The organism is Streptomyces sp. NPDC048111 (genome assembly GCF_043202815.1).
Taxonomy (GTDB): Bacteria; Actinomycetota; Actinomycetes; order Streptomycetales; family Streptomycetaceae; genus Streptomyces.
This window is the reverse complement of sequence record NZ_JBIDBD010000001.1, coordinates 451,768-642,233: the sequence shown is the minus strand read 5'-3', so window position 1 is coordinate 642,233 and position 190,466 is coordinate 451,768. Positions and strand designations below refer to the sequence as shown.

Here is a 190,466-nt window from a genome sequence, read left to right as displayed (position 1 = left end):
CCCCAACACCGCCCGACCGGGCCCTGAGGCGCGACCCGCCCCCCGCCACCTGGCCTCACCCCCCCGGGGGGGGGGGGCGGGGGCCGCCCGGGGGGGGGGGGGGGCCCCCCCCCCCCCCCGCCGCGGTCGTGCCGTTGCCGGGTGTCTAGCCCACCCCGCGCGGCAGTGCCAGCGACTGGACCTGGGTCAGCGAGGTCCAGTCGTTGGAGGCGACGCTCGCGTGGGCGGCGGCGAGCCGGGCCACCCGCGCCTGCGCGTCGGCCGGGGACGGGTTCTTGTCGTCCAGGGCGGGGGCGACGTTCTGGGCGTCGGTCATGACGACGAAGTAGTGGTGCGCGTCGTACCAGGCGGTGTCGATGGTGCCGTTCAGATACGCCGAGGCATCACCGTCGAAGACCACGAACCACGGACGGATCGAGGCGTCGCCGTAGCGTGAACGGGGGTCGCCCGCCTGCGCGTTGTGAACGGCGGGGAAGATCTGTGCCTCGGCCGTCCGTCCGGCCGCCGCGAGGTCGCGCAGATGGCGCGCGTACTCGACGTCGGTCCACAGGCGGTCGGTGGGGTTGCCCTCCTCGACCGTGCCCGGGATCGCCTCGAGCATCACCTTGCCCGCGAGGGCCTGGCGGGTGGGCCAGTTCCCCGCGGTGGAAGCCTCGTCGAGCGTGGCGTACTGGCCGCCGCCCGGCCTGGCCAGCAGGTCGGCGGGGCGGAAGACCGCGGAGCCCAGATGGTCCCTGACCGCCTGGTCCAGCTTGGCCGGGCTCATGCCGAAGGTCGCCTGGAAGCCCGCCTTCATCTCCAGCTTGATCGTGAGCGGCGGATGGCCGGGGTGGGCCCCGAGCCACACCCGTACGTCGTCGAGACAGCTCTCCAGGTTCTTGTTCGCGCCGCCGGTGTAGAGCTGCGCGGGAGTGCTCGCGTTGACGCAGTTGTTGCTGTTGCCCAGCGGGTTGGAGTGGCTGACCTTCCACTCCTTGGTGATGAAGTCGGGCCAGACGTCGAGCTCGATCATCGAGGTGCCGGAGTCGAGGGCCTGCGCCAGATACGGGAAGGCCGCCGGGTCGTAGGTGTTGTGCAGACCGGAGACGGTGGCCCCGGACAGCGGCAGGGACTCGGGTCCCGCCGCCGATGCGCTGCCGCCGGCTCCCGCCGTCACCAGGGCGAGGCAGGCGGCGAGCGTGCCGAGCAGGGCGGTGCGCGGCCGGGGCGTGAAGCGTCTGGGCCGGGGGTCCGACACGGGTCCTCCTAGTGGGGGGTGACTGCCCGTCAGGACGGTGCCATCGCCGAGTGAATCGGCGTAGACATGTCACGTAACACGAGGGGGATTCCTCCTGTCACCCCCCGCGGCCGGCCGGACCGGCCGCGGGGGCCGCGCGGGGAGCCCTGTCATCGGGATCAACCCGGCATCGGGGACGGCCGGTTGTGCGCCGCCGTCCCGTCGGGAGCGCCTAGAAGTTGAACACGGCCTCGGAACCGGCCGCCTTCATGCAGGAGTTGGCGTACGTCTGCACATGGCTGACCCGCTGCCCGTTCCAGACGCCGTCCGCGCGCACGGTGACCGGCTGCCAGATCTTCGTACACAGGCGGGGTGCGCCGGCGGCCGACAGGGCGGCGAAGTCGCCCTGCACGCCCCGGAGTTCGTCGCACGCGGCGGCCGGAGCGGGGTGGGTGCCGGACGGGGTCGGGGCGCAGCTGAGGGTCACCGCCCGCTGTACGGAGGCGCCCTCGGTGCCGGTGCCGGGCTCGACGGTGATCACGAGCGCGGACGGCGGGTAGAGGCTCATCGGCTTCATGGCATGGGCCGGAGCCGCGGTCGCGCTGCCGAGTCCGGTGCCGAGGAGCCCGTTGGCCAACAGGGCGACGGCGACGGCGCTGACTGCTGCGATCTTCCGCATTTCGAACACTCCTGGGGGTTGGTTTCCGGAGAACGGACAGGAGTCTGTCGCGCCGGACAGGTGCTCGCGCGCCGATGCGGACACATTCGGTCACGTTAAGTCACGCAGCGAAGCTGTATCCCCGCAGGCGGCCGGACGGCCGTGCAGGTCGCCGAGCCCTAGAAGGTCGGCCAAAAGAAAGGTGGTTACGTCGATGAAAGGTCGATTTCCAGGCAAGTAGCGGGTGAATTCTAGGAATCTTAGGCCGGAATGAGGGGTGGTCAGATGACGGTTCCCTTGCCGGGGGCGCGTTCGCCGAGGCGCCCGGACGGTGCCGGGCGCCCCTCGGTGAGCCCTCTGTGCTTGCCCCGGCGATTCACTCCGAAGGGTGCCGGCGCCCGCGCGTGGCGCGGCCCCGGATCGCGCGGCGGCGCAGCAGCAGGAAGAGCGTTGCGGCCAGGGCGAGGCCTGCGGCGGCCGAACCCGCCGGCGTCCAGACCGGCGTGTCCTCGTCCTCGGCGGCCGCCGTCCCGACGGCCGCGGCGGGCGCGGGATTGTGCTGCGAGGCCGGGCGCTGGACCGCCTTCTTGACGCGTACGGGCTCCAGGGAACCCACCGCGTCGACGTGCCCCCAGGCCTTGAAGCCCCAGTCGAGCAGCGTGCGGGCCTCCTCGTAGACCGCGTAGCCGCCACCGGCCTGGGGGTTCATGACGGTCACCAGCAGGGTGTGGTCGCCCTGTTTGGCGGCGGCGATCAGGGTGTTGCCCGCGTTGCTGGTGTAGCCGTTCTTGACTCCGACGATCCCCGGGTAGCGGGCCACCCCGTCGTTGCCCGAGAGCAGCCGGTTGGTGTTCGCGATGCCGTACGAGCCGCCTCCGCCGGGGAACTGCGCGGACGCGGTCGAGCAGTACTCGGCGAAGTCGGGCCGGGCCAGGCCCGCCCGGCCGAACACCGCGAGGTCGAACGCCGAGGAGACCTGGCCCGGGCTGTCGTAGCCGTCGGGCGAGACGACCTCGGTGTCCAGCGCGCCGAGCGCGCGGGCCTTGGCCTGCATCTGGGCCGCGGTCTGGTCCCAGCCGCCGTTCAGGGAGGCCAGCACGTGGACGGCGTCGTTGCCCGAACTGAGGAACACGCCGCGCCACAGGTCGGAGATCTGGTAGGTGTGCCCGGGCTCCACGCCCACCAGGCTGCTGCCGGGCCCGATGCCGGCCAGGTCCTGCTCGGAGACCGTGTGGCGGTCCTCGGCGCGCAGATGGGGGAGCGCGGTGACCGCGAACAGCGTCTTGAGGGTGCTGGCCGGCGGCAGCTTGCGGTGGGCGTCGCGGGCGGCGAGCACGTTGCCCGTGCGGGCGTCCGCGACCACGTACGACAGCGCCGACACCTCCGCCGGCAGGGCGGGCGCCCCCGGGCGGAGGCTGACCTGCTCGCCCGGGGCGGGGCCGGACGGGGGCGCGGAGGCGGAGCTGTCGGGCGTCGGGGCGAGGCAGCACAGACCGATGGCGGCAGTGGCGGTGAGCGTCGCCATGGAACGGAATCCGGATCTGATGACCATTCAGCCACCGTAGGAACGAAACGGACATCACGCAGGTCGGCTTGTGCCGTCCGGTCTACACGAAAGGGGCCCGCACAGGGCCCGGGGCCCGGCTCGCGGCCCGCCGGGACCCCCGCCCCTTTGTTCAAGGAAGAGCAATGGTCTAGTCCAAGTCGTTGACGTGTTCCGGCCATCGGCCAATTCTGGGAGCCCCTCCCACCCCCAGGAGACCCCGACATGAAGCCACTTCGTGCTCTCCTCTGCGGCGCCGCGAGCGCCGCACTGGCCGCGGCCGGGCTGACCGCGGCCGTCGCCGGGCAGGCCTCGGGCGCGACCGCGGACGCGGCCGGGCTCGGCAGCCGCTGGTACGCCGCCGCCCCCTATCTGATGCCCCTCGACAACGACCCGCCCAACGCGCCCGCCATCATGGACGCGACCGGCCTCAAAGCCTTCCAGCTCGCCTTCGTCCTCGCCCCCAACGGCGGTGGATGCAGCCCCACTTGGGGCGGCACGGCGCCCGTCTCGTCGGACACCGCGGTGGCCGCGGTCATCGCCTCGATCCGCGCCAAGGGCGGTGACGTCTCGGCCTCCGCGGGCGGTTACGGCGGCACCAAACTCGGCCAGAACTGTGCCGACGCCGCCTCAACGGCCGCCGCCTACCAGCAGGTCATCACCAAGTACCAGCTCAAGGCGATCGACTTCGACCTCGAAGAGCCCGAGTACGAGAACACCGCCGCCATCGCGCACGAGATCGGCGCCGCCAAGATCCTCCAGCAGAACAACCCCGGTCTGTACGTCTCGGTGACGACCGCCGGCACCGCCGACGGCACCGGCTGGTTCGGCAAGCAGATGCTGAACGAGGCCAAGGCGCAGGGCTTCGTGCCGGACAACTTCTCGATCATGCCGTTCGACGGCGGCTTCAGCGGCGCCGCCGCCCAGACGAGCGCGCTGACCAACTTCAACTCCGTACTCCAGTCGACGTTCGGCTGGTCGGCCGCCACCGCCTACGCCCACGAGGGCTTCTCCGGCATGAACGGGCGGAGCGACACGGGCGAGTTCTTCTCGCAGGCCGACTTCCAGAGCGTGCTCGACTACGCCACGAGCCACGGCATGGCCCGCTTCACCTTCTGGTCCCTCAACCGCGACCGGCAGTGCAGCCCGCCCGACAACAACGGGCGCACCTCGGGCACGTGCAGCAGCGTGCCGCAGGCGGCCTGGGACTTCGCCAAGTACTCGGTGAAGTTCGCCGGAGCCACCCCGCCCGACTCGCCCCCGCCGTCCTCCCCGCCGCCCTCATCGCCCGGCGGCGGCTGCACGGTGACGGCCTGGAACGCGGGCACGGTCTACACCCAGGGCAACGAGGTCTCCCACGGCGGTCACCGGTGGAAGGCCAAGTGGTGGACGCAGAACGAGGAGCCCGGCACCACGGGGGAGTGGGGGGTCTGGCAGGACGAAGGCAGCTGCTGAGCCGGCCGCACACGGGCGCGCCGCCGCCCGGGAAATTTTTCCCGGGCGGCGGCAACCCCGGGGGCCGCCGCACGTCGTCAGGGGTGAAGGCGCATCTTCCGCGCCTCCTGCCGACCGTGGAGAAGCACAACGTGACCGTCCCCCAGCACCGTCCCGACCGCTCCGCCCGCCGCAGCCCGCGCCGCCTCGCCGGCGCCGCTGCCGCCACCGGGCTGCTCCTCGCCCTCGCCGCCCCGTCGCTCGCGGGCACCGCGCACGCCGACGGACCGAGCACCGCACCCCGGCGCGCCGTGCCGGCCGCCGACGAGCCGAGCGCCGTGCCCGCGTCGCCGGTCAAGCGGGCCGGCGAGGCCAAGCAGCCGACCGGCCCGGCGCCCGCCCGGCCCGCGGCCACCGAGCCGCCGAACGCGTCCGCGGCGCCCGTGCCCGCCCCGGCCTCCGACGGCCGGAGCGGGCCGAGCGCGATGCCCAGCGGTCCGGCCGCGGCCCCCGCGCCCGCCGACCAGAAGGAGCTCGCGCATACTGGTTCGTCCACGACCAACACGGTGATGGGGCTCGCAGCCGGCGCGCTGATCCTCGCGGGCACCGGCACCGTCCTCGCCGTCCGGCGGCGGCAGCAGAACTGAAGCCCCAGGCAGCCCACGGCCCCGCCCCCGCATCCGGGGGCGGGGCACGCCTGCGTACCCGAGGAACCGATGGAGCACACCGCCCTGCCGCACCCGTTCCCCTTCGCCCCGCCCGCGCCGTGGTGGCGCGCGCTGCTGCGCCGGGGCCGCGCCGCCCCGGGTGCCCGGACGCGAACGGTCCGCGGCGGCGGGGCGGGCGCGTTCCCCGACCCGTTCGGGCCCGGCGCGGCGCCGCCGACCGTCGGCGAGCTGTACCACGCGCACCGGCTCCGGATGGTGCGTCTGGCCGTGATGCTGGTCGACGACCGGGCGACCGCGGAGGACGTCGTGCAGGACGCCTTCACCGCGCTCTACCGGCGCCACGGCGACCGCGTCGAGGAGATCGACAACGCCCTCGCCTATCTGCGCACCGCCGTCGTCAACGCCTCGCGCTCGGTGCTGCGCCGGCGCCGCACGGCCCGCGGCTACACCCCGCCGCACGAGCCGGACGCCCCTTCGGCGGAGGAGCGCGTGGTGCTCGACGAGGAACACCGTGAAGTCCTGGCCGCGCTGCGGCAGTTGACGGTGCGCCGCCGTGAGGTGCTGGTGCTGCGGTACTGGAGCGACCTCACGGAGGCGGAGATAGCGACGACCCTCGGCATCAGCCGGGGCTCGGTGAAGTCCATCGCGAGCCGGGCCCTCGACTCGCTGGAGAAGATCCTGGAGGCACGGGCATGAGCGGCCACGGAAGCGGGACCGACGGTCCCGGACGGCCGGTCGTCGAGCGGCTGCGCGGCGCGCTCGCCGCCCGCGCCGACAGCATCACCGTCACCGATCTGCGCCCCGCCGACCCGCCGGGCCCGCATCTGCGCCGCACGCCGCTGTCCGCGCTGCGCCGGCGCCGGTTCGTATGGCCGCTGGCCGGACTCGCCACGGCCGCCGCGGTTGCCGTCGGCTGGTTCACGCTGGCCCCCGGCCCCGAACAGCGCCCGCTGCCCGCCACATCGCCCGGCCCGGTCGAGCCGCCGCCCACCCCCGAGACGTCCGGCACGCCCTCTGTGGTGCCCTCGTCCGCGCCGCGCCGCACTCCGGCGGCGGACCGCCCGAAGGGGCCGGGCGCCGGCCCGACGCCCGACCCCGCCTCGCCGCCGAGGCCGCCGAGCGCGGGAGCGCCGTCGCGCGGGGCCGTACCCGGGCGGTCGGTCGCGCCGTCCACCACGCCGTCCCCGCGGACCTCGCGGTGAGGGGTCAGATGCCGGGCTGGTCGAAGGTGGCGGGGACGGGCAGGGTCGCCCAGCGCGAGAGGGGCCAGGCCACCACGAAGGCCCGGCCGACGGCCTTGCCGACCGGCACGAAGCCGTGGTTCCTGTCGGCCTGGTGGTAGCGGGAGTCCTCCGAGTCCTGCCGGTGGTCGCCCATCATCCACAGCCTGCCCGGCGGAACGGTCACCTTGAACTGCCCGCCCCGCTGGTCGACGCTGCACGGCGTGTTCCCGGGGAAGACGTACGGCTCGACGAGCGCCTTGCCATTGACCGTGAGGGGGCCGGTGCCCCTGCACTCCACGGTGTCACCGGCCACCCCGATGACCCGCTTGATCAGGTCCTTCTCGTCGCCCGACGGCATGACGCCGACGAAGGACAGGACCTTCTGCACGACGTTCGGGTGCGAAGTGGGCTCTGCCGCAAGCCAGTTGTCGGGGTCGTGGAAGACGACGACCTCACCGCGCGCCGGCTCGGAACCGAACCAGGGGGTCAGCTTGTCGACCAGGACACGGTCCCCGGGCTGGAGGGCGTTCTGCATGGACTCGGACGGGATGGAGAAGGCCTGCACCAGAAAGGTCTTGATGAGCAGCGCGAGCACCAGGGCGACGCCGACGAGGATCGGCAGTTCCTTCCAGAACGAGCGGTGCCGGCCCGCGCGGCGCCCGCCCGCGGGCTCCTGACCGGGGGCCCCGGGGTCTTCGTCCGCGCCGACCGCTGCATTGCCCACGCCCGCTCCTTCGTCCGTCACCGACCGGGCCCGCACGCGCCCCGGGCGCGGGCCCACCTGCACGGTGCACGGTAAGTGCGGGTGCCCCCGAGCACGCGTGAGGCCCGCCGCACGCGGATCAGGAGGCCGGCTCGGGGCCCTGCATGTGCTGGCTGATCCACTGGATGAGCCCGCCGTCGGCCATGTTCGGCACATAGGTCTTGGCGTTGTGACTGCCGCCCTGGATGACGCTCAGCTTCGTCTTGACCGGGCCCTTGCCGTACTTGGCGATGAACTCCTCGATCTTCGGCTTGGCCTGTGCGTCGGAGCCCACGGTGCCGACCTGGAAGGCCAGGTACACGTCGGGGCTCTTCGCGGCGATCAGTTTCTGCGCCAGCAGGTTGGGGTTGTTCTCCGCCTTCTCCTTGTCGTGTCCGGCCCACAGCCGCGAGTCCGGGACTATGTCGGGGCCGGAGGCTATGACGGCCTTGAACCGGCCGGGCTTTTGCAGCACGCTCTTGAGCCCGGCGAAGCCGCCGGTGGACGAGCCCATGAAGGCCCAACCGTCGCGCGATTTGACCGTGCGGAAGTTCGCCTTGATGAGGTCGGGGACGTCCTCGGTGAGCCAGGTGCCCATCTTCGGCTGGCCGGGGATGTCACTGGCGTCCCAGTAGAGCCCGCCGGTGTCGGGCTTCGGGTTGAGGACCGGCATCGCCAGGATGAACGGGAGGCTCTTGCCCTCCTTGGACCACTGGGAGATGCTCGCCTCCAGCTTGAGGTCGGTGCCCATCCAGTAGTTGGTCGGGTAGCCGGCGCCGCCCGGGAGCGCCACCATCACCGGGAAGCCGCTCTTGGCGTACTTCGGGTCCTTGTACTCCGGCGGGACCCAGACCCAGACCTTGCCCTTGAAGCCGGACTTCTTGCCCTCCAGGGTCGTCACCGCGATCTTGGAGCCGTTCTCGGGGACCGTTCCCGCCACCGTGAACGCGGCCTCGGGTCCGGTCGGCATCAGCACCTTGGAGCCGGGTGCCGTCTTGCCGTCGCCGCCCGGCTTGTCCCCGCCGCCCTGGCCGAAGCTGATCGCGTCCCCCTTGTCGGAGAAGACGTCGAAATAGTTCAGGACGGGCCAGGCGATCAGGCCGAGCGCGGTGACCGCGACCACGCCGAACATCCAGCGTTTGGCGCGGACGGCCCGGCGGTGGCCGCGCGACTGGTAGGCCCCGTGACGGGGGTGGGTCATGGCGAATCGCTCCGGGTGGTTCTGTGGCCCAAGGGCATGCCTGTTCGTTCACCTGGGCTGATGGGTGGGAGCGACCAGTAGGTTCCGGATTTGTCTTACAAATCTTGTGAAAGTGCCGGACGCGGCACGAACGGCATGTGGTGCCCGCCCGCCGTCCCCCGCCCGGAACCGGGCGTCCCGCCCCTAGGACGCGGGGTGCAGCGGGTGCCGCACCCAGACGTTGGGCTCCACGTAACTGACGCGGTCGTGGCGGGTGTCACAGTGCACCGGCACCAGCGCGGAGGGAACCTCGACCTCTCCGTCCCGGTCGAAGGGAAGGCCGGTCCACCGGCTCCACTCGGCCGGGGTCCCGCTGACCGTCATCGAGGCGGCCGCCGCCTTCTCGATGGTGCCGCCCGCCTTGACGTGCACGCGCAGCCACGGATCGCTGGGCAGCCCGTCCTCCCTGACCTCGCGCAGGTACGCGGCCATCGGCACCCGCGGCCGCAGGTGCTTGGCCGTGGGACGCACCGGCGCCACCAGCGCGCCGAGGCCCTGGCGCTCGACCGCGCCCCGCATCGCGGCCAGCATGCGGTACGACAGACCGCGTCCCAGGTGCCCGACATCGATGGTGATCTCCAGCGCGCTCGCCGTCGTCACCGGGCGCCCGCGCCGCAGATCGTCGAAGGCCCAGACGAGGACCTGGTCCCAGCCACGGTCCGGCATCTCCTCACGGCCCTCCAGCGCGGCGTTGAAGGGGACACTGAAGCCCCGGGCGACGACCCGGTCACCCTCCGTGGCCACCACGCAGTACTCCGGGAACTCCTCGGGCACCCGCGAGAGCAGGGCCTGGCCGACCAGGTCCCGGGCTATGAACTCGGGCCAGGTGTCACTCAGGTCGTAGAGGCGGGCGGCCAGTTCGGGGCGCTCGGAGAGGCGGCTGATCACGATGTCGTCGCTGTGGGTCACGGGCGCGACCCTGCCAGACGCCGCAGGTCGGCGCCAGCCCTTTTGATCATGACCGGGGTTCGACCCGACCGGGCCGGACCCCGGCGAACCACCCCGCTCGTACCCGTTGCGCCCGTCCCGTCAGCCGCGGACGCACCGCACCCGTACCGTCACGTCGAGATGCCGTCCCGCCATGCCCGGGGACGCGGTGACCCCGAACGCCGTCCGGTCGACGCGTACCGTGGCGCGGGCCGTGAACGACCCTGGTGAGCAGGCCGATTCCGCGATGGACAGGTGTACCGGCCGGGCGATCCCGCACACGGTGAGGGTGCCCGGCACCGTCGTGCCCTCCAGCCGGTCCGCGGTGAAGGTCATCAGCGGGTGGCGGGCGGCGTCCAGGAAGCGCGCCGAGCGCACGGCGCGGTCGCGCCGACCGCTGCCGGTGCGGAAGCTCGCCGTGTCGATCTCGGCGCGTACCGCCGACGTGCCGAGCGGCTCGGCGACGTCGACGCGGCCGGACCGGATCGCGAAGGTGCCGCGGACCGGAAGGAGCCCGAACAGGTGCCGGGTCGTGAACTCGACGGCCGAGGCGGCCGGGTCGATGGCGTAGTGGCCGGCGGCGGGCGCCGCCGTCGGGGTGTCCCGGTTGGTTTCCATGCTCCGATTCCACAGCGGGACGGCCGCCCCGCGGCAGGGCGGGCGGAAGGTTTCGGCCCCGACGAACGGAGGGCCGCCCGGCCCCGCCCACGACTTTCGTAGGGTCTCGGACCGCCGGACGTTCGCTGTTCGGGAGACGCCGGGGCGGGATGACCTACCGTGAACGGCATGAGGGACGGACCGTGGCACCGCCGGCACCCGCTCGCCGTGGACACGGCGATCGCCATCTGTTTCACCCTGGCCGACACGGCCACCACCCTGATCGGCGCGACCTGGTGGCCCGAGCGGCCGGGCACCCTCGCCTGGACCCTGCTCGGCCTCCAGGCACTGGCCTGTCTCAGCCTGGTGGTGCGCCGCCGCGCACCCCTGACGGTCGTCGCCGTGCTGGGTGCGTTCACGCTGGCCGTGACCCTGCTCGTCTCCCCGTTCCACGCCCTGGACCCGGCCAACCCGGGCAATGTGTGGGCCCCGTTCTCGACGGCCCTCGCCGCGTACGGCCCCGTGTTCTACGGGCGCCACGCACGCGACCGGCGCACCGTGTTCCTGGCGCTCGGCCTCTTCACGCTCGTCGTCGCCCGGCCCTGGGAGCCGTCCTTCGCCCTCATCTCCATCGGCCTCCTGCGCACCGCGGCCGGACCGCTGCTCGCCCTCTACTTCGACGCGCGCCGGCGGCTGGTGTGCGCCCTGACCGAGCGCGCCGAACGGGCCGAGCGGGAGCGTCATCTGCTCGCCGAGCGGGCGTGCGCCGAGGAACGGGCACGCCTGGCGGGGGAGATGCACGATGTCGTCACCCACCGGGTGAGCCTGATGGTGCTCCAGGCGGGGGCACTGGGAGTGACCGCGTCCGACGAGGCGACCCGGCGGGCCGCCGAGGAACTGCGGGCGGCCGGCTGCCAGGCGCTGGAGGAACTGCGCGACCTGGTCGGCATCCTGCGCACCGCGCCCGAGGAGGACCGCGCCCCCTCGCCGGACGGGCTGGCCACCCTGGTCGCCGAGTCGACGGCCGCGGGCGTCCCGGCCGACCTGGTCGAGCTGGGGGACCGGTCGCTGGCCTCGCCGGTGGTCGGCCGCACCACCTACCGCATCGTGCGTGAGGCGCTGACCAATGTGCACAAGCACGCGCGCGGCGCCCGCGTCACCGTCCGCGTGGAGTACGACGGCGCCGGCGTACGGGTCGCCGTCCGCAACACCCGGCCGGACGGGGAGCTCGACCAGGAACTCGCGCGCACCGGTTCGGGACTCGGCATCGAGGGGCTGCGCCGCCGCGTCGAGCTGGTGCACGGTACGTTGCGGGCCGGGCCCGAGCCCGACGGGGGCTTCTGCGTGACGGCCGAGCTGCCCGCCTACGTACCGACGGCAGAAGCGGTGGGGTGAGACCTGTGGTGCGCGTGGTGGTCGTGGACGACGAGGCGATGGTGTGCGGATTCCTGCGGACGATCCTGGGCTCGGCCGCGGACATCGAGGTGGTCGCCGAGGCGCACGACGGCGCGGCCGGCATCGAGGCGGTACAGCGCCACCGGCCCGACGTCGTCCTCATGGACCTGCGCATGCCGGGCATGGACGGCATCACCGCCATCGACCGGCTCGTCCGGGGCGGCCAGGCCCCGCCCATCGTGGTGCTCACGACCTTCGACGCCGACCAGTACGTGCTGCGCGCGCTGCGTGCCGGGGCGACGGGTTTCCTGGTCAAGTCCACGCCGCCGGACGAACTGATCGGGCTGGTGCGGGTGGCCGCCGAAGGCCACACCGTTCTGTCGCCCGCGGCGGCCCGGCGGCTCATCGCGGCCTCGACCGAAGGACTCTCGGCCCGTGACCGCGCCCGTGACCGCGTCGCCCGGCTCACCGAACGGGAGACCGAGGTCCTGGCGGGGCTCGGTGAAGGGCTCTCCAACGCGCGGATCGCGGCGCGTCTCCATCTGTCGGAGGCGACCGTCAAGGGCTATGTGTCGCGCACGCTCGACAAACTGGAATGCGCCAATCGCACCCAGGCCGGTCTGATCGCCCACGAGGCGGGACTCGTCGAGCCGTAGGCGTCTCCTCAACTCCCCGTGTACGTCCGTGAGTTGATGCCGCCGCGTACCGGGCCTGCGAGGCCCCGTGCCGGGTGCTCCGCGGCGGGCGCACGGCCCGCGCGCGGACACGCCGTGGCAATGCCGGGGTCGGCGCGCACGGGGGCGGATGCTTGTTTCTGCTCGTTCGATGGGAGCCATTGATAACAACGAGCATCAGTACTGCACTGGCGGGTGCCCTCCGGCAGGCTCGTGCCGGCGGGATCGGCACCTTCCCCTGCCTCCTACGCATCCCGCCCGGGCCGCGAACGGCCGGGCCAGGAAGGAATCTGTCGTGCCGTCACTTCCTAGCCGGCGCCGGAGACTCGCCGCTCTGCTGGCCGCGCTCCTGGCCGTTCCCCTGGCCGCGACCGGGGCCCTCGCCGCTCCCGGCCCGGCGACACCCGCGGCCCCCGCCCAGAGCCGGCCCCTGGCCGCCACCCCGCCGATGGGCTGGAACAACTGGGCGCACTACATGTGCGACATCAGCGAACAGACCGTGGTGCACAACGCCGACGCACTGGTCTCCACGGGCCTGGCGGGCAAGGGCTACGACACGCTCACCGTGGACGACTGCTGGATGGCCAAGGCGCGCGACGCCGACGGCTCCCTCGTCGCCGATCCGGCGCGCTTCCCGCACGGCATGGCGTGGCTCGGCTCCTATCTGCACGCACGCGGCCTGAAGTTCGGCATCTACGAGGACGCGGGCGCCACCACCTGCGGGGGATACCCCGGCAGCGGACGCCCCAAGGGCGGCGGCCCCGACCACTTCGCCCAGGACACCGCCACGTTCGCGTCCTGGGGCGTGGACTACCTCAAGCTCGACGGCTGCAACCTGGACATCGCGCCCGGCCAGACCAAGGAGGAGGCCTACCGAGAGGCGTACGCCGCCGAGTCGGTCGCCCTGCGGGAGGCGGGGCGCGACATCGTCTTCTCCGAGTCGGCGCCCGCCTACTTCCAGCCGGCCGGTGAGTGGGGCAGTCCCGGCTGGTTCTCCGTCCTGTCCTGGGTGGGGGAGTACGGCCAGCTCTGGCGCGAGGGCAGGGACATCGCGGTGTTCGACCCGCGGAAACCCACCACGAGCCGCTGGTCGAGCGTGCTCGACAACTACGCCTACAACCGCTGGCTCGGTCGCTACGCCCACCCCGGCAACTGGAACGACCCCGACTTCCTGCTGGCCGGCGACCCGGGCCTGACCGCCGAGGAATCCCGCAGCCAGGTCGCGCTGTGGTCGATGATGGCGGCCCCGCTGATCCTGTCCTCCGACGTGGCCGCGCTCACCCCGGCCGGGCTCTCGGCGCTCGGCAACACCGGGCTCGTCGCGATCGACCAGGACCCCCTGGGACGCCAGGCCGGGGTGGTCGCCACCAACGCCACCACCGATGTCCTGGCCCGCCCGCTGGCAGGCGGCGACCGGGCGGTCGCCGTGTTCAACCGGTCCTCCTCGGCGCGATCCGTCTCCACCAGTCTCGCCTCCATCGGCCTGCCGGGCTGCACGGTCAGCGCCAAGAACCTCTGGACCGGGGCGAGTTCGACCACCTCGTCCGCGCTGACCGCGACCGTCCCCGCCCACGGCACCGCGATCTGGCGGCTCACCCCGGGCGGCGGCTGCGCGGAGCCGGTGCCCACCGGGCAGCTCACCGGCAACGGAGCCAACTGCGCGGACGTCGCCGGCAGCGGCACCGCCGACGGCACCCCGGTGATCCTGTATCCCTGCACCGCCAACGCCAACCAGCGCTGGAGCCTCGCCGACGACGGCACGGTCAGGGCGCTCGGCAAGTGCCTGACGCAGAGCGGCTCCCGGGCCGGAGACGCCGCGGTCCTGTCCGCCTGCACGGGCGCGGACGGCCAGCGCTGGAACGCCGACCAGGACGGCAGGCTCGTCAACGCCGGGTCCGGGCTCTGCCTGGACGTCTACGGCGGCGGTACGGCGAGCGGCACCCGGCTGGATACCTGGACCTGCGGCGACCACCAGGCGAACCAGACCTGGGCGCTGCCCGTGTGACGTGCCGTCAGCCGATCGGGGCGAGCTCCTGGCGCACGCTGATGGCGTCGAGGCGGAGCGTGACCGCCGCGGTGTCCTCGGCGCCGAGCGCCAGGAGCCGCGCCCGGTCGGCGGCCACGCCCACCTCGACACGGAAGGCCACGAGATGGAGGCGCTCGCCCGTCTCCTCGTCCTGGAGGGCGAAGAGCAGGTGGTAGAAGTACCGGCTGCCGCCCTCCGGATCGTCCTGCCAGACGAGGTGGGGAGCGCCTTCCTGGGCGCCGAGCCCGAGGAACACCCCGGCGAGCGCGGCATCGGCCCCGGCCCAGAACGCCGGATTGCCGAAGGGCTCGACCAGGGCCTGGCGCACGGCCTGCTTCAGGGTGAGGACCATGACCTGGACCGGCGCGGTCTCCTGGAGTCCGAAGCCGGGGATGATCTTGACGACCGTGCTGTCCGGCAGGGCGCGCGCGGCGGACCGCACCGCCGCGAAGTCGAAGGCGCCGCCGGCCGGCGCGAGGGCCTCCCGGAGCGCCGTCTCGGCGGCCCGGACCGCCTCCCGTGCGCCCGGACCCACTTCGACGACCGTCCTGAAGGCGGCCCTTGTACTGGTGGCCCGGTCAACCATGGCTGCTCCCGCGGGGGTTGAAATGATCGATCAACGACGCGTCAGTATGCCCAAGTGATCCTTCGCGGGCGCAGCGGTCTCACATTCCGTACGGGAAACACCCCCGGGGGAGCGGCCCATTGACCGCGGGTAACCGAACGTCCCGCTGCACACCGCCGTGACCTGCGGCGACCACGGAAAGTGAGGCCCGTCACGTCGGGTGATTTTTTCGGCATGTTCCCCGCATCGCGGGGCAGGGGCGCTGGTGGCCCTGGCCCAGCACCGCAAACGGAGGACCCGACCCATGCCCGAACTCTTCATCGACGGCCGGTGGACGGCCGCCGTCGACGGGCGGACCCGTGAGATCCGGTGTCCCGCCGACGGCACCCTGGTCGCCACCGTCGACGAGGCGGGTCCCCAGGACACCGCCGCCGCCATCGCCGCGGCCCGGACCGCCTTCGACCACGGCCCGTGGCCGAGGACGGCCCCGGCCGAACGAGGCGCGCTCCTGCTGCGCGTCGCGGACCTGCTGGTGCGCGACAAGGAACAGCTCGCCCGCGCCGAGTCCCTGGACACCGGCAAGCGGCTGGTCGAGTCCCGCTACGACATGGACGACATCGCGAACTGCTTCCGCTACTTCGGCCACCTGGTCGCGGCCCAGGACGCGGGGCGCGTCGTGGACACCGGCAACCCGGTCGTCGACAGCCGCGTGGTGCGCGAGCCGGTCGGCGTGTGCGGCCTGATCACGCCATGGAACTACCCGCTCCTGCAGACCGCCTGGAAGGTGGCACCGGCGATCGGCGCGGGCAACACCTTCGTCCTCAAGCCCAGCGAACTCACCCCGCACACCGCCGTCCACCTCATGAAGCTCCTGACCGAGGCGGGCCTTCCGGCGGGCGTCGCCAACCTGGTACTGGGCGCGGGCGCCGAGGCCGGCGCCCCGCTCGCCGAGCACCCCGACGTCGACCTGGTCTCGTTCACCGGCGGCCTGGTCACCGGCCGTCGCATCATGGCGTCCGCCGCGCCCACCGTGAAGAGGGCCGCGCTCGAACTCGGCGGCAAGAACCCCAACGTCGTCTTCGCCGATGTGGCGGCGACCGAGGCGGGCTTCGAGGCGGCCGTGGACAACGCGCTCACCGCCGTCTTCCTGCACTCGGGCCAGGTCTGTTCGGCCGGTACCCGGCTGCTGGTCGAGGACGCGCTGCACGACCGGTTCGTGGACGAACTGGTGCGCCGCGCCCGCCGAATCAGGCTCGGCGGCCCCTTCGACGAGCACGCCGAGACGGGCCCGCTCATCTCCGCCGCCCATCGCGAGAAGGTCGAGGCCTACGTCGCGGCCGGCCTCGCCGAGGGCGCCGTGCTGCGCTGCGGCGGCGAACGTCCCAACTCGGCCGACCTGGAAGGCGGTTACTACTACCCGCCGACCGTCCTCGACGAGTGCCGGGCCGACATGAGCGTGGTGCGGGACGAGTCCTTCGGGCCGGTCCTGACCGTCGAGCGCTTCACCGATGAGGACGAGGCCGTGCGGCTGGCCAACGACACCGTCTACGGGCTGGCCGGCGCGGTGTGGACCACCGATGAGGCACGCGCCCGCCGCGTCGCGGCCGGGCTCCGTCTCGGCACCGTGTGGATCAACGACTTCCACCCGTACGTGCCGCAGGCCGAATGGGGCGGCTACAAGCAGTCCGGCACCGGCCGCGAGCTCGGCCCCGCGGGTCTGGCCGAGTACCAGGAGACCAAGCACATCTGGCGCAACACCGCCCCCGCGCCCCAGGGGTGGTTCGAGAGCTGAGCCGCTGAACCCGGGACCGGCCGCACCCCGTGGGCGGCCGGTCCACCGCACCGTGCCCCTCCTGTATCCCTGCCTATGTGGAGTCTGGTCATGAGCATGACGAAAGATGACGACGATCTCAGGGAGTTCGGTTACAGACCCGAACTCAAGCGCACCCTCGGCAACTTCCACACCTTCGCCGCGGGCATCAGCTACATCTCGATCCTCACCGGAACCTTCCAGCTGTTCTACTTCGGCTTCGGCTTCGGCGGCCCCGCCTACTGGTGGTCCTGGCCGCTGGTGTTCGTCGGCCAGCTGATGGTGGCCCTCTGCTTCGCCGAACTCGCCGCGAAGTACCCGGTCGCCGGCTCGGTCTACAACTGGGCCAAGAAGCTCGGCGGCCCGCACGTCGGCTGGCTGGCCGGCTGGATGATGCTCATCGCCTCCATCGTGTCGATCGCCGCGGTCGCCCTCGCCTACCAGGCGACCCTGCCGCAGATCTCCAAGGTCTTCCAGATCGTCGGCGACGGCACCGGCACCTACGACGTCGCCACCAACGCCGTCATCCTCGCCGCGGTCCTGATCCTCTTCACCACCCTCGTCAACGCCTTCGGCGTCAAGCTGATGGCGCGGATCAACACCGCCGGCGTCTTCCTCGAACTCGTCGCCACCGTCGTGCTGATCGTGCTGTTCGCGGTCCACGTGGTCCGCGGCCCGAGCGTCGTGCTCGACACCCACGGCCACGGCGGCAGCGGCAGCTTCGGCTACATGGGCGCCTTCCTGACCGCCGCCCTCGCCTCCGCCTACGTCATGTACGGCTTCGACACCGCTGCCTCGCTCGGCGAGGAGTCCGTCGACCCCTCCCGCAACGCGCCCCGGGCGATCCTGCGGGCGCTCCTCGCCTCGTTCGTGCTCGGCGGGCTGATCCTGATCCTCGCCCTGATGAGCGTCAGCAGCCTCGACGGCAAGGGCATCACCAGCGACGGCCTCCAGTACGTGGTGCTCGACGTGCTCGGCGACACCGGCGGCAAGCTCATGCTCTGGTGCGTCCTGATCGCCGTTACCGTCTGCGCGCTCGCCGTGCACACCGCGGCCATCCGCCTCGCCTTCGCGATGTCGCGCGACAACAACCTGCCCGCTGCCTCCCTCATGGCCAAGGTCAGCCCGCGCTTCCAGACGCCGGTACTGCCCGCCGTCGTCATCGGCGTCCTGGCCCTGGTGATCCTGCTCGTGAACATCCGCCAGCCGCAGATCTTCTCGGTCGTCACCAGCATCGGCATCATCATGATCTACGTGGCCTACCTCCTGGTCACCCTGCCCATGCTGGTCGCCCGCCTGCGCGGCAAGTGGACCCCGGCCGGCGACGGCAAGTTCTCGCTCGGCCGCTGGGGCCTGCCCGTCAACATCCTGGGTGTCCTGTGGGGCGGCGCGATGACCCTCAACCTGGCCTGGCCGCGCGCCGAGGTCTACAACGCCACCGCGCCCTACCACTGGTACCTGCGCTGGGGCGCCTTCCTCTTCGTCGGAGCCGTCCTGCTCGGCGGCTTCGCCTACTACTGGTTCGTCCAGCGCCACAAGACCGGCGTCCTCGCGAGCCACGCCGCACCGGACAACGAAAGTGAGTCGCAGACCCATGCCCACACAGCCCACTGAATCCCCTGTCGGCGCCGAGGAGTTCGACTACGTCGTGGTCGGCGGAGGCACGGCGGGCAATGTGGTCGCGGCCCGTCTCAGCGAAGACCCCTCGGTCACCGTGTGCGTCCTGGAGGCAGGTCCCTCCGACGTCGGTGACGACAACGTCCTCAAGCTCGACCGCTGGATGGGCCTGCTCGAATCCGGCTACGACTGGGACTACCCCGTCGAGCCGCAGACCCACGGCAACAGCTTCATGCGCCACGCCCGTGCCAAGGTGCTCGGCGGCTGCTCCTCGCACAACTCCTGCATCGCCTTCTGGGCGCCCGCCGAGGACCTCGACGCCTGGGCGGCGGCGGGCTGTACGGGCTGGAGCGCGGCCGACATCTTCCCGCTCTACCGGCGCCTGGAGACCAACGACGCCCCCGGCGACCACCACGGCCGCAGCGGCCCGGTGAAGATCCGCAACGTCACGTCGTCCGACCCGTGCGGTGCGGCGCTCCTGGAGGCGTGTGCCCAAGAGGGCATCCCCACCACGCAGTTCAACGACGCCAGGACCGTGGTCCGGGGCGCCAACTGGTTCCAGATCAACTCCGACGAGAACAACATCCGCCAGTCCTCCTCGGTGGCCTACCTCCACCCCGTGATGGACAAGCGGCCCAACCTCGTCGTGCGCACCGGGGTGCGCGCCAAGAAGCTGCTCATCGACGGCAACCGCCGCTGCACCGGCGCCGAGTACCTCGACCCGGACCTCATCCACACCCGCACCGTCACGGCCCGGCGCGAGGTCATCGTCTCCTGCGGCTCCATCGACACCCCCAAGCTCCTGATGCTGTCGGGCATCGGCCCCGCGGCCCATCTGCGCGAAGTGGGCGTGGACGTCCTGGTCGACGCCCCCGGCGTCGGCGAGAACCTCCAGGACCACCCCGAGGGCGTCATCATGTGGGAGGCCAAGCAGCCCATGACGACGGCCTCCACGCAGTGGTGGGAGATCGGCATCTTCGCGGACACCGAACCCGGCCTGGACCGCCCCGACCTGATGTTCCACTACGGCCAGGTGCCGTTCGACATGAACACCGCCCGCCACGGCTACCCGACCACCGAGAACGCGTTCTGCCTCACCCCCAACGTGACGCAGGCCAAGTCGCGCGGCACCGTGCGGCTGCGCACCCGCGACTACCGCGACAAGCCGATGGTCGACCCGCGCTACTTCACGCACGAGCACGACGAGCGGGTCATGACGTACGGCCTGAAGCTGGCCCGTCGGATCGCGGCCCGGCCCGCGCTGAGCGGCTGGGCGGGCGCCGAACTCGCCCCCGGGCCGGACGTCCGCACCGACGACGAGCTGCTCGACTACATCCGCAAGACGCACAACACCGTCTACCACCCGGCCTCCACGGTGAAGATGGGCGCGGACGACGACGCGATGGCGCCGGTCGACGCCCGCCTGCGGGTCAAGGGCATCGACGGGCTGCGGGTGTGCGACGGCTCGGTCATGCCGGAGCTCGTCACCGTCAACCCGTGCATCACCACGATGGCGATCGGCGAGAAGTGCGCCGACCTCCTGAAGGCCGACGCGCGCTGAGCCCCCAAGGCCGGTTCCGGGGGCTCAGCACGGGTGCCCGGAACCGGCCCTAGGTCGGCGGCAGCAGGGGACCGCAGTCCCACTGCTGGAAGATGAGACGGGTCTCCACCCGGGCCACCTCGGGGCGCGAGGTGAACTCGTCCAGGACGAGCCGCTGGAGATCGGCGGTGTCCGCCACCGTCACGTGCACCAGATAGTCGTCCGGCCCCGTCAGATGGAACAGCGCCCGGGACTCCGGCAGCGCCCTGACCCGCTCCACGAACGGGCCGATCAGGTCGCGCCGGTGCGGACGCACCTGTACGGACAGCAGCGCCTGGAGGCCCCGGCCCAGCTTCGCCGGATCGACGCGCAGCTGATAGCCGAGGATCACCCCGGTGCGCCGCAGCCGGGCCACACGGTCCAGGCAGGTGGAGGGCGCCACGCCCACCTCGGCGGCGAGATCGCGGTAGGTCGTGCGTGCGTCGTTCTGCAGAAGCCGCAGAATGTGCAGATCCACCGGGTCCAGTACGACGGATTCGGACATGGCCCGAACGTTACACGGGCCGTGGCTCCCGCGGGCCGCCCACTGTTCACAGTGGACCCATGGACGCCGACACCACACCTGTGGACGCCAGAGCCGTGGACACCCTCGCCGTGCACGCCGGCCGCGAAGACCTCGCCGGTCTCGGACTGCACGTTCCCCCCATCGATCTGTCCACCACCTATCCGTCGTACGACAGCCGCGGTGAAGCGGCCCGGATCGACGCCTTCGCCGCCACCGGCGAGGAGCCCGAGGGCCCGCCGGTCTACGGCCGCCTCGGCAACCCCACCGTCGCCCGCTTCGAGACCGCGCTCGCCCGCCTGGAGGGCACCGAGTCCGCCGTCGCCTTCGCCAGCGGCATGGCCGCGCTGTCGGCGGTCCTGCTCGCCCAGCACGCCACGGGCCGCCGGCACGTGGTGGCGGTGCGCCCCCTGTACGGATGCAGCGACCACCTGCTGACCGCGGGCCTGCTCGGCACCGAGGTCACCTGGGCCGACCCGGCGGACGTGGCAGGGGCGATCCGCCCCGACACCGCCCTGGTCATGGTGGAGAGCCCGGCCAATCCGACGCTCGCGGAGGTCGACCTCGCGGCGCTCGCCGAAGCCTGCGGCACGGTGCCGCTGCTCGTCGACAACACCTTCGCCACACCGGTGCTCCAGCGGCCGGTGGAGAGCGGCGCCCGCCTGGTCCTGCACAGCGCGACGAAGTACCTCGGCGGCCACGGGGACGTCCTCGGCGGCGTCGTCGCCTGCGACGAGGCCTTCGCCCGCAGGTTGCGCCAGATCCGCTTCGCCACCGGCGGGGTGCTGCACCCGCTCGCCGGCTATCTGCTGCTGCGCGGCCTCGCGACCCTGCCGGTACGGGTCAGGGCCGCGTCCGCGACCGCGGCCGGGCTCGCGGCGCGGCTCGCGTCCGACCCGCGCGTGCTGCGCGTCCACTATCCGAAGATCGGCGGCGCCATGGTCGCCTTCGAGACGCTCGCCGACCCGCACGAGGTGATCGCCCGGGTGCGGCTGATCACCCCGGCCGTCAGCCTCGGCAGCGTGGACACGCTGATCCAGCACCCCGCCTCGATCAGCCACCGCATCGTGCCCGAGGACGACCGCACCGCCTCCGGCGTCAGCGACCGGCTGCTGCGCATGTCGGTCGGGCTGGAGGACGCCGGTGATCTGTGGCAGGACCTGGACCAGGCCCTGGGTGAGTCACTGGCAACCCAGCCCGTCCACAAGGGAGTTCGCACCCTGGAGGTTCCGCAGCAGCCGCACCTCGCCGACGCGTGAACCACCGGCCCGGCCGCCGAGCGGTGGCCGGGCCTCAGCCCCGCGTCGTGTTCCGGCTGAACTCGTCCTTGCCGAAACCGTCCCAACTGACCTCCAGCTTGGCCCCGTTGAGCCGGGCGGTGCCCTTGGTGCGGGTGGTGTCGCCGTCCGTACAGGTGAGTCGCACGTCGCCGTCCCGGCGGCGCCGCTCGTCGTTCCGCTGCACAGGTGCTCCCCGAGCACGGAGGCGGCCTTGCCCTTGATGACGAGCGCGACCGGCTTGTTCCGCGTCACCGCGACCCAGTTGCCGTCGAGGCCCCCGGACGCAGGCGTCGCCCCGCCCGAAGCGCCATCTCCCTTGCCCTGACCGGGAGTTGAAGCCCCGCCCTGACCGGGCGGCTTCGAGGCGCCCGCGCCCGCGCCGTCCGTCGGCGTCCCGCCCGACGCCTGCCCCGATGCCCGGGCCGACGGCTTGTCCGACGCCTTGTCCGATCCCTCGCTCGTGCAGCCCGACATGATCAGGACGGCGGCGAGCCCCACACAGGCGAGGCCGGTGGTACGCGAGAAGCTGTGCACTGCTGATCGTCCCCTTGCGACGCGCTTTCCGGACGCGTCAAGCTACCAGCCGCCCGCCGGGCACACCCGGACTTCTTCTGTTCCTGAACTCTTGACGGGCTCGCCGCACCCTCCTAACTTCACACCTTGAAGAAAGCCGTGAACCCCGTGCGTCGCACAGGACGCCCCTTCCCCGCACCTCGTAACTCCTCCCGTACACCCCCCACTTACTCCGTGCACCCCGCGGTACAGGAGAGACGTATGAGAACACCCCGACCCTTCGGCCCGCCCGCGCCCGGACGCCGGCGCCGTCCTGCCGCACCGGCGCCGCTGCTCGCCCTCGGCGCCCTGCTCGCCTCCCTCGTGTCCGCCACGGCGCTCGCCCCGGCCGCGCAGGCGGCCGACCTGCCGACCGGGTGGGTCACCGTGGCCGCCCGCAACAGCGGCAAGTGCGTGGACGCGGCGTCGGCCGGCACCGCCGACGGCACGGCCGTCCAGCAGTACGCCTGCAATGCGAGCGCCGCGCAGCAGTGGCGCTTCCAGGCGACCGGCGACGGCTACGTCCGCGTCGACAACCGCAATGACACGAGCAAGTCCTGGGACGTCACCGACGTGTCGACGGCCGACGCGGCGCCCGTCCAGCTGTGGACGTACGGCGGCGGAGCCAACCAGCAGTGGCTGCCGGTGGCCGAAGCGGGCGGCGCCTACCACTTCGTGAACCGCAACAGCGGCAAGTGCCTCGACGTACCCGGGGCGTCCACCGCCGACGGCGCCCGGATGCAGCAGTACGCCTGCAACGGAAGCGCGGCCCAGTCCTTCGCCGTGGACCCCGTGGACGGCACCCAACCGCCCGCGGGGACACCGGACTTCGGGCCCAACGTCAGCGTCTTCGACCCCTCGATGTCCGCGTCCGCGATCCAGAGCCGGCTCAACCAGGTCTTCGCCCAGCAGGAACAGAACCAGTTCGGCACGCAGCGCTACGCCCTGCTGTTCAAGCCCGGCACCTACAGCGCCGACGCCAACGTGGGCTTCTACACCCAGGTCGCGGGCCTCGGCCTGTCCCCGGACGACGTCACCATCAACGGCGCCGTACACGCCGAGGCGGACTGGTTCCAGGGCAACGCCACCCAGAACTTCTGGCGCTCCGCCGAGAACCTCTCCGTCAACCCCACCGGCGGCAGCGACCGCTGGGCCGTCTCACAGGCCGCGCCCTACCGGCGCATGCACGTACGCGGCAACCTCCAGCTCGACGACGGCGGCTGGTCGAGCGGCGGGTTCATCGCCGACTCCAGGATCGACGGCCAGGTGCGCTCCGGCTCCCAGCAGCAGTGGCTCTCGCGCAACACCCAGTGGGGCAGCTGGAGCGGCTCCAACTGGAACATGGTGTTCGTCGGCGACGTCAACGCACCCGCGAACACCTTCCCCAACCCGCCCTACACCACGGTCGCCACCGCACCCGTGACCCGCGAGAAGCCCTTCCTCTACGTGGACGGCGCGGGCGCGTACAAGGTGTTCGTGCCGGCCGCCCGCACCGACACCCGGGGCACCACCTGGTCCGGCGGCAGACAGGCCGGCGGCTCGCTGGGCATCGACACCTTCTTCATCGTCAAGCCCGGCGCCAGTGCCGCCTCCATCAACCAGGCCCTGGCCCAGGGCAAGAACCTGCTGTTCACACCCGGCGTCTACCACCTCGACCAGACCCTGAACGTGAACCGCGCGGACACCGTCGTGCTCGGCCTCGGGCTCGCCACCCTGGTCCCCGGCAACGGCATCACCGCGATGGACGTCGCCGACGTGGACGGGGTGAACGTGGCCGGCCTGCTCATCGACGCGGGCACCGTCAACTCCGCGACCCTGATGCGGGTCGGCCCGGGCGGAGCGTCCGCCCGGCACGGCGCCGACCCGATCTCGCTGCACGACGTGTTCTTCCGGATCGGCGGCGCGGGCGTCGGCAGGGCCACCCAGAGCCTCGTCGTCAACAGCTCCGACGTCATCGGCGACCACATGTGGCTGTGGCGGGCCGACCACGGCAGCGGCGTGGGCTGGACCAGCAACACCGCCGCCAACGGGCTCGTGGTCAACGGCACCGACGTCACCATGTACGGCCTGTTCGTCGAGCACTACCAGCAGCACCAGGTCATCTGGAACGGCAACGGAGGACGCACCTACTTCTTCCAGAACGAGATGCCCTACGACCCGCCGAACCAGAGCGCCTGGATGAACGGCTCGACCCGCGGCTACGACGCCTACCAGGTGGCGCCGGGCGTGACGAGCCACGAGGCGTGGGGGCTCGGCAGCTACTGCTTCTTCAGCGCCAACCCCTCGGTGGTGGCCGAGCGGGCCTTCGAGGCGCCGGCCGCCGCCGGGGTCCGCTTCCACGACATGGTGACGGTCTCGCTCGGCGGCACCGGCACCATCAACCACGTCATCAACGGCAACGGAGGCCCCTCCAACTCGGCGAACAACGTGGCCGACCTGGTCGCGGGGCCCTAGGGTCCGGGCCGGACGTCCAGAGTGATCCGGACGGCCACCGTGCCGCTCGCGCCGCGCCGCAGCCGGCTGCCGAGCAGGGTGAGCCGTCCGAGCACCCCGTACTTGCGGCGCAGCAGCCTCCGGACGTTCCCGGCGGCTGCCGCGTCGCAGATCACGGCCGTCGCGGGGTGCTGCTCCCCGGTCGGACGGCCGCGCACGTCGCACGGGCCGGCCAGGACCCCGGACCGGTTGCGGATGCGCTTGACCTTCCAGGAGTCGGCGACCGTCCAGATCATCAGGGCGTCGCCGTCCCGGACCACCCACACCGGGGTGGCGACCCCCGTGCCGTCCTTCTTGTACGTGGTGACGAGCAGGTACTTGCCGGCTCCGAGCCGGTCCAGCACGTCGGCGGACATGGCGCCATCCTCGGGTCGTCGAAGCGGATGAGGCCTTTGTAGCAGGTCGTCGCCGCGGGTGGTGCGAACCGGCCACCCAGGGCCCGCCCGACGGGGCGCCCGTGTCCGGAAGGCGACTTGACGGCCCCGCGCCCGGCCGAAACACACGCACGGGCGGCGCGCGCACTGCACGATGTGACGGCAGTCCACAGCCGTGACACCGGCACTCCCGCGTGACGACAGGAGCACCCGTTGGCGACCAGCCCGGACCACCCGACGCCCTCCGCCGCTTCGGCCGGCCCCTCCCCGCTCAACCAGCTGTTGTACGGCCACATCTACTCGGCGTCGGTCCGCGCGGTGGCGGTGCACCGCATCGCCGACCGCCTCGCCGAGGGGGCCCGCACCCCCGACGAGCTGGCCGACGAGGCCAATCTGCACGCGGACTCGCTGCGGCGGGTCCTGCGGCTCCTCGCGATGCACGGCCTGTTCACCCAGGACGAGAAGGGCGCCTACGGGCTGACCGACGCGGGCCGGCTCCTGCGCAGCGACGTACCGGGTTCACAGCACGGGGCGGCCCTGTTCATCACCGACGAGATGCTCCGCCGGGCCTCCTACGGCATCACGGACGTCCTGCGTACGGGCGAGACGCCCTTCGCGACGGCGTACGGGCGCCCCTTCTTCGAGCATCTGGCGGCCACGCCCGAGGCACGCGACCTCTTCGACGCCGGCATGGCCTCCCTGTCCGGCCGCGTCGTGGAAGCCGTCGCGGGGAGTTACCCGTTTCCGGACCACGGGACCGTCGTCGACGTCGGCGGCGGCCGGGGCGGCTTCCTGCGCGCGGTCCTCACCCGCGAACCCGGGCTCGACGGCGTCCTGTTCGACCGTCCCGACACCGTCGGCGACCATGTGCTCGACACCGATGAACTCCGGGGCCGCTGGAGCGTGACGGGCGGCGACTTCTTCTCGGAGGTACCGGCCGGCGGCGATCTGTACCTGCTCAAGAACATCCTGCACGACTGGGACGACGAGGACTGCCTGCGCATCCTGGGCGCCGTCCGCAGGGCCGCGGCCCCGGGCCGCCGCCTTCTGGTGGTCGACGCCGTCCTGCCCGACAACGGGGACGCGCACCCCGCGGTGGAACTCGACATGATCATGCTGATGGTCCTGAAGGGCAGGGAGCGCACCGCCGCGGAGTTCGAGCGCCTGCTCACCCGGTCCGGCTTCCGTCTGAGCCGTGTCCTGCCGACCCCGTCCCTGTCGTCGATCATCGAGGCGGAGGCGGTCTGAGCGGTCCCGGATCGCCGTCAGCCGACGCCGACCGCGTTGCGCACGCACAGGACGACGACGCCGAGCAGGGCGAGAATGATCAGCCAGGACGCGAAACCGGTGTGCCGGGCGCGGCGCACCGGCCGCGCGGGCCGCTCCGCGCGGGACCGCCCGGGCCGGCCTTCGCGCCGCGCCCGGCCGGACCCGGCGTGCACGGGTTCGGCCGCGGTCTCGGCGAGCAACTTCCGGCAGACGGCGGCGAGTTCACCCGTGCTGCCGGTGAGCGCAGCCACCGTCTCCGAGCGGGCCGGGGCGGTGGTGCCGCCGTCCAGGATCCGGCCCGCCCTGATCAGGACCTGGTCCTTGCCGCCGGTGGGGGAGAGGCTGATCCAGCGCTCGACGTGCGCGCCCCGGATGACGACACTGCCCGACCGCTCCCGGTAGAGCGTGTGCTCCCGCCACAGCAGCCGGGCCAACTCGTCCGCCGTGTCCCGCAGTTGTGCACTCATGTTTCCCCCCACGCCCCCGACCTTCGAACAAGCATCGCACTCTAGCCAAAGTCGTGGAGCCCCGCGAACCGGGCGTGACTCACCCCGCCGGTTCGACCTCCAGGTAGTGGTGGCGGCGCGCCCCGCGGTACTCCAGGGCCACCCACCCCGCCTCGCGCAGCACGGCGGCGCACCGCCGCAACTCCTCCCGGGCCGCGTACTCGGCGCCGCTGCCGGGCGGCCCGAGCCACTCCACGCGGACGGCCCCGCCACCGTCGGGGGCGCTGACGCGGTAGCCCGTGGCACACCGGGCGCCGTCGGAGCCGACGGCCGAAACGTCGATACCCGCCGCCTCCAGGGCCAGCGCGACGGCCCGCACCGGCCGCAGCCGCTCCCACGGCGCCGGGCCCGGGGCGCCGAGCACCCGGCGGATGGTGCGCAACCCCTCGAACGCGGCGCGCACGGCGGCCGTCCGCTCGGGGCCGGCCATGACCGGCCCGTCGCCCGTGGCCGCCTCGAACGGCTCCGCGCTCCCGCCGATCCCGTCCACGTGTCCACCTCCTCGAACTCCCTTACCGGCCCCGGCCGTTGGGGGCCGGGCGCCCGGGGCTACCGTCCGCCCGCCACCCGCAGGATGGTGCCCGTCGTGTACGAGGCGTCCGGCGACAGCAGCCAGGCGATGGCGGCGGCGACCTCGGCCGCCTCGCCGGGACGGCCGAGCGGGACGGCGCCGGCCATTCTGGCCGCGCGGCCGGGGTCTCCCATGGCGGCGTGCATGTCGGTGTCGATGACGCCCGGGGCCACCGCGTTGACCCGGATGCGGTCCGGGCCGAGCTCCTTGGAGAGCCCGACGGTCAGGGCGTCGATCGCCGCCTTCGACGCCGCGTAGTGGACGTAGTCGCCGGGACTGCCGAGGGTGGCCGCGGCGGAGGAGACGTTGACGACGGCTCCGCCGCCACCGGCCGCGAAGTCCCGGGCCGCCCGCCGGCAGGCGAGCAGGGCCCCGAGGAGGTTCACGTCGAGGACGCGGCGCAGGTCCTCGGTACGGGCATCGGCGAGACGGCCGAGCGGGCCGGTGACGGCGGCGTTGTTCACCAGCCCGGTGACCGGGCCCAGTTGCTCGGCGGCCACGTCGAACAGCCGCTCCACGTCCGCCTCTTGAGAGGTGTCGGCCCGTACGGTGACACAGCGGGCGCCGGCCGACCGCACCGCGTCGGCCACTTCCCGCGCGGCCGCTTCGTCGCGGACGTAGCCGACCGCGAGGTCGTGCCCGTCGGCGGCGAGGCGACGACAGGTCGCCGCCCCGATTCCCCGGCTGCCCCCGGTGACGATGGTGACCGGACGTGTCACGCGCTGCCTCCCCTGCTCCCGTGGACGTACCGCTGGTCCGTACGTCCTTCGCGATCAAGTCCTATCACTGCGCGGCGCGGCGCCCCGCGCCGTGTCGGCGCGCACGTCAGGACTGGTCCGCTGCCGCCGCGTCGAGGCTCTCGGTCAGGGTGGCCAGCAGGGTGCGCAGGGTGTGGAAGTCCTCCGCGGGGAGGCCGACGGCGCGGGCGATGCCCCGGGGCACGGCCTGTGCCCGCTCGCGCAGGGCCGTGCCCTGCCGGGTGAGGCGGACGGTGACCGAGCGCTCGTCCGCGCGGCTGCGGTGCCGCTCCACGAAGCCGGCCGCCTCCAGGCGCTTGAGCAGCGGCGACAGCGTCCCGGAGTCGAGCCGCAGTTTCTCGCCGATGCTCTTGACCGGCAGTTCGCCGTGCTCCCACAGCGTCAGCATCACGAGGTACTGCGGATACGTCAGGCCCAGATCCTTCAGGAGCGTGCGGTAGACGCCGTTGAAGGCGCGCGAGGCCGCGTGCAGCGAGAAGCAGAGCTGGAGGTCGAGCCGCAGGTAGTCCTCGTCGTGCGGGCGGGCGGGGGGCGTGGTCACCATGCGCTCCAGGCTAGCACCGCGCCATTTAGTTGTGCACAACTTAATTGTGTGCTTCAGTTGTCGCAGGACAGCCGAGGCTTCCCCGGTGCGGAGCCGCAGTGACTCCGTACGCAGACTCCGTACGCACGGACACGAGAGGACCGATCCCATGGACGCGCTCTACACCGCAGTGGCGACCGCCAACGGCCGCGAGGGCCGCACCGTCAGCTCCGACGGCCGGCTCGACCTGCCGCTCGCCTTCCCGCCCGCCCTCGGCGGCAACGGCGAGGGCACCAACCCCGAGCAGCTCTTCGCCGCGGGGTACGCGGCCTGCTTCGCCAGCGCGATGGGGTCGGTGGCGCGTCAGCTGAAGCTCGACGTCAAGGACGTGTCGGTGACCGCCGAGGTCGGTATCGGCAAGGACCCGGCCGACGGAGGCTTCGGCATCGGCGTGGTCATGCGCGTCGAGCTCCCCTCCCACCTGGAGGGGGAGAGCGGCGAGAAGCTCGTCGAGCTGACCCACGCCGCCTGCCCGTACTCCAAGGCCACCCGCGGCAACATCCCGTTCGAGATCGTCATCGAGTAGCGTGCCCGGCGCCGGGCTCAGGCGCTCTTCGCCAGCAGGCCGCGGTACCACGCCAGCGTCGCGTCCAGGGTGTCGCCCATCGTGAACGGTGCGGTGCGGAAGGCCGCCTCGAACGCGCCGGAGTGCATGATCTGCGGTTCGGTGTGCTGGTAGAACATCTCCGCGTACGCGCCCATGAAGACCTCGTCGAACGGGCCGAAGGGACGCGGCCCGTCCAGATTGACGATCTTCAGCGGCCGGCCGACCCGCTCCTCGACCATCCCCAGCACCTCGCGGGTGGTCAGGGCGGAGGCGGTGGGCAGGTGCCAGACGCGGCCGTCGCCGTGCGGGCTCTCGCCGAGGGTGGCGAGCCCGGCGGCCACCGAGCGGATGTCGGTGTAGCTGTGCGGCAGATCGATGTCGCCCAGGGTCAGCACCTCGCCGCCCGTCAGAGCGCCGGGAAAGACCGCGGCACCGAGCGTCGAGTTGAGGACGCCGGGCCCGACGAAGTCGGCGGAGCGGCCGAGCACCACCGAGGCGCGGGCGTCGCGGTGGGCCGCCAGGTAGATCTCGTCGAGCTCGGCCCGCATCCGGCCCTTGTCGCTGGTGGCGCGCCACGGGGTGTCCTCGGTCATCACCTCGCCGTGCGTCCGGCCGTACGGGTAGAGCGTGTCGAGCACGACCAGTCGTGCGCCCTCCGCCTCGACCGCGCCGAGCACCGCCCGCTGGACACGGGGCATCACCTCGACCTGGAGCTGGTAGGCGACGTTCACGCAGTGGTAGACGACTCCGGCTCCGTGAACGGCGGCAGCGGCGCCCTCCGCCGTGGAGACGTCGCCCCGCATCCGGTCGACGCCCGCCACGTCGGGGCCCGTGCCGGACCGGTCGACGAGGCGGACCGGGTGGCCGCGGTGGGCCAGCTCGGCGGCGAGCGCGGTGCCGGCCGGACCCGAGCCGAGGACCACGTGGAGGTTGCTCTCGGTGTGTGCCATGACGTCTCCCCTGCATGCGGACGCTCGTCGCGCCCGGCATTGTTATGTACTGTGCCGTTAGTTAGAGACTGTAACGCTCGTGATGATGCGACGCAATAGGGGCCGCGCGGGTGATCCCGAGCGGCCCCTCGGCGCCGCCCCGAGGCGTACGCGGGCAGCAAAAAGCGGGCGGTGGCTTTCGCGCACCGCCCGCTCTCACTCCTGTCTCCGGGTCGGCTCCCGCCGCTCGGACCGGGCCGGCGCCCGCGGGCGCCGACCGGCCGTTCCTTGCTCAGGCCGCCGGAGCCCCCGGCGGCGTCGTGCCCTCACCCGCGGCGGCGAGCTTCGCCGACAGGGGAGCGGCGATGTCCTCCAGGGACTTGCCCTCGGCGTCGACCGCCAGGAAGGCGGCCACCACTCCGGCCGCGGTCATCAGGGCCGCGCCGATGCTGAACGCGAGGACCGCGTCGCCCACCACCCCGCTGGAGGTCAGCGCCGAGAAGACCAGGGGGCCGGAGATGCCGCCCGCCGCCGTGCCGATGGCGTAGAAGAAGGCGATGGCCATCGCCCGGGTCTCCATCGGGAAGATCTCGCTGACGGTCAGGTAGGCGGAACTGGCCCCCGCCGACGCGAAGAACAGCACCACACACCAACATGCCGTCATCGTGGTGGCGTTGAGCCAGTTCTGGGCGAAGAGCCACGCGGTCACGAAGAGCAGGAGTCCCGACAGCACATAGGTGCCGGCGATCATCTTGCGCCGGCCCACGGTGTCGAAGAGCTTGCCGAGGAACAGGGGCCCCAGGAAGTTGCCGAAGGCGATCACGGCGAAGAAGTAGCCGGTGGTTCCGCTGGAGACGTCGAAGAACTTCACCAGGATCGAGCTGAACCCGAAGGTGATCGCGTTGTACAGGAACGCCTGACCGATGAAGAGCGAGAACCCGAGCACCGCCCGCTTGGGGTACGAACCGAAGAGCGTCCGGGCGATCTCGAAGAAGCCCACGCTCTCGCGCTGCTCGATGGTGATCGAGCTGCCCGGCTCCGGCAGGCGCTTGCCGGTCTCCTCCTCCACCTCGTGCTCGACGTCGTCGAGGAGCTGTTCCGCGCCCTCCTCCTTGCCGTGGATGAACATCCAGCGCGGGCTCTCCGGCACATGGCGGCGCACCAGCAGGATCACCAGGCCGAGCACCACACCGAGCGCGAAGGTCAGGCGCCAGCCGATGTCCTTGGGCAGGATGTCGGTGTTCAGGGCGAGCACCGACAGCAGTGCCCCGCCCATCGCACCGAGCCAGTAGCTGCCATTGATGATGAGGTCCACCCGGCCGCGGTACTTGCTCGGGATCAGCTCGTCGATGGCCGAGTTGATGGCCGCGTACTCGCCGCCGATGCCGAAGCCGGTGAGGAAGCGGAACAGGAAGAACCACCAGGCCGAGAAGGACAGCGCGGTCATGGCGGTGGCCGCGAGATACACCGCGAGGGTCACCAGGAACAGCTTCTTGCGTCCGAACCGGTCGGTCAGCCAGCCGAAGAACAGCGCCCCCGCGCAGGCGCCGGCCACATACAGCGCGGCGCCCAGGCCGGTGACCTGGGCGTCGGTGATGGCGAGCCCGCTGCCGTCCTCCGAGAGCCGGCTCGCGATGTTGCCCACGACGGTGACTTCCAGACCGTCCAGGATCCATACGGTGCCGAGGCCGATCACGATCATCCAGTGCCAGCGCGACCAGGGCAGCCGGTCCAGTCTGGCCGGTACGGAGGTCGTGATGGTCCGCGGCCCCGTACCGGGGCCCTGCACCGCACCGCTCATGAACTGCCTCCTGCCGCCGCGAGCCGAAACGCACCTGCCGGACGCGAGTACCCGGCGTTCACCGGACATACTCCCCGCAAGCACGCGCCCGTCGTCGGACCCGCAGGGCGCGGCGCGCCCACCGTTCGTGACGGGTCTCAGGAGGTAGGCAGGGGAGTCGACCCCGGCGTCAACTCCAGGGGGGCGAAGCCGTGGTGGGCCCAGATCCGGCGCGAGACCTCCTGCGGGTAGGGCACGGTACGCGGCTGGTCGGCGAACACGTGGGTCAGCCGTTCGCCGGGCCGGTAGGGCGCCCAGCCGGGGTCGCCGTGCGCGGCGAACGCGGTCCAGGCGCGGCCCATCGCCTCCGAGACGGCCCAGGCCTCCTCCGACGGCTCCTCGCCGAGCACCATGGTGGCCATCCCGCCGCGCAGCGTCCCGAAGACGAGGGGCACGTCGAGACCGTGGCAGGCGCCGAGCGCTCCGCCGAACGCGGGTGCCTCCCAGGCCAGTTCGTAGGCGTACGTGGTGCCGCCGCCCAGCGCGTGGGCCTCTGCCAGGTGCTGGCTCGGCATCCGGAACAGCCAGTCCGACATGACCAGGGTCTGAAGGGTGGTCGGGTCGGCGTCCGGATGGCCCGCGCGGTAGCCGGCCGCACCCTCGCTCCCCGGCGCGAACCTGGCCAGTGTGGTGTCGGCCTCCTCCTGGGTGACCTTTCCCGCGCGGCCCGCCATCACGGTGAACAGCCGCGCCTCGTCCCGGGTGTGCCCCGCGATCAGCTCGACGTCCGAGCCGACGCCCGCGCGCAGCGCCTCCCACGGAGAAAGGGGCAGCACCTCGCCGTCGACCACCGGTGAGAACGGCAGATGGGCGTGGGCGATCAGGCCCCAGCGCGCCGCGTGGCCCGTAATGCCTTCGAGCACGGCGTCCGCCGCGTCCCGCAGCGTCCTGGGTGCCACCGGGGCCAGGGCGTCCAAGGTGGCCGGCAGACCCAGTTCCGCCGCCACCCGGGTGCCGACGTCGGCGGCCAGCTCCGGGCTGAACACGGTGCCCGGCACGCTCTGGGCCACGGCCCGGTGGAAGAGGCCGGCCGCCCTGGGCATGGCGAGCAGCGCCGCGACGGCGCCGGCGCCCGCCGACTCGCCGAACACGGTGACCCGGCCCGGGTCGCCGCCGAACCGCGTGATGTTGTCGCGCACCCACTCCAGCGCGGCCACCTGGTCGAGCAGCGCCCGGTTGGGCACCGCCCCCGCGAAGTGGCCGTACCCCTCGGCCCCCACCCGGTGGTTGAAGGTCACCACCACCGCGCCCCGGCGGGCCAGTGCGGTGCCGTCGTAGGTGGGTTCGTCGGCCGAGCCGACCACATAGGCGCCGCCGTAGATCCACACCAGGACCGGCAGCCGGGCGGCGGGGCCCGGGTCGGGGGACCACACGTTCACCGTCAGCCACGCGTCGTCGTCACTCAGGTTCTCGGGCCCGGAGCCGAAGCCCAGGGCCAGGGACTGCGGTGGGGTGGGCCCGAACGCGACCGCCTCGCGGACGCCGTCCCACGGCAGGGCGGGCGCGGGCGGTGCCAGGTGCAGGGGGCCGACCGGCGGCTGGGCGAACGGGATGCCGCGGAAGACGGCCATGCCGTCCGCCATGCGTCCGCGGACGGTTCCGGAAGTCGTACGGATCTCGGGTGCGCGGGTGGGGTCGGTCATGCGATGTCCCTTCTCGGCGGCGGGACTCCACGATACGGAGGCGACGAGCAGGGGGTCTGGGCGGGGGTTCCGGGCGGGGGAGGTGATGCTCTGCCTCAACCGTGCCGCGTGCGGGGTGAGTTGGGGCGGGTCGAGCGGAGGGACGGGTGGCCGCCCGCCCCCTCCGCTCGACCGGGTAGGCGGTTGCGCGCGAGTCCCGGTTACGGGGTTTCGCGCAAGTACAGCGCGCCGCAGGTGTGACAGAAGGGGTGGGCGGTGTCCGTTCCCCAGGCGCCGTCGGGCTGCTCCTCGGCGTTCGCCTCCAACTCGTGTCCGCACATGGCGTGTTGCTCGTCGCCGCGGACCATGTGCCATTCCTTGAGGGTGTCGCCGTCGGGGAGTTTCTCGGCAACGATGCGGTGGCGCACGGGTGGCTCCTCTTCTTTCTCGTTCCGTGCCGGGGCGCCCGGCGCGGGTGCCGGGTGGGGGCCCGGCAGCGGATGCCGGGTGGGGCCGGCGTTTCGACACTGCCATCGCTGTTGCCCTGTCGCATGCGCAGCGGGCGTCGAAGGGGGTGCTGCGGGCGCGCTGGGGCCCGGCCCGCCGAGGCCCTGGGGGCTGCGCCCCCGGCCCCGGGGGGTTTGCCCACCCACCCGCCCGTCCGGGGGGTCGGATAGGCCCGGCTCCCTGGGGCTCCGCCCCAGGCCCCGGGGGGTTCGCCCACCCACCCGCCCGTGCAACCGGGTGGATTGGCTGAGCCCTGAGGCTGCGCCCCAGACCCCCTGAGGGGCTCCGCCCCTACACCCCCAGGGGGCTTGCCCACCCGCCCGCCCGTGACGGGGGTTGGAGGATGCCAGGCCCTGGGGCTGCGCCCCAGACCCCCTGAGGGGCTCCGCCCCTCGAACCCCGGCGGGGGCTGCGCCCCCTGCACCCCTCTCGGGGGCTGCGCCCCCGGCCCCCCCTTTCGCGCCTGAACGGCGCTCGTCCTCAAACGCCGGACGGGCTGAGGTGTCCTGGTGCGGGCCAGCACCAGTCCCGCCAGGGGCGCGAGGAACTGCGCGACCAGCCACGCACGGTGCGAGGCCGATAGCGAGTTCGGGGGCGCGGGGAACTGCGCGAGAAGCAAGCACGGTCCGCACATGACCACGGGTTGAGGGGCGCGGGGAACTCCGCAAAACTCCGGGCACCCCCAGCACCCCCAGGGGCGCGGGGAACTGCGCAAACCCGGCCGAGCCCATCGAGGAGGTTCAGCGCCCGCCGCGCCGAACCTTGCGGCCCGGCCGTAGCCGCCACACCCCCGTGCGGGACATGGCCGATAGTGGCTCGTCCCTGCGGCGCACCACGGGAGGATCTCCCCCACCGGACCCCTTGCGAGAGTGGGTGCCGATCCACTCACCAACCAGCCCCACCCCCCGGCCGGCCAACCCCAGACCCCACCCACCAACCGCACCCGCACCCGCACCCGCACCCAAAGGACTCTCATGTTCTTACCCCGCCCGGCCCGCCCGGCCCGCTCAGCCCGCTCAGCCCACCCCGCCCACCCACCCCGCCGCCGCGCACGCCTCGCCGGTGCCGCCGCCGTACTCGCCGCCTGCCTGCTGGCGACCGCCGCCCCGGCCCAGGCCGCCCCGCCCCACGCCGCACCGGCGCCGACCACCACCTCCCAGCACCCCCTGGACCGCACAGCGCTCGCCGCCTCGCTGGATGCGGTCCACGCGGCGGGGATGTACGGCGCGGGCGCTTCGGTGCGGGACGGGGGGCAGGTGTGGGTCGGCGCCACCGGTGTCGCCGACACCGGTACCGGGCGCCCCATGCGGCCCGGGATGCAGCACCGCGTGGGCAGCGTGACCAAGGCCTTCACCTCGGTCGCCGTGCTCCAGCAGGTGGCCGCGGGCCGCATCGACCTGGACGCCCCGATCGCCCGCTACCTGCCCGCCACGGTGCCCGGCGAACGCGGCCGGGCCATCACGGTACGCATGCTGCTCAATCACACCAGTGGCATCGGCGACTACGTCCTGGGTGCGTTCCCGTCCTTGCAGCAGCTGTCGACCAAGAGCCTGGACGACAACCGCTTCCGTCACTTCCGGCCCGCCGAACTCGCCCGCCTCGGCCTCCAGGCCGCACCCACCGGAAAGCCCGGCGAGAAGTGGTCGTACTCCAACACCAACTACGTCATCGCCGGAATGCTGCTCCGGAAGGTGACGGGTGAGGACGCGGAGGACTACATCACCCACCACGTCATCGAGAAGGCCCGGCTGCGCCACACCTACTTCCCGCGCTCGCCGTACATCGCCGGACCGCACCCCAGGATGTACGAGTCGTTCTACGGGCTCATCGACCCGCCGCGCGACTACAGCGTCTACGACATGTCCTGGGCCGGGACGGCGGGAGCGCTGGTGTCCACCACCTCCGACCTGGAGGACTTCTACCGCGCGCTGCTCCGCGGCCAACTCCTGCCCGCCGCACAGCTCCACGAGATGCAGACGACGGTGCCGGTGCTCGACGCGGACGGCCGGGTGGCGATGCGCTACGGCCTCGGCATCTACGCGGTCGACCTGCCCTGCGGACGGTTCTGGGGCCACGACGGCGCGGTGTTCGGAGCCGGTACGTCGGTGCTTTCCAGCCCCGACGGCGGACGGCAGGCGGCCCTCGGCTTCAACCTGATGAAGTATCAGAAGCTGCGCGACGACGGCACCTTGGAGCCGAGTCCGATCGACGCCGCGATCGGCGCGTTCACCCTCAAGGCCCTGTGCGGGACGGGGCCGCAGGACCGGGCGGGTGCCTCCGCCGCCCCGTCCACCGTCCTGCCGCGTGCCCAGGACCTCGCCCCGGCGCTGCCCCCGCGTTACTGACGCCCGAGCCTGCGGGCCCCCCGCTCGCCCCGCCTCGCCCTGGGCGCCAACCAACCCTGTATGCAAGGGAGTTGACCGTGGCCTGAATCGAACGGGCCGTGTTCCCAACCGCCGTCGCCGTCCCCATGCTCGGGCGGGGGCCGGCGACTCAGCGAGCGGGAGGGTGCACGATGACGGACGCCAAGGGAACCAGGCCGGGCGCGCGGGGCGCGGTGGACGTGCGGGCCACCGCCGCCGCGCCGGGCATGACGCCGTTCGACGAGGTCTACGACCAGCCGGATCCCCGCGCCTACTTCCAGGCGCTCGGACCCCTCGAATACCGCACCCCGGGCCACGCCCAGCCGATCTTCCGGCGCCTGACGACGGCCCTCGGCACGGGCCCCGGGGCCGCGCACCCGACCGTGCTCGACCTGTGCTGCTCGTACGGCATCAACGCGGCCCTGCTCAACCACGAGGTGACCCTGGAGGAGTTGTACGAGCGCTACACCTCGCCTGTGGCTCGTGCGATGAGTACCCGGCAACTCATGGACTGGGACCGCGAGTTCTACCTGTCGCGGCGCCGGACCGGGCAGGTGCCGGTGGTGGGGCTCGACATCGCCTCCCGCGCCGTCGCCTACGGGCGGGCCGTCGGGCTGCTCGCGGACGGGTACGCCGAGAACCTGGAGGTGGACCCGCCGAGCCCGGCGCTGCGCCGCGCGGTGCGGGACGTCCGGCTCATCACCCTGACGGGTGGCGCCGGCTTCCTGTCACCCCGCACCCTGCGGCCCCTGCTGGCCGCGGCGCACGGGCCGGTGTGGGTCGCCGCCTTCGTCCTGCGCACCACCCCGTACGACGAACTCGCCGGCTGCCTCGCCGCCTTCGGACTCGCCACCGAGCGGGCCGCGCCGACCTTCGCCCAGCGCCGTTTCACGGACGACGGCGAACGGGGCTTCGCCGTCGAGGCGGTGAGCGCCGCGGGTCTCGACCCCCGGGGCAAGGAGACGGCCGGGTACTTCCACACCGCGCTGCACCTGTCCCGTCCCACCAGCGACGTGGTGATGAGCCCGCTCGACACCCTGGTGCCGTAGCGGCCCGGACATGGCGCTGCCGCCCCACGGGACGCGGGGCGGCAGCGCTCCGTCGGATCAGCCGCGGGCGGCCGGGGTGTTGGCCGCGGTCACGTTGACGGCGGCCCAGGCCTTGTCCACCGTCTTGTACTCGGTGCTGCTCGCGCCGTACAGGTCGGCGGCGGCGCTCAGCGTGGCGGTGCGGGCGTCGTGGAAGTCGGTCGTGGAGACCATGTACCGGGTGAGCGCCCGGTAGAAGATCGCCGTCGCCTTGTCCCGGCCGATGCCGCTGACCGTCGAGCCGTCGTAGGTCGGCGAGTCGTAGGCGACGCCGTTGATGGTCTTCTTGCCGCTGCCCTCGGCCAGCAGGTAGTAGGCGTGCGAGGACACACCCGAACCGGCGTGGACCTCGGTGTCGTAGGACGCCTGCGACCAGTAGTCGACGGTGCCTTCGAGCTTGTCGAGGGACGGCTTGTCAAGGCGCCGCAGGAACTTCTGCTGCAGCCCGAGCTTCTCGCCCATCAGGTAGTTGGGCGGGTTGTTCGGGTTGTTGGTGGCGAACTCGACGTTGCTGCCGAAGATGTCGGCCAGCGACTCGTTGAGCGAGCCGGGCTCACCGAACTGGTTGTCGTCGGCGTCGACCCGGGTCGGCTGGAGGTTCGCCGTCGCGTCCACCACGCCGTGGGTGAGCTCGTGTCCGGTGACGTCCAGGACGACCAGCGGCTGGGCGAAGGTCTGGCCGTCGCCGTCGCCGTAGAGCATGCAGCCGCAGTCGGAGTCCCAGAAGGCGTTGCCGACGCCGTTGCCGAAGTGGACGAGTGCGTGGGCGCCGGCCCCGTCGTTCTTGATGCCGTTGCGGCCCAGGGTCTTCTTGTAGAAGTCCAGGGTGCTGGTGATGCCGTACTGCGCGTCGACGGCGGCGGTGGTGCGGTTGCTCGCCCGGCCGTTGCCCCAGAGGTTGTTGGTGCTGGTGAACGCCTTGCCGGCGGAGAACTGCTGCAGCTGCCGGTTGCCGGCGTCGCGGGTCTCGGTCTGGCCGCGGCTCGGGTCCTTGAGCGTGAACGCGCTCTTGGCCGTCTGTGTCGTGGTCAGCGGCACGTTGCCGACGAACAGGGACGAGCCGGTGCCGTTCGCCGCCGCCGGGAAGCCGGACGCCCTGGCCGAGGCGAACGGCGCCGCCGCGGCGGTCCCGAGCGCCGGGCTGACCTTCTGTCCGCTCTTGCGGAGCTTTTCCTGCACGGTGGGGGAGATGAAGGAGTCACCGGTCGGCGTGTTGCTGAGGACGGCGCCGCTCGCCGCGTCGACGACCACGGTGCGGGCGCCGGACTCGGCGGTGGCGCTGGCGCTCACCTGGATCTGGTAGGCGAGCGCGGTGTGGCCGGCGCGGGCGTCCACGACGAGCCGGGCGGCTCCCGCGGTGCCCTTGGCGGCGGTGGCTGCCTTCGCCTGGGCCTGTGCGGCCGTGACCTTGGCGCTGGTCGTCGGCACGGCGACCTGGGTGCGCAGGGCGCGGGTCACTCCGGTGTAGGCGGATCTCTTGTCGAGGTGGACGACGAGGTCGCCGCCGAGGACCGGGAGTCCGCGGTGCGAACGGACGAAGCGGACGTGCTGCTTGCCGTCCGGGTCGACCAGGACGTCGGTGGCCTGAAGCGTGTCGTCCTTGCCGACGCCCGTGGCGGATGCGTGGGCGACGGCGGCGGTGCGGGCCGCGTCGATGACCGGCTGGAATCCGGTGCTCGCGGCGGGGGCGGTGGCCCCCTGGGCGGCGGGTGCGGCGAAGGCCGTGGCCCCGCCTCCCGCGCTGATGGTGACGGCCGTGGTGACGGCCAGGGCTATCGCCAGGCTGCGTATGTGGGGTGTACGCACGGTGGGGGGTTCCTTAGGTGCGGGGATGGTCGGCTCAACAACCACCCGTACACACGGTGCTGTTGTGCACCGTGGGGACCATGTGGTCCCGGCCGGAACCCTGCTATGCCTGGCGTGAACATGTAAAGAGGGAAGATCGGGTTTGTGTCCCCGCGGAACGCAGATTTAACAATCGGTGACCTTTGAGGTGGCCAAAAGGCGTCCGAACCACCCCTGTACCGGCCCAGATGCGCATCGGTGCGAAAAGGTTGCCCCGCCGCGGCACCTTCTCGACGGGAACGCATCGGCCGCGTGCCGGGCGGCTGAACGAACCGGTCCCGTCCGTCTGTTGCCGACCGGAACCGGACGAAGTTCGTCCTTTTCAGGCGTACGCCGCGTCCGCCACGGAAAGGTAGGCACCGTGCCAACGGACGACGAAACGGCCGACGGGTTCGCAGCCGAGCTGCGCCGTCTGCGAGCCCTGCGCAAGGTGTCCCTGACCGGACTCGCCCGCTCGATCCACTACAGCAAGGGATACCTCAGCAAGATCGAGAACGGCAGCAAGCCGCCGACCCCCGACGTCGCCCGCCGGTGCGACGAGGCGCTGGAGGCGGGCGGCGCCCTGGTGCGTCTGCTGGACCGGCCGGCGCCCGTCCCCGCCGCCCGCACCGCGCAGGGCGGCCCCGCCGAAAGCACCCCGTGCCCCTACCGGGGTCTTGCCGCCTACGGCCCGCAGGACGCCGAGTGGTTCTACGGACGCGAGAGCGCGACGGCCGAACTGACCGGCCGGCTCGCCGAACGCATGGGCCGGGGCCCCCTCGCCGTGGTCGCCCCCTCCGGCGCGGGCAAGTCCTCGCTCCTGCAGGCCGGTCTGCTGCCCGCGCTGCGCCGGGGCGCCCTGCCCCAGGCCGGTTCCGACCGGTGGCCCGTCGTGGTGTGCACACCGACCGCCCACCCGCTCAAGGAACTCCTGCGCTGCGCCGCCGACACGCTCGGCGCGGCGGCCGCGGAGATCACCCCCGAGGCGCTCGCCGAGCGGCCCGGCCTCCTTCTGGACGCCGCGGCGGGGCGCGACGGCGACGGCGGACTCGTCCTGGTGGTCGACCAGTTCGAGGAGGTCTTCACCCTCTGCGACAGCGACCGCGAACGCCGCGACCTCGTCACCGTCCTGCACGCCCTGGCCACGGCGTGCGCCGCCGACGGCACGACCGCGCGCGCCGCCGTCGTGGTGGGCCTGCGCGCCGACTTCTGCGGACGCTGCCTCGACCACCCGCATCTCGTGGAGGTCTTCACCCACGGTCTGTTCGCGCTCGGCCCGATGTCCACCACCCAACTGCGCCAGGCCGTCACGGGGCCGGCCGAAAGGGCGGGCCTGAGTCTCGAACCCGGCCTGGTGGAACTGCTGTTGAGGGACCTCGGCACCGACACGGCGGCCTCCGCGGGCTCCCTCCCGCTGCTCGCCCACGCCCTGCTCGTCACCTGGCAGCAGCGCACCAGCCGCACCCTGACGGTGGCCGGGTACGAGACGACCGGCGGGATCCACGGCGCCGTCGCCCGCACCGCCGAATCCGTGTACGCCCGGCTCGACACCGCCGAACAGCGGGCCGCGCACCAACTCCTCGTACGGCTCGTACAAGTGGTGGACGACACCACGCAGACCCGCAGGCCCGTCGAACGGGAGCTGCTCGTACGGCAGTTGACGGAGCCCGAGGCCGGCGCCCGCGCGCTCGACGCCTTCGTGCGGGCCCGTCTGGTCACCGCGGGCCGCGATGCGGTGGGGATCACCCATGAGGCGCTGCTGCACGCCTGGCCCCGGCTGCGCGGCTGGATCGACGCCGACCGGGCCGGACTCGTCCTGCGCCAGGAGGTCTTCGACGCCGCGACCCAGTGGGTCCGCGCGGGCCGCGACCCGAGCCTGCTCTACCGCGGAAGCCGGCTCGCCGCCGTCCGCGAACGCACCCGGCACATCCAGGATCGCGAGCAACTGGGGCCGCAGGAAAGGGAGTTCATTGCCGCGTGCGCGGCCGAGGAGGGGCGCGGGGTGCGGGTGGCCCGGCGCCAGCTGCGCATCCGACGCGGTCTGCTCGTCACCCTCGCCGGGCTCCTCGCGCTCGCGGTGACGGCCGGCGCCCTCGCGCTCCAGCAGAGCCGGCGGGCCTTGGAACAGAGCCGCACCGCCCAGTCGCAGGCGCTCGCGGTGCGGTCGGGGGCGCTCGCCGCCGGGCAGCCGGAGGCCTCCATGCTGCTGGCCGCGGACGCCTACCGCACCGATCACACCCCGCAGGCACGCGGGGCCCTGCTCAGCACCCAGGCCCAGTACTTCGACGGCCGGCTGCGCGGACACACGGGGCCCGTCAACGCGGTGGCCTTCAGCCCGGACGGCAAGACCCTGGCCTCGGCCGGCTCGGACGCCACCGTGCGGCTCTGGGACACCGCGAGCCACCGGGGCACCGCCACACTCACCGGCCACACCGGGGCGGTGACCTCCCTCGCCTACTCCGCCGACGGCCGCCGCCTCGCGACCGCGGGCGCGGACGGCACCGTGCGGCTCTGGGACACCGCCACCCACCGCATGACCGCGACCCTGCCCGGGCACCAAGGACCGGTCCGCTCCGTGGCGTTCAGCCCGGACGGCCGCACCCTGGTGTCCGGCGGCGCCGACCGCACCGTCCGCCTGTGGAACGTGCCCGACGCCACCGCGCGCACGGTGCTGCCCGGCCACCAGGACGCGGTGATGGCGGTCGCCTTCGCCCCCGACGGGCACACCGTGGCCTCCGCGTCCGCCGATCGCACCGTGCGGGTGTGGGACGTGACGGGGGAGCGGCCCCCGATGGTCCTGACCGGGCACAGCGACCAGGTGCTCGGAGTGGCGTTCGGCCCCGACGGCCACACCCTCGCGTCCGGCGGCGCCGACCGCACCGTGCGCCTGTGGAACCTGCCCGACGGCAGCGTGCGCGGCATCCTCACCGGGCACAGCGACGACGTCAACGCCGTCGCCTTCACCCGGGCCGGCGACACCGTCATCAGTGCGAGCGGCGACGGCACCGTCAAACTGTGGGACGCGGTCAACCACCGTGTCGTCGCCACCCTGTCCGGGCACACCGACTACGTCCTCGCCGTGGCCGCAGGGCCCGACGAACGGCTGGCCACCGGCGGGTTCGACCAGTCGGTGGTCCTGTGGGACCCGGGCCGCTCCGCGCTCACCGCCCGGCCGTTCACCGAGGCGTGGCAGTCCGCCTACGCACCGGACGGCTCCCTGCTCGCCTCGGCGCAGGCGGACCGCACGGTGCGGCTGTGGGACCTTCCCCGCCACCGGCTGCGAGCCACCCTGACCGGCCACGACGGCTCGGTGTTCGCGGTCGCCTTCTCGCCCGACGGCCGTCTCATCGCCTCGGCCGGCGCCGACCGCACCGTCAGGCTCTGGAGCACGGCGACGGGACGTCTGGAGGCGACCCTGAGCGGCCACGAGGGTTCGGTGTTCGCGGTCGCCTTCTCACCCGACGGACGCCTGCTCGCCTCCGCATCGGCCGACCGCACCGCCACCCTCTGGGACGTCGCGACCCGGCGCCCGTACGCCCGCCTGCGCGGCCACGACGACTTCGTCAACACCGTGGCCTTCAGCCCCGACGGCCGCACCCTGGCCACCGGCAGCGACGACCTGACGGTCCGTCTGTGGACCGTGCGCGACCCCGGCCACACCGCGCGCACGGTCCTGCGGGGCCACACCGGCTCGGTGCGCTCGGTGGCCTTCGCGCCCGACGGCCGCACCCTGGCCAGCGGGGGCAACGACGGGACCGTACGCCTGTGGGACACGGCGCACCCGACTGTGGCGCGCACCCTCGCGGGTCACAGCGGGTCGGTGCGCGCGGTCGCCTTCAGCCCCGACGGCCGCACCCTAGCGAGCAGCGGGAGCGACCAGAGCGTGCGCCTGTGGAACCCGGCGACCGCCGACCAGATCGCCGCCCTCAGCGGTCACACCGGAGCCGTCTGGGGCGTCACCTTCGACCCCCGGCTGCCCGGCACGCTGGCGAGCAGCAGCAACGACGGCACCGTCCGGCTCTGGAACACCGACGTGCCGCGCCAGCAGGCCGAGGTGTGCCGCCTCCTCGGCGACACGGGCCCGGGCCGATGGAACCGCCTGCTGCCCGACCTGCCCTACCGGCCGCTGTGCCCCGCTCCCCGCTGACCTGCGAAGTCCCGGTGTTTCCCAGGTGTTTCCCGTTTCCCGACGGCACAGGAGACGCCCGGGTCCTCGACAACACCCCACCGCACGCCACAGTCTCGAACCCACCGCGGCACCAGGTCCCGCTCCCGGCGGAGCGAGGCGCCGCCCGCCGGGCAGCGGCCCGGCGCACGTACCACGAAACGGGGAACACACACATGCACCACACCCTTGCCCGAGCGCCGCGCACCGTCGTCGCCGCGGGCATCATGGCGGCCTGCGCCATCGTGCCGACCGCACAACTGTCCGCCGCCGCCCCCCAGTTGACGGCCAGCGTCACCCGCACCGTCGCGGCCGGCGGCTGCGACGTACTCGCCCCCGGCGCCTCGGCCACCGCGGAGGCGGCGGTCCGGGCCGCCTGTTCGCAGCTCGGCGTCTGGTACAGCTGGGGCGGCGGCCACGGCCCGCAACCCGGAGCCACCTACGGCCAGGTGGACCCCACCGACCCCGCGAGCAACCACGACCCCGAGCGGCGCGGCTTCGACTGCTCGGGCCTGGTCCGCTACGCCTACGCCCAGGCCACCGGACAGGACATCCTGGCCGGCACCGCCAACAGCCAGTACCACTCCTCCCGCGTCACCGCCCGCTTCGGCGCGGGGCAGGGCACCGGACCGCTGCTGCCCGGCGACCTGCTGGCCTGGGGCGGCGCCAACTCCATCCACCACATCGCCGTCTACCTCGGCGCGGGCAAGATGGTCGAGGCCCGTCAGTCCGGCACCCATGTGATGGTGAGCGACGTACGGCTCGGCGGCGACTACAACGGCGCCGTACGCATCGGCGGGAGCCCGGCGCCGAACGGCACCTTCTCCACCTGGGGCACCGACGTGTGGACCCACACCGAGCCCTCGACGACCAGCGCCCGGGTGAACAAGTTCGCCGGGCCCACCCGCGTGAAGGTCGGCTGCCAGAAGCACGCGCAGGTCGTCGAGGCCGAGGGCTACCGCAACGACGCCTGGTCCTACCTGCCCGACTACCAGGCATGGATCACCAACATCTACATCCAGGGACCGGCCTGGCTCGACGGCGTCCCCACCTGCCCCTGAGGCCATCCGGACCACCCCTCCCCACGACCACCTCACGAGGAGTTCGTCATGAACGCACGCAAGAAGATCGCCCTGTTCCTGTCCGCCACCGCACTCACCGCGGGCCTCACCGCGACCGGCCTGCCCGCCGCCGTCGCCGCGCCCGCCCAGGCGGCCAAGCCCGCCGCCGAGTGCGGAGTCCGCTCGGACGGCAGGCTGTACTGCGGCAACGCCGTGGGTGCGAAGGGCTACGCCGACCGCTCCTACCGCTCGGCCACGCGCGGCACGCTGACCACCGGGTTCAACTGGTTCGTGTGCTGGGGCCACGGCGACCCGCACCAGGGCGGCAACGACATCTGGTACTGGACGCAGCTCGACAACGGCGCCTGGGGCAACGTCCCGGCCGTCAGCGTCAAGACCGGCCAGGACCCGGCTCCCGGCCTGCGCGAGTGCTGATCACGGCACCGCGCTGAGACACCGGGCCGCCCGTCGATCCCCCGACGGGCGGCCCGGCCATGTGGTGAGCACCCACCCCTCGCGTCGCGCGGGACTGCGAGCGGGACGGGCCTGGGGGAAGCTGGGAGGGCGGAACCCGGCGTACGCACGAGCAGGAGGTGTCCATGGATCCGGTAGCGGCCCTGAGGCGCATCGCGTTCCTGCTCGAACGCGGCCGGGGCGCCACCTACCGCGTCCAGGCGTTCCGCACCGCGGCCGCGGTGGTCAAGGAGATGCCCCCGGACGAGCTCGCGGCCCGTGCCGCGGTGGACGGCCGCCTCGAAGCGGTCAAGGGCATCGGCCCGAAGACCGCCCAGGTGGTGCGCGAGGCCCTGGACGACCAGGTGCCGGGCTATCTGCAACGTCTCGAATCGGAGCTGGAGGCCGCGGCCCCGCTCGCGGTGGGCGGCGAAGCGCTGCGCGCGGCGATCCGGGGCGACTGCCATCTGCACTCCGACTGGTCGGACGGGGGCAGCACCATCGACGACATGGGCAGCACCGCGGCCGAACTGGGCCACGAGTGGGCCGTACTCACCGACCACTCGCCCCGGCTCACCGTCGCCCGCGGCCTGAGCGCCGAGCGGCTGCGCGAGCAACTCGACGTGGTGGCCCGGCTCAACGAACGCTGGGCCCCGTTCAGGCTGCTCACCGGCATCGAGTGCGACATCCTCGACGACGGATCCCTCGACCAGGACGAGGAACTGCTCGACCGGCTCGACGTGGTGGTCGTCTCGGTGCACTCCAAGCTGCGCATGGACGCCGCCGCGATGACCCGGCGCATGGTGGCCGCCGTCAGCAACCCACTGGCGGACGTCCTCGGCCACTGCACGGGGCGCCTGGTCACCGGGCGCGGCCGGCCCGAGTCGGTGTTCGACGCGGACGCCGTCTTCGCGGCGTGCGCCGAGTCCGGCACCGCGGTGGAGATCAACAGCCGTCCCGAACGGCTCGATCCGCCGCGCCGGCTCCTGACCCGGGCGGTCGAAGCGGGTGTCCTGTTCGCCATCGACACCGACGCCCATGCCCCCGGCCAGCTGGACTGGCAGATCTACGGCTGCTCGCGGGCCGAGGAGTGCGGCGTGCCACCGGAGCGCGTCATCACGACCTGGCCGGCCGAGGACCTGCTGGCCTGGACACGCAGCCGCGAGGTGCCGACGGGTGCGGAGGGAGCGGGCTGAGCCGGGCGCTTGGCCGGCAGCGCCGCCGGGGCGTACATACACCGGGGCCGGGACGCGCACCCCGTGACGGGTGGGCGCCCCGGCCCTCGGCCGTGCCGGACGGCGCCGCGTCAGCGGCGGACCGCGCCGTGCGTCAGAAGCGGTCGGTCCCGGCGTCGCGCATCGCCTGCTCGGTACGCTCCTGCTCCTGCCGACGCATGTCGGACTCGTCGGAACGCCCGGACATCGGCTCACTGGCCTCCGCGGCCCGCGTCTTCGCCTGCTCGGCAGCCTGCTGCGCCTTGTTCCGGAACTTTTCGGCCTTGCCCATGGAGACTCACTCCTGAAAGTGGGGGGATGGAACTCCTTCACGGTGACACGCACACTCACCGCTCGCGCGTCGAACGATCACACAGCGTGAGGGTGTGGGTGGTGGTGTGCGCCCCCATGGGTCCGCCGGGGCGGGCGTGGTCAAAGCCGCGCTTCCTGTGCCGTAGGGTGGAGTCATCGACGCGGGGTGGAGCAGCTCGGTAGCTCGCTGGGCTCATAACCCAGAGGTCGCAGGTTCAAATCCTGTCCCCGCTACGGAATTTCGGCCCCCCGGCACCCAGTGCCGGGGGGCCGAAGTGTGTGCCGAACCCACTGAGGCGAGCGGGCCGCCCGTCCGCATCCGGTAGGCGGAGCCGGCGGCAAGGCAACCGATGTGCCCCTCCTCGCATCTTCACCGGCGGCAGAGGATCGACTCGTGGGCGTACGGGGCCCGGAGGGGATTTTTGATGAGCGGGCGGCGATGGGATGATGGCGCGATGTCTGATCGTGTTGTTGTTGCCGCCTGTGACGGCGCGTCCAAGGGCAATCCGGGTCCCGCGGGATGGGGCTGGGTCATCGCCGGGCCCGACGGGCGGCCCGAGCGCTGGGGGGCGGGGCCGCTCGGCACCGCGACCAACAATGTCGGCGAGCTCACCGCCCTGGAGCGCCTCCTGGAAGCCGTCGACCCCGGGACGCGCATGCAGGTGCGGATGGACTCCCAGTACGCCATGAAGGCGGTCACCCAGTGGCTCCCGGGCTGGAAGCGCAACGGCTGGAAGACCTCGGCGGGCAAGCCGGTCGCCAACCGTGAACTCGTCGAGCGCATCGATGAGTTGCTCACCGGACGGGACGTGGAGTTCGTCCATGTGCCCGCGCACCAGGTGGACGGCGACCCGCTGAACGCGATCGCCGACCAGGCCGCGAGCGACGCGGCCACCACCCAGCGGGCCGCCGGCACCGCCCTGGGCGACCAGGAGTTGCCGGTGCCGGCACCGGCTCGCGCCACCGCGACGCGTGCCAGGCCCGCCACCGCGCGCAAGGCGTCGTCCGCCACCAAGCCGGCGTCCTCGGGCACGCCGCGGACCATCAAGGCGAAGTTCCCCGGACGCTGCCCCTGTGGCCGGCCCTATGCCGCGGGCACACCCATCATGAAGCGCGACGGAGGCTGGGGACACCCGGACTGCACCCCGGTGGCCTGAGGCAGGGGCCCCGGTGTCACCGCCGGGCCAGGTGGCTCGGAGCGGGCCGGTCCGTCCGGCGCCGCGACGGGCTCAGCCGGTGGTGACAGGAGCCGCCGAGGGCTCCCCCTTCTTGCTGTCGCCGGACGCGGACTCCTTCTTCTTGGTGTCGCCGGACGCGGGTGCCTTGGCCGCGGCGGTGTCGGTGCCCTCGGGGGCCGTGTAGAAGACGGATCGGTTCTGCCGGGTGCGCTGCGCCTGCCCCTTGGCGACGAGGTTCTCCAGGGTGTTGCGCACCACGGTGCCCGCGATGCTGCGCTGCGGGTGGGCCTCGGTGAGGGCCGTCGTGATCTCGGCGGCCGAGCGCGGTTCACCGCTCGCCGCGAGGTGGGCCGCCACGAGGTCGCGCAGGGTGGGGGCGTTGCCCGACGTCTTGGCCCTGGTCTTCGCGGCCGGCTGCGCCTGCTTCTTCGGGGCGCGGGCCGCGGACTTGGCCGCCGTACGCGCCTGGGGGACCCGCGGGGCCGCGGCCTCGGCGGCCTTCTTGGCGGCCGTCGTCCGGCCCCTGCCCTTGGCGGGTGCGGAGGCCTCGGCCCGGGGAGTGCCGATCGCCTGCTGCATGGAGGCCAGCAGGGCGTGGTTGTTCTCCAGGACGCTCAACTGGTCCTGGAGCGCGCTGATCTGGTTCGCGATCTGTTCGCGTTCGGCGACGTTGCCGTCCAGGTCGCTCTGGATCTGGGCGGCGTACTGTGACTGAAGTGTGGTGCTGTCCGGCACGAGTTGTTCCTCCGGGGCGTGTGCGTATGTGATTGCTGCCGGATGTTACGCGCCTCCACAGTGCGTGGGCACCCACTTGACGGTAGATGAGACCGCTGAGGGTGAGAGAGTTACCTGTTGACGTCCCGGTGTGCACGCCGAGTGATGTCCCGCCCTGAGCCTGTGGGTGGTTGGTGGTTGGCGGCCCGGTCGCAGTGCTCGACTCGATGGGTGGGCTACTCGTCGTGGCGCGCGGGCCCCTGTGCCGCACTCCCGTCCGCTTCCTCCGCCCACTGCCTGCTCCACGCGAACAGCGGCTGGAGGGCGTCGATGAGATCCTCACCGAGCCGGCTGAGGTGATATCTGTCCTCGCGCAGGACGAGCAGACGGGTGTCGATCAGTTCACCGAGCCGGGTGCTGAGCACACTGGAGGACATGTGCTCGCACCGGCGCTGCAACTCCCGGAAACCGCCCGGAGATTGACCCAGTTCCCACAGGATGCGCAGCGTCCAGCGTCGTCCCAGCAGATCGAACGCGGCCATGACCGGGCGCCCCGATGTGGACCCCCGAACCGGTACGCCGGGCCGTGGTGTGCCGCCTGCCATGTTCCCCTCTTCTCCTTGCGCTTCGCTTCCCGAAGCAGCATAGTGATGCGAAAAGCGAAGCACTGGCAACGGGAGCGCAGATGTCGCGATTGGCCTTGCTGGAACCGCCGTACGCCGACCGGACCGGCGCGCTGCTCGCGCGCATGATGCCCGGGGACGAGCCACCGATCGGGCTGTTCCGTATGTTCGCCAGGAACCTTCCGATGGCCGGCGCCCTTCATGAATGGGGACGCTACGAGCTGGGCCGACAGCTCACCCTGACCATGCGGGAACGCGAGATCGTCATCGACCGGACCTGTGCGCTGTGCGGCTGCGAGTACGAGTGGGGCGTGCACATGATGGTGTTCGCCGAACGGGTCGGACTCACCCGCGATCAGGCGGCATCCCTGGTGCACGGCGGCCCCGCCGACACGTGCTGGACGTCCGAGCGGGAACGGCTGCTCATCCTCGCCGTCGACGCGCTGCACGAGCGTTCCGACATCGACGACGCGCTGTGGGCACGGCTGGCGTCGGTCTTCGACGAGCTCCAGCTGCTCGATCTGCTGCTGCTGTGCGGGTGGTACCACGCCGTCAGCTTCGCCGCGCGGGCCACGCGCATACCGCACGAACCCGGCGCACCCCGCTTCGCCGACCTGCTCCCCGACGCGACCGGGACCTGCGAGTGAGGGCCGCGCGAAAAGGCTACTGGGTCAGCGTCTACCGCGTCATTGCCGACCCCGAGAGGCTGGCGGCCTACGACGAACTGGCCGGTCCGGCCGTGCGGGCCGGGGGCGGGCGGCTCGTGTCCCGTGGGAGCCGGGTCGTCGCCCATGAGGCCGGAAACACCGAGCGCGTCATTCTCATCGAGTTCGACAGCTTCGAAGAGGCCGTCGCGGCGTACGAGAGCGAGGCGTACCAGAAGGCGCTGGTGGTCCTCTCCGACTGTGTCGAGCGCGACTTCCGCATCGTCGAAGGCATCGGCACCGACTGACCGACGGGCCATGTCCCCGCACCCGTCACTCCGGTGTCGCACACCGCAGTTCGCGCTCGCCCAGGGTGCGTCGCACACATGCGGCGACCACATGGGTGAGGCTCCCGGTGCGGGCGAACAGGGCGCGCTGGACGAGGGCGCCGTTGCCGTGGGCGAGGAGTTCGGCGGTCGTCTTGGTGGCCCAGGGCAGGTCCCCGCTGTCGTCGAGTGCCTCGTGTGTGTGGTCGAGCAGGGCCCGCACGACCGTCGCCGCGGGGGCCGGCCGCATGGTGCGCGGGTGCAGCAGGTCGCCGTCGAGCCCCGAGCGCGCGGCCCGCCACGCGGCGAGGCGCAACAGCTGCACCCCGTGCCCCGTGGGTGGCTCGCCCCGGCGCCAGTCCCGCGCCGCCGTCTCCACCAGGGCCCGCCCCAGACAGGCCACGAGCAGGGTGGTGGTGGCGTCGAGGCACACATCGGCGACGCGGATCTCCACGGTGGGGTAGCGGTGCGAGAGCCGGGCGTCGAAGTAGATCATGCCCCGGTCGTGCACCACCCCGCTGGTCACCATGTCGTCGACCTGCGCGTGGTAGCGCGCGGCCGAACCGAACACACCGGTGGGTCCGGACATCGGCCACCGCCCCCACACCCGGCTGCGATAACTGCTGTAGAGGGTGTCGTTCCCCTGCCAGTAGGGCGAGTTGCCGCTGAGCGCGGTCAGTACGGGCAGCCACGGCTGGATCCGGTCCACGACCGCGACACCTTCCTCGTCCGATGCGACCGACACATGCACATGGCAACCGCAGGTGAGCTGTTCCTGGGTGGTGAGTCCGAACTGTTCCTCCATCCACTGGTAGCGGCGGCTCACGTTCACGGCCGGGCGCACGGGCAGGGGAGAGGTGGCGAGCGCGGCGACGGCCGCCCCCTCCTCGGCCGCGTGCCGGGCCGCCTCCCGGCGCCAGCGCACGATCTCCGTGCCGAGTTCGTCCATGTCCGTCTGTGGCCGGGTGCCGAACTCCAGCTGCTGGCGCTGGAGTTCACGTGCGAAGGTCTGGTGCGGCGCCCCGCCTCCGGCGGCGGCGCACCGGGCGAGACGGGCCAGTACTTCCGAGGACAGGGCGCAGGGGCGCCCGGAGTCCGGGTCGACCAGGAGCAGTTCCTCTTCCACGCCTACCGTGCGCAAAATGACGCTCCCATCCTGTCCGGGCGCCCGAGGGCGACGCGGGAAACGGCCGGGGGCACCAGCATGCCCGGCCCGCGCCGCCCATGAGGCCCGGTGAGGGGACCCTCTTTCGGTCACACCTCGCGGGGCCGCGCACCCGGCGCCCCGTCCGCCGCCCCGGCGCCGCCACGCCCCTCGCGCACCAGGTGCGGGGCCCGCCGGACACGCCGCCGCCCGGGGGGGAATCCCCGCCGGGCGGGCGCGCCCACGGTATTCCTTGGGCACGAGCGCCGGCGGGGGAGACCGTACCGGCCTCGCGCCCCACTCCCCATCGGATGTAAGGAGAGAACTGCCGATGCGCGTACGTCTTGTCGCCGCCGGGGCCGTTGCCGCCGCCGGAGCACTGCTCGGGATGGCCGCAGGCCCGGCCTGTGCCGCCTCAGGTTCGGTGTCGGCCGATCCGGCCGGGACGGTGTCCCGGGACGGCACCATCACCGTGAGCGGCACCTACCGCTGTTCCGGTGCGTCCGGACGCGGGCCCGTCGTGGTGTCGAGCTCGGTGGGCTCCGCCACCGTCCGCCAGGGGCTGCAGGGCATCGCCGCCCAGTGCGACGGCGCCCAGCACACCTGGGTCAACCACGGGAAGCTCGCCTACGGCGGACCGATGACACCCGGCCCCACCGATGTGCAGGCCTCCCTGGTGCGGCTCGACATGAGCAGCGGTCTGCCCCTGCCCTCCGTGATCGCCATGGACCGGCGCCAGGTGGACCTGCGTCCCGCCGCGGACTGACGCCGCCCGGCTCCCCCGCCGCCCCGACGGCCGAGCGGGGCCCGAGGTTGTATCCGTTCGTGTGGGGACAGTGAGTTTCGGACATACCCGCATTCTTGGGGTCCGAGGGTTCACTGTCCCCTGAAACGTCTCGGCCCACGGGGTGGAAGTCCTCTGTCCACTGGGGTCAACACCTGCAATTCATACGGTGGTTGCCCGGATCTGGCCGTTGATTCTCTTGATCCACTGTCAGAATGGCACAAGAAACGACCGAAAGTGTCCTGTTTGCTTTGACTCCTGATCGGTCTGCGGTGAAGGTCTCGTGCATGTCCCCTTCGTCCCAGGCCACTTCCGGTGGTCTGCTCCGTATGCGCGAATTCCGCCTGCTGCTCTCCGGAGCCGCGGCCGCGCAGGCAGGCGCCCAAGTCACGCTCGTGGCCCTGCCCTTGGTGGCGGTGCTCGAACTCGAGGCACCCGCCTTCCAAGTGGGACTGCTCACCGCGGCCGAAACCGCCGCCTTCCTGCTCATCGGGCTGCCGGCCGGGGCGTGGGTCGACCGGATGCGCAAACTGCCGCTCCTGATCCGCGCCGATGTCGTGCGCTCCCTCGCCATGGCCAGCGTTCCGCTCGCCGCGGTGGCCGGTGTCCTCAGCATGATCCAGCTGTATGTCGTCGCCCTGGTCGTCGGCATCGCCACCGTCTTCTTCGACGTGGCCCACCAGAGCTATCTGCCCCAACTCCTGCCCCGCGAGCAGCTGGTGGCGGGCAACGGGGCCCTGGAGACGGTGCGCTCGTCCGCCCAGGTGGCGGGCCCCGGTCTCGGTGGCGGCCTCGTCCAGCTCGTCGGCGCCCATCTGGCCATCGTGGCCGACGCCATCGGATACGCCGTCTCCGCGCTGTTCCTCATGGCCATCCGCCGCCCCGAACCCGCTCCCGAACCGGTACCGGGAGCGTCCTTGCGCAAGGAGGTGGGGGAGGGGCTGCGCTTCGTCCTCGGTCATCCCCTGCTGCGCGTCATCGCCGGCACCACGGGGCTCGGCAACTTCTTCACCGCCATGCTCATGGCCACCCAGACCGTCTTCCTGGTCCGGGTGCTCGACCTGCCGCCCGCCGCGGTCGGCGCGATGCTCTCGGCCTCGGCCGTCGGCGGACTCGCCGGCGCCCTCTGCGCGGGCCGGCTCGCCCGGCGCTTCGGCCAGGCCCGCGTCATCTGGCTCTCCTCGCTGGCCACCGGCCCCTTCGCCCTGCTGTGGCCGCTGTCCGGCGCGGGCGCCGCCGCCGCTCTCTTCGCCCTCGCCTCGGCGGTCGTCTTCTTCGGCGCCGTGGTCTACAACGTCGCCCAGGTGAGCTTCCGTCAAACACTCTGCCCGCCACGCCTGTTGGGCCGGATGAACGCCACCCTGCGCTTCCTCATGTGGGGCACCCTGCCCCTCGGCGCGCTCGTCGGCGGGGCCGTGGCCGACGCGTCCGGGGCGCGCACCGCGCTGTGGATCTGCGCCGTCGGCTTCCTCGTCGTCCCCCTGCCGCTGCTGCTCTCGCCGCTGCGCCGCATGCGCGACCTCCCCGAAAGCGCCCCCGCCGGGGGCGACGCGCCGCGGGACACCGCGCCGGGCCACGACGACAACGTCCCCATCGCCTGACCCGCCCCCCAACTCCCCCCGTCGCACCGCCTGTTCACGCCCGCCCCCCCACGCCGAGATGTCCGACCCGAGAGAGGACCACGTGCTCCCCAGCATCACGGGCCAGTATCTTGCCCGCTACCAGCGCCTCGGCGCGGGTGACCCGGCAGCCGCGCCGCTGCCGGTCACCGGGGCCCAGCGGCGCTTCCTGCTCGTACGTTCCCTGGGCCCCGCCGGCCGCGCCGACATCGTCCCGATGTTCTTCGCGTTCCCGCGCGGCACCGTCGACCCGATACGCCTGCGGGGCGCCGCCAACCACCTGGCGGCCCGCCATCCCGTGCTGCGGTCCCGGCCGGCCGTCGTCCGCGCCACCCCGGTCCTCGTGCCCGGGCCGGCCGACGTCCCCCTGGAACACGTGCGGCGCGCACCCGGCGAGAGCGGCGAGGACGCCCTGCGGCGCACCCTCGCCGACTGGGCGGCCCAGGGCCCGCCGCTGCGGATGTTCCTCACCGAGGACGGCGCGCCGGACGGCGAGGAACTGCTCGCCGTCGTCCTCGACCACACCGCCTGCGACGGCCAGTCCCTCGCCCGCATCGTCGAGGAACTCGGCGCCGCCTACCGCGACCGCCTGACCCCCGGCGACCTCGCGCCCGCCGAGGCGGCCGCCGAACTCACCGCCTACCGCGAGGCGGTGCTGCGCCAGCTCGACGCCGAGGACCGCGCCGCCTCGCCCGCGGCGCTCGCGTACTGGGCAGAGCGGCTGCGCGGCGTGCAGGACCAGGCGCCGCCGCCCGGCCACCGTACGTTGAGCACCGAACTCCCCAGCGGGGCGGTCGAGTTGAAACTGCCCTCACCCGCCGGAGGCGTGCCCTTCCCGGCGCTGCTCGACGCCTGCCGGGCCGCGGCCGCCGCCCTCCACGGCGACGGCGCGCTCTCGCCCGTCGGCTATCCGTGGGGCGGCCGCCCGGCCGGCGCCGATGGCGTCCTCGGCTGCTTCCTCAACACCGTGGTCTTCCCCGCCGACACCCGGTGCCGTCCGGCCCCCGAGGTCACGGCCACCGACTGGTGGGACGACCTGGACCGGGCCGACACCCCGTTCGACGAAGTGGTGCGGGCCGCCCGCGCGGGCGGCGCCGGCTGGTCGGGCCGGCTCGACGGCCTGCTCACCGTGGACGACTCCCGCAACCGCACCCCGCTGCGGCTCGGCCCGGCCGCCGGGCGCGAAGTGCACATCGGGGGACGCCAGGTCCGCGCCCCCTTCGCCGTCTCCGCCACGCAGGGCGACGAACTCCACCTGCGCATGGTGTGGGACCGCACGGTCCTCGACGACGACACCGCCGAGGGCGCCTTCGCGGCCCTGTGCGGCGCACTGCCCGTCGAGGCCCCGGCCCACTGACCCGCCCGCGCCGCGCCGGGACGTACCGCGCGAGCACACCCCCTGAACCCCGACGTGGGCCGGGCCGCGCGATCCGCGGACCGGCCGACGCGCCGCCGTGCGCGCGCACGACCGCGCCCCGCACTCCCGACCCGACAACCCAAGGGATCGCCCATGCTCCCCCTCTCCTCCTCGCAGGAGATCGTCTGGCTGCACGAAGAAGTGCAGCCCGGCAGCCGCGCCTACAACTTCACCGCCTCGCTCGACCTGTGGGGCACCCTCGACGTCGACGCCCTGCGCAGCGGACTCACCGCCACGCTGGCGCGGCACACCGGACTCCGGCTCGAACTCGTGCCCGTGGCGGGCTCGATGCCGGGCCAGCGCGTCGCGGACGTCTGCCTGCCGCGGCTGCGCACCGTGGACATCTCCTGGGAAGCCGACCCCGAGACCGTCTTCGAGCAGCTCCTGCGCACCGAGGCGGAGACCCCCCTCGACACCTACGAGGCGCCGCTGATCCGCTGGACCCTCGTCAAGCTCGCCGAGGACCAGCACCGGCTCATCCACGTGGAACACCACCTGATCCACGACGGGCACTCGTTCGCGATTCTGCTGCGCGACGTCTTCAGCGTCTACCGGGCCCAAGTCCTGGGCGAGGGGATCGAGTTGGGCACACCCAGCTCATACGCCGAGCACGTGCGCGCCCGCGCCGAGGACGTCCGCGCCGACGAGCTGGGCGAAAGCCTCGCGTACTGGTCCGACACCCTGCGCGACGCCTCGTTCGACATGCCGCTTCCCGGCCTCACCCGGCCCGGCGCCCGGCGCCGCCACCACGGCGGCCAGCTGCGTCAGGCCATCGGCGCCGACCTCGCGGAGCGGCTGCGCGCCCACACCCGCGAGCGGGGCCTCACCCCCTTCGCCACCCTCCTCGGCCTCTTCGCCGAACTGTTGCGACGCCACAGCGGACGCAGCCAGATGGTGGTGGGCACCGCCGTGGGCAACCGGCCGCGCGGCTACGAAGACGCGGTCGGCATGTTCGTCAACACCATCCCGCTGCGCCTCGCCCTGGACGCCGGCGCCCCGGCCGAGGACGCCATGGACGAGGTCACCGACACCCTCATCCGGGCGCTCCCGCATCAGGAGGTGCCGGTCCAGGAACTGACCCGGGCGCTGGGCCTGCACACATCGGGCGCCGACAACCCGCTGTTCAGCGTCATGTTCAGCGCCCATGACGCACCCCTGCCCGAACTCGACGTGCCCGGCCTCGACATCACGCTGTTCGAGGGCTTCAACACCGGCACCACGCGCTTCGACCTCGATGTGGTGCTGCTCCCCGACGACCGGCGCGGAGTGAGCCTGCGCCACGGCGCGGCCGGCATGACGCTCGTCTGGGACTACGACGCCGACCTGTTCGGCGAGGACGTGGCGAAGCTCCTCGCCGAGCGTTTCCTCGACCTGCTGCGCGCCTACCTCGACGCGCCCGCGACCGTCCTCGCCGAACTCGCCCCGCCCGAGGCCCCGCCGCGGCCGGCCCCCCTGCCCACGCTGCCCGAGGGCGACCCGCTCGACCCCGCCGCCACCCAGGACCCGTCCCTGCCCGCCGTCCTGATCGGCGCCCGCCGGATCACCTACGGCGACCTGGACGCCCGGGTCGCCTCGCTGGCCGGGCGCATGACGGCCGCCGGGATCACCGCCGGACGCCCCGTGGCCGCGGTCCTGCCGCGCGGGCTCGACTCGGTGGTGGCGCTCCTGGCCTGCCTGCGCACCGGGGCGGTGTACTGCCCGCTGTCGCCGTCCGACCCGGCCGCCCGCGTCGAGCTGCTCCTCGACCGACTGGCGCCCGCGCTCGTCCTGACCACCGGGGACAGCCCGGTCCGCGTGCCCGAGGGCCTGCCGAGCGCGTCCGTCGACGCCGCCGTGCTGCCCGCCGCCCGCCCGGGCGAGGCCGTGCCCGGCGCCGCGTACATCATCCACACCTCAGGCTCGACCGGCATACCCAAGCCGGTGGCGGTCGGACGCGATGCCCTGGTGAGCCACCTCACCGGCACCGCCCGGCGGTTCGGCCTCGCGGCGGGTGACCGGGTGCTCCTGTTCGCCCAGCCGTCCTTCGACGTGTCCCTCGAAGAGGTGCTTCCCTCGCTCCACGCGGGCGCCTGCCTGGTCGTGCCCGAGCAGGACGTGCCGACCGGCTCCGAACTCGCCGAGCTCCTCGCCGCCGCCCGCGTCACCGTGGCCAACCTGCCCACCAGCTACTTCCTCGCCACCCGCGAGGACCTTCTGACGGTCCTGCGCGACGGCCGCTGGTCGCCGCGTCTGCTCGTCCTCGGCGGCGAACGCATCCCGGCCGACGTGATGCGCACGTTCTTCGACGCCACCGACGCCGGGGCCGGCACCCCGTTCTCCGTCCTCAACGTGTACGGCGTCACCGAGGCGGCCATCAGCTCGACCGTCCACGAGATCACCCGGGACAGTCTGGTCGAGGGCGCCGAGATCCCGCTGGGCCGCGAACTGCCCGGCGAGCGGATCCACGTCCTGGACGAGGGCCTGCGTCCGCTGCCCGCCGGCGCGGTCGGTGAACTGGCCATCGCAGGTGCCGGGCTCGCCGAGGGGTACCTCAACAACCCCGAGGCCACCGCGGCCCGCTTCGTCTCCGTGGCCGCGCTCGGCGGTGAACGCGCCTACCTCACCGGCGACCTCGGATACCGCGGCGAGGACGGCCTGCTGCGCTTCCTCGGCCGCCGCGACAACCAGATCAAGCTGCGCGGCTACCGCATCGAACTCGAAGAGGTCGAGAGCGCCGCCTCCGCCGCGCTCGGCGGCCGGTCCTGCGCGGTCGTCCTCGACGCCACGTCCGGCGGCGACCCCCGCCTGGTCGCGTTCCGCGAGCGCGCCGACGAGGTCGAGGAGTGGGACGAGCAGGCGCTGCACGCCGAGCTCGGCACCCGCCTGCCCGGCGCCCTGGTGCCCGGCCGCTGGGTGCTCCTGGACTCCATGCCGACGCTGGCCGGCGGCAAGCCCGACCGGACGGCCCTGGCCCGCATCGCCGCCGAACTGGCCCCCGCCGCCCCGGTGCAGGAGGCGCGGCCGACGGCGGATCCGGCACGCTCGGACGACCCGGCCGTCGTGCTGCTCGCGGAGGGCTGGCGCGAGGTGCTCGGGCACGACCGCTTCGAGGAGAGCTCCCACTTCTTCCGCATCGGCGGCCACTCGCTGCTCGCCGCGCAGCTGGCGGCCTGGCTGGAGCCGCGCCTGGGCGAGCGCCCCTCGCTGCGCCTGCTCTTCCAGCACCCCGTCCTCGCCGACCAGGCGCGCGCCCTCGCACGGACCGCCACCACCGCCTCCGCCGAACCCGCCGCCCGCGCCGCCGGTGAACCCGCCGCCACCGCCCTCGCCACGCCCAAGGAGTCCTGATGACCGAGCAGTTGATGGACCGTCGGGCCACCGCGTCCGCGGAGCCCGCGCCGAGCGTCCTGCGCGGCGCCCCGGTGGCCGGGGCCGCGCCGACCGGCGTGCTCGCCCGCTACGAGCGGTGGGTACGCACCACACCCGGGGCGCCCGCGGTGATCGACGGCGCGTGCCGCTGGAGCTATGCCGAGCTCGACGCAGCGGCCGACGTCATCGCGAAGGGCCTGGAGGGCCGGGTGCGGCCCGGTGACCTCGTCGGCGTGTGCCTGGACCGCTCGGCCGCCCTGGCCGCCACCGCGGTCGCCCTCGCCCGGCTCGGCGCGGTCTACCTGCCGCTCGGCCCGCGCCCGGGGGAGCGCCGCATCCAGGCCGTCACCGAGGACATCGCCGTGGTGTGCCTCATCGGCGACCCGGACGTACTGCCGGAGCGCCAAGAAGGCGCCGAACAGGTCGAGTTGACGGTACCGGTCGAGGGGGTGAACGCCGCCACCTCGGTCGTGGCCGCCTTCGGGCCCCTGGCAACCGGTGCGCGGACCGCGCCGCCCGAGGCGCTGTACGCCGTCCTCACCTCCGGCTCCACCGGTCGCCCCAAGGCGGTCGCCGTGGCCGAACCCTCCCTCGCCGCCCTGCTCGACTTCTACCGCGCGGAGACCGGGATCGCGCCCGGCGACCGGCAGTCCCTGCTCATCGGCGTCGCCTTCGACCCGCACCTCCTGGAGCTGTGGGCCGGCCTGACCTCCGGCGCGGCCCTCGTACCGGCCCCCGACGACGTCCGCTGGGACCCGGCCGCGCTCACCGCCTGGTGGCGCGACGCGGAGATCACCCTCGCGGTGTCGGCCACCCCCATGATCGAACCGCTCCTCGACCGGCCCTGGCCGCAGGACCTGAAGCTCCGTCACCTCATGGTGGGCGGCGACCGGATGCGCCGCAGGCCCGGCCCCGACGTGACCGCCACCGTCCACAACGCCTACGGTCCCGCTGAAGCCACCGTCGTCACCACCACCCACGCCATGCGCCCGGACGACCCGGACGTCCACGACACCGCCGCACCGTGCATCGGCACCCCGATGGCGGGCGCGACCGTCGCCGTCACCGACGCCGACGGCGCCGTCGTGGCCCGCGGCGAGGACGGCGAACTGCGCATCGGCGGAAGCTGCCTCTCCCTCGGCTACCTGGACCCCGAGCTGACCGCCCGCCGCTTCACCGCCGCCCCCGAAGGGGTCGCGGACACCGACCGCATGTACCGCACCGGCGACCGCGTGCGGATGCTCGCCGACGGGCGCCTGGAATTCCTCGGCCGCCTCGACGACCAGGTCAAGATCAGCGGCGTGCGCATCGAACCCGCCGAGGTGGAGGCCGCGTTCGAGCACGACGAGCACGTCCGCAGCGCCGTCGTCACCGCACCCCGTGACGCCGAGGGACGCGCCCGCCTGGTCGCCCACGTCCTGCCGGCCCCGGGCACCGCGCCCGCGGCCGACGCCCTTCTGGCCGCCGTCCGCGCCTGGCTCCCCGAGCAGGCCGTGCCCTCGACGGTGCGGATGGTGGACGCCTTCCCGCTGGACGCCAACGGCAAAGTGGACCGCCGGGCCCTGCTCGACGAGACCGGGCAGGCACCGTCCGCCGCCGCGGCCGAGCTGCCCGCCGACGCCACCGCCGTCGAGATCCTGGTGCTCACCGCCGTCCGAGATCTGCTCGGGCGCCCCGGAACCACCCTGGACGACAACTTCACCGACGCCGGCGGCACCTCCATCCTCGCGGCCCGCCTCCTGGCCGCCCTGGAGAAGGAGAGCGGTGTCCGGCTGCGCGCCCCCGAGCTGCTGCGCCAGCCCGACCTGCGCGCCATCGCCGCCGTACTCGACAAGCGCCGTGCGGCGGCGCGCACGGCGGGGTCCTGACATGACGACCCCGCTGCCCCCGCTCCACGACCCGAAGGACGCGACCGTGACCGTGCCACGCACCGGCCTGCCCGCCCTGGTGGCGCGGCACGCCCAGGACACCCCGCACGCCCTCGCGGTGGCGGACGGCGACACCACCCTCACGTACGCGCAACTCGCCGCAGCCGCCCGCCGGCTAGCCCGCCACCTCCAGGACCGGGGCGTGCGACCCGGCGACGCGGTCGCCCTGCTCATGCCCCGCTCGGCCGGGACCGTCGTGGCCCAGCTCGCCCTGTGGTGGGCCGGCGCCACCTGCGTCCCCCTCGACCCGGCACACCCCCGCCCCCGTACCGCGGCCATGCTCGAAGACTCCGGCGCCACGCTCACCGTCGGCGACCGCAAGCTCCTGGAAGCCGCCGCGCCGCCCGGGCCCGTCCTCGCCCTGCCCGGCGACGAGGAGCTTTCCGGAGACGGCCTGCCGGGCGAGGGCCCCGGCCCCGAAGAGACCGCGTTCGTCATGTTCACCTCCGGCTCCACCGGGCGTCCCAAGGGCGTCGCGATCCCGCACGGAGCCATCGCCGAACTCGTCACCGACCCCGCGTACGTCACGGTCACCGCCCGCGACCGGGTGCTGCTGCACTCCCCGGCGACGTTCGACGGCTCCACCTTCGAGACATGGTCCGCGCTCGCCAACGGCGCGGCCGTCGCGGTGTGCACCACCGAACGGCCCTCCTTCGAGGATCTGGCCAAGGAGGTGGAGCGGCACGGCGTGAGCGTCGCCTTCTTCACCACCGCCCTCTTCCACCAGCTCGCCGCCCGCCGCTCCCGCGTCTTCTCGCTGCTGCGCACCGTCGTCGTCGGCGGCGAGGCGATGGCCGCCCAGCACGCCCGCGCGGTGCTGCGCGCCTTCCCCTGGGTGGAACTCGTCAACGGCTACGGCCCCACCGAGACCACCACCTTCGCCACCGCCCACCGCGTCGCCGACGCCGACTGCGACGGACCGGTGCCCATCGGCCGCCCCGTCGCCGGCGCCACGGCCCACATCCTCGACGAGGCCGGCCGGCCCGTCGGTGAGGGCGCCCGCGGCGAACTGTGGATCGGCGGCAGCCGCCTGGCCCGCGGTTACACCGGGCGGCCCGAGCTGACCGCCGAACGGTTCGTGGAGCACCCCGCGCTCGGCCGCCTCTACCGCACCGGCGACCTCGTCCGTGCCCGCCCCGACGGCGTCCTCGACTTCCACGGCCGCACCGACGACCAGGTCAAGGTGCGCGGCTTCCGCATCGAGCCCGGCGAGATCGAGCACGCGCTGCGCGAGCAGCCCGACGTGGACGACGCGGCCGTCACCGTGCGCCGCCCCACCCCCGAGGACGCCCGACTGGCCGCCTTCGTGGTGGCCGCGCCGGGACCGGTGCCCCGCTCCGAATCCCTGCTCGCCCGCCTCGCCGCCGTCCTGCCCGCCCACCTGGTGCCGGACGAGCTGACCCTGGTCGACCGGCTGCCGCTGACCACCTCCGGCAAGGTCGACCGCCGGGCCCTCGCCGACCTCGCCACGGTGGACGGAACTCTCGGCGCGGCCCTGCCCCTCACACCGCTCCAGGCGGCCGTCGCCGAGGTGTGGAGCCGCTCGCTCGGCTGCGAGGTGACCCGGCCCGACGCCGACTTCCTCGCCCTCGGCGGACATTCCCTGCTCGCCCTGGTCGTCGCCGAGGACCTGCGCGAAGACCTCGGCGTGGAACTGTCGCTCGCCGACTTCTTCGCCGCTCCCACGGTGGCCGGACACGCCGCCCTCGTCGAGCGCGCCCTGCTCGACGCCCACACCGATCTGCACCCCGACGCGCCCGAGGACACCGATGGCCACTGACACCTCCGCCGCCCTGCAGCAGGAGCTGCTGCGCCGCGCCCGTGCCCGCGCCGCCGGCCGGGCCACGGCCCCCGCACCCGCCGCGCCCCGCGACAACGGACCCGCCCCGCTCACCCACGCCCAGCGCCGCATGTGGCTGATGGAACGCCTGGGGCAGAGCGGCGCCCAGTACAGCGTGCCGTTCGCGACCCGGCTGCGCGGCCCGCTCGACCTCGCCGCGCTGGAGGCCGCGCTCACCGAGCTGGTACGCCGCCACGAGATACTGCGCACCCGCTACGGCCGCGACGGCGAGGAGCCGTACCAGGAGGCGCTGCCCGCCCCGGAGCGGATCCGGGTCGAGACCGCCGACGCACCGGACGACGGAGCGGTCCTGCTCACCGAGGAGGCCCGCCGCCCCTTCGACCTCGCCGAGGGCACCCTGCCGCGCGCGCTCGTCCTGCGCCACGGCCCGCAGGACCACACCATTCTGCTGACGTTCCATCACATCGCCATCGACGGCGGCTCGTTGGAGACCGTGGCAGAGGAACTCGCCGAGCTCTACGAGGCCACCGTCGACGGCCGCCCCCACACCCTGCCCGAGCCCCCGCAGTACGCGGACTTCGCCCGGCGAGAACACGCCGGCGCGGCCCGCCTCGACGACGGTCTCGCCCACTGGACCCGGCGGCTCGCCGGCGCCACCGCGCCCCGCCTGCCCCGGCCGAGCGTCCCGCCCGCCGACGCGGCCGCTCACCCGGCGGCGACCCACACCGTCCCGCTCGGCGACCAGGTGCTGCCCGCCCTGCGCGAGCTGGGACGTGGGCAGCGCGCCACCGTGTTCACCGTCGGCCTGGCCGCCGCGTTCGCGGCCCTGCACCGCCTCACCGGCGAGCTGGACCTCGTCATCGGCTGCGCCGCCACCCACCGCGAGGGCCCGGCCATGCGCGGCCTGGTGGGGCTGTGCGTCAACACCCTGCCGGTGCGCGTCGACCTGTCCGGCGACCCCGCGTTCTCGGCCCTGGTCGAGCGCGTGCGCGACGCGCTGCTGGAGGCGCAGCAGCACCGCGAGGTGCCGTTCGACCTGATCCTGGAGCGGCTCGGTGCGTCCGCCCGGGGCGACGACGGCACCGCGCTCGTCCGCGTCACTTCGGACGTGGTGGGCCTGCCAACCGCACTGCGACTGCCGGGACTTGAGGCGGAGCCGGTGGAAGTGGGTGTGGGCGAGGCCAAGTTCGACCTCACCTTCGGGCTGCTCGACACGGACACGCCGCAGAGCCTCGTCCAGTTCGGCCGGTCCGCCCTGGACGAGGAGACGGGCCGGTCCCTCGCGTCCTCCTTCGCCGAACTCCTCGGCGCCGTCGCGGCCGACCCCGCACTCCGGCTCTCCGGGCTGCCCGGCCGGCTCGCCCGGCCGCAGCCGCACACCTGCCACCCGGCGCAGGCCCGCCTGCTGGCCCATCCCGACGTGGCGGACGCTCATGTGCCGGACGCCGCGGGCGGCCCCCTGCTCGCCTACGCGGTCCTCGGCCGCACCGGAGGACCCTCGCCCGTCCAGCTCCGCGCCCAGCTGCGCCGCGTCCTGGCCCGCGAACTCGTCCCGGCCGCGGTCGTCCTGCTCGACGCGATGCCCCGCGCGGCCGACGGCTCCGTGGACCACGCCCGCCTCCCCGCGGCCCCGCCGCGTCCCGCGCCGCACAGCCCTCACATCGAGCCGGTCACGGAGGCCTTCGCGGGGCTGCTCGGCCAACGGCCGGGCCCCGACGACGACTTCTTCGCCCTCGGCGGGCACTCGCTGGCCGCCGTGCAGCTCGCCGAACGCCTGCGCTCCGCGCTCACCCTGCCCCTGGTCGGCCTCGACATCATGCAGACCCGCACGCCCCGGGCCGTCGCGGACCTGCTCGACGCGCGCGCCGCGGAGCGGGCGACCGCGGTCGCCGCCGCCCCGGCCCGCTCGGCGCGACCGCGCCGGACCCGCGAGGGCACGGTCCTGGTGACCGGCGGTACGGGAGGCGTCGGCGCGTTCGTCCTGCGGGAACTGGCCGCGCGGGGACGGCCGGTGCTCGCGCTCGCCCGCCCCGAGTCGGCGCACCTGGTCGGCGGCGACGGCGTCGAGGTCATCGAGGGCGACCTCGGCGACCTGGACAGTCTGCGCCGGGCCGTCGAGGGGGCGGACGCGGTGATCCACGCCGCGTGCACCTTCACCCGGCCCGAGGTGGACGTGGCCGCGATGCGGGCCATGGTCGAGGCCTGGCGCGGCGGCCCCTTCGTCTTCGTGAGCAGCGTGGACGCCTACGGGCACCCGGCGGGCCCGCAGGTGGCCGAGGAGTCGGCCTCGCAGGCCCCGGTCAGTCCGTACGGGCAGGCCAAACTCGACTGCGAGCGGCTCCTGTTGAACGCGGCAGGCACCGAAGGCCGCGGCGGCGCGAGCGCGGTGCGCTCACCGATCGTGTGGGGGGCCCACGACCGTCTGCGCGACCAACTGCGCTGGGGGGCAACGGGGTTGCTCTACCAGGCGGCCCTCTCCGGCAGCCCCATCACACTGCCCGCGCCCGGCGCGCGCGGCCACGACTGGTACGGGGCGCCCTGGGTGCACGCGGCGGCCCTGGCCCGCGCCGTGGCCTCCTGCGTCGAGGCGCCCGTGCACGGTGTGGCCAACGCGGTCAGCGGCCATGTGTCCTGGTCCGACCTGACCGCCGAACTGGTGGCCCTGCTCGGCAGCGACAGTGCCGTGAGCTTCGGCGACGAGGTCCACCGCGACCTCGACCACCGCTGGCACTACCGGGCCGACCGCCTGGCGTCCGCCCTGCGCCCGGCACCGGGCGAGGACCTGCACACGGTCCTGGCCGCGATGATCGAGCCGATGGAGCGGTAGCCCCGCCCGGCCCGGACGGCGGCCTCAGCGCAGTCTCGTCGGAGGCAGGAACTCGCGGGGCGCCTCCCGGTGCCACCACGCGCCGGTGGCGCGGAGTTCCTGCCACGTCGTGAACCGGTAGCGCCAGATCCTGGCGCGGACATGCACGGGCGGGGCGTCCGGGAACGGGTTGTGGCGCAACAGGCGTACGGTGTCGGGGTCGTTGACCAGGAGCCGGTCCACGAAGGCGCCGAACCAGGGGTGTCCGTAGGACGGCGAGAGCGCCAGGAACCAGAGCATCCAGTCAAGTCGCAGGTGGTAGGGCGCGAACTGGCGCGGCAGCCGTCGCACGTCGCCCGGCTTTCCGTGGAACGCGTACTCCCGCCAGAGCGTCCGCCCGGTCAGCTCCGTATCCGTCGTGCCCTCGATGACGACCTCGCGCCGCAGTCGCGTGATGCTGCCGAAGGCCCCGTACGAGTTCACCAGACGCAGGGGCTCGTACGACGTGTTCATCCGCTGTCCGCGCGACAGGAGGTTGAGGGCCGGCCGCCGGCTGAGGACCAGGACGAGGGCGGCCACCGCGAGCACGACGATCTCGTACCAAAGCGCGGGGTCCGGAAGCGGCGGCGGGGCGGCGAACGGCGACCCGTCGAGGGCCGAGGCCGCCAGGACGATGGTCAGCCAGTTGAGCCAGGCGAAGTTCCCCGACAGGACGAGCCACAGCTGGGTGAGGACGATGAGGCACGCGGCCCCGGCCGCCACCGGCTGGGGCGTGAACAGGGCGAAGGGCACCACGAGTTGGACGACGTGGTTGGCGGCGGCTTCCACCCGGTGCAGGGGCTTGGGCAGATGGTGGAAGAACCAGCTGAGCGGGCCGGGCATCGGCTGGGTCTCGTGGTGGTAGTAGAGGCAGGTCAGATCGCGCCAGCAGGAATCGCCGCGCCACTTGATGAGCCCGGCGCCGAACTCCACGCGGAACACCACCCAGCGCAGCAGCCACATGAGGACCACGGGCGGAGCCACCTCGTCGTTGCCCAGGAACACGGCCAGGAACCCGGTCTCCAGGAGCAGCGACTCCCAGCCGAAGCCGTACCAGGTCTGACCCACGTTGACGATCGACAGGTACAGCGCCCACAGCACCGCCCAGCACACCATCGCCGCCCACAGGGGCACCGCGTCCGCCGCTCCCGCCACCAGGGCGGCGGACAGGAGCGCGCCGGCCCACGCGCAGGCGGCGAACAGGCCGTCGGAGTACCGCAGGTGGAACAGGCTCGGCGCCGCACGGAACGGCACGCGGCGGACGAAGGCCGGCACCGGCAGCATGCCCTTCTCGCCGATGAGCGCCCGGAACTGTAGCGCCGCCGCGAGGAACGCCACCAGGTAGACGGCGGCCAGCGAACGCTGGAAGACCAGCCGGCCGAACCAGTACGCCGACGACGAGAACCAGTCCACGGGGGCGCCTCCAGGGCGGGATGGGCGGCGGGGGAGTCCGCGTGCCTCTTCGTAGCGGGTGGCGCGCACGGGGTCGAGCCGCCCGACGGCCGCGTCACCCGCTCGCCCGACAATCGTGATCATCGCAAGACGCGGGGGGACACCGGCCGCATCGCGCCGGTACCGGTGGCTGTGACCGAGACCCGACCGGCCGGTTCCCGCTCGGTCCACGCCCGCAGCCCTGAACCCGCCCCCTCCCCGCCCCGGCACTCGCCGCACACCCTTCCCGGCGTCCCCGGCGGTGTGGCGGAGAAGGAGCGTCCGAGCGGACGGGCTTGACAGGCCGGCCCGAACTGCCAATAACACCATGGCAGTTGACGATGTGCTTCCAGTCGGCCGGTAGGGATCTGGCCGGGACGGGGGGTGCGTGCGAGGGTCTTGGTCGCCGCAGAGGTCATCGCGCGCAGGCACCAGGGCCCGGCACCGGGCCGGTCCCGCTCATCCCGGCAGGGGAAAACAGCATGGCAATGCGCACCACCACCAAGGCCGTCCTGGGCATCGGCGCCCTGGCGCTCTCGCTCGTCGCCACCACATCGGGGGTCGCCTACGCCGGCCCGCACGACAACAACGGCGCCACGGTGTCCGGCGTCGCGGGCGTCAGCCCCAGCGAAGGCTGTACGCCCGGATACTTCTGCATCTACACCGGAAGCGACTACACCGGCACCATGTTCCGGATGTACCACTGCGTCGAGTACAACCTCAACAACTGGAACGGGGTCGGCTCCTGGATCAACGACAACACCGGCGGAGCCCACGCGCTGATACAGGACCGCAACTACAACACACTGGTCGACACCGACCCCACCAACAACTGGTACAACGGCAGCTACAACTTCTCCCCGGCCTGGCACGTCAAGGCGTGTTGACACGCCGTCAGCGCGGTGTGGGGTGTGCCGCCTGACCCCGCACCGCGCGCGGTCCGCCGCAGTGAGCCACGTCAAGGGGAGACGGGCACGGCCCTCACGTGTTCGGCCCGGCCGGCGGGGCGCCGGTCGTCGCGGCTTCGTAGAGGGCCTTGACGGCGGTGCCGAAGTACGCGCTGTAGGAGACCTGCGGGGTGTTGCCGCCGGTGTGGTAGCCGCCGATGATGCCCACCACGCCCCAGCCGCCGCCCCAGGGAACCAGCATGGGGCCGCCGCTCGTGCCGCCCACGAAGCCGTCGCACGGGATGCGTTCGAAGGTGCCCGGGTCGGCCGGGTCGTCGCTGACCCACTTGCCGGTCGCGCTCAGGCACTCCAGCGGTTTCCTGGCCCCGCCGGGATACCCGATCATCCGCACGGGGACGTGGACGTATCCGGTCCCGGTGAGCAGCTGGACCCCGCCGACCGCGTCCTCCAGACGCCGGCCGTCCTCGTTCGGCCCGGTCACCGCGAACCCGAAGTCGTAGGCGGCGCCCGCGTGTTCACCCCGGTCGTAGTACTCCTGCGGGACGTACACGCCGTTGTCCGTGACGGGGAAGATGCCGAAGGGCGTCAGGCCGTCGTGGAACTGCGGCACGAAGCCCAGATGACGCCTCGGTGAGCTCCCGGCATACCCCTTGAGGCAGTGTCCGGCGCTGAGCACCAGAGCGCGCCCGGGGCTGCGCACCACCGAGCCGCTGCAGGTGCGTCCGGTGCCGGCGGCGTCCGTCCAGAAGAAGGTGCCGGCCTGCGGGATGCCGTCGAAGCTCTTGCTCGGCGGGATGATCTCGCCCGGTCGCGGCCCGTCCACACCGGGCGACGTGGTGCGGGTGGCAGCCGAGCGGTCCCGGCCGGTGTCGGCGGGCACCGCCGCCGACATCCGGGCCGGCGTCCAGTAGGCACTCAGTCCGGCCGCGTCCGGCCGGGCCGCCGCCGTGGCATCCTCGGCGAGCGCGGCGGGGCTCAGGCCCATGGCCACGAGCAGAGCGGCCGCGAGCCCGGCAGCGCGTCGGTTGATCCTGCTCCTGCGCACCAATGATTCCCCTCTGCCCGTACACATGTGACGGCTCACCATACGCAGGCCGCGGTCATGTGCAGAAGTGCGCCGAGCCGCCGGGCGCGGCGGCGCGCGGGAGCGCAGGGGGCGTGCGGCCATGGTGGCGAAAACCATGTCCGGGCTCGGCCCCACCGGGTGGTGCACGGGCGCGACCCCTGGGTGTTGGCGGTGCCAGGACAGGAAGGCGTGAGGCGACCGAAAGGGCCCGTGAGCCCCTGCGAACTGCGGTCATAGGCAATCGGTTATGCACGCGTTCCCGGGTCGCCTCTTGGACGAGGCGGGGAGGGCCCTGTTCTGCTGGAGCCATGCGAGACAACATGACACGCCCAGCCTCCCCGCGTCGCTCCGGTGCGAAGTGGCCCGCCGCGGCGCTCGCCCTCGTGGTGCTCACCACCGGCGCCGCCGCCACCGCGCAGGCGGCCGAACCCCACGACCGGAGCGCCGCGCCCACGTTCTCGGCGTCCGCGCCCCGCCCGGCGGGCCACACCCTCGCCGTGGCCGACGACCTGCGTGAGCTGGAGACCTCCCAGCACGTACGGATCGGCGCGTACGCCCTCGACACCGCGACCGGACGGACCGTCAGCTACCGGGGTGGCGAGAAGTTCCCCTCCCTGTCCACGTTCAAGGCCATGGCATGTGCGGCCGTGCTCGACCGGGCGCGGCACGCGGAGCCGGACCTCCTCGACAAGGTCGTCCACTGGGAGCCGGGCGACGAGGTGCCCAACTCGCCGGTCACCAAGGGCCGCGGCGCCCAGGGCATGACCGTCGCCGACCTCTGCCACGCCGCCATCACCCAGAGCGACAACACCGCGGGCAACATGGTGCTGCGCCAGATCGGCGGGCCAGTGGGCATGACCCGCTACTACCGTTCCCTCGGCGACGCCGTCTCCCGGCTCGACCGCTGGGAACCCGAGCTGAACGACTGGCGGCCCGGCGAGCGCCGCGACACCACCACCCCCGCCGCCATGGGCCGCGACCTGGCGCGGACCTCCCTGGGCAGCGGCCTGGCACCGGCCGACCGCGACCGGCTGAACGACTGGCTGAAGGCCACCATCACGGGCGGCGAGCGCATCAGGGCCGGCCTGCCCAAGGACTGGACCGTGGGCGACAAGACGGGCACCAGCGACGCCTACGGCTCCGCCAACGACATCGCCGTGGCCTGGCCGAAGTCGGGGCACCCGGTGATCATCGCCATCTACACCAACCACACCACCGCCGACGCCCCCGCGGACAGCGCGGTGATCGCGGCGACCGCGTCGGCCCTCGTGAAGGGACTCGGCGTCCCCACCGGCTGAGCCTCAACCGGCAGGTGTGGCCGCTCTGTTGGCGACGGGTCGACCACACCCGCCGAGTCGGGTCCCCGGGCATCCGGGGCCGCCGCGGTCAGGACGTGAACCCCACATGCACATGGTCATGATGTGTGGTGTCCGAGAAGAACTGGTTCGCCGTGGTGCCGCCCGTCAGTTGTACGGGACCGCCGACGTTGTACGAGCCGGCCGCCGCCGCTGCCCGCATGAACGACGCGATCAGGCCGCGTGAGGTCGACGGGTCGACCACAGGACGGCCGTCGATGCGCCAGACGTCGAAGGCGCGGCCGAGCGGATGGTCGCTGGGGCGGTCCGTACCGAACACGTCGAGCGGGTGGCCGGAGCGGACGACGCTGACCGAAAGCCGGTAGGTTCCCGCGAGTTGGAGCATCGCCCGCAGCACGCTGGAGTGCACGGCGCCGCTGCGGATGTCGGCGCCCGAGGCGGGCGGCAGTTCGATCCGGGACTGGGCCAGCACGTCGCGGGCCGCCGCGTCCAGAGGTTTGGCCGGGCCCGGCGCCGCGGGGTGGAGCGCGGTGACCGCCCAGCGGCCGGAGTCGCGGCTGAGACGCACGTCGACGGTCGTGCCGCCTGGCCGCACGGTCCCGCCGATCAGGGTGGGCTGGTCGCAGACGACCAGGACGCTCGCGCTGTCGGCGAGCAGGCCCCCGTACTGGGCATCGATCACCCGGACCACCGCCGCCTCGCCCGCAGGCGTCAACGAGCCCGTCTCGTCGGCCAGTTGCGCCGCCAGATCGTCGGGTACGCCGAGGGCGGCGGCGCGTTCGGCAGCCGCCTGCCGGGTACCGCCGCCCGGGGACCAGGTGCCGAGCGCCTCCACGAGCCGTACGGCCGCCACCTTGGCCGCGGGCTCGATCTCGCCCGCCCTCGGCTGCCACGGCACGGCCCGGGGCAGCTCACCCGCGGGGCCGGCGGATGCGGACGGCCGGCCGGATGCGGAGGCCGAGCCGGGCGACAGTGACCCCGTAGGCGTCGGCGTCGCGCTCGTGACACCGGCCGCGCCCGATGACGACGTCGTACCGTCCGAGCACCCCACCACGCCCCCCGCACACCACGCCACCGCACCCGCAAGGGCCGTACGACGTGCGAGGACACGGGGTGGTGGCGGGCTGGACGGGGGCGGCAGAACCATGGTGACCGGCTCCTCGGACGCGTGGGCGTACGGAAATGCCGCCAGTATCCGCCCAGGGGCCGCCGACGCCGCGCGCCTCGCCGGACGGGGCCCACGACCGGCTGTGCGGCGGGGTCCGCGAGGAGAGCGGTCCACAGAGAGCCGAGGCGAGCAGCCCGCAGAGAACAGTGGCCGTGCGAGAACGGGAACCCCGGCGAGGACGGCGGTCCCGCCGGGGCGGTCGCGCCGGGCCCTGTGGACACGGGCCATCATGGACTCGCCGCACTCACCCCGAGCGCCGCGCGGCTTACCCACCCGCCGCACCCACCCCTCCCCACGAGGAGCACCATGGCCCGCAGGGTCCACCAACCCCAGGAGAACGAGGAGTTCGACTTCATCCTCGCCCGGGCCGACGGCCCCGTCCTCGCGTACTTCAGTGGCACGTGGCCGAAGGCGGTCGCGGCCTGCAAGGAGATGGACACGGTCGTGGGTGACATCGCCGATGAGTACGCGGGGCGTCTGACCGCCGTCAAGGTGGACATGACCCGCTGCCCGGAGCCGGTGCGGCGCCACGGTGTCACCGCCGCACCCTCGGTCGTCCTGATCAGGGACGGGGACGCGGTCGCCCTGGAGACCGGACCGATGGACCGCGCCGCGCTGAGGGCCTTCCTGGACGGCCGCCTCTGACACCGTCCGGCCGGCCGGTGGGTGCGGGGCCTACTGCTTGAGGGCGACGGTCACCACGAGCGGCGGGTTTCGCCGTTCGGCCGCCCAGTCGTGCCCGGCCACATGGTCCGGGTCGGCCACCCCGTCCGCCTCGTCCGGGGTCGGATGGTGCTGCGAGGACGGGGTGAATCCGGCCCGCTCCAGGAGCCCCGCGATCGTTTCGGGTGGCCAGGCGTGGTTGGGCATGGCCTGCCAGCTGCCGTCCGTGCGGCGCAGTCGTACGGTCATGAACTGCCCGGGGCGGTAACCGACCCCCGGCTCGCCCACCCGGAGCGAGGCGTACTCGATGCCGCCGCACGCCGGGTCCGTGCTGAGCAGGACCAGCGGCGCGGCCGGCCGCAACAGCCGGCGGATCTCGGCGAACACGCTCAGGACGGCCCGCTCGTCGGGCAGCGAGGCCAGCACGTGGTTGCACATCGCCGCGTCCGCGCAGGCATCGGGCAGGCCATCGGCGCGGCCGTCGCGGACCAGGTGGTACTCCGCGCCGGGTGTGCCGAGGCCGCGGGCGAGTGCCAGCATCTCGGGGGAGGTGTCCACGCCGATGATCCGCACCCCGAGCTGCCGGGCGGCCCGGCCGGCCACCGTGCCGGGCCCGCACCCGAAGTCCAGCAGGACGTCGTCGGCCCCGGTCCGCCCGGCCAGGGCGCGGAACACGAACGGGTAGCCGAGCAGCCAGTCGGTCGCCGCATCCACCGCCGCGAAAGCCCGCGCACCCTCCTGCCCCGACCAGGCGGGCCCCGGCCCGGGCCGCTCGGGCCTCCGGTCGCGCCCGTCCGCAGGCTCGCGTCGGCCGTCAGGGCCCGCCCGTTCGCCCGCTGATTCCCGCGGCATGGCCCGGCTCCTTCCTCAGCCGCGTACGCCTACGCGTACCTGTCCGCGTACATCCACGAGTACGTTGACGCGTACGTCCACGCCACGTCCACGCGTCAGGCCCAGCGCGTATGCGCCCTCCTCCCATCATCGAACCGCCACGGGCGCGGCGCATGCCGTCCGCCGGGTCCGGGGAGCCGCTCGATGGCCAGCATCGCGGCGTCGTCCCCCAGCGTCCCTGCCGGTGTGTGGGCGAGCAGGTCGCCGACGAGGTGGTCGAGCAGGGCGCGGGGACCCGTGCCGGTCCAGGCGGCCGCGCGCTCCGCGAGCGGATAGAAGTCACCCGCCGCGTCACGTGCTTCGAGAACGCCGTCGGTGTACAGGAGCAGGATGTCGCCGGGCTCGAACGAGAAGCCCTGGACGGCGAGTTGGGCCTCCGCGAGGCCGGCGAGCCCGAGCGGCGGCGCCGGATCCTCCACTTCCAGCGGGATCACTGTGCCCGCACGCAGAAGCAGTGGCGGAGGATGACCGCAGTTCACCAGATGGACGGCATGACCGAGATCCGGGATGTCGACGACGGCCGCGGTGATGAACGCCTCGCTGTGGTCCTGGGGATCGGCGTCGAGTGCGAGGCCGGAGTCGGAGACGGGCCCGGGGCCGGAGCCGGGGCCGTCTCCGGGCCGCAGGTCGTCGTCCGCGCCGGGAGCGGTGCCGGGGGAGTGGCGGGTACGGTCCAGGTCGGGGGCGACGGCACGTTCCAGATAGGCGACCAGATTCGCGAGGTCGTCCTCCTGATGGGCGGCCGCCCGGAACGCCCCGAGCACGAGCGCCGCGTCCCCGACCGCCTCAAGTCCCTTCCCCCGTACGTCCCCGATGATCAGGCGGGTGCCGTGGGAGGTGCGGGCGGCGGCGTACAGGTCGCCCCCGATCCTGGCCTCGGCCGCGGCGGCCAGGTACACACTCGCGACGCGCAGCGGGCCGAGCCGCTCGCGCACGGGGCGCAGCACCACCTGCTGGGCGGCCTCGGCCACCGAACGCAACTGCCCCAGCTGTCTCTCGTGCACTTCCCGCAGATGGGCGAAGACCGTCACGAACACCGAGATCACGATCAGCGTGATGATCTGGAAGGTGTGGTTGAGGTCGGTGACGCTGCCCCGCAGCATCGCGACGACCACCTGCGCGAGGACCGCGACCGCGCCGATGGATCCGGTGATCCGCGGGCCCGCGAACGACGCCGTGACGGCGGGGGCCGCGGCCAGGAACGGCCCGAGGTGCACATCGGGGGGTACGAGCAGGTCCCCCACCGTGACCAGGGTGATCATCGCCAACGGCACCGCGAGGAGGACGTGCCGCGGCGCCAGGGAGCCGGGCAGGGGCCCGCGTGGTACCTGAGGATCCATCCCCCCTGGATACACCGCACCGCCGCCCCCGCCCGGCAAGCCCGGCCGAGCGGACCGAGCGCACCGCGCGCAGTGGAGCCCGCCCCTTCGGATCCGGCACCCCGGGAGCACACCATCGGGCACCGCGGAGCAGACTGATCGGGAACGCTCGGTCGGGTCGGCGACGGTCGGCCGACAGGTCGGTGATGATCGTTGGACCGGACGGCACCGGACGGGACCAGACCGGACGGGACCGGACCGCGACAGCACGAACGAAGAGGTGTCACCCATGGACAGGGCCGGAAACATGGACAGGGCCGGAAACAGTGACGCGGGCGTGGACCCCGCGACCCTCTGCCGCGCGGTCTTCGACGAGACCGCGCGCTTCGTGGCGGTCGTGGCCGACGCGGATCTGTCCACCCCGGTGCCCAGCTGTCCCGGCTGGACGCTCGTCGACCTGATCCGGCACACCGGGAGCGTGCAGCGCGCGTTCTCCGGGCTGTTGCGCCAAAAGGTCCAGGAACGGCCGCTGACCCGCGACGTCGAACTCGGCCTGCCCCGCAGCGACGACGGCTACCCCGCCTGGCTGGCCGCCGGTGCCGAGATCGCCCACCAGGCTTTCGCCGGGACCGACCCGGACGCACCGATGTGGGTGTGGGGCGCGGACCCGCATGCCCGATTCTGGATGCGGCGCATGCTGCACGAGACCCTGGTGCACCGTGTCGACGCGGAACGTGCCCTGGGTCTGCGGGCCGCCATCGACCCCGCCCTGGCCGTCGACGGGGTGGACGAGTTCCTGGTCAACCTGCCCTTCGCCGCCTCGTTCGCTCCCAAGACCCTGCAACTGCGCGGCCAGGACGAGACGATCCGGTTCCGCTGCGCCGACCGCGCGGGCGACTGGCTGATCCGTCTGCGCCCCGACGGCTTCGGCCTCGTGCCCCCTCCCGCCGACGCGGCGGTGGCGGCGGACACCACCGTGGAGGGGCCCGCCGCCGATCTGCTCCTGCTGCTGTACGGACGCGTCGACCGTGCGGCGGACGCCCTCTCCGTCTCCGGGGACCAGCGGCTGCTCGCGCACTGGGTGGACAACTCCGTGTTCTGAGGACCATGGGTCCCGGGGCGTGACCGTGACACCCCCAACGCGCCCTGCCTGACGGCTAGTTGTGTCCGAATCGCCGTGGCTGCTTGTGCGAGGCCTCGGGCATCGGGTGCGCCGCGGTGGGGGTCGTGGCGGTCTTCGTCTGTTCCTTGAGGTCGGGGGTGGTGCTCCGGTCGTGGCCGCCGGTGCGTGCTCCCCGGTTCTGGCGGGTCTGCTTCTTGCTCATCGTGGTCGCCCCCTGCTGGGCGGGTCGGAGGTTGAGCCACTTCCACGCTCGCACGCGCCGTGACGGATCGCATCCGGGTACCTGAGGGTGGTCACCTGTGGGCGCTGCGTCGTCCATGGCGGGGACGAAGCCCGGGGCGGGTAGCGGAAGGCCGGGGGCTCAGCGTGTGCCGAGGGTGCGCCGTACGCCTCCGGGGACAGGCCCGTGACGCGGGCGAAGGGTCGGCGCAGTCGCGGAGCTTCCCCCTCACCTGCGCGGCATGGTGGTCCTGCGGGGTGTGGGGCCGTCGTCCATGAGGGCCTCCATGACGAGGCGCACGCCCCGCGCGAGGCGGCCCAGTTGTTCGAGCTCCATCGCGTACATCCGGATCGTGTTCTCGATGACGGCCGGGGCCACGCCCAGGGTGGGCAGTTCGGCGCGGCTGGTCTGGAGGGCGACGCGCACCGCGCGTATCTCGTGCTGCACCTGTATCTGGGCGTGCCGCGCGAGCAGGACGTGGTGGCGGATGAGGGGGGAGTAGCCGGCGTAGCGGGCCGGCAGCAGGTCGCGCAGCCAACGGGTGGCGGTGCGCTCCCAGTCACGGGTCCCGGGGGGCTTGACCTGGCAGGGCCAGTCCGGGCTGAGCGTGGTGGTGGGGGCGGTAGGGGACATTCTCGTCGCTTCCGATGGTTGTCGAACTCTGATCGAGAGGTGGGGGCGGCCCCGGCTCAGGGGTTAGCCGAGGCCGCCAGGGGCGGGGCCACCGGGTCCGACAGCCTGGAACGGACAGCCGGCGCGGCGTGAGGAGGGGGAGCGCCACGCCGGCTGTTCGTTCTCAGAGGACTGGGGTCGCTCTCCTTGGCGTGGGGGAGATCGGTGGCAGCCACGGCTCAGTAAACATATATACCGTTGAGTAAACAAGGGTATGAAAAAATTCATGCGCCGTGATGTTGTGAAGATCCCGCACGGCGGAGCGGACAATTCCGGTCCTGCCGGGAAGAAACGGGAGGGCCGATCCCGCGGGCCCCGGTGGGGATGACCGTCTCGGCGGACGTGGCGGTCCGGCGGATGTGACGGTGCCGCCGGGCCGAGCGGGGTGACCGCGCGGGTCAGAGGAAGAAGCCGTGCTTGTCGGCCGCCTGCTCGTACTCCTCCAGGCGTGCCTGTGTCCGCTCCGGGTCGGCGTCGGCCATGGCCTGGAGCAGCGCCGCGGCGAGGACGCCGGGCGCCGCGTACGAGTCGAAGACCAGCCGGGACCCGGTCCCCGCGGTGAGCGCCACATCGGCCTCGTCGACCAGCGGGCCCAGTGTGGTGTCGGTGACCAGGGCGATGCGCAGCCCGGCGCTGCGGGCGGCCTTCAGGGCCGCCAACGTCTCCTTGGCGTGCCGGGGCATGGCGAACGCGAGCACCCAGGTGCCGCCGGCCGAGCGGGACTGGAGCAGCGCGTCATACGCAACGCTCCCGCCACGTGTCACCAGCCGCACATCGGGATGGATGCGCCGTGCCGCGTACGCGAAGTACTCCGCGAGCGAGACGGAGATGCGCAGACCGAGCACGGTCAGCGGCACCGAACCGGCCAGCTCGCGGCCGATCTCCAGGACCTGGGTGGTGTTGGCGACCAGGCGCCGTACGTTCAGCAGATTCTCGATCTCGGCGTCGACGGCCGCCTGGAGTTCGTTGTGCCGGCTCTCCTCGCGGCCCTCGGGGGTGCCGGCCACCGCGCTGAGGGCGATCGGCTGGAGCACCTCGCGCAGGGCGGGATAACCGCTGTAGCCGAGGGAGGAGGCGAACCGGGTCACGGACGGCTGGCTCACGCCGACCCGCTCGGCGAGTTCGGTGATCGAGAGGAACGCGGCGTCCCTGAGGTGATCGATCAGGTATTGGGCGATGCGCCGCTGCCCGGGGGAGAGGCGGTGGCCGTCGAAGAGCGCGCGGACCCGGTCCGCCGGAGCGCGCTCGTGGTCCGAGGGCTCCCCGCTCGGCGTGATCGCGGCCGACTGGGCGCGTACCTGCTGCCCCGATGACACCGGCGGGCCTCCTTCTCAAGCCACATGTGCTCAAAACATAGCTCACCCTTGTGGCGGACCAGCCCGAATTCCACCACTGACCTGGTTACTTCGGAGTGCCGCACGGGCCACGAGCCGGCGACGGTCATCAGTTCGGCGCGTCCGGGCGGGACCCTGCGCGTGCCGGAGTGTGCTGCCCCTCCATAAACCCGGTGGGGGTATGGTCGAGCTCGACGTGACGCATGTGGACTTGGTGCGCAGAGGGAAGGGCAGGTCGGTCGTGGGCGGCAGGCGGACACATGAGGCGCGGGTCTCCCGTCTCCTCGTGCTGTGTGCCGTTCTGTTCGGCCTCTTCCTGATGCACGGCGCCCCGGCGAGCGCGGCCGGGGGATGCCACGGCGACCTCACCATGACGCCGTCGATGAACGCGGGTCCGGCTCATGCTCCGATGGCCGCGGACCACACCGGCTCGCATCCCCGCATGGGTGTGGAGCCGGACGCAGGACGCGCCCACATGGGTCGCGACCACACTGCCTCGTCCTCCGTCGCCCCCTATGCCGCCCCGCTCGCCCTCCCCATGGGCAGCGAGCAGTGTGTGTCCACCCCCGCGCGGGACCGGCTGCCGCTCGCCGCGGCCGGGCTCTTCGCGCTGCTCGGATTCGTGTGCGTCGTCGCGGGGGCATGCCACCGACGTCGTGGCGAGCTGCCCGGCACGGCGCGGCGCGGGCCGCCGTTCGGTGGCAGAGGTCTGCTCCTCCAGGTGTGCGTCGCGCGGACGTGACGGGAGCGCCCGATACGGCCCCGGCCGGATCGGCGAAGCGTTCCGCTCCCTTCACCTTCACGCGCCCGACGCGGGCGCGACCCCCTGGAAAGAGCACACACGATGTCCGTTTCCTCTTCCGTTCCGCCGTCGCCCTCCTCCGTTCCGCCCGCCCCCTCCTCCGTACGCCGCTGCCTCGCGGCCGTCGCCGCGGTGGCCGCCCTCACGGTCGCTCTCGCTGCCTGCGGGTCGGCGAAGGACTCCGACGGTGCGGCGGCGCCCGCCCGGCACCACGGTCCGAGCAGCGCCGCGTCGTCCGGCGGCCCCTCGGCCGGGGGTGCCTTCAACGACGCGGACGTGCGGTTCGCCCAGCAGATGATCCCGCACCACCAGCAGGCCATCGAGATGGCCGGGCTGGCCGACGGCCGTGCCACCGACCCCGAGGTCAAGCGCCTGGCCACCGCGATCCGCAAGGCCCAGGACCCCGAGATCGCCACCATGAAGGGCTGGCTCAAGTCCTGGGGCAGGCCGCTTCCTTCGGACTCTCCCTCCATGGCGGACATGCCGGGGATGGACCACGGATCGTCCGGCATGCCCGGGATGATGTCCGCCCACGACATGAGCGGTCTCAAGTCGGCCCAGGGCAAGGAGTTCGACCGGAAGTTCGCGCAGCTGATGATCGGCCACCATCAGGGCGCGGTCGCGATGGCCAAGGACGAGCAGGCGAACGGCGGCAATCCGGATGCCAAGAGGCTCGCCGGCAACGTCATCGCCGCGCAGAACGCCGAGATCGAGCAAATGAACAAGATCGTTCAGCGGCTCAAGTAGCGCTCTGCCGAGGGGCTTTGCCCTCGCATCACGTCTCCGTGCCCGGCTCCCGCCGTGCCCACTGCGGCGGGTCCGGGCGCGGGTCCGTGAGGGGGCCCGTCTCCGGCTCCGTGCCGGGCTCCGGTCGCGCGACCCGGTCCGGACCGGCTCCCGCGCCCTGGCTCAGGACGAGCGGCAGATAGACCTCGTCCACGATGTCCACGATGACCTCGTCCGCCACCGGCGCTCCGAACAACAGGAACTGGTTGCGCAGCAGATCGGTCGCGACCGTCGCGCGCCGCGAGGAGAGGATCCGCGGCGCCACCTCGCCGCGCGCGACGGCCCGTTCCAGGACGGTGTGGATCGTTGCCGGACGCAGCGTGTGGATGCGCTCCCTGATCAGTTCGGCCAGCTCGGCATCGCGGGTCATCTCCGCGAGGAGCCCGCGCATGATGCCCCCGAGCGGGCTGGCCATCGTGGCCGCCGTCTGCCGCAGCAGGCCGAGCACATCACCGCGCAGCCCGCCGGTGTCGGGCGGGACGAGATCGTCCACCTTGCCGAACTTGCAGGCGTCGAGCACCAGTTGGGCCCGGCTGGGCCAGCGCCGGTAGACGGCGGCCTTGCCGGTGCGGGCCCGGGCGGCCACCCGCTCCATGGTGAGTGCCGGGTAGCCCACCTCGGTGAGCTCCTCCAGGGTGGCGCGAAGAATGGCGCATTCCAGTTCCTCACCGCGGCGGCGCGGGCCTTTGCGGTGGTCAACGGGGGGTTCTACGGCCGGACCGGTGCTGCTGTGCACCCATGCCTCCCGGGTGTGTCCGATAGGGGCCGTTGCGTTCTCCAGGCGGGACAGCCTAGCCTCCCGTTTAGAGAACTATCCGTTCTTTAATGTCGAGGTTTCGAGGGATTCGATGACCGACACGACGGAGACGACCACCCCCACCCCGGTGCGGACGAGCACCACCCCCCTCCAGGCGAACGAGGCCCCGGCCTTCCCGGCCGACCGCACCTGCCCCTATCAACTGCCCGAAACCTACACCGAGTTGCGCGACCGACCCGGCCCGCTGCACCCCGTCACCCTCTTCGACGGCCGCCGCGCCTGGGTGGTGACCCAGCACGAGACCGCGCGCAGGTTACTCGCCGACCCCCGGATCTCCTCCGACCGCGAAGACCACCGCTTTCCCGCCACCTCGCCGCGCTTCCAGGCCATCCGCGGTGTCCGGCAGTCCTTCATCGGCATGGACCCGCCCGAACACGGCCGCCGCCGACGGATGTTGATCAGCGAGTTCACGGTGAAGCGCATCAAGAACCTGCGCCCGGACGTCGAGCGCATCGTGCACGGCTTCATCGACGACATGCTCGCGGCGGGCCCGCCCGCAGATCTGGTCGCCCGGTTCGCCCTGCCGGTGCCCTCCATGGTGATCTGCGAACTGCTGGGTGTCCCGTACGCCGACCACGACTTCTTCCAGGACGCGAGCCGTCGACTCGTGCAGTCGGTCGACCTGGCCGGCGCCACCGCCGCCCGCGAGGACCTGGACCGCTATCTGGACGGGCTCATCAGCAGGATGCAGGCCGAACCGGGCCCCGGCCTCCTGAACACCCTGGTGGCACGGCAGTTGGCGGAAGGTGAGATCGACCGCGAGGAACTGGTCTCCACCGCGCTGCTGCTGCTGGTCGCGGGGCACGAGACCACGGCCTCGATGACCTCGCTCAGCGTCATCACCCTGCTGGAGCACCCCGACCAGCACGCCGCCCTGCGGGCCGACCCCGCCCTGGTGCCCGCAGCGGTCGAGGAACTGCTGCGCTACCTCGCCATCGCCGACATCGCGGGCGGCCGCGTGGCCCGCGCCGACATCGATGTCGAGGGGCAGCTCATCCGCGCGGGCGACGGCGTGATCGTCAGCAACTCCATCGCCAACCGCGACGGTTCGGTCTTCGCCGATCCGGACCGCCTCGACGTGCACCGAAGCGCCCGCCACCACCTCTCCTTCGGCTACGGGGTGCACCAGTGCCTGGGCCAGAACCTGGCCCGCCTCGAACTGGAAGTCATCCTCACCGCGCTCTTCGACCGCATCCCGACCCTGCGCCTCGCCGTCCCGGTGGACCAACTGCGGCTGCGTCCGGGCACGACCATCCAGGGCGTCAACGAACTCCCGGTCACCTGGTGAACGCCAGGAAGGAAGGAACCCCCATGCGTGTGTCCGCCGACCGGGAGGTGTGCGTCGGCGCCGGACTGTGCGCCCTCACCGCGCCCGCCGTCTTCGACCAGGACGACGACGGTCTCGTCACCGTGCTGGCCCCCGCCCCGGAGCAAGCGCACCGGACAGCTGCCCGCCACGCCGGCGGCCTCTGCCCGTCCGGCGCGGTCCGCATCACGGAGTAGACCCGCTCTTCCTCCGGACCCGGCGGGCCGCGGAACCCAGCAGCACGCAGCCTCCAACTGGCGCCGGGCGAGGCCCAGTTGGAGGCCGCGGCCCGCCCCCGGAGCGGTCAGCCCTCCTCCGGAGCGATCATTTGTGACGCGTCCTCCTGGGGCGCGGACCAGAGGTGGTCGAGAGCGCCGACGACGAGACGGCACACGGTGTCCGGGTCCGCGCCGGCGAGGGGCTCACGCGCGACCACGGTGCGCATCAGGCCGATGCCGAGCAGCCAGGCCATGGCCAGATCCGCGCGCAGGGCGCCGTCCTTGGCGCCGGAGAGTTCGGCCAGGGCGCTCTGGTAGCGCTCACCCAGCTCGCGCAGGGTCCCCGTCGCCTCGTCACCCCGTCCGATGGACCGCAGGTACACCTCAAGGGAACGGTCGGACGACCCCGCGGCGCTGCTCGTCAGCATTGAGCGCAGCGCCGTCTCGAAGAGCTCCTCGGGCGGTGTGGCGCGCAGCTGCTCCAGCCCGCCCTGGGCGACGACCTCGGTCAACAGCCCCTGCTTCGAGCCGAAGTAGCGGAACAGCAGTGCCTGGTTGGCGCCGGCCCGCTCGGCGATCTCCCGTACCGTCGCGCCCTCGTAGCCGCGCTCCGCGAACAGATCGCGGGCGGCGTCGAGCAGCCGCCGGCGAGTGGCTCCGGCATCGCGGCGGCGCTCACCGGCGGCCGGGCCGGACGGCGGGTCGGGTGCTTCTCGCATCGGGTCGGGTCCTCTCAGACGGTCCGTCAGGATAACGGCCACAAAGCGCCGTTGACCGCCCCAGGGGGCGCCCCTACCGTTGTAAGCAGCTGCTTACATCCGGGAGGCCGCAGTGACGACAGCCGACACCACCCCCCTCGCCTATCCCTTCAACACCTCCGACGGGCTCCAGCTCGCCGAGGAGTACGAGCGCGTGCGCGCACGGCCGGGCCTCTTACGCGTCCAGCTGCCGTACGGGGAGTCCGCCTGGCTGGTCACCCGCTACGCGGACGCCCGGCTCGTCCTCGGCGACCAGCGCTTCAGCCGGGCCGCGGGCGCCGAGCACGACGAGCCCCGCCAGTCCGAGGGCCGCACCGACAGCGGCATCCTCGGCATGGACCCGCCGGACCACACGCGGCTGCGGTCCCTGGTGGCGCGGGCCTTCACCGTCCGCCAGGTCGAGAAGCTCCGCCCCCAGGTCCGCGAACTCACCGCGAGCCTCCTGGACGCCATGGAAGCGGCCGGCCCGCCCGCCGACCTCGTGGACCTGTACGCGCTGCCGCTGCCGGTCGCGGTGATCTGCCGACTGCTCGGCGTCCCCACCGAGGACCGGCCGCGCTTTCGCGTGTGGAGTGACGCCGCGCTGTCCACGAGCTCGCTGACCGCCGCCGAGTTCGAGGCCAACCGCGAGGAACTGCGCGCCTACATGGGCGAGTTGATCGCCCTGCACCGCCAGGACCCGCAGGACGACCTGATGACCGCGCTCATCGAGGCCCGCGACGGCGGAGACCGCCTGTCCGAACTCGAACTCGTCGACCTGTGCGTCGCCGTGCTCGTCGCCGGACACGAGACCACCGCATCGCAGATCCCCAACTTCACCCTCACCCTCCTCGAACACCCCGACCAGCTGGCCCGGCTCAGGGCCGAGCCCGCGCTCGTCGCCAACGCGGTGGAGGAACTGCTGCGCTTCGTGCCCCTGGGCAGCGGCGCCGGGCAGGCGCGCTACGCCACCGAGGACGTCGAGGTGGGCGGCACCCTGGTCCGGGCCGGTACGCCCGTGCTCGTCGCGACGGGCGCCGCCAACCGCGACGCGCTGCGCTTCGGCGCACCCGGCGTGCTCGACATCGCCCGCGAGGGCAACCAGCACCTCGGTTTCGGCCACGGAGTCCACCACTGTCTCGGCGCCCCGCTGGCCCGACTCGAACTCCAGGAGGCCCTCAGCGCGCTCATCACCCGCTTCCCCGGCCTGAAGCTCGCCGGAGACATCACCTGGAAGTCCGAGATGCTGGTCCGTGGCCCGCGCGTCATGCCGGTCGCGTGGTGACCGCCATGACCTGGACCGTACGCGTGGACCCGCAGCTCTGTCTGGCCTCCGGCATGTGCGCCGGGGCGGCCCCCGACGTCTTCACGCTCGACACCGAGCACGCCCGGGTGCTCCCGGAGGCGATCGAGCCGGACGAACGCGTCCTGGACGTCGCCGACGCCTGCCCGGCCCAGGCGATCACCGTGCACGACGGGAGCGGCGTCATCGGCCCCCGCCGCGACTGACGCGCCCCCGCGGCCCGGCCGGACCGCGCGTCCGCCGGGCCCGGGACGCCGGCCGCTACTCGAACCGGGAGGTGTCGCCCGCGCCCCGGCGCACGATCTCCGCCTCGCCGCCCGAGAAGTCGATGACGGTCGTCGGCTCGGTGCCGCAGTCGCCGGAGTCGAGGACGGCGTCCACCACGTGGTCGAGGCGCTCCTTGATCTCCCAGCCCTGCGTCATCGGCTCCTCCTCGTCGGGCAGGAGCAGCGTGCTGGAGAGCAGCGGCTCGCCGAGCTCCGCGAGCAGGGCCTGCACCACGGCGTGATCGGGGATCCGCACACCGACCGTCTTCTTCTTCGGATGCAGCAGCTGCCGGGGCACCTCCCTCGTCGCGGGCAGGATGAAGGTGTAGCTGCCGGGCGTCGCCGCCTTGATCGCGCGGAACACGTCGTTGTCGATCTGTACGAACTGGCCCAGCTGCGCGAAGTTCTCGCACACCAGGGTGAAGTGGTGACGGTCGTCGAGGTTCCGGATGGACCGGATGCGGTTGATGCCGTCACGGCTGCCCAGCTGGCACCCCAGCGCGTAGCAGGAGTCCGTCGGGTACGCCACGAGCGCCCCGGAACGGATGCTGTCCGCCACGCTGCTGATGGTGCGCCGCTGAGGGTTCTCGGGGTGCACGTCGAAGTACTTGGCCATTGGACGAGTCTACGGTCCGCGCGGTCGCACCTACCGCGGGTCGGCGCGCAGGGCGAGCACGAGATCGCGGGGCAGCCCGTGGGTGTCGTGGAGGTAGTGGAAGTCGTCCTCGCCGAGCGGGCCGGCGAAGCGCGGCCGGGACAGGACGCGCCGGCCCCGTTCGACGAGTCGGCCGAAGCGCCGCTCCTCGTCGAGCAGCACCTCGCGCACTCCTTGCGGCCGTCCGCTCTGCCCGAAGCGGTCCAGCGTGTGGGCGTACGGTTCCTCCGGCAGATCGCCCAGGGTGCGCGACGGGTCGTCGCGCCACAGGGTCGTGAGCACCCGCCGCACCAGGCGGCGCAGCACATAGCCGCGACCGGTGCTGGACGGCACGACCCCGTCCCCGATCACGACGACGGCGGACCGCAGATGGTCGCAGACGAGCCGCAGCGACGACTCGTCGTCGGGGTGCCACAGGGACGGCACGGTACGCATCCACGGCTCGAACAGATCCGTCTCGAAGACGGACCGCTTGCCCTGGAGAACGGCGACGAGACGCTCCAGACCGAGCCCGGTGTCGATGCTCTGCTGCGGCAGTGTCTCCAGGACGCCGTCCTCGTGTCGGCGGTGGCGCATCATCACGTGGTTCCACACCTCCACCCATCGCCCGTCGCGGGTCGGGGTGGACCGGGGCGGTGTGTCGCCGGTCCAGACGAAGATCTCCGAGTCCGGTCCACACGGCCCGGTGGGCCCGTTGGACCACCAGTTCTCCTCGACGGTCGGCTCGACCGGCACCCCGAGCTCCTGCCAGGTGCGCAGCGACTCGGTGTCCGGCTCGGTCCGTTCATCGCCTCCGAACACCGTGGCGTGCAGCAGTCCGGGGTCGACCCCGAAGCCGTTCACCAGGAGGTCGTGACCCCAGCGCAGACTCCGCGAACTCCCGTAGTCGCCCAGCGACCAGGTGCCGAGCATCTCGAAGACCGTCAGATGGGTGTCGTCCCCGACCTCGTCCAGATCCGTCGTGCGCAGACAGCGCTGGACGTTGACCAGACGCCGGCCCAGCGGATGGGGGAGGCCTTCGAGGTGGGGGGTGAGCGGATGCATCCCGGCGGTGGTGAACAGCACGGAGTCGCCGGGCGGCGGGAGCAGGGTCGAGCCCGTGATGCGCCGGTGGCCCCGCTGCTGGAAGTAGTCCAGGAAGGTGCGGACGACGCGGTCCGTGCTCATGCCGTGGACGGTGGCCGTGCGGGTGTGGGTGCCGCGGTCCCCGTCGAGGTCCATATCGCGGTTCGTGGTGCGGTTCATGGTGCGGATCCTTTGACTGCGGGGCAGCCGGAAAGGGACCGCGGGCACGGGACGCGGCCAGTGCCCTGGAACGCGGACTCGACGAGAGCGAGCCCCGATCAGGGATCCGACGGTCCACCGGCGGGCCGTTTCCGGTCGCCGGGGAGGAGGGAATGAGGTCAGGCGGCGGCAACCGGCGAGCTGGTCGCTCGCGCGGTCATGAGGCTGCTGCGGTGGATGACCTTCATGCGGACCAGGGTACGGCGGGCGCGGCGGAGGTGCAGGTGAATTTCCGCCGGGTCCGCAGCGACGGGTCCGCAGCGACGGGGCCCGCAACGACGGGTCCGCACACCGGGGCCCGACGCCCGGGCGACCCGCCCCGCCCGCCCCGGATCACGCCTGCCCGTCCCCCTCCGGGCCACCCCGGGCCCCAGCGCCGCCCGCGTCGTCCGGCCCGTGCGCCTCGGCCGCCCGCTCCGCCGCCGCCACCTGGGCGGCGAACTCCTTGGCGGGCAGCCGCTCCAGCGTCCCTCCGTGGCGCCGGGCCAGCTCGTCGGCGGGCTGCCGCGAGGGCTCGTGCAGATCGACGATCAGCATCGACGTCCCGTCCTCCACCCTGCCGCTCAGCATGATGAGCCCCGCCCCGTCCTCCAGGAGCCGGTGGTTCTCCGCCGCGTTCGCCAGGGTGGCGCCGGCGGCGCTGCCGAGCAGCACCCCGATCGGCCCGCCGAGGAGCCCGAGCAGTCCGCCGACCAGACCGCCCCCGACCGTCGGCATTCCGACCCCCCGTACCTCGTTGGCCGGGACGTCGAGCAGGCCGTCGGCCGACCGCTCCAGAACGGCCGCCTGGCGCAGGCCCGGCAGATGGACCGCGTCCTCGAAGGCCGAGCGGCACCGCGCCGGATCGGTGAACGAGATCAGCAGGACGTACTGGGTGTCCGCCATCGCAGGGGTACTCCTCGTCGTGTCACGCACATCCCGGGCCCCTCCAGTGGACCGCCCGGGAGGCCGCCCCGCCAGACGGGACGGCCGCGCGGGCGGGGCGCACCGGGCGACGGGAGAGTCCCGGGCCCGGCGTCATATGCCGGTCGATGACCTACGATGCCGACATGAGTGATCGTGCGATGCAGGAACCGACCCTGCTCCTCCTGACCGCGCTGGCGGACGAGCCCCGCCACGGCTACGCCATCGCGCGCGAGGTGGAGAAGATCTCGGACGGACGGGTCAAGATGCGCACCGGCACCCTGTACGGCGCGCTGGAGCGCCTCCTGGGGCAGGGCCTGATCGAGGTGCACGAGGAGGAGATCGTGGACAGCCGGCTGCGCCGGACCTACGCGCTCACCGACGCCGGGCGCCAGGGTCTGGCCGCCGAGGCGCAGCGGATCGCCGCCACCGCGCGGGAGGCCACCCGCCGTCTGCGGGTCTCCGGAGAGACGGCCACCGCGTGAACTCCGCCCTGCTCCGTCTCTACCCGGCCGGCTTCCGGCGGGCCTTCGGTGACGAGCTGGCCGACGCGTTCCGCGAGGCCACCGAGGGGGCGAGCGCCGCCGCCCGCTTCCGCGAGACCTGCGACGTGGTGGCACACGCCCTGCGCCTGCGGCTCGGGCTCGGCTCCGCCCGGCGCGGAGGCCGCCTGTTCGCGGCGGTCGCACCCTTCGCTCTGGTCGCCACCGCCGCGTACGCCGCGTTCAACCTCGTCTCCGTCCTCGGTGACTGGTACGTCAGCCAGAACGGCGACTTCCTGGTCCCGATGAGCTATGCCCTGATGGGATGCCACCTTCTGGCGCTGGTCGGCGCGGTCACCGCGCTCGGCGGCCGGTTCGTCATCGGCAGATGGTGCGCGCTCCTCGGCATGGTGGGCGCGGCGGCCTGCCTGCTGCTGCCCGTCCTTCCCTCGGCATCGGCCATGCCGTTGCAGCTCACCGCCTATCTGCTGGCGCCGCTCCTGGTGGCCGCCGCGCCGCTGGCCTGTCCGCCCGACCTGCGACCGGCACCGCGGATCCGCAGTGCTGCCGGCGTGGCGGCCCTGGTGATGTGGGTGCCGCTGGTCGTGGCCGGCACGGCGCTGGTCCAGCCGGCCGGATTCGGTGGCCTCCTGCTGTGGAGGTACGGAGTTCCGCTGCTGGCCGCGCTGGTCCTGGCGGGGCGCGGCGCGTTCTCGGGTGTGCGCACGGCAGGTCAACTCGCCCTGTCCGGCGCCGGTTTCGTTCTGACGGGTTTCTGTGCGGGGTTGCTCGACTGGGACAGCGTGCCGTCCGCCCTGACCGTCGTCGCCGGGTCGGCGCTGGCCATGCGGCTCCTGCGAGGGACGAAGTCCGGTACGGCCACGCCCAGTTGAGGGCGTGAGCCGACGGCGCGACGCCGGGCCGGGCCGGCACGGGGTGGCCGCGCGAGGGTGCGGATCCGTACGGGCCGCCCCGTCGCCCCGTACGGATCCGGGGCGGCGGGGCGGCGGGGCAGCCCAGTGACGCCGGGGCGCTACTTGGCCGGATGGGCCAGCAGCAGCTCGGTGTTGTGGTCGGCGGAGGTGCCGAGTCTGGCGGCCGGGGTGGCGTAGGGGTCGTTGTAGGACAGCTCGCGGTAGAGCGCCGCCAGGCCCCGGTCGGAGGTGTCGCCGAAGTCCGTCGTGTACGGGGCGTCGGACTCGATGAGCGTGGTGAACAGCGACAGGGTGCCGTCGCCGTTGTCCGCGATCTCGATGATGCGGGCGTGCTGCGGATAGTCGATGTGGGACGCCGTGTTGATCTCCCAGAAGGCCCGCTCGGGGACCGCGTGGCCGTGCGGCGTGATCCGGTTCTCGTGGGTGTGTCCGTTCACCCAGGCCACCACGTTCGGGTAGCGCTGGAGCAGGGCGACCAGGGCGTTGCCGTCGTGCCGGGCCTCGAACGGGTGGTACGGGTCCGGCAGCAGGTTGCCCATGGTGGTGCTGGTGTGGTGGCTGAACAGGACGATGAGCGAGTCCCCGGATCCGCCGCGCACCACGTGCCCGTCGGTGTCGTACCAGTGGCCGCTGTGCGACTTGAGCACCGACTCCAGCCACTTCAGCTGGGCCGTGCCCAGTGAACCGTCGGCGAATCCGGCCCGGTTGGTGGTGTCGAGGCTGATCCCCAGCACCCCGCTCGCCAGCGGGAACGTGTAGTACAGGCGCCCGCCGGCCGCCGCGTCCGCGGTGAAGCCGTGGCCGACCGGGCCCGCCCCGGTGTACGCGGGGTTCAGATGCGCCTTGGCGAACTCCGCCGGGGTGAAGGGGCGGCGGCGCTCGTCGGGGGTCACCTTGCGGATCGCTCCGCCGTTGCCGAGCAACTGGGCGAGCAGGATGGCGGCCTGCGCCGGGTTGTACTGGAGGGCGTGGGCGAGCTTGGCCGCCGTGGCGTCGTCGCAGCCCTCGATCTTCCGGTCGCCGGTGTACAGCTCGTTCAGCAGACCGAGATCGGGCAGGGTGCCCTCGATGCTGTCGTCGTGGTTGCCGACGGTCGTGTACCAGGGGACGCCGAGGCCCGGCGCGTTGAAGGGGCGTACGGCGCCCGCGAGGTAGCCGGGTATCTGGGGGAGGCCCTTGGCCTTGTAGGAGTCCTGGAACGGCAGTTCCGGGTTCCAGTAGCTCGCGCTGCCCGAGTTCTGTACGCCCTCGTAGCGCGAGAGGTCACCGGTGGTCGGGGTGATCCGGCCGCCGCTCATGACCGTCAAGTACCAGTCGAGTTCGACCAGTTCATGGTTGTCGGTGTTGTCACCGGTGGCCATCACCATGCCGAACGGAAGCCCCGTGTAAGGGCCTTGGCGCACCGAGTTGACCCGTTCCACCAGCGCGGAGGCGCCCCGTACGGTGAGGGCCTCCTGCGGGCGGTACGCGCTGTCGTTGAACTGCGCCAGGTACTCGAATCTGACCGGCGACTCCGTGTCCGCCAGGTGCATGTCGGTGAACTGGACGAAGGAGGCGAGCCCGGTACGGCGGTCGTCCCGGCCGGCGCTCCCCGCGGCCAGCTCGCCCCGGACCACCAGCGGCCAGCCGGGTCCGGCCACGAGCCGCTTGTACGCGCCGGAGCCGACCGGGACGGCGGCCTGTTCGAGCGTCGTCCCGCCGGTCCGTACGGCCCGGGCGGCGGTGGCGGCCAGCGCCCGGTCCTGTGCCGTCGCGGACCACAGGGCGGCCCCCGCCGCCGCGGCGGACATCCTGGAAACGAACTGACGGCGGCTCATCCCGCGCATGGGTATCCCCCTGAAGGCACTGGCTGCTGATGGCGCGGAGGGCCGGTCGTGCCCCACCGCGCTGCCACACCCTACTGGCGGGTATGCATATGTACAGGGGCCGGGAGGAAACTTGGGGGAAACAGGAGAGGAGCGTGCCGGGCCGCCGCGGCCTGCGCGTCGCCCGGGCGGCCGGTGTGCGGTGCGGCACAGGCGTCAACGACCCAGTGGGAAGCGGTCGTTGACGCCCGGTGCGTCTGCTCACCTGCAGTACGGGACCGCCGCCAGGTTCTGGACGTAGCGCGCGGTCACCCAGCCGGGCTTGCCCGCTCCGAGCTTGTACCAGAGCTTGTTGCCGCCCACGTCCTGGCCGTTCTTCTTGCACTTGAGTGCCGTGACGGTGCCCTGGGGCAGCAGGGTGAGCCGCTTGGAGGCGGTGGTGGCCTCCTGGTGGACCCACAGGCCCCCGTTGGCGACGACCTTGCCCAGGGGCTCGGCCGTCGGCGCGGGGGCGGGAGCCGACTGCTGGGGCGGGGCGCCGACGGGCGTCGGGTCGGCCGCCGAGGCGCCGCCCGCGCCGAGCAGGATCCCCGATCCGGCGAGTACCGCCACCGCGCCCGCCGTGACGATCCTGCGCATGCCGGACACGTACATGGTGTTCCCCTTTCGATCCATTTGGGTGGTGCGCCTTGTAGGAGCGTCGATCGCGGCGATCCGTTCCCCACGGATGGCGTAACTTCCGGCCGTTGTGCGGCAGTTGATGTGCCGATCCGATGAACGGGGGCTGTCCGCGGAGGCCGCGCGACGGGGTGGGGGCGGTGGTGGCCGACGGGTGCATGGTGCGGGCGGGAATGGGCAGGGATGATGCGGCCATGTCATGACCGACCCGTTCGGAAGGAAGCCCCTCAAGTGCTGCGTAGACACAGCGCGTTGCTCGCCGCCGTCGTCCTGCTCCCGCTCCTCACGGCGACCCGGGCGGGCGCCGCCGCCCCGGGCCCGCACCCGGACGTCACGGCTCCGGCGCCGCCGGCCGCCGCCTGCGCCTACACGCCGGCCGTGCCTGCCGACAACTACAAGGGGATTCCGGACTTCGACCCGGTCAAGGCGGCCAGGCCGTTCAGTGCCACGCTGCGCACCCGCCAGGGCGCCATCACCTTCAAGGCGCTGACCGACAAGGCGCCGTGCACCACGAACTCCTTCCGGTTCCTCGCCGAGAAGCGCTACTTCAACGGCTCGCACTGCCACCGGCTCACCACCGCGCGCCTGTACGTCCTGCAGTGCGGGGACCCGACGGGCACCGGCAGCGGCGGCCCCGGGTACTCCTTCCCGGACGAGAACCTGACCGGCGCCACCTACCCGGCCGGCACCGTGGCGATGGCGAACGCGGGGCCCAACACCAACGGCAGCCAGTTCTTCTTCGTGTGGAAGGACACCAAGCTCTCGCCCGCCTACACGCCGTTCGGGCGCGTGACCGCCGGACTCGACGTCCTGCAGAAGATCGCCGCGGGCGGTGAGGACGACCAGAACGGGCCGGGTGACGGCTATCCGACGCTGCCCGTCGACATCAAGCGCGTGCAGATCAAGAAGGGCTGACCCGGGGCCGGCCCCGGCCTCCCCTCAGTTCGCGTCGAGGCGGGCGCTCAGCCACTCGAGCGACGGCGGGATCTCACGCAGCCAGGTGTTGAAGTTGTGACCGCCGGACGCGAGCGTGATCGAGGAGACCCGGGCCGGCTTCTTCACCTTGGCGATGAACTTCTGCGTCGCCCGCAGATTGCTCTCGCCCTGCCGCGAGGTGGTGACCAGGAAGGACGAGTTGCCCTGCGGCAGGTGGTCCAGGCTCCACAGCAGGTCGGCGCGCTTCTGCTCGTGCTTGTTGCCGTGGAAGAGATCACCGGAATCGAGGTCGACCTCCGGCGCGTAGTCGGCCGAGAGACCGACCCCGGCCGCGTACGCCTCGGGGTGGTGCAGGGCGATCTTCAGGGCGCAGTAGCCGCCCGTCGAATCCCCCATGAAGCCCCAGTTCCGCGGCTTGGTGCCCACGCGGTACGTCCCCGAGAGCGCCTTGCGCAGATCGTCGGCGAAGAACGTCTCCGTCTGGGGACCGCCGGGGATGTCGATGCACTGCGTGTTGCGCGGCGGGGCGACGGTGGGCCGCATCATCACCAGGATCATCGGCCGGGTCTTCTTCTGCTTGGACAGCGTCCACGCGGTCTTCGGGTAGTGCAGCCCCTTGATCAGGTTTTCCGCCGTGCCGGGGTAGCCGGTCAGGACGACGGTGACCGGGAAGGCCGTCTGCTCGTACCCCTTCTGGAAGTACTCGGGCGGCAGATACACATAGGCCGGGCTGACTATCCGCGAGCGCTCGCCCTGCACCGTGACCCTCTGCACCTCGCCCCCCACGCTCGGCTTTCCCGCGCCCGGCACGTCGACCTTCTGCTTGCCCTCGATCCGCACCCCCGGGTTCGCGGCCGCGTGCGCGCCCAGGACACCGACGCCGTCCTGCTGCCCGAACAGGTCCGCCCACGAGCCGTAGAAGAGGAAGGTCTTGTTGGCCGCCAGACCCACGGTCGAGAACAGCAGCAGCTGGACCGCGCACATCAGCCCCACCCGGCCGAGGACCGCCCGCAAGCCGCGCCCCGAAAGGCGCGGCCACTGCCAGACGACGACGAGGGAAAGCAGCACCGTGCACAGCACGGCCACCGTCAGGACGGCGGTACTTGTCAGGCCCATGGGTCAGGAACACTCTCTGCACGCGGTCGTTGCGGACGCCGCGCCCGTCCGGGCGGTGTCCGTGCGCACCGCCTCCACGGGGGCGCACGGAACTAGACCGCGATCCGGCGTGATCCGTTGCCTGGTGGGTCCGTCTTTCGGCGGCCGGGCCCACCGCGCCGCGCGGGCCGGGCGCGGTGGCCGTCCCCGGGTCAGCCCAGGGCGGGAGCGCCGCCCGGCCGCTCGAACTGCGTGCGGTACAACTCCGCGTAACGGCCGCCCAGTTGGAGCAGCTCGTCGTGTGTGCCGCGCTGTACGATCCGGCCGTCCTCCACCACCAGGATCAGATCGGCGGAACGCACCGTGGAGAGCCGGTGGGCGATCACCACGGCGGTGCGGCCCTCCAGCGCCTCGCTCAGGGCTTCCTGCACGGACGCCTCCGAGGTGTTGTCCAGGTGCGCGGTGGCCTCGTCGAGGATGACCACCCGCTGACGGGCCAGGAGCAGCCGGGCGATCGTCAGGCGCTGGCGCTCGCCGCCGGACAGGCGGTAGCCGCGCTCGCCCACCACCGTGTCCAGACCGTCCGGCAGCGACGCCACCAGCTCGTCGAGGCGGGCGCGGCGCAGCGCGTCCCACAGGTGCTCCTCGTCCGCGTCCGGGCGTGCCAGCAGCAGATTGGCGCGGACCGACTCGTGGAAGAGGTGGCCGTCCTGGGTGACCATGCCGATCGTGTCCCGGATGGAGTCGGCGGTCAGGTCCCGCACGTCGATGCCGCCGAGCCGCACCGTGCCCGCGTCGGCGTCGTAGAGGCGGGGGAGCAGCTGGGCCACCGTCGACTTGCCCGCCCCGGACGATCCGACGAGCGCGACCATCTGCCCGGGCTCGGCCCGGAACGAGACGCCGTGCAGCACCTCGGTGCCGCCGCGCGTGTCCAGGCTCGACACCTCTTCGAGCGAGGCGAGCGAGACCTTGTCGGCGGACGGGTAGCCGAACCGCACGTCGTGGAACTCGACGGACACCGGCCCCGGCGGCACCTCGCGGGCCCCGGGCCGCTCCGCGATCAGCGGCGTGAGGTCGAGCACCTCGAAGACCCGCTCGAAGCTGACCAGCGCGCTCATCACCTCCACCCGGGCGCCGGCGAGCGAGGTGAGCGGCGCGTACAGACGGGTCAGGAGCAGGGCCAGCGAGACGACCGCCCCCGCTTCGAGGGTGCCGCGCAGCGCGTAGTAGCCGCCCAGGCCGTAGACCAGGGCCAGCGCGAGGGCCGACACCAGGGTGAGCGCGGTGATGAACGCGGACTGCGCCATCGCCGTACGGACGCCGATGTCCCGCACCCGGCCCGCCCGGGCGGCGAACTCGGCGGACTCGTCGGCGGGCCGCCCGAACAGCTTGATCAAGGTGGCGCCCGGCGCCGAGAACCGCTCGGTCATCCGGGTGCCCATCGCCGCGTTGTGCTCGGCCGCCTCCCGCTGGAGCCGCGCCATCCGGGTGCCCATCCGCCGCGCGGGCAGCACGAACACCGGCAGCAGAACGAGCGCGAGCAGCGTGATCTGCCAGGAGATGCCGAGCATCACCGCGAGCGTCAGCAGCAGTGTGACCAGATTGCTGACCACGCCGGACAGCGTGTTGCTGAAGGCGCGCTGCGCGCCGATGACGTCGTTGTTCAGCCGGCTCACCAGGGCGCCGGTGCGGGTCCGCGTGAAGAACGCCACCGGCATCCGCTGCACATGGTCGAAGACCGCCGTGCGCAGATCCAGGATCAGGCCCTCGCCGAGGGTCGAGGACAGCCACCGGCTCGCGATGCCGAGGGCCGCCTCGGCGACGGCGATGACGGCGATCAGCAGGGCGAGCCGGGTGACGGTCCCGGTCTCCTTGCCCGCCACGATCGTGTCCACCACCCGTCCCGCCAGCAACGGCGTGGCCACCGCGAGGAGCGCCGTCGCGACGCTCAGGACCAGGAAGAGGGCGATACGGCGCCGATGCGGCCGGGCGAAGGCGCCGATCCGGCGCAGGGTGGCGCGGTTGAAGGGGCGCTTGTCCTGCTGGGCGTTCATGACGTTGTGGAGCTGTGTCCACGCGGTGGCTTCCATACTCATGCGAGGAACGTACGACCTCCAGTGCGCTTGAGGTCAACGATCGCGTGGACCGGATCGCCGCCCGGGTCAAGGGCCGCCCGGGCAGTTCCGGCGGTACGCAGGCCACGGACGCTGCCCGATCGTCCAGGGGCCCTGGTGCGGGCGGCTCCCGTAGGTTCGGTTCCGGGCGGCGCCGTACCGCCCCGGACCTGGGGAGTAACGATGCGTTGGGGAGTGCTCGACCGGCTGCTGGGGGAACCCGAGCGGTTCCTCGACGCGTGCGACCGGGGCCGGCCGCTCGTGTTGCGGCCCCGCACCCTGCCCCAGGAGGTGCCCACGCTACGGGAGTTGACGTGCGGGCTCGGCGGCCCTCTGCTGCGCCCGCCGTACGTGGAGATGGTGCGGGACGGCCGGAGCGTGGCCGTCTCGGAGTACAGCGCGCCGGTGGCCCCGGCCCGGGCGGGCGAGCGAGAAGGCTTCGCCGATCCGGAACGGATCATGCGCCTGATGGCCGAGGGGGCGACGCTGCTGCTGCCCAGGCTCGACGAGTGGAACGCCTCGGTGGGCGCGCTGAGCGCCCTGCTCGCGCGGGACCTCGGCCGCGAGACCGACGCCCTGTGCTGTGCGACCACGGCGGCCACGCCGGGGGCGGGCGGGTACCGCGACGAGGCCGACGTCCTCGTCGTCCAGCTCGTCGGCCGCAAGCGCTGGACCGTGGCCGACGCCCCGGCCGGCCGGGACGGGCTCCCCGAGCCGCCCCCGGCGGACGGGCCCGCCCTGGACACGGTCCTCGCGCCGGGCGACGTGCTGTTCGTGCCGCGCGGCGCGCCGCACACCGCGACCGGCGGCGAAGGCCTCTCCGTCCACCTCGCGCTCGTCCTCGGGAAGGCCGGCGCCGACGGCCCGCACGCGCCGTCGCCCGCCCGGCCGGGGACACCCGACGGCGACGATCCGGCCGGGTCACTGTCCGACGCCCAACTCCTGGACGCGGCCCGTGAGTTGCTCGGCGCGGCCCGCCGGCGGGTGGACGTCGCCGTCCGGCGTGGCTTCGCCCCGGAGCCCTGAGGGCGGCTCCGGGGCGAAGCGGTCGGCCGGGAACTCCCGGTCAGTTGCGGCAGGAGTTGCCGAACGCCGGGTTGAGCAGGCCGATGATGTCGATGCTGTCGCCGCACACATTGATCGGGATCCCGATCGGGACCTGGATGACGTCGCCGGACAGCACGCCGGGAGAGTTCTGGGCGGTGCCGGTCGCGGTCGGCGGGTTGGGGTCTGCGGTCGCGACGCCGGCCGTGCCCAGGACGGCGGTGGCGGTCAGAACGGTTGCGGCGACAGCGGTACGGATACGCACAATTCCTCCTACGGGTGAGGGAAGCTCTCCCTCGCAGCCTCTCCGCGCTCGGGCCCGAGCGACATTCGCGTGACCCGTTGGGGTGACGGCGCTCGTGGAGCGGACGGGGAAAGACGGTCCCCTTACAGCACGTTTATTCGGCCGATTCCCGCCCACACGAAGAGGGACAGCCCGCACGGGGCCGTTCACCGACGGGAAGGCAGCCATGTCCAGTTGGGTCGTCATCATCGTGATCGCCGTGGTGGTGATCGTTGCCGTGGCAGCGGTCCTCGGCCTGGTCTTCGCACGCCGTGGACACGGCCTGCGCAACCGGTTCGGACCCGAGTACGAGCGGACGGTGGCTCAGCACAACGGTGATGTGAAGGCCGCCGAACAGGACCTGGACGAGCGGGTCCGCCGGTACGGCAGCCTCAAGGTCTCGCCCCCGACCGGCGAGGAGCGGGCCCGGTACGCGGCCGAATGGGCCCGCGTCCAGGAGCAGTTCGTGGATTCGCCGACACAGGCCGTGGCCGACGCCGAGGCCCTGCTCGGCCGGCTCGCCAAGGAACGCGGCTTCCCCAGCGGCTCGTCCGAGGAGCAGCTGGCCGCCCTCTCCGTGCACCACCCCCACCACCTCGACGGCTACCGCCGGATCCGTGGCGTGGCGCAGGGCGCCGACGGGCGGCGGGCCAGCACGGAGGAGCTGCGCGAGACCCTCGTGCGGGCCCACGAGTTCTTCGCGGTCCTGGCGGGGGAGCGCCGTGGCGACCGGGCCGGACGGCTCGGCGCGCGCGGCGGCCGGCACACGTCCGGCACCGGCACACACCACAGTGACATCGCCCGAGGGAGCCAGTCATGACCCAGCCCGAGCGTCCCGTACGCGACCAGACCCTGGCCGAACAGCCCCCGACCGAGCACCGCGCGGGTGAACAGCACGTGAGCGACAAGTCGTTGACGGGACGCGACGTGCCCGAGCACCGCGTTCCCGACCGGCCCCTCGGCGGGCGCGAGGTGCCCGCCGGAAGCGCCGTCGAACAGCCCGTCGCAGGCCCCGGCGCCCCCGGCCGCGACCTTGCCGACCCGGCCGGTGCCGGTCCGCACACGGACGACCAGCACGCGTCGGACTGGCCCGCGTCGGACCGGCCGTCCGCCACGGACCGGCCCGCCACCGACGGCCCCGTCAGGGACCAGGGCCTGCCCACCGAGACCGGCTCCGTCGAAGGACGGCACGCGCAGGACCGGGAACTCCGGCCCGAGGGCACCGCGCACGACGGCCCCGCGGGCGACGACGCCGTGCTGCACGCGGCGGAGCGGGACAAGCTGCGCCTGCGCATCAAGCAGGCCGTCGGCGGGTTCGTGGACGAGCCGCGCTCGGCGGTCGAGGAGGCCGCCTCCGCGGTCGACGCCCTCACCGAGCAGATCGTCGAAACCCTCGAACAGCGCCGCGACACCCTGCGCGCCTCCTGGCAGGACGCGTCCGGCGGAACCGCCACGGAGGATCTGCGCATGGCCCTGCGCGAGTACCGGCGGCTGGCCGAGCGCCTGCTCAGCCTGTGACGTCCGACCTCTCACGTGCCCCGGCGGGCGCCCTCCCGGCGCCCCCGGGACACGCTCCGTTCGCCCGCCTCAGAGCCTCAACCACCCTTCGAAGACAAGGAGTCGACCATGCCCAGGCGCTATGGCGGTAACCCCGCGGCGACCGCGATCCTGATCATCGTCGATGTCATGGCCCTGATCCTGATCCTCTGGATCGCCTTCTTCCTGGTGAACGCCAACACGGCCAACGACCTCGTGTCGTGGGTGCGGCACGCCGCCGACTGGCTGTCCGGTTGGTCCCGCGACATGTTCACCATCAGGTCCGACAACTGGCGCACGATCGTCAACTACGGACTGCCCGCCGTGGTCTACCTGCTCATAGGTCACGCGGTGGCGGGCCGGGTCGGCCGCGCCTGACGTCCGCCGGAGGAGCCGTAGGGGCCGTCGGGGCCGCCGGCCCCGACGGGCCGAGGGCGAGGTAGCGGGTGTAGGCGTCCCGGCTGTCCGAGACGAACGGCCAGACGTCCATCGCCCGCGCCAGCTCCTCCTCGGTCAGCCAGCCGTGCCAGGCGACCTCCGCCGGATCCGCCACCACGTCCCCCTCCGCCACGACGGCCTCGTACACCGCGAACCAGTAGGGACTCAGCTCCCCGTCGCACAGGAACGTGAACAGCGGACGCACCGGCGCGTCGACCCCGAGTTCCTCGCGCAGCTCCCGGCGCGCCGCCGTCGCGTACGGCTCGCCCACCCCCACCGCCCCGGCCACCAGCCAGCTGTACTGGCCGGGGAAGCGTGCGCTGGTTTCCGGGCGCCGGTGCACCAGCACGCGGCCCTCGGTGTCGCGGCACAGCACCATCGCCATCCGGTACAGCCAGCCCTCGCGTACGGCCGCTCCGCGCTCGACCACGCCGATGACGCGGTCCTGCTCGTCGACCCGTTCCACCAGTTCACCCATGGCCCCATCCTCCCCGACCGCCCTTTGGGCCGTGGCGGGAGCCGCCTCGACGGGCAGTCAGACGACATGCCGTCAGGCGACACGGCGTCAGACGCCCTCACTCGTTCGGCAAGGCCGGCTGGCCGTCCCGGCGGGGGTGGCGAACAGTGGACCGGGAGTGGGGGGTGACTTGCAGTCGACCTGATGAGGAGCGCGATCATGCAACGTTGTGCCACCGTCGCCGCGATCGCCCTGTGCGGCGTCATCGCCGCGGGTACCGCAGCCCCTGCCTTCGCCGCCGGCCCCGCGCCGGCCGTGCCCGTCTCCCAGGCGGAGCCGGCGCCGGCGGACGGCAGGGCCGGTGACGACGACGTCACCGGCATCAAGGCCGAACTGGCGTCGATGATGAAGGAGATCAACCAGCTCATCGCCGACGCGAAGAAGGACGCCGCGGCCGATGTCGCCGCGGCCAAGGCCGAGGTCGCGGCGATCCTGAAGGAGGTCGCCGCGATGGTCAAGCAGGACGTGTCGCAGGCGAAGTCGGACACCATGCCGGGCGCCACGCCGAACACCACGCCGAACACCATGCCGGGTACCAAGCCGGGCACCAAGCCCGCCGGCCTGCCCGCGATTTCCTCGACTCCGCTCGTCCCGCCCGCCGCGACGGGCTGACGCCCGTTCGGAACGACTTCCCTCCGCGCTCCCGCCGTCCGCCCCGAGTCGCTGCCGCCCCAAAGTCCTCACGTACAGCGGCAGTTCACGCACTCAACGGGCCCTGTGGACGGCGGGGCGGGGGCACCACCTCATCCGGGGCGCGCCGGCGTACGGTTCGGCGCACACGACTCGATGGGGTGGTTTCGCGTGCCCGGGAGCGCTCGTCGCGCGTTGGTCACCACATGACCGTATTTCCTGGGCAGCGGTGTGCGACTGCCGGCCCCCGCCCCGCGCCGTGCCGAACGGGTGTCCTGTCCCCGGGTGCCGGGGTTCCTGCGCGAGGACGGCCCGCCACTCCCGTCGGTCCCTCCTCCGCCCGTGTTCCCCGACAGTCCGTGTTCCCCGACAGCTTGTGAATGGATAACTCCCGTGCGAATCACCGACATTCACGGCTGCGAGGTCCGTCCCGGACGGCTGGTGGAGTGGACCCTGGACCCCGCCATGGTCGAGGCCGCCACCAGCCAGCCCGACGACACACGGCCGCCGGCCTATGTGCAGGAGTCCCACATCAGGACCGCGCGGTCCGTGCGCCAGGACGGCCTGTTCGTGCCGACATGGCTGGGCACCGCCTTCGACATCCCCGGGACCGTCGACCTCGACGTCCTGGAAGCGGCCCTGCGCACCTGGACCCTGCGGCACGAGACGCTGCGCAGCGGCTTCCGCTGGGTCGAGGACGAGATGCGCCGCTTCACCGCGGCCCCCGAGGCCGTCGCGCTGCGGCGTGAGGTCGTGGGCGACTTCCCCGACGCGGAAGAGCTGAGCCACCACCTGCAGGACCGTTTCGATGTGGAGGCGGACGCGCTCGGCTGGCCGAACTTCCTGTACACGGCGGTCGTCCGGCCCGAGTCCACCAGCGTGTACATGGCCTTCGACCACAGCAACGTCGACGCCTACTCGATCCAGCGCATCCCCGCCGAGATCCACGAGCTCTACTCGGCGCGCGCCGAGGGGCGCACCGCGGAGGCCGCGCCGGCCGGCAGCTACGTCGACTTCTGCGAGATCGAGCGGGCCAGCGCCGACCAGGTCGACGACACCCACGCGATCGTCGCCCGCTGGCGGGAGTTCATCGGCCGGTGCGACGGAAGGCTCCCCGCGTTCCCGGTGGACCTCGGCCTGGAGCCCGGCGGCCCGCTGCCCGAGCAGAAGCTCCTGTACGAGACGCTGGTGGGCGAGGCCGACGCCGCCGCGTTCTCCGCGTACTGCCGGCCGTTCGGCGGAGGTCAGGTGGGCATCCTCGCGGCCACCAGCCTCATCGTGCACGACATCGGCGGCGAGCCCGTCTACCGCACGGTGGTGCCGCTGCACACCCGGGCGAAGTCCCGGTGGGCGGAATCGGTCGGGTGGTACGTCGGCGGGGCGCCGATCGAGATCCCGGTGGCGCAGGCGCTCGGCTTCGACGACGCCCTGAAGATGGTCCACGGCGCGCTGCGCGCCAACAAGGCGCTGGCGCACCTGCCGATCGCCCGGGTGCTCCGGCTGCTCGGCTCCGACTTCCGGCCGACCTCCCCCGACCTGTACTCGATCGTCTCCTTCGTCGACGCCCGCGACATCCCCGGAGCCGGACAGTGGGACGAACTGCGCGCCTACGCCCTGCTCAGGGTGTCCTACGGCGACCAGGTCTGCGCGTGGTTCACTCGGCTGCACGGCGGCCTGCAACTGGCCATCCGCTACCCGGACACGGCCATCGCGCACAAGAACATCCACCGCTACGCTGAACAACTGCGCGAACTCATCACCTCGGTGGCCCGCAGCGGCCCGGCCGCTCCGCCCAGGCCGCGCCCGGTGCCCGCGCCGAGACTCAGCCGCGAGCCGTCCCGCCTGTCACTCTGAGACCGAGGGGGCCGAACATGCGCCGTGCACCGGTGAGGGCCGTCGTCGTCACGGCGCTGCTCGTGCTGCTGGCCGGCGTCCTCACGACGGGCGCAGGGCAGGCGCGGGGCCGGGTGACGTCCGCCGACGACGGCGCCCGGGTCGTCGCCGAACAGCGTGTCGGGCCCCGGCTCCTCGATCTCACCATCGACTCACCGGCCCTCGGCACCACCGCCCATGTCCGGCTCCTCACCCCGGACGGCTGGTCGCCGGGGCGGCGCGCCTGGCCCACGCTGTGGCTGCTGCACGGGTGCTGCGGCGGCTACACCGACTGGACGCATTACACCGACGTCGCCCAACTCGACTCCCTGCGCAACGCGTTGGTGGTCATGCCGGAAGCCGGCGCCGTGGGCTGGTACAGCAACTGGTGGAACCACGGCGCGGGCGGCACGCCGCGCTGGGAGACCTTCCACCTCAGCGAGGTGCGGCAGATCCTGGAACGCGGATACGGCGCGGGCGGCCGGCGCGTCGCCGCGGGGCTGTCCATGGGCGGCTTCGGCGCGCTGTCGTACGCGGCACGCCACCCGGGGTTCTTCCGCGCCGTCGCCTCGTACAGCGGGACCGTGCATCCGCTGCTCCAGGTGCCCGGCGGATTCGGGCCCGGCTGGTTCCTCGACCTCGTCAGGAGCCAGGGGGCCGACCCGTACGCGGTCTGGGGCGACCCGGTGCGCCAGCGCGCGGTGTGGCGGGCGCACGACCCCGCCGCACTCGCGGGCGCCCTGCGCGGGCTGCCCGTCTTCCTGTCCTGCGGCAACGGGGTGCCCGGGCCCTACGATCCGGCCGGCACCCCCGACGACGCCTGGGAGGCCTACTTCGAGCAGCAGAACCTGGCCCTCGCGGCCCGGCTGCGAGCGCTCGGAAGCCCGCCCGTCACCGACTTCTACGGGCCGGGGATCCATGAATGGCCCTACTGGCAGCGGGAGTTGCACCGCTCCCTGCCGATGCTCCTGGCCGCGCTCGGCACCTGAACGGCGACCCCGGGCACCCGCGCGCGGCACCATCGGACGGGCCGCGCCCCCACGAGGTGCGCGGCCTACCAGAACCAGCCAGGAGTGGCCACATAGTCCTGCGGAACGTAGTCACACGCACCCGCGGTGAACGGTGTGGCCGACAGCTGGCGGGCCAGGGCCTCGCCGTGGGCGTCGACCCCGTCCGCGGCGATCAGCAGGGCGACCACCACGACCAGACACACCACGGGAACCGCGGCCACGCCCTGCCCCTTCCCCTGCATCACGACGGCGCCGGCCAACGCCGCCACCGCCGCGGCCAGGACGAGCCCGAGCGCCGTGAGCGTCAGCCGGTCCAGGTGCGACGACGCGTGGCACAGCAGATGGCGGTGCCCGGAGAAGAGCACCGGCACTCGCTCGGCGAAGGCGGCGGCGCACAGCAGCCACCCGATCGCGACGACGTGCGCGGCGGTCAACCGCCCGAGCACGCCCGGCCGTTCGGTGCTCACCTCTTGGCTGCGCAGATCACGTCGTAGGGCCTGCCGATGGCGAGGGTCAGCCGCATGGGCTCGGTGGTGCCGGAGGGGCACTGGGACGTCTCCTTCGTCAGCCCGAGCACCTGGTAGGTGTCCGGTCCGGCCGAGGCGCAGACCACTTCCTTGGCCGTGGAGGTGACGCAGTCGCCCTTCACCAACTGGCCGCCGCCGGCGCCCGGATCGCCGGGATGGGTGGCGGAGAGGTTGCGGCCGCACACCGTCTTGGAGGGGATGCCGCCGCCTTTGCTCTTGCTGCTGCCGTAGCTGATGCTCACCTGGATGATGAGGTCCGTCCCGGCCGGGCACTGGATGGAGTCCGGCATGAAACTGGCGGGCTGGATGTCGAGGGCCTTGAAGGTGGCGCCCGAGTCGCCGCAGCCGAACGCCTTGTAGCCGTTCGGCGCGTCGTCGGGGTCGGGCCCTCCGCAGTCGCCCACCTTCCAGGTGCCGCTGTCGTGGGACGACGAGGAGGAGGGGGACGCCGAGGACTTCTTGTGGTCGTCGCCGAACAGCTTGGACGCGCCGAAGCCGAGGCCAAGGATCACCACGAGAACGACCAGCGCGGGCAGGCAGCCCCCTCTCCTGCGCGGCGGTTGGGGCGCGAAGGTGCTGCCCGGGTCGACCATGGTGTTTCCCCTCCTGGGAACGGCGGATGACGTGACCGAAGGTGTGGACGCGGCATGCACACCTCATGGTTCCGCCTCGCGATCGTCAGCCGTCCGCCGACGCGCCCCGGGGTTCGCACGTCACGTGGAGCGGCCCGGGCCCGAGCGTGCCGCGCACCTGTACGGTCATGGTGCTCCCCGGATCCGGGCGCAGCCGCCAGCGCGAGCACACCGTGGCGAGCGCCAACGTCATCTCGATCAGGGCGAATTGATCCCCGATGCACTTGCGGTTGCCACCCCCGAAAGGCACGTGCGCACCCCGCGGCAGACTTTCGGTGCCGCGCGCCGCCCAGCGGTCGGGGTCGAAGCGGTCGGGGTCGGGGAACAGCTCCGGACGGTGGTGCAGGAGGTAGGCGCTGTAGAGGAGGGCGGTCCCCTTGGGCAGTTCGCGCCCGGCGAGGGTGGTGTCGGTGGTGGTGACGCGGGTGAAGAACCAGCCCGCGGGATACAGGCGCAGGACCTCGTTGATGACGTGCCGGGTGTAGGTCAGCCCGTCGAGGTCGGCCGTGGTGGCGGTGCGCCCGCCGAGGGTCCGGTCGACCTCCTCGTGCACTCGCGCCTCGGCCTCCGGGTTCTGGCTCAGCAGCCAGACGGCGAACGCGAGGCTGTTGGCGGTGGTTTCGAAACCGGCGCCGATCATGACCATGAGCTGGTCGCGGATGTCCACGTCGGACATCGGGCCACCGGTGTCGTCGTTGACCGCGGCGAGCAGCATGGACACCAGGTCGTCGCCCCCGGGAGCCGCGCGGCGCTCGGCGATGATGCCGTCGATGGCGCGGTGCAGCCGTTCGCAGGCGGCGCGGTAGCGCCGGTTGGCGCGGGTGGGCAGCCGGTAGAGCGGGCCGAGCGGCAGCATCACGCGCTGGTAGATGCCGTCGATCACGGTGTGCAGGCTCTCCTGGACCTCGGCCACCGCCTCGTCCTGCGCCTCGGCGGCGAGCACGCTGCGGGTGACGATCCGCAGGGTCAGGGTGGTGAGCGAGGCGGTCACGTCGAAGCGCAGCCCGGGCCGCCACCGCGAGGTCATCCGGTCGACCTCCTCGCCCATGACCAGCGCGTACTTTTCGATCCGGTCGCTCTGGAAGGCGGGCTGCATCTGGCGGCGCTGCCACCGGTGCTCCTGCCAGCCGGCCATCGGCAGGCTGCTGCCGAACAGCACGCGCGCCTTGTCGAAGAAGGGGCCGCCCTTGTCGAACGTCCGGGAGTCGGTGAGCATGCGGTGGGCCGCGTCCGGATCGCAGACCACGTACGCCGGCCAGGGGCCCATCCCGATGCGTACGAGGTCCCCGTACGCGGGGAGTGAGGACAGGAACTCCAGTGGGCGGGCGTGGAGTTGCCATGCGTGGCCGAGCAACGGCCAGGCGCCTGGGGCTTTTCCCGTACGCGTGGGGGACGTCGTGCTCACGGTGGGGCACCTCCGGGAGGGATCTGCCGGCCGGGGGCCCGGCCGGCCCCCGGATCCCGCATATCCTCCCCACGCCCCACGCGGTGGAACCCGGCGCGAAACAGCACGGCACGGGCGCGCCCCAACGCTCCCAGGCGCCCCGCCGTGCGACCCCGCTGCCCCTGCGAACCGTCCGGCTCAGACGCCGGAGGGCTTGGCACCCTGGAGGCGCTCCAGGTCGGACGGCCGCACCTGGATCGCGATGAGGGCGATGAGCGCGGCCACCACCGCGAAGGCGGCCGCCACGACGAACGCCGTGGACACTCCCGAGGCGAGTACCTGATCGCTCCACGGCCGCGGCAGCTGTCCGGTGCGCCGGAACATCAGCCGCTGCGCCGGGTCCGCCTGCCCGAGGAACTTGGGCACCTGTTCCGTCGCCTCGTTGCGGCTGGCCGTTCCGAACACCGTGACCAGGATGGACAGACCCAGTGAACCGCCCACCTGCTGCGTGGCGTTGAGCATGCCGGAGGCCGCACCGGCCTCGTGCGGCGGCACACCGGAGACGGCCATCAGCGTCAGCGACACGAAGTTGAGGCCCATGCCCAGGCCGAAGACGAGGATCGGGCCGAGGATGCTGCCCGCGTAGGAGGAGTGGATGTCCGTCTGCGTCAGCCAGGACAGTCCGCCCGCGGCAAGGAGCGATCCGGCCACCATGAAGGGCTTCGGCCCGTATTTCGGCAGCAGTTGGGAGGCGGTTCCCGCACCCACCGCGATGATCGCGCTGACCGGGAGGAAGGCGAGGCCGGCCCGGAGCGGCGAGAAGCCCAGCACGTCCTGGACGAACAGCGTGAGGAAGAAGAACATGCCGAAGATCGCGGCGGCCAGGCTCAGCATGATGCCGTACGTTCCCGCGCGATTGCGGTCGGCGAACATGTGCAACGGTGTGATGGGCTGCTGCGAACGCCGCTCCACCAGGACGAACGTGGCCAGGAGTACGACCGCGACGGCGAACGAACCGAGTGTGAACGGGTCGCTCCAGCCCTCCTGGGCAGCACGGATGAAGCCATAGACCAGCGCCACCATGCCGATGGTCGACGTCAGTGCGCCGAGGACGTCGAAGTGGCCGGAGTGCCGTTCGGACTCCTTGATGTGCCGCGGGGTGGCCAGCAGGATCAGAACGGCGATCGGCACGTTCACGAACAGCACCCAGCGCCAGTTCAGCCACTCCACGAGCATGCCGCCGGCCAGCAGACCGATCGCTCCGCCGCCCGCCGACACCGCGGCGAAGACGCCGAAGGCGCGGTTGCGCTCAAGGCCCTCGGTGAACGTGGTGGTGATCAGCGCCAGTGCGGTCGGCGACGCGATGGCACCGCCCACTCCCTGAAGGGCGCGCGCGGCCAGCAGTTCGCCGGAGTTCTGGGAAAGTCCGCCGAGCAGCGAGGCGACCGCGAAGAGCAGGACGCCGCACATGAACACCCTGCGCCGGCCGAGGATGTCGCCGGTCCGGCCGCCCAGCAGGAGCAGGCCGCCGAACGTGAGGGTGTACGCGCTGACCACCCAGGCGAGGCCCGTGGTGGAGAAGTGGAGCGCGCTCTGGATGTGCGGCAGGGCGATGTTCACGATCGTGATGTCGAGGACGACCATCAGCTGACAGGCTGCGATGACGAGCAGCGCGATCCCTTTGCCGCCGCCTCCGCCGTCGGGGGCCGCGGGCTCGACCGTGGGTGTCGCCCGTGAACTCGTCATGATGATGGACCCTGCCCTCGCACGAGGACGGTGGACGCTGACGTCCACCGTTCGACCCTATGCCCGGGTCCGGGGCGTCACCAGTCGATCATGGCCGGAACACGGCTGACAGATCACGAGCGACCGGGCTATGCTCCCGGCGATGACTACTCCTCCCGTTCACAGATTGGGGGACCCGTCCGCGCAAGGTGAGTGCTGATGCTCACTTCTGTCGCGGAGGGCCACTCCCGCCTCTCCCTCTGGCTGCGCGTGCGCGAGTTCGCCGTGCCGCCCTCCATGATCGAGACCGCGACCGCCCGCCGTTCCGTCGGGGACTGGGCCGGTGCGTGCGCCGCCGCCGGTTTCGACGTCGATCTGGACCTACGCTCCCTCACCCGTACGCACGGCCGCGACCTCGCGGCACAACTCCGCGCCGATCTGCGCCAGTTGGCCCCCGACCTGCTGCGCTGGCACATGCCGCGGATCGCGCCCGACGGACTGCTGCGCCCGGGCCTGACCCTCACGCTCGCGCGCTACGGCGCCGCCGGACGGCCCGGCCCGGGCCCGGTGCACCTCGTCGTGCGCACTCCGCCCGCCTGGGCGGACGCCGGTCAGCGGATCGCCCTCACGCTCTGGGGCGAGGACCAGCACGACTCCCCGTGGGGATGCCCTGCCGGCCATCCGCATCCACGCCCCCAGCAGCGGTTCCGCCTCGATTTGCACCGTCACCTGTGGGACGCCCGTCGGACCGGCGAGCTGGCCCTGCGCTCCGGGGCCGACGGGTGCGCCGCAGGCGGGGGCCCGGGGCTGAACCCGTCGGCGTTCGGGCCGCGGGCGCCGGGCTCGGGGGTGTTCGTCCCGGGAGCACCGGGCCCGGACGCGCTGGATCCGGTGGCGCTCGACCCGGACGTGCGGGCAGCGCTGCCGCCCGGGCAGCGCTGCGCCGTCGGACGATGGGCCGCGGAGGCCGGCATCCTGCTCGGCTCCGAGGGCCGGTCCCACGGTGACTTCACCGTTCGCCTGGCTGCCCGCAGGCGTCTCCAGCTGGCCCTGGTCGGCGCTCCGCACGGCCCCGCCCTGCGGCTCGCCGAAACATCCCCGCAGGGCAGCGGGACGGGGCCGGTACCGGTCCTGCCCGACGCGGCGACCTGGGTACTTCCGGACCTGGACCTGATCGGGGCCGGCGCGATCGAGGCCGGCCGACTGCACCCGCTGGTCGCCGCCGCGCTCGCGCCGGGCCACGAGCCACCAGGAGCGGATTGGAACCGGAACCGTGCGGACGGCACGCGCGTCGTGGAGTGCCGGGGCGAGCGGCATCGGATCGCCCTGGTCGACGGGGTGCTCGCGCCCCTCGACCACCCTCCGGCGCAGGTTCGCCAGGAGGAGCTGCTCCTCGCCCTCGGCGGCCCCCCGCTGCCCTGTCTGCGGGCCATCGACGAGGCGCACCGCCGGCCCGAGTGCCTGACCGGGGTCCGTGAGCGGCTGGACCACGGCGACATCGCCGGAGCGCTGGCCGTGGTCGAGCAACTCCTTGGCCCCGAAGCGGTGTTGCGCGACGGGGCGCTCAAGGAGGAGCTGGAGGTCGCGGCACGGCGCCGCCTCGACCACGGCCTGTACCGCACCGGCCTGATGGGGCCGGGGCCGGGACGCATCGAACCGCGCCGACCCCGCCCGCGCACCAGCCGCGCCCACCCGCGCCACACCCACGCACGCTGACCGGGCCGTGCCCGGCCCGGCCCCGCGCCACCCCGCCGACCGCACCGAGACGCATGCCTGTCCCCGGGCGCTGCGGCACACCACGCGAACCGCGCGGTGCACACCGCCGTTCGCACGCCCGGCCCACCACGTAACCCCACGAACCCATAGGTGATCACCACATATGTCCACGCACACCGCGTACGCCGCTACACACTCCACCCGTCCGCTCCCTGTCTCCGACTCCGACCTCGACTCCGACCTCGACTCCAACTGCAACTCCAGCGCCGACTCCAACCCCAGCCCCAGCCCCAGCCCCGGCGCCGGCTCCGACTGCGACCCCCTCTCCGACTCGGGCTCGCAGGCCCGCTTCGACGCTGCCTGCCGCCCCGGCGCCGGGCCGTCCACGCCGGCGCCCGTCCCCGCCGGATCACCCCTCGATGTGGCGGGTGAGCTGCTGAGCCTCCTGTGCGACACCACCACCGAGCCGCGCCCCGACCCGCAGCTGGAGGCGCTCACCCTGGCCGTCGCCGCCGACCTGCCCGTCCTGCTGTGGGGCGAGCCGGGGATCGGCAAGACGGCCGCCCTGACCCAACTCGCCGCCGAGCTGGACCTTCCGCTGACCACGGTGATCGCCAGCGTCCACGAACCGTCCGACTTCTCCGGGCTGCCCGTCGTCGGGGACGATCCCGCCGTACAGGGCGTGCCGATGGCGCCGCCGGAGTGGGCCGTGCGCCTGGTCGCGTCCGGCCGTGGCCTGCTGTTCCTCGACGAGCTGTCCACCGCGCCGCCCGCCGTTCAGGCGGCGCTGCTCCGGCTCGTCCTGGAGCGCCGCATCGGAACGCTCCAACTCCCGCCCGGGGTAAGGATCGTGGCGGCGGCCAACCCGCGGGCCTCGGCCGCCGACGGCTGGGAGTTGAGCCCGCCGCTCGCCAACCGCTTCGTCCATCTCCAGTGGACGCACGACCACGAGGTCGTGGTGCGCGGACTCGGCGGCACCTGGCCGCGCGCCACCCTGCCGCGCCTCGCCGCCGAACGGCTCCCGCAGGCCGTCGACTTCGCCCGCCGGGCCGTGTGCGGTCTCCTCGCGGCCCGCCCGGCGCTCGTGCACCAGCTCCCCAGCACGGAGACGCGCCGGGGTGGTGCGTGGCCTTCGCCGCGCAGCTGGGACATGACCCTGCGGCTGATCGCGTTCGCGACCGCCGCCGGCGTCTCGCGCGACGTGCTGGCGATGCTGGTGCGCGGAACCGTGGGCGACGGCCCGGGACTCGAACTCCTGGCGAGCCTCGACCGGATGGATCTGCCGGACCCCGAGACGCTCCTGGCCGATCCGGCGGGCGCCGCGCTGCCCGAGCGGGGCGACCTGCGTCAGGCGGTGCTGGACGGTGTGGTGGCCGCCGTACGCCGACGCCCCGACCGGGCCCGCTGGGACGCGGCCTGGGCGCTCATGGCCAAGGCGGTCGAGACGGGCGCTCCGGACGTGGTCGTCGTCCCGGCCACCACCCTCGCCTCGCTGCGCCGCGACGACTGGGACGTACCACCGACGATCGAGCGGCTCGCGGGGGCGGTGTCGCTGTCACGGCGTGCCGACCGGGCGGCCCGCAACGCGCGGCCCGCGGCCGGCGCCAAGGGGGGACGATGAGGAGCGGAGCCGCGCCGAAGGGTGCCCCAACTGGGCTGCCGGACAAGCCGATTGACGCTCGGCCCGAATCCGTCGTGCGGAACCCCGGCACCCTCGACTTCGACAAACTGTTCGCCGCCCGGTTGCACGCCGCGCGTGTGCGGCCCTATCTGGCGACGGCCCTGTTCGCCCTGCATCCCGTGGAGGCGCCGGAGGTCATGACGATGGCCGTCGACCGGCACTGGCGGTGCTACGTGTCGCCGGCGTTCGTGGCCCGCACCCCCGTCGAGCAGCTGGCCGGTGTGTGGGTGCACGAGGTGTCGCACCTGCTGCGCGACCACCACGGCCGGAGCGACCGGTTCGCGCGCGAACACGGTCTGACCGGCCGGGGCGAGCGGCTCAGGATGAACATCGCGGCGGACTGCGAGATCAACGACGACGTGTACGGCGACGGACTCGTGCGGCCCAAGGGGGCGGTCGGACCGTCGTCCCTCGGGCTGCGCGCCGGGCTGCTCATGGAGGACTACCTGCGGGAGTTCCGGCTCGGCCCCAACACCCGGCTGCTGAACTGGCTGGACTGCGGCAGCGGCGCGGACGGCCTGGAGCGCGGCTGGGAGCTGGGGCCCGGCGGCTCGCACGCGCTCAGCGAACAGGAGCGTGACGCCGTCAGGTTCCGGGTGGCCGAAGGCATCCGCGGCCGCCCCGGAAGCGTCCCCGAAGGGTGGCGGCGCTGGGCGGAGGAGGCGTTCCATCCACCGCAGCCCTGGCGGGAGTTGCTCGGAGCGGCCCTGCGCGCCGCGGTGTCGGGCGCGGGGACGGGGGAGGACTACACCTACGGCAGGCCCGCGCGGCGGTCGGTCGGCGTGCCCCGCGTCGTGCTGCCGAGCCTGCGCCGCACCCCGCCCCGGGTGTGCGTGATCATCGACACCTCGGGCTCGGTCAGCGACGCCGAACTGGGCAGCGCCCTGCTGGAGGTCGCCGCGATCTCCAGCGCGGTGGGCGGCGGCCGTGACCTGGTCAGCGTCCTGCCGTGCGACGCGGCGGCGCACTTCGTACGGACGCTGTGCCGGGGGGAGGGGATCGCGCTGGTGGGCGGCGGAGGCACGGATCTGCGCGCGGGCTTCGCCAGGGCCCTCGCGGCCCGGCCCCGGCCGGACGTCATCGTCGTCATGACCGACGGCCAGACCCCCTGGCCCGACAGCCGGCCCCCGTGCCGCACGGTCGTCGGGCTCTTCCCGCGCGCCGGTGGCCGTCGCTCCGCGGTCGAGGACGACCCCGATTACGTACCGGACAGGCCGCCGGCGTGGGCCAGGGTGGTCGAGATCGGATCCGGTGCGTAGCGCGGCCCCGCGCAGGTCCCCGCGGCGACGGCCGGTCACAGCGGCCCGCGCGCTCGGGGTTCCCCTCGGGGCGGTCGTCACCGAACCTCAGCGACGGCCCCATGCGAGCAGCGCCGCGTGGGGGAGTGCCAACTGGCCGTCCGGCAGGGCGAATTCGGCGCTGAGGAGGTGGAACCGGCGCTTGATCTCGGCGCGGATGTGCTCGGGCTGACTCAGGATCGTCTGGCCGATGGTGCCGATGCCGTCGGCGGCGCCGCCCCACCACGCCTCGGCGGTCGTGCGGTGGTCCCAGTGCAGTGGTTCGCAGGCGACGTCCTTCAGGCCGGCCGAGCGGAGGAGATCGGCGAGGCCGGTCGTGGTCCGGGGGAAGTCGTCGTCGGCGGCCAGGGCCGGGAGGTGGGGCGGGCGGGACGCTCCCGCTGCCTGGGCGGCCCGGCCGAGCAGGGCCTGCCCGGCTCCCGCGGGCGACGCCCAGACGGTGAGTGCGACCCGGCCGCCCGGCCGCACGACGCGGCGCAGCTCGGCGAGGACGGCCCTGGGGCGTCCCACATGATTGAGGACGAAGTTGCCCGTCACCGCGTCGAACAGGCCCTCGGAGAAGGGCAGTTGAGGAAGCACCGCCAGATGGAACTCCGCCTGCGGGACGGCTCGCGCCGCCAGTTCGACCATGCTGACCTCGGCGTCCACGCCCGTCACCCGCGCACCGCGCTCCAAGGCCGCGGCGGCCACCGTGCCCGTTCCGGTGCCCACGTCGAGGACGCGCACCCCGTCCCGTACCCGGGCCGCGTCGAGCAGCCGCGGAACGGGGTGGGCGCACAGCCTGCCGAAGCTGTCCGCGTACGCCTGGGCCCGCCCCGCCCAGATCCGCCGCTCGCTCGCGTCGAACGCCGTCAACACCACTGCCATCGCCCTCCCCGGCCGCCCTGTGCGCGCACGGCCGCGGCTCCGCCCTGCCTCCTGGATCCTTCCGGCACCCTACGGGAGTCGGGGGAGGGGCAGCGGCGGAGCCGCGGAACAGGGCGTGAGCGGGGGTGTCAGGCGGTGAGGACCGAGTCGTCGAAGGTGCGGGCCCCGGGCAGCCGGTGGCGGGCTGCGATGACGGCGGCGTCGATGTCCCTGGTGCCCGTCGAGACGCAGAGGGTGTACATCACGTCGTCGAGGCGCTGTCGCGTGGCCTCGCTGCCGTCGGCGGCGTTCAGCAGCAGCAGGGCCTCGTACTCGTCGAGCAGATCGCGGAGCACTGCCGGATGCGCCATCAGCATGGGTGGGACCCTCCCGTCGACACGGTCACGATGTTGCTGCTCCTGTGCCCCGGTTGCTGTGTCGTACACGGGGCGCCGTGAAAGATTTCTCGCGGTCGTGAACGGGAAGTCCGACGTCGGTCCCTTCAGGGGCGGCGCGGCCGGGACGTCAGCGCGTCCAGGACCTCCCGGGCCAGTCCGCGGGCGAGTTCCACCTTGTACGCGTTGTGCCGCAGCGGCACCGCGCCCGCCAGCTCCGCCTCCACCGCCCGCTCCACGCTCTCGGCGGCCGGGGTCGTGCCCAGCAGGGCGGCCTCCGTCTGCCGGGCCCGCCACGGCCGGTGGGCGAGACCGCCGAAGGCGACCGCCACATGGCGCACCACACCGTGCTCGACCCGCACCACGGCGGCCACCGAGGCAAGGGCGAAGGTGTGCCCCGCCCGGTCCCGGGCCTTGCGGTAGCGCGAGACGCTGCCCGGCGGCACCGGCGGCAGCAGGACGGCCGTGACGAGCTCACCGGGCCGCATCACGGTGTCCAGATCGGGCCTGTCCTGCGGCAGCCGGTAGAACTCGGTGACCGGCACGGTCCGTACCCCGCCCCGGCCCTCCAGCTCGACCAGGGCGTCGAGCGCGGCCAGCGCCACCGCCAGGTCGGAGGGGTGGGTGGCCACGCACTGCGAGGAGTGGCCGAAGACCGCGTGATCGCGGTTCACGCCCTCGAGCGCACCGCACCCGCTGCCCGGCACCCGCTTGTTGCAGGGCCTCGACAGGTCCTGGAAGTAACCGCAGCGGGTGCGCTGCAACAGGTTGCCGGCCGTGGTGGCCATGTTGCGCAGCTGCCCCGAGGCGCCGCTGAGCAGCGCCTGTGCCAGGACCGGGCGGCTCTCGCGCACCGCCGGATGCGCGGCGAGGTCGCTGTTGCGTGCCGTCGCCCCCACCCGCAGCGAGCCGTCCGGCATGTCCTCGATCGCGTCGAGCGGCAGACGGGTGATGTCGACGACGAGGTCCGGACGCTCGACACCGAGCTTCATCAGCTCGACCAGACTGGTTCCACCACCGAGGTAGCGGGCCTCCGGGCGCCCGCCGTGGGCGGCCGATGCCTCCGCGAGGGAGCGCGGGCACACATACGCGAGGGGCTTCACACGATCACGTCCTGTACGGCACGGGCGGTGCCCGGATAGGCCCCGCAGCGGCACAGCCGCCCGCTCAGCCGGTCGCGCACCTCGTCCGCGGTCAGCCGCACGGGAACGTCCACCGGCAGGTCGATGTCGGTGACGACGGCGGGCGGCGCCCCGTCGTCCGGGCCACCGGGCCCGGCGTGCCGCTGCGGTGCGCAGTACGCGCACTGGAGCACGTCGCGTTCCACCGGCGCGCGGCGCAGCGGGTGCCGGTCGCCGTCCGCGCCGGCCGCGGCCACCAGGCCTTCCACGGTGACGATGTCGTGCCCCTGCTGTGCCACGGCGAGGAGCAGACAGCTCGTGGCCCGGCGGCCGTCGATGAGCACCGTGCACTCCCCGCAGCGGCCGTCGTCGCAGCCCTTCTGCGAGGCCGTCAGGCCCAGGGACTCGCGCAGCACTTCCAGCAGCGTGGCGCAGTGCTCCAGCTCGACGCGGTGGTCGGCGTCGTTCACCGTCAGGGTCACGCGCGACTCCGTCGCGCCGTGCTGATTGGCCCGGGGGGCGTGCCCCGGGCCCTGATCACTCCGGCCGTGTTGTGCTTCCATCGTTCACGAGCTCCTCGATCCGGACAGTCAGCGGTTGACCGCGTCACCACCCTCGTACAGCTCACGGTCTCCGGCATCTTGGCCGGGGCATCCCGACGAACCGCGCCACCGCCGCTACCCGGGCAGCGGACCATGGACATCGAAGAACCCGCCGGTCGGCCCGTCCGGCCCGGCCTGCGCCATGCGGACGATGATCCCGGCGCCCTGCTCGACCGTCTGGACGCCGGTCCGGCCGCCGAGGGCGACACCCCGAGCTCGGCCCGGTGACCCTGGACTGCGATGTCCTGACCGTCGCCGGGAGCGAGCTGCGCGTCATGGTCTACACGGCGGAACCGGGCAGCCGGGACGCCGAGCGGCTGGAGCTGCTGGCGCCGGCGGGGGCCGCGGCGCCGGCCGGCGTCGGCGTCAACTAGCTGGTGTCCAGGGTGAGTTCGTGTCCGCACGGGCTTCCGTACGGGGTGGGGCTAGCCCTCGGCCGGAGCGGGCGCGAGGCCGTCCTCGACCAGGCCGGCCAGGACGGCCCCGCCCAGCGCCTGCACGGCCGACAGCGGGCGGACCATCACGGTGAACTCCTTGATCCGCCCCGAGTCGTCGAACTGGAGCAGGTCGATGCCGTGGATCTGCTTGCCGCCCACCGTCGCGCGGAACGGCAGGACCACCGACGGGGCCTGCGACCCGTCGGCGCTCGTCTCGGCGGCGCCCTCGAAACTCCCGACGTAGCGCAGGTCCTCGAAGGTGCGCACCAGGACCCCGAAGAGCCCGAGCACCATCGCCTTGCCCTCGAACGGGACGAACTTCACCGGACTGTAGAGCCGGACCTCGTCGGTGAACAGGGCGTCGAGCGCGGCGAGATCGCGCTTCTCCACGGCCGCACGGAAGCGTGCGGCGGTCTCGGTGAAGCGGGCGGTCTGCGCGGATCCGGCGGCGTTCATGAACCCTCCTGGGGCGAGCGGCAACGTCATAGTCATCAATCTGACTACTCAGATCGTTGAGTATGATGCCGTCACGCGCGACGAAAGGGAAGGGGCGCCCGGATGGCTCTGCGACACGCCGTGCTCGCGGCTCTGCTGGACGGCGAGTACAGCGGCTACCAGCTGGCCAAGGCCTTCGACATCGGGGTGGCCAACTTCTGGCACGCCCTGCCGCAGCAGCTGTACGCCGAACTCGCCAAGCTGGAGAAGGACGGCCTGGTGGCGGGGCGCCACGTGGTCCAGGAGACCCGGCCCAACAAGCGCCTCTTCCACGTCACCGAGGCCGGCCGCGCCGAACTGGAGGCGTTCGCGGCAGCCGCCTCGAAGCCCTCGTTCATCCGGGACGACCTGTTGGTCAAGGTCCAGGCCGCCGACCGCATCGGCACCGCGTCCGTGATCGAACAGCTCGACGGGCGCGCCCGCGCCGCCGATGCCAAGATCGAGCAACTCGGCGCGCTGCTGCGGCAGTTGAGGGGCGCGTGCGACGAGGAGGAGTTCCTGCTGCACGGCGAGCGCATCGGCCCCTATCTGACGTGCCTGCGCGGTCTCGCCTTCGAGACGGAGCACCGGGACTGGTGCCGGCGCATCGCGTCCGTGCTGCGCGCTCGGCAGCGGCCCGGCGCCGGAGCATGACCGGCCGGCCGGGCTCGGACCGAGGTCCCCGCCGCCGGGCGGCGGCCCGAGGAGTCGGCCGGGGCCGGCTTGGTTAGGCTGGTCCCCGACAGCAACAGCGCAGCGCAACGCGGAACAAGGAGCAGACGTGAGCGAGTCGGCGTCCATCGCCCTGCAGCAGGAGATCGCCCGGGAACTCGAGGTCGCCGAAACCTTCGACGCCGAGCGGGAGATCGAGCGCCGCGTGGCCTTCCTCGCCGAGCGGCTCACCTCCACGGGGCTGCGCTGCCTCGTCCTCGGCATCAGCGGCGGCGTGGACTCCACCACGGCGGGCCGGCTGTGCCAGCTCGCCGTCGAGCGGGCCAGGGCCGCCGGCCACGAGGCCCGCTTCTACGCGATGCGCCTGCCCTACGGAGTCCAGGCCGACGAGCACGACGCCCAGACGGCGCTCTCCTTCATCAAGCCCGACCACGTCCTGACCGTGGACGTGAAGCCCGCGAGCGACGCCGCGCTCCAGGCCGTCGTGGACGGCGACGTGGCGTTCCGCGACGAGAGCCACCAGGACTTCGTGCTCGGCAACATCAAGGCGCGCCAGCGGATGATCGCCCAGTACGCGGTGGCCGGCGCGCACGGCGGCCTGGTCGTCGGCACCGATCACGCCGCCGAGGCGGTGTCCGGGTTCTTCACCAAGTTCGGCGACGGCGCGGCCGACCTCGTCCCGCTCACGGGTCTGACCAAGCGCCGGGTGCGCGCCGTCGCGGCCGCCCTGGGCGCGCCGTCCGGCCTGGTGGGCAAGGTGCCGACCGCCGACCTGGAGACGCTCGACCCGGGCAAGACCGACGAGGCGGCCCTCGGCGTGAGCTACGACGACATCGACGACTTCCTGGAGGGCAGGCCGGTGGACGAGCAGGTCTTCAAGACGATCGTCGACCGCTACCGCCTCACCGACCACAAGCGCCGGCTGCCCATCGCCCCCTGATACACCGGCCGATCCACCGGCGCCGCCGTCCCCACATCCGACGTGAGCACACAAGGAGACCGCCTTCTATGTGGAACGGCGACGCCCTCGATCTCGACGCCTATCTGACCCACGTCGGTCATGTGGGGGACCGCACCCCCACCCTGGCCACCCTGCGCGCGCTGCACCGGGCCCATGTGCTCTCCGTACGGTGGGAGAACATCGAGTCGGTGCTGCGCAAACACCGGCCGCTGGACGTCGAGTCGGTGCAGGCCAAGCTGATCGGCAGCCCGCGCGGCGGCACCTGCTTCGAGCACGTCACCCTGTACGCGGCCGCCCTGGAACGCCTCGGTTACGCGTTCTTCGTCGTCCAGGGCCGGGTCAGGACGGGCTCGCCGAGCATCCGGCCCGAGACGCACGCCATGGTGATCGTCGAGCTCGACGGACGGCGCTGGCTGAGCGACGTCGGCTTCGGCGCCAGCCCCCTCGAACCCATCGAGCTGACCGACGCGACGGACACCACGGACGGGGTCTGGTCCTACCGGCTGCGCCGCCAGGAGGTCTCGCCGGGCGAAGTCGGCTGGGCGCTCTACCAGCCCGCCGACAAGCGCGCGGGCATCGAGGTGACCGACGACGGATGGATGGTGCGGCACACCTTCACCCTCCACCGCCAATATCCGATCGACCTCCAGGTCAGCAACCACTACGGCGCGTCGAGCCCGCAGTCGGTCTTCAGCGACCGCCTCTTCCTCCAGCGTCTGCACCCCGACCGGCTGCACCTCCTGGACAGCCGGCGCCTGACCACCATCAGGCCCGGCGCCGAGGCCCCTCACGAGAGCCGCGAGCTCGAACCCCATGAGGTGCCCAAGGTCATCGCCGACGTCTTCGGCATCGAACTGTCCCAGCGGGACATCGAGCTGCTCCTGCCGAAACTGGTCTGAACTCCCAGCAGGGCGGGGCGTGTTCGGGGCGGTGGCCGAGTACCGCGCAGCGCCCCGGCAGCTACACGGTGCCGCCGCCGTCCACGGTCAAGACCGCGCCGGTGATGAAGGACGCCTCCTCTCCGAGGAGGAAACGTACGGCGTCGGCGATCTCCCCGGGCTCGCCGATCCGGCCCAGCGGCCGGTCGGCCGCCTCGGCGTAGAACTCCTCGACCGGACGCCCCAGTTGACGCGCCTCGCGCTCCAGCATGCCCGTCCTGACGTCGCCGGGCGCCACGCAGTTGGCGCGGATGCCCGCCGCCGCGTGGTCGAGCGCCATCGCCTGCGTCAGCATCACCACGCCCGCCTTGGCCGCGCAGTACGCGGCGGCCCGCCGGCCCGCGCGCAGACCCCAGCCCGACGCCACGGTGACGATCGCGCCCCCGCCGGCGCGCGCCAGATGCGGGACGGCGGCCCGGCAGGTGAGGAACACCGAGTCCAGGTTGTCCTCGAAGGTGGCCCGCCAGTCGGCCGGGCTCAGCTCCGTGATGTCACCGCGCCGGATGCTGCCCGCCACCGTACAGAGCCCGTGCAGCGCTCCGAAGCGCTCCACGACCGACGTCACGAGCTGAGCCACGTCGTCGGGCCGGGACAGCTCGCAGGCGAACGGTTCGGCCCGCCCGCCCGCCGACCGCACGTCGAGGGACACCTCGCGGGCGGCTTCGATGGCGCGGTCCGCCACGGCCAGCGTGGTGCGGTGGTCGGCCAGCCGGCGGCAGACGGCCGACCCGATGCCGCCCGCGCCACCGGTGACGAGCACGACCCGGTCATCCTCCACAGCCCCGGCCACTCCTTCCCGCGGCCCGCTCACCGCGCATCCTCCGTGAGCGACGGGGCCTGCGACGCGCTGCCGAGCACCAGGGCCAGCAGCGCCTTCTGGGCGTGCAGGCGGTTCTCGGCCTGGTCGAAGATCAGCGAGCGGGGCCCGTCCTTGACCTCGGCGTCCATCTCCTCGCCGCGGTTGCTCGGCATGCAGTCCAGGAACGGCGCACCGGGCGCGGCGAGCGCCATCAGCGGTTCGGTGACCCGCCACCGGTCCGCGAGACGCGTACGCGTCTGCCACTCCTGCTGCCCCGCGAGCCGCAGCGACTTCCAGCTCTGCACGTACACCGCGTCGGCGCCCCGCACCGCCTCCGCCATGTCCTCGCAGAAGTCGAGACGGGCCCCGGATCCGGCGGCGAGGTCCTGGGCCTGCTTCACATACCGCTCGTCCAGGCCGAAACCTGGTGGGTGCGCGAACGTGACGTGATGGCCGAGCAGGGCCGCGGCCAGGAGCGAGGAGTGCAGCACGCCCGGAGTCTTCTGCCGGGAGGAGTAGGCCCAGGTGTAGACGACCCGGCGCCGCGGCAGGTCGTCGCCGAACCGTTCGCGCAGGGTCAGCAGATCGGCGAGCACCTGGCACGGGTGCTCCTCGTCGTCCAGGGCGTTGATCACCGGGATCGAGGCGTGGTCGGCCATGGTGCGCAGCCTGCGGTGCCCGGCGCCGTAGTCCGCCATGTCGTACCAGCGGACGACCAGCGCGCTCAGATAGCGGCTGAGCACACCCGCCGTGTCCTCGATCGTCTCGTTGTTGGCCAGCCGCAGCTCCTCGGGGCCGTAGGTGTAGCTGCGCCCGCCGAGCTGCGCCGCCGCCACCTGGAAGGAGACCCGGGTACGGGTGGAGGGCACGTGGAAGAGCAGGCCCAGATCCATCCCCGTCAGATGGGGGCGGGTGTCCTCGCCGCTCTTCATGCGGGCGGCCAGGTCGAGGACGGTGCGCAACTCATCGGCGGTGAAGTCGGTCATCCCGAGTATGTGGCGGCCGAGCACGGCGTCACCTCTCTGTCCGGTCGTGGTGGGGACGGTTCTCTCGTCGGTCGTGGTGGGAACGGTGTCGGGGCGCTGAGGTGTTCGGTACGGCGGTCGAGGCGACGCTGTCGGCGGGCGTCGGGCGCCCGCGGGCGCGCTCGCGCCGAAACTGCCAGGTCTCGATGAGCGCCGCCGCCGCGAACATGCCCGCCGCGTAGCCGACGCTGACCCCCATGAACGGCAGCATCAGCACGGTCACCGCCGTGACCAGGCGCGTCGTCCAGCGCATCGCCGCGCTCCGTACGAGCCGCAGGGCCGACACGAACGCGAGGAGGAAGACCAGGAGGTAGGCGGCGGAGGACGCCTTGATGAGGACCGACTCGTTGGAGTCGGTCACCGCGAGCAGGCCGAGGGTGAGGCTGTAGCCCGGGACGAGGGCGAGCACCGCCCGGTACGGGGTGGCGGTCCGGGGCGACAGACGGCTCAGGGCGCGGGGGACGACGCCCTCGCGGGCCAGGGCGAAGACGACCCGGGAGGTGCCGAGGCACCAGGCGTTGGTGGTGAGCACCAGCAGGACGGCCGCCACCAGATAGCCGAGGGTGGTGTGGTCGGAACCGGTCGCCAGCCTCAACAGGCGTGTGAACCCGGTGAGTTGCTCCTGTGCGCTCTGGCCCGCGGGCAGGGTGAGGGCCACCGTCAGGGCCATCGCGAAGTAGAGCACTCCCACCACGCACACGGCATACAGGATGCCGCGCGGGAAGGTGCGCGCGGGGTCGCGCACCTCTTCCGCGATCGGGGCGGCGTTCTCCCAGCCGATGAAGCCGAAGAAGCAGATCAGCAGCGTGTCCCCGAGCACCGCCCACCCGTGCGGGGCGAACGGCTGCAGTCGGGCCGTGCTGCCCTGCGGCAGGGCCAGCACGATGACCGCGCACAGGAAGACCGTCACGACGGCCAGCACGGTGAGCTGGACGCGCCCGCTCACCCTGACGCCCAGCAGGTTGAGCGCGACGCAGCAGAGGATGACGACGGCACCGGCCGCCAGCGAGGCCCGGTTGGAGGCGCCCGGGGCCAGCGCCGCCAGGAGGTAGCGCCCGGCGATCAGACCGAGCACGGGGTTGGCCGCGAGCAGCGTCATCAGGAGGTACAGCGCGGCGATCCGGCCGGCCCGCCGCCCGAAGGCCACCTCGACGAACTGCGCCACCCCCTTGCTCGTCGGATGCAGCGTCGAGAGTTCGGCGAAGACGAGCGCGAACGGATAGCTGTAGACGATCAGGACGGCCCAGGCCAGCAGCGAGAGCGGCCCGGCCGTGCTCCAGGCGAGCACCGGGATGACCAGAAGGCCGACGCCGAGGACCGAGGTCAGGTAGTGGACGACGAGTCCGGGGACTCCGATGTGCCGCCGCAGGACGTTCGCCGCCACGGGGAGTTCTCCTGTTCCGTTCCGCCGATGGCCGTATCCGGGACCGGATCGGCCCACAAGGCGTCCATGGTCTCGTGGGACAGGGACTTGGCCAGGTCGCGGCGCGCGGCGTACCCCATGTTCACGATGAGGCGCCGTCCGCCGCTGACCGGATACACCCGGTGCAGGGTGGTGTCGGACCGCAGGAAGTACAGGTCGCCGGGCCTGAGTTCGACGGAATGGATCGGGCGGGACACGAACTGCCGGTGCAATTGCGGGTCTTCCTTGTCCCATTCCGTCCGCGGGACGCACTGCACGAACCCGCCCCGCTCCAGGGGCGGACAGTCGATCACCCACACGAGCGCGAAGCTGTAGTCGTCCCAGTGCCAGCCGTGGGTGTCGCCGGACCGGGTGAGTTCGGTGATCACGAACTGCTCGGGTGCGTAGGGACATGCGAGCACCTCTTCCCCCGCCACCGCCGACAGGGCCTCGCGCAGCCCCTCCGACGCGTACACCCCGGGCAGGATCCGGCCGTGCTCGGCGATCTCGGCCCGGCGTACGTTGCGCATCCGCCGGGGCGTGCCCCCGGTCTCCGCGAACACGCCGTCCCGGCGCACCGCATGACGGCCCATCAGTGACTCCGTCTCCTCCGCCAAGAACTTCTTGACGTCGCGCGGAGCGAGGAACCCGGTCTTCACGAAGCCCTGGGTGAGGAATGCGCGGCGGGCCCGCTGGAGGCGCAGCGGTGGCACATCGTGGACGAGGTGGCGTTCCAGGGCGTCGACAACGCTGTCGGCGCGTCCGTTTCCGTCGGTCATGGCAAGTTCCGTTCCCCGATCTTCCCGGCGCCGCCGCCATCGGTGCGGCCCGAAGGCGTGCGTGGTTCCGGGGCCTTGGTCCTTGACCAGTGAACAGTGCCGGAGTTCGGGCGCGGGCGGTGCGGGAGGCATTCGCGCCAGCCCCTGATGGCTCCAACCCGCGGGGCCGGCGGCTTGGCCCGGGCGGGCGTCAGGGGCCGCAACCCCGCCGAACGGCCGCCCGCTTGACAGAGTCACCGCATCTGCGGCCAATTCCCCGGCGCAGCAAGCAAATTGGGCAGCGCGGACGCGACCCGCCCCCTATCCTCCGCCATCGAGCCGCGCGGTCGGCGAGGCCGGCCGTTCGCCCAGGGCCGGGGGAGGGCGTACCGGCCGGGGCGGGCGGCGCGGACTTGGCGCAGTATGGCTCAGCCGATGACGAGCGGGAGCCGCTCGCCCAGCGCGCCCAGTTCCGCCCGCTGGGCGTCGGTGGGCGTTCGCCGGCCGGTGCCGATCAGCAGGGCGGCCGTGTCGCCGAAGGACGCGGGGAAGGCGGCGCCGGCGATCCCCTCCAGCAGGGCGCGGGAGCGGGCGAGGCCTTCGGCGGGCGGCGCCGGGGCGTGGGGGAGCCGGTCGCTGAGGTCGAGGTGATGCAGCGTCCACTCCAGGACGTACGCGCCGAGGTAGTCGCCGGTCGTCAGGATCTGGTCCTGGGTGCTGACGCGCACCGACGGATCGGCCAGCCGCGCCGCGCGCCCGGCGGCGGAGCCGACGTCGTCCAGGTGGAACCGGAGCAGGCGCGGCTCCTGGTAGGCGGCGGCCAGCCGGACGATGAGCGCGTCCAGCGGGTCGTCCCCCGTCGGGGGCTCGTCGCCGAGCCGCCAGTACGTGACGGCGTCGACGGTCACCTCCGCCCCGGCCGGGGCAGGCGTCACCAAGGTGATGAGGACGTCCTGCGCGTCGATGACCAGATGGCACACGAGATCCCGCACGAGCCACCCGGCACAGCCGGACGCCCGGCCGAAGTCCTCGTCCGCAAGCCCGTCAACGGCCGTGAGCAGGGCGTCCCATGAGCGCGAGAAGAGATCCACGGGGCGCACGGTAGTGGGGCGCGGGGAGCAGGAACAAGCGGGCGGGGCCGGCCGCTCACCTCTTGCAGCCGACCGGGCCCCCACGACGATCAGGCCCGCGCCCCGGGCGGGCGCACCATGAAGACATCCACCGGGTCCTGCGACTCCACGGCGAACCCGTGGCGCTCGTAGAGACGCCGCGCCGCGCTGCCCTGGAGCACGTTCAGGCGGACGGGCGCCGCGATGGCCTCGGGGCGGGCGAGTACGGCACGCAGGACCGCCGAGCCGAGGCCGCGGCCCTGGACGGCCGGGGCCAGATAGAAGTGCTCCAGCCAGTAACCGTCCTCGGCCGGCCGCAGGGCCACGCACCCCGCGAACGCGCCGTCGGCCAGGACGATCCAGGTGTGCGAGGGGCAGAACGCGTCGCGGAACCGCTGACGCACCCGGTGCTCGTCGAAGCGGCCGAGCCGCTCCAGGTCCGGCCGCATCGCCACGGCCCGCAGCTCGACGATCGCCTCGACATCAGCCCCCTCCGCAGGCCGCAACGCCCACGCCCCCCGGCCCCCCGCCGCGACTATCCCGGTCGCACCGGGCCCCTTACTCGTGTCCATGGGCGCAGTATCCCAACGGCTGTGCCAACAGCTGCCACGGGGTGGCCAGGGCTTACCGCAGAGGTATGAGTTCCGACATCACCGCCGGCGGCAGCGATGGATTGGCGGCTGCGGCCTCGGCCACTTGCCAGTCCGGGTCGGTCAGTAGTTCCTGGATGATCCGAGGCGGGAGCGCCGCATGCCCGGCGGCCAAGGGCCTCGCTCGGGCATCGGCGAGGCAGGTGAGGAGTGCCGGCGCCGACGCATGGCGATGCCGAGCGATTTCGCGCAGCGCCTTCCGTGCCGATGGTTGGTGCCGGGCGAGGTCCTCCAGGAGTGCGGGAGTCGCGTCCGGATTGGTTGCCACCGCGGCGGCGATCTGGACTCCGTGCCGGTCGAGCGCGGCGCGCAGTCGGCGTTCCGAGAGACCTGGATGCGGAGCGATGGACTTGACCACTTTCGCATCGGCATCGGTGGCCAGCGCGTCACGGAGCGCCGGTGGCAGATCGCGTCGCTGGGCCATGAGCATCCGTGCGGCCGGGTTCGGCGATGCGGCCAGTTGCTCGACCTCCGCGGGCGATGCCGAGGCGATCCGCGGCAGCAGGGTGGCGCCGATCCTGGTGGCGCGGGCGAGGCGGGTCAGCACTTCGAGCGGGACGCGCGGGTTGTGGGCGAGCTTGCGCCGCACCTCGTGGTCGCGGTCGGCGGCCAGTGCGTGGATCAGGGCGTCGTCGATCGCCGGATTCTCGGACGAGGTCGGCTCGAACACCGGGATGCGAATCCACGGCGAGCCGAGCGCAGACTTCCGATGGCAGATCGGGACGGCCCGCGAGCGTCCGGCGCAGCCCCGGCGATGGGTCGCCGACGAAGCCCACGACGGCTTCCGTGGGTGTGGACGGGTGTTGAATCGCCGTCTGCCGTATGCCGTGTCCGGTGGATTCGTGGGAGCCGTCGCAGGAGGCGCCGGACAACAGGTCGCAGTCGACTCGCGCGCATTGCGGATCGTGCATGAACGGCACTTCTTCACGGTCGCAGACCAGGCAGCGTTGTGCGGCCGGCAGCCCCTTCCCGGTGAGCAGTGCTGCCAGTACGGCCGGTGGCGTGGCCTCGTTGGCCGCCACCGCGCGCCGGACCTCGGCATGGGGATGGGACGCGAGCCTGGTGGCCATGCCCGACGTCGTCCACAACGCGAGTTCCGCGACGACCTGTGCGTCCGAGTCGGTGGCCAGCTTCTCCACCACGTCGGGCGGAAGGCCGGGGCAGGCGGCGAGTTTCTCCCGGCGCTCGACGACGGGGTCTTCCGCGAGGAGGCGCGCCCACTCCGGGCGTCCGGCACGCTCGGACAGCAGGGCGAGCGCGACATCCGGACGCGTCGCGGGATCAACGTCCGCGGCCGTCAACAGGCCCGCGTGGGCGAGTGACAGGGCGCTTTCCTCACCCCGGGACGCCAGTGCCACCGCCTGCGCGTGGCTCAAGTCGGCCCGCAGAGCGAGGTCCGCGGCCATGTCGGCATCCGCTATGGCGATCAGCCGGTCGACCAGCTCGGACGGCAGATTTACGTTGGCGGCGAGCCCGCACAGAACATGGTGCACGAAGGCATCCTGCCGGGAACGTCAGCCCTTGGCTCCTGGATTTCCCGCCCGTGCCGGCGGTGCGGACAGGGGCGGACCTGAGGACACGGGTGCCCGTGAGCGGGCGGCCGCCGGCCCCACCGCGCAGCGCATCAGTTCCAGGGGTCCGTGAACGCGCGGCCCGGTACCGGCTTGGCTATCAGGGCCACGGCCGTGAAGAAATTCACCTGGCCGATGGCGAACATCAAGGTGGCCAGGGCCTTCGGCTCGTAGTGCTCGGCCGCCAGCGCGTACAACTCGTCCGTGACGCGTTCGCCGTGGGCCGCGGGCCGCAGCGTGGCCTCGGCCAGGGCGAGGGCGGCCCGCTCGGGCGGGGTGAAGTACGGCGAGTCCTGCCAGGACACCACCGAGGCGATGCGCTCCTCCGATTCCCCGGCCCGGCGCAGGAACCCGGTGTGCAGCACGGTCAGATAGGTGCTGGCGGCGATCTGCCCGGCCCGCAGCTGCACCAGGCCGATCGTGGAGCGCGGCACCGAACCGTTGCCGGTGATCCGGAACAGCGCGGCGGACACCCCCGCCAGTTCGGGCACCAGCTCCGCCGGGTCGTCGGTCATGCGCGGGGCCATCGGTACCTGTGCGGTGAGTGAACGCGTCTGCATGGTCGTCTCCTCGGTGGGGTCGTTCCTGTGGGGCAACACCCCTTTGACCCGCGGGGGAGATGGAGTGTGACGACCCGAGCGGCAGTTTCTCGGTGGCGGCCGGGGGCGGTCCGCGCAGTTGCGTCCGTCCCGTGGCCGAGCAGGTACCAACTAGGTACCATCGAGTCATGCCGTCCTTGAACATCACCTTCACCGACGAGGAACTCGAAGCGGTCAGGGCCGCTGCGGCCGCCGACGGAAAGTCCCTCAAGCAGTACGTCCACGACCTGCCCCTGCGCGAGCAGCAGCGCCTGCAGTTCGTCCGCTACGCGCTCTCCTGGGGGGAGCGCCAGCGCGCCGAGTTCGACGAGGCCTTCCCCGACGAGGCACCGCCGAACGCGCGCGGCGAGGGGGCGGACGCGGCCTGATGGTCCTCTACATCGACGTCCCGTGGCTCCTGGACGTCCAGGAGCAGGCCGTGCCCGAAGACGTGAGCGTGGCCGACTACTCGGCCCTCGTCGCCGCCGTCGCCCGGCACAAGACCCGCATCCCGCGCCCCGCCACCGCGGACCCCGAACCCTCCTGGCGCGCCGCCGCCCTGCTGCACACCCTGGTGCGGCTCCAGCCGCTGCCGCACCGCAACAGCCTGTACGCCTGCCAGGTGACGGCCGCCTACATGTACGCGTCGGGCGAGGGCATCGACCCCCCGTACGGCGCGATGGTCGACCTCGTGCGCGACATCCAGGCCGGCAAGGTGAGCGTCTACCAGGCCGCCGACCGGATCCGGGACTGGCGCATCTGACGGTCGACGGCCCGAGCCGGCGCACCCCGGGTGCGTCCGGCGCGCCCCGTAGGCTCGGGCGCATGGGTAGTGAGATGGGGTTGCGGGAGCGCAAGCGGCGGCAGACCTTCGAGGCGGTCTCGGAGGCCGCCATCGGCATGTTCCTGGAGCGCGGGTTCGACAAGGTGTCCGTCGCGGAGATCGCCGCCGCCGCCGGGATCTCCAAGCCGACGCTCTTCCGCTACTTCCCCGCCAAGGAGGACCTCGTCCTGCACCGGTTCGCCGACCACGAGGACGAAGCGGCCCGGGTCGTCGCGGCGGGCCGTACCGCGGGAGTGGCGCCGCTCCCGGCCCTGTACGCCCACTTCCGTACCGGCCTGGAGCGCCGGGACCCGGTGACGGGGCTCTGCGACAACGCCCAAGTGCGGGCCTATCACGCCCTGTTGTACGGCACGCCGAGCCTGGTGGCCCGCCTCTACGGCTACCAGGGACGGTCGGAGCAGGCGCTGGCGGCGGAACTCGGCGAGGGGGTCGGAGCGCGGGTCGCCGCAGGCCAGATCATCGCCGCGCAGCGCATCCTCGCCGAGGAGAACTGGAACCGGATCGCGGGCGGCGCGAGCGCGGACGCGCTGTACGAGGACGCGCTGGCGGCGGCGGACCACGCCTTCCACCAGCTGTCCCAGGGGCTCGGTGCCGCGTACGGGCGGGCGTGAGGCTCAGCGCTCACCCCCCCCTGTTGTGTGGTGACGTCCCTGTCCGGCATTCGTTACCGAGTAAAAAATGTTACCCGGTTACGTTATTCTGGTCGGCATGACGTCACTCAGCCAGGAACGCGACCGGGGCCGCGACCAGGAACGTGATCGGGAGCCTGATCGCGACCGCGCCAGCGGGCCCGCGCAGGAGCCCGCCCGCCAGGCCGAGCGTGACCTCGGCCGTGAGCTCCGGTGTGAGCGGGCCCACCACGACGTCTGCCGGGCCGCTCTGGCCGCCATGACCGAGGGCGCCGGCGAACGGGTCGTCAGTGGCGAGAACGCCTTCGCCTCCGGCGCCGACGCCGAGGTGCTCGGCTACCAACTCCGCAGCTGGGCCAAGGAGTTGAAGGAGATGCCGGAAGGGCCGCTGTTCTTCGGGCGGCTCGACTTCGACGCGTCGGCCGACGCCGACCACGCCGGCCAGAGCTACCACATCGGCCGGCGCCGCATCAGCGAGCACCCCTCCGCCCCGCCCCTCGTCGTCGACTGGCGTGCCCCCGTCTCCCGCCGCTTCTACCAGGCGAGCGCCCGCGACCCGCAGGGCGTCGAGGTCCGGCGCAGATTCGGCTGGGCGCGCGGCAGCCGGGGCGCGGCCGAGGACCTGACGAGCCTGGAGGACGAGCGCCTCGCGGCCGGGGAGGTGCCGGCGGCCGGCGCGATCCTCACCGGGGAGATCGAACGCCCCCGGGTCGGCCCCATGCGCGACATCGCCGCCACCATCCAGCCCGAACAGGACGACCTCGTACGCGCCGAACTGGCCCGTTCCGTCTGCGTGCAGGGCGCCCCCGGCACCGGCAAGACCGCCGTGGGCCTGCATCGCGCGGCCTACCTCCTCTACACGTACCCCCGGCACATCCAGCGCCGCGGCCTCCTCGTCCTCGGCCCCAACCGCACCTTCCTCTCCTACATCTGCGAGGTGCTGCCCGCGCTCGGCGAGAGCGACGTCCGGCAGTCGACCGTGGACGACGAGGTCGTGCGCGAGACGCGGGGCCTTGAGGTGCGGGCGCTCGACGGACCGGAGGCGGCCCTCGTCAAGCACGACGCGCGCATGGCGCGGGTGCTGCGCCGCGCCCTGTACGGACGGGTCTCCCCGCCCGTCAACTCCCTTGCCCTGCGCGAAGGTTCGGTCACCTGGCGGCTGACGCGGGACGAGCTCGCCTCGATCGTCACCGCGGTACGACAGGAGGCGCCCCCGTACGCGACCGGCCGCGAGCGGGTGCGCAGCCGGGCCGTCCGGGCTGTGCGGCTCCAGGCCGAGCGCCGGGCGGGGGCGGTGAACCACGCCTGGCTCCAGAAGATCACCCGGGCCCGGCCGGTGACGGAGTACGTCGACACGGTGTGGCCGAAGGTGCGGCCCCAGGAGGTGCTGGCCGAGCTGTTCGCGGACCCCGCGGCACTGGCCGCTGCGGCCGACGGCATCCTGGAGCCCGGCGAGCAGCAGGCACTGCTGTGGGCGAGGCCGCCGCGGTCGTGGAAGTCCGCGAAGTGGAGCGCGGTCGATCTGGTGCTGCTCGACGAGGTGTCCGGGCTGATCGAACATCCGGAAGGGTACGGGCACATCGTCGTGGACGAGGCCCAGGACCTGTCCCCCATGCAGTGCCGGGCCATCGCCCGGCGCGCCGCGTTCGGCTCCCTCACGGTGCTCGGTGACCTGGCGCAGGGCACCACCCCGTGGGCCGCCCGCGACTGGCCGGCCCAACTGGCCCACCTGGGCAAGCCGGACGCCGCGGTGGTGCCGCTGACGACGGGGTTCAGGGTGCCGGCCGCGATCGTGGAGCTGGCCAACCGCCTGCTGCCCGCGCTCGGCGTGGACGTGCCGTGCGGCCGGTCCCTGCGCGGGGACGGCCGGTTGAGCGTGCGGCGCGCCGCGACGCGTCAGGACCTGGCCGCTGCGGTGGCCGACGCCGTGCGGGCGGCGCTCGCCCGCGAGGGCTCCGTGGGAGTGATCGCGGCGGACCGTGATCTGCCCGCGGTGAGCCAGGCGCTGGCCGCGGCCGGCCTGGCGACGGCCGGCCTGGACGGGGCAGCCGAACCGCGCGTCACCGTGCTGCCGGCCACCTTGGCCAAGGGGCTCGAATACGACCACGTCGTGGCGGTCGAACCGGCCGCGATCGCGGCGGCGGAGCAACGCGGGCTCCACCGCCTGTACGTGGTCCTGACGCGGGCGGTGTCCGGGCTGGAGATCGTCCACCACGAACCGCTGCCGCCCGAACTGTCAGCGCCGGACCTGCTCCCCCTGCGGACCGGGGGCGACGGCCGCTGACTCGGGGCCGGACCCGGCGGGCCGGCTGGTCCGCATCCGGGTGAAGGCGTACACACAGCCGGCGAGGGCCAGGTCGGACAGCAGCATGAAGCCGATCGAGTACGACTCCTTCGCGCTGTAGATCGCGCCCATCACCAGCGGCGGCACGAAGCCACCCAGGCCGCCCGTGGCGCCCACGATGCCGGTCACACTGCCCACTTGGGGCTGCGGAGTGACCTGCGAGACGAGGGCGAAGACGCTGCCGCTGGCCGTGCCGAGCCCGGCGCCCATGCACAGCAGCGCGATCGTGCCGCCGGGATACAGCGTCGGGTCGAAGGCCTGCACGATCGCGAGCAGGGCCACCAGGCCCAGGGCGACGGCCGTGACCACGGCGGGGTGGACGCGGTCCGAGAGCCAGCCGCCGATCGGGCGGAAGACCACCGTGGCCAGCGCGAAACCGGCCGCCTTCGTACCCGCGTCGGTCGGCGACAGGGCGTACCAGGTCTTCAGGTAGGTCGGCAGATACACGCCGAACGCCACGATGCCGCCGAACCCGATCGCGTACAGCGCGGACAGCTCCCACGTCACGCGCAGCCGTCCGGCGCTGCCGAGCCGTGAGCCGAGGGACGCCGTGGGCACGGGCCGGTCGGGCCGGTCGGTGATGAGCAGCACGGCCAGCACCGCGTACACGGCCAGCGCGATCGCGACCACCAGGAACGGGACGTGATAGCCGTGCTTGGCCATGCGGGGCGTGAGGTACCCCGACAGGGCCACACCGCCCATGCCCATGCCGAACACCCCGAGGGCGAACCCGCGCTTGTGCGGCGGGAACCACGAGTTGACCAGCGGGATGCCGATGGCGAACGTCGTGCCGCCCAGACCGAGCAGGAAGCCGATCACCAGCATCAGGCCGTAGCTGTCGCGCGCCGGGATCAGCAGCAGGACCGGCACGATGGTGAGCGCCGACATCAGCGGGAACATGAGCTTCGCGCCATAGCGGTCGGTCAGCGCACCCACCGGGATCCGCCCGAGCGATCCCACCAGCACCGGGACGGCCACGAGCAGGGACTGTTGCAGCGAGCTGAGGTGCAGCCGGTCCTTGTAGTCACCGGCGAGGGGGGCGATCAGGTCCCACGCCCAGAACGTCAGCGTGAATCCGACCGTGGCCATCACCAGATTGCGGTACGCGGCGGCGGAGGGCTTCGTAACGGTGTCCACGCACCCCAGTCAAGGCGTCCGGCCCCGCACGGGCGCGCCGGACTGGGCCGGACGGGGGACTCGGCGCGGCCCGGGCCGAGCATGCGCCGTACGGGGCCGGCGGCCGCCGCGGACCGTCTGTCACAGGGGCCCGCTAGTCTCGGACCACCTACCTGGAGCCGCTTTCTCACGGGGGAGACGCATGACGATTCACCGGCCCGGTCTGCCGGGCGACCTGCCGCAGCCCGACCTGTTGTGGGCCCGGTGGGGCCTGCTCGCCGTCCTGGAGGCCTCGGCCGAACAGGAGGAGCTCCCGTTCGTGCACCGCACCGGAATGTGGATCGACGGCGGCGGCCTCCACCTGGACGACTGCGGGTGCACGTGCTGGACGCTGGAGAAGCGCGCCCCGGGCCGCTACGTCCTGTACGGGGAGGACGAGTCGAGCGACGTCAAATGGCACAAGCCGCCCATCGACATGCTGGCCGGCGCCCCGGACTGGCTGCCGCTGGACGCGCTGCGCGATCTGATCGAAGGCTATGAACTCGGCTGCGTCTACTGGTACGACAACGGCGCCTGGTCGCGCGCCCCGTACCCGGAAGGCCTCGACGACGACGGCCTGGACTGCGGGATGAGCCGCTTCGCCGACCGCGGCGACGTGCTGGGCGCCCTCGACATCGACGAAGACCACGGGATGGACGCGGAGACCCTGCTCGGCCGCGCCGAACAGTACGCCCTGTCAAGGGAGTTGGTGCAGGCGCTGGCCGCGGCGTCCGACCGCGACCCCGAGGACCTGCCCGCCATGCTGCGCGCCCTCGACCGCACGGGCCTCGCGGAGAAGGACGGGCCGGCCGCCCTGGCGGCGGCCGGCGCAGGACCCACGCAGACCCCTCGGACAGGGAGCGACGCATGAACGTCCGCCGGATCGTCCCCAACTTCCCGTCCGATGAAGAGGCCCTCGCCGAGAGCTCCGGGTTCTACGGGGTGCTCGGCTTCGAAGAGGTGATGGACCACGGCTGGATCAGGACGCTGGCCAGTGCGGACAACCCCGCGGTGCAACTGAGCCTGATGACCAGGGACCTGACCGCCCCCGTCAACCCGGACGTGAGCATCGAGGTCGACGACGTGGACGCGGTGCACCGGGCGATGGTCGAGCGCGGCGCCGAGATCGTCCACCCCCTGACGGACGAGGAGTGGGGCGTACGCCGCTTCTTCGTCAGGGATCCGAACGGCAGGGTCGTCAACGTGCTCAGCCACTCCTGAACACACCCCGCATCACCCGGGCCCGGTGCGGGCGCCCGGGCGATCCGGGGTGCGCGCCCGGAGAAAGAACCCCGGTGAAAGAATCGGCGTACCCCCGGGGCCGGCGTGTGGTTCTGCGGAAACACACTTCGGCCCCGGCCCGACCGAAGCACGGCCCGGACCCCGGGCCCGCGAAGACCGTGCAGTTCAGGAGCGCCCGCCCCGATGGATCTCAACCTGTTGCGCGTCCTGGACGCCCTGCTGCACGAGAACAGCGTCACCCGCGCCGCCGAGCGCCTCGGCACCTCGCCCGCGGCCGTCAGCCGCACCCTCGCCCGGCTGCGGCGGGCCGTGGGCGACCCGCTCCTGGTCCGCGCGGGACAGCGCATGGTCCCCACCCCCCGCGCCCTCGAACTCCGCGAAGAGGTAAGGGAGTTGCTCCAGGGCTGCGACAACGTACTGCGCCCCGGCGCCGGCTTCGAAGCCGTCCACCTCCAGCGCACCTTCACCGTGCAGGCGACCGACCTGCTCCTCGCGGGACTCGCCGGACCCCTCACCGACCGGGTCCGCGCCGAAGCGCCCCGCGTGGACGTGGTGTTCCTGCCCGAGTCCCTCGAAGGCGGACCCGCCCTGCGGCAGGGCACCGTGGACATCGAACTCGGAGTGCTCGGCCACCTGGACCCGGAAGTGCGCACCCAGCACATCGTGCGACGGGTCCTGGTGGGCGTCGCCCGCGCGGGCCACCCCCTCTTCGCGGGGCGGATCGACGCCCGCCGCTTCGCCGCCGCCGATCACATCGGCATCTCCCGGCACGGCAAGCGCAACGGCCCCATCGACGACGCCCTCGCGGAACGGGGACTGGAACGCCGCGTGGCGGTCGTGGTGCCCAGCCACACCAGCGCGATGATCCTGGCCCGCGACACCGACCTCGTCGCCCTCACCGTCGCCGACTGGCTCCCGGACGCCACCGAGGCACTCGGACTGCGCACCTTCCCCATCCCCCTCGACCTGGCCCCGGTCGACATCGGCATGGCCTGGCACCCCCGCAACTCGGCCGATCCCGGCCATCGTTGGTTCCGCGGCCACCTGGCCGCCGCGGTCCACGGATCCTCGGAACCACGAACCGTGGAGCAGAGCCCGCACGACCCCGCGTACCCGGACGAAACACCCTCCCGCCCAGGACCCCGATTCGGCCAGATCCCAGGAGTTGACCGATGGTCAGGATGTGTACCGTTCGAACCGAGTGAGCATTCGGCGGCCCGGGGGCGAGGAGGGGGCAGTGAGCGGGGTAGTGATCCATCTGCCGCGAGGCAAGGGCGCACAGGGGAGCGACCCGCCGGGGGAGGCGGTCACGCTCCGCCTCGGCCCGGGCGAGGTGGCACGGTTCGGGCGGGGCTCCGCGACCACGCCGGTCGAACTGCGCCTCGACGACGAAGCCGTCTCCCGGCTCGCCGGCGAGATCCGCGTGACCGACGACCACTGGCAGCTCAGCAACCTCAGCACCACACAGAGCTATCTGGTGGAGAACCCGGAAGGCGCGGGGGAGTACCTGAGAGTGCCACCGAGACGAGCCGGCGCACCCATCCCCTTCGAGTTCGCGCGGGTGGTCCTGCCCGCCCGCCGCACCACCTCCATCTCCTTCCAGGTGTTCGCACCCGACCACGTCTACCTCGACCCGGACGGCCTGGGCGGCGCATGGGGAAACCGCACGGTCACCGCGTACTCCCTGGACGAGACCGCCCTCTACTTCCTCATCCTCGTCGCCCTCTGCGAACCGCGACTGCGTGACGAGTCCCCGGTCGCGGTGCCGACCACCCCGCAGATCGTGGCACGCCTGGCCGCACACCCCGCCTGCGGCCGGCTCACGGCCAGGGCGGTCAGCTCGCACATCGACTACCTCGCCGACGACAAGATGCGGATCGGCTCACCCACCCAGGCCGGACCGCGCAGGGAGGCACGCCGCAACGGCAAGCGCGAGGCCATCGTCGGCCTCGTCCTGCGCTTCGGACTCGTACGGGAGGAACACCTGGCGCTGCTGCCGCCCCGCACGGCGACGGCCCGCCCCGAACGGGGAGCGGCCGGATGAGCAAAGGACCCGCGCGGGGCGCCGCCGGCCGGAGCGAAGGGGGTCCCCGTGCGCGGTCCCGCCGACACGTCCGGAAGTGACCGAACACAGCTCCTGCCACCCGGCCACCGCGTCGACCGCTGGGAGGTCACCGAACTCATCGGGACCGGGGGATGGGCAACTGTCCACGGCGGGCGCCTCGTTGAGGGCGCCCGGGCACGGACGCGAGAGGAGGAGTCCGTCGCGCTCAAGGTGCTGCCGACCGCCGGACTCTCACCGCACCAGGCCCGCAAAGTCGCCGAAACCGCCCGCCGCGAAGTCGAGTTCGGCCGCACCTCCTCCCACCCCCGGCTGATCCGGCTCCTCGACACCGTCGTCCTCGCCGCACCCGGCGATCCGCTCCTGGACGGCGCGATCGTCCTGGTGATGGAGCGCGCCGAACGCAGCCTGCGCGACCTGCTCGGCGCCGCGGTCAGCGAAACGGAAGGCGCCCGGCTGATCACGGAGATCTGCGAGGGCCTGGCCCATCTGCACCACAGCGGATGGGTGCACGGCGACCTCAAGCCGGACAACATCCTGCTCATGGCGGACGGCACCGTGAAGCTCTCCGACTTCGGGCTCGTCACCCAGCTGACCGGCACCCACGGCACCCACGGCTACGCACCGCCCATGGGCACCTTCGACTACCTCCCGCCCGAACGCTGGAAGGCACCGCTCGGCGAACACGGCGTGGAAGTCCGGCCGAGCGCCGACATCTGGGCCCTCGGCATCACCCTCCACGAACTGTTCGCCTCCGGAACCTCGCCGTTTCCCGGCGCCACCCCCATGGCGCGCGGCGCGGCAACCCAGGAATACGCCGACGGACGGGCGCCACTGCGCCTGGACGCCGCGCTGCCGCCGTTCTGGCGGACGCTCGCGGCCGACTGCCTGGCCCCCACCCACGCGGCACGCGCCGGGCACACCGCCCAGAGCCTGCTGGCACGCATCGCCGAACGGCCGGCCACCGACCCGGACGCCCGCGCCCAGGCCGACGCGGCCCCGTCCTCCACAGGCGCCGCACCCCGCCGGCACCCTCGCCGAAGACGGGCCGCCTACGTCACCCTCGCGGTGTGCGCGGTCGGCGCGACCGCCTGGCCGCACATCGGACATGACACCTCATTAGATTCCTGGCAGTCCCAAGTGCACGGCCACATCCAGGTGTTCAACATCGAACCGAGCTGCCGCACCCGCACCGACCGCGACCCCGACTGCAGCCTCGGCCTGGCCATCGACCCCACCCACGCGTACACGATCGACAACGTCGTGAAGACCCGCGTCTGGAACGGCGACGAACTCGCCGTCGAATGCCACCTCGCCGACGGCATGCCGATCATCGACGAGTCCGACGCGCACTCCGCCGAGTGGTACCGAGTGCGACTGCCCCAAGGATCCGACCGGCCCACGGCCTGGCTCCCCGCCATCCGCACCAAGGACCGCCCCGCCGTCCCCGACTGCCCGCGCCCCACCCCCCTGCGGTGAGCTCCCCGGAACAGCCGGGGAGCTCACCGCAGGGCACGCCCCAGTCCACCGCGCACGCGCACCCCTGTCACTCCGGATGGTTCCGGGTGGCGTACCCGGCACGCCTGCCCCTACGCCCACGGCCGATGCCGTGGGACGCGCACGGAGCACTCCGGGGGAGTCGCACGGGGCAGCCCTGCGCCACAGCGGGACGAACCGGGAAAACGGGGAAGGGACACCGCACAGCGACTTGAGCGAGGCCGCCCCCGGGCGGCAGTACGGAGGCGGGCAGCGTGCACATCGATCTTTCCGGCCGGACGGCCCTGGTGACCGGCTCGACCCAGGGCATCGGCGCGGCCATCGCGTCCGGTCTGGCGGCGGCCGGCGCGCGGGTGGCGCTGAACGGACGCAGCGAGAAGTCGGTGGGCGAGGCGCTCGACCGTCTCGGCGCCGACGGCGGCGCGTTCGTGGCGGCCCCCGGCGACATCGCGACCGACCGGGGCGCGGAGGCCGTCTTCGAGGCGGTGCCGCACGTGGACATCCTGGTCAACAACCTCGGCATCTTCGGCGCCCGGCCCGCCCTGGAGATCGACGACGCCGAGTGGCGGCGCTACTTCGAGGTCAACGTCCTGACCGCGGTCCGCATGACCCGCCACTACCTGCCCGGCATGACCGGGCGCTCCTGGGGCCGGGTCCTGAACATCGCCAGCGACTCCGCGGTCGTGGTGCCGGCCGAGATGATCCAGTACGGCATGTCCAAGACCGCCCTCCTGTCCGTCTCGCGGGGCTTCGCCAAGGAGGCCGCGGGCACGGGTGTGACGGTGAACTCCGTGATCGCGGGACCGACCCACACCGGCGGGGTCGAGGACTTCGTGTACTCGCTGGTCGACCGCGATCTGCCCTGGGACGAGGCCCAGCGCGCCTTCATGCGCGAATACCGGCCGCAGTCCCTGATCCAGCGTCTCATCGAGCCCGAGGAGATCGCCCACATGGTCGTCTACCTCAGCTCCCCGTTCGCCTCCGCCACGACGGGCGGGGCCTTGAGGGTGGACGGCGGCTACGTGGACTCGATCCTGCCGTAGCCGTAGCCGTAGCCGTAGCCGTAGCCCGGACGGCGCAGTGCCCGCCGACCTGTTGTGGCGCCCCGGCCGGGGCCGACGCGGCGCAACAGGTCGGCGGGCACCGGCGGCCCCCGCCCGCGGGGATCAGTCCCGTCGTCCCGCGACCAGGCGGTAGAGGAAGAGCACGATCACCGAGCCCACGACCGCCGTGATCCAGGTCGACAGATGGAAGAAGCCCTTCATGCCGTCGACCCCGAAGATCAGCTGGCCGAGCCAGCCACCGAGCAGACCGCCCACGATGCCGATCACCATCGTGACCAGACATCCACCGGGGTCCTTGCCCGGTGTCAGCGCCTTGGCGACGGCTCCTGCGATGAGCCCGATGACGATCCAGGCGATGATGCCCATAACGGAAACCCGATTCCTTTCGTTGCGCGACCCGGTGGCGCCGCCGACCGGGTGGTGGCAGCGGGGAGCCGGTCCCCGCGTTCGCCGTCGAACCGGTACCCCCGCGACAAGCCCGCTCACGGGACCTACGACCCCCGGTCCGTGACCGAAGGTCCCCCGCCGGGCCGCGGCGGCCGGGGCAGGCGCACGCACAACGTCCCCGGTCCCGGAGTGGTCGCACATGCCGATGCAAGACGAAGACGACACCAGCAGCGTGGCGTCAGGGGCGCGCACGTCCGACGGGCACGGCGCGCACGCCAGGAAGCGCGGCGCGGCGGGCACGTGGGCCGACTTCAAGGACTCGCCCTTCCTGCCCGCGGTGGTGCTCGTCTTCATCCTGGCCGCGGCCGCCGGCCTCTTCGCCGGCTCGTACACGTACACCATGGCCAACCCGACACCGCACCACATCCCCACCGCGCTGGTCGCCCCGCCGGGCTCCACGCAGGCCAAGGAGTTCGTGGCCGGGATGGACAAGGCGCTGAACACCTCACTGGAGGTGCGCCCGTACGCGGACGTGCCCGCGGCCCGGCACGCCATGGAGGAGCAGAGCGTCTTCGCGATCCTCGACGTCCGGCCGCAGGGGGTGCGCATGGACGTGGCCGGTGCCGCCGGTGCCTCCGTGGCGCAGGTGCTCGCCCAGTCCGCTCCCCAGGTGGGCAAGGCGCTCGGCGTGCCGGTGACGATCACCGATGTGAAGCCGCTCCAACAGGGCGACCCGCGGGGCCTCGCGCTGTTCTACATCTCGCTCGCCGCGGTGGTGCTCGGCTTCGTCGGCTCCATCCAGCTGAGCGTGCACGCCCGTTCGCTCAATCCGCTGGAGCGGATCGCGTTCACCGTGGCATACGCGCTGCTGGGCGGATTCACCATCGCGGCCGTGGTCGACTGGGGGCTCGGCGCGGTGCGACTGCCGTTCGTGGAGTCCTGGCTGATCCTCGCGTTCACCATGTTCACGTCCGGGATGGTCTTCACCATGTTCAACACCCTCATCGGGCGCTGGGCGATGCTGCCCACGTGGGGGCTGATGGTGCTGCTCGGCAATCCCTCGTCGGGCGGCGCGGTGTCGTGGCCGCTGCTGCCGTCGCTCCTGGGCCATGTCGGACGCTGGCTGCCGCCGGGGGCCTCGGTGAACGCCCAGCACACGGCCGTGTACTTCGCCGACGCCCAACACCCTTTCCCGTTCCTGGTGCTGGCCGGCTGGTCGCTGCTGTCCTGCGGGGTGTTCTGGTTCTGGCGCCACCGCCACCCCGGCGGACGCGACCGCCCGGCCCCGGCGCACGGGGCGGCGCCGGGGGCCTGAGGGGGCGGCCACTGTCAGCTGTCAGCGGGTGGATGTCGGCCGATGGATGTCAGCCGATGGATGTCAGCTGTCAGCCGTCAGCGTTCCGCCCGTGCCCGCCACGGTCACAGCGACCGGGGTGCCCGCCTCCACCGTGCGGCTGACCGTGCACAGGCGGTCGTGCGAGGTCTTCACGGCCCGGGGCAGAATCGCCCGGGCGCGATCACCTGACGTCCCGTCAGGGAAGGCTACGGAGAAGGTGACTTCGAGATCCGACATCCGGTTGCCGCCCTCGTCCTCGACCTTGTTGCCCCGCGCGTCGATGGTGAAGTCGGCCGGTTCGGCATGGCGGCTGGTGGCGACCTCGACGTCAGCCGCGGTGCAGCCGCCGATCGCGGCGAGGAAGAGCTCGACAGGGGTGAACCCGGTGCCGTCGGTGGCGAAGTCCAGGGTGTCCCCGCGGGCGTTGGTCGCGGTGAACCGGCCGGGGCCGACCCGGTGGAGGGTGACGGAGCGCAGCGCGTTGTCGGTCATGGCGACGACGGTAACTCGGGCTCGCGGCCGGCGTCGGGGTGCCGCGCCCGCCCCGCGCGCAGGGCCGTGGTCGCCTGCCGGAAGCGCCCCCGCACGCACGGTCGGAAAAAAGAAGTGGGAACGAGGCGGCGCCGTGGCTATGGTGGGGGAGAACGTGACAGAGACCTGGGAGGTGAGACCCGTGAACGCAGTAAGCAGGTGGGTGCTCCCCCTCGTCGTCACGCGGGGCGGCTGACGCGGATGTCGCCGGGAGTGCCACGCCGCATCAGGCACTCCGAAAGGCAGCACCCCATGCATTCCCTTCCTCTCGCGCCAGGCCCCCACGGGCCGTCGGTGCGGATCACGCGCGTCGCCGATCAGCAGTGGCACGCCGTCGCGGACGATCAGGTACTCGGTCGCGGCGACGCGGCGCAGCGGTTCGACGGACGGCTCTTCATCAGCATCGACGCGTGGCACGACGCGGCTTTCGACGGGCTCGCCGCCGCGATGCTCGCGGACCTGCCGGCGCCGCTCCACACCGTGGTCGACGAGAGCGACCTCGCCCTCGTGTCCCACTGGAAGCGCCTCGGGTTCCGCATCGCGCGCCGCGAGCGCTCCTACCGCCTGCCCACCGACCCGGCGATGACCGGTCTCGTCCCGGTGCCGCCGCCCTCGGGCATCACGATCGTCCCGGCCGGGCAGGCGCACGAAGGGCCGCTGCGCGTGCTCGACCGTACGATCCGGGACGAGGTCGAGGCCACGGCCGGCTGGCGGACGATGCCGGCCGAGGTATTGCCCCCGCGGACGGGGACCACCGTGGTGGACCCGTCGGCCTACGTGGCCGCGGCCGAATCGGGCCGGTACGTCGGCCTGCTCCGGGTGGCGCGGGTGCCGCGGCGGCCCCGGATCGGCCTGATCGCCGTCCGTGCCGACCGGCAGCGCCGCGGCGTCGCCCGGGCGATGCTCGCCCAGGCGCTGAACGCGCTGCACACCGCGGGGGAGGCCACGGCCTGGGCCGAGGTGGACGAGTCCAACGGGCCGGCCGCCGCCCTGTTCGAGGGCGCGGGCGCCGAGCGCGCCGGCGGCGTACTGGAACTCGTCCGTGACTGACACCCCCTCACCCGCACACCCCACGACATCATCAGCAGTTCCCGAATGGAGAAGTGATACGTCTTGGCCAGAACAGCCAAAGGCATCGAGATCGAAGGCACCGTCGTCGAGTGCCTGCGCAACGCCACCTTCAAGGTGGAGCTGGAGAACGGGCATCAGGTGCTCGCCCACATCAGCGGGAAGATCCGCAAGAACTACATCAAGATCCTGCCGATCGACCGGGTCCTGGTGGAACTGAGCCCGTACGACCTGACGCGCGGCCGGATCATCTTCCGCTACCGCTCCTAGCGGGCTCCCGGCGCACAAGGCGTCGGCCGACTTCCGCCCGGTGCAGGGGCGTTCGCGGTCCTTCGCGGGACCGGGGGCGCCGGCTGCCCCGGGCGGACCCGCTGTCAGGGGTGCGCCGGAACGACACAGGTGTCCTCCTCACCCGGTGCGTGCCCCGTCGGCCAGGCCACGCCCTCGAACACCAGCGAGCGCGCGCCAGGATCCAGGCGCACCACGGACAGCGCCTTGTTGTAGGGGTTACCGGCATTGGTCAGACAGATCCAGCCCCCGGCGCCCCGCACGCGCAGATCGGAGTTGAGCTTGCCGAGGTCCCGTACCACGCGGTCGGCGCCCGGCAGTTCCTGGCCGCTGGTGTGGACCGCGCGGGCCAGCGCGCGGCTCGCCGTCAGCACCACGTCGTAGGTGACGATGGCCCGCCCGTCGTCGAGGTTCACCGGGCCGATGGTCCCGCCCTGCTCCGCGATGCCGCGACGCAGGGTGGCCATCGCGTCCTCGGCCTCCCGCAGATACGGCGGGGGCTCCTGCCCCTTGTGCTTCGGGTCGGTCCGCCACTTGGCGAGTTCGGCGCTCCAGGCATCGGGGTGCGCCGGTGCGGCATAGCGGATGGTGACGGACGGCTTGCCCGATCCGGGGTCGCCCCGCAGAAGCGCCCGGTCGTGGTCGTCCAAACGCTGGTCGAGCGTGGTGGCGTCGGAGCCGGTGATCACGGTGTACGACGTCTTCTCGCCGCAGTAGGTGGTGGCCAGCTTCTCCACGAAGAGGCGCAGGTGGAAGGCGCGGCCCGCGAAGTAGACGACATGGGTGCGGGAGCGGCAGATGTTGCCCGCGAAGTCCTCGAACTCGTTCGGCGTGACACCCGCCTCCTCGACGCCCGGCGATGTGAAGCGCATGTCCTGGACTCCGCCGCCCTCGTTGCGCCGGGCCTCGGCGAACGCGTCGCGCAGCGAGCGGTTGTAGTCGTCGCCGGGCCGGTCGTCGGCGACCATTGCCGTTTGCGCGCCCACCAGTTGGGGATCGAAGGCCAGCAGGGCCCTGGCCTGTTCGCGCGAGGTGGACACCACCCGGGCCAGTCCGGGGTAGGGGACGGTGTCGGTGCCCTCGGGGTTGGCGAAGCCGTCCGCCGTCACCACGCCGGCCACGGCCGGCAGGTGGAGCGTGTTCGTCACATGGGTGAGGGCCTCCTTGGTCTTGGCGAGACTGAGGTTGAATCCGACCACCACTCTCAAGTCGGGCTCTGTGGCGGTGAGTTGGTCGACGGTTGCGCGCCACTGCCCGTAGCCTTCGCCCGGGTTCGCGAGGACGAGCCGGATCGCGGGTTTCACCGCGTCCGCGCCATTGGCCGCCACCTGGGCCAGATACGCCCCCTGGACCTCGCTGAGGATCTGCCGCCGCACGGCGGCGTTGGCGGACTCCAGCGGGATGAGCAGGGCGACCGTCGCGTGCTTGCGGTGCGCGACGGCCTTGTTCTGCTCGGCGATGCGGGCGAACACCTCGGGCATGCCCGTGACCTGCGGCATGAAGACACCGCTCCCGTCGGAGACGCCCAGGCACTCCCCGCCGCGCACCTCGAGCCCACGGCCGCAACTGGGGGGTTGGCGGAAGAAGGCGACGTAGGCCCCGATCGAGCCGGTCAGCAGCGCGAGGACGGTCACGACCGCCGTGACCGGCCCCAGCAGGCGCACACCCGCGGTGGGGGCCGGTGGGGGAGCGTCGCCGAGCGCGATCTGGACGAGCCGGCTGGGCAGCGGATCGCTCTCCCCCCGTGCCCGCCGCGCGGCGACCTCCCGACGCTCGCGGAACCGGGCCGGGATCTCCTCGGCGAGCCCGTCCGCCGGCACGGCGGGCCGTGCGCCCGCCACCGGGCCGGCCAGACCGGGGCGCGCCGTGGCGACCACCACCGGACACACCCGCAGCGCCCGCGACTCGCCGTCGTACGCCTCCAGGACGCGGTCCCTGATGATCCGCCGGGCGGCCACCGTGTCCACGTCCGGCAGGAGGATCACGGGGCGGCGGGCCCGGTTGAGCCGGCGTACGACTCCGTAGTGCGCGTCGATGTCGGCGAGCAGCGCCTCCACGAGCAGCCGCTGCTTCTCGTGGGCCGGTCCGGTCCGCCGGCCGTCCAGCTCCTCGCAGACGGCCTCGAAGGTGCGCAGCCCCGGGAACCTGCTGGTGCGGAACCAGCGCACCGTACGGCGGTGCGGCAGTCGCAGCAGGTCGGCCAGCTTGAGCAACAGGCCGAGCAGGCCGCCCAGTTGCTGGGTCACGTACGGGTCCTGGAGCAGGGGGTCGAGCCGGGGACGGGCGTCGGGCAGGGTGTGCCGCCGCTCCTGCGAGATCGCCTCCTTGATCTGCCCCTTCAGGTTGCCCATCCGCCGGGCGTGGGAGTGCTCGGGCGTAGGCCGCCAGTCGTACAGCGCCGTGCGCGCGGCGGCGAAGCGCGGGAAGACCACGGGCAGCCCGTGTGCCACGATGCCGCCGTAACCGCAGCCCTCCACGATCGCCTGCAACTGTTCAAGGACCTGCCGCTCCTGGGCGACGTCCGCCTCGACGTCGCTCGGATTGTTCACCGGGACGATGCCGCGGTACTGACGGAGCAGCTCGGCGAGCCACCGCCGGACGTCTTCGCCGCCGCCCTCGATCTGGAACACCAGCGCGCCGGCGCCCCGCTCGAACCGTATCCGTCCGCGCACGAACCGCTGCCTGTAGGTGAGTTGCGCCATGACCGTGTCCAGCCGCACCCGTGCTCCCCGTTCTCGGCCGTCGAACCGCTGAGCACTATAGGAGTCAACTCCGCCGTGATGGGGTCGAGTTGCTCACTCAGGTGCGATACGGGCAGGACCGGTCAGTACTGGACATGTGCGGGAGTGCGGTGCGGGGGCGTTCAGGACAGGGCGTCCAGGCGCCGGCGGGCCGGGGCCAGGGAGCGGCCGCGGCCCGGGGCGTCGTGCCAAGGGTCCTGGTCCAGGCGGTCGGTGACCGTCGCCAGGGTCCAGCGGCGTGCGTCCAGACCCGGGTCGTCGACCTCGTCCCAGGCCAGCGGGGCGGCGACGGGCGCGCCGGGCAGGGCGCGTACGGAGTAGGGCGCCACCGCGGTCTGCGCGTAGGCGTTGCGCTGGATGTCCAGATAGAGCCTCCCCTCGCGGGCCTCCTTCCTGGGAGCCGTGGTGAGCCGGTCGGGGTGCCGGGCGGCGAGGACGTCGGCGCTCGCGCGGGCGAAGGCGCGGACGTCGTCGAAGGGGGCCTTGCGGTCGAGGGGCACGATGACGTGCAGGCCGCGGGATCCGGTGGTCATCACGGTGGAAGGGAGGCCGAGTTCATCGAGCAGATCGTGCAACTGCCGTGCGGCGAAGCGCACTTCACCGAAATCGTCGCCGTGCGGATCGAGGTCGAAGACGAGGCGGTCGGGGTGGTCGGGCCGGTCGGCCCGGGAGAGCCAGCGGTGCAGGGTGAGGACGCCCTGGCCGGCGAGGTAGACCAGGGTGCTCGTGTCGTCGCACAGCACATGGGTGACCGTGCCGCCCTCCTTCGGCAGCTCGGCCCGGCCGATCCAGTCGGGGAAGTACTCGGGGACGTCCTTCTGCATGAACGAGCCGCCCGTGACGCCGTCCGGGTGGCGCTCCAGCATCAGTGGCCGCCCGCGCAAGTGCGGCAGCGCGCGCTGGGCCACGGCGCGGTAGTACTCCGCCAGGTCGCCCTTGGTGATGCCGTCGTCGGGGAAGAGCACCTTCTCGGGGCGGCTCACGCGCACGGTGCGCCGCCCGGCCCGGACGGCCTTCGTCGCTGCTCGGCTCATGGGCCGCCTCCCTGCGGGTGTTCTCCCACCACGTCCGCGGGGTGCGTCCCCGGCTTCTCCGTGCTGGGCGCTTCGGCCCGGGACGCCTCTTGCGCGACCTGCTTCAGGGTGCGTCCGCTGAGCGCCGAACGGGCGCGGGTGGGTTCGGTGGTGCTGTGGTCCGAGGCGTGCTCGTCGTCGTGCTTGACCAGCAGCCAGGCCTCACGCTCGCCCTCCTTCGCGCCGCGCATGCGAGTCAGGGCGTAGCCGCCGCGCAGCTTGGTGCCGTCCAGCCAGAACGAGGCGTGCCCGTGCTCCAGCGCCTCGGCGAAGGGGACCTCGTGGTGACGGCGGTCGGTGGCCAGGCTGCGATAGGTGCCCGAGTCCCAGACGATCACCGTCCCGCCGCCGTACTCGCCCGCGCCGATCACTCCCTCGAAGTCCGCGTACGCCAGCGGGTGGTCCTCGGTCGGCATCGCGAGCCGCTTGTCGTGCGGGTCGGCGGAGGGCCCCTTGGGCACGGCCCAGGACTTCAGCACCCCGTCCACCTCCAGACGGAAGTCGAAGTGCATCGCGCTCGCGTCGTGGATCTGCACCACGAAGCCGGGCGCCCGCCCCTGGTCGTGCGGTGCGTCGCCCTTGGGCTCCGCGGTCCTGGTGAAGTCCCGTTTGCGGTGGTACTCGCTCAGCCCGTCCTTCGTCCCGTCCTTCGTCGCCATGCCGGAAGCCTCCTGGTGAGCGCGGAACGGCGCCGCAGGGCGCGCTCGCGGCCCCGTGGACCATTTCATCCCGTTTCGCGGCTACCCGCCAACCGTCCGGGAAAACGGCCCGGCCATCAGGGCGTCCGGGGTGGACGCGGGGTGGGTGCGGGGCGCGGCGCGGGCGGCGACACGCGACCGGAGAGGTGAATGGCGCCCTGCCGCCCGCCTCCCGGGGTCTGATGTCGGCTCGACGTTCCTTCTGTCATCTGGAACGTTCCTCCGATCATGTGGGAGCTAGACATGCGTATGCGAACCGCGATTGCCGCCGCCGCCCTCGCCGTGGCCGGTGTACTGGCCGGTGGCACCTGTGCCGTCGCCGATGCCGGCGCCCAGGGTGTCGCCGCCAACTCGCCCGGTGTGCTGTCCGGGAACCTCGTCCAGATCCCGGTGCACGTGCCGATCAACGTGTGCGGCAACACCATCAGCGTGGCCGGCGCCCTGAACCCGGCGTCCGGCACCACCTGCATCAACAGCTGAACCCACGACGCGTGACGCGCGTCCCGGGCCCGTGCGCCGGGCCCGGGACGCGCACGCGTGGGCCGGCGGAAGGTCCCGGCGCCAGGCGTCAGGCGTACGAGGAGGGCAGCGCCTCTCCGGGCCGCTGCCCCGGCTGCCGCCCGGGCGTGGCCGCCGCCGAGCCGAGCGCCGCGAGACCCGCGGTCAGTTCCTGGCGCGAGGCCACCGAGGCGGGCACGCAGTCGGGAGCGAGCCGTACCGCCCTCGCCAGCACCTCCACCAGGCTGAGCGGCTCCTCGGCGTCGTTCAGGTGCCGGTACTCCGCCGTCGCCAGCACCGCGAGCCGCTCCCACAGGCCGAGACCGGGCCGCCGGTGCTCCCGCAGCAGCACCCGCGACGCCTCCTCGACGTCCGTGCCGGCGCCGTGCAGCGTGTGCAGCCGGTCCCGCAGCTCCTCCATGTAGTCCATGTAGGTGCGCACTTCGGCCTGCCCGACCAGGGGCCCGTGCCCCGGCACCACCACCCGCGGGTCGAGGTCGAGGATCTTCTGGCAGGCGTCCACGACCCCGCTCAGCGGACCGGCCCAGTGCACCGGCACGTCCCCGATGAACAGGACGTCCCCGGCACACACCACCTGGCTGTGCGGCAGATGCACGATGAGGTCGCCCACGGTGTGCGCGGGCCCCACCTCGTGCAGTTCCACCGGCGTCGAACCCACCACGAGGTCGAGGAGGCCGCTGAACGTCCTTGTGGGCGGGGTGAGTTGGAGCCCCGCGTAGTCGTAACGGCCGAAGTGGTTCAGCAGGTAGCGCTCGAACTCCACGTCCGCACGGCATCCGTCGAGCAACCCCTGCAGCTGCGCGGGCGTCGGCTCGGCGCACAGATGCGCCAGGTTGGCGTCGGTGCTGATGATCTCCGCGTCCGGGAACAGGGCGTTGCCGTAGCTGTGGTCGCCATTGGCGTGGGTGTTGACTACCGTCGACACCCGGGCGCCCGGGCCGGACACCCGACGCGCCGCGTCGATCAGGGCGCGGGTCAGGGGAGCGGTGTACGGGGTGTCCACGACCAGGGTTTCGGAACCACCGGCCACCACGACGCAGTTGGCCATGCCCCAGGTGGCGGGGAAGTGCGGCAGCCACGCGTGCACGTGGTCGTCGAGCGGGACGAGTTCGGAAGGAATACGCATCCCCGCATTGTCCGGGGGAGCGTTCGGACCGGCCCCGGCGGGGTGAGGACCGTTCCGGGCGCGACCCGCACCGACGAGACCGGTGGCATCCGCGGCCGACGGCGGTGTACACAGGGCAGTACCGGATGTGCCGCAAGGCTCCGGTGCCGAGCGCGCCGGCCCGCAACCGCCCCGGGCCGGCCGAAACCGCCTGGAGCCCGACAGCATGACCGACCCCACCGCGAGCCCCGAGTTCCTCCGCGACCCCTACCCCACCTACGCGGCCCTGCGTGCGGCCTGTCCGGTGCAGGCCCTGCCCACCAGGGGCTCCGGATACGGCAGTTATCTGGTGACGGGCTACGCGCAGGCGCGGGAGGCGCTGGGCGACCCCCGGCTCTCCAAGGACACGGCCGCCTTCTTCGCCGGCAAGGAGTCACGGCGTGATCTGCACCCGGCGGTCGCGCACACGATGCTGGCCTGCGACCCGCCCCGGCACACCCGGCTGCGGAAGCTGGTGACCAGGGCGTTCAGCACCGGGGCGGTCGCGAGGCTGCGGCCGTTCATCGCCGAGGTGACCGACGAGCTCCTCGACCGCTGGCCCACGGGGCGCCGGGTCGACGCCGTCGCGGATCTGGCGCTGCCCCTGCCCGTCATCGTGATCTGCGAGCTGCTGGGTGTGCCGGAGGCGGAGCGGCCCCTGGTGCGGGGCTGGTCCGCCGACCTGTTCGCCGCGGGCGACCCGGCCCTGGTCGACGCGACCTCGCACCGCCTGGCCGCCTACATGACCGACCTCATCGCCGCCCGGCGGACGCGCCCGGGAACCTCGCTCCTCGACGACCTCATCGCGGCCCGCGACGGCCAGGACCGGCTCAGCGAGGACGAGTTGGTCTCCCTCGCGGTGCTCCTGCTGGTGGCCGGCCACGAGACCACGACCAACTTCATCGGCAACGCCCTGCTGGCGCTCCTGCGTCACCCGGACCAACTGGGCCGCCTGCGCGCCACCCCGGACGATCTGCCCGCCGCGCTGGACGAACTGCTCCGCTTCGACTCCCCGGTGAGCACGGCGACCTTCCGGTTCGCCCCGCGCGCGCTCACCCTGGGCGACACCGAAATCCCGGCGGGATCAGCGGTGTTCGTCGCCCTGGGGGCCGCCAACCGCGACCCGGAGCAGTTCCCCGAGCCGGACCGGCTCGGCTGGGACCGGGGCGCCACCGGCCACCTCGCCTTCGGGCACGGCATCCACCGGTGCGTCGGCGCGCCCCTGGCCATGGCCGAGGCCGAGATCGTGCTGCGCGCCCTGCTGACCCGCTTCCCCGACATCCGCCTCGCCGTGCCGCCCGACCGCCTCGCCTGGCGGCGCACCCGCCTCATCCGTGGTCTGACGGCGCTCCCGGTCATTCCCTAGGGCGGACGTCGCGCGGGCGTTCCCCGGGCGGGCCGCCGTCCCGGGGGCGCGGCCGATTCCTCCACGCCTCGCGCGACGGTGGTTCAGCGCATGTCCTCGGCGGCGTCCGTGGAGCCAGGTCCCGTACCGGTACCCGTACCGGTACCCGTACCCGAACCGGTCCCGGCCCCCGGCGCGGAGCCGGATCCCGTACCCGCAGTGGAGCCGGACCCCGCACCCGAACCGGACCCGGCACCGGTGCCCGCTCCGGCGTCGGAACGGCGGCGCGCGAGCAGCATCGGTACGAGCCCGAGGACCGCGCCCACCGCGAGCAGGGCGAGACCGCGCAGCCACACCGCGCCGTCGACCTGCGTGGCGAGCAGGACACACGACAGGGCGCCGAGAACGGGGATCGCCGCGGGCGCGCGGAAGTGGTCCGGATTGCCCGAGTCGTCGCGGCGGCGCAGCACCAGGACCGCGGTGTTGACCGTGAAGAAGACCACCAGCAGGAGCAGTACCAGGGTCGCCGCGAGGGTCTCGATGTCACCGGTGAGCGCGAGCAGCAGGGACAGCGCCGTAGTGGTGGCGATGGCGGCCCACGGGGTGCGCCGCCGGGGCAGGACCCGGGTGAGGAAGACGGGCAGCAGACGCTCCCTGGCCATGCCGAACGCGAGCCGGGACGACATGATCCCGGTGAGCAGCGCTCCATTGGCCACCGCGACCAGCGCGATCGCGGAGAAGAGCCACTCGGGCACCGCGCCCACCGCCCGCACGACTTCGAGGAGCGGCCCGTCGGAGCCGGCCAGCACACCGGTGGGCACCGCCGCCGAGGCCGCCGCGCCCACCGCCGCGTAGACGAGCCCGGCCGTGCCGAGGGCGCCGAACAGGGCCCGCGGGTAGGCCCGGCGGGGATCGCGGGTCTCCTCGGCGACGTTGACGGAGGTCTCGAACCCGACGAAGGAGTAGTAGGCGAGCACCGCGCCACTGAGCGCGGCGGCCACCGGCCCCTTCTCCGGAGTGCCGAGCTGGACCAGCCGGCCGAGGTCGCCGTCGCCGCGCAGCACGAGCCACACGCCGAGCCCGATGACGAGGAGCAGTCCGCTCGTCTCGATGATCGTGGCCACCACGTTGGCCCGGGTCGACTCGCTGATGCCCCGCGCGTTGAGCAGGGCCAGGGCCGCAAGGAACAGCACGGCGACGACGGCGACGGGCAGCCGCACGAAGGCAGTCAGATACGTTCCGCCGAATCCCCGCGCGAGCGCCGCCACCGAGACGATGCCGGCCGCCAGCATGCAGAACCCCGTGAAGAACCCGGCGAACGGGCCGTAGGCGAGGGTCGCGTAGTACGAGGCGCCACCGGCCCGGGCGTACTTCGTGGCGAGTTCCGCGTAGGAGACCGCGGTCAGCAGGGCGAGCCCGAGCGCCACGGCCAGCGGTACCCACACCGCGCCGCCGGACTCGGCCGCCACCTGCCCGATGAGGACGTAGACACCGGCCCCCAGGACGTCCCCGAGGATGAAGAAGTACAGCAGCGGTGTGCCGAGCGCCCGCTTGAGGGTCCCCGGGGCCTCGGCCCCGCTCGGCCCCGGCCGTTGTGTCTGCGTGCTCACGTCGTACTCAGGCTTTCTTCGTGCGCTGGTCGTCGATGGCAACGGGGCCACTGCCCGGCCGCCCGGACGGCCACCCGTCGGGGTGCGCCGCTCCTGCCGTATGACCGCGGCGGGCCGATACCAAACCCGGGCGAAGGACCCCGCGCCGCCGCGCGGCGGACCGGCCCGTCCCGTCCGACGCCGTGTTCCGGGGCCCAGCGGTTGTGGTGCGGCCCGGATGGGATCATGGCCGGTGTCGTCCGGGCACCGTGTCGCTCGCACCGGGCGGCGAGCAGGGCCGGCCGAGCACCCCCAGCACATCCTGGAAGGACCTACGAGATCATGCGCGTCATCGTCGCCCGAGGACTCCCGGAGAACCCGCGATGAGCACCGGAGGCCAGGGCCAGGACGAAGCCCCGCCGCACACCGATGAAGTCCTGCTGCACACCGAGGGGCACGCCGCCCAGGTGACCCTGAACCGCCCCAGGGCGCTCAACGCCCTCACGCACGGCATGGTGCTGCGCATCGACGAGGCACTGAGCGCCTGGGAGCACGACCCCGGTGTGCGGGTCGTCGTGATCTCCGGTGCCGGCGAGCGCGGCCTGTGCGCGGGCGGCGACATCCGCGCCATCCACGACGACGCCCGCGCGGGCGGCACGGCCTCGGCGGACTTCTGGCGCGACGAGTACCGCCTCAACGCCCGCATCGCCCGCTATCCCAAGCCGTACGTGGCCCTGATGGACGGCATCGTCATGGGCGGCGGCGTCGGAGTCTCGGCCCATGGCAGCGTCCGTATCGTCACCGAACGCTCCCGCGTGGCCATGCCGGAGACCGGCATCGGGTTCGTCCCCGACGTGGGCGGCACCTACCTCCTCGGTCGCGCCCCGGGCCTGCTCGGCACCCACCTCGCCCTGACCGGCGCGGCCGTGGGGGCCGCCGACGCGCTGCTGTGCGCACTGGCCGACCGGTTCGTCCCGGCCGAGCGGCTCGGCGCGCTGGTCGCCGATCTCGCGCGGCTGCCCGTGCCCGAAGCGCTCGCCCGCCACGTGGCCGAGCCGCCCCCCGGCGACCTTGCCCGCCGGCGGGAGTGGATCGACCGGTGCTATGCCGCCGACACCGTCGAGGAGATCATCGACCGGCTCCTGACGTGCGGGGCGACCGAGGCCAAGGAGGCCGCCGAGACCCTCGCCGCCAAGTCGCCCACCGCCCTCAAGGTCACCCTCGCCGCCATGCGCCGTGTCCGTGAACTCGGGCCGCTGGAAAAGGTGTTGGCCCAGGAGTACCGCGTCTCCCTGGCGGCGCTGCGCTCGCACGACCTCGTCGAGGGCATCCGCGCCCAGGTCGTCGACAAGGACCGCACCCCGCACTGGTCACCGGCCCGGCTCGAGGAGGTCACCGACGACGACGTGGCCCGCTGCTTCGCTCCGCTCGGCGAACGCGAACTGCGCCTTCCCGCACCCGTCGTCAGCCCTTCTTGAGTTCCTCGGCGAGCATCACCAGGATGCCGCTGGGGCCGCGGAGATAGGTGAGCCTGTAGATGTCCTCGTACGTCGCCACACCGCGCAGCGGATGACAGCCGTGCCTCGCCGCCGTCTCCAGGGCCGCGTCGAGGTCGTCGACCGAGAAGGCGACGCGGTGCATGCCGATGTCGTTGGGCCGCGTGGGTTCCGACTCGATCGCTTCGGGGTGGATGTACTCGAAGAGTTCGAGCCGGCCCTGACCGTCCGGCGTCTGCAGCATGGCGATCTTCGCGTGGTTGCCGTCGAGGCCGACGGCGGTGTCCGTCCACTCGCCGCTGACCGTGTCACGGCCGAGGACGGTGAGGCCGAGGTCGGTGAAGAAGGCGATCGTCGCTTCGAGGTCGCGTACTGCGATCCCGACGTTCTCAAGTTTGATGGCCATGGGGCGCATGCTACTGAGCGGGCCGCGCGGACGCGCTCGTGTCTACCCCGGCGCCCCGGTCGAGAGCCCCGCCAGCCCCGCGGCCTGCTCCAGCACGGTGGTGAGCATGGGGGAGGTGAGGCGGCCCGTGAAGGTGTTGCGCTGGCTGGGGTGATAGCAGCCGATCACATGGAGTTCCCCGCCCGCGCCCGCGCCCGCGCCCCCGCCCGTGCCCCTGCTCGCGTCGGCGCCCTCGCGCCGCGCCGCTCCCGCCGCCGGCGCACCATCGGGCGACGCGCGCCGCAGCGTCACCACGGTGCCGTGCGCGAACCGGGGCCGGGGGCGCGGGAGTTGCCATCCCGCCTCGGCCAGTACGGGCAGGAGCGTCTGCCAGCCGAAGCCGCCCAGGACGACGACCGCGCGCGGGTCGAGCCGTGCGATCTCCGCCGCGAGCCACGGCCGGCACGTGTCGCGCTCCGCGGGCGTCGGCCTGTTCGCGGGCGGCGCGCAGTGGACCGGGGAGGTCACCCGTACCCCGTACAGCTCCAGGCCGTCGTCGGCCGAGGTGGCCGTGGGCCGGGAGGCGAGACCCACCGCGTGCAGCGCCGCGAAGAGGAAGTCGCCCGACGCGTCGCCGGTGAACATCCGGCCCGTCCGGTTGGCGCCGTGCGCGGCCGGGGCGAGCCCCACCACCACGAGCGGCGCGTCGTGGGGGCCGAACCCCGGCACCGGCCGGCCCCAGTACTCCCACTGCGCGAAGCCGGCGCGCTTCGTGGCCGCGACCTCCTCGCGCCAGGCGACCAGCCGGGGACAGGCTCTGCATGCGACCAGATGGCTGTTCAGCTCGGACAGCCCGCTGCTGTGCGCCGCGTGGAACGCGGGGTAGTCGCGGTCCTCGGTGGAGGGCCGCGGTCCTTCGGTGCCGAACTCGTCCATGACCGCACGCTACCGGCCTCCCCTAGCGGGGAACCCGGTGGAGGATCAAGGGCGATCGGAAGAGTGCAAGGTCACAGCGCTGTGCTCTGCTGGTCCTTCGCGTCACTGCCCTAGCATGCGAGCATGACGGTCCTGCCTGACGACGGGCTTTCGCTGGCAGCCGAGTTTCCTGATGCGACCCATGAGCAGTGGCAGCGCCTTGTCGAAGGCGTACTGCGCAAGTCGGGCAAGGAACTCTCGGGTGCGGCAGCCGAAGACGCCCTGTCCACGCTGTTGGAGGACGGGCTCGGTACGCGTCCCCTGTACACGGCGGACGACCCCGCGCCCGATCCCGGTTTCCCCGGCTTCGCCCCGTTCGTACGGGGCGGCCGGGCCGAGGGGAGCACCGCCGGCGGCTGGGACGTGCGGCAGCGCCATGCCGCCGTCGCGGACGGCGCCGTGCTCGGCGACCTGGAGAACGGGGTCACGTCACTGTGGCTCGTCGCCGGTGACGGCGGCTTCCCGGTGGCGCGGCTGCCTCAGGTGCTGGACGGGGTCCATCTCGACCTCGCCGCCGTGGTGCTGGACGCCGGGGCCCAAGTGGAGCCCGCCGCGCGGGAGTTGATGCGCCTCTACGAGGAGCGCGGCGTCGCCGCCGATGCGGCCCGCGGCAACCTCGGGGGTGACCCGCTGGGGCATCGGGCCCGTACCGGCGAGGCGTTCGGCTTCGCGGCGGTGGCGGAGCTCGCCCGGCGGTGCGCCGACACGTACCCGGGGCTGCGGGCCCTGACGGTGGACGCGCTGCCCTACCACGAGGCCGGCGGCTCGGCCGCGCAGGAGCTGGGCTGCTCGCTGGCGACCGGCGTCGCGTACCTGCGGGAGCTGACCGAGGCGGGCCTGTCGGTGGAACAGGCCGCCGGGCAGATCGAGTTCCGGTACGCGGCGACCGCCGACCAGTTCCTCACCATCGCCAAGCTGCGGGCGGCCCGCCGGCTCTGGGCGCGGGTCACCGAGGTGTGCGGCGCGGTAGCCGCGCAGCTCCAGCACGCCGTGACCTCCCCCGTGATGATGTCGCGCCGCGACCCGTGGGTGAACATGCTGCGCACGACGGTCGCCACGCTCGCCGCCGGGGTCGGCGGCGCCGACTCCGTCACCGTGCTGCCCTTCGACCACGCGCTCGGTCTGCCGGACGCGTTCGCGCGGCGCATCGCCCGCAACACCTCCTCGATCCTCGTCGAGGAATCGCATCTGGCCCGGGTGATCGACCCGGCCGGCGGTTCCTGGTACGTGGAGCGGCTCACCGACGAACTCGCCCACGCGGGCTGGGAGTTCTTCCAGAACATCGAGCGCGCGGGCGGTCAGGCCGCGGCGCTCGACTCGGGCCACATCGGCGACGCGCTCGCGGCCACCTGGGCCGCACGCTCGGCGAAGCTCGCCAAGCGGCGCGAACCCATCACCGGGGTCAGCGAGTTCCCGCATCTCGCCGAGGCCCCGGTGGAGCGGGCGCCCGCACCGCCGCCGCCGTCCGGCGGGCTGCCGCGGGTCCGGCGCGACGAGGCGTTCGAGGCGCTGCGGGCCCGCTCCGACGCCCACCTCGCCGCCACCGGCGCCCGGCCGCGGATCTTCCTGGCCACCCTGGGCCCGGCCGCCGCCCACACCGCACGGGCGACGTTCGCCGCCAACCTGTTCCAGGCGGGCGGCATCGAACCGGTCACCGGAGACGCCACCGCCGAGGCGTTCCGCGCCTCCGGCGCCACCGAAGCGTGTCTCTGCTCCAGCGACGCGCTGTACGAGGAGCAGGCGGCGGACGCCGCCGGACGCCTGAAGTCGGCCGGTGCCACCCGGGTGTTCCTCGCCGGGCGCCCCGGCGAGTACGACGCCGTGGACGCGTACGTCTTCGCGGGCTGCGACGCCGTCGCGCTGCTCACCACCACCCTCGACCGCATGGGAGTGTCCTGATGGGAATCCCCGACTTCTCCGGGGTCGACCTGGGGACGCCCCGCGCCGACGGCTCCGCCCGGGCATGGCGCGCGGCCCGCGATGCGGCGGCCGGCGGCGAAGCCCTCTGGGAGACCCCCGAGGGCATCGCGGTCAAGCCGCTCTACACCGGGACGGACGTCGAGGGCCTCGACTTCCTGGGCACCTACCCGGGCATCGCGCCGTATCTGCGCGGCCCGTACCCGACGATGTACGTCAACCAGCCCTGGACGATCCGGCAGTACGCGGGCTTCTCCACGGCCGAGGAGTCCAACGCCTTCTACCGGCGCAACCTCGCGGCCGGGCAGAAGGGGCTTTCGGTCGCCTTCGACCTGCCCACCCACCGCGGCTACGACAGCGACCACCCGCGGGTGACCGGTGACGTCGGCATGGCGGGCGTGGCCATCGACTCGATCCTCGACATGCGCCAGCTCTTCGACGGCATCCCGCTGGACAGGATGACCGTGTCGATGACGATGAACGGCGCCGTCCTGCCCGTCCTCGCGCTGTACATCGTGGCCGCCGAGGAGCAGGGCGTACCGCCGGAGAAGCTGGCGGGGACCATTCAGAACGACATCCTCAAGGAGTTCATGGTCCGCAACACCTACATCTATCCGCCGAAGCCGTCGATGCGGATCATCTCCGACATCTTCGCCTACACCTCCCAGCGGATGCCGCGCTACAACTCGATCTCCATCTCCGGCTACCACATCCAGGAGGCCGGTGCCACGGCCGACCTGGAGCTCGCCTACACGCTGGCCGACGGCGTGGAGTACCTGCGGGCCGGGCAGGAGGCGGGTCTGGACGTCGACGCGTTCGCGCCGCGGCTGAGCTTCTTCTGGGCGATCGGCATGAACTTCTTCATGGAGATCGCCAAGCTGCGGGCGGCCCGCCTGCTGTGGGCCAAGCTGGTCAAGCAGTTCGACCCGAAGAACGCCAAGTCCCTTTCCCTGCGCACCCATTCGCAGACCTCCGGCTGGTCGCTGACCGCCCAGGACGTCTTCAACAACGTGACCCGCACGTGCGTGGAGGCGATGGCCGCCACCCAGGGCCACACCCAGTCGCTGCACACCAACGCCCTCGACGAGGCACTCGCCCTGCCCACCGACTTCTCGGCCCGGATCGCCCGCAACACCCAGCTCCTCATCCAGCAGGAGTCGGGCACCACGCGCGTCATCGACCCCTGGGGCGGCAGCGCGTACGTGGAGCGGCTCACCTTCGACCTGGCCCGGCGCGCCTGGCAGCACATCGAGGAGGTCGAGCAGGCGGGCGGCATGGCCAGGGCCATCGACGCCGGCATCCCCAAGCTGCGCATCGAGGAGGCCGCGGCCCGCACCCAGGCGCGCATCGACTCGGGCCGCCAGCCGGTCATCGGCGTCAACAAGTACCGCGTCGAGAGCGACGAGCGGATCGACGTGCGCGCCGTCGACAACTCCTCCGTCCGCGTCCAGCAGATCGAGAAGCTGCGCCGGCTGCGCGCCGAGCGCGACGAGACCGCGTGCCGCGACGCGCTCGACGCCCTCACCCGGGCGGCGGGCGGCGAGGGGAACCTCCTGGAGCTGGCCGTCGACGCGGCCCGCGCCAAGGCCACCGTCGGCGAGATCTCCGACGCCCTGGAGAAGGTGTACGGACGGCACTCCAGCCAGATCCGTACGATCTCCGGTGTGTACCGCAACGAAGCAGGGGAGTCGCCGACCGTGGAGCGCACCCGGGCCCGGGTGAGCGCCTTCGAGGAGGCCGAGGGCCGGCGCCCGCGCATCCTGGTCGCCAAGATGGGCCAGGACGGCCACGACCGCGGCCAGAAGGTCATCGCCACCGCCTTCGCCGACCTCGGTTTCGACGTGGACGTCGGCCCGCTGTTCCAGACGCCGGCCGAGGTGGCGCGCCAGGCCGTCGAGGCCGACGTGCACATCGTCGGCGTGTCCTCGCTGGCGGCCGGGCACCTCACCCTCGTACCGGCGTTGCGCGAGCAGCTCGCCGAGGAGGGCCGCGAGGACATCATGATCGTGGTGGGCGGAGTGATCCCCCCGCAGGACGTGCCGACCCTGCTCGACATGGGCGCCACCGCGGTGTTCCCGCCGGGCACGGTCATCCCGGACGCGGCGCTCGACCTGGTCGACAAGCTCGCCGCCGGCCTCGGCCACGACGTCGGCGACGGCCGCTGAGCCCCATGGCCATCGACCTCGACACCTATGTGAAGGGAGTGCTCGACGGGAAGCGGGCGCACATCGCCCGCGCCATCACCCTCGTCGAGTCCACCCGGCCCGACCACCGGGCCCTGGCGCAGTCCCTGCTCACCCGGCTGCTCCCGCACAGCGGAAAGGCGCGCCGGGTGGGCATCAGCGGCGTACCCGGTGTCGGCAAGTCGACGTTCATCGACGCGCTCGGCACGATGCTCACCTCGCTCGGGCACCGGGTCGCGGTGCTGGCCGTCGACCCGTCCTCGACCCGCACGGGCGGCTCCATCCTGGGCGACAAGACCCGGATGGAACGCCTCTCCGTCGACCCGGCCGCCTTCGTACGCCCCTCGCCCACCGCGGGCACGCTCGGCGGTGTCGCCAAGGCGACGCGCGAGTCGATCGTGGTGATGGAGGCGGCGGGCTACGACGTGGTCCTGGTGGAGACGGTCGGCGTCGGCCAGTCGGAGACCGCGGTCGCGAACATGGTCGACACCTTCCTGCTGCTCACCCTCGCCCGCACCGGCGACCAGTTGCAGGGCATCAAGAAGGGCGTCCTCGAACTCGCCGACGTGATCGCGGTGAACAAGGCGGACGGTCCGCACGAGCGCGACGCCAGGGCGGCGGGCCGTGAACTGGCCGGCGCCCTGCGTCTGATGCACCCCGCCGACGCCGCCTGGACACCGCCCGTCCTGTCGTGCAGCGCCCGCGAATCGACCGGTCTCGACACGGTCTGGGAGCGCGTCGAGCAGCACCGCACCCTGCTCGACTCGACGGGCCGCCTCGCCGCCAAGCGCCGCGAGCAGCAGATCGACTGGACCTGGACGATGGTCCGTGACGAACTCCTCGGCCGTCTCCACGCGGACCCCGCGGTACGGGCCCTCGCACCCGACCTCGAACAGGCCGTCCGGGAAGGCGAGTTGACGGCCACGCTCGCCGCGGAACGCATCCTCGGGGCGTTCGGCGGCGAAGGGGGCCGAGGCGCGGAGCGGCCGTAGCCCGGCCCTGACGGCGTCGTGCGCGCCTGTGGGCCGCGGTGTCCCGGGCGGGGGCGGCCGGCCGCCGTGCGTCACACCACGGGAAGCCGCTCCACGAGCAGCTTCACCCTCGGCCCGACGTACTCCCGCGGCAGCCGCCCGGCCCGGGTCAGCGTCGCGAGGCCGTGCAGGGACGCCCAGAACACCTCGGTGAACAGCCCCGGTTCGACGCCGTCCCCCGCCATGTCGCCCAGGCACTCCAAGAGCGCGGCGAAGGCGTCCTTCAGGGGCTCCGGGGTCTCCTCCCGCGCGAACGCGAGCCCGCCGTCGAGCTGGAACAGGGCGTCGTAGACGGCCGGGTTGGCCGCGGCGAAGTCCAGGTAGGCGTGCGCGAGGGCGGCGGCCCGCTCGCGGGGACCGTCCGCCCGGGCCGTCGCGGCCCGCACGGCCACGGCCAGCTCGCCGGCGCCTTCGAGGGCGACGGCGCCGATGATCTCGCGCTTGCCGCTGAAGTGGCTGTAGAGGACGGGCTGGCTGTATTCGATGCGCTCGGCGAGCCGCCGTGTGGTCACGGCGTCCCAGCCCTGCTGCTCGGCGAGTTCACGGGCGGTGGTCACGATCAGGCGTTCTCGCTCCGCCCGCTCGCGCTGCTTGCGCTCCTGGAGTGACATGCCTTGATTCTAGCACCGCTAGACAAGCGAGCGGCAGCAGGTCTAGCTTTGGCTCATCGGCTAGCGCCGCTAGATCCGATCGGTCGGAAGTGAAGGGGCGTCGCCATGCTCAGCGCACTCGAAGTCGTCACCACCGTGGTCGTGGGCCTGATGGTGGGGGTGGAGTTCTCCGTCGCCTTCGTCATCAACCCGATCCTCAACGCCCTTCCGGACGACAGCACCCAGCTCGGCAACGCCCATGGCGGCCGGATGCTGGGAGCCGTGATGCCGGTGTGGTACTTCTCCTCGCTCGCCCTGGTGGTGGCCTGTGCCGTGGCCGGCCGGCATCACGGTGGCGCCGGCCTCCTCGCCACCGCGGGCGGGCTGCTGGTGCTGAGCGTGGTCATGTCGATCCTGCTGCTCGTCCCGATCAACAACCGGAACAAGACGTGGACCCCCGAGACCCGGCCCGCCGACTGGAAGCAGCAGTTGAACCGCTGGAACCGCTACCACTACGTCCGCGTAGCGGTCCTCGTCGCCGCCTTCACCCTGCTGGCCACGGCTCTTACGTGACGTGCTGCGCCCGGTCGCGCGAGGGGTCACAGGCTGCGGGCGGTGATGTCGCCGTGCGAGGTGGTGGCGTGGATGTTGAGGGCGGCCGCGGCTCCCTCGGTGTTGCTGAGGGTGTTGTGCACGCGGCCGTGGGACGTGCCCGCGTCGAGGGTGGCCGAGGTCCCGTGCGCGGCGCCGACGGAGATCCGGCCGAAGTGGGTGTGCAGGGTGAGGGTGCCGTGCTCGGCCTCGTCGATGCGGATGTCGCCCGCCGAGACGGTGATGGCGCCGTCACCGGTCAGCCGCCCGACCCTGACGTCCCCGGCGTGCACGGTCAGGCGCAGGCTCGCCGCCTCGTCCAGCTGGACGGTGCCGTGGGCGCCGTCGAAGACGACGTCACCGAGACGCCCGGCGGTCCGCAGCTCCGCCGCGCTCGACGCGGCCTGCACCCGGGAGCCGGCGGGCAGGTGGACGGTCACATCCACGGAACCCGAGGAACCGAACACGGCACTCCTGACCGGGACCGGCACGGCGATGTGCAGGACGCCTTCGCCGAAGTCGACGGTGGCGTGCTCGGCGGCGTGCACATCGCGCCTCCTGCCCGCGTCGGCGGGGTTGATGTCCACGGTGACGTTCTCCTGGTCGGTGGTGGCGACGATCTGGACGCGGCCGGCCGGGATGTCGAGGACGGCGGTGATCGGGCCGGTGGTGACGAACGTGCGCATGAGGGCTCCTGCGTCTCGGTGTCGTCCGCGGCTTCGTGTGCCGCGGTGCGTTGTGCAGGTAGACCATGCGCGGGGGCGGTTTCAGTGCGGCGTCACGACGGTTTCAGCCGGCTTCAGCGGGTCGTGGGGAGACCCTCGCGCGGCGCCGCCCCGGCCCAGCCGGTGTGGTGGAGCCAGGCCTCGAAGGTCATCAGGGCGGGGTGCAGGCGGCGCAGGAGGGGGACGTCCCGGTCTCTGGCGTAGAGGTCACGGTCGGCGAAGAACCGGAACATGGCCGCGTAGTCATGGCCGAACTCCGGTACCGCGGCGCGCAGTTCGGAGTGCGGCAGCGGGACGTAACTGCTCGGGATGCCCGTCACCCGGGTGAAGGCGGCCGCGATCTCGTCACCCGTCAGGCTGTCACCGATCACCGCGAGGTCGCGGGCGCCCCAGGACTGCCAGTGGTCGAACAGGTGGCAGGTGAACCAGGCGATGTCGTCGAGGGCGACGAGCGGATAGCGGGCGGCGCCGAGGGGGAGCCGGAAGGTCAGACCGCCCCGGCCGTCCGGTCGCGGGGCCAGCCGGTCCCGCAGGTTCTCGAAGTACGGCGCCGTCGTCAGGACCGAGACGTGCTCCGTGTACCAGCCGTCGGTCTCCTTGCGGAGCATTTCCTCCGACCGCATCAGGCCGATGTGGGCGGCGACCGCGGCCTTGCTGTCGAAGTGCGGGACGGGGTGCCCGGTCAGGGACACCGCGCTGTCGAGCGAGGACCAGATGAAGCGCTCCACCCCGGCGCGTTCCGCGGCGGCCAGCAGGCGCAGACCCTGCCGGTACTCGCCCACGGCGCTGCCCGTCGCGAAGAAGTCGGTGTTGGCGAACACCCGGTCGGCCTGCCCCATCAGCCTCTCCACGGCTGCCGGGTCGGAGCGGACCAGGCGCACACGGCCGGGGGCCATGGCGGTGAGCGCGGCGGCGTGGGCGGACCCGGGGTGACGGGTGGGCACGGTGAGCGTGGCGTCGCTGGTGGCCAGCAGACGCTGGACGACGCGCCTGCCCATCGCCCCGGTGCCGCCGACGACGAGGATGCGGGTCATGACGTTCCCTCCTGCCGCGTCAGGATGTGCTCGGCCACTTGGGCGTGGGTGGCGACCCAGACGTCATCGCGGTTCCGCACCTCGTCGAGGATCTGACCGATCATGCCCGCGAGATGCGGTCGGCCTCCGACATGCGCGTGCACGGTGAGGTGGAAGACACCGGGGCCGGGAGCCGCGATCAGCTGGTCGAGGAGCGCGCGGTGCAGGTCGCGATAGGCGTACGGACCGGTACCCGCGTCGCGGACGTCGGAGTGGTCGCTGTGCATGAGGGACGCCAGCGGCCCGTGCGCCGTCGCCAGGACCCGCGGCAGGTCGTGGTCGCCGTGGTCCCCGATCCAGCGGTAACCCGCCTCGGCGAGCAGGTCGGCGGTGTGCCTGGAACCCGTGGCGCGCGGGCTCATCCAGCCCGTCGGACGCACGCCCGTCACCGCGCTGAGGACATCGGTGCACCGGCGGACGTTGCGCCGCTCGGCATCGGCATCGAGCAGCGTGGGCACCACGTCCTGGGCCCAGGAGTGTGCGGCGATCTCGTGGCCCGCCGCGTGCACGGCCCGGACGGTCTCGGGGTGCCGCGCGGCCACCAGGCCGCTGACGCCCACGGTGGCGGGCAGGTCACCGAGGACGTCGATCAGGCGCCATATGCCGGTGGTGACGCCGTAGTTCACCCAGGAGGTGCTGTGCGTGTCGTCGGCGTCCGGCAGGGGCCACGCCGCCGCCATCGGCGCGTACGGGGGCCAGTGCCCCGGTGACCACAGCTCCAGTGCGACGGTGACCAGCGCGACGACCTTCCGGCCGCCCGGCCACCCGACCCCGGTTCTCATCCGCGTTCCCTTCCTTCCCTGCTCCTCATCGCTTCCGCCGACGACGCTAGTGAGGCGCCGGGTACCTCGGGGTTCCTGGCGGCGGGCTACGGTCGGGGCATGCGTGCGTACCCAGGCAGTGACTTCCTCGCCGACTGCCCGGCCCGGCTTGCCGTCGAGGTCATCGCGGACAAGTGGGCGGTGGTCGTGCTGTTCGCGCTGAGCCGGAAGCCGTGTCGGCACGGCGAGTTGGCCGACGCGATCGGAGGCGTCTCACGCAAGGTGCTGACCCAGACGCTGCGCCGGTTGCAGGGCAACGGCCTGGTCGACCGCCGCGCCGAGGCGGGACGGGCCACCTACGCGCTCACGGATCTGGGCCGGACCCTGGCGCAGCCGATCGCCGTGCTGACGCAGTGGGGGCACGAACACGGTGGCGCCGTGGTGGAGTTCCAGGAGCAGGAGCAGGAGCAGGAGCAGGAGCAGGAGCAGGAGCAGGAGCAGGAGCAGGAGCAGCACGAGCGCGGCTGAGGGCGCGCTCGCGCTACCCCGGGACGTGGCCCGGGATGCGCGCTTTCCGGCTGAACCTGCCCTCAATCCGGACACGACCCCCTGATTCCGATTCATGACCTTTGGGCCGGTCCTATCGTCCGGCGAGGAACACTCGTCCACAGGAGGGTTCGTCATGACCATGGGTCTGCGGTACGGGGCGATCGAGCTGGGTGTCACCTCGCGCTTCAACTGGATCTGGGACGACCGGGGGTCGAAGGGCAAGCGGGACGGGGCCTTCTACACCCCGGCGCGCTCGGTCCTCGAATCACTGCTCGGCTGGCGAGTGCTGGCCCACATCGGCAGGCCGGACCACGAGCACCTGGACCGGCAGCGGACGGCGATCCTGGCCCGGGAGGTCGACGCGGCCAACCAGATGCTGAAGTCGCCGACCGACTTCGAGCGGATCTGGGAGGACCGGGCGTCGGGAGCCAAGGCATACGGCTCCTGCTGGCGGCCGGTGCCGCCCGCGGGCTACGTCTCCCTTGGCGACGTCTTCGTCCAGGGCTGGGACAAACCCGACCCGCGCAGCTACTGGTGTGTCCGCAAGACCCCGGTCGGCGGCCGCAGCTACGTGCGGGAGGGCCGGATCGGGGCGTCGATCTACGACGACAGCGGGACGGGCGCGCACATGGACCTCTCGGTGTGGCAGATCGATCCGCCGTCGTACCCGGACGACAGCACGGAACGGCTCGTCCTCGGCCTGGACGCCTTCGTCGCGGGCAACCAGCACCACAGCAGGCCGAACCGCACGGTGTACGTCCTCGACCTGCCGGCCCTCGTCGTCAAGCGGCCCGAGCCGACGCGGCCCGTCCTGACCTCCCACAGCGTGCCGGAGCAGGAGACGCTGAAGGTCGTGGACAGGGCCGTCACCGTGCCCTGCACCCTGGTCAAGGATCCGGGCAAGGAAGCGGACTGGCAGGTGGCCAACTCGCCCTTCTACACACTCGAACGGCGCGTCAACTACTACCGGCAGTTGTTCTACGACAACTCCGGCGGCTCGACCGAGGAGAACAACCGCCAGCAGGTCACGACGGGAATCTCCACGGAGAGCAGCGAGGAGTACAGCCGGCGCACCAGCATCACCGTCAGTGCCTCGGTGGGCATTTCGATCAAGGCGTTCTCCGCGTCGGTCGAGACCAGTGTGACCACCGAGATGGGCTACAGCAGCCGCTACGGCGTGACGCAGTTCCAGCAGGAGACGAAGGACTGGTCGATGACGGTGCCGGCAGGCAAGTCCGCGGCGCTGTGGTCACCGCGCCACGAGATCGTGGCCCTTCGGCAGAACGGCGAGGTCGTGGGGGGCCAGGGCGGCCTCAAGTGCGATGTCGACGTACGCGTCAAGACCGAGTTCCCCGAGGGGTCGGCCGTCAAGGTCTTCGTGGACGACATCGAGGAGGCCGAGGACCTCAAGGCCCAGCCGTTCGGCGAGTCCCGGTCGAACGTCCCTGAGCGCACCCCCGACATCGTCACTGACACCGTCACTGAGATCGCCACCGACTGACCATTCCGGACTGGGCAGTTCCCGGCATGACGGGCCGCAGCAGGACCGATCACAGGAAGACGGGGGAGTCCGCCGCGCGGAGTGCGGTGGCCAGGTCCGACGGCCGGCCGTCCAGCGGCCCGAGCATGTCGGCGACGACTTCGGTGATGGTGCGGTGCCAGACGCCTGAGCGGCGCACCATCGCGTGGTCTCCGCCGCGGATGACGACGACGGCGGCACGGGCGCCGGCGGCCCGTGCCCGACGACCATGGGCGGTGGACGCCTCGGCGCTGGTCACCGTGTCGCGGTCGCCGTGCAGGAGCACCGCCCGTTTTCCCCCGAGCTGCTCGACCGGCTCGCCCGGCGGCAGCCACGGGGCAAGGGCCACGACGCCGCTGACGTTCGGATGCACCGCGGCGCGCAGGGCCGCCCTGCCACCCATGGAGTGACCGACGAGCACGACGGGAACCGACCCGGCCAGCTCGCGGAGTTCGTCGAGGGCGCGCACGGTGTCCTGGACCGGGTCTTCCTGGTTCCACCCTCGGTACCGGTAGCGGACGTCGCCCAGAACCGTCTCGTCCCGGCGCACGGCCGAGGCCGCCGCACGGAGCACGGGCCGCATGCGCAGGGCCGCCAACTGCCAGGGCCGCGCCGCCTCGTAGCCGCTCGCACGTCCGCCGCGCAGGGTGATGACGGCAGCCCGCGCGTGACGGGGCTGGTGGCGGATCCACAGAGGGGAACCGCCCGGTGCTTCCCCCGGACCTCGTGCCATCGACCGACCCTCTCCTTCGGAACGCGCTCGCGCGCCGGATTTCACCTACTGATACTGCATTCGGAGCCGCCGGGCGAACGGATGGGTCTGCGCCGGCTCGGGCGGTGTATCCGGGCGGATGCTTCGGCTTCGCCGCCCAGGCGAGGGCGCCGGGCGGAGAGGGCGGAAGGCAGGGGCGCAGGGCGGGAGGCGGGGAGAGGCACGGAGGGGCGCGGTGATCGGCCCCGTCCGTGCCCGCACGTTCACCGCAGGTGGCGGACGAAGACGTCGCTCACCCCATTGCCGTCCCGGGGCACCAGATTGCCCGCCGTGCTGTCGAACACCGCCGTACGACCGGCGAGGTCGATGCCGAAGCTCAGTGAGAATTCGGTGGCCTGCGCCCCGTCGGCCGCCACGTTCACGCGCTCCACCGCGCCGGTGCGCAGATCGCGTACGAAGACGTCCTCGTGGCCGTTGGTGTCGTTCGGCACCAGGTTGGAGGCGGACGAGCTGAAGAACGCGCGCCGGTTGTCGGCGCTCATGGCCACGTGCCCGTAGGACATGTCATTGGGCTCCGAGCCGTCGGCGGCCAGGCTCAGCCGCCGGGTGACACCCGTGCGCAGATCCTCGGCGAAGGCGTCCGTCGTGCCGTTGGTGTCGCCCGCGACGATGTTGGCGCTGAGACTCATGAAGAGCGCGTAGCGTCCGTCCGGGCTCAGGCCGATGTCCGTGAGGACCGCCACCTGTGAGCCGGTGAGGGTGTGTCCGGCCAGCTGGGTGCGGCCGGTGCGCAGATCGTGCGCGTAGAACACCCGCGCCCGGGGTCGCGCGAGCGCCTCCTCCTCTCCGCCGCCAGGGCGTGGATCGAGGTTGGCCGCCCGGCTCTTGAAGCCGACCCGGCTGCCGTCGGCGCTGAGCACCGGGGAGATGGAGTAGCCGTCGGCCTGTGTGCCGTCGGAGGCGACGCTGACCCGTTCGACGGTTCCGCGCCACCGGTCCTTCACGAACACGTCCTGCACCGCGTTGGTGTCCCCGGGCACCAGGTCGCCGCGCGTGGAGGTGAAGGCGACGAAGCGGCCGTCGGCGCTGATGGACGGCTCGGCGTCGTCGACGCGTTCCTGCGGCCGGTCCTGGATGAGGAGTTCGGTGCGCCGCGTCCAGCGGTCGCGCACGTACACCTGCGTACTGCCGGTGGCGTTCCCGCCGGGCACGAGGTTGGTGGCGTCGGAGCTGAAGACGACGTACCGTCCGTTCCCGCTCAGCGACGCGTCCCAGATGGAGCCGTCGGCCGGTGCGCCGCCGAGAGCGGTGTTGATCCGCTCAACCCGGCCGGAACGCAGGTCCTTGACGAAGGGGCCGCCCTTCGCAGCGTCACCGGGGATCAGGTTGTCGGCCTGCGAGCCGAAGAGGACGAAGCGGCCGTCACCACTGATCCTTCCCTGCCCCGACTCGCCGTTCGCCTCGGTGCCGTCGGCGGCGACACTCACCCGCTCGGTGCGCGGCCGGTGTGCGTCGGCGGTGGAGGCGGTGGCTGTCGTGGCCGTAGCGGGCGTGGCAGTGGCGGCGGCCGCGGGTAACACGGCTGTCGCCCAGGCCCCCAAGGCCGCGGCCATGACGGCCGTGCGTCTGAGATGGCGCATGTGACTCCCCTTGCTCAAGCGGTGAACGGTGTATGTGACCGGTGTATGTGATCGGTGTACGGGGTCGGTGTACGGGGTCGGTGTACGCGATGGCGGGTCGAGCCGTAGGAAGCCAATCGCGAGGTGCTGAGCGGGTCAACAGGGAGGGACCGGCTCCGGTCCGAGCGGCCGACGCGGGACGATGCGGTTGAGTCATGCGCAGGGCTCGGCCCGGCACCCTGTCCCTGTCACCGCCGACGCGGCTGCTGTACTGGGTGGATGAGCACCAAAGGCGGCCGGATGCGGCTGCGGATGACGAGTCACCCGGTGGCCCGCCCCGGGTCCGGGCTCCGCCGGATCCTGGACACGGGCCCCCTGCTGGGCCACACCTTCGTCCACCCGCCCACGGACCAGGTCGGCCATCTGAAGGCCGGCCGCGCCGACCTCCTCCGGCTCGGGGCGCTCTTCCGCATCGCGGCGACCGGACCGCACAGCGCCCTCCACATCCCAGTACCGCCCGGTGCCCGACCGAGAAACACGGGTGTCGCGGTCAGCCACCCGCTGCCGCTGCTCGTGGCCCGCGAGGACACCGGGCTGCGCCCCTCGGACTGGCCCGCTGTCCGACGCGCGATGCGCCGCTCCTCGGCGCCCTTGACCGTGACGGCTCCGGCGGCGCGGGGCCCGGAGCGTCCGCCCGAGGTCCGCCGCCGGGCCGAGCTGCACCCCGCCCGCTTCGCCGAGCACGCCTCGACGATCGTCATCACCGGCCGTGCGGAGATGCTGTTCTGGATCGGCGACTGGCTCACCGACGCGGGCGCCGGTGTCGCCGGGGGCTCGCGCACCCGCGGGCACGGTGAGCGATTCCTCGGCGATGTCGTCGGGTTCTTCACACGGAGGGACGCGGACGCGCCCATGCACGCGTTCTGCGTGGTCGAAGTAGTCGAAGTGGTCGAGGCGGGGGGAGTGGGTCGGGGCCGTCGCGAGGGCAGCGGCTCCTCATGATGATCCTCCGACGCTTCAACGGGCTTCCTGGGCACGGTAGTTGGTCCACCTAGAGGATGCGCCCCCGCCCGCTTCGGCGCCCCGACGCCTTGGTCGTGCCCGCGCAGAAGCTGGTTCTCGCACGGGCGCGGTCCACTGGAACCGTGAGGTCCAAGGGCCGGATCCGGCCACCCGGCGACTTGTTCCCCCAGCGGCACGAACACAAGTCCGGTTCCGGCTCGGTCGATTCACCTGGCACCTATAGGGTGGAACACCTGACGCCCGTCAACTACCGCGGAAACATGGTCCGCTGAGGAAAGAGCCGACTCGGAGGAACCGTCGAACGCGGCGGATCCGCTCCGGGCCGGGCAGCGTTCCACGCCGTCCGAGGTACCGGCCGCGGCACGGTGAGAGGACTTTATGTACGCCAGCGAAAAGGCCCAGGCCTCCGATAGCAGGAAGCCCCACCGGGTCGTGGCCAGGAACCCCGCCGCGCAGGGCGGAACGTCGCACGGTCTCCTGGCGCTCCAGAACTCCGCGGGCAACGCGGCCGTCCTGCAACTGCTCCGCGGGGCCGGACCCACTGGTGTGCAGGACCAGCACCGGCACACCGCCGGCTGCGGCGACCACGGGCAGCGCGCGTCCTCGGCAGCCGAGACGGTGCAACGGTCCGCCGTGCCCGATGTGCTGCGGGCACCCGGCCGCCCCCTCGACGACCGGACCCGTACGGACATGGAGGCGCGGCTCGGCGCCGACTTCTCCCGTGTGCGCATCCACGACGACTCCCACGCCAAGGCCTCCGCGGCCGAGGTCGGGGCCCGCGCCTACACCAGCGGTGACCATGTCGTCATCGGCGACGGCGGGGCCGACCAGCACACGCTGGCCCATGAGTTGACGCATGTGATCCAGCAGCGCCAGGGACCGGTGGCCGGAACGGACCGGGGCGACGGCCTGCGCGTCTCGGACCCGGCGGACAGGTTCGAGCGCGAGGCCGAGGCCAACGCACACCGGGCGATGTCCGGCGAGGCGCCCGTGCAGCGCACGGTGACGTCATCCGCCGGAGCGGCCCACCAGGGCTCGCCCGTCGTGGCGCGGATGCCCGCCGAGGGCAGCGAGGGCGACGTGGCCAAGCCCTGGCTGGTCTTCGGTGTCGACGGGCGCAGCAAGGAGCAGCTGACCTCGGCCGTCGAAGCCGGCTACCGCCGCTTCGACACCGCGGAGAGCTACCGCAACATCGACACGGTGGCCGACGTGCTGCGGGGTCTGCCGCGGGAGGACTACGAGATCCTCTACAAGTTCGACGTCCGCTCGGGCGAGCAGGCCGCCGAGCTGCGCGCCCGGCTGCAACGCGTCGCCGCACTGTTCGGGGGCAGGTTCGACCAGCTGGTCATCCACAACGTCGACGGCGATCGGGGCGCCCTGTCGCAGGCCTGGCAGGTCCTCAACGAGCTGAAGCGAGAGCACATCACGGGGCAGGTCGGCCTCGGCAACATCGGCGAGAACCACACGGACCTGCTGAGCGAGCTCGGTGGCGTCGACGTCGTGGAGAACTCGGTGGAGAGCGTGCTGCTCAGCGAGAACATCGAGAGGGCGATCAAGCAGTCGGGCGCGCACCTGTACTACTACGACGTCATGCGGACCGCTCAGCAGATGGACCTCGATCTGTCCTCGCCCGACGATCTGAACGGCCTCATCTACACGATGTCCGGCACGTTCCCCCAGCGGGACGGCACGTCCAACGCCACCATGATCAGCAGCAGCGGCACCTCCCGCAACCAGGCGTCCAACCTGGCCAACTTCGGTGGCGGACCCGACCACGAGGACTTCACCGGGGACGAGCAGTACGACGCCATGGGCAAGATCGACACATGGCGCAAGCAGCAGAGTTCCGGCCAGACGAACGACACGTCGTTCGCGCTGCGCGAAGAGCTCAGCCAGTGGCTGGTCCAGCTGTGCCAGGGCGGTACGGCCGACGAGCTGCGCCAGTCCATCGTGGAGGCGGCGAAGGACCAGGGCCAGACAGTGACCCAGGCCTTCATCGAGAAGTGGCTGGTGGACGAACGGCACGTCTCGGCCGAAGACCTCAGCTCGGTTCGGGTGCCGTCCCGCGTCGGCCTGAAGCGCCGTTACATCGGCATGCCCCTGCGGGACGCCCTGGGTGCGCTGTTCGGCGTCAAGAACTGTGACTGGAAGTGGTCCATCCAGCTGGTGCAGCTGCTGTTCAGCGACGCCGAGACGTGGGACCTCGCCCTGCGGTTCGGAGCGGACGAGATCGTCCAGGAGTGACGGTGACGCCGGCCGTCGGGTCCCCGCGTGCGGGCGGCCCGGCGCCCGGCGCGTCCGCGTGCACCGCGTGCCCCTGTGCTCGGCGGCCTTGACCGGCCGTCCAGTGCCTCGGGTGCGCGGTTTTTTGATGATTCGGTAACAGACGCATCCCTTCCGGACTTCTGCGTATCTGTCCCTGAGAAGTCGGCGAGTGCACGGACGTCATCAGCGGCACTCGCGCAGTGGAGAGACGGGATGGACCATGACGCAGCCGCGACAGCGCAAGGGAATCGAAGGCCGGATCGTCGGGATCGCCGCGGCAGGGGCCGTCCTGCTGGGCGGTGCGGGCGTGTGGGCGTACGTGCAGAGCGACGGCTCGGGCACGGATGGCAAGTCGGGCGCGGCGCACCGGCCGGCCGCCGCCAAGGTGGACCCGGGCATCGTGCACGCCTCGGACCGGGCGGGCCAGAGCCTGAACATCACCATTGACGACGGCCCGGACCCGAAGTGGACCCCCAAGGTGCTCGACGTGCTCAAGAGGCAGGGCGTCAAGGCGGTGTTCTGCATGATCGGCCCGCAGGCGAAGGCCCACCCCGAGCTGGTCAAGCAGGTGGTCGCGGCCGGGCACCGGCTCTGCGACCACACCATCAGCCACGACATCGGCATGGGCAAGAAGCCGGACGCCTACCAGTCGGAGCAGATACTCGACGCCCAGAAGATGATCGAGGACGCGGCGGGCGGCGCCGAGGTGGAGTACTACCGGGCGCCCGGTGGTGCCTTCACCCCCTACAGCCGGCAACTCGCCGCCGACCACGGCATGCGCCCGCTCGGCTGGAACATCGACAGCAAGGACTTCGAGCGCAAGGGGACCGCGTCGATCGAGAACACCGTACGCAACGAGATACGCAAAGGGCCGACCGTCCTCTTCCACGACGGCGGCGGAGACCGCGCCCAGACCGTCGAGGCCCTGGAGCACCTGCTGCCCTGGATGAAGCAGCAGGGCTACGGCTTCGGCTTCCCCCAGCGCTGACCGCGCGCCTACGCCTCGTACCGGCCGAACCCGCGCGTGCGCCACACCTGTCCGTCGGGCAGGACGCCGAGGGCCTCGTAGCCCTCCAGCGTCTCCACCCACTCACGGGCGCCCTCCCCCCTGGCGAAGGCCGCGGTGGCGTAGGTGTCGGTGAAGGTCAGGCGGGGACCGATGAGCGTGAGGGAGGCGAGGGCCGTGGCCGGGTCTCCGGTGTGGGGGTCGAAGATGTGGTGGCCCCGTTCACCGGTCCCCGAGGTGGCGATGGCCAGGTCGTGGGGGGCGGTGACGACGCTGATCAGGCGTCCCGGCCGCAGCGGATGGGCCAGTCCGACGCGCCATGTTCCCAAGGGGGTCGGCCGCCCCCGGAGTTGCAGGTCCCCGCCGCCGTTGACACAGGTGTGGCGGGCGCCGGCGGCGTGGAGGAGATCGGAAGCGGCCTCGGCGGCCCAGCCCTTGACGAGTCCGGACGGATCGAGGGAACCGGCGGGGACGACGCTGAACCAGCCGTCGCTGTCGTGGGCGGCCGTGGCGCACAGCGACATGACGTCGCGGACCTCGGGCGGGCAGCCCGTCAGGTGGATCTCGCCGCGGTCCAGTCTGCTGATGTGGCTGTCGCGCCGGTAGGGGCTGAACACCGCCTCGACGTCGTGGAGTTGGCGCACGGCCCGGGCGAGGGCGGCGCGGATGGCCGGGGTGGGCTCGTCGCGGATGTCGAAGGAGAAGACGGTCCCCATCACGTGCTCGACGTGGCGCAGGCCGTTCGCGGTGTCAGGCACGGGCCTGGTCCAGGGCGCTCTGCAGGGACTGGATGTATCCCTCGCTGGTGTAACTGGCGCCGGAGACGGCGTCGATGTGCGCGCTCTGGGCGCCGAGCGCCTCCTCGGTGAGACGGGGGACCGCGTAGGCGGTGAGTTCCTGGTCGCGGCCGTTGTGTTCCGGGGCCTGGAGGACGGCGACGGACGTGATCCGTCCGTCGGCGAGGGTGGCGGAGACCTGAACGGTTCCGTACCGGGTCTCGACCGGGTCGCCGGTGAAGGTGCCGGTTCCGGTGGGCGCGGACGTGGACGTGGCCGCCGGGGTGCGGACGGCAGTGGGGGAGCGCGGGGCCGTCGCCGCGAGAGGCGCCGGCTGATGGGGTTTGAGGGCGAGCAGGGTCACGACGAGGGCGCTGATCCCGGTGGTCGCGAGGACGGCTCGGCGCAGGGGCATGGCGGTTTCTCCTCGGGGCTTCACAGAGCGAACGACTCGTGGTGGATGCGGCGGGCGGGGACTCCGGCTTCGCGCAGGGCCCGGATCGCGGCCTCGGTCATTCCGGGCGGGCCGCACAGATAGACGTCGTGCGAGGCCAGATCCGGGACGAGCGAACTCAGGGCACGGGCGGTGAGCGGGGAGGAGGACGCGGCGGGCTCGTCGACGATGTAGTGGACGGGGGCTCCGCGCCGGGCCGCCGTCGCGTCGAGCTCGCCGCGCAGGGCGAGGTCCTCCGGACGACGGGCCCGGTAGACGAGCGTCACCTGCCCCGGCAGGGTCTCGAAGAGCGTGCGCAGCGGGGTGATGCCGACCCCGCCGGCCAGGAGCAGCACCTTCGGGGCGGTGCGGCGGTCCGCGGTGAACGCTCCGTAGGGGCCCTCGGCCCACACCCGGGTGCCGGGGGCCAGGCGGGCGAGGGCCGCGCTGTGACCGCCCGCCGCTTTGACGGTGATGCGCAGGTGCCCGGGGCGGGCGGGCGCCGAGAGGGAGTAGGGGTTCGCGGTCCACCACATCCCGGGGCGCAGGAAGCGCCAGCGCAGGAACTGACCCGGCCGGCCCCCGAGTTCGTCGAGATGGCGACCCGTGAGGTGTACGGACACGATGCCGGGTGCCTCGGGATGGACGGCCGCCACGCGCAGGCGGTGGCGCAGGCCGCGCCGGACGGGTACCGCGAACCGGTACCAGGCGACCAGGCCGGCGACGCCCAGGAACAGGGCGTACCAGGCGGCTTGCGCGGTCCGGTTGCCCACGAAGTCGGCGCCGTTGGACAATTGGTGGCCGAAGACCAGGAAGACCGCCAGATACGTGGCGAAGTGCAGGTGGTGCCAGGTCTCGTAGCTCGTCCTGCTGCGCGCCGCACGGGCCGAGAGCACTCCGGTGGCCAGGAACAGCAGGAAGCCCGCCGTGCCCTTGAGGAGGTCGGGGTAGTGCAGGACGAGCGTGGAGGTCTGGTCCACCACACCGGCGTGCGAGGTCAGCGCATAGCCCCAGATGATCAGCAGCGTATGGGCCAGCGCGAGGGAGACCGTGCAGCGGCCGCCGAGCGCGTGCCAGCGCGAGAGCCGGTCCGTGCCGATGGTGTGGTCGAGCAGCGGCACCCGCGCCATCAGGGCCAGCAGGACGGCACACGCGTATCCGGCCAGCAGCCCGGTGATGCGTCCCGCGCCGGTGAGCCAGCCCGCCGGGCCGACGACCGAGGACGTGTCGCTCCACCACAGGGCAAGCACGCCCACGGCGCCCGCCCCGATCACCCAGGGTGCGAGCAGCGGGACGGCGCTGCGGCGCGCTCGCCGGTGCGGCAGCCCGCGGCCCGCGGTCGCTGCGGTCGTGAACTGGGTGGTCATGGGTTCCTCCGGATGGGACGCTGCTCCGGCGACGGGGGGCCAGCGTCACAGCCCAACCTCTGAGAACGCTCTGAAAAGGCCGTCAGCGGGCCCTCAGAGCCGATTCAGAGGAAACTCAGAGACTCACCCCGCCCCGCCCCGGTGCGCTCCGGGAGATGCTGGAAGCACCATGGACGAACCCCGCGCCAACCCGCTGCTGCACCGCCCGGACGGAGGGCCCGTGCGGGTCCTCGTCGTCGACGACGAACCCGACGTCACGGACGTCCTGGCCGGGGTCATGGGCGCCGAGGGGTGGGAGGTGCGCACCGCCGGCGACGGCACGACCGCTCTGGACACCGCCCGCGCGTTCCGCCCCGACGCGGTGGTCCTCGACTGGATGCTGCCCGATCTGGACGGGCTGCGGGTCCTGCGCGCGCTGCGGCACGAGGCGCCGCAGGTGTGCGTCCTGTTCCTCACCGCCCGCGACGCCGTGGAGGACCGCATCGCCGGCATCACCGCGGGCGGCGACGACTACGTCACCAAGCCCTACAGCCTGGAGGAGGTGCTGGCGCGGCTGAGGGGGCTGCTGCGGCGGGCCGGAATGACCGCGCAGGCGGGCACCGACCGGCTCACCGTGGGGGACCTCACGATGGACGAGGAGGCGCGGGAGGTGTGGCGTGGCGGCGCCGCGGTCGAGCTGTCCCGCACCGAGTTCGAACTCCTGCGGTTCCTGATGCGCAACCCGCGCCGTGTCCTGTCCAAGGCCCAGATCCTCGACCGCGTGTGGGCCTATGACTTCGGGGGCCGTGCCCATGTGGTCGAGCTGTACATCAGCTACCTGCGCAAGAAGATCGACGCCGGCCGTACGCCCATGATCCACACGGTGCGCGGCGTCGGCTACGTACTGAAGCCGGACTCCCCGTGAGACGGCCACTGCCGCGAACCCTGCGCGGCCAGCTCACCGCCGGACTCGTCGCCCTGCTCGCCCTGGCCTGCCTCGCCGTCGGCATCACCACGGCCCTCGCCCTGCGCGGCTTCCTGATCGGGCGCCTCGACGAACAGCTCGCCGCCTCGGGCGGCCGGTTCGCCGCCAGTCTGGAACACGAGGCCAGACCCGACGCGGACAACCGGCCCGACACCCGGGGCCAGGCCGAACGGACCTTCGGCGCACGGCTGTTGAACGGCACCACCACGCAGGCCGCGGTGGTGCACGAGGCCACCGTGCGCACGGTCCGGCTCACGGCGGCGGACCGCCGGGCCCTCGCGGACGTGCCCATGGACGGCCACGGACACAGCCTCCATCTCTCCGCCCTGGGCACGTACCGGGTCACGGCCGTCGAGGGCGACGACCAGGACGTCATGATCACCGGTCTGCCGCTGCACCCCGTCGAGGAGACCGTGCACCGCCTCGAAGGGGTCGAGGCCGGCCTGTTCGGCGTGGCCCTCCTGGCCACCGGGGTCGCGGGTGCCCTGTGGGTGCGGATCTCGCTGCGCCCGCTCCAGCGCGTCACCGCACGGGCGGCGGAGGTCGCCGGACTGCCGCTGGCCAGCGGCGAGATCGCCATGCCCGGTCCGCTTCCGGACGCCGACCCCCGCACCGAGGTCGGCAAACTCGGCTCCGCCCTCAACCACATGCTGGGCCACGTCGAGGACGCCCTCACCCGGCGTCACACCAGCGAGGAGAGGCTCCGCCACTTCGCCGCGGACGCCAGCCACGAACTGCGCACGCCCGTGGCCAACATCCGCGGCCACGCCGAACTCGCCCTGCGCCACCGCGGCCCGGTCCCCGCCGAGGTCCGGCACGCCCTGGAGCGCATCGGCGGCGAGTCGCAGCGCATGACCCGCCTCGTCGACGATCTGCTCCTCCTCGCCCGGCTCGACGCGGGGCGCCCCCTCGAACACGAGCCCCTCGACCTGACCCTGCTGATCCTGAACGCGACGGACGACGCGCGCGCCGCGGCCCCCGGTCATCGCTGGCTCCTCGACCTCCCCGAGGAACCCGTCTCCGTCACCGGCGACGCACACCGCCTCCAGCAGGCCATCGGCAACCTCCTGGCCAACGCCCGCACCCACACCCCGCCCGGCACGGAGGTGACCGTCACCCTCGGCAGAGCCGAGCACATGGTTCGGGTGGACGTGGTCGACAACGGCCCGGGCATCCCCGCGGACCTCCTGCCGGAGGTGTTCGGCCGCTTCGTCCGCGCCGATGTCGCCCGCTCCCGCACCACGGGCAGCACCGGCCTCGGGCTCGCCATCGTCCACGCCGTGGTGACCGCCCACGGCGGCACCGCCACCGTCACCAGCGCCCCGGGGCGCACCGCCTTCCGGCTCACACTCCCCGCCCGCGTACCGGAATCGGACGACGGCATCGACCCGGGACACGCCCCGCCACCCACCAACTCCTAGGCACAGGTGGGCGGTTGAGGAGGTGGCGAGGGGGGCGTCGTACGGCCTTACAGCTCGACGGTGGTGCCGGTGTCCAGGTGCTCGATCGGGATCCCGGTCAGCCCCTTCTCGCCGAGGAGCTGGGCGGTGCTGTGCCGGCCGAGGTCGCTGAGCATGAGTTCGTGGATCTGGATGACGCGCTGGGGACGGACCGCGCGGACGTAGTCGGCGGCTTCGCCCAGCTTCGTCCATGGGCCGCTGGTCGGCAGCAGGAGGGTGCGCACGGGGGCGTCGGGCACGAAGTAGGCGTCGCCCGGGTGGTGGACGGCCCCGTCGTCGAGGAGGTAGCCGACGTTGTCGGGGCACGGGATGTCGGCGTGGATCGGCGCGTGACGGTGGCCGTGAACGGCGACGGTGAAGGATCCGACGCTGAAGGTGTCGCCCGCGGTCACCGCGTGCACCCGGCCTCCGTGGCTGCCGAGGGACGCCGCGACACTGGCCGTGCCGTAGACCTCCAGTGCGGGGTGGGCGACGAGAGCGGCGGCCACGAGCTTCTCGTCGAAATGGTCGAAGTGCTCGTGGGTGATCAGGACGGCGTCGGCCCGCGCGACGGCTTCCGCGGCATCCGGAGTGAGGGTGCCGGGGTCGATGACCAGGCGGGTGTCGTCCTTCTCCAGCGTGACGCAGGCGTGGGCGTGCTTGGTGAGCTTCACAGGTGGCCCTTTCCGGCTTTCCGGCCCGATGACTGTCTACAGCTCGACTGTACAACTTGGTTGTGGACCATCATCCCCGGGTGTCGTCCGCCGCGGCAGCGTCAGTGCTTCTGCCAGGAGAAATGTCAGCGCGTCATTCGTGCAAGCAACAGGACGAAGGGCGCCCTTGCCACCCCGAAGTCGCCCACGGTGTTGATACGGGTGGAGCGAGCCCGGTGGTTGAACGCGGCGATGAGCGCGGGAACACCTGCGCTGAGGGATCACGCGCTGGCCGAACGACCGGGTTGGTCTACCGCTCCGTGGAGGACTCCCGGTTCCGGGTGGCGTGCAGGCTGCCGAGCAGGGCCAGCGCCTGGGCGCTCGGGCTTCCCGGCGCGGCGTGGTAGATCACCAGCTGCTGCCCCGGGGCGCCGCGCACGTCGAAGGTCTGGTAGGTGAGGTCGAGCGGTCCGACGTCGGGGTGGACGATCTTCTTGCCGTCGCGGGTCTTTTCGTGGACGGTGTGCGCGGCCCACAGAGCGGCGAACTCCTCACTCTCCACGGTCAGGGAACCGATGACGTCGTGCAGGCGCCGGTAGTGCGGGTCGACGCCGGTGGCGTGGCGCAGACCGGCCACGACCGCCTGCGCCGCCCGCTCCCACTGGGTGAAGAACTCCCGCGCGGCCGGGTCGAGGAAGGTCATGCGGGCCATGTTGTCCCTCGTGCCGAACGCGGAGAACAGGGCGTCGGCCAGGGCGTTCGAGGCCAGGAAATCGGTGGCCGGGTTCAGCACGAACGCCGCGGCACCGGGGTGTCCGTCCAGCAACTGCCGCAACGCGGGAGCGACCGTCTCTCGCGGTTGCGGGCGTTCCCCGTCCGGCGCGGTGCCCGCCAGCCGGAACATGTGCTCGCGCGCCTCGTCGTCCATCCGCAGCGCACCGCTGATCGCCTCCAGGATCTGCGCGGACGGGGTGCGCTCGCGGCCCTGCTCCAGGCGGGCGTAGTAGTCGGAGTTCATGCCGGCCAGGACGGCGACCTCCTCCCGCCGCAGCCCTGTCACCCGGCGTGCGCCCCAGGAGGCGAGCCCGACGTCGTCGGGTCGTAGACGGGCGCGGTGGGCGCGCAGGAACTCTCCGAGATCATTGCTGGTCACCCCTTCAGGCTAAGCCGCACCCCGTCCGCGTGCCTGGGTGCGCCGTACCCAGGCACGACTTGTCCTGGCTCCTGTCTCTCGGCCCGCTCACGCTGATGAGCGGCACAGCGAGACGAGAAGGAGCGCATGGTGAGCAACCAGCCGAACGCGCAGTGGGAAACCGCCGCACGCGGGCCCGGCGTCGAGAGCGGGAACGTGGACGTGGTCGGGATGTGGGTGACCGCGGACGGGCACATCCGCCAGGAACTGCTGCCCGACGGCCGCTACGACGAAGCGCGCGGCACCCGCCGCAGCGCCTACACCGGCCGCTACACCGTCACCGGCCACCACATCGACTACATCGACGACACCGGCTTCACCGCCACCGGCGACATCCGCGACGGCGTGCTCTTCCACGAGCACCTCGTCCTGTACAAGGAGCAGCAGTCATGACGCGACCGGCCAAGACCTTTCTGATCACCGGCGTCAGCAGCGGCCTCGGCCGCGCCTTCGCGACCGCCGCCCTGGACGCCGGCCACACGGTCGTCGGCACCGTCCGCAAGGACACCGACGCGCAGGCCTTCACCGCTCTGCATCCCGGGCGTGCTCACGCCCGCCTCCTCGACGTCACCGACGACACCGCGGTCCGCACGGTGATCGCTGAGATGGAACAGACCGTCGGGCCCGTGGACGTGCTGATCGCGAACGCCGGATACGGCCTGGAGGGCACCTTCGAGGAGACACCCCTGGCCGACCTGCGCGCCCAGTTCGACGTCAACGTCTTCGGCGCCGCCGCCACCGTCCAGGCCGTCCTGCCGTTCATGCGCGAACGCCGCCGCGGGCACATCCTGGCCGTCACCTCCATGGGCGGACTCGCCTCCTTCCCCGGCGTCTCCGCCTACTGCGGCAGCAAGTACGCCCTGGAGGGCATCCTCGAAGCCGTCGGCAAGGAAGTCGTCGGCTTCAACATCCACGTAACCGCCGTCGAACCCGGCCCCTTCCGCACCGACTGGGCCGGCCGCTCCATGATCCGCACACCACGGTCGATCCCCGACTACGACGAACTGTTCGAACCCATCCGCGCCGCCCGCCAGACCGCCAGCGGCCAGCAGCTCGGCAACCCCGCCAAGGCCGCCGCCGCCCTGCTGCGCATCCTCGACGAACCCGACCCCCCGGCCCACCTCGTCCTCGGCTCCGACGCCCTGCGCCTGGTCCGGGCCGGACGCACGGCGGTCGAGACCGACCTCGACACCTGGGAACACCTGACCCTGTCCACCGACTACGCCCCCGCCGACGAGACGCCGTAGGCCGCCCAGAGGAAACCCTCGGTCCGTATGCCCTGCGGCGCACGGCCCCCGCCCACTTCACCCTCAGCGCGCCGACGACGGCACCGCCGTCCTGGCCGACGACGTCAGCACCTGCTGACACACCTCATGGCAGACCCACCGGGGGCTCGTCGGCCAGGTCGAAGGGACCCGTGGGCCGGATCGGAGACTGTCCACCCTAGGTGTACAGTTCCGCGACACATACGAGGGGCACAAGGGGGAGGAGCGGCACCGTGGACGAGGACGAACTGGCCGAACAGCTCCGCATGACCGTCGGAGAGCTCGTACGCGCCGTACGCCCCGCCGACACGATGCCCCCGGGCGAGGCCGCAGTCCTGGGCTACCTGGACCGCGGCGGCCCGCTGACCACGGCCGACCTCGCACAGCAGCGCGGGGTCAGCCATCAGTCGGCCGCCAAGGCGGTCAAGGAGCTTCTCGGCCAGGGTCTCGTACGCGCCGAGGACCACCCCAGCGACGGGCGCAAGTTCCTGCTCCATCTCACAGCGGCGGGAAGCCGTCGTCTGGCCGAGGAGCGCCGAAGGCGTGCGGCCTGGATCGGCGGTGCGATCGGAGACGTCCTCGACGCGGCGGAACGGGAGACGCTCGCGGCCGCCCTGCCCCTGCTGTCACGCCTGACCGCACACCTGAAGGGCCAGTAGATCCGGGTGAGTTGGCGTGGCATCACGCGCCACCGTCGGGTCGCGCCCTTCGCCTCAGACGGCCCCCAGCAGCGATTCCACCCGGGCTGCCAGGTCCAGCACCGCCGCGGCGCCGAGGGACCAGGCGCGGGCGGTGGGGCGGTGCAGGGTCTGCACCAGCAGGACCGAGCCCTGGGGGAGCGGCTCGATCGTCAGGCCGCTCGCCACGCGCCACGTGTGGGTGCGATCGGGACCGGCCGTGCTCGGCGTCAGCGCACGCGCCGCGGCGAGGAGTCGGGCATCCCGGTTCAGCCGTCCTGCCGCCGCGGGGTCTCCTTCGAAGCGGGCGGTGGCGGAACCGGTCGGTCCGCCGAGGGCTACGGGGGAGAAGGCCGGCGTCCCCAGGGGCACGGCATAGGAAAGGTGCCCCAGGCCGAGGCTCCGGCGGAGTCCTGAGCGGCCGGTCATCACGGAGGCCCTGAGTTCGAAACGCCGGGGTGACTGGGCATCGACGTAGAGGAAGCAGTGGGTCGGAGCGGCCATGCCGCTGAACCGCGGGCGCGGCGGGAGAAAACTGCCGGCCGGTGTGCCGGTACTTTCGGACGGCAGGGTCACGGCCAACGGCGGTGCGGGGAGGCCGAGTTCGTCCTTGAGCGCTGCGCTGACGTCGGCGGCGGCCCGCTCCGGCGTCGCGTTGCGCCCGGTCCATATGGCGGCGGGCATGGTCGGTCTCCTTCACTCGGGCGGTCAGGGTCGGCGGTCACTCGGGCAGGTCCGGTGGCCACTCAGACAGGTCGGGCGGCCACTCGGTCGAATCCGGCGGTCACTCGGCCAGAGCCGGTGGTCCCTCGGTCAGGGGCAGCGTCCACTCAGGCGGGTCCGGCGGCCGCTCGGCCGGAGTGGCGGTCGCTCGGTCAGGGAAGGCGCCCGGCTTCCTGGCGTACCTGGGCCGCCTGTTGGGCCTGGCCGCCGGCGTCCAAAAGCTCGCCGAGGCGTCCCAGGGCCGCCCTGCGCTCCGCATGGAACCGTCCGGGTCGGGCCTCGGTGAGCCTGCGCCAGCTGTCGGCGGCCTGCCGGGCCGGTGCCAGTGCCTCCGGCGCCCGCCCCTGTGCGGCCAACTCGTCCCGCCTCCGGTCCAGTTGCTGCGCCTGGCGCAGAAGGGCCTGCGTCGCGTCCTGGACCGGGGTCGGCGCAGCGGCTTCCTCCCGGGCGACCCTGCGCCTGCGGGCGGACACGCTGGCATATCCGACCAGGGCGACCAGAGCGCCGGTGATGACGACGGAGACCAGCTTGTGCAAGAGGTCGTTCATGGCGATACCTGTTCACTAGTCGAGCTCGATGAGGTCGATGAGGTGGATGAGGTGGATGAGGTGCTGAACCCATTGGGGGCGTGCGGCGGTCGAAGCCGTACACGTGCGCGGGTACGCGACGGACTGTTCGGCGCCCCCTCCCACGGTGGCGGCGCCCATTGAAATGGCGATGAAACGGGACCGCGTCCCGGCGGTCAGGGGGCGTCCCGGCTGCGGCAGTGATCGGCGAGGGCCCGGAACACGAAGACGTTCGGTATCCGGGAGACCGCCGGGCCGAGCCTGCGTCTGCGCCCGCCGACCGTGACGGACAGGAACGCGCCGCTCACGCCGATTCGTTGAACCTCTGTCCACGGCATACGCATCGTCGCGGACCCGACCTGTTCGCTGGTCAGCCACACCTCGCCGAACGAGACCCGCTCGCCCCGGCGCAGCGCGACCAGGGCGCCGGGCAGGCGGGCCCGGGTGACCGCCTGTTCGAGCGCGTGCTCCCAGGTGTGCGCGTCGCCGTCCCCGGAACCGCCGTACAGCACCAGGCACTTGTGGTCGACGTCGGTCAGCGCGCGGATGACGGCGGTTGCGGGAGGTACGGGGTCGAGCGGCCCGGCGCCGTGGTGGAACACCGATGTCGTGTCGTAGCGGACGACGTGGATGCGCCCCTCCAGAGCGACGGTCATCCCGTGCTCGTACAGGTCCAGTCGTGCGTTCGGACTCGCCCGTGCCGGGGAGCGGCCGTCACGGGCCCGGGCCGACAGGCGACGGATCACCCGGCGCAGGCCGACCCCGGTACGGGGGCGGTGGGCGGTCACCGGGTGCGTGGCCAGCCGCCGGCCCAGCCGGGCGCGGCCGGCCGCCGCGGAGACCCGCGCCAGCAGCAGCTCCTCGCCGCGTGTTCGCGGTGCCGGCCCCGTCATGGCGCCGTCGGGGGAGCAGTGATGTCGCCGCCGTGCAGGATCGCCCGGTGGGTCCGGCGCAGGAGCCGGCTCGGCGCCACTCCCAGCTCGTCGGCCAGCCGGCGGCGAGTGCGCTCGAACACGCCCAGCGCGTCCGCCTGCCGCCCGCTGAGGCACAGAGCCCGCATCAGCATCGCGCCGACCGGCTCGTCCAGCGGACGGGCCGCCGCCAGCGCCGACAGCTCGAAGACGGCCTCGGAGTGCCGCCCGAGCGCCAGTTGGAGGTCCAGCTTGCGCAGGGTGAGCCCGATCCGGCGTTCGGTCAGGCGGAGCCGCTCCAGCTCCGCGAACGGACCCGGCAGCCCGGCCAGCGGCTCCCCGCGGAACAGGTCGAGGGCCTGGGCGCAGATGCGCACCGCCTCGGCGGTGGCTCCGGCCCGCACGGCCGCGCCGGCGGCGGTGGCCAGCTCTTCCATCCGGGCCACGTCCACCTCGGCCGCACCGGGGACCAGCCGGTAGCCGCACCGGTCGTGCCCGATCACCGAGTCCGTCCCCTTCTCCATCTGGAGGACTTTGCGCAGCCTGTAGACGTAGACCGGCACGACCTTGGTGAGCGGTGGCTCCAAGCCCCAGATCCCGTCGAGCAGTTCGTCCTTGCTGACCGTCCGGTCCCGGCACAGCGCCAGCCGTGCGAGGACGGCCTGCTGCCGCAGGTGCCCCAGGTCCAGCTGACGCCCGCCGCGCCAGGCCCGCAGCGGGCCGAGCACGGAGATCCGTAACGGGTGCTCGCGCACGGTCGCCCGCTGGGCGGGGAGCGCCGCCGCGCGCGAGCCCTGGCCGGGAACGACCAGCCCGCTGTCGAAGGCGTGGACGATGGCCGCGGCCCGGTCGCGCAGACCGAGTCTGGCCAGGACGCCGCGCAGGTGGCCGGTGACCGCGCCTTCGGAGAGGGCGAGCACGCGGGCGATCTCCTGATCCGTCAGGCCGCAGCCGACCGCGCGCAGGACCTCGCGCTCCTGGCACGTGAGGTGGGTGACGGTCGAGCGGCCGTGGATCGCGGTCGTCGGCATGCGGTCTCTCCTGGCATGAGGGGGTGGTCCGTTGCTCCGACGGTGGCCCCGAGGGGCGGCAATCGGACAGGCCGAACGACCGGCCGTATGCGGCCGGTTGCCGCGCTAGAGTCCCTCACCTGGGGAAATCGACATGCCGGGGGAAGGCCGAGACCAGTGACCAATGAGTTCAGCGTGCTGCTGAAGCAGCTTCGGCTCGAGGCGAATCTGACTCAGGAGGCATTGGCGGAGCGCGCCGGCGTGGGCGTCCGCACCATCCGCGGACTGGAGACCGGCGAGCGCGCCGACCCGCGGCTGACCACCGTGCGGCTCCTCGCCGATGCGCTGGAGCTGAGTTCCGAGGGGCGCGACCGGCTGCTCGCGACCGTCGTGCGCAGACCCGCGGAGGAGGAGCCGGCGCAGGACGCAGCCGTCCCGCCCGTCCCGCCCGTGCCGCCCGTCCCGCCCGTGCCGATGCCGGCCGTTGGCAGCCCGCCGGGGTCGCCGTTCCACGAAGCCCTCGCCGACGTCTCCGACCAGATCGCCCATACCGTGGCCGCCCGGTGGCAGCGCGAGGAGGAACGGCGACAGGTCCATGACCCCTATCCGCTGCCGGTGCGCTGGCGGCCGGCCGCCGAGGAGCTGACCGACCACTGGGCCAACATCCGGCGTCTGCCCCCGGGGAGCGGCCACGATCCCGTGGACCTGAGCGGACAGGTGGACGCGATCGTCGAGGTGTACCGGCGCATCCCCTCCGGACGCCTCGTGGTGCTGGGCCGCTCGGGCTCCGGCAAGTCGGTCCTCGCCGTACGGTTCGTCCTGGACCAGCTGAAGGCCCGGAGCCACGGCGACGCCATACCCGTGATCTTCAACATCGGCTCCTGGGACCCGACGGCCGTCGCGTTGCGGGACTGGCTCGCGGCGCAGCTGACCCGCGACCACCCCGGTCTCGCGGCCCCCGGGCCCGGCGGGACGAACCTCGCCGACGCGCTCGTCGAAACCGGCCGGATCCTGCCCGTCCTCGACGGTTTCGACGAGATGGCCGACGGGCTGCGCCGACCCGCCCTGGAAGCCCTCAACGCCACCACGCTGGCGCTGCTCCTGACGAGCCGCCCCTGCGAGTACGCCGCCGCGGTGGCCGAGACCGATGTCCTGACGTCCGCCGCGGCGGTCGAGCTCTGCGACCTCACCCTGGCCGACCTGGCCGCCTATCTGCCGCGCACCACCCGTAAAGCCCGCGCGGGGGCCCGCTCGGAGACCGCGTGGGAACCCGTGCTGAGCGAGCTGCGCCGGCAACCCCCGAGCGCGGCCGGGGCCAACCTCGCGACGGTCCTGGCCACGCCCCTGATGGTCACCCTCGCCCGTGCCGTCTACAGCGACAGCCCCGGCGGCGATCCGGCGGCGCTCCTGGACACCGGCCGCTTCACCACCCCGGAGGAACTGGAGGGCCACCTCCTCGACAACTTCACCGAAGCCGCCTACCGTCCGCGCCCCGAGCAGCGCCCGGGCGGCGTGCCGCCCACCACCTGGGACCCGGATCGCGCCCGCCACTGGCTCGGCTACCTCGCCCACCACCTCAACCGTCTCGACACCCCCGACCTGGAGTGGTGGCGCCTCGGCCTGGGCCTGGGCCGGATCGCCCGCACCCTGGTGACCGCGCTGGTGGTCTGCCTGGCCATCACCCTGGTCGACGGCGTCGTCGGGATCGCCTTCGACCCCGTCTCCTACCAACTGGTGGACGGGCCGGTGGCCGGGCTTCTGGGCGGGCTCCTGTTCGGGCTCGCGTACTGGTTCATGGTCGCGGCGCGGGACGGAGCGGTGGTGCCGTCAATCGTCCGCATGAAGATGCGCGGCACAGGGCGCGGGTCGGGTCGGCGTCCTGTGCGCCGCCTGCTGACCGGGGCGCTCTGCGGCCTGGTGTTCGGCTTCGGATACGGGGTCGTCCGCGGGGGGCTCAACGGCTTCCTCTACCACGCCCAGTTCGCCGACGTCCTGGTCGGCAGCGTCCAGGACGGCAGCATCTACGCGCTGATATTCGCCCTGGCGGCCGGACCGACCCTCGGTCTGGTCGCGCTCTTCGAAGCACCCCTCGACATCCGCTCCGCCGTCAACCCGCGCAGCCTGCTGCGGGCCAACGGGCGCACGGTCGCCGCTCAACTCCTCGCCTGGACACCGGCGTTCGGTCTCCTCACGGGGGTCGGATCCCTGGTGGTGGTCGATGCCATGTCGGTGGTCGTGGGACCGGTGGTGTGGAACACCGCGGCGGCGCTCAAGCTCGGAGTCATCAGCGGGATCGGGGGCGCCCTGGGCTATCTGTTCAGCCTGACGTCATGGGGCCAGTGGACGGTCTTCTCCCGCTTCTGGCTCCCCCTGACCGGGCGGCTGCCCTGGTCCGTGGTCGCCTTCCTGGAGGACGCCCACCAAAGGGGCGTCCTGCGCCAGGCGGGTGCGGCCTACCAGTTCCGCCACGCCCGCCTCCAGCACCATCTGGCCGGAGCGTTTCGGCGCTCACCGTCACCGTCCTGACCTGGCGTTAGGACGGATCCAGGACGACCGAAGGGCCCGTACCCATAACGTCACCGCACCAGACCAGGCCACTCACGGCAGGAGACAGCTCCCATGCTCAAGCTCTCCAGGACCCGACGCGGTATCGCCCTCACCGCCGCCACCCTCGCTCTCGCGGGCGGTGCGGCCGTCGGCGCCGGCGGCACCGCGCAGGCCGCCTCACCCAGCTGCGCCACCATCAACATCGGCAACCCCGGCAACATCAACGCGGGCGGGGTGTACGCGGGCCAGGTGGAGCAGCAGTACGACGGCTGCGGCTACGTCCGAGCGCACTTCCAGTACTCCCACAGCTACTGGCTCGGCCACAGCGGCACCGGCTGGTCGGCGCACCCGTGCGTGCAGACGCTGAACTACGTCGGGCAGGCGTGCGCCGGCGGCGACACGGTCGACGGTCCGCAGGACGTGTATTCCGGATGGGTGCCCATCCACTCGGCCGATCCCGACACCTGGCAGGCGATCGTCACCATCCCCTACGGCTGCTCCCAGGCCGGCGGCTCCTGGCACGCCTACGCCAACGGCGCGAACTGGGGCGAATACTCCTCGTGCTGACCCGCACGACCGCGGCGGCCCGCCCGCACCGGCTCGGGGCGGGCCGCCACGGACGGCCGTATCTGCACCATCGTTGGCCAGGTCGACGGCGTCCCTGCCGCCACCCGCACCAACACCGCACCGGACGCCTCGAAAACACCGCGCGTCAGGTCGCGCAGGTCATCTTCACGTCCCCATCGCGGTGACCTGCCCCGTCCGGGACATCCGCGCAGCCGTCCACTTCAGGCGGCCCGACATGTCCAGGGCGAGGTTGTCATCGGCCTCACGCCCCACCCCTGACGACACCGGCAGGGCTCAGCATCGCCCACGCGGCATCCCAGGTCAGCAGGAGACACCCGACGCTGCCAGCATGAGTTCCCTGACGCGGTCGAGGTATTTCGGCACGCCTGCTACCGCCTCCGAGGTGTCCGGCATGCTGACCACCAGATCGGTACGGTCGGGGAACCAGTTCAACCACAGCGATACTCCGGCGGCACTGTCCGGGCCTGTAAGGACCCTCGCGTCCGCTCCGAGGTAGTCGTCGGCGCCCGGAGCGGACCGGGCATCCGCGTAGGACGCCATGGGCGGGATGCTCGGGAAGCCTCCCTCAGCCTCGTCGCGAAAGAGTTCTAGAGCCCGGTGCAACGGCACGTCATACGCCTCACGAGCCCGCTGGAAGGCTCGTTGTGCGACCGGGATCGCGTCGGCGAGGCGGGGTGAGCCGGGAAGCCGGAAGGACACCGGCACAAGATTCACAAGCCAGCCGTGTACCTGCAGCAACCGTGGGGAGGTCCTGGTCGACACGGCTGTCAGTGCCCGGTAGTCCTCGTGCCCGTTGAACTCACGCTGTACGAGCGCCAGGGCGGCGAAGAACCCCGCTGCGAACCCGCCGCCGTGCTGGGCGCAATGCGCGCGGAACGCGCGGGCTTCGGCGCCAGTGAACACCGGGTACTCCAGCCGGGTCGCTGGCAGCAGTTCATCCGTGCCATTGCCCAGCTCGATGGGGAAGGTGGGGAGATCGCCGTCCCCCACGGCCAGGAAGCCCGACCACGCGGCGAGCTCCGGCGCGGCTTTCGTCAGCGACATGGAACGTCGCCATTCACGGCGATTGTGATCCAGGTAGCCGGGTACCGACGGCAGATCCACCGGGGCACCGGCGCGGGCCGCCTGGTAGCGGACGCGGAGTTCATGGAAGAGCAGCGTCAGTGAGTGACCGTCGGAATAGGCGTGGTCGATCGCGAAGTACACCGTGGACACCGTGTCCCGTCGGATCACTCCCGCCAGCGTTCCCAGCCGGCTCACGGCAGTCTGCTCGTCGATTCGCCGGTGCACATGAGCGCGCAGGTCGTCCGTGTCGCTGAAGTCGCCCATGTGTACTGGGTGCATGCTCAGGGACTCGGGCGGAACGCGGAAGCCGACCAGGTCCTCGTTCATCAACTCGTACCAGGTGTGGAACGCCTCGTGTCGGCGTACAAGTCCTTGCCACGCATCGGTGAGCGCGTCGAGATCTGCCGGTCCCTCCAGGTCGAACGTCGTGGCTACCCACGGCGATTGACGCTTGTCGGCGGCCCGCTGGACGGCCGCCAGGCGGAGGTGCGCCCGTTGGAAGTGGGACGCCGGCACATCGTGCTGCGCCGCGGCCCGGTCGCTGGTCGGCCGGAACTCGAACACCGCACCCGGCTCGGGCCGCCAGTCGAGGATCTGGGTCATGCGCACAGGGAGTCTCCTTCTCCTTGAGGGACGGGCCGGCCGGCGGGCGAAGGTACGGTTGGGGACGCTTGGTGGCCCTCGGCCACGCGGGTGGCGGTGTGCGCGACGGCTTGGACGAAACGCCCGACGCCGGTTCGGGCCAGGGGTGTGTCGGGGAAGCGCACCGACAGGTGCACTCCGCGGTCGCTCCTGGTCAGCCACACATACACTTCGGCGGGGCTGTGTATCCGGCTGCGCAGCATGGCGTCCTGCGGGTGGGGCGTCCTGCCCGCCACGCGGCGGACATCGAGATAGGACACGACGAAGCGGGGATGGATCTCCGTACGCAGCATCCGGCTGATGTGGGGCAGCGAACTCTCCGGCCCCGGTCCCCGGCGACGCAGTTCCGCGGAGGCGAGGACGACGGTGCCGGTGAAATCGGCCCCGGGAACCGCCGGGATCCGCACCGGGTGCAGGCCGACGAACCAGCCCGGCGCCGACCGCCACTTGCGGGGCCGGGTGTTGACGAGGCTGATCAAGGACAGGCAGTGCTCGCCCGAGACCCTCGCCGTGGCAAGCGCGAGGCAGGCGAGCAGCCCGGCCGCGGTTGTGCCCCCGGCCGTGCGTGACGCGGCGGCAAATCTCGTGGTTGCCGAGTCGTCGAGCAGCCAACGGTAGGCGCTGCGCTGGGGGTTCGGTGACTCGGATGCCCCGAGTGGCAGGGGGAAGGCCGGTGTCCTGCCTCGCGCGTCGTCGAGCAGCGACCGCCAGGGGCCCGCGAGTTCGGGCTCGGCCGATGGAACGCCCCCCAGCTGCCGTTCCTCGGCCGCACAGTCCAGGGACTGCTGACCGAACGGGTCCTGCGCCCGGCCGTCGAGGGCGTCCCGGATCTGCCCCGGGATCATGGCCAGCGTGTAGCCGTCCACGACGCCGTGGTCCGCGCCGATGAAGACGGCCGTCCCGTCGGTGCCCTCGACGGTCGCGAAGACCATCTGCGGCCAACCCAAGGGCTGGGTGTTCCGGTCGAAGAAGGCTTCGATCTGCCGGCGAACCGAGTCGCCGTCGGCGAAGATGCCGACTTCCTCCTGCCGGAGGCTGACGGCGCTCGCGGGAAGCGTCCGGCGCGCACAGCATCCGGGGGCCGGTATCAGCCTGCTGCGCAGATGCTCGCAGCCGCGCAGCCAGGCCGAGAGCGCGACACCGATCCGCTGTTGGCCGGCCCGGCCCACTGCGAACGACACACCGATCCAGGCCGGAGCAACATGCCCCGGTCCCCGGCCGGCCGCCGTGCGTACGTGGTGCTCGTGGTTGAGCACGGGTGGCCGGGCGTCGTCCGCCCAGGCCGAGACGGCGGCGGTCGGAGTCCAGAACACCAGTCGACCGGCGGGCACCTGACTATCGCCCAATTCCGTGAATTCCAATGTCTTACCGATCCGGCACCATGGGACGTCGATCTCTCAAAACCATCGCGATTCTCCCCTCGACAGATCCTTCATCCGGTCCGCAGGAAGTTATCCGAACGCGATGAAATCACAATGAAAGAACATGTTTTCGCTGATCACCGAGCCAGTGGAGGCGGCTCCGGAAGAATTCCTTCTTTTCCTCGCCCAGGCGCGCTGCTAGGGTCTGCCACGTCGTTCGAACAGCACTGTGCCCGTATTGGCACCTCGCCGCTTATTTGACCGGGCCGACGGAGGGCAATTCATGAATGGAAAAGCAGACACCGAGTGCGGCAGTTCCCTGAACAACAGGCACACGTCCTCGGATTACGCCGCGCTGCGTCGTGACCCGGAGTACGCCGAGTTGAACCGCGCGCTGCTGGATCTGGTCCCGGCGGGCGCCACACCGACCGTTCTGGATCTGGGGTGCGGCGACGGGGCCGTGAGCGAGCGGATGTTGTTGCGCGACCCTGCCATGACCCTGGTCGGTGTCGACCCCGATCCGGCACTGCTAGAGGCGGCCCGGGCCCGGCTCGGCGACCGCGCCCGGTTCGTCGAGGGCGATGCCTCCTTGGTCTCCCGGCTGTTCCCACCTGGCGACTTCGACATCGTCGTCCTGGCCAACTGCATCCATCTCGTGCCGAACCTTGCCACCGCACTCGAGGCGATCGGGCACGTCCTCGCCAGTGGCGGACGCCTGGTGTTCAACTCCGCGTTCTACTCGGGCGCGGAGAGGGCGGCCGACCTGCCTCGGTACGCTGAGCTGGTCGGCACGGCCCGGAGTACCGCCCGCAGGCGCGGGCTCCCGTTGACGCGCGCAGACTCGCGACGGCCTTCCGGGCTCCGCAGAAGCGCCGACGACTACGAGGCGGCCCTTGAGGAGGCCGGTTTCAAGGCCGTCAGGACCGAGCGGGAATTCACCCTCGGTCCGCGTTTTCTCACTGCTTTGTGCTCCACTCCGATGTTCGCTGGCGCGGCGCTGCCGGGAGTCGACCGCCACATCGCCGCGGAACTCCTCACCGAGGCGCTGCGAGAACTGCACGAGCGGTCGCCGTTCACCGTCACACGACGCTGCGTCTACTTTTCGGCCACCCGCGCGTAAATGACCCGATGAAAGGAATCGTCATGACCGAGGTATGGAACGTCGTCACCCGGGCCATCACCGGAATACGGCCGGACCTTGGCGAGAGCGGGACAGTCATCACTCGTGATGCCGCACTCTTTTACGCCACGGAGACCGGACAACCGGTGCTTGGTCTCGACTCCATGGAAGCGCTGGAACTGATCACCGTCCTGGAGCGGGAATTCGGGGTGGAGCTGGCGGAAACCGGCATCCGCATCACGGACCTCCGCACAGCCGGGGACGTGGCCGACGCCATGTCGGGAGCGCTGTGACACCGCAGGTGGCACGCCGGCGTGTGCTGGTGACCGGCATTGGCGTCGAGTCGTGCGCGGGTTCCACACCGGATGAGCTGTGGGAGGCCCTGTCCACAGGGCGTTCCGCGATCTCGCCGCTGGAGTTCGAAGAGCCCATGCCCTGCCAGGTCGGTGGCGTCATCGGCGCATTCGATCCCCGCGAGCACATGTCCGCCCAACAGGCCCGCCGTACTTCGCGTTTCCAGCAATTGCTGTTCGCCGCGGCGATGAAGGCGCGAGAGGATGCGCGACTGCGCACAGCACCGGAGGCCCTGTACGTCGGCACGGGCGGAGGCGGGCTTGACGAGACCGCGCGCCTGGTGACCGTCTTGAACCGCAGTGGGTGGCCGCGGATGGACCGGCTCGGGCTGCTCCGCCTGCTGCCCAATCAGGCGGCCGGGCTCGTCGCCCAGGAGATGGCGATTGTGGGCCCCGTGCTCACCCTCTCGACCGCCTGCGCGGCCTCGACGGACGCCATCGGAGCAGGCCTGCGCGCCGTGCGTGACGGCACCGCCGATGTGGTCCTCGTCGGCGGGGTGGAGAGCTGGCTGGACACGCCGGCGCTGGCATCGTTCCGCCTGCTGGACGCGCTCTCCCTACGGCCTGCGGCGGAGGCGGCGGTCGCGTCCCGGCCGTTCGACCGCGATCGCGACGGGATGGTGCCGGCTGAGGGAGCCGCCGTACTGGTACTCGAATCCGAGAGGTCCGCCCTGCGCCGGGGCGCGACGGTGCACGGCGAGGTGCTCGGCGCCGCGTCCACCTGCGACGCACACCACCCAGTGGCGCCGCGGGCGGACGGAGCGGTGGCGGCCAGGACGATCGAACTCGCCTGTGCCGACGCAGGGATCGACGTCACGGCAGTAGACCTGGTGAGCGCGCACGGCACATCGACCCCGCTCAACGACCGGGCCGAAACGGCAGCCATCAAGCGGGCGTTCGGCGTTCACGCCCGCCAAATGGCGATCACCGCGCCCAAATCGGTGATCGGCCACGCGTGCGGGGCGTGCGGGATCCTGGAGAGTGTCGGCGTACTGCGCGCCGTCCGGGAGAAGTACGTGCCGCCCACCGCCAACCTGGACAACCCCGACCCCCGCTGCGACCTGGACTACACCCCGATCATGGGTCGCCCCGCCACCATCGATGTCGCCATCAAGCAGAACTTCGGATTCGGCGGCCACAACTCAGTGGTGGTGTTCGGGGCCGCCTGAACGGCACGTGCAAGCGACGCCGCATCGGCGGACTCACCGATGCGGCGTCACACACACGGCCCGCACGCCGTTCGCCCGGCTACCTCCGCCGGCCGACCCCCGCCCACCGCCGGCAGACTTCCGGCTGCGTACGCGGTGGCCGCCGGACCCCTCAGCTCAAGCAACGCCCGTTCAACCGGCGCGGGAGCCGACCGCCTCTCGTCGTCGTGCTGCTGTGCCACGGAGCCGAAGACGAGAACCGCGGCAACCAGGAGGGCCATCAGGAGTTGGGAGAGGGCCGTGATCGTCGCCCGGCCCTTGACGGAGATCACTCCGATGACGACCACGACGGCACCGACCCCGGCGATCGCCGGGGCATAGTCCCAGAAGACGTAAGGCCGGTAGGGGGCCTGGGGGTCGAGTTCGAAGTGATCGACGAACGGCCACGCGACCACGCAGATGGCGAGCGCCACCAGTTCAAGAAGAATCAGCACGCATCCGATCGCGGCATCCGCACCCCGGTGAAGCCGGTCGGGTACGTCCCAGTGGTCGGCGCGCTTGACCGGAGGAGCAGGCGGCAGATAGTTCATGCCTGACACGGTGCTGGACATACTGTGTCGGGGGGGGGGGGGGGGGGGGGGGGGGGGGGGGGGGGGGGGGGGGGGGCGGGGGGCGGGGGGGGGCCCCCCCCCCCCCAGGGCGAGCGT

178 protein-coding genes, 1 tRNA gene and 4 pseudogenes are annotated in these 190,466 nt (G+C 72.6%); 93 read left to right on the top strand and 90 right to left on the bottom strand.

Annotated features, from left to right (window positions below; genetic code table 11):
- Positions 1 to 145: 145 nt before the first annotated feature.
- From ACGF3I_RS02920 to ACGF3I_RS02910, 3 genes are all read right to left on the bottom strand, one after another.
- The gene (locus tag ACGF3I_RS02920; RefSeq protein ID WP_393128720.1) at positions 146 to 1,237 is read right to left on the bottom strand and encodes a phosphatidylinositol-specific phospholipase C domain-containing protein; all 1,092 of its coding nucleotides are present in this window, start codon (positions 1,235 to 1,237) and stop codon (positions 146 to 148) included.
- 211 nt (positions 1,238 to 1,448) lie between these two features.
- Entirely contained in the window at positions 1,449 to 1,895 is a 447-nt protein-coding gene (locus ACGF3I_RS02915; protein WP_393128719.1) for a subtilase-type protease inhibitor, read from the bottom strand.
- A gap of 355 nt (positions 1,896 to 2,250) precedes the next feature.
- Positions 2,251 to 3,426, bottom strand: coding sequence for a D-alanyl-D-alanine carboxypeptidase family protein (locus ACGF3I_RS02910; protein WP_393128718.1), 1,176 nt, complete (start codon positions 3,424 to 3,426; stop codon positions 2,251 to 2,253).
- A gap of 216 nt (positions 3,427 to 3,642) precedes the next feature.
- On the opposite strand from ACGF3I_RS02910, the gene ACGF3I_RS02905 reads away from it, so the two are divergent.
- The 4 genes from ACGF3I_RS02905 (at position 3,643) to ACGF3I_RS02890 (ending at position 6,721) form a co-directional block, all read left to right on the top strand.
- Entirely contained in the window at positions 3,643 to 4,872 is a 1,230-nt protein-coding gene (locus ACGF3I_RS02905) for a carbohydrate-binding protein (RefSeq protein WP_393128717.1), read from the top strand.
- Positions 4,873 to 4,988: 116 nt separating this feature from the next.
- On the top strand, positions 4,989 to 5,498 hold the full coding sequence (locus ACGF3I_RS02900) for an LPXTG cell wall anchor domain-containing protein (protein WP_393128716.1): 510 nt from the start codon (positions 4,989 to 4,991) through the stop codon (positions 5,496 to 5,498).
- A 69-nt stretch (positions 5,499 to 5,567) separates the two neighbouring features.
- Positions 5,568 to 6,215 (top strand): RNA polymerase sigma factor, encoded by a 648-nt coding sequence (locus ACGF3I_RS02895; RefSeq protein ID WP_393128715.1) that lies wholly within the window; start codon positions 5,568 to 5,570, stop codon positions 6,213 to 6,215.
- Positions 6,212 to 6,721 (top strand): hypothetical protein, encoded by a 510-nt coding sequence (locus ACGF3I_RS02890; protein ID WP_393128714.1) that lies wholly within the window; start codon positions 6,212 to 6,214, stop codon positions 6,719 to 6,721. Before ACGF3I_RS02895 ends, ACGF3I_RS02890 begins: the two co-directional genes overlap by 4 nt.
- Before the next feature lie 4 nt (positions 6,722 to 6,725).
- Here the strand turns inward: ACGF3I_RS02890 and lepB are convergent, their stop codons facing one another.
- The 4 genes from lepB to ACGF3I_RS02870 all read right to left on the bottom strand — a co-directional run bounded on the left by lepB (position 6,726) and on the right by ACGF3I_RS02870 (position 10,269).
- The gene (gene lepB, locus ACGF3I_RS02885; protein WP_393128713.1) at positions 6,726 to 7,529 is read right to left on the bottom strand and encodes a signal peptidase I; all 804 of its coding nucleotides are present in this window, start codon (positions 7,527 to 7,529) and stop codon (positions 6,726 to 6,728) included.
- A 55-nt stretch (positions 7,530 to 7,584) separates the two neighbouring features.
- Entirely contained in the window at positions 7,585 to 8,685 is a 1,101-nt protein-coding gene (locus ACGF3I_RS02880) for an alpha/beta hydrolase (protein WP_393128712.1), read from the bottom strand.
- A 183-nt stretch (positions 8,686 to 8,868) separates the two neighbouring features.
- On the bottom strand, positions 8,869 to 9,633 hold the full coding sequence (locus tag ACGF3I_RS02875) for an N-acetyltransferase (protein ID WP_393128711.1): 765 nt from the start codon (positions 9,631 to 9,633) through the stop codon (positions 8,869 to 8,871).
- Positions 9,634 to 9,753: 120 nt separating this feature from the next.
- Positions 9,754 to 10,269, bottom strand: coding sequence for a YceI family protein (locus ACGF3I_RS02870; protein ID WP_393128710.1), 516 nt, complete (start codon positions 10,267 to 10,269; stop codon positions 9,754 to 9,756).
- Between the two features lie 168 nt (positions 10,270 to 10,437).
- Here ACGF3I_RS02870 and ACGF3I_RS02865 point away from each other — a divergent pair, with 168 nt between their 5' ends.
- The 3 genes from ACGF3I_RS02865 (at position 10,438) to ACGF3I_RS02855 (ending at position 14,322) form a co-directional block, all read left to right on the top strand.
- A complete protein-coding gene (locus ACGF3I_RS02865) occupies positions 10,438 to 11,643 on the top strand; it encodes a sensor histidine kinase (protein ID WP_393128709.1) in 1,206 nt (401 codons plus the stop codon).
- A gap of 5 nt (positions 11,644 to 11,648) precedes the next feature.
- Positions 11,649 to 12,299, top strand: a complete 651-nt coding sequence (locus tag ACGF3I_RS02860; protein WP_393129107.1) for a response regulator — start codon at positions 11,649 to 11,651, stop codon at positions 12,297 to 12,299.
- A gap of 313 nt (positions 12,300 to 12,612) precedes the next feature.
- Positions 12,613 to 14,322 (top strand): ricin-type beta-trefoil lectin domain protein, encoded by a 1,710-nt coding sequence (locus tag ACGF3I_RS02855; RefSeq protein WP_393128708.1) that lies wholly within the window; start codon positions 12,613 to 12,615, stop codon positions 14,320 to 14,322.
- 7 nt (positions 14,323 to 14,329) lie between these two features.
- Here the strand turns inward: ACGF3I_RS02855 and ACGF3I_RS02850 are convergent, their stop codons facing one another.
- Entirely contained in the window at positions 14,330 to 14,929 is a 600-nt protein-coding gene (locus ACGF3I_RS02850; RefSeq protein ID WP_393128707.1) for a Type-2Aa cytolytic delta-endotoxin, read from the bottom strand.
- Between the two features lie 283 nt (positions 14,930 to 15,212).
- Here ACGF3I_RS02850 and ACGF3I_RS02845 point away from each other — a divergent pair, with 283 nt between their 5' ends.
- The 3 genes from ACGF3I_RS02845 (at position 15,213) to ACGF3I_RS02835 (ending at position 19,896) form a co-directional block, all read left to right on the top strand.
- Entirely contained in the window at positions 15,213 to 16,700 is a 1,488-nt protein-coding gene (locus ACGF3I_RS02845) for an aldehyde dehydrogenase family protein (protein WP_393128706.1), read from the top strand.
- Positions 16,701 to 16,790: 90 nt separating this feature from the next.
- Positions 16,791 to 18,332, top strand: a complete 1,542-nt coding sequence (locus ACGF3I_RS02840) for an APC family permease (RefSeq protein ID WP_393128705.1) — start codon at positions 16,791 to 16,793, stop codon at positions 18,330 to 18,332.
- On the top strand, positions 18,313 to 19,896 hold the full coding sequence (locus ACGF3I_RS02835) for a GMC family oxidoreductase (protein ID WP_393128704.1): 1,584 nt from the start codon (positions 18,313 to 18,315) through the stop codon (positions 19,894 to 19,896). The genes ACGF3I_RS02840 and ACGF3I_RS02835 overlap by 20 nt, the downstream gene beginning before the upstream one ends.
- 49 nt (positions 19,897 to 19,945) lie before the next feature.
- On the opposite strand, the gene ACGF3I_RS02830 is transcribed toward ACGF3I_RS02835, so the two are convergent.
- The gene (locus ACGF3I_RS02830) at positions 19,946 to 20,419 is read right to left on the bottom strand and encodes an Lrp/AsnC family transcriptional regulator (protein WP_393128703.1); all 474 of its coding nucleotides are present in this window, start codon (positions 20,417 to 20,419) and stop codon (positions 19,946 to 19,948) included.
- 59 nt (positions 20,420 to 20,478) lie between these two features.
- Here ACGF3I_RS02830 and ACGF3I_RS02825 point away from each other — a divergent pair, with 59 nt between their 5' ends.
- Positions 20,479 to 21,696 carry a trans-sulfuration enzyme family protein gene (locus tag ACGF3I_RS02825; RefSeq protein ID WP_393128702.1) on the top strand — a complete coding sequence of 406 codons (1,218 nt, stop codon included), beginning with the start codon at positions 20,479 to 20,481 and terminating at the stop codon, positions 21,694 to 21,696.
- Between the two features lie 34 nt (positions 21,697 to 21,730).
- Here ACGF3I_RS02825 and ACGF3I_RS02820 read toward each other — a convergent pair whose 3' ends face one another.
- Positions 21,731 to 21,901 carry a hypothetical protein gene (locus ACGF3I_RS02820; protein WP_393128701.1) on the bottom strand — a complete coding sequence of 57 codons (171 nt, stop codon included), beginning with the start codon at positions 21,899 to 21,901 and terminating at the stop codon, positions 21,731 to 21,733.
- A 590-nt stretch (positions 21,902 to 22,491) separates the two neighbouring features.
- On the opposite strand from ACGF3I_RS02820, the gene ACGF3I_RS02815 reads away from it, so the two are divergent.
- A complete protein-coding gene (locus tag ACGF3I_RS02815; RefSeq protein WP_393128700.1) occupies positions 22,492 to 24,723 on the top strand; it encodes an RICIN domain-containing protein in 2,232 nt (743 codons plus the stop codon).
- On the opposite strand, the gene ACGF3I_RS02810 is transcribed toward ACGF3I_RS02815, so the two are convergent.
- Entirely contained in the window at positions 24,720 to 25,118 is a 399-nt protein-coding gene (locus ACGF3I_RS02810; protein WP_393128699.1) for a PPOX class F420-dependent oxidoreductase, read from the bottom strand. The two genes, ACGF3I_RS02815 and ACGF3I_RS02810, sit on opposite strands and share 4 nt — an antisense overlap.
- 231 nt (positions 25,119 to 25,349) lie before the next feature.
- Between ACGF3I_RS02810 and ACGF3I_RS02805 the strand changes: the two genes are divergently transcribed.
- Positions 25,350 to 26,384: a methyltransferase gene (locus ACGF3I_RS02805; protein WP_393128698.1), complete on the top strand. Its 1,035-nt coding sequence runs from the start codon at positions 25,350 to 25,352 to the stop codon at positions 26,382 to 26,384.
- A gap of 17 nt (positions 26,385 to 26,401) precedes the next feature.
- Here the strand turns inward: ACGF3I_RS02805 and ACGF3I_RS02800 are convergent, their stop codons facing one another.
- The 4 genes from ACGF3I_RS02800 to ACGF3I_RS02785 form a co-directional block, all read right to left on the bottom strand.
- The gene (locus tag ACGF3I_RS02800) at positions 26,402 to 26,872 is read right to left on the bottom strand and encodes a hypothetical protein (RefSeq protein ID WP_393128697.1); all 471 of its coding nucleotides are present in this window, start codon (positions 26,870 to 26,872) and stop codon (positions 26,402 to 26,404) included.
- A gap of 79 nt (positions 26,873 to 26,951) precedes the next feature.
- A complete protein-coding gene (locus ACGF3I_RS02795; protein WP_393129106.1) occupies positions 26,952 to 27,341 on the bottom strand; it encodes a hypothetical protein in 390 nt (129 codons plus the stop codon).
- Between the two features lie 119 nt (positions 27,342 to 27,460).
- Positions 27,461 to 28,201, bottom strand: coding sequence for an SDR family oxidoreductase (locus ACGF3I_RS02790; protein WP_393128696.1), 741 nt, complete (start codon positions 28,199 to 28,201; stop codon positions 27,461 to 27,463).
- 106 nt (positions 28,202 to 28,307) lie between these two features.
- Positions 28,308 to 28,784, bottom strand: a complete 477-nt coding sequence (locus tag ACGF3I_RS02785; protein WP_393128695.1) for a MarR family winged helix-turn-helix transcriptional regulator — start codon at positions 28,782 to 28,784, stop codon at positions 28,308 to 28,310.
- A gap of 148 nt (positions 28,785 to 28,932) precedes the next feature.
- On the opposite strand from ACGF3I_RS02785, the gene ACGF3I_RS02780 reads away from it, so the two are divergent.
- Positions 28,933 to 29,349 carry an organic hydroperoxide resistance protein gene (locus ACGF3I_RS02780; protein WP_393128694.1) on the top strand — a complete coding sequence of 139 codons (417 nt, stop codon included), beginning with the start codon at positions 28,933 to 28,935 and terminating at the stop codon, positions 29,347 to 29,349.
- Between the two features lie 17 nt (positions 29,350 to 29,366).
- On the opposite strand, the gene ACGF3I_RS02775 is transcribed toward ACGF3I_RS02780, so the two are convergent.
- From ACGF3I_RS02775 to ACGF3I_RS02760, 4 genes are all read right to left on the bottom strand, one after another.
- Positions 29,367 to 30,320 (bottom strand): NAD-dependent epimerase/dehydratase family protein, encoded by a 954-nt coding sequence (locus ACGF3I_RS02775; RefSeq protein WP_393128693.1) that lies wholly within the window; start codon positions 30,318 to 30,320, stop codon positions 29,367 to 29,369.
- Between the two features lie 271 nt (positions 30,321 to 30,591).
- Entirely contained in the window at positions 30,592 to 32,100 is a 1,509-nt protein-coding gene (locus tag ACGF3I_RS02770) for an MFS transporter (RefSeq protein ID WP_393128692.1), read from the bottom strand.
- A 137-nt stretch (positions 32,101 to 32,237) separates the two neighbouring features.
- Positions 32,238 to 33,782 carry a carboxylesterase/lipase family protein gene (locus ACGF3I_RS02765; RefSeq protein ID WP_393128691.1) on the bottom strand — a complete coding sequence of 515 codons (1,545 nt, stop codon included), beginning with the start codon at positions 33,780 to 33,782 and terminating at the stop codon, positions 32,238 to 32,240.
- 200 nt (positions 33,783 to 33,982) lie between these two features.
- Positions 33,983 to 34,189, bottom strand: a complete 207-nt coding sequence (locus ACGF3I_RS02760) for a hypothetical protein (protein WP_393128690.1) — start codon at positions 34,187 to 34,189, stop codon at positions 33,983 to 33,985.
- Positions 34,190 to 35,242: 1,053 nt separating this feature from the next.
- Between ACGF3I_RS02760 and ACGF3I_RS02755 the strand changes: the two genes are divergently transcribed.
- Both ACGF3I_RS02755 and ACGF3I_RS02750 read left to right on the top strand, forming a co-directional pair.
- Positions 35,243 to 36,613, top strand: a complete 1,371-nt coding sequence (locus tag ACGF3I_RS02755; protein WP_393128689.1) for a serine hydrolase domain-containing protein — start codon at positions 35,243 to 35,245, stop codon at positions 36,611 to 36,613.
- Positions 36,614 to 36,783: 170 nt separating this feature from the next.
- A complete protein-coding gene (locus ACGF3I_RS02750) occupies positions 36,784 to 37,680 on the top strand; it encodes a hypothetical protein (protein WP_393128688.1) in 897 nt (298 codons plus the stop codon).
- Positions 37,681 to 37,737: 57 nt separating this feature from the next.
- Here ACGF3I_RS02750 and ACGF3I_RS02745 read toward each other — a convergent pair whose 3' ends face one another.
- Entirely contained in the window at positions 37,738 to 39,525 is a 1,788-nt protein-coding gene (locus tag ACGF3I_RS02745) for a M4 family metallopeptidase (RefSeq protein WP_393128687.1), read from the bottom strand.
- A gap of 400 nt (positions 39,526 to 39,925) precedes the next feature.
- On the opposite strand from ACGF3I_RS02745, the gene ACGF3I_RS02740 reads away from it, so the two are divergent.
- The 4 genes from ACGF3I_RS02740 (at position 39,926) to ACGF3I_RS02725 (ending at position 46,418) form a co-directional block, all read left to right on the top strand.
- Entirely contained in the window at positions 39,926 to 43,690 is a 3,765-nt protein-coding gene (locus ACGF3I_RS02740) for a helix-turn-helix domain-containing protein (RefSeq protein ID WP_393128686.1), read from the top strand.
- A gap of 194 nt (positions 43,691 to 43,884) precedes the next feature.
- Positions 43,885 to 44,769, top strand: a complete 885-nt coding sequence (locus ACGF3I_RS02735) for a C40 family peptidase (RefSeq protein ID WP_393128685.1) — start codon at positions 43,885 to 43,887, stop codon at positions 44,767 to 44,769.
- Positions 44,770 to 44,817: 48 nt separating this feature from the next.
- On the top strand, positions 44,818 to 45,204 hold the full coding sequence (locus tag ACGF3I_RS02730; protein ID WP_393128684.1) for a hypothetical protein: 387 nt from the start codon (positions 44,818 to 44,820) through the stop codon (positions 45,202 to 45,204).
- Between the two features lie 164 nt (positions 45,205 to 45,368).
- On the top strand, positions 45,369 to 46,418 hold the full coding sequence (locus ACGF3I_RS02725) for a PHP domain-containing protein (RefSeq protein ID WP_393128683.1): 1,050 nt from the start codon (positions 45,369 to 45,371) through the stop codon (positions 46,416 to 46,418).
- Between the two features lie 133 nt (positions 46,419 to 46,551).
- Here the strand turns inward: ACGF3I_RS02725 and ACGF3I_RS02720 are convergent, their stop codons facing one another.
- Positions 46,552 to 46,728, bottom strand: a complete 177-nt coding sequence (locus ACGF3I_RS02720) for a hypothetical protein (protein WP_393128682.1) — start codon at positions 46,726 to 46,728, stop codon at positions 46,552 to 46,554.
- Between the two features lie 180 nt (positions 46,729 to 46,908).
- Between ACGF3I_RS02720 and ACGF3I_RS02715 the strand changes: the two genes are divergently transcribed.
- Both ACGF3I_RS02715 and ACGF3I_RS02710 read left to right on the top strand, forming a co-directional pair.
- Positions 46,909 to 46,982: transfer RNA gene (locus tag ACGF3I_RS02715), tRNA-Met, on the top strand.
- Between the two features lie 221 nt (positions 46,983 to 47,203).
- On the top strand, positions 47,204 to 47,905 hold the full coding sequence (locus ACGF3I_RS02710; RefSeq protein WP_393128681.1) for a ribonuclease H: 702 nt from the start codon (positions 47,204 to 47,206) through the stop codon (positions 47,903 to 47,905).
- A gap of 72 nt (positions 47,906 to 47,977) precedes the next feature.
- On the opposite strand, the gene ACGF3I_RS02705 is transcribed toward ACGF3I_RS02710, so the two are convergent.
- Positions 47,978 to 48,661 (bottom strand): hypothetical protein, encoded by a 684-nt coding sequence (locus ACGF3I_RS02705; protein ID WP_393128680.1) that lies wholly within the window; start codon positions 48,659 to 48,661, stop codon positions 47,978 to 47,980.
- Positions 48,662 to 48,876: 215 nt separating this feature from the next.
- Positions 48,877 to 49,245 carry a winged helix-turn-helix transcriptional regulator gene (locus ACGF3I_RS02700; RefSeq protein WP_393128679.1) on the bottom strand — a complete coding sequence of 123 codons (369 nt, stop codon included), beginning with the start codon at positions 49,243 to 49,245 and terminating at the stop codon, positions 48,877 to 48,879.
- 80 nt (positions 49,246 to 49,325) lie between these two features.
- On the opposite strand from ACGF3I_RS02700, the gene ACGF3I_RS02695 reads away from it, so the two are divergent.
- Positions 49,326 to 49,910 carry a carboxymuconolactone decarboxylase family protein gene (locus ACGF3I_RS02695; RefSeq protein WP_393128678.1) on the top strand — a complete coding sequence of 195 codons (585 nt, stop codon included), beginning with the start codon at positions 49,326 to 49,328 and terminating at the stop codon, positions 49,908 to 49,910.
- The gene (locus ACGF3I_RS02690; protein WP_393128677.1) at positions 49,907 to 50,215 is read left to right on the top strand and encodes a DUF1330 domain-containing protein; all 309 of its coding nucleotides are present in this window, start codon (positions 49,907 to 49,909) and stop codon (positions 50,213 to 50,215) included. Before ACGF3I_RS02695 ends, ACGF3I_RS02690 begins: the two co-directional genes overlap by 4 nt.
- A gap of 25 nt (positions 50,216 to 50,240) precedes the next feature.
- Here the strand turns inward: ACGF3I_RS02690 and ACGF3I_RS02685 are convergent, their stop codons facing one another.
- Positions 50,241 to 51,374 (bottom strand): glutamate--cysteine ligase, encoded by a 1,134-nt coding sequence (locus tag ACGF3I_RS02685; RefSeq protein ID WP_393128676.1) that lies wholly within the window; start codon positions 51,372 to 51,374, stop codon positions 50,241 to 50,243.
- Positions 51,375 to 51,708: 334 nt separating this feature from the next.
- Between ACGF3I_RS02685 and ACGF3I_RS02680 the strand changes: the two genes are divergently transcribed.
- The 7 genes from ACGF3I_RS02680 to ACGF3I_RS02650 all read left to right on the top strand — a co-directional run bounded on the left by ACGF3I_RS02680 (position 51,709) and on the right by ACGF3I_RS02650 (position 65,101).
- Positions 51,709 to 52,143 (top strand): DUF6299 family protein, encoded by a 435-nt coding sequence (locus ACGF3I_RS02680; protein ID WP_393128675.1) that lies wholly within the window; start codon positions 51,709 to 51,711, stop codon positions 52,141 to 52,143.
- 305 nt (positions 52,144 to 52,448) lie between these two features.
- Positions 52,449 to 53,762, top strand: a complete 1,314-nt coding sequence (locus tag ACGF3I_RS02675; RefSeq protein ID WP_393128674.1) for an MFS transporter — start codon at positions 52,449 to 52,451, stop codon at positions 53,760 to 53,762.
- A gap of 82 nt (positions 53,763 to 53,844) precedes the next feature.
- Positions 53,845 to 55,137: a non-ribosomal peptide synthetase gene (locus tag ACGF3I_RS02670; protein WP_393128673.1), complete on the top strand. Its 1,293-nt coding sequence runs from the start codon at positions 53,845 to 53,847 to the stop codon at positions 55,135 to 55,137.
- 153 nt (positions 55,138 to 55,290) lie between these two features.
- Positions 55,291 to 58,524 (top strand): amino acid adenylation domain-containing protein, encoded by a 3,234-nt coding sequence (locus ACGF3I_RS02665; RefSeq protein WP_393128672.1) that lies wholly within the window; start codon positions 55,291 to 55,293, stop codon positions 58,522 to 58,524.
- Positions 58,524 to 60,413: a non-ribosomal peptide synthetase gene (locus ACGF3I_RS02660; protein ID WP_393128671.1), complete on the top strand. Its 1,890-nt coding sequence runs from the start codon at positions 58,524 to 58,526 to the stop codon at positions 60,411 to 60,413. Before ACGF3I_RS02665 ends, ACGF3I_RS02660 begins: the two co-directional genes overlap by 1 nt.
- 1 nt (position 60,414) lies before the next feature.
- Positions 60,415 to 62,253: an amino acid adenylation domain-containing protein gene (locus tag ACGF3I_RS02655; protein WP_393128670.1), complete on the top strand. Its 1,839-nt coding sequence runs from the start codon at positions 60,415 to 60,417 to the stop codon at positions 62,251 to 62,253.
- Positions 62,243 to 65,101: a condensation domain-containing protein gene (locus ACGF3I_RS02650; protein WP_393128669.1), complete on the top strand. Its 2,859-nt coding sequence runs from the start codon at positions 62,243 to 62,245 to the stop codon at positions 65,099 to 65,101. Before ACGF3I_RS02655 ends, ACGF3I_RS02650 begins: the two co-directional genes overlap by 11 nt.
- Positions 65,102 to 65,125: 24 nt before the next feature.
- Here the strand turns inward: ACGF3I_RS02650 and ACGF3I_RS02645 are convergent, their stop codons facing one another.
- Positions 65,126 to 66,532 carry a lipase maturation factor family protein gene (locus ACGF3I_RS02645; protein ID WP_393128668.1) on the bottom strand — a complete coding sequence of 469 codons (1,407 nt, stop codon included), beginning with the start codon at positions 66,530 to 66,532 and terminating at the stop codon, positions 65,126 to 65,128.
- Between the two features lie 500 nt (positions 66,533 to 67,032).
- Between ACGF3I_RS02645 and ACGF3I_RS02640 the strand changes: the two genes are divergently transcribed.
- Positions 67,033 to 67,437, top strand: a complete 405-nt coding sequence (locus ACGF3I_RS02640; protein WP_393128667.1) for a peptidase inhibitor family I36 protein — start codon at positions 67,033 to 67,035, stop codon at positions 67,435 to 67,437.
- 94 nt (positions 67,438 to 67,531) lie between these two features.
- Here the strand turns inward: ACGF3I_RS02640 and ACGF3I_RS02635 are convergent, their stop codons facing one another.
- Positions 67,532 to 68,503, bottom strand: a complete 972-nt coding sequence (locus tag ACGF3I_RS02635; protein ID WP_393128666.1) for a trypsin-like serine peptidase — start codon at positions 68,501 to 68,503, stop codon at positions 67,532 to 67,534.
- 341 nt (positions 68,504 to 68,844) lie between these two features.
- On the opposite strand from ACGF3I_RS02635, the gene bla reads away from it, so the two are divergent.
- Positions 68,845 to 69,822 carry a class A beta-lactamase gene (gene bla, locus ACGF3I_RS02630; RefSeq protein ID WP_393128665.1) on the top strand — a complete coding sequence of 326 codons (978 nt, stop codon included), beginning with the start codon at positions 68,845 to 68,847 and terminating at the stop codon, positions 69,820 to 69,822.
- Between the two features lie 88 nt (positions 69,823 to 69,910).
- Here bla and ACGF3I_RS02625 read toward each other — a convergent pair whose 3' ends face one another.
- The gene (locus ACGF3I_RS02625; RefSeq protein ID WP_393128664.1) at positions 69,911 to 70,738 is read right to left on the bottom strand and encodes a hypothetical protein; all 828 of its coding nucleotides are present in this window, start codon (positions 70,736 to 70,738) and stop codon (positions 69,911 to 69,913) included.
- Positions 70,739 to 71,314: 576 nt separating this feature from the next.
- On the opposite strand from ACGF3I_RS02625, the gene ACGF3I_RS02620 reads away from it, so the two are divergent.
- On the top strand, positions 71,315 to 71,653 hold the full coding sequence (locus tag ACGF3I_RS02620) for a thioredoxin family protein (protein WP_393128663.1): 339 nt from the start codon (positions 71,315 to 71,317) through the stop codon (positions 71,651 to 71,653).
- Between the two features lie 30 nt (positions 71,654 to 71,683).
- On the opposite strand, the gene ACGF3I_RS02615 is transcribed toward ACGF3I_RS02620, so the two are convergent.
- Together ACGF3I_RS02615 and ACGF3I_RS02610 are read right to left on the bottom strand one after the other, a co-directional pair.
- Positions 71,684 to 72,523, bottom strand: a complete 840-nt coding sequence (locus ACGF3I_RS02615; protein WP_393128662.1) for a class I SAM-dependent methyltransferase — start codon at positions 72,521 to 72,523, stop codon at positions 71,684 to 71,686.
- 95 nt (positions 72,524 to 72,618) lie between these two features.
- Entirely contained in the window at positions 72,619 to 73,902 is a 1,284-nt protein-coding gene (locus ACGF3I_RS02610) for a PP2C family protein-serine/threonine phosphatase (RefSeq protein WP_393128661.1), read from the bottom strand.
- A gap of 268 nt (positions 73,903 to 74,170) precedes the next feature.
- Here ACGF3I_RS02610 and ACGF3I_RS02605 point away from each other — a divergent pair, with 268 nt between their 5' ends.
- Entirely contained in the window at positions 74,171 to 74,983 is an 813-nt protein-coding gene (locus tag ACGF3I_RS02605) for a maleylpyruvate isomerase family mycothiol-dependent enzyme (RefSeq protein ID WP_393128660.1), read from the top strand.
- A 55-nt stretch (positions 74,984 to 75,038) separates the two neighbouring features.
- Here the strand turns inward: ACGF3I_RS02605 and ACGF3I_RS02600 are convergent, their stop codons facing one another.
- The 3 genes from ACGF3I_RS02600 to ACGF3I_RS02590 form a co-directional block, all read right to left on the bottom strand.
- On the bottom strand, positions 75,039 to 75,206 hold the full coding sequence (locus tag ACGF3I_RS02600; protein ID WP_393128659.1) for a hypothetical protein: 168 nt from the start codon (positions 75,204 to 75,206) through the stop codon (positions 75,039 to 75,041).
- 246 nt (positions 75,207 to 75,452) lie between these two features.
- A complete protein-coding gene (locus ACGF3I_RS02595; RefSeq protein WP_393128658.1) occupies positions 75,453 to 75,857 on the bottom strand; it encodes a hypothetical protein in 405 nt (134 codons plus the stop codon).
- 437 nt (positions 75,858 to 76,294) lie between these two features.
- The gene (locus tag ACGF3I_RS02590) at positions 76,295 to 77,212 is read right to left on the bottom strand and encodes a MurR/RpiR family transcriptional regulator (protein ID WP_393128657.1); all 918 of its coding nucleotides are present in this window, start codon (positions 77,210 to 77,212) and stop codon (positions 76,295 to 76,297) included.
- A gap of 199 nt (positions 77,213 to 77,411) precedes the next feature.
- Between ACGF3I_RS02590 and ACGF3I_RS02585 the strand changes: the two genes are divergently transcribed.
- Positions 77,412 to 77,972, top strand: a complete 561-nt coding sequence (locus ACGF3I_RS02585; protein WP_393128656.1) for a hypothetical protein — start codon at positions 77,412 to 77,414, stop codon at positions 77,970 to 77,972.
- A gap of 102 nt (positions 77,973 to 78,074) precedes the next feature.
- Positions 78,075 to 78,779 carry a DUF305 domain-containing protein gene (locus ACGF3I_RS02580; RefSeq protein ID WP_393128655.1) on the top strand — a complete coding sequence of 235 codons (705 nt, stop codon included), beginning with the start codon at positions 78,075 to 78,077 and terminating at the stop codon, positions 78,777 to 78,779.
- 28 nt (positions 78,780 to 78,807) lie between these two features.
- On the opposite strand, the gene ACGF3I_RS02575 is transcribed toward ACGF3I_RS02580, so the two are convergent.
- Positions 78,808 to 79,554, bottom strand: a complete 747-nt coding sequence (locus ACGF3I_RS02575) for a TetR/AcrR family transcriptional regulator C-terminal ligand-binding domain-containing protein (RefSeq protein WP_393128654.1) — start codon at positions 79,552 to 79,554, stop codon at positions 78,808 to 78,810.
- Positions 79,555 to 79,666: 112 nt separating this feature from the next.
- Between ACGF3I_RS02575 and ACGF3I_RS02570 the strand changes: the two genes are divergently transcribed.
- Entirely contained in the window at positions 79,667 to 80,923 is a 1,257-nt protein-coding gene (locus tag ACGF3I_RS02570) for a cytochrome P450 (protein WP_393128653.1), read from the top strand.
- Positions 80,924 to 80,946: 23 nt separating this feature from the next.
- Positions 80,947 to 81,138 carry a ferredoxin gene (locus ACGF3I_RS02565; protein ID WP_393128652.1) on the top strand — a complete coding sequence of 64 codons (192 nt, stop codon included), beginning with the start codon at positions 80,947 to 80,949 and terminating at the stop codon, positions 81,136 to 81,138.
- 107 nt (positions 81,139 to 81,245) lie between these two features.
- Here ACGF3I_RS02565 and ACGF3I_RS02560 read toward each other — a convergent pair whose 3' ends face one another.
- Positions 81,246 to 81,878, bottom strand: coding sequence for a TetR/AcrR family transcriptional regulator (locus tag ACGF3I_RS02560; protein ID WP_393128651.1), 633 nt, complete (start codon positions 81,876 to 81,878; stop codon positions 81,246 to 81,248).
- Positions 81,879 to 81,990: 112 nt separating this feature from the next.
- On the opposite strand from ACGF3I_RS02560, the gene ACGF3I_RS02555 reads away from it, so the two are divergent.
- Positions 81,991 to 83,181 carry a cytochrome P450 gene (locus tag ACGF3I_RS02555; RefSeq protein ID WP_393128650.1) on the top strand — a complete coding sequence of 397 codons (1,191 nt, stop codon included), beginning with the start codon at positions 81,991 to 81,993 and terminating at the stop codon, positions 83,179 to 83,181.
- A gap of 5 nt (positions 83,182 to 83,186) precedes the next feature.
- On the top strand, positions 83,187 to 83,405 hold the full coding sequence (locus ACGF3I_RS02550; protein WP_393128649.1) for a ferredoxin: 219 nt from the start codon (positions 83,187 to 83,189) through the stop codon (positions 83,403 to 83,405).
- Between the two features lie 55 nt (positions 83,406 to 83,460).
- Here ACGF3I_RS02550 and ACGF3I_RS02545 read toward each other — a convergent pair whose 3' ends face one another.
- The 3 genes from ACGF3I_RS02545 to ACGF3I_RS02535 form a co-directional block, all read right to left on the bottom strand.
- Complete coding sequence (locus ACGF3I_RS02545) at positions 83,461 to 84,081, bottom strand: L-threonylcarbamoyladenylate synthase (protein WP_393128648.1); 621 nt, start codon at positions 84,079 to 84,081, stop codon at positions 83,461 to 83,463.
- A 30-nt stretch (positions 84,082 to 84,111) separates the two neighbouring features.
- The gene (locus ACGF3I_RS02540) at positions 84,112 to 85,287 is read right to left on the bottom strand and encodes an alanine--tRNA ligase-related protein (protein ID WP_393129105.1); all 1,176 of its coding nucleotides are present in this window, start codon (positions 85,285 to 85,287) and stop codon (positions 84,112 to 84,114) included.
- A gap of 450 nt (positions 85,288 to 85,737) precedes the next feature.
- Positions 85,738 to 86,289, bottom strand: coding sequence for a histidine kinase (locus ACGF3I_RS02535; protein WP_393128647.1), 552 nt, complete (start codon positions 86,287 to 86,289; stop codon positions 85,738 to 85,740).
- A gap of 164 nt (positions 86,290 to 86,453) precedes the next feature.
- Here ACGF3I_RS02535 and ACGF3I_RS02530 point away from each other — a divergent pair, with 164 nt between their 5' ends.
- Positions 86,454 to 86,792, top strand: a complete 339-nt coding sequence (locus ACGF3I_RS02530) for a PadR family transcriptional regulator (protein WP_393128646.1) — start codon at positions 86,454 to 86,456, stop codon at positions 86,790 to 86,792.
- A complete protein-coding gene (locus tag ACGF3I_RS02525; RefSeq protein ID WP_393128645.1) occupies positions 86,789 to 87,682 on the top strand; it encodes a hypothetical protein in 894 nt (297 codons plus the stop codon). Before ACGF3I_RS02530 ends, ACGF3I_RS02525 begins: the two co-directional genes overlap by 4 nt.
- A 140-nt stretch (positions 87,683 to 87,822) precedes the next feature.
- Here the strand turns inward: ACGF3I_RS02525 and ACGF3I_RS02520 are convergent, their stop codons facing one another.
- A complete protein-coding gene (locus ACGF3I_RS02520; protein ID WP_393128644.1) occupies positions 87,823 to 89,550 on the bottom strand; it encodes a TIGR03767 family metallophosphoesterase in 1,728 nt (575 codons plus the stop codon).
- A 240-nt stretch (positions 89,551 to 89,790) separates the two neighbouring features.
- A complete protein-coding gene (locus ACGF3I_RS02515) occupies positions 89,791 to 90,204 on the bottom strand; it encodes a hypothetical protein (protein WP_393128643.1) in 414 nt (137 codons plus the stop codon).
- A 234-nt stretch (positions 90,205 to 90,438) separates the two neighbouring features.
- Here ACGF3I_RS02515 and ACGF3I_RS02510 point away from each other — a divergent pair, with 234 nt between their 5' ends.
- Positions 90,439 to 91,122, top strand: coding sequence for a peptidylprolyl isomerase (locus ACGF3I_RS02510; RefSeq protein WP_393128642.1), 684 nt, complete (start codon positions 90,439 to 90,441; stop codon positions 91,120 to 91,122).
- A gap of 24 nt (positions 91,123 to 91,146) precedes the next feature.
- Here ACGF3I_RS02510 and ACGF3I_RS02505 read toward each other — a convergent pair whose 3' ends face one another.
- Both ACGF3I_RS02505 and ACGF3I_RS02500 read right to left on the bottom strand, forming a co-directional pair.
- On the bottom strand, positions 91,147 to 92,259 hold the full coding sequence (locus tag ACGF3I_RS02505) for an alpha/beta hydrolase (protein WP_393128641.1): 1,113 nt from the start codon (positions 92,257 to 92,259) through the stop codon (positions 91,147 to 91,149).
- Positions 92,260 to 92,450: 191 nt separating this feature from the next.
- Positions 92,451 to 94,334, bottom strand: a complete 1,884-nt coding sequence (locus ACGF3I_RS02500) for an ABC transporter ATP-binding protein (RefSeq protein ID WP_393128640.1) — start codon at positions 94,332 to 94,334, stop codon at positions 92,451 to 92,453.
- Positions 94,335 to 94,535: 201 nt separating this feature from the next.
- Here ACGF3I_RS02500 and ACGF3I_RS02495 point away from each other — a divergent pair, with 201 nt between their 5' ends.
- Positions 94,536 to 95,378, top strand: a complete 843-nt coding sequence (locus ACGF3I_RS02495; protein ID WP_393128639.1) for a JmjC domain-containing protein — start codon at positions 94,536 to 94,538, stop codon at positions 95,376 to 95,378.
- A 40-nt stretch (positions 95,379 to 95,418) separates the two neighbouring features.
- On the opposite strand, the gene ACGF3I_RS02490 is transcribed toward ACGF3I_RS02495, so the two are convergent.
- On the bottom strand, positions 95,419 to 95,664 hold the full coding sequence (locus ACGF3I_RS02490) for a chaplin (protein ID WP_393129104.1): 246 nt from the start codon (positions 95,662 to 95,664) through the stop codon (positions 95,419 to 95,421).
- Between the two features lie 202 nt (positions 95,665 to 95,866).
- Between ACGF3I_RS02490 and ACGF3I_RS02485 the strand changes: the two genes are divergently transcribed.
- The 3 genes from ACGF3I_RS02485 to ACGF3I_RS02475 all read left to right on the top strand — a co-directional run bounded on the left by ACGF3I_RS02485 (position 95,867) and on the right by ACGF3I_RS02475 (position 97,593).
- Positions 95,867 to 96,499, top strand: coding sequence for a hypothetical protein (locus ACGF3I_RS02485; protein ID WP_393128638.1), 633 nt, complete (start codon positions 95,867 to 95,869; stop codon positions 96,497 to 96,499).
- Entirely contained in the window at positions 96,496 to 97,197 is a 702-nt protein-coding gene (locus tag ACGF3I_RS02480) for a hypothetical protein (protein ID WP_393128637.1), read from the top strand. The genes ACGF3I_RS02485 and ACGF3I_RS02480 overlap by 4 nt, the downstream gene beginning before the upstream one ends.
- 108 nt (positions 97,198 to 97,305) lie before the next feature.
- Positions 97,306 to 97,593, top strand: a complete 288-nt coding sequence (locus tag ACGF3I_RS02475; protein WP_393128636.1) for a hypothetical protein — start codon at positions 97,306 to 97,308, stop codon at positions 97,591 to 97,593.
- Here ACGF3I_RS02475 and ACGF3I_RS02470 read toward each other — a convergent pair.
- A complete protein-coding gene (locus ACGF3I_RS02470) occupies positions 97,553 to 98,131 on the bottom strand; it encodes an NUDIX hydrolase (RefSeq protein ID WP_393128635.1) in 579 nt (192 codons plus the stop codon). The genes ACGF3I_RS02475 and ACGF3I_RS02470 overlap by 41 nt on opposite strands.
- Positions 98,132 to 98,329: 198 nt before the next feature.
- On the opposite strand from ACGF3I_RS02470, the gene ACGF3I_RS02465 reads away from it, so the two are divergent.
- The 3 genes from ACGF3I_RS02465 to ACGF3I_RS02455 all read left to right on the top strand — a co-directional run bounded on the left by ACGF3I_RS02465 (position 98,330) and on the right by ACGF3I_RS02455 (position 101,661).
- Positions 98,330 to 98,782, top strand: a complete 453-nt coding sequence (locus ACGF3I_RS02465; RefSeq protein WP_393128634.1) for a hypothetical protein — start codon at positions 98,330 to 98,332, stop codon at positions 98,780 to 98,782.
- Positions 98,783 to 99,193: 411 nt separating this feature from the next.
- Complete coding sequence (locus ACGF3I_RS02460; RefSeq protein WP_393128633.1) at positions 99,194 to 100,654, top strand: condensation domain-containing protein; 1,461 nt, start codon at positions 99,194 to 99,196, stop codon at positions 100,652 to 100,654.
- A gap of 17 nt (positions 100,655 to 100,671) precedes the next feature.
- Entirely contained in the window at positions 100,672 to 101,661 is a 990-nt protein-coding gene (locus ACGF3I_RS02455; RefSeq protein ID WP_393128632.1) for an alpha/beta hydrolase, read from the top strand.
- A 65-nt stretch (positions 101,662 to 101,726) separates the two neighbouring features.
- On the opposite strand, the gene ACGF3I_RS02450 is transcribed toward ACGF3I_RS02455, so the two are convergent.
- From ACGF3I_RS02450 to ACGF3I_RS02435, 4 genes are all read right to left on the bottom strand, one after another.
- Entirely contained in the window at positions 101,727 to 102,149 is a 423-nt protein-coding gene (locus tag ACGF3I_RS02450; RefSeq protein WP_393128631.1) for a hypothetical protein, read from the bottom strand.
- Positions 102,146 to 102,802 (bottom strand): hypothetical protein, encoded by a 657-nt coding sequence (locus ACGF3I_RS02445; protein ID WP_393128630.1) that lies wholly within the window; start codon positions 102,800 to 102,802, stop codon positions 102,146 to 102,148. The genes ACGF3I_RS02450 and ACGF3I_RS02445 overlap by 4 nt, the downstream gene beginning before the upstream one ends.
- Positions 102,803 to 102,887: 85 nt before the next feature.
- Positions 102,888 to 104,246: a cytochrome P450 gene (locus tag ACGF3I_RS02440; protein WP_393128629.1), complete on the bottom strand. Its 1,359-nt coding sequence runs from the start codon at positions 104,244 to 104,246 to the stop codon at positions 102,888 to 102,890.
- 177 nt (positions 104,247 to 104,423) lie between these two features.
- Positions 104,424 to 105,971, bottom strand: coding sequence for an MFS transporter (locus ACGF3I_RS02435; protein WP_393128628.1), 1,548 nt, complete (start codon positions 105,969 to 105,971; stop codon positions 104,424 to 104,426).
- 198 nt (positions 105,972 to 106,169) lie between these two features.
- On the opposite strand from ACGF3I_RS02435, the gene ACGF3I_RS02430 reads away from it, so the two are divergent.
- The 3 genes from ACGF3I_RS02430 (at position 106,170) to ACGF3I_RS02420 (ending at position 110,606) form a co-directional block, all read left to right on the top strand.
- Positions 106,170 to 107,666 carry a hypothetical protein gene (locus ACGF3I_RS02430; RefSeq protein ID WP_393128627.1) on the top strand — a complete coding sequence of 499 codons (1,497 nt, stop codon included), beginning with the start codon at positions 106,170 to 106,172 and terminating at the stop codon, positions 107,664 to 107,666.
- 421 nt (positions 107,667 to 108,087) lie between these two features.
- Positions 108,088 to 109,287 (top strand): AAA family ATPase, encoded by a 1,200-nt coding sequence (locus ACGF3I_RS02425; protein ID WP_393129103.1) that lies wholly within the window; start codon positions 108,088 to 108,090, stop codon positions 109,285 to 109,287.
- A complete protein-coding gene (locus ACGF3I_RS02420) occupies positions 109,284 to 110,606 on the top strand; it encodes a VWA-like domain-containing protein (protein WP_393128626.1) in 1,323 nt (440 codons plus the stop codon). The genes ACGF3I_RS02425 and ACGF3I_RS02420 overlap by 4 nt, the downstream gene beginning before the upstream one ends.
- Before the next feature lie 87 nt (positions 110,607 to 110,693).
- Here the strand turns inward: ACGF3I_RS02420 and ACGF3I_RS02415 are convergent, their stop codons facing one another.
- The 5 genes and pseudogenes from ACGF3I_RS02415 to ACGF3I_RS02395 form a co-directional block, all read right to left on the bottom strand.
- Positions 110,694 to 111,512, bottom strand: coding sequence for a class I SAM-dependent methyltransferase (locus ACGF3I_RS02415; RefSeq protein ID WP_393128625.1), 819 nt, complete (start codon positions 111,510 to 111,512; stop codon positions 110,694 to 110,696).
- A 128-nt stretch (positions 111,513 to 111,640) separates the two neighbouring features.
- Positions 111,641 to 111,868 carry a DUF5133 domain-containing protein gene (locus tag ACGF3I_RS02410; RefSeq protein WP_393128624.1) on the bottom strand — a complete coding sequence of 76 codons (228 nt, stop codon included), beginning with the start codon at positions 111,866 to 111,868 and terminating at the stop codon, positions 111,641 to 111,643.
- 125 nt (positions 111,869 to 111,993) lie between these two features.
- A complete protein-coding gene (locus ACGF3I_RS02405; protein WP_393128623.1) occupies positions 111,994 to 112,989 on the bottom strand; it encodes an FAD binding domain-containing protein in 996 nt (331 codons plus the stop codon).
- Positions 112,986 to 113,570: a (2Fe-2S)-binding protein gene (locus ACGF3I_RS02400; RefSeq protein WP_393128622.1), complete on the bottom strand. Its 585-nt coding sequence runs from the start codon at positions 113,568 to 113,570 to the stop codon at positions 112,986 to 112,988. Before ACGF3I_RS02400 ends, ACGF3I_RS02405 begins: the two co-directional genes overlap by 4 nt.
- A 114-nt stretch (positions 113,571 to 113,684) precedes the next feature.
- Positions 113,685 to 113,810 (bottom strand): annotated as a pseudogene (locus ACGF3I_RS02395) (short-chain dehydrogenase); the annotation flags it as partial.
- A 5-nt stretch (positions 113,811 to 113,815) separates the two neighbouring features.
- Between ACGF3I_RS02395 and ACGF3I_RS02390 the strand changes: the two are divergent.
- Positions 113,816 to 113,983 (top strand): annotated as a pseudogene (locus ACGF3I_RS02390) (transcriptional regulator); the annotation flags it as partial.
- A gap of 51 nt (positions 113,984 to 114,034) precedes the next feature.
- Here the strand turns inward: ACGF3I_RS02390 and ACGF3I_RS02385 are convergent.
- Positions 114,035 to 114,502, bottom strand: coding sequence for a nuclear transport factor 2 family protein (locus ACGF3I_RS02385; RefSeq protein ID WP_393128621.1), 468 nt, complete (start codon positions 114,500 to 114,502; stop codon positions 114,035 to 114,037).
- A gap of 102 nt (positions 114,503 to 114,604) precedes the next feature.
- Here ACGF3I_RS02385 and ACGF3I_RS02380 point away from each other — a divergent pair, with 102 nt between their 5' ends.
- The 3 genes from ACGF3I_RS02380 to ACGF3I_RS02370 all read left to right on the top strand — a co-directional run bounded on the left by ACGF3I_RS02380 (position 114,605) and on the right by ACGF3I_RS02370 (position 117,052).
- Entirely contained in the window at positions 114,605 to 115,174 is a 570-nt protein-coding gene (locus tag ACGF3I_RS02380; RefSeq protein WP_393128620.1) for a PadR family transcriptional regulator, read from the top strand.
- A 127-nt stretch (positions 115,175 to 115,301) separates the two neighbouring features.
- Positions 115,302 to 116,132, top strand: a complete 831-nt coding sequence (gene nadE / locus ACGF3I_RS02375; RefSeq protein ID WP_393128619.1) for an ammonia-dependent NAD(+) synthetase — start codon at positions 115,302 to 115,304, stop codon at positions 116,130 to 116,132.
- A 68-nt stretch (positions 116,133 to 116,200) separates the two neighbouring features.
- Positions 116,201 to 117,052: an arylamine N-acetyltransferase gene (locus tag ACGF3I_RS02370; RefSeq protein ID WP_393128618.1), complete on the top strand. Its 852-nt coding sequence runs from the start codon at positions 116,201 to 116,203 to the stop codon at positions 117,050 to 117,052.
- Positions 117,053 to 117,113: 61 nt separating this feature from the next.
- Here ACGF3I_RS02370 and ACGF3I_RS02365 read toward each other — a convergent pair whose 3' ends face one another.
- The 8 genes and pseudogenes from ACGF3I_RS02365 to ACGF3I_RS02330 form a co-directional block, all read right to left on the bottom strand.
- Positions 117,114 to 117,869: an SDR family NAD(P)-dependent oxidoreductase gene (locus ACGF3I_RS02365; protein ID WP_393128617.1), complete on the bottom strand. Its 756-nt coding sequence runs from the start codon at positions 117,867 to 117,869 to the stop codon at positions 117,114 to 117,116.
- 29 nt (positions 117,870 to 117,898) lie between these two features.
- Positions 117,899 to 118,900: an ornithine carbamoyltransferase gene (locus tag ACGF3I_RS02360; RefSeq protein ID WP_393128616.1), complete on the bottom strand. Its 1,002-nt coding sequence runs from the start codon at positions 118,898 to 118,900 to the stop codon at positions 117,899 to 117,901.
- Positions 118,901 to 118,904: 4 nt separating this feature from the next.
- Positions 118,905 to 120,299 carry an APC family permease gene (locus ACGF3I_RS02355; protein WP_393128615.1) on the bottom strand — a complete coding sequence of 465 codons (1,395 nt, stop codon included), beginning with the start codon at positions 120,297 to 120,299 and terminating at the stop codon, positions 118,905 to 118,907.
- Positions 120,239 to 121,096, bottom strand: a complete 858-nt coding sequence (locus tag ACGF3I_RS02350) for an ArpA protein (RefSeq protein WP_393128614.1) — start codon at positions 121,094 to 121,096, stop codon at positions 120,239 to 120,241. The genes ACGF3I_RS02355 and ACGF3I_RS02350 overlap by 61 nt, the downstream gene beginning before the upstream one ends.
- 407 nt (positions 121,097 to 121,503) lie before the next feature.
- Positions 121,504 to 122,166 (bottom strand): maleylpyruvate isomerase N-terminal domain-containing protein, encoded by a 663-nt coding sequence (locus tag ACGF3I_RS02345; RefSeq protein WP_393128613.1) that lies wholly within the window; start codon positions 122,164 to 122,166, stop codon positions 121,504 to 121,506.
- 89 nt (positions 122,167 to 122,255) lie between these two features.
- On the bottom strand, positions 122,256 to 122,756 hold the full coding sequence (locus tag ACGF3I_RS02340) for a GNAT family N-acetyltransferase (RefSeq protein WP_393128612.1): 501 nt from the start codon (positions 122,754 to 122,756) through the stop codon (positions 122,256 to 122,258).
- A 52-nt stretch (positions 122,757 to 122,808) separates the two neighbouring features.
- A pseudogene (locus ACGF3I_RS02335) lies at positions 122,809 to 124,327 on the bottom strand (hypothetical protein).
- Between the two features lie 131 nt (positions 124,328 to 124,458).
- Entirely contained in the window at positions 124,459 to 124,965 is a 507-nt protein-coding gene (locus ACGF3I_RS02330) for a carboxymuconolactone decarboxylase family protein (RefSeq protein ID WP_393128611.1), read from the bottom strand.
- Positions 124,966 to 125,132: 167 nt separating this feature from the next.
- On the opposite strand from ACGF3I_RS02330, the gene ACGF3I_RS02325 reads away from it, so the two are divergent.
- The 4 genes from ACGF3I_RS02325 (at position 125,133) to ACGF3I_RS02310 (ending at position 128,740) form a co-directional block, all read left to right on the top strand.
- Positions 125,133 to 125,372 (top strand): hypothetical protein, encoded by a 240-nt coding sequence (locus ACGF3I_RS02325; RefSeq protein ID WP_393128610.1) that lies wholly within the window; start codon positions 125,133 to 125,135, stop codon positions 125,370 to 125,372.
- A complete protein-coding gene (locus ACGF3I_RS02320; RefSeq protein ID WP_393128609.1) occupies positions 125,372 to 125,746 on the top strand; it encodes a toxin Doc in 375 nt (124 codons plus the stop codon). The genes ACGF3I_RS02325 and ACGF3I_RS02320 overlap by 1 nt, the downstream gene beginning before the upstream one ends.
- A 62-nt stretch (positions 125,747 to 125,808) precedes the next feature.
- A complete protein-coding gene (locus ACGF3I_RS02315; RefSeq protein ID WP_393128608.1) occupies positions 125,809 to 126,438 on the top strand; it encodes a TetR family transcriptional regulator in 630 nt (209 codons plus the stop codon).
- A gap of 97 nt (positions 126,439 to 126,535) precedes the next feature.
- Positions 126,536 to 128,740 (top strand): AAA family ATPase, encoded by a 2,205-nt coding sequence (locus ACGF3I_RS02310; RefSeq protein ID WP_393128607.1) that lies wholly within the window; start codon positions 126,536 to 126,538, stop codon positions 128,738 to 128,740.
- Here ACGF3I_RS02310 and ACGF3I_RS02305 read toward each other — a convergent pair.
- Positions 128,693 to 129,889: a nitrate/nitrite transporter gene (locus tag ACGF3I_RS02305; protein WP_393129102.1), complete on the bottom strand. Its 1,197-nt coding sequence runs from the start codon at positions 129,887 to 129,889 to the stop codon at positions 128,693 to 128,695. The two genes, ACGF3I_RS02310 and ACGF3I_RS02305, sit on opposite strands and share 48 nt — an antisense overlap.
- A 229-nt stretch (positions 129,890 to 130,118) precedes the next feature.
- Between ACGF3I_RS02305 and ACGF3I_RS02300 the strand changes: the two genes are divergently transcribed.
- From ACGF3I_RS02300 to ACGF3I_RS02275, 6 genes and pseudogenes are all read left to right on the top strand, one after another.
- Positions 130,119 to 130,826, top strand: coding sequence for a hypothetical protein (locus ACGF3I_RS02300; RefSeq protein WP_393128606.1), 708 nt, complete (start codon positions 130,119 to 130,121; stop codon positions 130,824 to 130,826).
- Entirely contained in the window at positions 130,823 to 131,176 is a 354-nt protein-coding gene (locus tag ACGF3I_RS02295) for a VOC family protein (protein ID WP_393128605.1), read from the top strand. The genes ACGF3I_RS02300 and ACGF3I_RS02295 overlap by 4 nt, the downstream gene beginning before the upstream one ends.
- Positions 131,177 to 131,380: 204 nt before the next feature.
- Positions 131,381 to 132,190 (top strand): annotated as a pseudogene (locus ACGF3I_RS02290) (LysR family transcriptional regulator); the annotation flags it as partial.
- Between the two features lie 244 nt (positions 132,191 to 132,434).
- Positions 132,435 to 133,241 (top strand): serine/threonine protein kinase, encoded by an 807-nt coding sequence (locus ACGF3I_RS02285; protein ID WP_393128604.1) that lies wholly within the window; start codon positions 132,435 to 132,437, stop codon positions 133,239 to 133,241.
- Positions 133,242 to 133,289: 48 nt separating this feature from the next.
- On the top strand, positions 133,290 to 134,738 hold the full coding sequence (locus tag ACGF3I_RS02280; RefSeq protein WP_393128603.1) for a serine/threonine-protein kinase: 1,449 nt from the start codon (positions 133,290 to 133,292) through the stop codon (positions 134,736 to 134,738).
- Between the two features lie 272 nt (positions 134,739 to 135,010).
- Positions 135,011 to 135,799 carry an SDR family NAD(P)-dependent oxidoreductase gene (locus ACGF3I_RS02275; RefSeq protein ID WP_393128602.1) on the top strand — a complete coding sequence of 263 codons (789 nt, stop codon included), beginning with the start codon at positions 135,011 to 135,013 and terminating at the stop codon, positions 135,797 to 135,799.
- Between the two features lie 123 nt (positions 135,800 to 135,922).
- Here ACGF3I_RS02275 and ACGF3I_RS02270 read toward each other — a convergent pair whose 3' ends face one another.
- The gene (locus ACGF3I_RS02270) at positions 135,923 to 136,186 is read right to left on the bottom strand and encodes a GlsB/YeaQ/YmgE family stress response membrane protein (RefSeq protein WP_393128601.1); all 264 of its coding nucleotides are present in this window, start codon (positions 136,184 to 136,186) and stop codon (positions 135,923 to 135,925) included.
- 226 nt (positions 136,187 to 136,412) lie between these two features.
- Here ACGF3I_RS02270 and ACGF3I_RS02265 point away from each other — a divergent pair, with 226 nt between their 5' ends.
- Entirely contained in the window at positions 136,413 to 137,522 is a 1,110-nt protein-coding gene (locus ACGF3I_RS02265; RefSeq protein WP_393129101.1) for an ABC transporter permease, read from the top strand.
- A gap of 63 nt (positions 137,523 to 137,585) precedes the next feature.
- Here ACGF3I_RS02265 and ACGF3I_RS02260 read toward each other — a convergent pair whose 3' ends face one another.
- On the bottom strand, positions 137,586 to 138,035 hold the full coding sequence (locus tag ACGF3I_RS02260; RefSeq protein ID WP_393128600.1) for an OsmC family protein: 450 nt from the start codon (positions 138,033 to 138,035) through the stop codon (positions 137,586 to 137,588).
- Positions 138,036 to 138,326: 291 nt separating this feature from the next.
- Between ACGF3I_RS02260 and ACGF3I_RS02255 the strand changes: the two genes are divergently transcribed.
- Positions 138,327 to 139,124, top strand: a complete 798-nt coding sequence (locus ACGF3I_RS02255) for a GNAT family N-acetyltransferase (RefSeq protein WP_393128599.1) — start codon at positions 138,327 to 138,329, stop codon at positions 139,122 to 139,124.
- Between the two features lie 63 nt (positions 139,125 to 139,187).
- On the top strand, positions 139,188 to 139,412 hold the full coding sequence (gene infA, locus ACGF3I_RS02250) for a translation initiation factor IF-1 (RefSeq protein ID WP_393128598.1): 225 nt from the start codon (positions 139,188 to 139,190) through the stop codon (positions 139,410 to 139,412).
- 104 nt (positions 139,413 to 139,516) lie between these two features.
- On the opposite strand, the gene ACGF3I_RS02245 is transcribed toward infA, so the two are convergent.
- The 3 genes from ACGF3I_RS02245 to ACGF3I_RS02235 form a co-directional block, all read right to left on the bottom strand.
- On the bottom strand, positions 139,517 to 142,150 hold the full coding sequence (locus ACGF3I_RS02245) for a hypothetical protein (protein ID WP_393128597.1): 2,634 nt from the start codon (positions 142,148 to 142,150) through the stop codon (positions 139,517 to 139,519).
- Between the two features lie 143 nt (positions 142,151 to 142,293).
- Positions 142,294 to 143,205: a non-homologous end-joining DNA ligase gene (ligD, locus tag ACGF3I_RS02240; protein WP_393128596.1), complete on the bottom strand. Its 912-nt coding sequence runs from the start codon at positions 143,203 to 143,205 to the stop codon at positions 142,294 to 142,296.
- On the bottom strand, positions 143,202 to 143,903 hold the full coding sequence (locus ACGF3I_RS02235; protein WP_393128595.1) for a DNA polymerase ligase N-terminal domain-containing protein: 702 nt from the start codon (positions 143,901 to 143,903) through the stop codon (positions 143,202 to 143,204). The genes ligD and ACGF3I_RS02235 overlap by 4 nt, the downstream gene beginning before the upstream one ends.
- Positions 143,904 to 144,185: 282 nt before the next feature.
- Between ACGF3I_RS02235 and ACGF3I_RS02230 the strand changes: the two genes are divergently transcribed.
- The gene (locus ACGF3I_RS02230) at positions 144,186 to 144,422 is read left to right on the top strand and encodes a chaplin (RefSeq protein ID WP_393128594.1); all 237 of its coding nucleotides are present in this window, start codon (positions 144,186 to 144,188) and stop codon (positions 144,420 to 144,422) included.
- 88 nt (positions 144,423 to 144,510) lie between these two features.
- On the opposite strand, the gene ACGF3I_RS02225 is transcribed toward ACGF3I_RS02230, so the two are convergent.
- Positions 144,511 to 145,587, bottom strand: coding sequence for an MBL fold metallo-hydrolase (locus ACGF3I_RS02225; RefSeq protein ID WP_393128593.1), 1,077 nt, complete (start codon positions 145,585 to 145,587; stop codon positions 144,511 to 144,513).
- A 205-nt stretch (positions 145,588 to 145,792) separates the two neighbouring features.
- Between ACGF3I_RS02225 and ACGF3I_RS02220 the strand changes: the two genes are divergently transcribed.
- Complete coding sequence (locus ACGF3I_RS02220; RefSeq protein WP_393128592.1) at positions 145,793 to 146,971, top strand: cytochrome P450; 1,179 nt, start codon at positions 145,793 to 145,795, stop codon at positions 146,969 to 146,971.
- An 83-nt stretch (positions 146,972 to 147,054) separates the two neighbouring features.
- Here ACGF3I_RS02220 and ACGF3I_RS02215 read toward each other — a convergent pair whose 3' ends face one another.
- Complete coding sequence (locus ACGF3I_RS02215) at positions 147,055 to 148,560, bottom strand: APC family permease (RefSeq protein WP_393128591.1); 1,506 nt, start codon at positions 148,558 to 148,560, stop codon at positions 147,055 to 147,057.
- A 362-nt stretch (positions 148,561 to 148,922) separates the two neighbouring features.
- On the opposite strand from ACGF3I_RS02215, the gene ACGF3I_RS02210 reads away from it, so the two are divergent.
- Positions 148,923 to 150,017: an enoyl-CoA hydratase/isomerase family protein gene (locus ACGF3I_RS02210; RefSeq protein WP_393128590.1), complete on the top strand. Its 1,095-nt coding sequence runs from the start codon at positions 148,923 to 148,925 to the stop codon at positions 150,015 to 150,017.
- Here the strand turns inward: ACGF3I_RS02210 and ACGF3I_RS02205 are convergent.
- Positions 150,004 to 150,441, bottom strand: coding sequence for a VOC family protein (locus ACGF3I_RS02205; protein ID WP_393128589.1), 438 nt, complete (start codon positions 150,439 to 150,441; stop codon positions 150,004 to 150,006). The two genes, ACGF3I_RS02210 and ACGF3I_RS02205, sit on opposite strands and share 14 nt — an antisense overlap.
- A 42-nt stretch (positions 150,442 to 150,483) precedes the next feature.
- Positions 150,484 to 151,356, bottom strand: coding sequence for a uracil-DNA glycosylase (locus ACGF3I_RS02200; RefSeq protein ID WP_393128588.1), 873 nt, complete (start codon positions 151,354 to 151,356; stop codon positions 150,484 to 150,486).
- Positions 151,357 to 151,479: 123 nt separating this feature from the next.
- Between ACGF3I_RS02200 and ACGF3I_RS02195 the strand changes: the two genes are divergently transcribed.
- From ACGF3I_RS02195 to meaB, 3 genes are read left to right on the top strand one after another with little or no spacing between them, the layout of a single operon-like run.
- On the top strand, positions 151,480 to 153,294 hold the full coding sequence (locus ACGF3I_RS02195; protein WP_393128587.1) for a methylmalonyl-CoA mutase family protein: 1,815 nt from the start codon (positions 151,480 to 151,482) through the stop codon (positions 153,292 to 153,294).
- Positions 153,294 to 155,477 carry a methylmalonyl-CoA mutase gene (gene scpA / locus ACGF3I_RS02190; RefSeq protein ID WP_393128586.1) on the top strand — a complete coding sequence of 728 codons (2,184 nt, stop codon included), beginning with the start codon at positions 153,294 to 153,296 and terminating at the stop codon, positions 155,475 to 155,477. Before ACGF3I_RS02195 ends, scpA begins: the two co-directional genes overlap by 1 nt.
- Before the next feature lie 5 nt (positions 155,478 to 155,482).
- A complete protein-coding gene (gene meaB, locus ACGF3I_RS02185; protein WP_393128585.1) occupies positions 155,483 to 156,487 on the top strand; it encodes a methylmalonyl Co-A mutase-associated GTPase MeaB in 1,005 nt (334 codons plus the stop codon).
- Between the two features lie 71 nt (positions 156,488 to 156,558).
- On the opposite strand, the gene ACGF3I_RS02180 is transcribed toward meaB, so the two are convergent.
- Positions 156,559 to 157,137, bottom strand: coding sequence for a TetR/AcrR family transcriptional regulator (locus ACGF3I_RS02180; protein WP_393128584.1), 579 nt, complete (start codon positions 157,135 to 157,137; stop codon positions 156,559 to 156,561).
- A gap of 105 nt (positions 157,138 to 157,242) precedes the next feature.
- Here ACGF3I_RS02180 and ACGF3I_RS02175 point away from each other — a divergent pair, with 105 nt between their 5' ends.
- Positions 157,243 to 157,689, top strand: a complete 447-nt coding sequence (locus ACGF3I_RS02175; protein ID WP_393128583.1) for an anthrone oxygenase family protein — start codon at positions 157,243 to 157,245, stop codon at positions 157,687 to 157,689.
- 26 nt (positions 157,690 to 157,715) lie between these two features.
- Here ACGF3I_RS02175 and ACGF3I_RS02170 read toward each other — a convergent pair whose 3' ends face one another.
- From ACGF3I_RS02170 to ACGF3I_RS02160, 3 genes are all read right to left on the bottom strand, one after another.
- Complete coding sequence (locus ACGF3I_RS02170) at positions 157,716 to 158,393, bottom strand: DUF4097 family beta strand repeat-containing protein (protein ID WP_393128582.1); 678 nt, start codon at positions 158,391 to 158,393, stop codon at positions 157,716 to 157,718.
- Positions 158,394 to 158,506: 113 nt separating this feature from the next.
- Positions 158,507 to 159,466, bottom strand: a complete 960-nt coding sequence (locus ACGF3I_RS02165; RefSeq protein ID WP_393128581.1) for an NmrA family NAD(P)-binding protein — start codon at positions 159,464 to 159,466, stop codon at positions 158,507 to 158,509.
- A complete protein-coding gene (locus ACGF3I_RS02160; RefSeq protein ID WP_393128580.1) occupies positions 159,463 to 160,287 on the bottom strand; it encodes a polysaccharide deacetylase family protein in 825 nt (274 codons plus the stop codon). The genes ACGF3I_RS02165 and ACGF3I_RS02160 overlap by 4 nt, the downstream gene beginning before the upstream one ends.
- A gap of 99 nt (positions 160,288 to 160,386) precedes the next feature.
- Between ACGF3I_RS02160 and ACGF3I_RS02155 the strand changes: the two genes are divergently transcribed.
- The gene (locus tag ACGF3I_RS02155; protein WP_393128579.1) at positions 160,387 to 160,794 is read left to right on the top strand and encodes a winged helix-turn-helix transcriptional regulator; all 408 of its coding nucleotides are present in this window, start codon (positions 160,387 to 160,389) and stop codon (positions 160,792 to 160,794) included.
- A gap of 154 nt (positions 160,795 to 160,948) precedes the next feature.
- Positions 160,949 to 162,316 carry a Vps62-related protein gene (locus tag ACGF3I_RS02150; protein ID WP_393128578.1) on the top strand — a complete coding sequence of 456 codons (1,368 nt, stop codon included), beginning with the start codon at positions 160,949 to 160,951 and terminating at the stop codon, positions 162,314 to 162,316.
- Between the two features lie 49 nt (positions 162,317 to 162,365).
- On the opposite strand, the gene ACGF3I_RS02145 is transcribed toward ACGF3I_RS02150, so the two are convergent.
- Both ACGF3I_RS02145 and ACGF3I_RS02140 read right to left on the bottom strand, forming a co-directional pair.
- On the bottom strand, positions 162,366 to 163,067 hold the full coding sequence (locus ACGF3I_RS02145; RefSeq protein WP_393128577.1) for an alpha/beta fold hydrolase: 702 nt from the start codon (positions 163,065 to 163,067) through the stop codon (positions 162,366 to 162,368).
- Between the two features lie 242 nt (positions 163,068 to 163,309).
- Positions 163,310 to 164,686 (bottom strand): TolB family protein, encoded by a 1,377-nt coding sequence (locus tag ACGF3I_RS02140; RefSeq protein WP_393128576.1) that lies wholly within the window; start codon positions 164,684 to 164,686, stop codon positions 163,310 to 163,312.
- A gap of 258 nt (positions 164,687 to 164,944) precedes the next feature.
- On the opposite strand from ACGF3I_RS02140, the gene ACGF3I_RS02135 reads away from it, so the two are divergent.
- The 3 genes from ACGF3I_RS02135 to ACGF3I_RS02125 all read left to right on the top strand — a co-directional run bounded on the left by ACGF3I_RS02135 (position 164,945) and on the right by ACGF3I_RS02125 (position 168,941).
- Positions 164,945 to 165,667 (top strand): hypothetical protein, encoded by a 723-nt coding sequence (locus ACGF3I_RS02135; RefSeq protein ID WP_393128575.1) that lies wholly within the window; start codon positions 164,945 to 164,947, stop codon positions 165,665 to 165,667.
- Between the two features lie 399 nt (positions 165,668 to 166,066).
- Positions 166,067 to 167,932 (top strand): aldo/keto reductase, encoded by a 1,866-nt coding sequence (locus tag ACGF3I_RS02130; RefSeq protein WP_393128574.1) that lies wholly within the window; start codon positions 166,067 to 166,069, stop codon positions 167,930 to 167,932.
- Between the two features lie 241 nt (positions 167,933 to 168,173).
- On the top strand, positions 168,174 to 168,941 hold the full coding sequence (locus ACGF3I_RS02125) for a polysaccharide deacetylase family protein (RefSeq protein WP_393128573.1): 768 nt from the start codon (positions 168,174 to 168,176) through the stop codon (positions 168,939 to 168,941).
- 8 nt (positions 168,942 to 168,949) lie between these two features.
- Here ACGF3I_RS02125 and ACGF3I_RS02120 read toward each other — a convergent pair whose 3' ends face one another.
- From ACGF3I_RS02120 to ACGF3I_RS02110, 3 genes are read right to left on the bottom strand one after another with little or no spacing between them, the layout of a single operon-like run.
- A complete protein-coding gene (locus tag ACGF3I_RS02120) occupies positions 168,950 to 169,717 on the bottom strand; it encodes an FAD:protein FMN transferase (protein WP_393128572.1) in 768 nt (255 codons plus the stop codon).
- Positions 169,710 to 170,144, bottom strand: coding sequence for an FMN-binding protein (locus ACGF3I_RS02115; protein WP_393129100.1), 435 nt, complete (start codon positions 170,142 to 170,144; stop codon positions 169,710 to 169,712). Before ACGF3I_RS02115 ends, ACGF3I_RS02120 begins: the two co-directional genes overlap by 8 nt.
- A gap of 26 nt (positions 170,145 to 170,170) precedes the next feature.
- Complete coding sequence (locus tag ACGF3I_RS02110; protein ID WP_393128571.1) at positions 170,171 to 171,535, bottom strand: ferric reductase-like transmembrane domain-containing protein; 1,365 nt, start codon at positions 171,533 to 171,535, stop codon at positions 170,171 to 170,173.
- 169 nt (positions 171,536 to 171,704) lie between these two features.
- Between ACGF3I_RS02110 and ACGF3I_RS02105 the strand changes: the two genes are divergently transcribed.
- Positions 171,705 to 172,439 (top strand): response regulator transcription factor, encoded by a 735-nt coding sequence (locus ACGF3I_RS02105; RefSeq protein WP_393128570.1) that lies wholly within the window; start codon positions 171,705 to 171,707, stop codon positions 172,437 to 172,439.
- Entirely contained in the window at positions 172,436 to 173,920 is a 1,485-nt protein-coding gene (locus tag ACGF3I_RS02100) for a sensor histidine kinase (protein ID WP_393128569.1), read from the top strand. Before ACGF3I_RS02105 ends, ACGF3I_RS02100 begins: the two co-directional genes overlap by 4 nt.
- A gap of 47 nt (positions 173,921 to 173,967) precedes the next feature.
- On the opposite strand, the gene ACGF3I_RS02095 is transcribed toward ACGF3I_RS02100, so the two are convergent.
- Positions 173,968 to 174,612, bottom strand: coding sequence for an MBL fold metallo-hydrolase (locus ACGF3I_RS02095; protein ID WP_393128568.1), 645 nt, complete (start codon positions 174,610 to 174,612; stop codon positions 173,968 to 173,970).
- A gap of 289 nt (positions 174,613 to 174,901) precedes the next feature.
- Complete coding sequence (locus ACGF3I_RS02090; protein WP_393128567.1) at positions 174,902 to 175,744, bottom strand: helix-turn-helix transcriptional regulator; 843 nt, start codon at positions 175,742 to 175,744, stop codon at positions 174,902 to 174,904.
- 210 nt (positions 175,745 to 175,954) lie between these two features.
- Between ACGF3I_RS02090 and ACGF3I_RS02085 the strand changes: the two genes are divergently transcribed.
- The 3 genes from ACGF3I_RS02085 (at position 175,955) to ACGF3I_RS02075 (ending at position 177,707) form a co-directional block, all read left to right on the top strand.
- Complete coding sequence (locus ACGF3I_RS02085; protein WP_393129099.1) at positions 175,955 to 176,176, top strand: Atu4866 domain-containing protein; 222 nt, start codon at positions 175,955 to 175,957, stop codon at positions 176,174 to 176,176.
- Entirely contained in the window at positions 176,173 to 177,030 is an 858-nt protein-coding gene (locus ACGF3I_RS02080) for an oxidoreductase (RefSeq protein WP_393128566.1), read from the top strand. Before ACGF3I_RS02085 ends, ACGF3I_RS02080 begins: the two co-directional genes overlap by 4 nt.
- Before the next feature lie 251 nt (positions 177,031 to 177,281).
- The gene (locus ACGF3I_RS02075) at positions 177,282 to 177,707 is read left to right on the top strand and encodes a MarR family winged helix-turn-helix transcriptional regulator (protein WP_393128565.1); all 426 of its coding nucleotides are present in this window, start codon (positions 177,282 to 177,284) and stop codon (positions 177,705 to 177,707) included.
- A gap of 54 nt (positions 177,708 to 177,761) precedes the next feature.
- Here the strand turns inward: ACGF3I_RS02075 and ACGF3I_RS02070 are convergent, their stop codons facing one another.
- The 5 genes from ACGF3I_RS02070 to ACGF3I_RS02050 form a co-directional block, all read right to left on the bottom strand.
- A complete protein-coding gene (locus ACGF3I_RS02070; RefSeq protein ID WP_393128564.1) occupies positions 177,762 to 178,409 on the bottom strand; it encodes a hypothetical protein in 648 nt (215 codons plus the stop codon).
- Positions 178,410 to 178,600: 191 nt separating this feature from the next.
- Positions 178,601 to 178,996, bottom strand: a complete 396-nt coding sequence (locus ACGF3I_RS02065) for a hypothetical protein (RefSeq protein ID WP_393128563.1) — start codon at positions 178,994 to 178,996, stop codon at positions 178,601 to 178,603.
- 15 nt (positions 178,997 to 179,011) lie between these two features.
- A complete protein-coding gene (locus ACGF3I_RS02060; protein WP_393128562.1) occupies positions 179,012 to 179,155 on the bottom strand; it encodes a hypothetical protein in 144 nt (47 codons plus the stop codon).
- Between the two features lie 35 nt (positions 179,156 to 179,190).
- A complete protein-coding gene (locus ACGF3I_RS02055) occupies positions 179,191 to 179,907 on the bottom strand; it encodes a DUF6585 family protein (RefSeq protein ID WP_393128561.1) in 717 nt (238 codons plus the stop codon).
- Positions 179,904 to 180,956 (bottom strand): BTAD domain-containing putative transcriptional regulator, encoded by a 1,053-nt coding sequence (locus ACGF3I_RS02050; protein ID WP_393128560.1) that lies wholly within the window; start codon positions 180,954 to 180,956, stop codon positions 179,904 to 179,906. Before ACGF3I_RS02050 ends, ACGF3I_RS02055 begins: the two co-directional genes overlap by 4 nt.
- A gap of 174 nt (positions 180,957 to 181,130) precedes the next feature.
- Here ACGF3I_RS02050 and ACGF3I_RS02045 point away from each other — a divergent pair, with 174 nt between their 5' ends.
- A complete protein-coding gene (locus ACGF3I_RS02045) occupies positions 181,131 to 183,461 on the top strand; it encodes a helix-turn-helix domain-containing protein (RefSeq protein ID WP_393128559.1) in 2,331 nt (776 codons plus the stop codon).
- Positions 183,462 to 183,554: 93 nt separating this feature from the next.
- Positions 183,555 to 184,049: a hypothetical protein gene (locus tag ACGF3I_RS02040; protein ID WP_393128558.1), complete on the top strand. Its 495-nt coding sequence runs from the start codon at positions 183,555 to 183,557 to the stop codon at positions 184,047 to 184,049.
- Positions 184,050 to 184,370: 321 nt separating this feature from the next.
- Here ACGF3I_RS02040 and ACGF3I_RS02035 read toward each other — a convergent pair whose 3' ends face one another.
- Entirely contained in the window at positions 184,371 to 185,738 is a 1,368-nt protein-coding gene (locus ACGF3I_RS02035) for a condensation domain-containing protein (RefSeq protein WP_393128557.1), read from the bottom strand.
- Positions 185,735 to 187,090, bottom strand: coding sequence for a hypothetical protein (locus ACGF3I_RS02030; RefSeq protein ID WP_393128556.1), 1,356 nt, complete (start codon positions 187,088 to 187,090; stop codon positions 185,735 to 185,737). The genes ACGF3I_RS02035 and ACGF3I_RS02030 overlap by 4 nt, the downstream gene beginning before the upstream one ends.
- Before the next feature lie 331 nt (positions 187,091 to 187,421).
- On the opposite strand from ACGF3I_RS02030, the gene ACGF3I_RS02025 reads away from it, so the two are divergent.
- Genes ACGF3I_RS02025 through ACGF3I_RS02015 form a run of 3 tightly spaced genes read left to right on the top strand, consistent with a single transcriptional unit; the run spans position 187,422 to position 189,780 of the window.
- Complete coding sequence (locus tag ACGF3I_RS02025) at positions 187,422 to 188,258, top strand: class I SAM-dependent methyltransferase (protein WP_393128555.1); 837 nt, start codon at positions 187,422 to 187,424, stop codon at positions 188,256 to 188,258.
- Positions 188,259 to 188,281: 23 nt separating this feature from the next.
- Positions 188,282 to 188,551, top strand: a complete 270-nt coding sequence (locus ACGF3I_RS02020) for an acyl carrier protein (protein ID WP_393128554.1) — start codon at positions 188,282 to 188,284, stop codon at positions 188,549 to 188,551.
- A 23-nt stretch (positions 188,552 to 188,574) separates the two neighbouring features.
- A complete protein-coding gene (locus ACGF3I_RS02015; RefSeq protein WP_393128553.1) occupies positions 188,575 to 189,780 on the top strand; it encodes a beta-ketoacyl-[acyl-carrier-protein] synthase family protein in 1,206 nt (401 codons plus the stop codon).
- 47 nt (positions 189,781 to 189,827) lie between these two features.
- Here the strand turns inward: ACGF3I_RS02015 and ACGF3I_RS02010 are convergent, their stop codons facing one another.
- Positions 189,828 to 190,349 carry a DUF6234 family protein gene (locus ACGF3I_RS02010; protein ID WP_393128552.1) on the bottom strand — a complete coding sequence of 174 codons (522 nt, stop codon included), beginning with the start codon at positions 190,347 to 190,349 and terminating at the stop codon, positions 189,828 to 189,830.
- Positions 190,350 to 190,466 lie beyond the last annotated feature (117 nt).

Coding starts and splice junctions, on each gene's coding strand:
- ACGF3I_RS02915 (WP_393128719.1), bottom strand. CDS start 1,895: ATGCGGAAGATCGCAGCAGTCAGCGCCGTCGCCGTCGCCCTGTTGGCC.
- ACGF3I_RS02910 (WP_393128718.1), bottom strand. CDS start 3,426: ATGGTCATCAGATCCGGATTCCGTTCCATGGCGACGCTCACCGCCACT.
- ACGF3I_RS02905 (WP_393128717.1), top strand. CDS start 3,643: ATGAAGCCACTTCGTGCTCTCCTCTGCGGCGCCGCGAGCGCCGCACTG.
- ACGF3I_RS02895 (WP_393128715.1), top strand. CDS start 5,568: ATGGAGCACACCGCCCTGCCGCACCCGTTCCCCTTCGCCCCGCCCGCG.
- ACGF3I_RS02890 (WP_393128714.1), top strand. CDS start 6,212: ATGAGCGGCCACGGAAGCGGGACCGACGGTCCCGGACGGCCGGTCGTC.
- ACGF3I_RS02880 (WP_393128712.1), bottom strand. CDS start 8,685: ATGACCCACCCCCGTCACGGGGCCTACCAGTCGCGCGGCCACCGCCGG.
- ACGF3I_RS02870 (WP_393128710.1), bottom strand. CDS start 10,269: ATGGAAACCAACCGGGACACCCCGACGGCGGCGCCCGCCGCCGGCCAC.
- ACGF3I_RS02865 (WP_393128709.1), top strand. CDS start 10,438: ATGAGGGACGGACCGTGGCACCGCCGGCACCCGCTCGCCGTGGACACG.
- ACGF3I_RS02850 (WP_393128707.1), bottom strand. CDS start 14,929: ATGGTTGACCGGGCCACCAGTACAAGGGCCGCCTTCAGGACGGTCGTC.
- ACGF3I_RS02845 (WP_393128706.1), top strand. CDS start 15,213: ATGCCCGAACTCTTCATCGACGGCCGGTGGACGGCCGCCGTCGACGGG.
- ACGF3I_RS02840 (WP_393128705.1), top strand. CDS start 16,791: ATGAGCATGACGAAAGATGACGACGATCTCAGGGAGTTCGGTTACAGA.
- ACGF3I_RS02835 (WP_393128704.1), top strand. CDS start 18,313: ATGCCCACACAGCCCACTGAATCCCCTGTCGGCGCCGAGGAGTTCGAC.
- ACGF3I_RS02830 (WP_393128703.1), bottom strand. CDS start 20,419: ATGTCCGAATCCGTCGTACTGGACCCGGTGGATCTGCACATTCTGCGG.
- ACGF3I_RS02825 (WP_393128702.1), top strand. CDS start 20,479: ATGGACGCCGACACCACACCTGTGGACGCCAGAGCCGTGGACACCCTC.
- ACGF3I_RS02815 (WP_393128700.1), top strand. CDS start 22,492: ATGAGAACACCCCGACCCTTCGGCCCGCCCGCGCCCGGACGCCGGCGC.
- ACGF3I_RS02810 (WP_393128699.1), bottom strand. CDS start 25,118: ATGTCCGCCGACGTGCTGGACCGGCTCGGAGCCGGCAAGTACCTGCTC.
- ACGF3I_RS02800 (WP_393128697.1), bottom strand. CDS start 26,872: ATGAGTGCACAACTGCGGGACACGGCGGACGAGTTGGCCCGGCTGCTG.
- ACGF3I_RS02795 (WP_393129106.1), bottom strand. CDS start 27,341: ATGGCCGGCCCCGAGCGGACGGCCGCCGTGCGCGCCGCGTTCGAGGGG.
- ACGF3I_RS02785 (WP_393128695.1), bottom strand. CDS start 28,784: ATGGTGACCACGCCCCCCGCCCGCCCGCACGACGAGGACTACCTGCGG.
- ACGF3I_RS02780 (WP_393128694.1), top strand. CDS start 28,933: ATGGACGCGCTCTACACCGCAGTGGCGACCGCCAACGGCCGCGAGGGC.
- ACGF3I_RS02775 (WP_393128693.1), bottom strand. CDS start 30,320: ATGGCACACACCGAGAGCAACCTCCACGTGGTCCTCGGCTCGGGTCCG.
- ACGF3I_RS02770 (WP_393128692.1), bottom strand. CDS start 32,100: ATGAGCGGTGCGGTGCAGGGCCCCGGTACGGGGCCGCGGACCATCACG.
- ACGF3I_RS02765 (WP_393128691.1), bottom strand. CDS start 33,782: ATGACCGACCCCACCCGCGCACCCGAGATCCGTACGACTTCCGGAACC.
- ACGF3I_RS02755 (WP_393128689.1), top strand. CDS start 35,243: ATGTTCTTACCCCGCCCGGCCCGCCCGGCCCGCTCAGCCCGCTCAGCC.
- ACGF3I_RS02750 (WP_393128688.1), top strand. CDS start 36,784: ATGACGGACGCCAAGGGAACCAGGCCGGGCGCGCGGGGCGCGGTGGAC.
- ACGF3I_RS02735 (WP_393128685.1), top strand. CDS start 43,885: ATGCACCACACCCTTGCCCGAGCGCCGCGCACCGTCGTCGCCGCGGGC.
- ACGF3I_RS02730 (WP_393128684.1), top strand. CDS start 44,818: ATGAACGCACGCAAGAAGATCGCCCTGTTCCTGTCCGCCACCGCACTC.
- ACGF3I_RS02725 (WP_393128683.1), top strand. CDS start 45,369: ATGGATCCGGTAGCGGCCCTGAGGCGCATCGCGTTCCTGCTCGAACGC.
- ACGF3I_RS02720 (WP_393128682.1), bottom strand. CDS start 46,728: ATGGGCAAGGCCGAAAAGTTCCGGAACAAGGCGCAGCAGGCTGCCGAG.
- ACGF3I_RS02710 (WP_393128681.1), top strand. CDS start 47,204: ATGTCTGATCGTGTTGTTGTTGCCGCCTGTGACGGCGCGTCCAAGGGC.
- ACGF3I_RS02700 (WP_393128679.1), bottom strand. CDS start 49,245: ATGGCAGGCGGCACACCACGGCCCGGCGTACCGGTTCGGGGGTCCACA.
- ACGF3I_RS02695 (WP_393128678.1), top strand. CDS start 49,326: ATGTCGCGATTGGCCTTGCTGGAACCGCCGTACGCCGACCGGACCGGC.
- ACGF3I_RS02680 (WP_393128675.1), top strand. CDS start 51,709: ATGCGCGTACGTCTTGTCGCCGCCGGGGCCGTTGCCGCCGCCGGAGCA.
- ACGF3I_RS02675 (WP_393128674.1), top strand. CDS start 52,449: ATGTCCCCTTCGTCCCAGGCCACTTCCGGTGGTCTGCTCCGTATGCGC.
- ACGF3I_RS02665 (WP_393128672.1), top strand. CDS start 55,291: ATGCTCCCCCTCTCCTCCTCGCAGGAGATCGTCTGGCTGCACGAAGAA.
- ACGF3I_RS02660 (WP_393128671.1), top strand. CDS start 58,524: ATGACCGAGCAGTTGATGGACCGTCGGGCCACCGCGTCCGCGGAGCCC.
- ACGF3I_RS02655 (WP_393128670.1), top strand. CDS start 60,415: ATGACGACCCCGCTGCCCCCGCTCCACGACCCGAAGGACGCGACCGTG.
- ACGF3I_RS02650 (WP_393128669.1), top strand. CDS start 62,243: ATGGCCACTGACACCTCCGCCGCCCTGCAGCAGGAGCTGCTGCGCCGC.
- ACGF3I_RS02640 (WP_393128667.1), top strand. CDS start 67,033: ATGGCAATGCGCACCACCACCAAGGCCGTCCTGGGCATCGGCGCCCTG.
- bla (WP_393128665.1), top strand. CDS start 68,845: ATGACACGCCCAGCCTCCCCGCGTCGCTCCGGTGCGAAGTGGCCCGCC.
- ACGF3I_RS02620 (WP_393128663.1), top strand. CDS start 71,315: ATGGCCCGCAGGGTCCACCAACCCCAGGAGAACGAGGAGTTCGACTTC.
- ACGF3I_RS02615 (WP_393128662.1), bottom strand. CDS start 72,523: ATGCCGCGGGAATCAGCGGGCGAACGGGCGGGCCCTGACGGCCGACGC.
- ACGF3I_RS02610 (WP_393128661.1), bottom strand. CDS start 73,902: ATGGATCCTCAGGTACCACGCGGGCCCCTGCCCGGCTCCCTGGCGCCG.
- ACGF3I_RS02605 (WP_393128660.1), top strand. CDS start 74,171: ATGGACAGGGCCGGAAACATGGACAGGGCCGGAAACAGTGACGCGGGC.
- ACGF3I_RS02600 (WP_393128659.1), bottom strand. CDS start 75,206: ATGAGCAAGAAGCAGACCCGCCAGAACCGGGGAGCACGCACCGGCGGC.
- ACGF3I_RS02595 (WP_393128658.1), bottom strand. CDS start 75,857: ATGTCCCCTACCGCCCCCACCACCACGCTCAGCCCGGACTGGCCCTGC.
- ACGF3I_RS02585 (WP_393128656.1), top strand. CDS start 77,412: ATGGTCGAGCTCGACGTGACGCATGTGGACTTGGTGCGCAGAGGGAAG.
- ACGF3I_RS02580 (WP_393128655.1), top strand. CDS start 78,075: ATGTCCGTTTCCTCTTCCGTTCCGCCGTCGCCCTCCTCCGTTCCGCCC.
- ACGF3I_RS02570 (WP_393128653.1), top strand. CDS start 79,667: ATGACCGACACGACGGAGACGACCACCCCCACCCCGGTGCGGACGAGC.
- ACGF3I_RS02565 (WP_393128652.1), top strand. CDS start 80,947: ATGCGTGTGTCCGCCGACCGGGAGGTGTGCGTCGGCGCCGGACTGTGC.
- ACGF3I_RS02560 (WP_393128651.1), bottom strand. CDS start 81,878: ATGCGAGAAGCACCCGACCCGCCGTCCGGCCCGGCCGCCGGTGAGCGC.
- ACGF3I_RS02550 (WP_393128649.1), top strand. CDS start 83,187: ATGACCTGGACCGTACGCGTGGACCCGCAGCTCTGTCTGGCCTCCGGC.
- ACGF3I_RS02545 (WP_393128648.1), bottom strand. CDS start 84,081: ATGGCCAAGTACTTCGACGTGCACCCCGAGAACCCTCAGCGGCGCACC.
- ACGF3I_RS02540 (WP_393129105.1), bottom strand. CDS start 85,287: ATGAGCACGGACCGCGTCGTCCGCACCTTCCTGGACTACTTCCAGCAG.
- ACGF3I_RS02535 (WP_393128647.1), bottom strand. CDS start 86,289: ATGGCGGACACCCAGTACGTCCTGCTGATCTCGTTCACCGATCCGGCG.
- ACGF3I_RS02530 (WP_393128646.1), top strand. CDS start 86,454: ATGAGTGATCGTGCGATGCAGGAACCGACCCTGCTCCTCCTGACCGCG.
- ACGF3I_RS02520 (WP_393128644.1), bottom strand. CDS start 89,550: ATGCGCGGGATGAGCCGCCGTCAGTTCGTTTCCAGGATGTCCGCCGCG.
- ACGF3I_RS02515 (WP_393128643.1), bottom strand. CDS start 90,204: ATGGATCGAAAGGGGAACACCATGTACGTGTCCGGCATGCGCAGGATC.
- ACGF3I_RS02505 (WP_393128641.1), bottom strand. CDS start 92,259: ATGGGCCTGACAAGTACCGCCGTCCTGACGGTGGCCGTGCTGTGCACG.
- ACGF3I_RS02500 (WP_393128640.1), bottom strand. CDS start 94,334: ATGAGTATGGAAGCCACCGCGTGGACACAGCTCCACAACGTCATGAAC.
- ACGF3I_RS02495 (WP_393128639.1), top strand. CDS start 94,536: ATGCGTTGGGGAGTGCTCGACCGGCTGCTGGGGGAACCCGAGCGGTTC.
- ACGF3I_RS02485 (WP_393128638.1), top strand. CDS start 95,867: ATGTCCAGTTGGGTCGTCATCATCGTGATCGCCGTGGTGGTGATCGTT.
- ACGF3I_RS02480 (WP_393128637.1), top strand. CDS start 96,496: ATGACCCAGCCCGAGCGTCCCGTACGCGACCAGACCCTGGCCGAACAG.
- ACGF3I_RS02475 (WP_393128636.1), top strand. CDS start 97,306: ATGCCCAGGCGCTATGGCGGTAACCCCGCGGCGACCGCGATCCTGATC.
- ACGF3I_RS02470 (WP_393128635.1), bottom strand. CDS start 98,131: ATGGGTGAACTGGTGGAACGGGTCGACGAGCAGGACCGCGTCATCGGC.
- ACGF3I_RS02465 (WP_393128634.1), top strand. CDS start 98,330: ATGCAACGTTGTGCCACCGTCGCCGCGATCGCCCTGTGCGGCGTCATC.
- ACGF3I_RS02455 (WP_393128632.1), top strand. CDS start 100,672: ATGCGCCGTGCACCGGTGAGGGCCGTCGTCGTCACGGCGCTGCTCGTG.
- ACGF3I_RS02445 (WP_393128630.1), bottom strand. CDS start 102,802: ATGGTCGACCCGGGCAGCACCTTCGCGCCCCAACCGCCGCGCAGGAGA.
- ACGF3I_RS02435 (WP_393128628.1), bottom strand. CDS start 105,971: ATGACGAGTTCACGGGCGACACCCACGGTCGAGCCCGCGGCCCCCGAC.
- ACGF3I_RS02430 (WP_393128627.1), top strand. CDS start 106,170: ATGCTCACTTCTGTCGCGGAGGGCCACTCCCGCCTCTCCCTCTGGCTG.
- ACGF3I_RS02420 (WP_393128626.1), top strand. CDS start 109,284: ATGAGGAGCGGAGCCGCGCCGAAGGGTGCCCCAACTGGGCTGCCGGAC.
- ACGF3I_RS02415 (WP_393128625.1), bottom strand. CDS start 111,512: ATGGCAGTGGTGTTGACGGCGTTCGACGCGAGCGAGCGGCGGATCTGG.
- ACGF3I_RS02410 (WP_393128624.1), bottom strand. CDS start 111,868: ATGCTGATGGCGCATCCGGCAGTGCTCCGCGATCTGCTCGACGAGTAC.
- ACGF3I_RS02400 (WP_393128622.1), bottom strand. CDS start 113,570: ATGGAAGCACAACACGGCCGGAGTGATCAGGGCCCGGGGCACGCCCCC.
- ACGF3I_RS02385 (WP_393128621.1), bottom strand. CDS start 114,502: ATGAACGCCGCCGGATCCGCGCAGACCGCCCGCTTCACCGAGACCGCC.
- ACGF3I_RS02380 (WP_393128620.1), top strand. CDS start 114,605: ATGGCTCTGCGACACGCCGTGCTCGCGGCTCTGCTGGACGGCGAGTAC.
- ACGF3I_RS02370 (WP_393128618.1), top strand. CDS start 116,201: ATGTGGAACGGCGACGCCCTCGATCTCGACGCCTATCTGACCCACGTC.
- ACGF3I_RS02350 (WP_393128614.1), bottom strand. CDS start 121,096: ATGACCGACGGAAACGGACGCGCCGACAGCGTTGTCGACGCCCTGGAA.
- ACGF3I_RS02340 (WP_393128612.1), bottom strand. CDS start 122,756: ATGGACACGAGTAAGGGGCCCGGTGCGACCGGGATAGTCGCGGCGGGG.
- ACGF3I_RS02330 (WP_393128611.1), bottom strand. CDS start 124,965: ATGCAGACGCGTTCACTCACCGCACAGGTACCGATGGCCCCGCGCATG.
- ACGF3I_RS02325 (WP_393128610.1), top strand. CDS start 125,133: ATGCCGTCCTTGAACATCACCTTCACCGACGAGGAACTCGAAGCGGTC.
- ACGF3I_RS02320 (WP_393128609.1), top strand. CDS start 125,372: ATGGTCCTCTACATCGACGTCCCGTGGCTCCTGGACGTCCAGGAGCAG.
- ACGF3I_RS02315 (WP_393128608.1), top strand. CDS start 125,809: ATGGGTAGTGAGATGGGGTTGCGGGAGCGCAAGCGGCGGCAGACCTTC.
- ACGF3I_RS02310 (WP_393128607.1), top strand. CDS start 126,536: ATGACGTCACTCAGCCAGGAACGCGACCGGGGCCGCGACCAGGAACGT.
- ACGF3I_RS02305 (WP_393129102.1), bottom strand. CDS start 129,889: ATGGCCACGGTCGGATTCACGCTGACGTTCTGGGCGTGGGACCTGATC.
- ACGF3I_RS02300 (WP_393128606.1), top strand. CDS start 130,119: ATGACGATTCACCGGCCCGGTCTGCCGGGCGACCTGCCGCAGCCCGAC.
- ACGF3I_RS02295 (WP_393128605.1), top strand. CDS start 130,823: ATGAACGTCCGCCGGATCGTCCCCAACTTCCCGTCCGATGAAGAGGCC.
- ACGF3I_RS02270 (WP_393128601.1), bottom strand. CDS start 136,186: ATGGGCATCATCGCCTGGATCGTCATCGGGCTCATCGCAGGAGCCGTC.
- ACGF3I_RS02265 (WP_393129101.1), top strand. CDS start 136,413: ATGCAAGACGAAGACGACACCAGCAGCGTGGCGTCAGGGGCGCGCACG.
- ACGF3I_RS02260 (WP_393128600.1), bottom strand. CDS start 138,035: ATGACCGACAACGCGCTGCGCTCCGTCACCCTCCACCGGGTCGGCCCC.
- ACGF3I_RS02255 (WP_393128599.1), top strand. CDS start 138,327: ATGCATTCCCTTCCTCTCGCGCCAGGCCCCCACGGGCCGTCGGTGCGG.
- ligD (WP_393128596.1), bottom strand. CDS start 143,205: ATGAGCCGAGCAGCGACGAAGGCCGTCCGGGCCGGGCGGCGCACCGTG.
- ACGF3I_RS02235 (WP_393128595.1), bottom strand. CDS start 143,903: ATGGCGACGAAGGACGGGACGAAGGACGGGCTGAGCGAGTACCACCGC.
- ACGF3I_RS02230 (WP_393128594.1), top strand. CDS start 144,186: ATGCGTATGCGAACCGCGATTGCCGCCGCCGCCCTCGCCGTGGCCGGT.
- ACGF3I_RS02225 (WP_393128593.1), bottom strand. CDS start 145,587: ATGCGTATTCCTTCCGAACTCGTCCCGCTCGACGACCACGTGCACGCG.
- ACGF3I_RS02220 (WP_393128592.1), top strand. CDS start 145,793: ATGACCGACCCCACCGCGAGCCCCGAGTTCCTCCGCGACCCCTACCCC.
- ACGF3I_RS02210 (WP_393128590.1), top strand. CDS start 148,923: ATGAGCACCGGAGGCCAGGGCCAGGACGAAGCCCCGCCGCACACCGAT.
- ACGF3I_RS02205 (WP_393128589.1), bottom strand. CDS start 150,441: ATGGCCATCAAACTTGAGAACGTCGGGATCGCAGTACGCGACCTCGAA.
- ACGF3I_RS02200 (WP_393128588.1), bottom strand. CDS start 151,356: ATGGACGAGTTCGGCACCGAAGGACCGCGGCCCTCCACCGAGGACCGC.
- ACGF3I_RS02195 (WP_393128587.1), top strand. CDS start 151,480: ATGACGGTCCTGCCTGACGACGGGCTTTCGCTGGCAGCCGAGTTTCCT.
- scpA (WP_393128586.1), top strand. CDS start 153,294: ATGGGAATCCCCGACTTCTCCGGGGTCGACCTGGGGACGCCCCGCGCC.
- meaB (WP_393128585.1), top strand. CDS start 155,483: ATGGCCATCGACCTCGACACCTATGTGAAGGGAGTGCTCGACGGGAAG.
- ACGF3I_RS02180 (WP_393128584.1), bottom strand. CDS start 157,137: ATGTCACTCCAGGAGCGCAAGCAGCGCGAGCGGGCGGAGCGAGAACGC.
- ACGF3I_RS02175 (WP_393128583.1), top strand. CDS start 157,243: ATGCTCAGCGCACTCGAAGTCGTCACCACCGTGGTCGTGGGCCTGATG.
- ACGF3I_RS02170 (WP_393128582.1), bottom strand. CDS start 158,393: ATGCGCACGTTCGTCACCACCGGCCCGATCACCGCCGTCCTCGACATC.
- ACGF3I_RS02165 (WP_393128581.1), bottom strand. CDS start 159,466: ATGACCCGCATCCTCGTCGTCGGCGGCACCGGGGCGATGGGCAGGCGC.
- ACGF3I_RS02160 (WP_393128580.1), bottom strand. CDS start 160,287: ATGAGAACCGGGGTCGGGTGGCCGGGCGGCCGGAAGGTCGTCGCGCTG.
- ACGF3I_RS02155 (WP_393128579.1), top strand. CDS start 160,387: ATGCGTGCGTACCCAGGCAGTGACTTCCTCGCCGACTGCCCGGCCCGG.
- ACGF3I_RS02150 (WP_393128578.1), top strand. CDS start 160,949: ATGACCATGGGTCTGCGGTACGGGGCGATCGAGCTGGGTGTCACCTCG.
- ACGF3I_RS02145 (WP_393128577.1), bottom strand. CDS start 163,067: ATGGCACGAGGTCCGGGGGAAGCACCGGGCGGTTCCCCTCTGTGGATC.
- ACGF3I_RS02140 (WP_393128576.1), bottom strand. CDS start 164,686: ATGCGCCATCTCAGACGCACGGCCGTCATGGCCGCGGCCTTGGGGGCC.
- ACGF3I_RS02135 (WP_393128575.1), top strand. CDS start 164,945: ATGAGCACCAAAGGCGGCCGGATGCGGCTGCGGATGACGAGTCACCCG.
- ACGF3I_RS02130 (WP_393128574.1), top strand. CDS start 166,067: ATGTACGCCAGCGAAAAGGCCCAGGCCTCCGATAGCAGGAAGCCCCAC.
- ACGF3I_RS02125 (WP_393128573.1), top strand. CDS start 168,174: ATGACGCAGCCGCGACAGCGCAAGGGAATCGAAGGCCGGATCGTCGGG.
- ACGF3I_RS02110 (WP_393128571.1), bottom strand. CDS start 171,535: ATGACCACCCAGTTCACGACCGCAGCGACCGCGGGCCGCGGGCTGCCG.
- ACGF3I_RS02105 (WP_393128570.1), top strand. CDS start 171,705: ATGGACGAACCCCGCGCCAACCCGCTGCTGCACCGCCCGGACGGAGGG.
- ACGF3I_RS02085 (WP_393129099.1), top strand. CDS start 175,955: ATGTGGGTGACCGCGGACGGGCACATCCGCCAGGAACTGCTGCCCGAC.
- ACGF3I_RS02080 (WP_393128566.1), top strand. CDS start 176,173: ATGACGCGACCGGCCAAGACCTTTCTGATCACCGGCGTCAGCAGCGGC.
- ACGF3I_RS02070 (WP_393128564.1), bottom strand. CDS start 178,409: ATGCCCGCCGCCATATGGACCGGGCGCAACGCGACGCCGGAGCGGGCC.
- ACGF3I_RS02065 (WP_393128563.1), bottom strand. CDS start 178,996: ATGAACGACCTCTTGCACAAGCTGGTCTCCGTCGTCATCACCGGCGCT.
- ACGF3I_RS02060 (WP_393128562.1), bottom strand. CDS start 179,155: ATGGGCGCCGCCACCGTGGGAGGGGGCGCCGAACAGTCCGTCGCGTAC.
- ACGF3I_RS02055 (WP_393128561.1), bottom strand. CDS start 179,907: ATGACGGGGCCGGCACCGCGAACACGCGGCGAGGAGCTGCTGCTGGCG.
- ACGF3I_RS02050 (WP_393128560.1), bottom strand. CDS start 180,956: ATGCCGACGACCGCGATCCACGGCCGCTCGACCGTCACCCACCTCACG.
- ACGF3I_RS02040 (WP_393128558.1), top strand. CDS start 183,555: ATGCTCAAGCTCTCCAGGACCCGACGCGGTATCGCCCTCACCGCCGCC.
- ACGF3I_RS02035 (WP_393128557.1), bottom strand. CDS start 185,738: ATGACCCAGATCCTCGACTGGCGGCCCGAGCCGGGTGCGGTGTTCGAG.
- ACGF3I_RS02025 (WP_393128555.1), top strand. CDS start 187,422: ATGAATGGAAAAGCAGACACCGAGTGCGGCAGTTCCCTGAACAACAGG.
- ACGF3I_RS02020 (WP_393128554.1), top strand. CDS start 188,282: ATGACCGAGGTATGGAACGTCGTCACCCGGGCCATCACCGGAATACGG.
- ACGF3I_RS02010 (WP_393128552.1), bottom strand. CDS start 190,349: ATGAACTATCTGCCGCCTGCTCCTCCGGTCAAGCGCGCCGACCACTGG.